Raw genomic sequence first — 230,686 nt, 5'->3', positions numbered from 1 at the left:
AGCGCCTCAACGAGCTGCTCAGGGCGGATGAGCCGGAGACCGGCGAGGACGCGGACGGCGATCGCGCACTCGCTGCGGTCGACCGGCTCTCCGGACTGCTTGATGCCGTACCCGAACGGTCCCGTGGGCCGGTCGTGGCCGGCCTGCGCGCGCTGCTGCGCCGATTCGACGCGGCCGATCTCCAGGACGCCGACGACGACGAGATCTTCGCGCTGATCGACCGCGAGTTCGGTCTGACCACGCCCCGGACCGAGGAGGAGCGACGATGACCGGCGACGGCACCGAGGCGCGGCTGCGCACGTATCTCAAGCAGGTCACCGCGGAGCTGCGGCAGAACCGCCGGGAGCTGGAGGAGCTTCGCGCCCGCGACACGGAGCCGATCGCGATTGTGGCTGCCGGGTGCCGTTATCCGGGCGGCGTGCGTACCCCCGAGGCGTTGTGGGATCTGGTGGTCACCGGCACGGACGCGGTCGGCGGCTTCCCGGTGGACCGCGGCTGGGACGACGGGCTGTGGGGCTCGCCCGCGGTCCGGGAGGGTGGTTTCCTCTACGACGCCGGGCTGTTCGACGCGGAGTTCTTCGGCGTAAACCCGCGCGAGGCGCCCGCGATCGACCCGCAGCAGCGGTTGCTGCTGGAGGTCGCCTGGGAGACGCTGGAACGGGCCGGCCTCCGCCCGGATGAGCTGCGCGGCAGCCCGACCGGCGTGTTCGCCGGCGTGATGTACGGCGACTACGGGGCCCGGCTGCGGCGCGCACCCGAGGAACTGGCCGGCTATCTGGTGGTCGGCAGCGCGGGGAGCGTGGCCACCGGCCGGATCGCCTACACGTTCGGGTTCGAGGGGCCGGCGGTCACGGTGGACACCGCGTGCTCGTCGTCGCTTGTGGCGATGCACCTGGCGGTGCGGTCGCTGCGCGCGGGGGAGTGCACGCTCGCACTTGCCGGCGGCGTCACAGTGATGTCCACGCCGTCCACGTTCGTCGACTTCGGACGGCAGGGTGCGAACTCGCCGGACGGCCGCTGCCGCTCGTTCGCCGCGGCCGCGGACGGCACCGGCTGGTCCGAGGGCGCCGGCCTGGTGCTTCTCGAACGGCTCTCCGACGCCCGCCGCAACGGCCACCCGGTGCTGGGCCTGATCCGCGGCAGCGCTGTCAACCAGGACGGCCGCAGCGGCCAGCTCACCGCGCCGAACGGCCCGTCCCAGGAGCGGGTCATCCGGCGCGCGCTCGCGGACGCAGGGCTGTCCACATCGGATGTCGACCTGGTCGAGGCGCACGGCACCGGCACCAGGCTGGGTGACCCGATCGAGGCGACCGCGCTGATCAACACCTACGGCCGGGGTCGCGCCGGCGAGCCGCTGCTGATCGGGTCGCTGAAGTCGAACATCGGGCACACCCAGGCCGCGGCAGGCGTCGGCGGCGTGATCAAGACGCTGGCCGCTCTACGGCACGGTGTGGTCCCGCCGACGCTGCACGTCGACGCGCCCTCGCCGCATGTCGACTGGGACACCGGCGCTGTCGCGCTTGCCACGGCCGCGCGTCCCTGGCCCGCGGTCGACCGCCCGCGCCGGGCTGCCGTGTCGTCGTTCGGCATCAGCGGCACCAACGCCCACCTGATCCTCGAGGCGGCGCCGGCGGAGGCGAGGGAGGAGCGTGCACGGCCCGCGGACCTGGCCTGGGCGCTGTCCGGACGTACTCCGGCGGCATTGCGCGACGCCGCATCCCGACTCGTCGCGGCACTTGAACCCACCCTGGACCGCTCCGGGGGTACGGACGAGGCCGCGGATCCGGCCGAGGTCGCGCGCACGCTCGCCGCCCGCACCGCGTTCCCGCACCGCGCCGTGATCACCGGCGCCGACCTGCCCGAGCTGATCGCGCGGACCAGGCGGGTGGCCCGCGGTGAGACCCCGTTCGGCGTGACCGAGGGCTGGGCTGCCGCACCCGGCCGTACCGCGTTCCTCTTCACCGGCCAGGGCAGCCAGCGGGCCGGGATGGGTGACGGGCTGCGGGCGGCCCACCCGGTCTTCGCCCGCGCCCACGACGAGGTGCTGTCGGCCCTCGGCGGCCTGCCGGAGCGGATCGACGAGCACGACACCGGATACGCGCAGCCGGCGCTGTTCGCGCTGGAGGTGGCGCTGTTCCGGCTGCTGGAGAGCTGGGGCGTCCGGCCGGACCTGGTCGCCGGCCACTCCGTCGGCGAGCTGGCCGCCGCGCACGTCGCCGGCGTGCTCTCGCTTGCGGACGCGGCCACGCTTGTGAACGCACGGGCTCGCCTGATGGCCGCGCTGCCGCCCGGCGGCGCGATGGTCGCGGTGGAGGCGGACGAGGACGAGATCCGCGACCTGCTCTCGGCGGACGTCTCGCTCGCAGCAGTGAACGCACCGCGCGCGGTCGTGCTCTCCGGGACGGAGAACGCCGTACTCAAGGCCGCCGCCCGGTTCGCCGGGCGGCGTACCACGCGGCTGCGGACCAGCCACGCGTTCCACTCCGCGCTGATGGACCCGATGCTCGCCGAGTTCGGCCGGATCGCGGCCGGCCTGACGCACCACACGCCCGTGCTCGGCCTGGTCTCCGCGCTCGACGGCGAGATCTACGACGCAGCCCGCCCGCTGACCGCCGCGCACTGGGCGCCGCACGCCCGCGGTCCGGTCCGGTTCCTCGACGTGGTGCGCCGCCTGGAGTCCGCGGGCGTCACCGCCTTCCTGGAGCTGGGCCCGGACGCGGTGCTCACCGCGGTCGCGCCTCGCGGCCTGACCGCTGCACCCGGCCCGGAGACGCCCCCGCCGGCCTTCGCGGCCACCCTGCGCCGCGACCGCCCGGAATCGGCCACGCTGCTCACCGCCGTGGGCGCCGCTCATACCCGCGGCGTGGCGGTCGACTGGCCGGCCGTCCTGGGCCCGTCCACCGGCACACCCCTGCCGCTGCCGGCCTACCCGTTCCAGCGCCGCCGCTACTGGGCCGACCCACCCGCCGCGCCCATCCGGGACGACGCGTCCGGCTGGCGCACCCGGGTCACCTGGCAGCCCGTGCCCGAGGGCCCGGCCGGCGCACCGGGCCGCTGGCTCCTCCTGGTCCCCGCCGGGGCCGGTGACCTCCGGCCCGGCGTGACGTCGGCCCCGGGTAACGGGTCGCGCGCGGACGTGTCGCCGGCTCGTGAAAGCGGTGCCCTGCGGCCGGGTCCCGGGAACGGCCCGGACGGCGACCTGCCGCGGGGCTCCGGGAACGGCCCGGACGGCCTGCCACCGGACCTCGGGGATGGTGCGAGCCGCAACCTGCCGTCGGCCCTCGGGAACGTGGCCGCGCTGTGGGGCGGACTGCTCACCGACGCGCTCGTCGCCACCGGCGCCGAGGTTCGCCGCGTGGAGATCGGGCCCGGCGCCGCCACCACCGAAGCGCTGGCGGCGGTCCTGGCCGAGGCCGAGGGCGTCACCGGCGTGCTGTCCCTGCTCGCACTGGACACCGCGCCCGCACCCGGCCTGCCGGACGTGCCCTGGGGACTGGCTGCGACCGCCGCACTGACCCGCGCCGCCGACGCCGTGCCCACCGGACCACTGTGGACAGTGACGCGCGGCGCCGTATCCACCGGCCCCGGTGATGCGGTCACCGACCCCGCGGCGGCGACGGTCTGGGGATATGCCGCCGTCGCCGCGGTCGAGAGCACACGCTGGGCCGGCGTGCTGGACCTGCCGGCGACCCCGACCGCCCGCGATGACACTCGTGACGCCGCAAGCGGCACAGCCCTCGAAGTCCGCCGCGATGCCGTCGACAGAACGGCTCTCGGCAGCCTCCGCGAGGCCGCGCGCGGCACGGCCGTCGATGGTCCACGCGACGCCGCCCGGGTGGTGGCTGCGCTCACCGGCGGGCACCACGAGGCTGAGATCGCGGTCCGCCGCGCAGGCACGTTTGCCCGCCGTCTCGTCCCGGCTGCTATGACGGTGACCCCTGCCCACCGCTGGCAGCCGGACGGCACGATCCTCGTCACCGGCGGCTCCGGCGCGCTGGCCCGGCACACCGCCCGTTGGCTGGCGGCACGCGGCGCGAAGCACCTGCTCCTGGTCAGTCGCCGGGGCGCCGCAGCCCCCGGTGCGGACGACCTGGTCGGCGAGCTTGCGGCGCTCGGCGCGACGGCGACGCTCGCCGCCTGCGACGTCGGCGACCGGAGCGCACTCGCCGCTCTGCTGGCCGGCATACCCGCGGACCGCCGGCTGCGGGCCGTCTTCCACACCGCGGCCGTGCTCGACGACGCGCTGCTGTCCACGCTGGAGCCGGCGCAACTCGACCGCGTGCTCCGGGTCAAGGCCGGCGGCGCACGCCACCTGGACGAGCTGACCAGGGACGCGGACCTCTCCGCGTTCGTGTTGTTCTCGTCCGCTGCGGCGGTCACCGCAAGTGCGGGGCAGGGCACCTACGCGCCGGGCAACGCCTATCTGGACGCGCTCGCCGCGTACCGCCGCGCGGCGGGGCTGCCGGCCACCTCGATCGGGTGGGGACTGTGGGCGGACGACGGGGCCGGCAGCATCGTCGACGACACGGTGGCCCGGCAGAGCGAGCGCAACGGCTTCCTTCCGATGCCACCGGAGCAGGCGGTCACCCACCTGGGCGCCGCGCTCGACCACGACGAGACCCACCTGCTGATCTGCCGCGCGGACTGGCCGACGCTCGCGTCCCGGCGCGCCCACCCGCTGCTGACCGCGCTGATCGGGACCGGGTCAGAGGCGGAGGCCGGAGGCACACCGGCGGACGCCGGCCGGGAGCGGGACGACGCGGCGGAGCTGCGGGCCGAGATCGCGGCGGCCGCCCCCGCGCATCGGCGGGGCCTGCTGCTCGGCCTGGTCCGCACGCAGATCGCCGCGGTGCAGGGGCGGGTGGACGCCGATGCGGTCGACGTGAACCGGGGCTTCAAGGATCACGGCTTCGACTCGCTGACCAGCGTCGAGCTGCGCAACCGGCTCAGCAAACGGACCGGCCTGCCCCTGCCGGTGACTGTGGTCTTCGACCATCCGACCCCGATCGCGCTGACCGACGAGCTGCTGACCCTGCTCAGCCCTGAGCCGGCGGAAACGAACAGCAAGAACGGCGAGAACGCGAACGGCTTGACGGAACGGCTGGCCGGGGCGAGCGACGACGAGCTCATCGCGTTGATCAACGCGGAATTCGGCATCACATGAGCGGCACGGAGGGCGGCGCGATGAACGACGGCCGGATGCGGCACCTGCTGGAGCGGGTCACCACCGAGCTGCACCAGACTCGGCGGCAGTTGGAGGCCGCGCGGGAGGGGGCCGGGGAGCCGATCGCGATCGTGGCGATGGCCTGCCATTTCCCGGGCGACATCGACTCACCGGAGGAGCTGTGGCGTGCGGTCTCGGACGGCCGCGACGTGATCACCGGCTTTCCGGGCAACCGTGGCTGGGACCTGTCGTCGCTCTTCGCCGACGATCCGGACCAGCCCGGCACGTCCAGCACCCGCAACGGCGCGTTCCTTGCCGATCCGGCCGTGTTCGACGCGGATTTCTTCGGCATCTCGCCGCGGGAGGCGCTGGCCAGCGACCCGCAGCACCGGCTGCTGCTGCAGACCGCGTGGGAGACGTTCGAGCGCGCGGGTCTGCGCCCGGCCGAGCTGCGCGGCAGCCGTACCGGCGTCTATGTGGGCACGAACGGCAACGACTACGCCCCCGCCGGTCAGGCGGTGCCCGAGGAACTGGAGGGGTACGTCGCGGTCGGCAACGCCGCGAGCGTCGCGTCCGGGCGGATCTCCTACTCGTTCGGGTTCGAGGGCCCGTCCGTCACTGTCGACACCGCCTGCTCCTCCTCGTCGGTGGCGCTGCATCTGGCCGTGCGCGCACTGCGGTCCGGGGAGTGCGATCTGGCGCTGGCCGGTGGCGTGACGGTTATGTCCACCCCGTCGATCTTTGTGGAGTTCTCCCGGCAGCGGGGTCTAGCCGCGGACGGGCGCTGCAAGGCGTTCGCGGCCGCGGCGGACGGCACCGGCTGGTCCGAGGGGGCAGGCCTGCTCCTGGTCGAGCGGCTCAGCGACGCCCGCCGCAACAACCACCAGATCCTCGCGGTGGTACGGGGGACCGCCGTCAACTCCGACGGCGCCTCGCACGGCCTGACCGCGCCGAACGGGCCCGCGCAGCGGCGGGTGATCCGGGCCGCGCTGGCCGACGCCCGGCTGCGCCCGGACGACATAGACGCGGTCGAGGCGCACGGCACCGGCACCCGGCTCGGCGACCCGATCGAGGCGCAGGCGCTGCTCGGCACCTATGGTGTGGACCGCGACCCGGGCCTGCCGCTCTGGCTCGGTTCGGTGAAGTCGAACCTCGGTCACACCCAGGCTGCCGCGGGCGTCGCCGGGATCATCAAGATGGTCCAGGCGATCCGGCACGCCACACTTCCGGCCACGCTGCACGTGGACGCGCCGACGCCACACGTGGACTGGTCGCCCGGCACGGTCCGGCTGCTCACCGAGAGCCTGCCCTGGCCGCGGACCGGGCGCCCGGCCCGCGCGGGTGTCTCCGCCTTCGGCGTCAGCGGCACCAACACCCACGTCATCCTGGAGGCGGCTCCGGCTCCGGCGCAGTCCGCCGCGGCCGTGCCGGCTTCCCCGTCCGAGCGGGCCGCCGGCGCTTCACCCCTCGCGGCAGAGCCGGGCACAGCGTCCGTGCCGGGCAGTGCGGCAGCCCCGACCACCGTGTCCGTGCCGGTTCTGGCCACCGTGGCAGACTCGGCCACCCCGCCGGCCCCCGGAGACCTCCTCGCCTGGCCGCTCTCCGCCCGTACCCCCGAGGCCCTGGTGCGGTTCGGTGCCGCGCTCGCGGAGTCGGTGCGCGCTGACGCGGACCTCACCCCGGCGGGAGTCGCGGGCGCGCTCGCGGCGCGCACCGCATTCGCCGAGCGGGCCGTCGTGCTCGGCGCGGACCGGGACGCGCTGCTCGCCGCCCTGGACACGCTCGCCGCGCCGGAGCCGTCCGCGGACCTGGTGCGCGGCACCGCGACCGGCGACGGCCGCGTGGTCTTCGTCTTCCCCGGTCAGGGCGCGCAGTGGCCCGGTATGGCGCGGGAGCTGCTTGACTCCTCGCCGGTGTTCGCCGCCGCGATCGCGGACTGCGAGCGGGCCCTGTCGTCCTACGTGGACTGGTCGCTGACCACTGTGTTGCGGGAGGCGAGGGAGCTCGACCGGGTGGACGTGGTCCAGCCCGCACTCTGGGCCGTGATGGTCTCGCTGGCCCGGCTCTGGCAGTCGCACGGGGTCACACCGGACGCGGTGGTCGGCCACAGCCAGGGCGAGATCGCGGCCGCGCACATCGCCGGCGCGCTCAGCCTGGACGACGCGGCCCGCGTCGTGGCGCTGCGCAGCCGTGCGATCCTGCCGCTGTCCGGCGGGGGTGGCATGGTTTCGCTGGCACTGTCCCGTGCGCAGGCCGAGGCCCGGATCGCGCCCTGGGACGGCGCGATCTCGATCGCTGTGGTGAACGGGCCGTCCGCGGTCGTGGTGGCGGGCCCGCCGGCCGCGCTCGACGCGTTGCAGGCCGCGTGCGAGGCAGACGGCGTGCGCCACCGCCGTGTCCCGGTCGACTACGCGTCCCACTCGGCGCAGGTGGAGGCGGTTTGGGAGGAGATCCTGGCCGCGCTCGCGCCGGTCCGGCCGCGCACGGCGGAGGTTCCGCTGCTCTCCACGGTCACCGGTGACTGGCTGGACACCACCGGCCTGGACGCGGACTACTGGTACACGAATCTGCGGCAGACAGTCCTGTTCGGGCCGGCGGTGGCGACGCTCGAGGAGCGCGGGCACCGGATCTTCCTGGAGATGAGCCCGCACCCGGTGCTGACCGGCGCGTTGCCCGACTCGGTGGCCGCGGTCGGCACGCTGCGCCGCGCGGAGGGCGGGCCGGCCCGGTTCCGGCGCGCGCTCGCGGAGGCGTTCGCGGCAGGCGTGCCTGTGCTCCCGGCCGAGCCCGGTCCACCGCTGCCGCTGCCCACCTACGCGTTCGCACCTGATCGCTACTGGCTTACCCGCCGCGCCGCCGTGCCGGTAGACGGCGGTGGCCATCCGCTGCTCGGCACGGTCCTGCGCCCGGTCGACGGGGACACCGTGTTCCACACCGGACGGTTGTCGGCCGCGTCGCAGCCGTGGACTGCCGGGCACGTCGTGCTCGGCCAGGCCGTGCTACCCGGCACCGCCTTCCTGGACCTGGCTGTGGCCGCGGCCGACGAGACCGGGCACGACACCGTCGAGGAGCTGCTGCTGGAGGCGCCGCTGGTGCTGCCGGCCGACGGGACGGTCCAGCTTCAGGTGCGCACCGGCGCGCCGGACGCGGCCGGGCGCCGCACCGTGGAGATCCACGCCGGGCCGGACGGCGGCGGCTGGACCCGGCATGCCACAGCGGTCCTGGCCACCACCGGCACGTCCGCGACCGTCCCGCCGGCGCTCGCCGCGGGCACGCCGTGGCCGCCCCCGGGCGCGACGCCGGTGCCGATCGACGGCCTCTACCAGCGGCTGGCCGAGGCCGGACGTGACTACCGGCCGCCGTTCCAGGGCCTGCGGGCCGTCTGGCGGCGCGGCACGGAGACGTTCGCGGAGGTCGAGATCGAGGACGCCGGCGCGTTCGGTCTGCACCCGGCGCTGCTCGACGCCGCCTTCCACGCCGCCGACGCGGCCGGGCCGGCGGGTGTGCCCGCCGACGGCGTGCGGTTGCCGTTCACATTCACCGGCGTGCGGCTGCACGCGTCCGGCGCGACGCGGCTGCGGGTGCGGCTGGTCCAGGCGGGCGAGGACGGAGTCATGCTCGACGCGGTAGACGGCGCCGGCGAGCCGGTGGTGTCCGTGGCCGCGCTGACGTCCCGGCCGGTCACGCCGGACCGGCTGCGCGCGGCCGGCGCCGCCCCACTGAGACTGACCTGGACGCCACTGCCGCTCCACGCGGACCGGCCGCCGGCGGTGTCGTATGCCGAGCCGGGAGCCTTCGCAGATGAAGACGCCGGACAGTCCGGGTCGCACGCGGAGCCGGGAGAGGCCGCGGCCGCGTTGCCGCCGGATCTGCCCGCCGCGGTCCGCGCCGTGCTGCTGCGCACGCTCACGGCCGTACAGGACCGGCTCGCCGGCCCGGACGAGAGCCCGCTCGTCATCGTCATCGAGGACCGCCTCGACACCGCCGCCGTCCGGGGCCTGCTGCGCGCCGCGCAAACCGAGCACCCGGGCCGCTTCCTGCTTGCCGAGCTCGACGGCACGACCGCCTCCCGGGACGCGCTGCCGGCCGCGGTCGCCACAGCGCTCGCCCGCGACGAGCCGCAGTTCATGCTCCGTGACGGCGCGCTCCTCGTACCCCGGCTGGCGCTTCTCGATGCTCTTCCGGGCGCGGAGAGCTGGCGTTTCGACCCGGACGGGACCGTGCTGATCACCGGCGGCCTCGGGCTGCTCGGACGGCTGCTCGCCCGCCACCTCGTCACCGTTCACGGGGTACGCCACCTGCTGCTCACCGGCCGTCGCGGGGAGGAGACGCCCGGCGCCGCGGAGCTGGCCGCGGAGCTGACCGCGCTCGGCGCGACCGTGCGGATCGCCGCCGCCGACGTCGCCGACCGCGACCAGGCCCGGACGCTGATCGGTGGCGCGGGCCGGCTCACCGCAGTCGTGCACGCGGCCGGCGCGCTTGACGACGGCGTCCTGGAATCGCTGACCCCCGACCGCCTGGAGACGGTACTGCGCCCGAAGCTCGACGCCGCCTGGCACCTGCACGAGCTGACTCGCGACGCGGACCTGTCCGCCTTCGTGTTGTTCTCCTCCGCCGCGGGCCTGCTCGGCACCGCCGGACAGGCCGGATACGCCGCCGCCAACACTTTCCTGGACGCGCTCGCCGCGCACCGCCACGCCCAGGAGTTGCCCGCCACGTCGCTGGCCTGGGGCCTGTGGGCCGAGCGCAGCGGCCTGACCAACCACCTCGACGGCGCCGACCACGGCCGCCTGGCACGGCAGGGCATCCGCCCGCTCGGCACCGCTGACGCGCTGGCCGCCTTCGACTCGGCGGGCGGCCGGCCGGAGCCGCTGCTCGCCCCGATCGCGCTGCACCCGGACGCGGGCGGCGTACCCGCCTTGCTGCGCGACCTGGTCCGCACCCGACGGCCGGCCGCCGGCGCCGCACCCGCCTCGGCCGGGAACGATCTGGCCGCCCGGCTGGGCACGCTCGACGCCCACGGGAAGCACGCGGCACTGCTTGAGCTGGTCGGCGCGGCGGCCGCGACCGTGCTGTCCCGCGCGGACGCCACCGGCATCGTGCCGTCCCGGGCCTTCAAGGATCTCGGCTTCGACTCGCTGACCGCGGTGGACCTGCGCAATCGGCTGGCCCGCGCGACCGGCCTACGGCTGCCCGCCACGCTCGTCTTCGACCATCCGACCCCCGGCGATCTGGCCCGCCACCTCGGTGAGCGGCTGCTCGGCACGGAGGCCACGGCGGTCCCGCCCACGACGAGAAGTACGGGCGACGACGACCCGATCGTGATCGTGGGGATGAGTTGCCGGCTGCCCGGCGGTGTCGCCTCGCCCGAGCAGCTCTGGGACCTGGTGGCCGCGGACGGTGACGCGATCACCGGCTGGCCGGACAACCGCGGCTGGGACCTGGACGGCCTCTTCGACCCCGACCCGGAGGTGCCGGGGCGCACGTACACGCAGCACGGCGGCTTCCTGCACGACGCGGCCGACTTCGACGCCGGCTTCTTCGGCATCTCGCCGCGCGAGGCGCTGGCCACCGACCCGCAACAGCGGCTGCTGCTGGAGTCGTCCTGGGAGGCGTTCGAGGCGGCCGGGATCGACCCGCGCACCCTGCGGGGCAGCCGGACCGGCGTGTTCGTGGGCGTCATGTACAACGACTACGCGGGCCGTCTGCACGCGCTGCCCGAGGAGCTGGAGGGCTACCTGCACAACGGCAGCGCGGGCAGCGTGGCGTCCGGGCGGATCGCGTACACCTACGGTTTCGAGGGCCCGGCGGTGAGTGTCGACACCGCGTGCTCGTCGTCGCTCGTGGCGCTGCACCTGGCCGCGCAGGCGCTGCGCGCGGGGGAGTGCGATCTGGCGCTGGCCGGCGGCGTCGCGGTGATGGCCTCCCCGGACGGCATGGTCGCCACGTCCCGGCATCGCGCGTTCGCACCGGACGGCCACGTGAAGGCCTACGCGGCCGCAGCGGACGGCACCAGCTGGGCCGAGGGTGTGGGCCTGCTCCTGGTCGAACGGCTCAGCGACGCCGAGCGCAACAACCACCGAATTCTCGCGCTGGTACGGGGAACCGCTGTCAACTCCGACGGCGCGTCAAACGGCCTGACCGCGCCGAACGGGCCGGCCCAGCAGCGGGTGATCCGCCGCGCGCTGGACGCGGCAGGTCTGCGCCCGCAGGACGTGGATGCGGTGGAGGGCCACGGCACCGGCACCCGGCTCGGCGACCCGATCGAGGCGGAGGCGCTGCTGGCCACGTACGGGCAGGACCGCCCGGCGGACCGCCCACTATGGCTCGGGTCGCTGAAGTCGAACATCGGCCACACGCAGGCCGCGGCCGGCGTTGCAGGGATCATCAAGATGGTCCTGGCGATGCGGCACGGCCTGCTCCCGCGCACGCTGCACGTGGACGCGCCCTCACCCGAGGTCGACTGGTCCGCCGGCGGCGTCCGGCTGCTCACCGAGCCGGTTCCCTGGTCGTCCGGCGCCGGTCCGCGCCGTGCCGGCGTCTCGTCGTTCGGCGTCAGTGGGACCAACGCCCACGTGATCCTCGAGTCGCCGCCGGCCGCGGACGAGACCGCGATGGCGCCGCACCCGCACGCGGACGGGAACGGCAGTCCGAAGCCGGGCCTACCCGCGGATGAGCCCACGGCGCCCCGCGCGCTGCCGATCGTGCTCTCCGCACGCAGCCGCAACGCGGTCCGCGACCTGGCCGGCCGGCTGCTCGGCCACGCCGGCCCCGACCTGCCCGGTCTCGCCCACTCCGCGCTGCATGACCGCGCCCACCTGGACCACCGAGCGGTCATCGTCGCCTCCACGCCGGCTGAGGCCGAGGCGGGGCTCCGCGCGCTGTCCCGGGACGAGCCGGCCGGGAATCTGATCCGTGGCGCGGCCGTACCCGCGCCACGCACGGTCTTCGTCTTCCCCGGCCACGGCTCGCAGTGGCCGGACATGGCCGCCGCGCTGCTCGACACCGCGCCCGCGTTCGCGCACCGGATCGATGAGGCCGCCGATGCGCTCGCGTCCTACGTGGACTGGCCGTTGACCGCAGTGCTCCGCCGGGAGGACGGCGCGCCGTCACTGGACCGGGTCGAGGTCGCGCAGCCCGCGCTCTGGGCCGTGCTGCTCGGGCTGGCCGCGCTCTGGGAGTCCTACGGCGTGCACCCGGACGCGGCGGTCGGCCACAGCCAGGGCGAGGTCGCGGCCGCCTGCCACGCGGGCGCGCTCAGCCTCGCGGACGGCGCCAGGATCGTGGTCGAACGCAGCCGGGTCCTGGCCGGGCTGGTCGGCCGCGGCGGCATGGTGTCGCTGGCGCTGCCGCTGGACGAGGTTGAGCGCCGTATCGCCGGCCACGAGGGGCAGTTGTCGGTCGCCACGGTCAACGGCCCGGCTGCGGTGGTCGTCGCCGGGCACGAGCCGGCGCTCACCGCGCTGCTGGACGCGGCGACGGCCGACGGTGTTCGTGCCCGCCGGGTGCGCGCCGCGACCGTGGCCGGGCACTCACCGGTCATCGACGACGTGCGCGAGGAGCTGCTGGCCCGGCTCGCGCCGGTCCTGCCCGGTCCGGCCCGGATCCCGCTGTACTCCACGGTCACGGCCGGGCTGGTCGACGGCGGCGTGCTGGACGCGGACTACTGGTACCGCAACGTGCGCGAGACGGTCCGGTTCGCGCCTGTGGTGGACGACCTGATCGCGACGGGGCACACGCTGTTCATCGAGGTCAGCCCGCATCCGGTATTGCTGACCGGCATCCAGGAGACGGCCGAGCGGCGGGGCGCGGCCGGTGTGCTGGCCACCGAGACGCTGCGGCGCGACCAGGGCGGACCGGATCGGTTCCTGGCCTCGGCGGCGGCGGTGTGGGCGCACGGCGTACCCGTGCGATTCGATCAGGCTTTTGCGGGTCTGCGCCCGCGGCGGGTCGCGCTGCCGACCTATCCGTTCCAGCGCCGCCGGTACTGGCTGGACGCCGGGGTCGCGCCGCAGGTCGAGTTCGTCCGGGCCGAGACCGAGGCGGTTCCGGCCGTGGAGCCGTCGCGATATGCCGCCCTGGCACCCGGCGATCGGGGTGCCGCGCTGCTGGAACTGGTACTCGCGCAGGCCGCGGACGTGCTCGGCCATGACGACTCCGGCGAGGTCGGCGCGGAGGCCGCCTTCAAGGATCTCGGTTTCGAGTCGCTGACCGCGGTCGACCTGCGCAACCGGCTGAACGCCGCGACCGGGCTGCGGCTGCCGGTGACGCTGCTCTTCGACCGGCCCACACCGGCCGCGCTCGCCGCCTATCTGAGCGCTCAGTTCGCCGGTGGGGATCCGGTGGCGGACGCGCTGACCGCGCTGGAGACCGCGAACCACACGCCGGAGACGCTGGCCCGGCTGCGCGCGCTCGTCACCCGGCTCTCCGCCACCGGCCCGGACGACGGCGGCATCGATCTGGACACCGCGACCGACGAGGAACTCTTCGCGCTGATGGAGGCGGGCGACGATGGCCGATGAGCAGCAGTTACGTCACTACCTGCGGCGCGCGCTGGCGGACAGCCGGGAGGCGCAACGGCGCGTGCGGGAGCTGGAGTCCGCGCTGACCGCGCCGATCGCGATCGTCGGCATGGCCTGCCGGCTGCCCGGTGGCGTCACCTCGCCGGACGAGCTGTGGCGGCTGGTCGACGAGGGCCGCGACGCGATCGGCCCGTGGCCGGCGGACCGCGGCTGGGACACGGAGTCGCTCTACGACCCGGACCCGGCCACGCCGGGCACAAGCTACAGCAGGCACGGCGGCTTCCTGCCGGACGTGGCCGGTTTCGACGCCGGCTTCTTCGGCATCTCGCCGCGTGAGGCCCTGGCCACCGATCCGCAGCAGCGCGTGCTGCTGGAGACCGCGTGGGCCGCGTTCGAGGACGCGGGCGTCGACCCGGCGTCACTGCGCGGCAGCCGCACCGGCGTCTATATCGGACTGACGGCGCAGGACTACCACACCCGGCCCGGCCTCGCCGCCGGCGACCTGGAGGGCTACCTCGGCATCGGCAACCTGCCGAGCGTGGCGTCCGGCCGGATCGCCTACACGCTCGGCCTGGAGGGCCCGGCCGTCACCGTCGACACCGCATGCTCGTCCTCGCTGGTCGCGCTGCACCTGGCCGCGCACGCACTGCGCTCCGGCGAGGCCGACCTGGCACTGGCCGGTGGCGTGACGATCATGTCGTCGCCGGCCGGGTTCATCGAGTTCTCCCGGCAGCGCGGCCTGTCCCCGGACGGGCGGTGCCGCGCGTTCGCAGCCGCGGCCGACGGCACCGGCTGGGCCGAGGGTGCGGGCGTGCTGCTGCTGGAACGGCTCGACGACGCTCAGCGCAACAATCATCAGATCTTCGCTGTGGTACGCGGCAGCGCGGTCAATTCCGACGGCGCCTCCAACGGACTGACCGCGCCGAACGGGCCGGCCCAGCAGCGGGTCATCCGGAGTGCGCTTCACGCGGCCGGACTTGCGCCCGGCGACGTGGACGCGGTCGAGGGCCACGGCACCGGCACCACGCTCGGCGATCCGATCGAGGTCCAGGCGCTCCAGGCCGTCTACGGCGACCGGCCGGCAAGCCATCCACTGTGGCTCGGTTCGCTGAAGTCGAACCTGGGGCACACGGCCGCGGCCGCCGGGGTCGCCGGGGTGATCAAGATGGTGCAGGCGCTGCGGCACGGCGTGCTGCCGCGCACGCTGCACGTGGACGCCCCCACCCCGCACGTGGACTGGGATGCGGGCGGGGTACGGCTGCTGACCGCGCCGATGCCGTGGCCGGCCGGCGGGGAACCGCGCCGGGCCGGGGTCTCCGCGTTCGGGGTCAGCGGCACCAACGCACACGTCGTCCTGGAACAGGCGCCGCCCACGCCTCGGCCGGAGGCGGAGAGGAACGCCGGGCCGGTCGGTGCGGAGCGGTTCCCGGTGTCGTGGGTGCTGTCCGCGCGTGCGGGCGGTGTGCTCCAGGAGCAGGCCGCCCGGCTGCTCACCGTCGCGGCCGACCCGGCCGACATCGCGTTCTCGCTTGCCACCATGCGTGCCCGGCACCCGCACTACGCGGTGGTGACCGGCGCCGACGCGGACGATCTGCGGGCCGGCCTGTCCGCGCTCGCCGCCGGTCGCCCGCACCCCACCGTCACGACCGGCGCCGCGACCGGCAGCGGCCGTACCGCGTTCCTCTTCACCGGGCAGGGCAGCCAGCGGATCGGCATGGGCGCCGAACTCCGCCGACGGTTCCCGGCCTATGCAACGGCGTGGGAGGAGGCCCGCGACGCGCTCGGCGGCCTGCCGGAGACCGCGGACCCGCACGACACCGGCCATGCCCAGCCCGCGATCTTCGCACTCGAGGTGGCCCTGTTCCGGCTGCTGGAGAGCTGGAACATCCGCCCGGACCTGGTCGCCGGCCATTCGATCGGCGCGCTCGCCGCCGCGCACGTGGCCGGTGTGCTGTCACTTGCGGACGCGGCCCGGCTGGTCGCCGCACGCGGCCGGTTGATGGCCGCGCTACCGTCCGGCGGCGCGATGGTCGCGGTCGAGGCAACCGAGGAGGAGGCTCTCCGCGAACTGCTGCCCGGCGCCGCGATCGGCGCGGTGAACGGGCCGCACGCGCTGGTGCTCTCCGGCGACGAGGAGCCGGTCCTGACGGCGGCCGCGGTGTTCCGCGAGCGCGGCCGGCGGGTGACACGGCTGCGGGTCAGCCACGCGTTCCACTCGCACCGGATGGACGGGATGCTTGACGACCTGCGCCGGGTCGCGAAGGAGCTGACGTTCCACGAGCCGGAGACGCCGTTCGTCTCAGACCTGACCGGTGATCTCGCGGAGCCGGGCGAGCTGGGCACGCCCGACTACTGGGCTGCGCATGCGCGCGAGCCGGTGCGTTTCCTGGACGTGGTGCGGCGGCTGCGCCGGGCCGGGGTGACCCGATTCGTGGAGCTGGGCCCGGACGCGGTGCTCAGCGGCCTGGTCGCGGACACGCTTGACGGCGAGCCGGTGCTGCGCGCTCCGCTGCTGCGCCGCGACCGGCCGGAAGCGTCGACGCTGCTGACCGCGGCCGGCCAGGCGCACGCGGACGGCGTGCCGGTGGACTGGGCGGCCGTTCTCGGTGAGCCACGCCCGGCGCGGGTGTCGCTGCCGCTCTATCCCTTCCAACGCCGCCGCTACTGGCTGGACGCCATGATCACCCGCGCAGGCTCGCCGGTGACACGGGTGGGCACGCCGGTCACGGATGCGGAGATCCCGGCTAGTCGAGGAGGCACGCCGGCCACCGATGCTGGTGCACCTGCGACGTACGTCGAGCGGCGACCAACATCCGCCCCGGACCTGCTCGATCTGGTGCGCGCCGAGACCGCCGCCGTGCTCGGCCATGCCGATGCCGCCGAGGTTGCCCCGGACCAGGCGTTCGTCGAGGCCGGCCTCGACTCGCTGACCGCGGTCGAGCTGCGCGCCCGGATCACCGCCGCGACCGGTCTCACGCTGCCCGGCGCCGCCACAATCCACCACCCGACCCCGGCCGCACTCGCCGCCCACCTACGCACGCTGGGGCGGCCGGCGGCCCCCGGTGAACCGGTCACCGCGCTCTACCTGCGATTGTGCGAGGCGCAGCAGATCGGCGCCGCAACCGAGGTGCTGATCGCGGCGTCCCGGCTGCGGGAGATGTTCACCGACGGCCGGGATCGGGCCGTCCCGCCGGTCTCACTGGCCCGTGGCCCGCACGGCCCGGCGCTGATCTGCTTCCCGGCGCTGACCGCGCTCTCCGGCCCGCACGAGTACGCCCGCTTCGGCCGGGCGCTTCGCGGGGACCGGGACGTCTGGGCCGTGCCCGCGCCCGGGTACGCGGACGGCGCCGCGCTGCCCGCCTCCGCTGCCGCGTTCGTGTCCATGCAGGCCGACGCCGTGCAGGCGCTGGCCGGGGACCGCCCGTTCGCGGTCCTGGGCCGGTCGCTCGGCGGGTGCGTGGCGCACGCGGTCACCGCGGAGTTGGAGGGCCGTGGTCTCACCCCGGCCGGGCTGGTGCTTGTCGACAGCTACCCGATGGACACCGGCGCGCTGCCCGGCATGGAGTGGTGGTTGCCCGCCATGATCAACGCGATGCTCGGCCGCCGCGACGAGCTGGAGCTGGGCCTGACCGACTCCGCCCTGACCACGATGGGCGGCTACCTGCGCGCGTTCGCCGCCTGGCAGCCGGACCCGATCGCCACCCGCACGCTGCTGCTGCGCGCCACCGATCCGCTGCCGGGGACGCCGGGCGACGTGGACTGGCGCGCGTTCTGGCGCCTGCCGCATGCCACCGCCGACCTGCCCGGCGACCACTTCTCGGTGCTGGAGGAGCACTCCGCCGGCACCGCCGCCGCCGTCCGCGCCTTTCTGATGGAGGAGTCATGACCCGACCGTTCCGCTTCGGTCTCGGCAAGCTGGAAGCCCCGGGGGACGCCGCGCACTGGGAGAAAGTGTCCCGGGACGTGGAATCGCAGGGGTACGACATCCTGCTCGTCGCCGACCACCTGGGCCTCGCCGCGCCGTTCCCGCCACTTGTCGCCACTGCGGCCACCACCGGCCTGCGGGTAGGCACGCTTGTGCTCAACGCCGGGTTCTACCACCCGCCGCTGCTGGCCCGCGAGATCGCCACAGTGGACCGGCTGACCGGTGGTCGCCTCGAGATCGGGCTCGGCACCGGATATTCGCATCCCGAGTTCGCCGCACTCGGCCTGGACCCGGGCACGCCCAAGGACAGGGTGGACACGCTTGAGGCGACGCTCGGGGCGCTGCGGGCGATCCTGGACTCGCCGGAGGCGCAGCCGGCGCCGGTGCAGAGCCCGCTGCCGCTGCTGATCGCGGGTAACGGCAACCGGGTACTGCGGATCGCCGCGGAGCAGGCCGACATCGTCGGGTTCATCGGCATGCGGTACGACCCGACAGCGTTCAGCGGGCTGCGGCCGATCTCCGAGGCCGAGTTCGCCGGGCGGGTGGCCGCGTTCGAGGAGTACGCCGGTGACCGCGCCGACCGCGTGGAACGGAACCTGCTGCTCCAGGCCGTGGTCGTCACGGACGACCGGGACGCCGCGATCTCGCACATCCAGGCCACCCAGCTGCCGATCCCGCGCGAGGAGCTGGAGCGGTCGCCGCTGCTGCTGATCGGCTCCGTCCAGCAGATCATCGACCGGATCCAGGAGCTGCGCGACAGGTACGGGCTGTCCTACTTCACCGTGATGGACGCCCACCAGGAGGCGTTCGCCCCCGTCGTCGAGGCGCTCCGCGGCGCCTGACCCCCCGTACCCCATCTGATTCTGAAGTGGAGAGCACATGATCCATCTGGCCGTGGCCCTGGACAGCGCCGCCGACCCCGACGCACGGTTCACGCTCGACTACTGGACCGGTCTGATCGCGGAGGCGGAGCGCGGGCTGCTCGACTTCGTCACGATCGAGGACCCGCCGAGCCATCCGGCCGGAGCGCCCGCGCACCGGCTCGACGCGGTGCTTGTCGCGGCCGCGTCCGCCACCGCGACCCGGCACATCGGGCTGGTGCCGACCGCCGCGCTGAACCATGCCCAGCCGCTGAAGGTCGCGCGGGAGATCGCCACGCTCGACCATCTGACCGGCGGCCGTGCCGGGTGGCGCACCCAGCAGACGCCGGCCCGGCCGATCCCACGCGAGGAGCTGTTCACCCCCGCGGTCCAGGAGATGATCGCCGAGCGCTTCGACCGGGCGGCGGAGCTGGTTCGCGTGGTACGGGCGCTGTGGGACGGGGTGACCGAGGAGGAGAAGCTTCGCGAGCTGGCGCCGGAGCGGTTCGCTGATGAGTGGTACACGATCACGGATCCGAGCACGGCGCCGCGCGCGCCACAGGGCCACCCGGTGCTGTTCACGCTCGCGCACATCACCGTCCCCTTCCGGTTCGCCGCCCGCGCGGTCGACGTGGTCTCGGTGACACCGCACGACGCCGCGTCAGCGGCTGCGACCCTCGCGGAGGTGCGCGAGCTGCAGGCCGAGGCGGGACGGGCGGCCGAGCGGCTGCACGTCTTCGCGGACCTGGTGGTGTTCCTCGGTGAGGGCCCGGACCGCGGCTTCGCCTCCGACGCGCACATCGTCACCGGCGATGCCGCAGGGGTCGCGGACCTGATCGAGGAGTGGCACGCCACCGGGCTGTCCGGGTTTCGGTTGCGGCCGGGCCGCCCGCCCGCGGACGTCACCGCGATCACCCGTGAGCTGGTGCCGGAGCTCCAGCGACGCGGCCTGTTCCGCACGGCCTATCCGGAGGCCGCGTCGCTTCGTACCCTGCTGGGGCTCGATCTGCCGCTATGAGATCCGGCCCAGCGAGGCGGGGAGGTCGGTGCGGCCCTTGATCCGCAGCTTCCGGTACGCGTGCGTCAGGTGCTGCTCGACAGTGCTCACCGTGATGTAGAGGCGTTCCGCGATCTCCCGATTCGAACGGCCGGTGGCGGCCAGCGTCGCCACCTGCCGTTCCGCCGTGCTCAGCACGTCCGCGTGTTCGGGCTCCGGTGCGAGCTGGGCGGAGATCCGCCGGCGCAGCAGCGTCAACTCCTCCTCGTCGGCGATCAGCGCGGCCTGGCGTAGCACCATCCCGGCCCGTCCCGGCTGGCCGGCCCGGTGCTGTGCCTCGCCCAGGTCGGTGAGCGTGCGGGCCAGCTCGTACCGGTCATCGGCCTGGGTGAGCAGGTCCGCGGACTCGCGCAGCAGCGTCAGCCTGCGGCGCGCCTGCGCGGTCGAGGCCAGAGCCCGAAGTGCGATCCCACGGGTACGCGGCTGCCCGCTCGACGGCCGGGACAGCTGCTCGGCCGCGAGCGTCGACGCCTCGCCGGCCCGACCGGCCTGCAACAGCGCCTCGACCGCGTCCGACCGCCACGGCAGGAACGCGGGCAGGTCGATGCCCCACTCGGTCAGCAGCCGCCCGCAGCGCATCAGGTCGTCGAGCGCGCCCTGCGGACGGCCGAGCGCCAGCCGCTGCCGGCCGCGTGCGTACAGCATCTGCGCGCCGAAGCGGGTCCGCCACATCAGGTCCGGGACCGCGAGGCCGGCCGGGTCCGCGCCACCGGTGGCCGCGCCGGCCGTGATCAGGCAGGCCAGCGGCGCGCCGACCGTGACGCCCCAGCCGCGCGGCGGGATGAGCTGCAACGCCTCCCGGGCCAGCCGGGCCGCGACGCGTGGGCGCCCGCGGCGCAGCGCTATCTCCGCACGGGTGGCCGCGAAGATGCCTCGCCAGGCCGTGACCTCCCGGTCGGTGGCCTCCCGCAGGAGCTCGTCGCACCAGGTGGCGGCCAGGTCGCAGCGGTCCGCGTAGATCAGAATGTAGAGCGCGGACTGAATCGCGCCCCAGCTGCCGTCGTCAAGCGGCGTGGTCTGCAACACCAGCTCGGCGGTGCGGATCGCCTCCGGGTCCGCGCCGGCCCGCAGCACATGGTTGGCCTGCGATGCGACCCGCAGCAGCGGTTCGTCGTCGGTGCCGGCCGCGTCCGGGTCCTGGCCGGCCAGGTGCGGGTGCGAGGCGTGCAGCCACTGCCGTGCCGCCTGGTAACCGGCCATCGTGGCCGGGTCCAGCGTGTGCAGGTCGTCCTCGATGCGGCGCAGCGCGGAGGCGATCTCCGGCGCGGTGCCGTACAGGTGCAGGCTGCGCAGCAACGCCACGCCCTGCGCCGCGGTGAGCCGCCCTTCGCGCAGGTCCGCGACCAGCGGGCGCAGCCGCCGGAACGAGGTGGCCGGGTCGGTGCGGTGCTCGACCAGGCCGTGCAGCATGGTGACGGCGACCCGCTGTTCGTCGTCCAGCCCGGCGCGGGACGCCAGGTCCAGGCAGGCCTCCGCGCCGGTCAGGTCGTCGTGGCGCAGGGCGTCCCGGGCCGCGTCCAGCAGCGTGCCGAACGCCCACGGCTCGTCGGCGTGCCCGGCGTCGACCAGGTGGCCCGCGACCACGCGCACCTCCGCGCCCGCGCCGTGCAGCAGCGCGGCGGCCCGCCGGTGCAGGCCGGTGCGCTCCGGGCCGGGCGTGGTGGCCAGCACCGCGCACCGGGCCACCGAGGCGTGGTAACGGCCGCCGTGCAGCACGCCGGCCGCGTCAAGCGCGGCTGTCGAGGCGGGGATGTCGGTGCGCCGGTCCAGTAGCTGCCGCAGGAGCGCGGGCGTCGCCGCATCGCCGAGCACCGCGAGTGCGCGGGCCACCTCGCGGGCGGCCGGGCCGGCGCGGCGCACGCAGGTGGCGACCGCGGCGGCGTACTCCTCGCCGGCGACCGGCTCGCCGTCCGGGGTGCCGCCGGCCGCGTGGTAGTCCTCGGCCAACGCGCGCAGCAGCAGCGGGTTGCCGCTGGTGAACCCGGCCCAGGCTGCCGCGGTGTCCCGGCCGGCCGGCCCGACCAGGCGACCGAGCAGCGTGGCGGTGCCGGACTCGGTGAGCGGATGGACGCGGACGCGGGTGACGCGTGGCTGGCGCAGAAGCATCGACTGCCAGGACCGGTCCCGCCGGGCGGCGTGCTGATCGGACTCGGTCACCGCGATCAGCACCCGCGACGTCCGCAGCCGAGCGCCGAAATACGCCAGCGCCTGCAACGACGCACCGTCCGCGAAGTGCAGGTCGTCCACGGCGATCACCACCGGCTCCCGCGTGGACAGTGCCTGCAACTGCGCCCACAGCTCCTGGCTGACGAGCGTGGACTGCTGTCCGAAGGGCATCACGTCGGACTCGCACGGCCCGGCCAGCAGACCGGCGGCCGGGCCGGTGCACAGCGGCGGGAGCGCCGGGTGCGCGAAGAGCTGGCCGATCACGCCGAGCGCCAGGTCGCTCTCCGCGCAGTAGCCGGTCGCGGTGAGCACCGTCGTGCCACGCTCGCCGGCCCGCTCCTGCAGGAACTGCAGCAGCTCGGTCTTGCCGGTGGCCACGCCGCCGGTGATGGTCACCGTGCCGCCGCGCCCGGCGAGGCAGTCGGCCAGCGCGGCCTCCAGCTGCGCAGTCTGTGCGTCGCGTTCGACGAGCGTGGCATCGACGAACGTCGCGTAGGCACCCAATTCGTCGCTCCCCGGAGCCGATTCATCACTGTGTGATCTTCAGAATTCCCGCCCGGCGTGAACCAACGAATGCGTGGATGTTAATTCATGACCGGTGCCGCCGCGGCCACCAGATCACGGGTCACCGGGTGCTCCGGCGCGTCGAAGATCCGTTCGACCGGGCCGTGCTCGATCACCCGGCCGGCGTTCATCACCACCACCCGGTCGCTGACGTGCCGCACCACGCCGAGGTCGTGCGAGATGAACAACAACGCCATACCCAGATCGCGCCGCAGGTCAGCCAGGAGATCAAGAATCTGCGCCTGCACCGAGACGTCAAGCGCGGACACCGGCTCGTCGCAGACGATCAGCCGGGGCCGGGACGCCAGCGCGCGGGCGATCGCGACCCGCTGCCGCTGCCCGCCGGACAGCTCCGCCGGCCGCCGCGCCCGCACCGTGCCGGCCAGCTGCACCTGGTCGAGCAGCTCCGCGACCCGGTCCGCGCGCGCCCGCCCCCGTGGCACCCCGGCCGCCGCGACCGCCTCGCCGAGGATCCGGGCCACGCCGTGCCGCGGGTCGAACGAGCTGAGCGGGTCCTGCGGCACCGCCTGGATCATCCGCCGGTACGGCCGGCGCCGCCGCTCCGACAGCTCGCTCCACGGCAGGTCCGCGAACCGGACAGTGCCGGCGTCCGGCCGCTGGAGGCCGAGCACCAGGCGTGCCACGGTGGTCTTCCCGGACCCGGACTCGCCGACCACGCCGAGGGTCTCGCCCGCATGCAACCGCAGCGACACGTCCCGCACCGCCTCGAACCCGCCGAACCGCTTCCCGACACTGTCCACGGTCAGCAGCGGCGCGCCGGACGGCGGGCGGGGCAGCGGCACCGGTGCCAGCACCGGCATCGGCCGGTCCGGGTACCAGCAGCGCACCTCGATGTCGGCCGGGAGCCGGTCGCGGCACCTGTCGTCGGAGAGCGCGCAGCGGGCCGCGTACGGGCACCCGCCCGGCCCGGCCGCCGGCCGTCCCGCGTTCGGCACGGACAGCCGGACACCCTGCGCGTGCAGCCCCGGCGCCGCGGCAAGCAACGCCCGGGTGTACGGATGCCGCGGCGACGCCAGCACCCGCGCGGTCGGCCCCTGCTCCACGATCCGCCCGCCGTACATCACCGCCACCCGGTCGGCCAGCCGCGCCACCACGGACAGGTCGTGGCTGATCAGCAGCAGCGCGGTGCCGTCCCGGACCAGGGCGCCGAGCAGGTCCAGCACTCGGGCCTGCACTGTGGCGTCCAGCGCGGTGGTCGGCTCGTCCGCGATCAGCAGCTCCGGCCCGGCCGCCAGTGCGGACGCGATCAGCGACCGCTGCCGCAGGCCGCCGGAGAGCTGGTGCGGATACTGCCCCGCGCGCCGCTCCGGGTCCGGAATGCCGGCGTCGGAGAGAAGCGCGTGCACCCGCGCCGGCGGAACACGCCGTTCCCGGGCCGCCTCCCGCACCTCCGCGCCGACCGTGCGCAGCGGATCCAGCGAACCCAGCGCGTCCTGCAACACCAGGCCGATCCGCCGGCCGCGCACCGCACGCCAGCCGCGCTCGGAAAGTCCGCGCAGGTCGGTGCCGTCGAAGTCCAGCCGGCGCGCCGTCACCCGGGCGCCGCTCCCGGCCAGGCCGAGCATCGTACGGGCGGTGACGCTCTTGCCTGATCCGGACTCGCCGACAACTGCCAGGCACTCGCCGGCGTCCAGGTGCAGCGACACATCCCGGACCACCTCGTCGTCGCCGAACGACACGGTGAGGCCCTCGGCCTCCAGCAGCGGGCTCACCGGCTGAACCGCCGCTGGGCTTCCCGGCCGACCACGTTCACCGCGAGGACGGTGAGCGTGACCGCCGCGCCCGGAAAGACCGCGATCCACCAGGCCAGCTGCAGGAACTCCCGGCCGCCGGCAAGCATCGCGCCCCACTCAGGAGACGGCGGCTGCGGGCCGAGGCCGAGGAAGCTCAGGCCGGACGCGGAGATCAGCGCGGTGCCGAACCCGACCGTGGCCAGCACCAGCAGCGGCGTCAGTGCGTTCGGCAGCACGTGCCGCAGCACGGTCAGCCATCGGGGCAGGCCCAGCAGTGTGGCGGACTCGACGTACCCGGAGCGGCGGACCAGCAATGTCTCCGCGCGGGCCAGCCGGGCGTACCCGGGGACGAAGGCGATTCCGACCGCGAGCATCACGTTGCCGGTGCCGTTACCCAGCACTGCCACCACCAGCAGCGCCAGCAGCAGCGGCGGCAGCGCCAGCAGCACGTCGGTGAGCCGCATCAGCGAGGTGTCGGCCACCGGGCCGCCGAGGCCGGCGGCCAGTCCGAGGAGCGTGCCCGCGACCACCGCGACCACAGTGGACCCGGCGCCGAGCAGCAGCGACGGGCGGGTGCCGTGGACGATCCGGCTGTAGACGTCGCGGCCGAGCTGGTCGGTGCCGAGCCAGTGTCCGGCGCCGGGGCCGCGCAGCGCGTTGACCGGGTCGATGTCCGCGGGGGAGTGCGTGCTGAACAGGCCGGGTGCGACCGCGACCAGCGTGATCAGCGCCAGTACCGCGCCGCAGAGCAGTACCACAGTGCGTCGTGCGGTCATCGCCTCAGCCGTTCCGCAGCCTGGGGTCGACCGCGGTGACGAGCAGGTCGACAGCGGTGGACAGCGCCACGAACACCAGCGCGGACAGCAGCGTCACACCGATCACCACCGGCATGTCCTTGCTGCTCACCGCGGCCAGCGTGAGCGCGCCGAGTCCGGGCCGCCCGAAGATCGTCTCGACAAGCACAGCGCCGCCGAACAGCGTGCCGGTGATCCAGCCGGTCAACGTCAGAAGCGGGACGGCCGCGTGCCGCAGCGCGTGCCGGAGCCGGACCGCGTGCTCGCCGATCCCGCGCGCCCTGGCGGTTACCACGAACGGCTGCGCCAGCGCCGCCTCCAGGCTCTCCCTGAGCACCTGGGCCAGCACGCCGGCCAGCGGCAGCGCGAGCGTCACCGCCGGCAGCACCAGCGCGGCCGGGCCGGCGTCACCGGCCACCGGGAACAGCCGGAACCGGAACGACAGGAAGGTCAGCAGCACGATCCCCACCCAGTACGACGGTGTGGACGCCGGCACCAGCTCCGCGACGGTGGCCAGCGCGCGCAGCGCCGGCCGGCGGCCCGCAGTGGCAAGCGCGGACAGCAGCGCCAGCCCGGCCGCGATCGCCAGCGCGGCCGCGGCCAGCTGCGCGGTCGGACCGGTCGCGGCGCCGATCAGTGCCGCGACCGGGCGTTGCAACTGGTACGACTCGCCCAGATCGCCCTGGACCAGCCGCCCCAGGTAGTGCAGGTACTGCTCAGCCACCGGCCGGTCGAAGCCGTACTCGCTGACGATCTGTGCCCGGACCTCAGGCGACGCCGAGGTGGCCGGCCCGAGCAGCACCGCGACCGGATCACCGGGGACGAGTTGCAGCGCGGCGAACGCGAGTGTCGCGGCGCCGAACAGCACGCCCACCGCGCCCACGGCTCGAAGCGCGATGTCCCGAAGTGCCCCGATCATGGCGTGACCAGCCAGGCGTCGGCGTACCGGACCCAGTTGTTCGCGTCGAAGGCCAGCCCGTGCACGCCGGTGCTGTGCCCGACGATCGTCACCTGCGTGTAGAGCGGCGTCACCAGGGCCAGGTCGATCGCGCGCCGCTGTGTCCTCTCGTAGGCGTCCCGCCGCGCCGCGTCGTCAAGCGTGGCCCGGCCGGCCGCGGTCCACGCGTCCAGCTCCGGGTCGGTGACGAACGTCGCGTTGATACCGCCGGTGGCCGGTGCGCTGCGGCTGTTCAGGAACAGCCACAGCACGTCCGCCTCGAACCGGGGCCAGCTCAGGTCCACCAGGTGCGCCTTTCCGCCGTACACCTGCGCGCTGTAGGTCCCGACGTCCACGGACGGGCGGTCGACCTGGATGCCGATCTTCTTCAGGTCTGCCTGGATCGCCTGGCCGAGCACGTCGCGGCTCTCCCGGGTGGCCGCCTCGGCGATCTGCGGCCAGCCGAGCGTGAGCCGCACGCCGCCCTTGGTGCGGTAACCGTCCGAGTCCCGGCCGGTCCAGCCGGCCTCGTCCAGCAGCCGCGCGGACAGCGCCGGATCGTACGGCCAGCTGTTCTCGAGCGACTTCGCGTAATACGGCGTGGTCGGCGTGATCGGGCTCCACGCGCGCGGGAACTGCCCGAACTGGACGGTCCGCACGTTCGTGTCGATGTCGATGCCGCGCTGCACCGCCTGGCGTACCCGCTGGTCGTCGAGCGGTGCCAATGAGCCGTTGAACCAGAGGTTGTAGTTGCCGCCCGGCACCCCACGGCTGATCACCTTCAGCCGTGGGTCGGCCTGCGCCGCGGCCACGCTCTGCGGCGGGATCGCGCGCGCCACCTGCACCTGCCCGCTGGTCAGCGCGCCGGACCTGGTGAACCCGGCCGGCAGGAACCGGACCACCACGGAGTCGAGGTACGCCGCGCCGGGGTGCGCGGCCGTGCCCGGCCCCCACGTGTAGGCCGGGTTGCGGGTAAGCGTGACAGACTGGCCCTTGGTGTACGCGCTGAACACGAACGGCCCACTGCCCACGTTCGCCGCGCCACCGCCGCTCAGCGGTCCGGTCAGTGCCTTCGGCGAGTAGAACCCGAGGTAGGTGGTGGCGGCCGCCTGAAGGAACGGCGCGAACGGCTCCGCGAACGCGATCCGCACGGTGTGCGGGTCGACGACCTCCGCGCCGGTGTACGGCCCGAGCAGCCCGGCCGCGTACTGCGACTTCGTGGCCGGATCAACGATGTGGTCGAAGTTCGCCTTCACCGCCGCCGCGTCGAACACTGTCCCGTCGTGGAACGTCACGTCCTCCCGCAGGTGGAACGTGTAGCTGGTGAAGTCCGGCGCGACCTCCCAGGACGTCGCCAGCCACGGGTGGAACCGGCCCTCCGCGTCCTGCGAGACGAGCGAGTCGAAGACGTTGCGGGAGATCTCTGCCGTGATGTCCTGCGTGGTGACGTGGATGTCCCAGGAGACCGGCTCGGTGTCGACCGCCACGGTAAGAGTGCCACCCTGGCGCGGCGGTCCTGCATCCTCCACGTCACCGGCCGCGGTACCGGAGCACGCGGTCAGCGTCAGCAGCGCCAGCCCGGCGATCAGCCGCCTCATCGCAGCACCGCCGCGCCGATGCCGGACACGGCCACGTCCTCGACCGGCGCGTGCACGCCGGCGGACTGGATGTCGCGGAAATGCCGTTCGAGCGGGTTGTCCTGCGCCAGCGCCCGGTTGCCGAGCGCCCGGACCGCGATCTGCACCGCGTCCGTCACGTGCCGGATCACCACCACCTTCGCGGACAGCGCGTCAGTGGCGGACACCGGCTCCCCGCGGTCCAGCCGGCCGGCGATGCCCAGGATGAGTTGCTCGGCCGTGGAGAGCAGCACCTCGATCCGGCCGGCGGCGCGGCGTACCCGCTCCGTACCGGCGGCGTTGCGGGCCGGGTTGCCGGGCACCCGGTCATGGGCGAAGTCGTGCAGGAACCGCTGGGCCGCCCGCGCCACGCCGAGGTAGAGCGCGGCGGAGATGACCAGCACCGCGCTCGGCGGCGGCGAGACGTCCGGGGGCGGTGCGCCGAACTCGGCCAGGTCGATCACGTGGTCGCGGGGGACCGGGACGTCCGTGAGGACGACCTCGTGGCTGCCGGTGGCCCGCATGCCGAGCTGGCGCCAGGTGGACAGGATCTCGATGCCGGGCGCGTCGCCGGGAACCAGGAACACACCGGCCCGGACCGGCGTCTCATCCGTGGCCGCCCACACCAGGAAGTAGTCCAGCCCTTCCGCGCCCGTCACGTACGCCTTGCGCCCGGAGATCAGCCACCCGTCATCGGTACGCCGCGCCGTGGTGGCCGGCGGTGCCCCGGAGGTGGACGAGCCGGTCGAGGGTTCGGCGCGCGCATGATTGATCAGGACCGGCCGCTGCCGCGACTCCGCCACCAGCCGGGTATAGAGCGCCTCCGGCCACGGCTGGTGGCGGTGCAGCAGATGCGGCACCAGCGTCATTGTCGTGATCAACGCGACCGACGGATCCCCGGCGCCGAGCGCGATCAGGATCCGCGACACGTCGGTGAAGCTCGCGCCGTCGCCGCCGTAGCGCGGGTCGACGGCCGCGGTCAGCAGCCCCGCCTCGTGCACCAGCTTCAGCTGGGCGTGCGGAAACGCGCCGGACGCGTCGAGGTCGGCCGCCGTGGCCGCCAGCGCTTCGGTCAGCTCGTCGAGCGATATCTTTTCAACGGCCATGAATGTCTCCTCGCGGATGACCGGAAGTGTTAGAAAGGGAGCGCTATCGGGGCGCTTTTTAGAGCATGGAGCAGCTCGGCGGTCATTGTCCAGTGTCGAATAGCCATTTCGTAGTGTGGGCGGGAATCTATTCGCAAATGCGCAGCCAGCGCCTTTATCGCTCTTTATAAGGGGGGTGTAGGGGTGTTCGCCGTAACAATCGTCATCATTGTTTCCGGATCCCCCGATACGCCCACCTGATCGATAGGATTGCCGGGTGTCCGATCCGCTCGATCTGATCCACCTGCGCTCGCTCGTCGCCATCGCCGACTGCGGCGGCTTCCACCGTGCCGCCGCCGCGCTGCGGCTCAGCCAGTCGACGGTCAGCCAGCACGTCCGCCTGCTGGAACGCCGCCTCAAGGAACCGCTTGTCGAGAAGTCCGGCCGCGGCACCCGTCTCACCGCCGCAGGCGAGGCGCTGCTCGTCGAGGCCCGCCGCATCCTCGCCGTCCACGACGAGTCCCTGGCCCGCCTCGAGGTCCGCGCCGAACGCGACATGGTGGTCGGCTGCACGGAGCACGCGGCCGACCGGATGCTGCCCCCGTTCCTCGCCGTGCTGCGACACGCGTTCCCCGGCCGTACCGTCCGCTTCCGCCTGGACCGCTCCACCCGCCTCGCCGACGACGTGGCCCGCGGCGCCCTCGATCTGGCCGTCGTCCTGGGCGGCGCCGAACCGTCCGGCGCCCAGATCACGATGCTGCCGCTCTCCTGGTTCGCCGCCCGCCACGCGCCCCTCCCCGCGGCCGGCGAGCCGTTCCCGGTCGTCGCTTTCGAGGAGCCCTGCGGCCTGCGCCAGAAGGCACTCCAGGCGCTCGATTCCGCAGGCCACGTCACCACAATCACCGCGGAGTCGACAAGCCTCGACGGCGTCCTCGCCGCGGTCCGGGCCGGCCTCGGCATCGCCCTGCTCCCCAGCACCGGCCGCACCCCTTCGGGACTGGTCGCGCTGCGTCACCTGCCGGCCCTCGACCCGGTCGCCCTCGAAATAGTCACCCGCCGCGGCATCGACCCCGACATCCGCCGCACCGCCTTCGAGGCCGGCCGCGACTTCTTCGCCACCCGCGCCCACCTCCGCAGCATCGCGGTCGCCTGATCCCGACGTGCCGTTCCGCTTCGTTGACCGCATAAGAGCTTGTCGGTACCGTCGAATTACCGGGTGATCGCAGCGTCACTCCGGGTCGTAGGCCGGGAAGGTGAGCCATGTCAGCTCCGTGGGGCGCCGATCCGGCCGCCGGATTCCGCCGCCGAATCGGTAAGTCGGCTCATGAGTTGGGAACCACCAGCGGAAATGCCAGCTGCCCGGACATCTGGGAGTTGGACAACGGCGACTTCGCGGTGATCGGCACCCAGCTGCGCGATGCCTACCGTGACCGCCTGACCGCCGGCGTGACGATCGACGAGCACGAGAGCGTCGTCGTGATCCCGCGCAGCATGCTGATCGCGGCGAAGGCGGACATCCCCGATGCCTGAGCCCCTCCGCGGTGCGACCGGCGAACGGATGGAGCTCGACGACTACTACGCGGACTTCGAGCGCGTCTTCTGGCGTACCGGCGAGTTCTGGAAGTTGGAACGCGGCCAGGTGTTCGCCGAACCGGGCGACGAGAGCTGGACACTGTTCAACCGTGGCGACTGGGCGGGGTCGCTGCGCGTCATGGAGGCGCGCCGCGATGATCTGACCGCCTACCACCGGGAGGCAGCGGAGGCCGGTGTGACAGCACGCCGGATTCGGATCGTCGAGCGGCCGCTCTCCGCCTACATGCAGTGGGAACTGCATCATCTGAAGATCCGGGACGAGACCGGCGGCCCGATCCGGGTCCTCGACGCGTCCGCCGTGGCAGACATCGAGTCCGGCGGCCCGATGCCGGAGATCTACACGCTCGGCACCGAGGTGATGTACCAAGCGGTCTATGACGGCAGCGGCGTCCTGGAACACGTGGTGCGGTATACCGACCAGTTGCTCGTCCATCGATGCCGGGACTTCATCGGCGCCCTCTACGAGCGCGGCGAACCCGTCGCAGACTACTTCGCGCGGGAGGTCGCGCCGCTCCCACCACCCGTGCCGGACGATCCGCTGCCCGAGGGCTACCTGGACCGGACCGGCCGGCCGGGGCCCATCCGCTCCTGACCGAAAGATCGCTCATGACATCGGGGTACGACCGTGACTCCCTGCTGGCCGCGGTCGTGCAGGCGATGGCGCTCCAGGACGGCCTCTACCTGAGCCCGCAGCCGGAACAGCAGCAGAGCGCTCGGGTGACGTCCCGGCAACTGCCCGCGCCGGTGCGTGGGTTCACCGACCGGGCCCGGGAGTCCACGCTGCTCGACCGAGCACTGAACCGGCTCGGCACGGGCGATCCACTGCCCGTGCTGCTCATCGTGGGCGGACCGGGCGTGGGTAAGACCGCGCTTGCCGTGCATTGGATGCATTCGCTCAGGCCGCGTTTCCCCGATGGCGAACTCGTCGTCAACCTTCGCGGCTACGGCCCGGATCGGCCGCTTCCCGCCGCACGGGCACTGGACCGGCTGTTACAAGGACTCGGAGTGCCACCGAGCCGGATCCCCGACGACGTCGAGGATCGCGCCGGCCTTTTCCGGTCCCGGATCGCCGGCAGCAGAATACTGATCCTGCTCGACAACGCCGCGGGCGCCGACCAGATCCGGCCGTTGCTTCCCGGCGCGCCCGGGCCGCTGTTCGTGGTCACCAGCCGGGACCGCATGGCGCGTCTGTCCGCCCGGGAGGGCATCGATCATGTACCGCTGGGCACACTGCCAGAGACGGATGCTGTCGCACTGGTTAGGCATATCACCGGGTCCGCCCGGCCGGACGATTCGGCGGCGGATCTGGCCCGGCTGGCCCGGTCGTGTGCTCAGCTTCCGCTCGCGTTGCGCATCGCAGGCGTCCGCGCCGCCACCCGCCCGGCGACGCCGCTCTCCGAACTGGTCGAGGACCTCCGGGACGCCACCGGAGCATGGGAGGCGCTGACGGTCCAGGACGGATCCGGGAGCGATGACGTCCGAAGCGCATTCGCATGGTCCTACCGCGAACTGCCCGAGGCGGCGGCGCTGCTGTTTCGGATGGTCGGCCTGCACCCGGTGCCGGAGATCGGAGTGGGCGCCGCAGCCGCGGTCGCTGGTCTGAGCGAGCGTGACGCCCGGCGCCTGGCCGACGTGCTCGCAGGAGCGTCGACGATCGAGGCGACGAGCGCCGGCCGGTACCGGATGCACGATCTGCTGCACGCTTATGCGAGGGCCGAGTCGTACGCTCGCGATCCCGTCCACGCCCGGCGGCGTGCGATCGGGCGGTTGGTCGGCTGGTATGCCCTGTCGGTGGACAACGTCGCCCGCCTGGTCTCCGGCGGCGACCGCCTGCTGCCCCGGCCGCCGCTGGACGAGGAGGTGAGCCCGGCCCGATTCGAGTCCGCGGATGCGGCGTCGGCCTGGCTCGACACCGAGCGGCAGAGCATCCTGTCGAGTGTCCGGTTGGCCGAGTCCTCCGGTCTGCCGCTGCACGCGTTCGCTCTGGCCGTTGCGGCCGGGGCCGTCTACCTGAGCTACTTCCATTTCGACGACTGGGCGGAGACGTCGGAGATCGCGGTCCGGGCCGCTGCCGGGACCGGCATCGAACTCTATGTGGCAGTCGCGGAGCGCAACCGCGGGATGTACCTGTTCCGGCACGGTGACCATGGGGAGGCCCGGACTTCGTTCATGGACGCGTTGCACACGTTCGAGCGGATCGGCGACGCGCGTGGCGTCGCGGAGACGACCAACGCGCTGGGGCTGGTGTGCCTGCGGCTCCGCGACCTCGTCACGGCCGTTGACCTGTTCACGCGCGGCGCCAACCGGTTCATCGACATCGGTGACGCGCGGTGGAATGCCGTCTGTCGCTCCAATCTGGCAGAGGCTCGGATCGAGGCCGGCGATCTACCGGCCGCGGTGGCCGATCTCGGCGTGCTGGTGCGGTTGTTCGCGCAGGCGGGCGACGAGTCGATGCGCGGTAACGCGCTCTGGCTCCTCTCCCGGGCCCGGCGGCTGGGTGGGGATGTCACCGGCGCGAGGACCGCGATCGAGGAGGCGCTGGTGATTGCGACGGAGCTGCGCAACCGGATCCTTGAGGGCGCGTGGCTGATCGAAGCGGCGCTGGTGCGGCTTGCGCTCGATGACGCCGTCGGGGCGCTACATGACTGTCGGCGTGCTGCGGCGTTGCAACAGGAGATCGGGGACTCCAGCCGTGAGGCGCTGGCCTGGCACTGCACGGCGGAGGTGCTTGCCGCGATGGGTCGCCGGCCCGAGGCCGCTGCGTTTCATCTGCGGGCGGCCCGCCGGTTCCACGGGCTGGGCGACACCTGGAACGAGGCGCTCGCCCGGGTCGGCGCCGCGGACGCGGCCGCCGCACTGGGCCGAGCCGACGCGGAACGGGAGCAGCTCGATCTGGCGGCCGAATGCCTCCTGGCCCATCAAGACCCGATGGCGGTCGAGTTGAGCTCGCAGCTCGGGCGCCGGCTCGGCGGGTGAGTGACGGCTGGGGCGACCGATCGGAGACTGCGATCGGTGGACTTGTGGAACCGTCGTTGGATGTATTCCCATCGGGTAAGTAGGCTTTTGCGTGGTCAGTCGTCCACGTCAGGAGTGGTTCCGCCATGACGGTTGAATTCATCAGCGCCATCAACGTCAATCCCAGCAACGAGGTGAACGGCCTTGCTGAGCCGGCCGTGGACCCGGCGTTCCTGCGCCGGTACGCACGCACGCTCGAGGACGGCGGCTTCGACTACACGCTCGTGCCCTACGGCTCGTCGTTCCATGATCCGTTCACGATCGCGGCCACGCTCACCCAGCACACGGAGCGGATCAAGCCGATTGTCGCGCTCCGGCCGAACACGGTGTACCCGACCGTGGCGGCGAAGGCGCTCGCCACGCTCGATCAGGTCTCCGGTGGGCGGGCGGTCGTGCACTTCATCGCGGGCGGCAGTGACAAGGAGCAGGCGCGCGAGGGGGACCGGCTGAGCAAGACCGAGCGCTACGCGCGCCAGGAGGAGTACATCCGGATTCTGCGCCGCGCCTGGACGGAGCGCACGCCGTTCGACCATGCGGGCGACTACTACTCCTTCGAGGATTTCGTCTCCCACGTCAAGCCGGTCAACGGGACCATCCCGATCAGCGTCGGCGGCTCGTCGGACGACGCCTACCGGGTCGGTGGCGCGCTCGGCGACATCTTCGGCCTCTGGGGCGAACCCCTCACAGAAACCCAACACCAGATTTCGAGGGTACGGGAGGAAGCCACCCGGTCCGGCCGTGTCGACAGCCCGCGCATCTGGGTGACGTTCCGGCCGATCGTGGCCCCGACCGACGCGCTGGCGTGGGAGAAGGCGCACCGCGTGCTCGACATCCTCAAGCAGGGCCCGGGCGGTCCGCGCCGGCGCTGGGACGGCGGCGGCGCGCCCGCGAACGTCGGCTCGCAGCGGCTGCTCGAGATAGCGGCCCGCAAGGACCTGCACGACCGGGCACTGTGGACGCCAACGGCCACCGCGACCGGTGCGGCGGGCGCGTCGACCGCGCTTGTCGGCAGCTACGAGACGGTGGCGGCCGCGATCCTCGACTACGTCGACCTGGGCGCGGACCTGATCTCGATCCGCGGCTACGACAACCTGAACGACGCGATCGACTACGGCCGCTACATCCTGCCGCTGGTCCGTCAGGAGCTGGCGCACCGCGAGCGCACCGGCGAGCGGGGCCGGGTGGTGGCCCAGCCGCCGCTCGAGAACGACCTGGTCACGTCGTGACGATCGACGACGCCACGCTTGAGAAGCTTACGGCGCGGCTTGCGGGGACGGCGGAGCGTTACGACCGCAGCGGCGACTTCCCGGTGGACGGGATCACCGCCGTGTTCGAGGCGGGGCTGCTGCACGCGGAGGTCGGTGCACGGACCAGCCTGGCCGACGCGGTGCGGATCTTCGCGGCGCTCGGCCGGGGCGACCCGTCGGTGGCGCTGCTGACCGCTATGACGTTCCTGCAGCATCGTGCGCAGGCGACGGCGCCGTGGTGGCCGGACGCGCTCTACGCGCAGGTCGTCGCGGACTCCGCGGAGCGGCCGGTGCTTCTCAACGCGATCCGCGCCGAACCGGAGTGGGGTGCCCCGGCTCGCGGTGGGTTGCCGGCCACGACGATCCGGCGGACCCCGGACGGCTGGTCGCTCACCGGCCACAAGGGATTCGCGACGGGCGTGGAGGGGCTGGCGTACCACCTGGTGTGGGCCGCGACCGAGGACGACGAGCCGCTGCTGGCGCACGCGATCGTGCCCGCGGACGCGCCAGGCATCGAGATCGTGCGCACCTGGGACCATCTCGGGCTGCGCGCGTCCGGCACGCACGACGTGATCTACACGGACGTGCGGGTCCCGGAGGAGAACTTCCGCGGGACGCCACCGCAGAACGCCACGCAGAGCGCGGGGCTTGCCGTCTCCGCGCTCTACCTCGGCGTCGCGCAGGCCGCCCGCGACTTCTTCGTCAAGTTCGCGAACGAGCGGGTGCCGAGTTCGCTTGGCCGCCCGATCGCCACGACCGAGCGGATCCAGAGCGTGGCCGGGGAGATCGAGACGCAGCTCGTACACGCGGAGGAGCTCTTGACCGGTCTTGCTCCTCGGATCGACGCCGGGGACCCGGCCGCGATCGCGCGCGTGCCGGTCGCCAAGGTGCTCGTCACCCGCGCGGTGATCGCGGCCGTGCAGACCGCGGTGGCGGCGCTCGGCAATCCGGCGCTGACCCGCCACCACCCCCTGGAACGGCATCTGCGTGACGTGCTCGCCTCGCGTGTGCACCCGCCGCAGGAGGACGCCGCCCTGCTCATCGCCGGCCGCCGTGCGCTGGCCGCCGTACCCCGATAGAAGGAGCACCATCATGAGACACCTCGGGGCGTTCTCGCTCGTTGCCCTGCTCGGGCTGTCCGCCTGCGCGGGCGGCGCCACGTCGGCGGCCCAGGCCGGCGGCGATCCGGTCTCCGGCGGCACGCTGAAGATCGCGTTCTGGGACGACCAGCAGGGCTGCATCGACCCGAACCAGGTGTACTGGATCGAGAGCCGGTCGCTGAACCGCCAGTTCGCGGACTCGCTCACCGACCAGGACCCGGAGACCGGCGAGATCGTGCCGTGGCTGGCGACCGGCTGGAAGGTGTCCGAGGATGCGAAGGCGTTCACGTTCGACCTGCGGCCGGGTGTGACGTTCAGTGACGGTACGCCTCTTGATGCGACAGCTGTGAAGACGGCGCTCGACGGCACGTTCGCGCTCGGGCCGAAGTCGCTGCTGGGGCTGACCTACCTGGCCGGGTACGACACGACCACAGTGGTCGACCCGGACACGGTCTCGGTCACGTTCAAGCAGCCCAACGCGGGTTTCCTGCAGGCGACCTCGACGACCACGCTGTCCATCCTGTCGCCTGCGACGTATCAGAAGACGCCTGAGGCGCGCTGCACCGGCGACGTGATCGGGTCCGGGCCGTTCGTGCTGGAGAGCTACACCGCGGCGAAGTCGGCGCGGCTGACCAAGCGGGCGGACTACGCCTGGCCGTCCGCGCTCGTGAAGAACCAGGGCGCGGCGTACCTGGACGCGATCGAGGCGAGCTACATCAAGGAGGACAGCGTCCGGGTCGGCAGCCTGACCAGCGGCGCGGTCGACATCGCCTGGCCGCGGGAGCCGATCTCCGAGGCGGACCAGAAGCTGATCGAGGCGACCGGCGGCACCATTACGTCGCGGCCGCTGCCGGGGATCAGCAGCGGCCTGGTGCCGAACGTGACGAAGGGCGGGCCGCTCGCCGATCTGGCCGTCCGGCAGGCGCTGCAGAAGTCGATCGACAGGGGTACGTACGCGTCCACGATCTACTGGTCGGGCTACCCGGTCGTGGCCGGGCCGTACAACTCGACCACGCCGTACTGGACTGACGGGTCCGCCGCGCTCGCCTACGACCCGGACGGCGCGGCCGCGCTGCTCGACCGGGCCGGGTGGGCGAAAGGGCCGGACGGATACCGGTACAAGGACGGCAGGAAGCTGACGCTTCACGCGCCGGTCACTGTCGCGCTCGCCGGGGACCAGCTCATCCAGGACCAGCTCAAGAAGGCCGGAATCGACCTCCAGCTGACAGTTGTCACGGTCGCCCAGCGGACCGAGCGGATCGCCGCGGGCGACTTCGACATCACCAGCACGTACTACACCCGGGCGGACCCGAGCGTGCTCGGCTCGGTGCTCGACCAGAAGGTGACCAAGGGTGGCACGGCCGTCTACAGCCAGGACCCGGCGACCGCGGCGAAGGTGAGCGAGCTGTTCGCGGCCGGGCTCCAGGCCACCGACCCGCAGAAGCGCGCGGCGGCCTACGCGGAACTCCAGGCGTACCTGGTCGCGCAGGGCGTGTCCTTCCCGGTCTACGAGCGCCTGCAGCTGGCCGGGCTGTCCCGTGCGGTGCAGGGCTTCTCGTTCACGAGCGAGGCGTTCCTGCGCACCAATGACCTGTGGCTGTCCCGATGACCCGCTATCTGCTCGGGCGGCTCGCGCAGGCGGTCGCGGTGCTCTGGGCCGTGTTCACAGTGACGTTCGTGATCCTCTACCTGCTGCCCAGCGACCCGGTCGAGCTGCTGCTTGCGGCCGGCGACATGCGGCCGGAGGATCTCAGTGCGGAGCAGCTCGCCACGCTCCAGGCGCAGTACGGCCTGGACAAGCCGGTGCTCGTGCAGTACCTCGACCAGCTGTGGCAGCTCGTCCGCCTTGACTTCGGCGACTCCATCTCGAAGAACGTGCCGGTGTCGCAGCTGCTGGCCGAGCGGGCCGGTGCCACGCTCGCGCTCGGCGCCACAGCCGTCGTGTTCGCGCTGGCCGGCGGCGTCACGCTCGCCTACCTGGCCGCCTGGGTCAGGTGGCGCCCGGCGCGGGTGCTGCTGCGGCGACTGCCCGCGCTCGGCGTCTCGTTCCCGCCGTTCTTCATCGGGCTGCTGCTGATCCAGGTCTTCGCGTTCTCGCTGGGCTGGCTGCCGGCCACCGGCTCGGACGGGCCGGCCACGCTGATCCTCCCGGCGGTCATGATGGCCACGCCCACGTCCGCGCTGCTCGCCCAGGTGCTGACCCGCAGCCTTGACGACACGCTCGCGGAGCCGTACGTGACCACCGCCCGCGCGAAGGGCCTGTCCCGCAACGCGGTGCAGGCCCGGCACGCGCTGCGCAACGCGGCACCGCCCGCGCTGACGCTGCTGGGGCTGCTGCTCGGCTTCACAGTGGCGGAGGCGGTGGTGGCGGAGACCGTGTTCACCCGGGACGGGCTCGGGCGGCTCGCGCAGGAGGCGGTGCTGGCCCAGGACGTCCACGTGGTGCAGGCGATAGTGCTCGTCGCGGCCGTGGCGTTCGTGACGATCAACCTGATCGTGGACCTGATCCACCCGCTGCTGGACCCCCGGGTCGTCCATGCGCGGCGGGTGTCGTGATGAGACGCCCCGGCCTGATCGTCGCGGTGCTGTTCGTGCTGCTGGTGATCGTGTCCGCGATCGTCCCGCAGTGGTTCACCGGCTACGACCCGACCGCCACGTCCCCGGCCGAGAAGCTGCTGTCCCCGAGCGGCACCCACCTGTTCGGCACTGACGAGCTGGGCCGCGACCTGTTCACCCGGGTGCTGCACGGCTCCACGATGACGATCCGGGCCACGCTCGGCTCGGTCGGCATCGCGCTCGTCGCCGGCCTGGCGATCGGTGTCGTGGCCGGTTTCGCAGGCGGCTGGGCGGACGCGGTCCTGATGCGGGCGGTGGACGTCACGCTCGCGATCCCGCGCATGCTGCTGGCCCTGACCATCGTCACCGCGCTCGGCTTCGGCATCGTGCCCACCGCGATCGCGGTCGCGGTCGGCATCGTGCCCGGCTTCGCCCGGATCACCCGCGCGGAGGTGCTGAAGGTCAAGACGCTGCCGTACGTGGAGGCCGCGCGGATGGGCGGCGCGTCCTGGACCCGGGTGCTGCTCCGCCACATCCTGCCGAACTCGTGGGGCCCCGTCCTCGTCCTCGCCGTCCTCGACTTCGGCGTGGCGATCCTAGCCGTCTCCGCGCTCAGCTTTCTCGGCTTCGGCGCGCCGCCCCCGGCCGCGGAGTGGGGCACGCTGATCTCCCAGGGCCGCAACTACCTGATCACGTCGCCGTGGCTGAGCCTGCTCCCCGGGCTCTTCGTCGGACTCGTCGTCTTCAGCCTCAACCACATCTCAAGGAGCATCGAGGAGCTGCAGCGATGAGCCTCGTACAGGTGAAGGGCCTGTCAGTCGTGTACGGCCGGCGCCGCCACCGGACCACAGCGGTAAGCGACCTCGACCTGACCGTGGCGCCCGGCGAGACGGTGGCCGTGGTCGGCGAGTCCGGCTCCGGCAAGACCACGCTCGCGTCCGCGCTCCTCGGCCTGCTGCCCGCGTCCGCGTCGGTCACCGCCGGCACGATCGAGGTGGCCGGCCACGACCTGACCGGCGGCTCCGACCGCGCGTTCCGGGCGATCCGCGGCACGGTCGCCGGGCTTGTGCCCCAGGACCCGATGGTCGGCCTGAACCCGACCATGCGGATCGGCCCGCAGGTCGCCGAGGCGGTCCGCCGCCGCCCCGGCCTGGACCGGCGCACCGTCGACCTGGAGGTGGTCGCCGCGCTTGAGGCGGCCGGCCTGGACGATCCGGTGCGGCGCGCCCGGCAGTACCCGCACGAGCTCTCCGGCGGCCTGCGCCAGCGCGTGCTCATCGCGATCGCGCTTGCCGGGAACCCCCAGCTGATCATCGCGGACGAGCCGACGAGCGCGCTCGACGTGACTGTGCAGAAACGCATCCTGGACCACCTCACCGGACTTGTCGCGGCGCGCGGCCTGGCCCTGCTGATCATCACGCACAACCTGGCCGTGGCCGCCGAGCGCGCGGGGCGGGTCGTGGTCATGCACGAGGGCCGGGTGGTCGAGCAGGGCGCGCCCGGCGACATCCTGGTCCGGCCGCGCGAGGCGTACACCAGGCGGCTTGTCGCGGCCGTCCCGCGCGTCACGCCCCGGTTCGTGGCGGTGCCGTCCGCGGAGCCGATCCTCACCATCGCGCACGTGACCAAGTCCTTCAAGGACGTGCGCGCGGTCGACGACGTAAGCCTCACGGTCCCGCGCGGGCAGACGCTCGCGCTTGTCGGCGAGTCCGGGTCCGGGAAGACCACCACGCTGCGGATCGCGCTCGGGCTGGAACGCCCGGACAGTGGCCGCGTGCTCTTCGACGGCGTCGACCTGTCCGGGCTCGGCTGGCGGCGGCAGCGGCCGTTGCGGCGCCGGTTCCAGCTCGTGCACCAGAACCCGTACTCGTCACTCGACCCCCGGTTCACAGTCGCGCAGACCGTCACCGAGCCGCTGGTGTCGTTCCGCGTCGGCGACCGCGCGTCCCGCCGGGCCGCCGCCCGCGACCTGATCGACCGCGTCGGCCTGCCGGAGACCGTGCTTGACCGCCGCCCCGCCGAACTCTCCGGCGGACAGCGCCAGCGCGTCGCCATTGCCCGCTCGCTCGCGCTGCGGCCGGACCTGCTGCTCCTCGACGAGCCGGTCTCCGCGCTGGACGTGTCCGTCCAGGATCAGATCCTCCGCCTCCTCGCCGACCTGCAACGTGACCTCGGACTCAGCTATCTGCTCGTCTCGCACGACCTCGCGGTGGTCGCCCAGGTGTCCCACCACGTCGCGGTCCTGCACGAGGGCCGCGTGGTCGAACACGGGCCGACCGCCTCCGTCTTCGCGTCACCGTCCACCGCACACACCCGGCGCCTGCTCGACGCGATCCCCGGGCCGGCCCGTCAGGAGGTCATCTCGTGAGCACGCGGTATGTGGTCATCGGCGCGGGCGCGGTCGGCGCGCTGCTCGCCGCCCAGCTGGAGTTGGCCGGGATCCCCGTGGTCCTGGTGGCCCGCGGCGTGCACCTCGCCCTGATCCGCGGCCAAGGGCTCACAATCCACAGACCTGACAGCATCGACACGGTACGCCCGCGCGCGGTCGACGGCCCGGCCGGTGTCCACCTCACCCCGGACGACGTGCTGGTGCTGGCCGTGAAGGCCCAGGACGCGGACGCGGCGCTTGCCGAGTGGGCGTGGCAGCCGGTGGCCGGTGGCGGCGTCACGGCGGACCTGCCGATCCTCACCTTCCAGAACGGGATGGACACCGAGGCGCTGGCATTGCGGCGGTTCGCCCGTGTCTACGGCGTCACGATCGCGGTCGCGGCCAGCTACCTGACGCCGGGCGCGGTGGTCAGCCCGTCGTACCCCCGCATCGGGGTGGTCTGGATCGGCCGCTACCCGGACCGGGCCGACCCGGCGGCGGACGGGTTCGCCGAGGATCTGCGGCGGGCCGGCTACGGCGCGCGGTCCGTCCCGGACATCACGGCCTGGAAGGCGCGCAAGCTGCTCGGCAACGTCCGCAACGGACTCGACCTGCTTGCCGGAAGCGCCCCGGACAAGGCGCGCGCGGGGGAGTTGCTGACCGCGGAGGCGTCGGCGGTGTTCGCGGCCGAGGGGATCGTGCCGGCCGAACCGCTGAGCGGTCTGGTGGTACGGCCGGTGCCGGGACACACGCCGGGCCGCCTCTCCACCTGGCAGAGCCATGCCCGCGGCGCGTCGAGCGAGACCGACCACCTCAACGGCGAGATCGTGCTTCGCGGCCGCCGACTGGGCGTGCCCACCCCGGTCAACGCGCGGCTGCAGCGGCTTGTCGGCACGAGCTGGTCGAGCGGCACGACGTACCCCGTCGGCGAGCTGTTGACCGTGATCGACGACGGGCCGCCCGGTGGCACGAGGGGCGAGGACGGCCCGAGCACTGGCGATACGACGACTGGATCGCCGTCCGCCGGCAGTCCGGCCCCGGACGCGGCCCGGAACGGCGCGGGACCGGCCGCGGGCGGCGCGGAGGTGCGGATCAGTGCCTGAGGACGACCTCCCCGACTACCGCACCGACCGTTCCGGCTGGGTGCCCGGCGGCGCGCCGCTGCGGGTGGTGCGGGCCCGGACCGTCGACGACGTGCGGAACACGCTCGCCGCCGCCCACCGCGACGGCACCCCTGTCGTCACCCGCGGCGCCGGCACCGGACTGGCCGGCGCGGCCTCGGCCGGAAGCGGCACGATCGTGCTCGACGTGTCCGGACTGGACCGGATCCTGCACCTTGACCCGGTCGACGCGATCGCACGCGTCGAACCCGGCGTGATCACCGCGGACCTCGACCGCGCCGCCGCCGCGCACGGCCTGTTCTTCGCGCCGGATCCCGGAAGCGTCGCCATCTGCACGGTCGGCGGCAACATCGCCACCAACGCGGGCGGCCTGCGTGCCACGAGATACGGCGTCACCCGGGACAGCGTGCTCGCGCTCGACGTGGTGCTCGCGGACGGCCGCCTGATCAGGGTCGGCAGGCAGACCGTCAAGGGTGTCGCGGGCCTCGACCTGACCGCGCTGATCGTCGGCTCGGAGGGGACGCTCGGCGTGGTCGTCGGCGCCACGCTGCGGCTGCTGCCCAGGCCACGTCAGGTCGCCACCGCGGCCGCGTACTTCGCCACTGTCGCGGACGCGGCGAAGGCCTCGATCGCGCTCGCGGCCGGCGGGCTGCGGCCGTCAGTTGTGGAGCTTGTCGACGGCCGCACGCTCGCCGCCATCGACGCGCTGCGCGGCACCGCCCACGCGGGCACCGGCGACGCGTTCCTGCTGGTCCAGGCGGACGGGTTCGGCGCGGCCGAGGAGATCGACGCGGTCGCGGGCGTGCTCGGCCGCACCGCCACGTCCGTGCGGACCACGCTCGACCCGGACACGGCCGCCGCACTGGCCGCGGCCCGGCGCGACGCGCTCCCCGCCATCGAGGCGAAGGGCCCGGTGTTGATCGAGGACATCGCGGTGCCCCGCTCCCGGCTCGGTGAGGCGTTCGACGAGGTCCACCGGATCGCGGCCGAGACGGGCACGGACATCCACGTGTTCGCGCACGCGGCCGACGGCAACCTGCACCCGATCATCCGTACCGGCGACGACCCGGCGGCCGCCCACCGCGCCGCGGACCGGATCTTCGCGCTCGCGCTCGACCTCGGTGGCACGGTCGCCGCGGAACACGGCGTCGGCGCGCTCAAACGCTCCTGGATGGAGCGCGAACTCGGCCCGGACGTGCTCGCGCTGCAACGCCGGATCAAGGAGATCTTCGACCCCACAGGCATCCTCAACCCCGGAAAGGCGCTCTGACATGACAGTCCTCCTCACCGCCGCCGACCTCGCCGGCCGGCAGGGCGTGCGGCTGCTCGACGTCCGCTGGCGGCTCGGCGGCCCGCCCGGCCGCGACGGATACCGGGCCGGGCACATCCCCGGCGCTGTCTACGCGGACCTGGACACCGAGCTGGCCGCGCCCGCGGCGGACGGGCTCGGCCGCCATCCGCTGCCGTCAGTGGAGGCGCTTCAGGCCGCAGCGCGCGGCTGGGGCATCAACGACGGCGACACGGTCGTGGCCTACGACGACAACGGCAACCTCGCGGCCGCGCGCGCCTGGTGGCTGCTGCGCTGGGCCGGGATCGCCGACGTGCACCTGCTCGACGGCGGGCTCGCCGCCTGGAACGCGGCAGGCCTCCCGCTTGCCACAGGCGACGAGCGGCCCCCGCCCGGCGACGTCACGCTCACCTCGGGCCGGGCGCCGTCCACCGGGCCGGACGGCGCGGCCGCGATCGTCGCCGGTGGCGGGCTGCTGCTCGACGCGCGGGCGGCCGAGCGCTACCGCGGCGAGGTCGCGTCCGTCGACCCGAAGCCGGGCCACATCCCCGGCGCGGTAAGCGCCCCCACAAGCAACAACCTCAATCCCGACGGTACGTTCCGGAGCCCCGCGGACCTGGCCGCCCGATTCGCCGCACTCGGCGCCGAACCCGGTAGGGAGGTCGGCGTCTACTGCGGCTCCGGCGTCACCGCCGCGCACGAGATCGCCGCGCTCACCATCGCCGGCCTGCCCGGCGCCGTCCTGTACCCCGGCTCGTGGTCCCAGTGGGCCACGCTGCCCGGTCGCCCGATCGCCACCGGAGGAGAACCCGTGACCACACCCGAACTCATCACCGCCGACGACGCCGGAAAGCGCGTGGCAGGCGGCGCGCTGCTCGTGGACGTGCGCAGCGCACCCCGCCGGGCCGCGGACGGCGCCATCCCCGGCGCGGTGATCGCCGACCGCAACGACCTGAAGGCGGTGTTCGGCCTGGTGGCGGTGGACACGCCGATCGTGGTGGTGTGCGGCTCCGTCGACGGGTCCCGGCCGGTGGCGGAGGCGTTGTCCGCGGACGGCTACTCGGACGTCGCGCACGTGGACGGCGGCTTCGCGCAGTGGCGGGACGCCGGCCTGCCGGTCACCGACGCGCCTGCGGAACAGCCGAAGGGCTGAGCCGCGGACTGCCGCAGGCGGAGAGCTCCCCGCCTGCGGCTGTGACCGCGTGGAAGCCACGTCGATACGGCCCCTAGAACGCGGTCTCGAACATCTCGCGCAGGCCCGGGGTCGCCGCCTCGCCGCTGTAGCCGCAGATCAGCATCGCGCCCTCGGACGAGGACACCAGGTACTCCCGGCCGGTCTCGAAGCCGCCGGACCCGAGCAGCTGCTCGGAGGCGCCGCTTGTCTGCGCGATCTCCACCTGGCCGGCCGCCGCGCCCCGGAACACCTCGCTCACCCGCACCGACACCACGTCACCGGTCACCTCGGTGACCGTGCCGGCGAACGCGAAGTCAGCCCGCTCGGCAAGCGTCGCCGCGGTCGGTTCGACACACTTCGCGCGTACCCCCGTGGCGGTGATCGTGATTATTTCGGCGGCCGGGCCCGCCGCGGTAAGCGTGTCGGTCGAGTCGCCGGGGCGCACCAGCAGCCACCCCGCGACGCCGACGACGACGAGCACCACCGCGGCCGCGGCCACAAGCAGCACCGGCACGCCGGTCTTCTCCTCGGTACGGGACATCGTTTCCTCCATGAGCCGGTCGATCGTGCCGGGAGGAAGGGGTGACAGCCCCGCCGCCGGGTCCGCGCCCCGCAGTCGCGCGCGCAGATCGTCGTCGTCGGTCATCGCCGTCCCCCTTCTCCCGGCTGTTCATGTCCGGCGGCGGCGCCGGCCTTTCCGAGTTCGTCGCGGAGCTTCTGTCTGGCCCGGTGCAGGCGGATCGAGACCGCGTTCGGGGAGACGGACAGCACCACCGCGATCTGGGCCGGCGTCAGGTCCTCCCACGCCGACAGCCGTAGCAGCTCGGCGTCCTCGGCGCGAAGCCGGGACAGTGCGGCGGCCAGGTCCTCATCAGGCAGCGCGGGTGCGGGTGCCACGGCCGCGGGCGGGTCGAGCACGGCGATCCGGGCCGCCAGCCGCAGACGGCGGCGGCCGGCGCGTTCCGCGTTCGCCAGGCAGTGCCGGGCCACGCCGTACGCCCAGGGCAGGTGCTCGTCCGGCACGTCGGCGATGCGCCGCCAGCAGATCAGCAGCGTCTCGGAGAGCACGTCGTCCGCGGTGGCCGGATCGGTGCGCCGGGCCAGGTAGCGGCGCACGGCCCCGATGACCTCCGGGGCCAGCGCCTCGAATCGGGCCGCGTTAGGGTCCACAGCGGTTCATGTCCGGCCGTGGGCCGGATCTTTCAGCGCGTCCCGCACCGAGGTCCACGAGTGCAGTGCGTCGCGGACGTCGGCGCGCCGTTCGTCGGCTATCGCCTGTGCGTAGGCGCGTTCGAGCACGTCGTCGATGTGCACGCGGGTGCCGGTGGACGCGGACTGCACGGCGGCCTCGACCATGACCAGGCTCATCACGTTCTCGTGGACCTCGCCCATCGGTACGACACCGGTGCGCAGCGCGGACGTGAACGCGCGCAGCGCACCGGCGATCTCGTGGCCGGGGTCCGCCACCGGTGCGGTGGGCAGGCCCGGTTCCATGACCGGCGGGTCGTCGCCGTTCCAGACCGCGGCGCCGTGTTCGGCGGAGAGCCGCCAGGCACCGTTCCACGACGTCTCCAGGCCCGGCGCGCACCAGCTGCCGGTGTAGACGTAGCGGACGCCGCCGGTCATCTCGAACATGGCGGTGGCGGCCGCGTCGCCGGCGTACCAGCTCCAGGCCGGGTTGTGCTCCTCGCAGTAGACCGAGACCGGCTCCGCGCCGAGCAGGAACCGGGCGGTGTCGAACGGGTGGATCGCCATGTCGAGAAGCAGCGGGTGGTCCATCGCGTCGCGGAACCCGCCGAACCGCGGCGCCTTGAAGAACTCGGTGGTCAGCTGGCCGGCGCGGCCGAGCGCACGGGCCTGTTCGCGAAGCGCCCACAGCTGCGGGTTGTACCGCCGGGACTGGCTCACCATGAACAGCTCGCCGGTGACCTCCGCGGCCGCGGCCAGGGACAACGCCTGAGCGACGGTCTCCGCGACGGGTTTCTCGCCGAGCACCGGGAGACCTGCGAAGAGCGCCTCGGTGGTGACCGGGTGGTGCGCGGCGGGGACCGTGACGTTGATGATCGCGTCCGCGCGGATCTGCCGGGCCAGCTCGATGCCGTCGGCGGACACCGGGTAGTCGCCCCCGGCCGCGTCCTCGGCCGCGTGGATGTCGATGTCGGCTACGCCGACACAGGAGACCTCAGGATCGGCTTCGACGGTACGCAGCCAGGCGCGGCCCATCGCACCCGCGCCGATGATGACGACACTCAGGGTCACAGCGCGCCGCCGTACCCGTGGCCGGTGAAGAAGTCGTTAGTTTCGTAGCGCAGCAGCGTGGGAGTGGTCCGCTCCGGGCGCACAGTCACCGCCCACTCCACAGCGTTCGCGATCACCTTTCGCACATCTTTATGGTGATATGTCGGGAAATCCTGGTCGCCGGGGCGGAAGTAGAAGATCTTGCCGTGGCCGCGCTTGAACGTGAGCCCGGACCGGAACACCTCGCCGCCGGTGAACGAGGAGATGAAGACCAGCTCGTCCGGCGCGGGGATGTCGAAGAACTCGCCGTACATCTCGTCCTCGTCGATGATCAGCGGATGCGGCACGCCGCGCGCGATCGGGTGCGTCGGATCCACGGTCCAGATCACCTCCCGGTCGTGCTCGGACCGCCAGCGCAGCGTGCACGTCGTACCCATCAGCTTCATGAAGATCTTGGACCAGTGCCCGGAGTGAAGCACGATCAGGCCCATGCCGGCCAGCACATGCCTGTGCACCCGCTCGACGACCTCGTCCGCGACGTCCCCGTGCGCGGCGTGCCCCCACCAGGTCAGCACGTCCGTCTCCCGAAGCACCTCCTCGGTCAGCCCGTGCTCCGGCTGCTCGAGCGTGGCCGTGCGCACGATCACCCCGTCGCCCAGGTTCTCCTCGACGCCCTGCGCGACAGCGCCGTGCATGCCGTCCGGATAACGGGCCGCGACCTCGGGTTCGCGCTGCTCATGGACGTTCTCGCCCCACACGGTGACACGGATCGGTCGGCTCACGGAAACTCCCTCGATCGTTTCGCTCACCCTGCCATGTTCGCCGCCGGTGGTCTTCACCTGGCACGATCGGACGGTGATAGCCACTCGTGTCCGCCTGTTCCTGTCCATCGCGGTGGTGCTTGCTCTGGCCGGCGCGATGGCGGTGTTCGCCGAGCAGCGGATGCGTCCGCCAGGCCCGCGCCCCGCGTTTCAGCTGCCGGTGGCCTGCGACGAGACGTGGCGGCTGAGCACCTACCCCGGCCACGGTGACTACGACGTCGACCTCTACCCGACGTCAGGCGAGACCTACGGCCGGCCGATCCTCGCGGCCGCGGCCGGCACCGTGGTCCGGGCCGGCACGAGCGGGCGACTCGGCGATCGCAACCCGGACAACCCGGACGGCGAGATGGGCCGCGGCGGCGGCTACTGGGTCAGGATCGACCACGGCGGCAAGTGGTCCACGCTCTACCTGCACATGCTCGAGGAGCCGATGGTCACCGAGGGCCAGCACGTCGAGATGGGCGACCAGCTCGGCAAGGTCGGCAGCACCGGCGACTCCAGCGCCCCCCACCTGCACTTCGAACAGCTCCGCGACGGCGACAAGGTCGAGTCGTACTTCGGCGGCGCCCCGTCCGGCATCACCCACGACAACGAGGAGTACGCGGTCAGGCTGACGAGCGCGAACTGCCCCTGAGTGGCACGGACCTGGGAGACGCCGTCCGAGACTGATTCGTACGGTGTCGGCATGGAATCCCCTCAGCCCGCGCCCCTCACCCTCACCTGGTCCCGGGCCACCCTCGACCGCCTCGGCGACTGACCGGCCACCGGCGTGATCTGCTGAGGCCATGCGCCATGCGATGACAGTGACCGGCCCTCACCCCGCCGACGACGTGTGGGACCGCTACCTGCGACCGGCCCGATGGCCGGAGTGGGCGCCGCAGATCCGGTCCGTGGACTGCGACGCCGAGCGGATCGCGCCGGGCGTCGACGGCGTCGTGCACGGGCCGCCCGGCGTGCGGGTCAGCTTCCGGATCACCGCCGTCGACCCGCACGGCCCGCTCCGGTCCTGGTCCTGGTCGGTGACCGCGGCCGGCGTGCGGATGCGCCTGCACCACACCGTCGAGGCCACCCCGGCCGGCACGCGTACCGGCCTGGAGACGCACGGCCCCGCCCCCGTCGTGCTGCTCTACACGCCTGTGGCACGCCTGGCCCTGCACCGCCTGGTCCACGGCCGGACCGGGCGGTAGCGCAGCGTGCACACCGTGGAGCTGCTGCCCGACGCCGCGCTCGACAGTACCGTCCGCGCGCTGTGGGACCGGCTGCACGCGGCAGGCCTGCGCAGCCTCGCCACCCACACGCACCCGACGAACCGGCCGCACGTCACGCTTGTCGGTGCGTCCACGCTCACCTGCCTGCCGCCGCTCGGCCTGCCGGTCCCGGTGGCGCTGGGGGAGGCGGTGCTGCTCGGCCGGGCGCTGGTCCTGACGGTGTCGCCGTCGCCGGAGCTGTCCTCGCTTCACGCCCGCGTGTGGGAGGCGGTCGGCTCGGAGAACCCGCTGCACGCGCCGGACCGCTGGCGGCCGCACGTGAGCCTCGCGCTGAACCTGCCCCCGGAGCAGCGCGAACCGGCGCTCGCGTTGCTGTCCGCGCTGCCCCGGGCGGCCGGCCTGCTTGTGGAGGCGCGCAGCTACGACTCCGCGCGCCGCACTGTGACCGGCATCTGAGGCATCACCTGCGGATCCCTCTCAGATCGGGCCGTGCCGCCGAGAACCCGATCTAGCGTCTACCGGCATGAGAGCAGTTCAATTCGACGGGTACGGCCCGCCGTCCGTCGTGCACGTCGCCGAGGTCGAGGAGCCGCACGCGGGCCCGGGCACGATCCGCATCGCGGTGCGCGCGTCCGGGCTGTCGGCAGGCGAGGTCCGGCTCCGGTCCGGCGCGCTGCGCGAGACAATGCCGGTCCCGTTGCCGTTCCGGTGCGGCTTCGACTCCGCGGGCGTGGTGGATGAGATCGGCTCCGGCGTCACCGGCGTGCGGCTCGGCGACCCGGTCTTCGGCTGGACGTCCGGCCGGGGCGCGAACGCCGACCACACGGTGCTTGACGTGTGGGCGCCCGTGCCACCGGACTGGAGCTGGGCCGAGGCGGGCGGTGCCGCCGGGAGCGTCGAGACGGCCGTCCGGGTGCTCGACCGGCTCGGCGTGGGCGCGGGGCAGACCGTGCTCATCCAGGGGGCGGCCGGTGCGACCGGCACGGTAGCGGTGCAGATGGCGGTCGCCCGCGGCGCCACTGTGATCGGCACCGCCGGCGAACACAACCACGACTTCCTGCGCACGCTCGGCGCCCAGCCGGTGTCCTACGGCCTGGGCCTGCGCGATCGCATCCGTGGGCCGGTCGACGCGGTCGTCGACTGTGCCGGCGGCGCGCTGCCGGATCTGATCGCGATCGCGGGCGACCCGGCCCGCGTGATCACCATCGCCGACCTGACCGCTGCCGCGCACGGCGTCCACCTGTCCAGCGGCGCCACCGACCCGCTCGCGGCCCACGCGCTCGACCTCGCTGTCGGCCTGGCCGCCGAGGGCCGTCTCCGGATCCCGGTCGCAGCCGAGTTTCCGCTTGCCGAGGCCGCCGCGGCCCACGTGCTGAGCGAGACCCGCCACGCCCGCGGCAAGATCGTGCTGATGCACTGAGCACGCTGCGGCGTTGTCCCGGCCACCTACCGGCCCGCGGAGGCGAGTGGGCCTGACCACCATGGGAGGGGCAGGGGTTTTCCCGGTACCCACGGTCCCGTGGCCCGTGGGAGTGCGGGCCACCGCGGGGCGGGGCAGGGGTCCTTCCGACCACCCACGCGTCCGTAGCCCGCGGGAGTGCGGACCACCGCGGGATCGGGGCAGGGGTTGTCCCGGCCGCCCACGGGCCCGCGGCCCGCGGGAGCGTGCGGGCCGGACCACCGCGGGAGCGGGAAAATGATCTAGGTCAGTCTGTGGCTCATCGCCAGTCGGCCCTTGCCGGCGGCCTTCGCCTTGTAGAGGGCCGCGTCGGCGTCGCTGAGCATCATGCCGAGCGTGGCGTGGCCGGTGGGCTCGTAGGCGAGGCCGAGGCTGATCCCGACCCGGCCCTTGGCGGCGACCGCCTCGATGATGCGTTCGCCGAGGGCGGCGGCGGTGCGCAGCGGGGGTGCGGGGTGCAGCACGACGGCGAACTCGTCGCCGCCGAGGCGCGCGGCGACCTGACCGGCCGGGATCGTGGTGGTGAGCGCGGCCGCGACCTCGACGAGCACCTCGTCGCCGGCGGCGTGGCCGAAACGGTCGTTGATCTGCTTGAAGCCGTCCAGGTCGAGGATCATCAGCGCGACAGGTGCGCCGTCGCGGCCCCAGGCGGCGGCACTTTCGTAGAGGTAGGTGCGGTTGGTCAGGCCGGTCAGGTGGTCGTGGGTGGCCTGGTACTGCAGTTCCGCGCGTTTCTCGTCGACCTCGGCCAGCAGCCGGCTGTTGCTGCGCAGCGTCAGGAACTGCCGGAGCAGCATCAGCCCGAACAGTACTGTCATCGCGGTGAACACGGTCTGGTCGAAGCGCCTGCTGACCGCGACCGAGAAGGCGCAGAGCACCGGCAGGTACGGCAGCCCGGCCCGCAGCCCGGTCGGTGCGCCACTCCACGGCGGCACGTCCGTCGGCATCGGGAACCAGGTCATCGCGAGCAGCAGGAATGTGGCGAGCGCGGTCATCGCGGCGGTCGCGGAGAGGTCGGAGGCCTTTCCGTGGATGACGAGCGCGCAGTAGGTCGCCGTCATCGCGCTGAACAGGCCGGCCGAGCACGCGAGCATCGTGAACGCGTTGGTGCCCTCGGTGCGCTGCCGGGCCAGCAGCACAAGCGCGGTCGCGAGCGTCGCGATCTGCACACAGATGATCAGGGCGATGAGCGTGGTGAAGGACCGGCCCAGCTCCTTCTCCGCCGGGCGGAGCAGGTAGGCCCAGGCGAGTACGAACAGCGCGGCAGCGGCCATCGCGCCGTCCAGCACCATCCGCAGCTGCTCCCGCCACGGTAGCGACGCGCTCGGCCCGACAAGCAGGCCGATCAGGACAAGTGCCGCGGCCGCGGCGCCAAGCAGCATCTCCGGCCGCATCAGATCCGCTTGCGCCGCGGGTGGCTCCCCGGCCACGGCCGTGCGCAGGCACAGCGCGGCGCCCGGCAGCCAGCCCAGCATCGCCGTCGCGACGATCGCCCAGGCGAGCCGCTCCCGCCCTCGTGCGTGGGCGGCCCGCTTCCCGAGCGCCCACAGCGCGGCGGTGGTCACGAGCACGGTAAGCGCGTTGACCGGTACCAGCAGCGGCCGCGCGAACCCGGTCACGATCAGCGCCACCTGCAGCACCACGCCGAGTCCGGCCGCCGCCAGGAGGCGCGCCTTCATACCGCCACTGATCGGCCGGTCCGGGCGGGATGTGAGGTTAACGCCGTCCGCGCAGGGCGTGGCGCACGGCGGCGGCCTCGTGCCAGGCGCGTCCGGCGTCCCGGCGGGCGATCGAGAGGTGCGGGGCGTAGAGCGCCCGGTCGGCGAGCGCGGTGAGCGCGGCACCGGGCGCGCCGGCGCCGAGTCGCACGGTGAGCGCGGCCTGCACGTCCCGGGGCGTGAGCGTGTCAGCCGGCCGGGGTGGGACGGCCACGAGGTCGCGGGTGTCGTGGAAGGCCCGCAGCACGCGGGTCGCGGGCGTGCCGAACGGCCTCCGGCGCCAGGCCCGGCGGATCATCCGGCGGCAGAGCAGGCCGGCGAGCGCAACCGCCACGATCAGGAGGACCTGCGGAGACCACGGCTCCGGCCGCTTCCTGGGTGCGAGGGGCGGTGACGACGGCGATCCGGGGACAGCGGCGGCCGGCGGGGGCGGAGGCGGCGGCGCCTGAGCCTCGGGCGTGACCGGCGACGGTGCGGGGTCGTAGCGCACCCAGCCCGCCCGGTCGTACCGCAGCTCGACCCACACCCGCACGTCCGCACCCCGCACGACGCGCTCCCCGGCGGCAGGCTGAAAACCCACGACCAGCCGCGAGGGTACGCCCCGCAGGCGCATCGCCAGCGCGAACGCGGCCGCGAACTGCACGCCCGTACCACTGCCACGGGGGGCGAGCAGCGCCCGCAGCGCGGGGACACCCGCGGAGACCGGCGCGCCGGCCACGTTCCGCCGCCCGGAGCGCAGTGCCGCGACGACCGTGTCCGGATCGCGGCCGGCGGTGAGCGCCCACAGGTCGCCGTCGAGTTCAGCGGGGACCGCGAGCGGGCCGTCGGCCGGATCGCCGTACGGTGCGGCCGGCGCCACGGCCACCACAGACGCCACCCGGTACGTGGTCCCGGGCGTCAGCGGCCCGGCCGTGACCAGCGTCCCGTCCTCGGGGTCGACCGCGTCGACAGGCGGCCCGATGCGGACCGGCCGGTCCACCGCGGGCAGGTAGGGCCCGTCCAGCCCGGTGATGCGCAGCAGGTGGCTCACCGCGTCCGGCGGGACCGGCCCGTCGTGCGGCGGCACACCCAGCCCGGCCGGGGTGAACCGGGCGCCGGAGGCCCAGGTCTCCCCGTCGTACCGGTCGAGGACCGCAAGCCGCCAGGCCGCCGCGTCCGGCCCTTCCTCGACTGTGAACAGGTCCCGGTCCGGCGCGGCGAGCCAGCCGGCCACCCGGTCGAGCAGGTCGGTGCCGGCGACCAGGCGTTCCCGCACGGCGAACCGGTCCCGCAGGTCGACCGCGTGACCGGGTACGCCGGCCGGCAGCCAGAGCAGCGGTGTGGCGGCGACCGCGACCGCGGACAGGGCGGCGGCCGTGCCCCGCGCTCCGGGCCGGACGAGCCGGGCGGCGCCGCGGACGGTGAGCAGCGCGAGGGCGGCGAACCCGAGCAACGCCGGCCCGCGCTGGTTGGCGTCCGGCCCGGCCGTGACCAGCCCGAAGGCGGCGACCGCGGCGGACGGGAGCAGTGCGGCCAGGCTCCCCGGCCGGGTCCGCGCGATCAGGGCCCCGCCGGTGGCCGCGAGCCCGGTCAGCAGCGCGGGAACGGCGAGCAGATCCGGTGGCAGCGGCAGCGTGAGCCGCAGGAGGCGGCCCACGTCGCCCGGCAGTGTCGCCGGGTGCGCCGCGAGCAGCACCGCGACCAGGAGCGGGGCGGGCACGGTGAGTGGGACGCGTACCCACGGCGGCAGGCGGCGCGGCGGCAGCGCCAGCGCACCTGCCGCGGCGGCGAGCGCCACGATCACCGTGACCCGGCTTCCGGCGTCGAACGCGGCCGCGAACGTCAGCCCGGCCGCGGCCGCCGCCGTCCCGGAGCCGACGCGATCGGCGATCACCCAGCTCACCGGTCGGCCCAGCGGTGCCACGCGTCACGGGCGGCGGCGAGGTCCGGGACCGGGACGACCGGGCCGCCGGGGCCGCCGGTCGCGCCCACCGCGAACACCAGCCGCGCGCAGGTGCTCAGTCGTGGCGCCCGCGCCGGTACCGCGGTGATCACCACGGCCGCGCCGGGGACGGCGGTCACCGGCACCGGGGCGGGGCGCAGCGTGGTGAGCAACTCCTCGGCGTCGCCCGGCGTGTGCGCGATGCCGGCCCGGCCGAGGATCGCCAGCCGGCCGCCCGCCCAGGCAAGCGAACAGGCCAGGTCCACAGCGGTCTCGAAGGCGGCCGGGTCCACCGCGTACGGGTCGAGCACCACCACCAGGTCGTCCACGAGCGACGGCGTGAACTGGCGGACGTAGAGCACGTCGTCGTCAGGCGCGCGGGCGGACGCGGCCCAGTCGATGTGCCGCACGTCGTCGCCCACCGCGTACTCGCGCACCCCGGCGAAGGCGACGCCCGTGCCCGCGCCGATCGGTGCCGGCCGCCCGTCGTCGACGTCGCTGAGCAGGTCCGGCGGCGGGCCGAGAGCGGTCCGGCGGGGTGTGGCCCGCACCCTGACCGGCGCGGCCTCGAACGGCAGCCGCCACCGCCACAGGCCGAGCGCGCCGACGTCCACGACCGAGGCCACGGTGATTGTGTGCCGGCCCCGGGCGAGCGGCGGCGAACTCCAGACGCCCTGGTCGCGTGCGGTGACCGCGACCAGCGCCGACTCCGATCCGTCGATCAGGAGTCGTACGCTTCCGGGCCCGGTCGAGGTCACCCGCACTGTCACCGGGTCGCCGCGCACCACGTCCGGACGGCCGGGGGCGAGCGTCAGCCGCAGCGGGCGGCGTCCGAGCGCCCGGAACGGCAGCCCCGCGATCAGCAGCGCCACGAGCACTGCCGCGGCGGCGAGCGCGGGCGGGTAGCCGTACGTGGCGTAGGCCGCGAACGCCGCCGCCGCCATGGCCGTCACCAGGAGTCCGTTGGCGGTCACGAGACGGGCACCGTGTCGAGGATGCGGCCGACCGCCTCCCGCTGTCCGGTCGCGACCGGCCGCCCGTCCCGGCCGTTGAGCACCAGCCGGTGCGCAAGCACGTCCGCCGCCACCGCGCGCACGTCGTCCGGCCGCAGGTACACGTCCTCGGCTCCGGTGATCCTGGCGAGTGCCTGGACCTTGGCGGCGGCGAGCAGGTCAAGGCTCGCGCGTGGGCTGGCGCCGAGCGCGATGTCCGGCGCGGTACGGGTCGCCTCGACGATCGCGCACACGTAGTCGTAGACCGCGTCCGAGACCGGTACGGCCCGGGCTGTCTCGATCATCACGCGCAGTCCTTCCGGTGTGATGCCGCCGTCCTCGGCCGGTCCGGGCCGCCGGCCGTGCCTGCGCAGCAGCTCACGGAGGGCGTCCCGGTCCGGGTAACCGAGCGTGATCCGCATCAGGAACCGGTCCAGCTGGGCCTCGGGCAGCGGATAGGTGCCGAGCGTCTCCTGTGGATTCTGGGTGCCGATCACCATGAACGGGTCCGGCAGCGGCGCGTCATGCCGGAACGTGGTCACCCGCCGCTCCTGCATCGCCTGCAGCAGCGCCGACTGGGTACGCGGCGCGCAGCGGTTGATCTCGTCGAACAGCACCACGTTCGCCACGATCGGGCCGTCGTGGAACGTGAACCCGCCGTGGTCCCGCTCGAACACCGAGACGCCGAGGATGTCGCCGGGCAGCAGGTCGGGAGTGCCCTGGATGCGCGTGCTGCGGCCGCCCCGGACCAGCCCGGCCAGCGCGGCCGCAAGCGTCGTCTTCCCCACGCCCGGTACGTCGTCGAGCAGCAGATGACCGCCCGCCAGCAGGCAGGTCACCGCGCGGCGCACCTGGTCCCGCTTGCCGAGAAGCGACTGCTCGACCTGTGCGGTGAGGACCTGGAAGTGCCGCACGAACTCGGTGAAGTGCATCCCGCCTCCGATGTCGTTGCCGGCTGAGGCCGCCGACGCTAGCCGCCCGGAAGCGGTAGGTGGTGGTCCAATCACGACAGGTCGGCTGATCGTCTTCCAAACAGGTCCCAACGACCGTCACCCGGGCACCTGAACCGCGCGCACCCCGGCCCGCTCGGACCTCTGATTTCGGCTGGGCACGGCCGTACAGTCCGGGTCAGTGAGGTTCAGTGAGGTGACGACATGACGTTGACCAGCGACATCCGGCGGTGGAGTCGGGCGCATGGCCCGCTCGCGGCGCTGACGCTGGCCCTGCCGGCCGCGCTCACCGTGACGGCGGGATGGCCCGGCGACAGTCCCGCACCGGCGCCCACCCGGGCGACGACGTGGCTGCCCGCCGCCGACCGGCTCGTCCAGGTGAACGGCCTGGTGCCCGAGACCGGCCCGCAGATCGTCGACTCCGTACCGTTCGACCGGATCGGGGCCGGCGTGCGCGTGCACCCGCTCGCCGGCGCGCTCGCCGTCCAGGCCGGACCGTCGCTGCACCTCGTCGACGTGCGTACCCATCGGCGCCGGCCCGGGACCGTGGCGCTGGCCGGCGCGACGGTCCTCACCGACGGCTCCCGCGTCCACCTGCTCCGCGACGGCCTCGTCACCTCGATCGACCCCACAGACCTGACAACCGCAGACCATTCCGTGGGTACGTTCGGGAGCGCCGTGACCTCGGCCGGAGCCCTCTACCTGGCCCACGGGGACGGCCGGGTCACCCGCGTCGACGCCGGCGGAGCCTCGCCGGTCCGTGGCGGTAGCGGGCCTCTGCTGCTCGCGGGCCTGCCGGGCGGCGCCGCCGGATACGACCCGTCCACAGGCGCGGTGATGATCGTGGACGGCCCGTCACCAGGCGGCCGGACCGCACTCCCTGCCGATGGTCGGGCGTTCGCGGCGGCGCCTGACGCGCGGGCGTTCGCGATCCTGCACGGCGGGGAGCTGCTTGTCGCGTTGCGGGGTGCCGTGCTGCGGCGGCCGGTGCCGTTCGGAGCGGGCACGCCGGTGGTGGGGGACGGATACGTCTGGGTGCCGGAGGAGACGGGAGCGCGGGTGCACGGCTACCGGATCGCCGAGGGCCTGCCGGAGCACGCGACGCTTGTCCTGAGCGACGGAAGTCCCGCGGACCTCGACGTGCGCCGCGAGGGCCGCATGATCTGGCTCGACGACGTGACAGGGCCGTATGCCTACGCGGTGACCGGCGGGGACGCGCGCCGGATCGTCAAGTACCGCGATCGGCCGACGCCCGCGCCCTCCGCGACGCCGTCTTCCGCGCCGCCGTCTTTGCTGCCCTCGTCTCCGCCGTCCGCGACGGCGGCGCCCACCGTGGGACCGCGCACCTCGCCGACCGAGCCGAGTCCGGCCGGTGCGCCGCCGAGCCGGTCGCCAACGCCGGCCGAACCGCCGACGGGTCGGCCTACGGGGCCGCCGACAGGTCCACCTACCGGGCCGCCCACGGGGCCGCCGTCCGGGCCTCCGGAACCGAGCGGTGATCCGCGTGAGGAGTGCGGCGGCTCCGACGCGGTCCTCGATGTGGACAGTCCCACGGGCGCGACCCCTGAGGTGTTCGTGCGGGTGTGCGTGGCGGCCGAGGGCGCCACCGAGTACTGGATCATGACGCAGAACTCCGCCGGCAACTGGTTCGCCAAACGCGGCGTCAGCGGCCGGGAACACCAGCGCACCTACGGCGTCGTCCTCCGGCACGGCTCGGCGGAACCCGGCACGTTCCGCGAGTTCGTCCTGGTCGCGGCCCACACCGCGGACGCGCGGGGGTGGCTCCGGGACAACGAGAACGCCGACCGGAACGGCACCCCGTTCCCCCGCGCAGACCTGCCCGGCGGCATCGACGAGATCTCCCCACGAGTGCCCACCACAGCCTGACCCGACCTGAGGAGTCACATGCGAACGTCCCGGATCGGCGCTGCCACCCTGCTGGCCGTACTCGCGGTCACCGGCTGCGGCGCGGCCGACGACACACCGGCCCCGCCCGTGTCCGCCCCACCCGCCTCGACCGCCGCGTCACCAACGGAGGGCGAGGCGACGCTCACCTTCCCGGTCGACGACGCCCAGGTGCGCCAGTGCGAGATCTTCCGCGGTACGTCCCGGCTGCCTGAGAACAAGACGCTCATCCTGGGCGTCCGCAACGTCGACAACGGCAGCCCTGAGCGCTACTTCCAGGCGGTCGAGGACTGGGAGTACCCGGACGACCTGGTGGAGTGGTCAGGCGCGCAGTGGTTCGGCTCCGGCGACAGCTCGGTCGGGCAGCGGTTCCGGGCCGAGGTGCTCGTCGTCGACCTGGCGCAGACGAAGAAGGCGATCCACGAGGCCGACAACAAGGGCTGGCACTCCCCGGACAACCCCGAGGGCGCGATCGTGGCCGCGCACATCACGCTCAAGCGGGTGGCCGGACCAGGCCCGGCCGACTGCGCCTGACCCGTGCTCACCGGGTCCGCGTCAGCAGGAGACCGCGGACCCGGTCTGATGCACCCGCACGTCGGCCGCGCGCCGCAGCCCCTCGATCTCGGTGTCGCTTGTCATGTTGCCCGAGTGCCACGCCGCCAGGATGCGTTCCCGGTCCCCGACCAGCACCAGGATGTCGAAGTCCTGCCAGAGCGACTGCCCGGCCGTCACCCGCGCCGACCACCGCGCCGGTGTCCCCGGCTTCTCCCAGTCCGCGATCCGGAAGAGGAAGTACGGCTCCCCGGGAAACCTGTCGTGCCGCCGCACCGCGATGAGGATCGTCTCGTTCGGCGCCAGCCCTTCCGCGGTACCGGCGACGTCGATGCACGCCTCGACGCCCGCGCCCGCGCGCGGTGACGTGATCGTGATGCCGGGAACCTGGGCGTCGCCCTGAGCCCACGGCGGATCCACTGTTCGCGCGGGGGCGGGCGCCTGGCTGGTCGTGGCCGCCACGGGTGTGGACGACGAGGGGGTGGGGGCGGCGCCGGCGTCACCGGCCCGCGAGATCGTCAGGTAGCCGCCGGTCAGCGCGAGAGCCAGCGCGACCCCGCCAAGCCCGAGCATCGTCACCGCCCGCCACGGCGGTCGCGGTGTACCGGTGGGACCGGGTGGACCGGGTGGACCGGGTGGATCGGGCAGCGGGTCCGGGTCCGAGTCCGGGTCCGGCTCCGGGTCCGGCGTAGACACCGGCTGCGGGTGCGGCGCGGGCACCGGGTCCGGGTCCAGGCCCGGCATCGACACCGAGCGCGGGCTCGGTGTCGGCGCAGAGCGCGAGTCTGGCTTCGGTGCCGGCACCGGCTCCGGGGGCGCGTCCGGTGTCGGCTGAGAGTGCGGCTCTGACTCCGGTTGCGGGTGCAGCCCCGGTCCTGGCCCTGGCGGCACGGTCGGGTCGAGGCGCGGCGGGGACTCCTGCGGTAGTGCCTGAAGCCCCGCCGTCAGTGGCCCAAGCTCGTACCGCTGGATCGTGGTGGTGCCGAGCCGCGCCTCGTCCGTGCGCGATCCGATCAGGACGAGCGTGCGCCCCTTGCGCAGATGCTCAAGCACCTGGCGGAACGTGTCCACGCCCGCTGGGTCGAGCCCGGTCAGCCCGTCCACGACGAGGAGATGCCGCTCGCTGCGCAGCCGATTCGCGACGCCGCCGAGCAGTGCGTTCCAGGTCGTCTCGTCACCCGTGCCGGGCAGGTCCGCGGCGATTCGCGCGACCATCGCCTGCGGTGTGAGGCCGGTCCCGTCGAACGAGAACCGGAAGACGCGGGAGACGAGGCCTGTGCGCTGCCACCACCAGGCGAGCAGGTCAAGGAAGGCGGACTTCCCCACGCCCGGCCCGCCGTGCACGATCAGCTCGTTGGGGGAGTCGCGGTCGAGCATCCGGCGTTCGACGGCGAGCACGTCGATGTCCCGGCCGAACACGTCCGGCTCCGGTCCGCCGCGGGTCTGCGCGTCGCGGAACGCCGAGCGCTCCGCCTCACCCATCTCGGCAAGCGCGACAGTGATCTCCTGCTGCTGGAACAGGACCGGAAGCATCCAGTCCTGCAGCTCCACCGTCCGATTGTGGATCGTGCGGTTCGGGTCGTGGAACAGCTCCCGCCGGGCTGCCTGCACCGCCTCGCGCGGGGTGTGGCCGTCCGCGAGGTGCTCGTAGAGAACCGGTACGGCGTGTTCGACGGCGGAGACGGTGACCGAGTAGGCCATGCCGACCGCCACCGGCACACCGGCCGCGGCCAGGCTCCGCGCCATCCCGTCGCCGTTCTCGGTCACCCGGGCGGACTGGCAGGCGTTCACCATCGCGATCGTCACCTTGTGCTCACGAAGCAGCGTGGCGACGGTCTTGGCCGGTACCGGATCGGCGACGCCGTCGTCCGCCGTCTCGAAGTAGAGGAAGGCCTGCTCGCCCTGGTAGCCGCGGAGCGTCCGCTGCGACGGTGCGAACCGGCCCTCGTCGATGCCGCGGCGCAACGCGGCGTAATCGAGCGTCTCGCCGTGCAGGTCGAAGTGGACGACCTGGTACCAGCCCTTCCGCCGGGCGCCGGCGGTCTGCTCCAGGTGCCGGCGCAACGCCGTCCAGGTGCCGGGGCGGGCGAGGTCGATCCGGACCGGGCGGGAGGCGTTCCACGAGGTGGCGATCAAGGTGCGCGAGATCGTCTGATAGTCGATGTCGTTCGCGCCGAACGGGCGGGCCGCGACCACGAGGATGTTTAGGCTCGGCCCCGGCGGCGGGAGCTGCCATTCGATCTCCTGAACGGTGTGCCTTTCCACGAACATGGTGAGCGCGAGCGGCGCGTCGTCCGCGGGATTGCGCAGCATCTCCCAGTGCAGCCGGTGAAAGGCCCCGGATCCGGAGATCTTCAGGACCCAGCGGTCCTGATCGCGTTCGCGGAGATCCTCGAACCAGCGGTACAGCGTGCCGTCGTTGACATCGCGCCCGAAGAGCTGAGCGAAGAGATTCGTGCCGTAATCGGTCATCGCCCGCTCGGCCGCGTCGCGTCGGTCCGCGCCGAAAAAGGGCAACGTCTGAAACTGTTCGAAATACCACGAGAACAATTGCCGCCGTGCCTCGTCGGCCGGGTCGACAATCGTGATCTCGTGGACGCGGGCGTGGCCGGTGAATTCCACAGTGGCCCGGAAGCCCGTGCTGGTTCTCGACCGTTCGGTGATGGTGATGGCCGGTTCCGTCATGACGTCGGCTCGTCCTCCTCCACCGTGATCATCTGGCGTCCGCCGTCGAGTTCCGACGCTCCCACGCGTACCCGCGAAGGGTTCGTCTGTGGTCTCTGCCTGCAGAGCAGGCGCACTGTGATCTCGAAGAGCGCGCTGCTGGCGAGGTTCACCGCGAGCGGGATCAGCACGACCTCGACCACGTCCGGCAGGTAGCTCTGCGACCGCAGCGTGACCGCGGACGGTGTCCCGGCCAGCGCGCCGGCCAGCTCGGGGGCCCGGGCCCAGGCCCGTGCCATCGCGGCGGTGTCCACACCGAGTCTGGGATCGAACAACAGCGTCAGCTCCACCGGTCCATCCTGTCCATCGCCCGACCCGCCCGGAATCGCCTGACGTGGTGGTGAATCGGTACGAAAGGCCGCCGCCGCCCGCCCGAACCGGTACGCCTTTCCGGTCGGCGCAGCACATTAGATCTTCGCTATTACGTTTCGTCGATCGAATGCCAGATACATCCTGTCCGAACAATGACAACCGGATGTCTGAGGCCGCCGCCGGGAAGAAGCTTGTGCTGAATCCACGCACGAGAGATGCGGAGGGGGCGCACATGCAACTCGTATTGGAAGACTTCGGATACAACGCCGGTGGATGGCGTGTGGAACGGCATCCGCGATTCGTCACCGATCTTACCGGGGACGGTGTCGCGGACATTCTCGGCTTCGGCGACGGCGGTGCGCTTGTCGCGGCGAACAAGGGCGGCGGCACGTTCAACGACCCGTTCCTGGGCGTCGGCGACTTCGGTTTCACCGCGGGCGGCTGGCGCGTCGACAGGCATCCCCGCTACCCGGTGGACATCACCGGCGACGGGCGGCCGGACATCGTGGGCTTCGGCGACGGCGGCGTGCTTGTGTCGTTCAACGACGGCAACGGGCGGTTCACCGGGCCGCGCCTGGCGGTCCGGGACTTCGGCTTCACGGCCGGCGGCTGGCGCGTCGACAGGCATCCGCGGTTCGTCGCGGACCTGACAGGTGACGGCCGCGGCGACATCGTCGGCTTCGGCAACGCCGGGGTCCTGGTCTCGATCAACAACGGCGACGGTACGTTCCGGGCGCCGCAACTCGCCGTCGACAACTTCGGCTACTCCGCGGGTGGCTGGCGCGTCGAGAAGCATCCACGCTTCGTGACCGATCTGACAGGTGACGGCCGCGCGGACATCATCGGCTTCGGCGACGGCGGCGTCTGGGTAGCCCGCAACAACGGCAACGGCGGCTTCAGCGCGCCCACCCTGGTCCTCAACGACTTCGGTTTCACCGCGGGCGGCTGGCGCGTCGACCGGCACCCGCGCTTCCTTGCCGACACCACAGGCGACGGGCGGCCCGACATCGTCGGCTTCGGCGACGGCGGTGTGTGGGTCGCGCGCAACACCGGCAACGGCGGGTTCGCACAGCCGCAGCTCGTGCTGCAGAACTTCGGCTACTCCGCAGGTGGCTGGCGCGTTGAGAAGCATCCACGCTTCGTGACCGATCTGACAGGTGACGGCCGCGCGGACATCATCGGCTTCGGCGACGGCGGCGTCTGGGTGTCGCGCAACGACGGCAACGACGGCTTCGGCCCGGCCCGGCGGGTGATCGCGAACTTCGGCTACGACGCCGGCGGCTGGCGCGTGGAGAAGCACCCACGCCTGCTGGCCGACATCACCGGCGACGGGCGGCCCGACATCGTCGGCTTCGGCAACGGCGGCGTGTGGACCGCGCACAACAACGGCGACGGCACGTTCCAGACCGTCCGCATCCGGCGCGACATCTGGGAACTGCAGGCGAACGGCGCGTGGGACCCGATCACGCTCGCCTATGCGAAGGCGGTCCGCGCCATGCGGGCCCGCGCGCTCACCGACCCGCGCGGCTGGGAGTACCAGGCCGCGGTGCACGGCCGGGCCGGTACGCCACCGGCCGGCGCGATCTGGAACGAGTGCCAGCACGGCAGCTGGCACTTCCTGCCCTGGCACCGCGCCTACCTGTACTACTTCGAGGAGATCGTCCGCGCCGAGGTGATCGCGCAGGGCGGCCCGGCCGACTGGGCGCTGCCCTACTGGAACTACTCGATTCCCGGCCGCAACTCACTGCCGCCCGCGTTCCGCCAGCCCACGCTTCCGGACGGCTCGGCCAACCCGCTCTTCGTGGCCGAACGCAACCCGTCAATCAACAACGGCGCCACGCTGCCGTCCTCGACGACGAGCGCCGCGCTCGCGATGACCAGGACCACGTTCGCACCCCCGCCCGAGCCGAGCTTCGGCGGTGGGCGTACCACGCCGCAGCACTTCTGGTTCCTCTCCGGCGACCTGGAACTCACCCCGCACAACGACGTCCACGTGCTGATCGGCGGCCTGATGGGCGACCCCGACCTGGCCGCGCTCGACCCGATCTTCTGGCTGCACCACGCCAACATCGACCGCCTCTGGTCCTCCTGGCTTGCGCTCGGCGGCGGCCGGGCCGACCCCGGCGACGCGGACTGGCGCGGCACCCCGTGGCGCCTGCACGACGGCACCGGCACCCCGGTCACCATCACGAACGCGCAGGTGCTCGACACCGCCGCCCAACTGGGGTACGTCTATCAGGACGGCGTCGCACCCGGCGCACGGCCCGGACGGGAACCGATCATGAGCGCTGGCATCACCCAGGACGAGCCGGAGTTCGTCGGCGCCTCCGACCGCCCCCTCACCCTCACCGGCGACGTGGCCCGCGTCGAGGTCCCGATCGACGCGCCCACCGTCTCCGCCCGCGCCCAGGACGCCGCCCAGGTGCTTCTCAACCTGGAAGACGTCGAGGCCGACCGTGCCCCCGCCACCGTCTACGAGGTCTACGTCCGCCCGATCGGCGCACCCGCCACCACCCCGCACCACGTCGGCAACGTCTCCTTCTTCGGCATCGAACACCTCGGCGCCGGCGACGGCCCGCACGGCTTCCGCCGCACCTTCGACATCACCGACTGGGTCGCCGGCCTCCGCGACCGCGGCGAGTGGTCCGACCAGGGCGCCGCCGTCTCCTTCCGCCCCGTCCAGGTCGAGGTCCCCCCGGACGCCAACACCTTCGCCGACGCCGCGATCGTCGACGCGGCAATCGAGGCCCAGTCCCTCCCGGTCCGCATCGGCCGGGTAAGCATCTTCTACCGATGATCCGCAGAACTCCGCACTGGCCCGCAATGGCCCTCGCGGTCGCGGCCTGGGCAGCCCTGCTGTTCCAGGCCGTGACCGCCGGCCCCACCCACCACGCCACCCCACCCACGCTCGCCTCGTGGACCCTGATGTGCGTGGCGATGATGGTCCCGGTCGTCCTCCCCGCCGTCCGGCACGTCGCCGCCAACAGCCTGCGCCGCCGCCGCTCCCAGGCAATGGCCACGTTCCTCGCGGGCTACCTGGCAGTCTGGGTCCTTCTCGGCGTGCTGCTGATCCCGGTCCTGGCCCGCCTACCCCGACTCCCACTGCTCGTCACACTGGTCCTCGCCGCCGCGCTCTGGCAGTTCACCCCGGCCCGCCGCGCCTGCATGCGCGCCTGCCACCGCACCATCCCGCTCCCGCCGACCGGCTGGCGGGCAACCCGCGGCGCGCTCCGCTTCGGCCTCTGGCACGGCCTCGGCTGCGCCGGCGTCTGCGGCCCCTTGATGGCGATCATGGCCGTCCCCGGGACGCACCATCCCCTGTGGATGATCGCGGTGACCGCCGCGGTCCTGCTGACCCGCTACCCACCCCGCGGCCGCCTCGCCTGGCGCCCCGGCCCTCTGGTCCTCGACGCCCACCTCCGCACCACCCCTGACTGACCTTTGCCGACATCGCCGCACGCGGGGTGGGCAGGTCCGTCCGGCGGGCTCTCGTGAGTGATTCCAGATCTCGGCCCAGCTTTCCGCCTTCGCGGTGGAGCAGGCGGGATGCGCCCGCTCGTGAGTGATTGACGCCGCCTCGGGCGACTCCAGATCTCGACCCAGCTTTCCGCCTTCGCGGTGGAGCAGGCGGGGTGCGCTCGCTCGTGAGTGATTGAGGCCGCCTCGGGCGACTCCAGATCTCGACCCAGGTTCGCCCGCTCTGGCGACTCTGTTACCGATTCGCGGGCGGCGGTCTGGGGCTTAACGATCGAAGGGCTGGCATCGAGCCGTGAGTCTGGCGGGTCGTTCCGGCTGGTCGGCGGTCTCGCGGCACGCGGGGTAGCACGGTCATCGTCTGAGCGGCGGCTGGTCTGGGCGGCTGCGGTCTGGACGGTCGCAAGGGCTGGCACCGAGAGACCGAGCGTGGCCGGGTAAGTCGGTTGAGTTCGCTTTGGGTGGTCGCAAGGGCTGGCACCGAGACAGCGGGCGTGGCCGGGCAAGCCGGTCGAGCTCGCCTTGGGTGGTCGCAAGGGCCTGCATCGAGGGAGCGATGTGGCCGGGAGGGTCGGTTGATCTTGACCTGGGTGGTTGCAAGGGCCAGCACCGAAGCCGAGAGCTTGCCGAAGCGCCAGTCGATCTTGGCTCTCGCGTGTCCCCGCGCCAGGGCAATGGCAACTCGGGCGCTCCGCGCCGCGATGGGTTCGTTATTTGGGATCTCGCGTCCATCTGGCGGGATGCAAGATCCTTGCGGCTCTGGTGGCCCCTATCGCGCTCGAATAAGGGCCACCAGAGCCGCAAGGATCTTGACGTGGGCCTTTCTTGACCCTTCGGCGTCAGGAGGAACGCACAGGCAGACACTCATATCACGAAATATCGGGCGGGCAGCGCTCAGGCCTGGGCACTGACCGCGGGGCCTCCACCTGACGCGGGCCATGAGCGCGGGCTGTGTCCTGACATATGTGGATCCGGTGTTGCTTTGCGTTCGTGTCCGGCCCTGAGGCCTGTCGCGGTGACACGACTGACCTGCACGCCTGCGGAACCCGCGGCCTCGGTGCCGGCCCTTGTGCCCGCCCAAGCCGCAGCTGCCCCGGTTCGCAGCTGCCTCGTTCGCGGCTGCCTTGGTTCGCAACTGCCTCGACCCACAGCCGCCTCTGCCCGCCGCCGCCGAAACGACGGCCGTGCTGCTCGCCCTCCGCAACCCGCAACGACCGACCGAAACCACTCACCGCGCCCCAGCCCATTCGACCGTCGCTCCCCAGACGACCGGACGCGAAGGGGCAGACGCGTCGGGAGCATGCGGGCAAATCGAGCCGCCCGCCAAGACTCCGCTGGCGCCCCGCTTGCCGGGCGGCTCGGAGCCGGTTCCGTGCGGCTCAGGGAAGAGCACGCGGCTTGCGCCGTGCCTCTGGAAGTGGTGCGCAGCAAGGCTGCGGCCGACTTCGGTGTCCGGGCCGACTCCGGTGTCCGGGCCAGGGTCGGTGCGCTCAAGATCCTTGCGGCTCTGGGCGCCCTTATGGAGGCGTTATAAGGGCGCCCAGAGCCGCAAGGATCTTCAACCTCGCATGATTCGCCCCCCCCACACCACGTCGGAGCCGCTCCCGGCGTGGTGGGAACGATCGCGCGAGCCTCGTCGTCGGCTTGCCGGGGCGGGCCGGTTTATCGGCTGCAGGATGGAGGGGGCGACGCCTACGCGCTCTGTCGGCCGAGTTCCGCAAGGACCGCGGGTACGCCGACGGTGAGCATCTTCCGGCGGACGGAACCGAGCAGCGTGGACATGAAGAAGCCGCCGGGGCCGGTGAAGCCGGTGTGATGCCAGGTGAAGCGGGTGCCGGCCGGGGTCGGTTCGAGCGTGTACGTCACGTAGGTCTTCGCGCCGTCCTCGTCGCCCACCCACGAGTAGCGCAGGTGGTGTGGGGCGTCGGCCTCGAGGAGTTCGCAGTCGACGATGCCGCGCCAGCCGGGCGTGGGCTTGGCGATCAGGCGGAAGCGGGTGCCCGGCTCCAGCGCGAAACCTTCCGGGCGGCCGCCCTGCCCGGTCGTGGTCCAGCGGCGCATCAGCTCGGGTTCGGTGAAAACGGCCCAGACCAGATCGACGGGGTACGCGTACTCGCGCACGATGCGGTATTCGCTCATGCCGGAACCATAAGTTACAGTGACTGTAAAATTCAAGTGGGTGTAAAGTTCGCCCCGTGGAGAGTCTGCGAGAGCGCAAGAAGCAGCAGGTACGCCGGACACTGTCGGACGCCGCGGCCACGCTGTTCCTGGAGCGCGGTTTCGACGGCGTGCGGATCGCGGACGTGGCCGAGGCCGCCGGCGTCTCCCAGAAAACCGTCTACAACTACTTCGCCACCAAAGAAGCCCTGATCATGGACCGCCTGGAAGGAACGGCCGACGCACTGACCACCGCCCTCGCCGACCCCGCCCAGGAGCCGGTGGCCGCCGCACTCGCCCTTCTGGCCGCAGAGTTGGACGGCACACTGGCCTCGTTCACGGCAGGCGGCGGCGGAGCGCTGGACGGCTACCGGCGCTTCGGAGAGCTGATCCGGTCCACCCCGGAGCTGCGCGCCTACCAGAGCGAGATGACCGGCCGGATCGTCGCGGCGGTGGCCGGGGCTCTGCGCTCACGGATCAGCCGCCCCGAGCCCCAGATCGATGTGGCAGCCCAGGCCCTTGTCAGCCTGTGGCGCGTCCAGGCCACCAGCCTCCGCCGCCACACCGAACAGCCCGCCGCCGGTGACCAGCTCCGGAGCCTGGTGACCGGTGACGTGCACGCCGCAGCCGCAGTCGTCCACGGTGCCTTCGCGGTCCTTACCGGCGTAAGCCCTGCCCCGGCGCGGTTCCCGGCCGCACGTGCCGAGCCCACGCGTCAGGAGCGGCGGACGCGCCGGTGAGGCGCACACCGCTCACCAGTCGTGGACGGAGCCGTCCAGGCGGCGCGCGACCGGCAGGTACTTCGCCTCGTACGGGAAGCGCGCGGCCACCTCGTCGTCGTAGGTGATGCCGAGGCCCGGCTCCTCGGACGGATAGAGCATGCCGTTCTCCAGGCGGGGCATGCCGCGGAACACCTCGTACGTCTCGGCGGTGTGGCCCATGTGCTCCTGGATGCCGAAGTTCGGTACGGCGATGTCCAGGTGCACGGCGGCCGCGGTGGTCACGGGGGACAGGTCGGTGGCGCCGTGCGAGCCGGTACGGACCTGGTAGAGCGCGGCCAGGTCGAAGATGCGCCGCAGGTGGGTGATGCCGCCGGCGTGCACGATCGTGGTCCGGACGTAGTCGATGAGCTGCTCGGTGATCAGCTGCTGCACGTCCCAGATCGAGGAGAGCACCTCGCCTGTCGCGATCGGCGTGGTGGTGTGCTGCCGGATCAGCCGGAACGCGTCCTGGTTCTCGGCCGGGGTCGGGTCCTCCATCCAGAACAGCCGCAGTTCCTCGACGCTCCTGCCGAACCGGGCCGCCTCGATCGGGGTGAGCCGGTGGTGGACGTCGTGAAGCAGGTGGAAGCCGAACCCGAACCGCTCGCGCACCTTCGCCAGGTAGCCGGGCGCGAAGTCGAGGTACGCCTCGGTGCTCCAGGCCTGCTCGTCCGGCAGCGAGGTAGCGGCCGGCTCGTAGAGCTGCCCCTTGCGCACGCCGTAACTGCCGCTCAGCCCCGGCACCGCGGCCTGCGCCCGGATCGCGGTGAAGCCCTGCTCCTGGTACCGCGCCACGTCGTCGAGAAGCGACTCCACGTCGGTGCCGCTGGCATGGCAGTAGACGAGCACGCCGTCCCGTGAGCGGCCACCGAGCAGCTGATAGACCGGCAGTCCGGCGACCTTGCCCTTGATGTCCCAGAGCGCCACGTCCACCGCCGCGATCGCGGTCATCGTGACCGGGCCACGCCGCCAGTACGCCCCCTTGTAGAGGTACTGCCAGGTGTCCTCGATGCGCGCGGGGTCGCGGCCGATCAGCAGCGGCGCGAGGTGGTCCTCCAGGTAGGAGGCGACGGCCAGCTCACGGCCGTTGAGCGTGGCGTCGCCCAGGCCTGTCACGCCGTCCGAGGTGGTGATCCGCAGCGTCACGAAGTTGCGGCCGGGCGAGGTGACCAGCACCTCGACGCGTGCGATCGTCGCCACCGGATCACTCCCTTGTGCCAGGCTTGTAAGCAGACACTGGTATACAAGTTCCGGTCGGTCAGAAAGTCAAGGATCGCCCTCACCTATGCTGAGCAGCGTGGCGGTCGACGGTCAAAAACGGACAAACAGGCAGACGGTGTACGCGATTCTGCGTCACAAGGTGCTGACCATGGAACTGCCGCCCGGCGCCGCCCTGAGCGAGAACGAATTGGCCGCAGCGCTCGGCGTTTCCCGCACACCGGTCCGGGAAAGCCTGATCCTGCTCGCCGAGGAGGGCCTCGTGCAGGTGTTCCCGCAGGTCGGCTCGTTCGTCTCGCGCGTCGACCCGGTCCGGGTGGCGGACGCGCAGTTCATCCGCGAGGCGGTCGAACTGACCGCGCTCGACGACCTGCCGGAGACGCTCGACCCGGTGCGTGTGGCGTCCCTGGAGGAGAACCTGCGCCGCCAGGACGTCCCGGACCTCACCGTCGAGGAGTTCTTCACGCTCGACGAGGAATTCCACCACGGCCTGCTCGCGCTCAGCGGCCACGGCGCCGCCTGGGCCACCGTCAGCGCCGCCAAGGGGCATCTGGACCGGGCCCGCCGCCTCGGCCTGCACGACGCCACCCCACCGTCCGTCAACGCGGTCCAGCACCGGACGATCCTCGACGCGGTCCGCCGCCGGGACCTGACCGCGGCCCGCGCGGCGATGCGCACGCACCTGCGCGCCGTCTTCGCGGACGTGGAGCGGATCCGCGCGCGCTCGCCCGAGTTGTTCGCCTCCAACGGCGACTCCACCCCGGTCCGCCGCAACATCGTCATTTGGGACTAGGAACCATGGCACATTCGCACACCCACGCCCAGGAGACGATGACGCCGCGGGCGCGCCGGATCGTGCTGGCGCTGCTCATCCCCGCGGTGCTGCTCACCGCGCTCGGCATGATCCTGCTCTGGCCGTCCGCGGTCTCCACGCCGTCCCGCGACGGCGGCCCGGTCGAGCTGGACGCGACAGTCGAGTCCGTGCGGCTCACCGAGTGCCCGGAACTGCCCGAGGGCGTGCCCGCCCCGCCCGCGTGCGGCACGGTCCGGATCCGGCTTGAGGAAGGCGACCGGGCTGGCGAGATCGTCGAGACCGGCGTCCCGGCCGGCCCCGGCGCGGCCACTGTGGAGCCCGGCGACGCGATCGTGGTGATGTACCTGGAGGGCAGCCCGAGCGGCGAGCAGTACTCGATCGCGGACCACAGGCGCACCACCGGGCTGTGGATCCTCGCGGCCGCGGTCGCGCTGGCCGTGATCGCGTTCGGGCGGTGGCGGGGGGTGCGTGCGCTGGCCGGGCTCGCTGTCACGTTCGCGGTGCTGTTGCTGTTCGTGGTCCCGGCGATCCTGGACGGGCGCTCCCCGCTGCTTGTCGCGGTGGTCGGCGCGGCCGCGATCATGCTGATCGTCCTCTACCTCACGCACGGTTTCACGCTGTCCACAAGCGTCGCGGTCGCGGGCACGCTCGTCAGCCTGACCATCACCGCGGTGCTGTCCGCGTTCGCCACCGACCTGGTGCACCTGACCGGCGTGGCCGACGAGGAGACCGCGTTCCTGAACCTCACCCAGGGCGCGGTCAACATGCAGGGCCTGCTGCTTGCCGGCATCGTGATCGGCGCGCTCGGCGTGCTCGACGACGTCACGGTCACCCAGGCCGAGACCGTGCGCGAGCTGGCCGCGGCCAACCCCCGCTACGGCCTCCGCGACCTCTACCGCGCGGCGACCCGGGTCGGCCGCGCGCACATCGCCTCGGTGGTGAACACGATCGTGCTGGCGTACGCGGGCGCCTCCCTGCCGTTGATGCTGCTCTTCGCGGTCGGCGGCACGCCTGTCACCGAGCTGCTCACCGGCCAGCCGATCGCCCAGGAACTGGTCCGCAGTGGCGTCGGCACGCTCGGCCTGATCGCCGCGGTCCCGATCACCACGGCGCTTGCCGCGTTGCTTGCGGCGCGCGTGACGCCGGCTCCCGCGCCGGTCGAGGATCGGCCCGCCCCGGACGAGGACCAGCGGTGGATGGCGTTCGCCGACCGGGAGCGCGGCTGACTCAGTCCGGGCAGCCGGCCGGGCGCTCCCGCCCGGCCGCGATCTCGGCCGGGACCAGGATCGTGCACACCGAGGCGAGCGCGGTCGCCGGATCCAGCTGCCACAGCCCCGCCGTGTTGTCCGAGGACGCGCTGAGCAGCAGGCCGCCCGCCACGAACGTGAGGTCGTTGATGAAGTTGAGGTGACCGGTGAGCTGCGCGGTCAGCCGCCCGGACGCGACGTCCCACAGCCGGATCGTGTTGTCCACGTCGGTGCTTGTGGCGAGCGTGCGGCCGTCCGGGGAGTACGCGACCGCGGTGACCGTGCCCGGGTGCGTGCCGAAGATCCGCGCCGGGCCTGACCCGTCCGCGGCGTAGACCTCGACGCGCCGGTCGACGCCCGCGACCGCGATGGCGCTGCCGTCCGGGCTGAGGTCCACGTCGATGATCTGCCGCACGCCGACCGGGTGGTCCGCGACCGGCGCGAGGTCCGTGGCCCGCCAGGTGAGCAGTCGGGCCGCGGTCGGCCGTCCGGTGTCGCCGGTGGTGGTGGCGATCGCGCTGACCGTGCCGCCGTCCCGGCTGAACAGCACGTCGTCCGCGCTCGCCGCGCCGGTCTCCACCGCGCCGATCTCCCGCAGCGTGGCGGTGTCGTAGACGCGCACCACGCCGGTCGGATACTCCGCGCCCTCGGGCTGCACATCGCCGCTTGTGGCCAGCAGTGACCCGTCCGGCGAGAAGTCGATCTCGACCTGGTCCGGGAGCGTGCCGTCCACGCCGACCCGGAGTGTCGCCCGCACCGCGCCGTCCGGGCCGCGCACCTGCACCTGCCCGTCAGTGGTCGAGATCGCCAGCGTGCCGTCAGGCGCATACCGCAGGTCGTACGGGCTCAGGCCGGTGTTCTCCCGCCGTACCGTGTCGCGGGTGTTCAGGTCCGTGATCAGCAGCTCGCCGTCCTTGGAGATGCTTGCGACGCGCGGGCCGGTCGGGTCCGGCGCCGCGTCGACGACCGGGCTCGGCTGGAACACCCAGTTCAGGCCTCGACGGAACACCGCGGTCGGCGCCTCCGCGCCGGAGACCACGATGACCCGCCCGTTGTCGGAGATCGCGGCCGTGTTCGGCGCGCCGGCGAAGCCCACGTACCCCCGATTCTCGATGCCGTCCGGCAGCGGCCAGGAGTTGAGGTGGGCGCGCCGCTCGGAGCCGAACGTCAGCAGCCGGTTCGACGGCGTGATCACCAGCGGGTCCGCGCCGCGCAGGTCCGACGGGTTCGTGAGCGCGGCGATCTCGGCGCCGCCGTCGACCCGCCAGGTACGGATCACGCCGTCGCCGTTGGTGACAAGCACGCCGCCGCTCGCGAGCCGCACCCGCACCGCGCCGGGCACGCCCATCAGCCGGGCGCCGTCGCCGAGCCGCCACACCGTCGCGCCCGTGTCGAGGTCGGCGGCGGCCACGTACTCCCCGTCCGGGCTGACCGACAGGTCGAACGCGAACACGCCGCCGGTCGGCATCGTGAACGTGCGCTCGCCGGTCTCCGCGTCCCAGCCGCCCAGCTGCCGCTCGGTGACGTCGGTGCGGGTGGCAAGCAGCGTGCCGGTCCCGGGCCGCCAGGCGATGCCGCCGAGCGCGGGCAGGCTGTGCCGCAGCGTGCCGCCGGGGATGTCCCAGACCTGCACGCCGTTGCGCACCGGCGTGCTCGACGCCAGGAAACGGCCGTCCGGGGAGAACGCCAGCGACATCACGGTGGTGTCGAACGCGGTGACCAGGTCGCGGCCGACCCGGGTGAGCGTCGCGCTGTCCCACAGTGCGATGCGGCCGTCCGGGTGCCCGATCGCGATCAGCGCGCCGTCCGGGCTGACCGCGGCCGCCACCCCGCCGAACCCGCTGCCCAGCGTCCCGGACGCGTTCGTCATCTGCGCGGACAGCAGCGCGCCGCGCGCCTCCGCGGTCGGCGACTCGTGCCACGCGTCGACAGCGAGCCGCATCGCGGTCAGGTCGTCGCTGCCTACAGTGGTCAGGAACTCCGACGCGTACTGCCGGGAGACCGCCTCCCGCCGCCGCTCCTGCGCGTTGCCGCCCTGATCGACCGCGACGATCGCGCCGGTGACGGCCAGCAGCAGCGCGACGCCGAGCGCGCCGGCCAACACCCGCAACCTGTGGGTACGCCGCCGCCGTGCCCGCTCCGCCGACTCGGCCGCCGCGACGCTCGCGTCCAGGTAGTCGCCAGCCAGGTCCAGCTCCCGCGCGGCCGCCAGACGGGCACCGCGCAGCAGCAGGTCAGGGTCACGGCCGGAGGCGTGCCAGTCGTCGGCCGCGTCGCCCAGCCGCTGCCGCAGCAACAGCTCCTCGCGCGCCGTGGCAAGCCAGTCCGCAAGCCGCGGCCAGCCTGTCAGCAACGCCTCATGGCTGATCTCCACGGTGTCGTCGCCCGCGGTCAGCAGCCGCGCCGAGACCAGCAGCCGCAACACCTCCGGGTCGATCGAGCCGCGCGGCCCGCGACGCCGGACCGGCACCCCGCCGCCCGCGATCGTGACCAGGCCCAGCATGGCCCGGCGCAACCGCTCCCGGCCGTCCGGCTCCAGCCCGAGGTAGATCCGCTCGGCCGTCTCCGCGACCGCGTGCCGGATGCCGCCGGTCGCGGTGTAACCGGCCACGGTCATCCGGTTTCCGTCCCGGCGGGTCCAGGTGGCGCGCAGCGCGTGCGCGAGCAGCGGGAGCGTGCCCGGCTCGTACCGGCGGCCCGGCGTCCCGTGCGCGGTCAGGTCGGCGAGCAGCAGCTCGACCAGGCCCGGCTCGACCTCAAGCCCGGCCCGCGCGGCAGGCTCGGTCACCGCGCGGCGCAACCCCGCGTCGCCGAGCGGCTCGACCACCACCAGCCCGGCCGTCAGCATCCGCTCCAGCGGCGCCAGCTCGGTGCAGGCGGCGTAGAAGTCCGCGCGCACGCCCAGCACGACAAGCGCGGGCGCGGCATCGGCGAGCGCGGACGCGAACGCCAGCCGCTCCGCCGGGTCCGCACACCTGGTGAACAGCTCCTCGAACTGGTCCACCACGACGATCCGCGGCCGCCCGTCGAGGATGAGGCCGGCCATCGGATGCTCGCCGGGCGTCATCAACGTCCACGGCCAGGTAGCCGGCTCCTCGCCCAGCCCACCGGCCGCGATCGCCGGCAGCAGCCCGGCCCGCAGCAGCGACGACTTTCCCGCCCCCGACACACCGGTGACCATCAGCGGTGGCGCGCCGACCCGCTGCTCCGCAAGCCGCCCGAGCAGCAGCGCGGTGTCCCGGTCCCGCCCATGGAACCAGGGCGCGTCCTCCGGCTGAAAACTGCTCATTCCGGGGTACGGGCAGAGCGCATCCTCGTCCGGCGGCTGCGGTGTCGCTGTCGAGACCACTGTGGAGCGCAACTGCGCGTAGACGATCAGCTGCCGCCGGATGCCGTCCAGGCGTTCATGAAGCTCCACGCTCTGCGCCGCCAGCTGCCCCTGCACGTCGTCGAGCACCCGCCGGGAGTCCGCCACCATCCAGCGCAGCTCGCCGACGTCCGTGCCGAGCACCGTGAACGCGGTGACCAGCTCGTCCCGCCAGCCGGTGTCCTCCGTCTCGGCCGCGGCAAGCGCGGTCTCGACCGCGTCCACCGCCTGCAGCAGCCGCCCGAGCTCCTCCCGCAGGGCCCGCCCGGTCTCGTCGTCGACCGCGAGCAGCGGCTGCAACTCCTCCGCGATCGCGGCCCGCCACTCGCTCTCGGACGGCGCCCGCCCCTGAAACCGCCGCGCCGTCCTCGCAAGCGTGTCAGTCAGGACGCCGACCCCGATCCCGCCGATCTGCCCGAGCGCGGCCGCGAACGCCGCCGGCAGTTGCAACGCCGCGGCCGCCACCGGCGCGATCGCGGACGCGGCCAGGAACGCGAGAATCGCATAAGGCCCCGCGCGGCGGACACTGCGGGCGGCGCCACGCACCCACGCGCGCAGCCCGCGCCGTGCGTCGTCCGCAGCCTGACCATCCACATGTGACATTGAAGGACGCGCCGTCGTCGCCCGCATCGGCCCTTTGGCCATAGATGAAGGCCGGCTTCACCCCCGTCGCCCACCCCGACCGCTGGATGGAAATCGACAAACGCCCACCGATCACCCCCACCCGCTGACCCTGGCGGTCCGGCTGGTTCGCTCCCGATTCCGTTGATCCGCCGGGATCGACTGCGCCGACCGCAAGTATTGATGATCTTCAGAGTCGGCGCCTGGGCCTCCGAAGCACGCTTTGTCACTGCGCGTATTCAGCAGATCGTTAAGCCTTCCGCGGACGTATCATTTCGCGGCTTTTGTGCATTCCGCCGCTACCCCTCCGCCACTCTCTTTGCTGTGGATCAAGACGGAATGTACATGGGAGTGGTTATGGCTCGGGCGGAACCACTCCCATGTACATTCCGTATTGATCGACTCGCACTACGCTCCGCATTGACCGCTATAAGACGATATTTTAGTCAACCCCCGCTCGACGCTCCGTGCCCACGCTCCGTTCTCACGGCAGGTCCGGGCGCAGCTGTCTCGCGCCGCAGCTGTCTCGCGCCGCGGCTGTCTCGCGCCCCGGCTGTGCCCGTGTTTCCGGCTGTGCCCGATCGCGCCTATTCCGCATTCGTCGACGCTGCTCGTCTCCATCCGCACTGAAAAGGCCGGACCACCGCACCTCGCCGCCCACGCCACTCCGCCCAGACGCCAGGCCGTGAGCACCACGAGATCCGCCACCATCGCCATTCAGCCCACCAAAAGACGAAATTTCGGGGCGCCATCCCGGCGGCTCACACCTGGACGGTTTCCCGGCCACCCACGGGCCCGCGGCCCGCGGGAGCAAGCGGGCAGTTACCACCGCGGGAGCGGGTAAATCTGGGTCTCAGAGCGTTTCGGGTTGGGTCCTGGCCTCGCCGACCTGGTCGTGGACGGCCGTGTCGAGGTCGGTGGCGGTCAGGCCGAACGTGTCGGCTGTTTCGGGCGCGTCCAGGTGGAAGGGCGCGTACCACTGGTAGTCCATTTCGGCGATCTCGCGGGCGATCGGTACGAAGAGGCCGGCGGCGCGCATGGTGAAGCGTGGCAGTTGGACGAGCGTGGGCGGGGGCTTGTCGGCGGCAGCGGCGTAGCGGTGTGCGAGGTCGCGGATGGTGACGGCGGGCGGGGACGGTACGTGCCAGGCGCGGCCCCAGGCGCGTTCGTCGCGGGCAAGCGTGAGCAGTGCGGTGGCCATGTCGCCGTTGTAGGTGAAGCTGTGCGGCATGTCGAGGTGCCCGGGGACGGTGGCGGCGCGGCCCTTCTCCAGTGCGGGGCCGAGGACCAGGGAGTAGAGGCTGGCCGCATCCCTGCCGATGTAGTCGGAGCCGCGGACCTCGACAGTGCGGATGCCGCCGGCCAGCGCCTGCTCCCACAGTCGTCGGCGCAGGCGTCCCTTGCGCCCGGTGGCGGCCATCGGCGTGCGCTCGTTCATCCGGCCGCCGGGCTGCGGGCCGTAGGCGTAGAGGCCGGCGGTGAGTGCGAGGACCGCGTCGTTCGCCTTCGCGGCGGAGATCGCCGCGGTCTGCAGCGGGGGGAGGAGGCGCTGCCAGGACGTGTAGGAGGGCGGGTTCGCGCAGTGGTAGATCACCTCGGCGCCGTGTGACAGCCGGGTCAGCTGGGCCGGGTCGGAGGCGTCCGCGGCGACGCGCTCGATAAGCGGATGTGCGGGGCCGGAGCCGCCGCGGGTGATGATCCGGACGCTTTCGCCGCGCTCCACGAGCAGGCGGGAGAGTCTCGTGCCGATTGATCCGGCGCCGATGACGACGTGCTGAGCCATGTCTGCCCCTCAGGTGTTAACGGTGTTAGATTTCCTAACGCCGTTAAGTTAGGTCCGCGGCGGCAGGTCTGTCAACCGGGGCGGCTAGTGTCCGGGGACACCAGGAAAGCGGAGTGACCGGACATGCCGAGCAGCACACGACGCGCCCGCGAACGGGCCAGCACCCGGGACCGGATCATCGAATCCGCGCTGTACGTGCTGGAGAGTGAGGGCGCGGCCGCGCTGACGATCCGGCGCATCGCGGCCGAGGTCGAGTACTCGGCGCCGGTCGTCTACCAGCACTTCGCCAACAAGGACGCGCTGGTGGTCGAGCTGGTCACGCACGGGTACGGCCTGCTGCTGGCCTCGTTCGAGAAGGTCGTGGGGGAGTCGGACGCCGACCGGCGCCTACTGCTGGCCGCCTCCGCGTACGTGCGGTTCGCCCGCGAGCACCCGCACCTCTACGAGGCGATGAACGGATCCGTGGTCGACCCGGACGGGCGCCGCCGCGCGGCCGAGCCGACCATCGACGTCCTGAAGGAGCTGCTCACCACGTGGGCGGCCGCACACTCGGTGATCCTGCCCGACCCGGACGAGGCCTGCGAGATCGTCTGGGGCACGTTGTACGGCATGGCCTCGCTCGGCTACCTCCGCCCGGAGCGCGCCGAGCAGGCCCTCCACGCGATCCTGCGCGGCTGGCGGGCGGGCGGCTGACCGGGCTCACTCCGGGTTGGAGCGGTTCTGGATCTGCACTCCCTCGGCGAAGCGGAGCAGGTTCGCGTCGGTGATGGTCAGGCCGTTGTCGACGGTGATCTCCAGGGTGGCGTTCCAGTCCGTGACGTCGATCGCCAGCGTGACACTGCCCGAGCTGCGGGAGAGCGCCGCGTCGTACCCCCGGATCCGCTGGTTCGTGCCGTTGAGCTGTTGGCGTTTGCGCAGCACGACGCTGAAACCGGCGGTGTCGGCGGTGGAGGTGCGGAACGTCATCCGGGACGGGGTCACCGAGTCCGTGAACAGGCCGGCCGGGCTCTGGGCGAGCTGGAACGGCGGCGCCACGGCGGTCGAGCCGGTGGTGAGCGCGTCGGCGAGCGCGACGACCTCGTCCGGGGTGTACGTGTTGTCGGTGGCAAGCGTGATCCATCGGCTCGGCGTCTCCGGCCAGGAGAGTACGAGCTGCTTGGCCGGGCTCACGTCGACGGTCCGCAGCGTGCCCGGGTGGCCGCGCACCTGGCGCGACACCTCGGTTCCGGACCCGGCGGTGGGGGCCGGGCGGCTGCCGGACATCGAGATCGTGACGTCCGAGTGGTTCCGCGAGTCGGTCGTCTCGAAGAAGCCGACAAGCGTGCCGCGGTCCAGCGACGCGACAGGGGGCTTGAGGTCGTCGCGGGGCGGCAGCGTGTAGGGGAACACCGGCGCGGTCCATCCGTCCGCAAGCGTCACGGCGTCCGGCGGCGATGACGAGGGCGGCGGTGCGGACGACGGCGACGACGGCGGTGCGCTTGGGGAGATCGACGGGGACGGCGACGGTGACGGCGAGGCGGAGGGCGAGGCCGAGGCGGCCGGCGCCGGATCGGCGGGTGGCACCACAGCGGTCGGGCGGTTGGCGAGCATGAACGCGGACGGGAGGCCGAGGATCAGCACGGCCGCGGCGGCGGACAGCCCGGTGGCGACGCGCCGGCGGTGGATCTGCCGGGACCTCGCGTGCACGGTGCCCAGGAGTCTGTCGTCAGAGGGTGCGCGGCCGGCGGCGTCGTGCATCGCCTCCGCGAGCAACCGGTCAAGCTCATCCATCGCCGTCCACCCCTCCCTCGCTCAACATGGTGCGCATCTTGGCCAGCGCCCTGGCGGCCTGTGATCGCACCGTGGACATTCCGCAGCCGAGCAGTGTGGCGATCTCGTCGTCCGGCAGATCGCAGTAGAAGCGCAGGACCAGCACGGCGCGCTGGGCGCGGGGCAGGCCGGCCATCAGCGTCCACATCTGGTCGCGGGCCAGTACCCGCGCCTGTGGTTCGTCGAGGCCGGGCGGCTCCGGCACCTCCGCGTAGATCGCCTCGGTGGACGCGCGCCGCCGTCGCCAGGACAGGTACTGGCGGACGATCGCGGTCCGCACGTACGCCTCCGCGCTGTCCATCACGGAGACCTTGTGCCAGCGGCGGTGCATCCGCGCCAGGACCTCCTGGACGAGGTCCTCGGCGAGGTGCGCGTCGCCGGAGAGCACGTACGCGAACCGCAGCAGCGCCCGTCCACGGCCGTGGACGAACGCGTCGAAGTCCTCGGAGACAGCGTTCGTGGTCATCGTGGCCTGTTCGCCTCGACGCCGGAGATCTCCGGGCCCTGGCCGGGCGCCGGAGATCTCGGAAGCGTTGCGGAATAGGGACAAGCGGGACTCAGCAGGCCTTCCACACGTACGACTTCGACCCCGGGGCCGTCACGTCGCGGTCGCGCTGCACCACCGAGAGCGTGCTGCCGTGGCTGTTGCACGCCTTGGTGAAACCGCCCTGATCGTACTCGATCACGATCACCTTGCTGCCGTACGTCGCCGTGTACGCGCCGCACTCGTTCCAGGTGCCGCACTCCTCCGCGACCGCGAAGTCGAACCCGGCCTTCTTCGCCTTCGCCGTGCTCAGCTCCGCCGTGTTCTTCTGCCCGATGGCGAGGCCCTTACCGTGCGCGTAGCTTGCGAGCGACGCCGCGTACGCGACGGCTTGGTCCTCGGTCAGCAGGCCGTTCGACCGGGTGTAGGTGTCCAGGTTGTCCGGCTCGACGGCCTTGAACCCCTTGGCCGCGCACTTGTCGATCCAGCCGCCGACGATGGTGGTCAACGCCGCCCGCTTGGCGTCGGTGGAGAAGTCCAGGAACAGCTCGCCCCAGTCCTCGTCCTCGACCAGCTTGCCCTGCTTGTCCTTCAGTAGCAGGTCGGAGTGGTTGGTCTTCCACCACGACTCCGCGTCCGGCTGGGTCTGGAAAGCGTTGACGTAGCAGATGTTGTAGATGCCCGCGGCCGGTGACGCAGTGTAGTCACGGCTGACCACGCTCACTCCGGACGGCGGCGTGTAGGCCCCGCCGATCTGGTAGTCGAACGTCGCGTTGGCAGGCGGTGCACTCACGGTGCCGGCCGGGACGGTGGGCACCGAGGTCGACGCGGACGGCGCCGGCGCGGGTGCGGACGTGGTGACCGGCGCGGACGCAGACGGTGCGGTGGAGGCCGGCGCCGAGGCGGACGGCTTCGGCGTCGCGGACACGGAGGCGGACGGCTTCGGCGTCGCGGGCGCGCTCGCCGGCGGCTTGTGGTTCCAGCGGTCCCACCAGGGCCGTCGCGTCGCCGCGTTGGCCGTGCCGATCCCGACTCCGAGCGTGATCACCACGGCGGCGGTCACCCCGACGCCGATTGTGATCCGCTTGCGCTTGGACGCCATCGGTGCAACTCCTCGATCCTCGGTGACAACTCCACCAGATGAACGCCGTGGCGCCCCACGCCTGCTGCCTGCGATCCGAAAGAACTTTCGGCCACCCCCCGACCCCGCTGCGTAGCCAAAACCCCAGACCCACAATCCCGCATCGGTACGCCCGACCCGCCCGAGCCCGCGGCCGGGTCACGCGGGTGCGCCGGGCCGATATCCGCTTCCCGGCCGGCTCCCGCCCACGTACTCTCGCGTTCCAGGGGCGGCAACCTCCCGGCAGAACCCATGAGAGGCGGTGAACGCGGTGCATCCGAACTAGGGACGGCCCCAGCCCGGGGCGTCACGGAGCCGGAAGGCGCCCGTATGAGCAGGACAGACAAGACCCAGCCCTGGTGGGTGCAGATCGCGGACGCGCCGATGGTCGCGTGCCGCCCGGTGCACGATCACCGATTCGGGGAGTGCACGCTACCCGCCGAGATCACCCGTGAGACCACCTTGTTCGGCGGACGCCGGGAGGGCTGCTACTGGGGTCTTACGGATTCCTTCGTGGTCAGCCGGGTGGAGAACTTCGGCTACCGCGAGTCATACCGCCTACGTCGCGAGGAGCGTCGCCGCGACCGTCACCAGGCGCGACGCGCGCTGCACGATTACTGTGGCGAGGATTGACACATCACCGTGGGTACGCCTGGCGCGTACCGCGTCGGGCGTGGAGTCGGGGGAGCGGTGCGTACCCCCTCGGCGGTCTTGTACATGGCGTGTCGAGTTCTGTGGAGGTGGGCGCGGTGCATCCGGTCTAGCGACGGCCCCAGCCCGGGGCGTCACGGAGCCGGAAGGCGCCCGTATGAGCAGGACCGACAAGACCCGGCCGTGGTGGGTGCAGATGGCGGACGCGCCGATGATCGCGTGCCGTCCGGTGCACGACCACCGCTTCGGGCCGTGCACGCTGCCCGCCGAGATCACCCGTGAGACCACCTGGTTTGGCGGCGACCGCCGCGAGGGCTGCTACTGGGGTGCCACGGCCTCCTACTGGTGCCGGCGCATCGAGAGCCACGGTGCCGCCGAGTGGAACGCCATGTGCCGCGAGGAGCGCCGCCGCGCCCGTCACGATGCCCGTCGTGCCCTGCGGCGCCTTCAGGATTGATCCACCGGTTCGTCGGCCGGGCGTTCTCGCGCGGGCAGGCCCGGCCGACGAACGGCAGTCGTATGAACCAAGAACGTCTTGACTCAGACGTTCTTGGTTCATACGATCTTGCCATGCCTTCACTGACCGAGCCCGCCGCCTGGACACAACCGCTGCCCGAGGCCCACCCGCCCGCGGACCTGGCGATCTACCACCTGCCCACCGGCACCTACGAGACCCGGGCCGCGCTCGCGTTCCGTGGCGGATCGTTCCGCGACGTCCGCCACTTCGCCGCGTCCTCGATCCTGGTGCGGCACCCCGACGGCGACCTGCTTATCGACGCGGGCTTCGGCGCCGGCGTGGCCGACCACGTGGCGATGCTGCCCCGGCTCGTCCGCGCTCCCTACCGGGCCGGCCGGACCGTCGCCGACCAGCTCGACGCCGTGGGCTACCCGCGCGACAGGCTGCGCGGCGTCCTGCTCACCCACTCGCACTGGGACCACGCCAGCGGCCTGGACAGCCTGCCGGGCACGCCCATCTGGATGAACAAGGGCGAGCGGGGGTACGCCGCTGCGGACCCGGACGGCACCGTCTACCGCCACGTCTCGCCGGGCCACGAGATCCGCGAATACGGGTTCGACGAGGTGCCGTACCTCGGATTCCCGTCCAGCCACGATGTGTACGGCGACGGCTCGGTGGTCCTCGTCCTCGCGGCCGGCCACACCACCGGCTCAGTGATCGTCTTCGTGACACTGCCGTCCGGCGGCCGCTACGCCTTCATCGGCGACCTGACCTGGCAGCTCGACGGCATCCGGCGCCGGGTCGACCGGCCGTGGCTGCTTCGCAAACTCGCGGACAGCGACCCCGCACAGGTGCGCCAGGACCTGCTGCGGATGGTCGCGCTCGAACACCTGATGCAGATCGTCCCCGCACACGACCTCGGCGCCTACGACGGCATCCCGCTGCTGACGGCCGACGCTGTGGCCCGGGCCCGCTGACGACGTACGGTTCTGGGATGCAAAGCGCGTCAACGCCCGAGCTCGCCGGCCCGGCCCCCACAATCGAATCCGAGATCACCTGGCTGCTGCACCGGGCCGCCCAGCGCATGCGCGGCGTCACCGGCGACGTGGCCGAACAGCACGGGCTCGGGCTGCGCGACTACATCGTGCTGAGCGCGCTCGACAAGACCCCCGGCCTCACCCAGGGCGAACTCGGCAAGTCCCTCGGCCTGGACAAGACCACGCTGATGAGCCAACTCGACAGGCTCGAAAGCCGGGGCCTGGTCGAGCGCCACCACGCCCCACACGACCGCCGCCTGCGCATCCCGGTGATCACCGGCGAGGGCGAGCGCCTGCGCGCGACAGTCGCCGACGCCTGCGCCGCGGTCGAGTCCTCGGCCCTGGACGGCTTCGGCGAGCGCCAGGTCCAGGACTTGCGCCGCATGCTCTTCACAATCATCGGCGACACCGAAGACCGGGGCTCGTGCCTGTAGGCGCCGGGTCAGCCGGCCTTCGGGGCGAGGCCGGGGAGCTTGCGTTCCCAGCGGCGGGTGATCTGGGAGGTGGTGGCGCGGCGCAGGCGGGGCCAGTCGGCGCGGAGCAGGTCCGCGTTGATGTAGGTGCAGACGTCGTCGAGTTGACCGCAGTCGAGTAGCACCGAGTAGAGCGTGAACCGGTCGGCCGCGTCGCCGATATCGAAGGAGGCGGGTCCGGACCAGGCGAGCCGGTTCGGCAGGTGAACGGCGCCCTTCGCGGGCCCGCGCAGCGACTTCCAGCTGTCGGGGATGCGGGCATCCACGCCGGCGAACCGGTCGGGCAGGTCTCGGGCCGTCATGCGGCTCATTATGCGCGACCGTCGCGGTCACTACGAACCGTCTCGACCCTGCCGGGTGACGGCGTCACGTCCGGCTTCGCCGCTGGTCCTCGCGACACGCAAACCGTAGCCATGCCGCCCGACCGCCGCCAACCCGAAGGCCCGCGCTGTCCGATCCAAGGCACGACGCCGACACCTGCGCCGATCCCGGAGGTAAATCGGGTGCCGGGGAGTGTGGACCGCTGTCAGCATGGGGCGATGGGAGCGGTACTGATCACCGGCGTATCGGGGTCCGGGAAGAGCACGCTGGCCCGGGTCCTGGCCGCCCGGGGCGCCCGCGCCGTCGATGCGGACGAGGATCCGAGCCTCACCTGGTGGGTGGACGCGGACGGCAACCCCGCCGCCACCTTCGGGACGGACACCGAGTGGCTGCTGAGCCACAGGTGGTTGTGGAACGCCGCGCGGATGGACGCGCTCATCGCCGCCGCCGGCCCGGAGACGCTGTTCGTCTGCGGCAACGCGTCGAACGACCTCGACCTGTGGGACCGCTTCGACCAGGCGATCCTGCTTGTCGTGGACGAGCGGACGATGCTTGAGCGCCTGGACGATCCGCGGCGCGACAACGACTACGGCACGATGCCGGACGAGCGGGCGCTGCTCTGCCAGTGGCTGCCGGGCTTCCACGAGGAGCGGCTGGCGCGCGGCGCGGTGCCGGTCGACGCCACGCTGCCGCTTGCCGAGGTGGCCGCCGCGGTGCTCGCCGCTGTCCGGCCGCTCAGCGGAGTCCGAAGCTACGAGTAACAGATGATGACGACATGACAGAGACACGGGGACCGTTCGTGGGGGTCAGTGCGGTCGTCATCCGGAACGGCGCCGTCCTGCTCGGCAGGCGTCGCGGCGCGCACGGCGACGGCACCTGGGCGTTCCCCGGCGGCAAGGTCGCGCCCGGTGAGGACCCGCGCCTGACTGTCGCACGCGAGCTCGAGGAGGAGACCGGCCTGCGCGCCACCCAGATCAGCCAGATCGCCTGGACCAGCGACATCTTCCCCACAGACGGCCTGCACTACGTGACGCTGCACCACCTCGTCGAGGCGACCGGCGAGCCGCAGGTCCGCGAGCCGGACAAGGCACACGAGTGGCTGTGGTGGCGCGACCCCGACCGCCTGCCCACGCCCATGTTCGGCCCGGCCGAGGCCCTCTGGGCCACGGGCTGGCGCCCGCCGAAAATCTAGATCACAAGCGCTTCGAGGGTACGCCGTGCGCGTTCACACCAGCCGGGCTGTGGACGCGCACGGCACGCTCGACATGGTGGTCAACAACGCCGGCTACGGGCTGTTCGGCATGGTTGAGGAGGCCACCGAGGCGCAGGTCCGCGCGCAGCTGGAGGTCAACTTCTTCGGCGCGCTCCGGGTCACCCAGGCCGTCGCGCCGGTAGGGCGGCAGCTCAGTCTGCGGGGCGACCGAACCAGCGGGTGAGGTGCGCGTCCAGGTCCGCCTGGTCGTTGCCGATCCAGGCGACGTGCCCGTCCGGGCGTAGCAGCAGGCCCGGCACGTCCAGTTCCGCGCCGGGATCCGCGAGGTGGTCGACCCGGTCCGCCCAGCCGCCGACGGTCAGGCGTGTGGTGCGGTCGAGCAGCAGGCCACGGCCGCGATGAAGCAGATCGTACAAGCGGCCGGTCTTGATCTCGAGGTCCGGCAACCGGCGGCCGAGCAGCTCCGGGCCCTCGCCGACGTCGTAGCGGACCCCGATGCCGGTGATCTTCTCCAGGAGGCGGTGGTTCACCTCGTCGATGTCCATCAGCTCGATGAGCAGCCGGCGCATGGCCTGTGCGCCCGGCTCGGGGGACAGCAGCGCGGTCTGCGCCCGGGTGTTGTCAAGCACCTGCGCCGCGACCGGATGACGCTCCGACTGGTAGGTGTCGAGCAGCGTCTCGGGCGCCCACCCGCGGACCTGCGCGGCAAGCTTCCAGCCGAGGTTGACCGCGTCCTGCACGCCCAGGTTGAGCCCCTGCCCGCCGATCGGCGGATGGATGTGCGCCGCGTCGCCGGCCAGCAGCACCCGCCCGGCCCGGTAGCTGTCGGCCTGCCGGGTGGCATCGCCGAAACGGGACAGCCAGCGCGGGGAGTGCACCCCGAAGTCAACGCCGGCCAGGGTACGCAGCCGCTGTGCGAAGTCGTCGATCGTGGGCGGGTCCGCCCGGTCGCTGACGCTCGCGGCCGGCACCACGATCCGGTAGACCCCCGCGCCCGACGGCGTGATGCTGAGCCCGCGAATCCCGGCCACGGTGGCGGCGATCTCCTCCGCAGGCGTGTCCGCCGCCATCTCGCCCATCAGTGTCTCGTTGCGTGCGGGCTCGCCGGGAAAGCCGACGCCGAGCAGCTTCCGCACCGCGCTCCGCCCGCCGTCGCACCCGACGAGATAGCGCGTCCGCAGCCGTTCGCCGCTGCCGAGCGTGACCGTCACGCCGTCGTGGTCAGGCGTGAACGCGGCCACCGCGGCACCGCGCCGGACCTCCGCGCCGAGTGCGATCGCGTGTGCTTCCAGGATGGCGACGATGTCCGGCTGCCGGATGCCGAGCAGGAAGGCGTGCGCGGAGTCCAGTCCTCCGGGCGCGGGTTTGTTGATGGCGGCGAAGTAGGCGCCGGCCGGTCGCCGCCGCCCGCGTGCGAGCAGCCGGTCGAGCAGCCCGCGCATCGCCATCAGCTCAAGACTGCGAATGTGCAGGCTGACGATCCGGGCGGCCGACGCGGGCTCGATGTCCTGCTCCAGGACGAGGACCCGCACCTCGTGCAGCCGCAGCTCCGCGGCGAGCATCGCGCCGGTCGGCCCGCAACCGGCAATGATCACGTCGTACATGGGTGGTGCCTTTCGGGAGTGTCGTGGCGCTCCCGGCGACACCTACGTCAATCGCCCGCCGTGACGGCAAGGGGGAGCACCCACATCGCTGTATGGTCCATGGGTCCCACCTCCTCAAGCCGCGTCACGGTCAGCTGGAAGCTACAAGACCGTGCGGCGCCGCGTCCAGCCCTTTAGCTACCCGGCCGCCTCCTCAGTGCGCTGCGCCGATAAGTTCCAGCAGCTCCCGGGGCCGGTCCAGCGGCACGATGTGGCCGCAGTCCGCGATGAGGTGTCCCCGCAACCGGTCGGCGAACGGGGTGAGCTGCCGGTGCAGCACGTCGCCGACGGGGTGGGCGCCGATCGCGGTGACCGGCATGGTCAGCCGCCCCGGCAGTTCGGCGGCCAGCTGCGCCGTGCTGGTGTCCATCGCGCGGTAGTGCGCGAACGCGCAGCGCAGCGACTCCTCGCCGCGGTAGCCGGTCAGGAAGGCGTCGCGGAGGCCGGCCGGCAGCGCCCGCCCGCCGTGCAGCCCGTTGCGCCAGAAGAAGTCCAGGTACTCGCCCTCACGGCCGGCGACGACCCGTTCGGCGAGGCCGGGCACCGCGTGGAAGCCGAACCACCACGGCCTGGCGAAGCCTTCCGCGGGTGCGAGCGCGGCCTCCATCACGACCAGCCGGGACACCCGCGCGGGACGGCGCAGACCCAACAGCACCGCCGGGGGTACGCCGAGGTCGAGCGCGACCACCTCAGCGACCGGTACGGCCAGCGCGTCGAGCAGGGCGAGCGCGTCGTCGGCGAGCGTGCCCGCGTCGTAGCCGCCGCCGGCCCGGGTGGTGCCGCCGAGGCCGCGCAGGTCCGGCGCGATCACCAGGTGGGTGCGGGCCAGCCCCGGGATGATCTCGGACCAGACCTGCCAGGTGTGCGGGAAGCCGTGCAGCAGCAGGATCGCCGGCCCGTCCCCGGCGATCGCCACGTTGATCTCGATCCCGTTTGCCATGACTGTCCTGATCTCCGTCGACACGTGCCGCTCCTTGTCACCGTTGGTTACCTGGTAACCGTAGGAAAGGCTAGGGTGGGCACGGAAGACCGCACTTCCGCGAAAGGTGGTAACCCCGTGGTGCCTGCCCGCCGTGGCGACCTGTTCAACCCGGCCTGCCCGACCCGCCAGCTGCTCGACCGGATCGGCGGCAAATGGGTCGCCATGATCGTGAAGGTGCTTGCCGAGAACGACCCGCAGGAGCTCGGCTTCGCGGAACTCGAACGCCGCGTCCCCGGCGTCTCGCACAAGATGCTCTCCCAGACGCTCCGCGCGCTCACCGCCGACGGCCTGGTCACCCGCCGCGTCGAACCGTCAGTCCCACCCCGCGTCCACTACCGGCTCACCGCGCTCGGCCTCTCCCTCGACGAGCCGCTCGCCGCCCTGCGCGACTGGGCCGAGCGCCACATGCCCGCAATCAACGACGCCGCCGGGCGGGCCTCCGGCTGACGCGCGAGTGCACGTAGTGTGCCCTCGTGGACGGCATCGGTCTGACGCTTGCCGGCGTGATGCTTGTGGCGCCGCCGCTGACGGTTCTGGCCGTGCGCGGCCCGGTGGCGCCGGACCGGCCGCTGCGACTCGCGCATCCCGGGCTCTGGCTGGCGCTTGTGGTGGCCGCATGCCTTGTCAATCAGGTGTTGTGCACGGTCTACCTGATCCGGGTGCACGGTGGTGACCCGTCGTTCATCGCGGACCGGCTGCCGGCCGGGTGGTTCGCACTTGCCGACGACAACCGGGCGGTGCGCGCGCTCGCGGACGTCTTCCCGGCCCCGCGGCTGCTGGCGCCGACGGTGCTGCGCGTGCAGGCGGTGCTTGAGCTGCCGTTCGTGCTGCTCGCCTATCTGCTTGTGGTCCGCATGTGGGATCGCCGTCTCTACCGGGCGCTGACCGGCCGGCCGGTGCTGATCGCGGCGGCCGTCACCTGGACCGTGACGTTCGGCGTGATCGAGTGGTCGCTGCCCAACCCGTACACGCTGCAGGATGTGGTGTTGCGGTTGATCTCCTGTGTGGTCACGGTGCCGCTGCTGGCGCGTCTCGGCCGGGCGACCCCGGCGCCGGAGCCTGTCGAGCGGGATGCGGTGGATCTGGTGCTGTTCGGGGTGAGTGCGGCGGCGTTGGGCTGGCTGGTGCTGGCCGTCTACGACACGCTGCTGCTCTACAACCTCGGGCATGCCGCCGCGCAGCTGCCCGGCTGCCTGGTCGCCGGCATCGTGCTGGGGCTCGCCCGGTTCGTGGCGGTGCGACGCACCTCGCCTGCCGCTCCCGGCCCCGGCATCGACACGCTCGGCACCGGGCTGGGCTGGTTCCTCGCGCTGTTCTTCGCGCCCGCGCTGACCATCCGGTACGCGCTGGGCCTCGATGGACGGCTGTTCGCGCTGGCCGCCGCCCTGCTGATCGTCGTCGCCACGATCGTGTTGACCTTCCTGGAGGTGGATGCGCGGCTGCCCCGGCCACTGCGTGCCGCGTGGCTCGGGCAGGTCGTGGGCGCCGGAATCGCGGGTGTGGGCGCCGCGGTGCTGGCCCGGCTCGCGTCCGCCGCCTACCCGGAGGTGAAACTGCTGCTCGCCGCCGGATTCCTCCTCGCGGCCGTGACAGTGGTCTGTGCCGCCACCGATCCGGTGCTCCGGCGCTTGAGTGTCCGATAAGGCCGGTCCGCAGATTCGGGGGCCACATATCCACGGCGGGCAGTATTAGAATCCGTCAATGCGCAGTCGTGTCCTGGCGATTCTCGTGCTCGTGCTGGCCCTCCTCGTCCCCGGAACCGCGGCGTCCGCCCGCGCTGCCGTACCCTCGGATGATCTTGTTGCTCGGCTGACCGCGATCCCCGGGCTGAGCATCGTGTCGGAGAGCGCGCCGGCCGGCTACCGGTTCTTCGTGCTCAGCTACCGGCAGCCCGCCGACCATCGGCACCCCGGCGGCGGCAGCTTCGCACAGCGGCTCACGCTGCTGCACAGGTCGGCGGACGCGCCTGTCGTGCTTGCCACCGGTGGTTACGGCCTGGCCGCCACGCCCGGGCCGTCGCGCACCGAGCCGACCACGCTGCTTGACGCAAACCAGGTCTCGGTCGAGCACCGCTTCTTCACGCCGTCCCGCCCGTCGCCCGCGGACTGGGACGATCTGACCATCTGGCAGGAGGCGACGGACGAGCACCGGATCGTCCAGGCGCTCAGGACGATCTACACAGGTAAGTGGATCCAGACCGGCGCGAGCAAGGGCGGCATGACCTCGGTCTACCACCGCCGCTTCTACCCGGATGACGTGGACGGCGTGGTCGCCTACGTCGCGCCGAACGACACCGTCAACGAGCTGGACGGCGCCTACGACAGGTTCTTCGCCACAGTCGCGGACGCACCCTGCCGCCGCGCGCTTGACGACGTGCAGCGGGAGGCGCTGAAACGCCGCGACCGGCTGGTGCCGCTGCTCGAGGCGGAGGGCCTGACGTTCGCGCGCACGCTCGGCACCGCCGACCGGTCGTTCGAGCTGACGGTTCTCGACACGGTCTGGACGTTCTGGCAGTACTCGTCCGTCGCCGACTGCGCGGGCGTGCCCGCCACGACCGCCACCGACCAGGAGCTCTACGACTGGATCGACGGCGTCGTCGGCTGGTCGTTCTACACGGACGAGGGCCTCGAGTACTACTGGCCCTACTACTACCAGGCCGCCACCCAGCTCGGCTGGCCCAGCCTGCGCTTCGCACACCTGCACGGCCTCACCCGCTACCCCGGCCTCTACAGTGCGCCCTCGGCCCTTCCCCGTGAACTCCGGGCCCCGCACCAGCCGCTTCCGATGATCGACGTGGACCTGTGGGTGCGCACCCAGGCCCCACGGATGCTCTTCATCTACGGCCAGAACGACCCGTGGAGCGCCGAACGCTTCACCCCCAGCCGCCGCGACTCCCACCTCTTCGTCGCCCCCGGTGCCAACCACGGCGCCAACATCTCCCGCCTCACCCCCGCCGACGCCGCCACGGCCACCGCCACTCTCCGCCGCTGGGCCGCTCTACCCGCGGCAGCCACGCCGGACGCCACCTCCCGCCTGGCGCCCCTGCCCTTCGACGACATGCTCCCGGACCGCCGGGAGCGCACGGCTGACCACAGTAAGCGGGCTCCGCTCAGTCGAAGGTGAGCACGAACCGTCGTTGCCACGGCGTCTCCACCGCGCGGTGTGAATAGTTGGCGCGCACGTAGTCGACCGCCTGATGGCCGGGGACGCCGTCCAGCACGGCCAGGCAGGCCAGCGCGGTGCCGGTGCGGCCGACACCCCCGTAACAGGCGATCTCCACCCGCTCGGATCGGGCCCGCAGCAGCACGTGTGTCAGGGCTTCCCGTAAAGCGCCACGATCGGACGGCAGCCAGAAGTCCCGCCACCGGATCCAGGTACTCTCCCAGGCGACCGCCGGGGCCGGCTTGCCGAGCAGGTAGACGCCGAGATGCGGATCCGGGCCCACCGGGATGGGCTTCCGCAGGCCGCGTCCCCGTACGAGCACGCCTGAGGGAAGGCGCATGACGCCGTCCGCCGTGGCGTCCCAGGGCTGTGCCGGGCCGGTCACCGGCTCTGCCGTTCGATGCCGCGCCGGACCAGGGTGCGGATGCCGGGGAGGGTTATCGCCCGGATCGTGGCGTCGTTCAGCCACACGTGGAAGTGGCTCGGTGGCGCGTACTGATGCATGCCGCGACGGGCAAGCGCCTGCCGTTTGACGACCTCGGGCCGCAGCCCGGCCTCCCACTGGGCCAAGGCGGATTCGATGTCGTGCCCGTGCCGGTGCAGGGCGGCGCCGAGTTGGTCCGCGCCGGCCAGTGCCAGGGCTGCGCCGTGCCCGGCGAACAGGGTGACGCACCAGGCCGCGTCGCCCAGCAGTACGGTGCGGCCGAGGCTCCACGGCCGGACGTCGATCTGGGTCGTCTGATCGAAATACGCTTGAGCCGGATCGGCTCGCAGCTGGCGCAGGGCCTCGGGCACACCCCCGGCCACGTCGGCGAAGGCCGCGCCGAGCGCCTCCACCGGCCCGCGCTCGAGTTCCCGGGCCGGGTCGGCGTTCCGGTAGGTGAAGAAGGCCGAGGAGCGGTCCGGGCCCAGGTTGACGAGCGCCGCGGTGCGGCCGGGGCCGATGAAAGTGGTGGCCGACGAATCGGCCACCGCCGTCACCGGACGGGAGAGCGGGAACGCGGCCACCAGGTAGGGCAGATCGACGCGATGCCCGGAACCGAACATCGCCGTCCGGGTCGCAGAGTGGACACCGTCGGCGCCGATGAGCAGGTCAACCTCTTCGGTAGTGCCGTCGCTGAGGGCGACCCTCACGCGGTCGGCGTCCTGGCTGCTCGTGGCGACGGTGGTGGCGAAACGGATCTCGGCGTGCTCTCGCACCGCTTCGAACAGAACCTTCTCCAGATCGCCGCGGAACACGGTCATGGTGCGCGGACCCAGCGTGGCCTCGGCGACGGCAGCGGGCACCGTGAACTTGGGCCGGCCGTCGGCCCGCACCAGCACGCTTGGGAACGCGCCGATTGCGCTCTCGGTGAGCGCGGGGATCAGTCCGTACCGCTCGGCGGCGTCATAACCGGCGCCGAGCAGGTTGACCAGGTATCCGCTGCTGCGCCGGGTCGCGGCGCGCTCCACCACCAGGACGCGCCAGCCGTCGCGGGTCAGGCGCAGGGCGGTGGCCAGACCGGCGATGCCGGCGCCAACGATCACTGCTTGTTTCATCTTCGCTCCCAACGACCAGAATGAGCATCTGCTCAAACTAGTATGAGCAGATGCTCATCCAAAGTGCAATCCGGGTTAAGCTGCGGGCATGCCACGCGGAGTCGCCATCACCGAGCCTCGTCAGCACCTGTTCGCCGCGGCCGAACGCGTGGTCGTCGCGTCCGGGCCGCGACAGCTCACCAGCCGGGCGGTGACCCGGGAGGCCGGCGTCGCGACCGGGTTGCTGTTCGCCCACTTCACCGGCTTCGACGACTTCCTGGTCGGCTACGCCGTCGACCGCAGCTTCCAGATCGCCGGCGCCGCGGCCGCGCTCGCCGGCCGTGCGGGCACCGGCACGGTCGCCGAGAACCTGTGCGCGACGGTCCTGGCCACTCCGCTCGTCACGCTGCTGACGATCAGCCGGCTCACCGCCTGGCGGCCGGAGCTGACCGCCGAGGTCGAGGCCGTGCTGGGCCACGGCAGCGCGCCGCTGCCGGCCCTCGAACGTGCTGTCACGGCCTACCTGACCGCCGAGCAGGAACGTCTGCCCGCGGGCGTCGACGCGGAAGCCCTGGCCCTGGCCGTGGTCGGCATCGTCCACCATCTCGCCCTCACCGCCGGGACCTCGTCGGAGGCGGCCGGCCGCATCCGCCGCGCCATCGCCGCCCTCGTCGAGATCCGGTCGGCCACCACGTCATGACCGGCCAGGCCCGGCCCGTCAGCCCGGACCCGGTTCCGCCATCAGGAAGGCGAAGACCCGCGGGTGGGTTCGGCCCGGCCACGGCGGGACCGCGGCCCGCGGGAGCGTGCGGGTCGCGGCCGCCCGCAGAGTGGGAAGAAGGATTGTGGCTGTGAAAGCCGTGGGCGCGAACGCTTGCCTCTCACGTCAACGTCAGCTTTTAGGCTCGCATCGTCCACTTGGAACGGTGTGGGGAGCGTGTGATGACGGCAGGGATGTCGCGGCGGCGGGTGCTGGGTGCGGGTGTGGGGATCGGCGCGGGGATCGCGGCGGGGGTTGTCGGCGGCGGGGTCGCGCAGGCGGCTGACGCGGGCCGGGCGGTGGCGATCACCGGGGCCACGGTGATCGACGGGACCGGGAGCGGGCCGCGGCGGGATGTCACGGTGCTTGTGCGCGGGGAGCGGATCGCCGCGATCGGGAGTGCACGCGAGGTGCGGGTGCCGGCGGACGCGGAGGTGGTGGACGGGCGCGGGAAGTTCGTGGTGCCGGGCTTCGTCGACGCGCACGTGCACGGCAGCGGGCAGGAGCAGATCGACCTGCCGCTGTTCCTGGCCAACGGCGTCACCACGGTACGGGACATGAACGGCCAGCCACTGCTCTACGGGTGGCGGGACCGGATCGAGGCGGGCACGCTGGCCGGCCCGCGAATGGTGGTCGCCAGCCCGATCGTGGACGGTGACCCGTCGCTGCTGGCCGGCCTCGGCTCGCCGTACGTCGAGGTCGCGGACGCGCGGGAGGCCCGGGCGGCGGTACGCGCGGCGGTGGCCGGGGGAGCGGACTTCATCAAGGTCTACGTGCGGCTCACGCCGGAGGCCTACCACGCCATCGCGGACGAGTGCCGCACGCTCGGCGTCACATTCGTCGGCCACACGCCGGACGCGATCCCGCTGGCCGAGGCGAGTGCGGCGGGCCAGCGGAGCTTCGAGCACATCTACACGGGCTGGTTCGACACCGCAGGCGCGGAGACCGAGATCCGCCGCAGGCTCGCCGGGATCAGTGTCGGCGCGGGCGAGTACAACAGCTGGTTCCAGCAGACGCATCCGCTTGAGGTGCTTGCCGCGCGCACGTTCGACCCGGTCCGCGCGCGTGCGGTGTTCGGGCGGCTGGCCGCGGACGGCGCACACCAGGTGCCCACGCTCACCCAGCACCGCGTGTTCGACCTGCCCGAGTCCGTGACCGAGCACGACGACCGGCTGCGCTACCTGCCCGCGGCCACCCGCGACGGCTGGCAGGCCCAGCTGGAGCAGATCTATCTGGCCGGTCGCACGCCGCAGGAGGAGGCCGAGCACCGGGAGCTGTTCCGGGCGCGGATGCGCTGGACCGGTGCCGCCCACCGGGCCGGCGTGCCGGTGCTCGCCGGCACGGACACCGGCACCGCGTTCGTCTACCCCGGTTTCAGCCTGCACGACGAGCTGGCGAACCTGGTCGAGGCCGGTCTCAGCCCGATGCGCGCCCTCCGGGCGGGAACCAGCGCGCCCGCGCGTTTCCTTCACAAACCCGACGTGGGTACGGTCCGGCGTACCGCGATCGCCGACCTGGCCGTCCTCGACGCCGATCCGCTCGCCGACATCCGCAACACCAGGCGCATCCACGCGGTGGTGGTGCGCGGCCGGCTGATCGACGCGGACCACCGCGAGCGGATGCTTGACGACGTCGAGGCCGCCGCGTCCGGCGGCGCGCTCCCCGCCCGCCTGGCCGGATGCGCGTGCACGCCTGTGTAGCCGCTCAGCCGCGGTGGAGTATCGGCCCGGCTGGGCCGTCCCTGCCATTGGGCGCGCAGTGTGGGCGGTGATCAGCAGGTGCAGCTCCGACTCCGGCGCTGGACGGCATCCGGAAAATCGTTTGACGGCACCGATAATCTGATCCTCCGTATCTCTTGAGGTGCGAGGGGGCCCTGCCCTCTCGTCCTTCAGGAGTCGTCATGCGCCGGGCGCCAGCCCTCCCCTTCCTCCTCGTCACGGTCTTCCTCGACATGCTCGGTCTCGGCCTGGTCGTGCCGATCATGCCGTCGCTGCTGACCACCGTCACCGCGGACGCCGCGTCCGCGGTCCTCTGGTCCGGGCTGCTCGGCTCGACCTACGGCCTGTTGCAGTTCGTCGTGTCGCCGCTGCTCGGACGCGTCTCCGACAGGTACGGCCGCCGCCCGGTCCTGCTCGCCTCGCTGGGCTGCCTCGGCGTCGACTGGCTCGCCCACGCGATCACGGCCGGGCCCGGGCCGCTGCTGGTCTTCCACGCCCTCGCGGGCGCGTGCGCCGGCACCGGCACCGTGATCAACGCCTATATCGCGGACACCACGGAACCGGACGGGCGGGCTCGCGCGTACGGGCTTGTGGGCGCCGCGTCCGGCCTGGGCTTCGTGGCCGGGCCCGCGCTCGGCGGCCTGCTCGGCGGCGTCGACGTGCGGCTGCCGTTCGTCGCCGCGGCCGGGCTCTGCTTCCTCAACGTCGCGTACGGCTGGCTGATCCTGCCGGAGTCCCGTGCCGGCGACCGCACCACGCCGCTCACGCTCCGCACCGCGAACCCGGTCGGCGCGATCGTGGTCGTGCTGCGCAGGCCGGTGCTCGGGCGGCTCGCCTGGGCCCGGCTGTGCGCGGACATCGGCCGGATGACGTACCAGTCGACGTGGACGTTCTTCCTGACCTGCCAGTTCGCCTGGAGCACGACCCGCATCGGCGTGGTGATGGCGGTGTTCGCGCTGGCCGGGGCGGTCTTCCAGACCTGGGCCGTCGCGCCGATCGTCCGGCTGCTCGGGGACAGGCGGGCCGCCGTGCTCGGCACGCTGCTCAGCGGCGCCGTGCTGGCCGGGACCGCGTTCGCCTCCGTACCGTGGATGCTCTATGCCCTTCAGGCACTCGGTGTTCTCGCCGCGGTGGGCGCCGCCGCCGACCGGTCCTGGGTGTCACGCACCACAGGCGCGGACGAGCAGGGAACCGTGCAGGGCGCGCTGACCGGTCTCGGCGCCACGGCGGAGACGGCGGTGCCACTCGCGGCCGGCGTGGTGTTCGGATGGTCGCTTACCCATGCGTTCCCGGGCCTGGTCTTCGCGGGCGCCGCCGCGATCACCGTCCTGGCCGCGATCCTGCTGGCCACCACGCCGGAGGAGCAACGCATGTCATAGGGCATCATCGGAGGATGACCTCCGGACGGATCATCCTCGAGGAGGTGGCGTTTCCGGGCGGGCAGCACTGTGAGACGACCACGCTCGGGGCGCTGCTGCGGCATGAAGGGCTCGATCTGTCCGAGTCGATGCTGTTCGGGCTCGGTGAAGGGCTCGGCTTCGTCTACTGGGACGCGAAGAACCTTGACTTCCCGTTCCTGGGCGGGCGGACGAAGCCGGCGACGATCACCCGTACCGTGGCGGCTCGTCTGGGGTTGACGCTCGACGTGCGGGAGACTGCGTCGCCGCGGAAGGCCTGGCAGAACGTGACCGAGGCGCTTGCCGCCGGGCGCCCGGCGGGCCTGCAACTGCCGCTTGCCGCCTCGCTGATGGAACGCGGTGGCACCGGCGGCTCGCTGTTCCGCGCCCTGTACCGCGACTTCCTCACCGAGTGCGCCACGCTCGTCGGCGACGACAACCTTCGCGAGGGCGGGCGGCGGTACGCCGAGATCGCGCCACTGTGGACCGAGGTCGCCGGCCACCTCACCACTGCTGGCGAGACCGGCGACCACATCCACCTGACCCGGGCCTCAGCAACGTTGACGCAGCTCGCCGCCCTCGAACGCGCTGCGATGCAGACCCTGGCCGCGCTCTAACGCCCGATCTCGTCCAGCGCCGCGAGATCGTCGGCCGACAGCGCGAGCCCGGCGCCCGCAACGTTCTCCCGCAGGTGCGCCACCGACGACGTGCCCGGGATCAGCAGGATGTTCGGCGACCGCTGCAACAGCCAGGCGAGCGCCACGGACATCGGCGTGGCCCCGAGCCGCTCCGCCACCGCGGACAGCGCGGACGACTGCAGCGGGCTGAACCCGCCGAGCGGGAAGAACGGCACGTAGGCGACGCCCTGCGCGGCCAGCGAGTCGATCAGCTCGTCGTCGGCCCGGTACGCGAGGTTGTACATGTTCTGCACGCACACGATCGGCGCGATCGCCTGTGCCTCACGGACCTGCTCCGCAGTCGCGTTGCTCACCCCGAGGTGCCGGATCAGCCCCTGTTTCTGCAGGTCGGCGAGCATCTCGAAGGCGGTCTCGACAGACTCGGCCACCGGGCCCTCCGAGTTGCCGAGCCGCAGGTTGACCAGGTCGAGCGTGTCCAGCCCGAGCGTCTCCAGGTTCTCGTGCACAGCCCGGCGCAGGCTCTCCGGGTCCCGGGCCGGCGGCCAGCCGCCCTGCGCGTCCCGGGTCGCGCCGACCTTTGTCGCGATGTGAAGCGACGCCTGATACGGGTGCAGCGCCTCCTTGATCAGTTCGTTCGTGACGCGCGGGCCGTACGCGTCCGCGGTGTCGATGTGCGTGATGCCGAGCGCGACCGCCTCACGGAGCACGGCGAGCGCGCCCTCGTGATCGGCCGGCGGCCCCATCACCCACGGCCCGGCCAGCTGCATGGCGCCGTAGCCGAACCGGGTGACGGTCAGGTCGCCAAGCGTCCAGGTGCCGCCGGGAAGTGACGTCGTGGCCATGCTCTTACCTCATGATCTGTGCTGACGGATGTTCCGCTTCACTATCGTGGGGTAACTTCCTGGCGGGAAGTAGGCACTTCCAGGTGCGTTAGGCACCCGGGCACGAGGAGCAGCGCATGGCGACGATGACCGCGGCACAGAAGAAGGCCCAGGCCAAGGCGGAGTACGACGCGTTCCTGGCGCAGTGCCCGAGCCGCAAACTGCTCGATCGGCTCTCGGACAAATGGGTCATCCTGGTGCTGTCCGCGCTCGGCAGCGACGGCGCCGACCGCTTCGGCGGCGACTGCTCCGGCGAACCCCGCGCGATGCGCTACTCCGAGCTGTCCCGCCTGCTGGCCGGCGTCAGCCAGAAGATGCTCACCCAGACGCTGCGCTCGCTCGAACGCGACGGCCTGATCACCCGCACCGCCGCGCCGACCGTCCCGGTCACCGTCACCTACGCGCTCACCGACCTCGGCATCTCCCTGCATCAGACGATCCGCGGCCTCAAGGCCTGGGCGCAGAACCACATGGACGACGTGCTCACCAACCGCGAAATCTACGACAAAATCTAAATATGCCGATTTAATCGCGCATCACCACCCGAGGCCTCCCGGCGACACCGGTCGTCGCCCAGGGGCTCCTCCCTGCCGGGTCCGTGGTCGCACGATCCAAAACCGCTACGGACCGACATTTCTTGGTCGTGCTGTCGAAATCAGGGGTTGCCGCTCGTCTTACTGCGAATCTGGACGACGAGGAGGCAGTGATGAAGTACGTCATGCTCATTTTTCAGGGCCCGGCGCTCGAACGGCAGGCCGCGCTCCCGCCTGAGGAGCAGAAGCAGGTCTACGCCGACTACCGGGCGCTGAACGAGACGCCCGGGGTCACGCCGATGCCGCCGCTTGGCGCGGCCGAGAACGCGACCACCGTACGGGTCGAGGGCGGCAGGACGCTGACCACGGACGGGCCGTTCGTCGGGATGAAGGAGGCGGTCGGCGGCGCGTTCATCCTCGAGGCCGACGACCTCGACGCGGCCATCGAGGTGGCGGCGCGCGTGCCCGCGGCCCGATACGGCGGGGCCGTCGAGATCCGGCCGTCGGAAGTGTATTGGTAACGGAGGCCGGCGGGGTCTTCCGCGACGAGTGGGGGCGCGTGCTTGCCACCCTCGTCGGCGTCCTCGGCGACTTCGACCTCGCCGAGGACGCCGCGCAGGAGGCGTTCGCAATCGCCGCCGGACGCTGGCCGCGGGACGGGGTGCCGGACAACCCACGTGCCTGGCTGATCCGCACGGCGCGTAACCGTGCCGTGGACCGCCTCCGCCGCGATCAGGGGTTGACGGCCAGGCTCGGGCTGCTCGCCGCGCAACTGCCCGTCGTCGTGCCTGAGGAGGTCGAGGTGGCCCGGTTCCCGGACGAGCGCCTGGAGTTGATCTTCACCTGCTGTCACCCGGCGCTCGCCATCGAGGCGCAGGTCGCGCTCACCCTGCGTACCCTCGGGGGATTGACGACTGACGAGATCGCTCGGGCACTGCTCGTTCCGGAGCGGACCATGGCGCAGCGGCTGGTCCGGGCCAAACGCAAGATCAAGGCGGCGGGGATCCCGTTTCGGATTCCACCTGGCCATCTGCTCCAGGAGCGGCTCGACGCCGTACTCACAGTGGTGTATTTGATCTTCAATGAGGGGTACGGCGGTCGCGACGAACTCGCGGCCGAGGCGATCTGGCTGGGACGTGCGCTGACCGAGCTGCTGCCCCGCGAGCCCGAGGTCCGCGGCCTGCTGGCCATCATGCTCCTGCACGACTCCCGCCGCGGGACCCGGTTCGACGGCGGTGACCTGGTGCTGCTCGAAGACCAGGACCCGGCCCGGTGGGACGCCGCGCAGATCGCTCAGGGCCGTGCCGAACTGGACCGGGCGATAGCGCTCGGCGGCCGCGGGCCCTACGTCGTGCAGGGCGCGATCGCCTCCCTGCACGCGGAGGCGCCGTGCGACTGGGCGCAGATCGCCGCGCTCTACGGCGAGCTGTCCCGCCTGACCGCCTCGCCGGTCGTGGAGCTGAACCGCGCCATCGCCGTCGCCGAGACCGACGGGCCGGCGGCAGGCCTGCGCATCGTCGACGGACTCGGCCTGCACGACTTCCGCTACCTGCACTCCACCCGGGCCGAACTGCTGCGCCGGCTCGGGCGCACGGACGAGGCGCTCACCGCCTACCGCCGCGCGCGGGACCTCACCGACGACGGCCCTGAACGACGCTTCCTCGAACGCCGGCTGACGGAACTCGCCGGCTGACGGAACTCGCCGGCTGACCGAGCTCGCCGGTTGCCGAGCTCGCCGGCTGACCGAACTCGCGGGCTGACGGAACTCGCGGGCTGACGGATCACCTACAGCCGGGCCGGGTCCAGGACGCGCGCCATCAGCGCGGCGCTCTGCCGCCGGGTCGCGAACCGGCTCATCATCACGGTCAGCCGGTTGATGCGCCCGTCGACGACGCTCGGACCCGGGTTCCGGCGTTCCAGATGGGCAAGCGCGGTGGCCACGACGTCGTCGGCCGCGCGGGTCTTCCCGGAGATCAGCACGCGGGCGCCCGTACCCATGCCGGTGGTGAATTCTGTTCTGGTGGCGCCCGGGCTGACCGCGAAGACGGTGAGGCCGCTGCCGCGCAACTCCGCCCAGAGCGACTCGGTGAAGCTCAGCACGAACGCCTTCGCCGCGCTGTAGACCGCCATCCGGGGCGAGGGAACATAGGCGGAGGCGCCCGCGACGTTGAGGATGAACCCGTTCCCGGCGCGCAGCAGGTCCGGCAGGAACGCGGCAGTGACCTGTACCGGCGCCGCCACGTCCACGGCGATCTCGGTGGCGAGGCGGCCCGCGTCCGCGTCCGCGAACAACGCGAACGTGCCGACCGCCTCATTGTTGATCACGCTGGTGATCGCGATGCCCCGCTCGGTGACGATCCGGTGAAGCGCGGCACCGGCCGCCGGGTCCGCGAGGTCGAACGGGATCGTGTCGACCCTTACCCCGTGCGTGCGGTGCAGCTCGTCCGCAATCGCGGTCAGCTGGTCGGCGCGTCGGGCGACGAGCACCAGGTTGGCGCCGCGCGACGCCAGCGCGGTGGCGAACGCGGCCCCGATCCCGGCACTGGCACCGGTGAGCAGAACTGTCTGTGAGCGGTAGTCGATAGTCACGAGCACCACTCAACAGCGCCCCGAAGCGGCCGTCCAAGACCTGTTTCACAGCCCGTCATGCCGCTCCCGCATGACCTGTCCGGGCGGCGAGGGCAGCAGAGCCGGGCGGCGCGGCGCCCCGGGCCGAGGCGGTCGGTGGCGATGGCGACGACGCCGTTGACGACCAGGGCGACGGCGTCAGCGGGGGAGGGGACGGCGTCGTCGGCGGTGTGGGTCGCGGTCGGGCTGGTGCTGTGCCTGCTGAGCGGGGTGCGCGGGCCGGCCCGGAACGCCGTTGCCGAGTCGGCGGAACAGGATCCGGCGGTGGTCCCGGCGCACGCCTAGGAAGCCACCCGCGCGGCGCGCGACTCCAGGTAACGCTGCTCCGGGAGGCTGAGCGTCAGTCGGGCCGCCAGCCGGTACTGCGCGCTCGCCCCGGCCCGGTCGCCGGTGCGCTCAAGCAGGTGGGCCCGCACCGCCGCGGTCCGATGATGCCGGGCCAGCACCGGATCCGCGGCGACCTCGTCAAGCGCGTCGAGCCCGGCCTCCGCCCCGTCGACCATGGCCCGCGCCACGATCCGGTTCAGCGTGACCATCGGGCTCGGGGCGAGCGCGTGAAGCATGCCGTAGAGCGCGAGGATCTGCCGCCAGTCGGTGTCCTCGGCGCGCGCCGCCTCGTCGTGCACCGCCGCGATCGCGGCCTGCAGCTGGAACGGGCCGATGGGCGTGTGTTCGAGCGCGCGGGTGATGATCGCGATCCCCTCCGCGACGGCGGAGGCGTCCCAGCGGGCCCGGTCCTGCTCGGCGAACGGGACCAGCCCGCCGTCCGGCCCGGTGCGTGCCACCCGCCGCGCGTCGGTGAGCAGCATCAGCGCGAGCAGCCCGGCCACCTCGCCGTCGTCCGGCAGGCGCCGGTGCAGCTGCCGGGTCAGCCGGATCGCCTCCCGGGTCAGCTCCACCCGGTTCAGCGCCTCGCCGGAGCTTGCCGTGTACCCCTCGTTGAAGATCAGATAGAGCACGTGGCGGACCGCGGCGAGATCCGTGGCAGGCGTCTCGAACCGGGCGCCGCTCTCCCGGATGCGCTGCTTGGCCCGGCTGATCCGCTGGCCCACAGTCGCCTCCGGAAGGAGCAGCGCCCGGGCGATCTCCGCGGTGGTGAGACCGCCGACCGCGCGAAGCGTGAGCGTGACCTGCGCCGGCACGCTCAGCGCTGGGTGGCAGCAGAGCAGCAGCAACGCCAGCTCGTCGTCGCCGCGTACCTCAGGCGTGGGATCGTGCCGGGCCGCCTCCTCACGGCGGCGGCGGGCCGTCTCGTTCCGCAGCAGCTCCACCCGGCGGCGGCCGGCGACGGTGATCAGCCAGTTGCGCGGCTGCTCCGGGACGCCGGTCTCCGGCCACTGCGCGGCGGCCGCGATCAGCGCCTCCTGCACCGCGTCCTCACACGCCTCGAAGTCGCCGTAGCGGCGCACCACAGCGGCCAGGACCTGCGGCGCGTACGCGCGCAGCAGGTCCTGGAGGCCTGTCACAGCTCCCATGTGCTCATGTCGAGAATTGGGCGGACCTCTACCCGGGTGTACGACGCGTCCGGCGCCTTCGCGGCCCAGCGCACCGCCTCGTCGAGGTCCGCGACGTCGATCAGGTAGAAGCCGGCCAGATGCTCCTTGACCTCCGCGTACGGGCCGTCGGAGGTGATCGTCTCGCCGTCGCGCACGGACACCTGGGTGGCCAGCGCCGGATCGCCGAGCCCTTCGCTCGCCACAAGCACGCCCGCCTCACGCATCTGCGCGCTGAGCCGCAGGTGGCCGAGGCCGAAATCGTTGCGCTGCTGATCGGTAAGCGTCTCCCAGACAGCCAGCGACTGCGGGTTCGACTGGATCAGGATCAGGTACTTCATGATTTCCTCCTTCGCTCCTGCCCATGATGTCGAAACCGGGCGGCCCGGCCTCGACATCATGGGCGAGAGAAAGGCAGGTTCAGTCATGGACGAGATCCGGGACGTCATCGAGGGCAAGGCCGCGCTGCTGGAGACCGGCGACGCGAAGGAGGTCATGGCGCATTACGCGCCCACCTACGTCGATTTCACGCTCGCCCCGCCGTTGCGGCAGGCTGGCGACGGCCGCGACCCGGCGCCGCTGGAGGCCTGGATCGCCACGTTCGAGGCGCCACCACGCCGCGAGGTCACCCAGTTGGAGATCACCACGGACGGGGACGTGGCGTTCGCGACAAGCATCGACCGCCTGAGCGCGGTGCCGCGCGGTGCCGCCGAGGGCTTCAGCATGTGGTTCCGCGTCTCGCTCGGGCTGCGCCGCATCGACGGACGCTGGCTGGTGACGCACGAGCACGAGTCGGTGCCGTTCGAGATGGACGGCTCGTTCCGCGCCGCGATCGGCCTGACGCCGTGACTACGATCGGGTGATGTCGCTCGTCTGCCCGCTCCCCGCCGTGCCCTGGCAGATCAAGGACTTCACCATCAGCGGGTACGACTCCGGCCCGCGCGACCTCGGCCGGCTGATCAGGGCCGAGGGGTGCCACGCCCACCGATCCCTGACCCGGGCCCGGAGGCCGTAGGTGGTGCGGGATATCAGCGTGCGGTCCGGCAACCAGACCAGCTGCGGCGGGATCGCGAAGATCGTCGTGGATGCGGAGGTGGCCGCAGGCTTCGAGTTCGTCGACGGGCGTGCTCCGGGCGACCGCTGGACGTGGCCCGACGACGAGCTGATCGAGTGGTGCCTGGCGGCGGTCCGGCGTGGGGTGCATGCCGGATGGGTCGCGGCCGGGTCGCCACCGATCCGGATCGTGCTGCGGCGGATGCTCGTGCACCCGGTCGACTCCAACGAGCACCACAACGAGGCCGCCGGGCGGATGGCCGTCGCGGAGGCGGTGCACCGCCTCGGCGTCGGTGCGAGCTGAGCCGGTGCGGCGTGCTGGCTCAGCCTGGCTCCGGGCTGAGCCGCACGGTGGTCGCCGCGGCTGCGTCCGCCACCATCTGCCCGACCGCCCCGGGGCCGTAACGAGCATATTTGCGCCTGTAAGCGGCATCGACCTCCGCGCGTCCGGCGTCGGCGCCGACGTCGTGGACCACAACGTCGGCCTCCAGCCCCGGCACTCGCACGGCCGCCCGGCCGGACGCGAGCACGTGGCCGAACCAGCCGGTGTCCCGCCGGTACCAGGTCCGCACGTAGACCTGGTCTCCGGCGCACACCACCCAGATCGGCACCCAGCGTCGCAAACTCCCGTCCGGGCGGCGGGCGGCGATCATCAGCTCGTCGGCGTCACCGAGAAGCCGCAGGGCATCGGCGCCCCAGGCCGCCGTCACCAGGGCACCGTCCCGGCGGCGTCGAACATGCCGCCGGTCGGGCCGTCGTCCGGGAGCGTGGCCAGGCGGATCGCGATCTCGGCGCCCTCGGTGGCGGTGCTGGTCCCGGCGAACGCGTTGAAGTCGGTGGCGACGTACCCCGGGCAGGCGAGGTTGATCTTGATGTTGGTGTCGCTCAGTTCGGCCGCGAAGGCGATCGTGACCGCGTTGAGGAACGTCTTCGACGGCGCGTAGGCACCGCTGGCGCCGCCGAGGTCGACGCCCGGCGTGGTCCGCAGGCCGAGCGAGCCGACGTGGCTGGACTGGTTGACGATCCGCGGGGCGGGTGCGCGCCGCAGCAGCGGCAGCATCGCGTTGGTGACCCGCACGACGCCGATCACGTTCGTCTCGACGACCCTCCGCAGCACCGCCGGCGTGACGCCGGTCGGCGCGTCCGGCCACGTGTCGCCGAGGATGCCGGCGTTGTTGACAAGCACGTCCAGCCGGCCTTCCCGCTCCTCGACAAGCGCGGCGGCGGCCGTCACGCTCGCGTCGGAGGTCACGTCAAGCGGCACGCCGAACGCGTCGACGCCTGCCGCGCGCAGCTTCGCCACCGCGTCCTCCCGCCGCTGTGCGTCCCGGGCGCCGACGCCGACCCGGTAGCCGTGCGCGCCGAGCCCGGCCGCGATCTCGTATCCGATTCCCTTGTTCGCGCCGGTGACCAGCGCAACCATCGTGTCACTCATAGCGCCGATCGTGTCCGGGGGACGGCGGTGGACCAACACTGTCCGGGTCGCGGATCGATACCCGGCTGATATTGATCGGGCGATAGGCTCGGACGGTGGAGACGCGGGAGCTGCAGTATTTCGTCGCGGTCGCGGAGGAGCTGCACTTCGGGCGGGCGGCCCGGCGACTCGGCATCGCCCAGCCGCCGCTGTCCCGCACGATCAGCCAGCTCGAACATCGGCTCGGGGTCGCGTTGCTGGAGCGCACCAGCCGCCGGGTCAGCCTGACCGCGGCCGGCGCGGTGCTGCTGGAGGAGGGGCGCGTGGTCCTGGGGGCGCTCGCGGCGGCCGAACGACGTGCCCGGCAGGCCGCGACCGCCTCACCCACGCTGGTCCTCGCCACGAAGACCGCCACCTCGGATGAGCTGCTCACCAAGCTGCTGGACGCCTACGCGGCCGAGCCCGGCGCCGTACCCGTCGAGCTTCTGCTGTGCGAGACCCAACCCCAGCGGCACCTGCACGCGGGCCGCGCCGACGTGGCGCTGCTGCACCAGCCCTGGGACTCGGCCGAAGGGCTGGACATCGAGATCCTGCGGACCGAGGGTCAGGTCGCGCTCCTGCCCAGCACGCACCCGCTCGCCGGCCGCCCGCACGTGCGGATGGCCGAGGTGGCGTTCCTGCCCGACCTGCCGCAGCCCCGCTGGCCCGGCCCGGCCGGCGCCTACCCCGAGGGCCGCGGCCCCGAGATGCACAACCAGACGCAGCTGCTCCAGCTGATCGCGCTCGGCCGCACGTCCGTCGTCATGCCCGACTCCATCCGCGCCCACCTGCGCGAGGGCATCGCCGCCGTCCCGGTCCTGGACGCACCGCCGGTGACCTCGATCATCGCCTGGCCACCGCACAGCCGCTCCCGCGCCCTCGCCGACCTGGTCCGGGTCGCCGCCGCGCTCTGATCAGCTGCGCGACGATCTTGGTGTGGGCCTGGCGGGGCGGTATCCCGGCTGATCGATAGAGATCTCTTGACAGGGGGGCGGGGCAGGCGGTCAAGATGTACCCCCCACCGACCACTGCGGAGAGTCCATGATCCAGCACCGTCTCCTGCGCCTGGCCACCGCCGTCTCCGCCTCGGTGATCGTGGCCGCCGGCCTGCTCACCGCTACCGCCACGCCCTCGGCCGCGGTGGCCTCCGGCCCGGTCATCGATCAGAACTTCGCCGACCCGGACGTGATGAAGGTCGGCCGCACCTACTACGCCTACGCCACCAACAGCGACGGCCGGAACATCACATGGGCGACCTCCACCGACCTGGTCACCTGGTCCGTGCAGGCGAGCGACGCGCTCCCGGTGCTCGGCGCCTGGGCCGACCCCACCTGGTCGTTCCCGCCCGGCGGTACCGGCGACCACGGCGTCTGGGCGCCGGAGGTGTTCCAGGCAGGGCCGGGACGCTTCGTCATGTGGTACACCGCGCACGACCGCGCCTCAGGTAAGCAGTGCATCGGCGCGGCCACCGCGACCACACCCGGCGGGCCGTTCACACCCCAGGCCACCACCCTCGTGTGTACGCCGGAGACCGGCGGAGTGATCGACGCGTCGTCGTACGCGGAGAACGGCCGCCGGTACCTCCTCTGGAAGAACGACGGCAACTGCTGCGCGCAGGACACCTGGCTGCACCTCCAGCAGGTCACCGCGGACGGGCTGCGCCGCACCGGCGCGGAGACCGAGCTGATCAAGCAGAGCAAGCCGTTCGAGGGCATCCTTGTCGAGGCGCCGACGCTCTGGAAGCACGGCGACACCTACGTGCTGTTCTACTCGGCGAACTTCTTCGGCAACGGCAGCTACGTGAGCAGCTACGCGACGTCGACGCGCCTGGGCGGGCCGTACACGAAGGCGCCGTCGCCGTTGATGACCACTGACGCGTTCGCCGGCTCGGTGCGCGGCCCCGGCGGCCAGGACATCGTGACCGGGCCGGACGGCAAGGACCGGATCATCTTCCACGGCTGGAACCCGGACTTCAGCTACCGGGCCGTGTACTCGCAGCGGCTGGACTGGCAGGGCGGCCGCCCGATCGTGGACGGCGCGAAGGTGCGGTACGAGGCCGAGGGCGCCGACTTCACACGTGCCAACGCCCGGTACGCGGGCGGTGGTGCCAGCAACGGCGCGGTCGTCGGCGGGATCGACTTCGACGACAGCCGTGTCACGTTCACCGTCTACGTCCCCCGGGCCGGCAGCTACCGGCTGTACACGCGCTACGCCAACGGGTCCGACGCGGGCGTGGCGAGTCACTCGCTGTCCGTCAACGGCATCGCGGCCGGCACCGTGGACTACCCGGTGACCGGCTGGGACAACTGGCAGGTCAGCGAGCGGGTCGTGACGCTCCGGGCGGGGGACAACACGATCTCGTACGGGAAGGGCACGAACTTCGCCGAGATCGACGCGATCGACGTCGCGTAACGTTCCACAGTGGTCGGTGCCCGCGTCATACCTAAGTCGAGCGATTGATCTAGAATCGCTGCCCGTACCGGACCTATCACGGCGAAGAGGCACAGCATGTCCCCCAGCATTCCCGGACAGCCGCACCGCTACCGGCCAGAAGAGGTCGAGGCGCTGCGTGCGAAGTACCGGCTGGAGCGCGACCGCCGGATCCGCCCGGAGGGCACCGGCCAGTACCGGCGGGCGGCCGGCGAGTTCGGCCACTTCGCCACGGACCCGTACACCGAGCGGGCCGAGCGGGCGCCTGCCACGGACGTGGTAGAAGCGGTGGTGATCGGCGGCGGGTTCGGCGGGCTGCTCGCCGGCGCACGACTGCGGCAGGCCGGTCTGCGCACCATCAGGACGATCGACGAGGCCGGTGACTTCGGCGGCACCTGGTACTGGAACCGTTACCCGGGCGTGCATTGCGACGTCGAGTCCACCGTGTACATGCCTCTGCTCGAGGAGGTCGGCTACGTCCCGAAGTGGCGGTACGCGCCGGGCGAGGAGATCCGGCAGCACGCGGTCGCGATCGCCAAGCAGTTCGACCTCTACGCGGACGCGCTGTTCCACACCCGGGTGACGGAGCTGCGCTGGGACGACGACGCCGCGGAGTGGCAGGTCACCACGGACCGCGGCGACGCGTTCCGTACCCGCTATGTGGTGATCTCCAGCGGCACGCTCAGCCAGCCGAAGCTGCCAGGCATCCCCGGCATCGAGACGTTCCGGGGGCACACGTTCCACACCAGCCGCTGGGACTACGGCTACACCGGCGAGGACCTGGGCCGGCTCGCCGACAAGAAGGTAGGCGTGGTCGGCACCGGCGCGTCAGGCATCCAGGTCATCCCGGAGGTCGGCGGCGCCGCGCAGCACCTGTACGTCTTCCAGCGCACCCCGTCGACTGTCGACGTCCGCGACAACCGGCCGATCGACCCGGCCTGGGCCGAGACGCTGAAGCCGGGCTGGCAGCGCGAGCGGATGGAGAACTTCCTGACAATCGTCACAGGCGACCACGCGGACGAGGACCTGATCGACGACGGCTGGACAAGCACCGCCCGGCTGCAGCGGAACATGCTCACCGGCACGCTCGACCCGACGATCTCCGCCGAGGAGCGCGAGTACCTCGACGACCTCGCGGACTTCCGGAAGATGGACGAGATCCGCGCCCGGGTCGACCAGGTCGTCGAGGACCCGGCCACCGCGGAACTGCTCAAGCCCTGGTACCGCTACATGTGCAAGCGGCCCGGCTTCAGCGACGTCTACCTGCCCACGTTCAACAGGCCGAACGTCACGCTCGTCGACACCGCGGACACCGGCGGCATCACCAGGATGACCGAGACCGGCGTCGTCGTCGGCGAGCAGGAGTACGAGGTCGACTGCGTCATCTTCGCGACCGGCTTCGAGGTCGGCGTCTCCGGCGTCATCTCCGGCACGCTCCCGGTGTACGGCCGCGGCGGGACGACGCTGCTCGACCACTGGGGCAGCGGCCCGCGTACCCTGCACGGCGTCTACAGCCACGGCTTCCCGAACCTGTTCCACCTCGGCTCGCTGCAGAACGCCGCCTCGGTCAACTTCGTACACGTGCTCCAGGAGCAGGCCACCCACATCGGCGCCGTGGTCGCGGAGGCCCGCCGCCGCGACGCCCGCCGGATCGAGCCGACCGCCGAGGCCGAGCAGCGCTGGGTGGACACGATCCGGGAGACCGCACCGGAGAACTACACGTTCCGGGCCGAGTGCACGCCCGGCTACTACAACGGCGAAGGCAAGCCGCGCCCGGTCAACCAGTCCTTCGGCCCCGGCCCGACAGTCTTCCACGACCTGCTGCGCCGGTGGCGCGCCGAGGGCGGCCCGGACGAGGTGCTTGCGAACGGCTGACACTCTCCCTGGCGGTCAGACCGGCACCGTCAGGTCGCGGACGACCTCCTCCAGCGCGGCCGGAGCGAGCGTGCGCAGCGGCAGGTGGTGGTCACGCCGCCAGTGGACGGTGCCGCGCTCGTCCAGGTAGGCGTCGGTGATCCGGCCGGCCGACATCTCCACGACGAAGGCCAGATCGCCGGGGAGGTCACGGAGGAAACGGCGGATGCCGGACGGCAGATCGATCTCCTCGCGCCAGCCGCGCCGGCCGAAGGGGCGCGTCCGGGCCGGATCGACCTGGCGGCCGATGACATGGGCCAGCACGGTCGCGTCCCGCTCAGCGGCGGTGAGCGGGAAACGGTCGCGGCCGAGCTGCGGAAACGGCTGCAGGATCTGGTAGTCGGTGAACAACTCACTCCAGCGGGCCAGATCCGCGCCGATCTCGGCCGGGTGGGCCAGGCCGATCAGCGCGTCCGGGCGCAGCGTGACAGTGCGCTCGTCGAGGTCCGAGAGGCTGCCGTCCTCGCAGACGCGCAGCATGCGGGTCCGGTCCCGGTGGTGCTCGGCCCAGAGGAGACGGCGGGACAGCGGGCCGAGCAGCGGGTGCCGGACCAGGTGGCCCAGCTCGGCAGCGGGCCAGCGGCCGCCTGTGACAAGCGCGTTCTCCAGGTGCGTGGCGTACCGGACGGTCTCCGCACGCAGATCTCTGCGCAGCCGGTTCCAGCGGGCGCGGGCCGTCGCGACCGCCGCCGGATCGTCGTGCTTCGTGATCCGGGGCAGCGAGCGCGCGCCGATCACGTACGCCTCCGGCCGCTCGTCGACACCGACCGTGACCTGCCGGGGGCCGTAGTCGAGCGTCAGCCGGCCGTCCGCGCCGAGCCCCAGGTCGACCGGGCCCGTGCGATGCGGAACCTGGGCGGCGGTCAGCCCGTGCGCGGCGGCCGCCTGCGCGAGACAGACCGGCACCCGGTCGCGGACAATCGCGGCGCGCAGGCCGGTGAGCCGGTGCAGCTCCCACAGCGCGGCCCGCGCGTCAGGTCCCCACTCGCGTCCGGCCAGCACCCCAAGCACCGCGATGCCGTCACCCGCGCGCACGTGCCGCTTACCGCCCGGCCAGGAGCGGATCGCGGCGCCGAGCCGGGCGATCGTGTCCGCGTCGGCCAGGTGCGCCTGCGCGAGCAGCGCCCACAGCTCCTGCGGCGGCATCCCGTCCGCGACCCACAGGTCGAGAAGCGCCTCACCGAAGAGCGCGAGGTCGTGCCCGTCGCAGATCCGCCGGGCCGCCTCGATCACCGGGCTGCCGGGGGTGTCCGCGAGCGGCGGCTGCGGCGCGGTGGCGGAGTCGGCCGGCGTGGCGCGCCCGGTGCACGGGTCGTAGTCGCCGGGCGCGGGCTCGGAAGGGCCGGCAAACCGGGTGTACTCAAGCGCGGCCAGCAGCGTGCGCACGTCCTCGACCGGCAGCGGCGTGCCGTCCGCGCACAGCCGGACCTGTGGGAGCGCCTCCGGGAACACCCACGGGATCAGCGCGGGCCGGCGCCGAGCATTCACCACATCACACAGCAGCGAGGGTACGGCGTCAGCCGCGTCCGGGCCGTAGCCGGCGGCGATCGTGCCGACGGTGTCGCGGTGGCCGAGGCGGTCGAGCGTGCGGAGCGCCCGCCGGGCCTGGTCGCGGGGTGGGCCGGCAAGTCCGAGCGCGACCGGGAGCAGCGCGCGGGCGGCCGTCTCGGGGTGCCGGTCCAGCCACAGCCGGGCCCAGCGGCGTGCCGAGCCGGCGTGGGTGAGCCAGCCGGCCACCGTACCCGCGACAACCGGCCCGTGGAAGGACAGCAGCAGCACGCCCATGCTGTCCGGGTCGCGGGCGGCGAGCCGGAGCGCGGAGGGCAGCACCTCGAGGCCGAACCGGGCGACGACCGCCTGCTCACGCTCGGTCCGGGCGCCGTGCGGCGGATTCCACCCGGCGAAGGAGTCCACGTCGAGCGAGTCCGGGGCCAGCGCGCGCCATCGGGCCCGTTCCCCGTCCGCCCACGCCTCCGCGTCCGGATCGCCACAGACCAGGCCGGTGACACGGACCGTCCTCGGCCGGGGCGGGTCCGGCACGACAAGCTCCGGCAAGGTGCGGCGGGCGGCCGGTGCGGTTTCGGCGTTGGTTTGCGCGTGTTCGGCCGCCGGGCGGTCGGATGGCATGCGGGGACCGTAGCCGCCCCCACCGACAGTTTCGTCGCTGCGCGGGGCCTGCCCTTCCCGTTCGTTGGGGCGCGGGGCTGGCCCTTTCTGTTCGTTGGGGCGCGGGGCTGGCCCTTCCCGTTCGTGGCGGCGCGGGGCCGGCCCTTTCCGGGACGGTTTAGTGGTCGTGGCGGGGTGGCCGGCCGTTCCGGGACGGTTTCGTGCGGATCGGGCGGGTGGCCGGTCGCTGGGCGAGTCCGGCGAGGTTTTCGCGCTTTTCATGATCCCTTAGGCTGGTTGCCGCCGCCCCCGTAGAGAGAAGGCACCCGCCATGCCGACCGGCAGCAACAGCCGCTTCGCCGTCGTCGCCACCGCCGATGACGGGACCCGGCGCAGCAGCCGGCGGGCGCTCGACGAGGGCAGCCGGCCGACCGGGCCGGCCAGGGATCCGGAGCGCACGTATACGCGCTGGGAGCAGGCCGACGCGCAACATCTGGTCGACATCCATGATCACCTGCGGGCCGACCTGGCTCGGATCCACCGGCTCGTCGCGGCGGTCACCACCGGTGCCACAGACGTGGGCGAGGCACGGGCGGAGATCAACGCGATGGCGCTGCGGCAGACGAATCCGGCGCTGACCACCTACTGCGCGAACTACTGCCGCATGGTCACGATGCACCACGGCATCGAGGACGCCTCGGTGTTTCCGCACCTGCGGCGCAGCGATCCGCGGCTGAGTCCGGTGATCGACCGGCTCCAGCAGGAGCATCACGTCATCCACGGCGTGCTTGAGGATGTGGACCGGGCGCTTGTCGCCTATGTGGGGGACCCGGGCAGCATCGCGGAGTTGGGAGCGGCTGTCGATCTGCTCAGCGACACCCTGCTGTCCCATCTGGCCTACGAGGAGCACGAACTCATCGAGCCGATCGCCCGCCTCGGCATGCACTGATCCGCGGGCTTTTCGATCTGGGCCGGGTCACGTCGCGCTCATTGATCCGCTGAAGCGCCAGGCGCTGATGCGCGCCCTTCGCTCTGGACCGCCTATAACACCCGCTGATCGCCCAGACGCTCACTGATCTGCGTCTGCCGTGCTTGGGCCTGCCGGGACGCTCACTGATCTGCGTCTGCCGTGCTGGGCCTGCCGGGACGCTCACTGATCTGCGCCCGCCGTGCTGGACCTGCCGCGACGCTCACTCATCCGCGCCTGCCGCTCTGGATCGGCCACGGCGCTTTTTGCTCTGGACCGGGCCACGACGTGAGGTGTGGCCCGCGGGAGCACGCGGCAGGTGACCCCGGCGCGTCGGGGTATATCCGGATTTAGGATCTTTTATGAATTTTGATCATGGTCTTGTGGGTGTGTTGGCTCGATCACCTAAACGAAGTAGGAGAGGTGGATTGAAAATCGGTGGAGCCGGGCATTGATGATTTCGACCGGCTCGACCGGTCGCCGGATATGGAAGCGCGACTCGACCCCCCGAGTCGCCCCGGGGCCAGATGCTGGTCAAAGGAGAACTATCGTGACCGTCACCGGTATCGTCGTCGCACTGATCGTCGGTCTCATCATCGGTGCGCTGGGCCGTCTCGTCGTGCCCGGCAAGCAGAACATCCCGCTGTGGCTGACCCTCGTCATCGGCGTTGTCGCCGCCCTGCTCGGCACCGCGCTCGCCCGGGCCATCGGCGTTGCGGACACCAACGGCTTCGACTGGTGGGAGCTCATCTTCCAGGTCGCCTTCGCCGCTATCGGTGTCGCGATCGTCGCCGGTGTCGGTGGCCGTCGCGGTCACCGCGTCTGACGCGTAATCCAATACTGAACGGCGCCTCCCGCGATGCTGCGGGAGGCGCCGTTCTGTGTGCGTCAGGAATGCGGGCAGGTGTCCCGGTACTCCTGGATCGCCGAGCCGGACGGCGCCGGGCACAGGAACTGTTCGTAGCGGGTGTCATTGTCGATGAACCGCTTGAGCCACGAGATGCTGTACTTCGCCACAGTCACGTTCGACGAGGTCGGCGCCGAGTGCGAGGCGTTGTTAAGCTCCAGATACGCCTTGTCGAGCGTCGACGGCAGGCTTGTGTAGAACGGCTCCGAGTGCGACGCGACAGGTGCCACGGTGTCGCTCTCCGCCCCGATGATCAGCGTAGGCACTCGGTCCGAGGACCAGCTCTTCGTGCCGTGCCACGGCGTCAGCGGCACCGCGGCCTGCAACGACGGCCGGGCGACCGACGCCGACAGGCTGCCGCCGCCCCCCATCGAATGCCCCATCACCCCAAGACGAGAAGCATCGATCCGGGTACGCACGGAGCTGGTTTTGGTGAGATAGTCCAGCGCCGCAAGCAGCTGCGTCCCCCGGCTCGCCGGCTGGTCGAGCGTCGACAGCGTGTCGATCGTGATGATCACGAAGCCCTGCGACGCGAGCCGTGGCCCCAGCCAGGACACCGCCGACTGGCTTGCCGTGAACCCCGGCGAGATGGCCACCGCGCCGAACGTGCCCGACGCGGTGCTGGTCGGATAGTAGATCGTCCCCCCGCCGAAGCCGGAGACGCTTGAGCGGGACACCGACACCGAAGCCGTGGCGAACGGGCCGGTGGAGGCCTCGATGCTGGCAGTCGTCGGTGCGGGCCCGCGCTCGTAGGGGTTCGCAGCCAGGGCCTGCCCCGGGACCGCGAGGGACACTGCAGTCGCCAGGACGGCGGCGATGGTCAGGCGCCGGTGCTTGAGGGCCACGGCGAGCTCCTTATATCGAAGGACGGGAGTGGGTCGTGGTCATCGTGGCCCGTAGAGCTACCCGTGGGTAATCCTGTTGGGGTCATAGCTGGAGTGGGGGTGGGGGTGTGTTTTGGGGGGTGAGACGGCTGCGCTAGGCTGTGTTCACTGCCGCGGGAGTGATCCCAGCGGTGGGCGGGACGTAGCGCAGCTTGGTAGCGCACCTGACTGGGGGTCAGGGGGTCGTCGGTTCGAATCCGGCCGTCCCGACTTGATCAAGGCTCTGAACTGGGGAAACCCAGTTCGGGACTTTTCCATTTGTCGATGGAATTCGGCCCGCCCCCGTTTACCCCGCGTTTTGAGCTAAACGATCTCGCAGGGGTGGAGTGCGGCAGGCGGTGTGATCCGCCATGCATCTAAATCCTTCACTGACGTGGCGTTCTGTTGAGGCGCCGCTGTGCCTCGTCAGAGGGCGCTGATGGTCGGCGCGGACCCTGCACGCGTTCTGTTGCGGAATACGTCGCCATGGCGTCGGAGTCTCTGTGGACGCAGGCCGAGACCGCATCGTGATGTGCCCCCTGAGGAGCCCTAACGTAGCATCCTAGGACGTCCTACGCGCTGTGCTCACTGTCCCGGTTCAACGAGCAGCGGCGTGGTGCTCGCCAGATTGCCATCGACGCGAAAAGCGGCGAAGTCCCGGCCGTCACGCCGCTGCTCGGGGCCGTCGAACGGGTGCTCGGCACCCTGACCAGGGGACTGTTCACCGGGGCATCTCGGCCAGCTTCCGGACTGGTTCGGCGGTGGAGAAGGCGACACAAAGAGCACCTGTCGGTACGGGCGGGAGGTGGGCCGGACGACTGGATGGCCGGCGGTTCCTACTTACTCACCCGCGAGATTCCACCGGCGGATGGCTTTGTGCGCTTCGGTGGGACATTCCGCGGGAGCGCTGCGGCGAAGCCCGGTCGAGTTCTGGTGCGCTGGGGCCGAGTTGTTCGAGGACCTGTGACACACCGGGTGCCTGGGCGGGTTTCGCGATGTAGAAGGTGGAAGTGGTGGATTCGTGGGCGTGACCGAGCTGCGCTGCGGCGGTCTTGGTGTCGGATTCGCGGTCTACGACGGTACCGACGGTCTTGCGGAAGATGTGCGGGGTGACCCACTCCAGCCCGGTGGCGGCTTGGAGGTCGTGCCGGTGTTCACGGGCGGCGGCGGGCGCGAGGTTTGCTGTGGTGCCGCTCGGACGCGTCGGGCCCGTACCGGCCGAGCCGGTCACCGTCCTCGAGCATCCCGTGCCGATCAAGCGCGCCGAGCGCGGCGGTCACGTCGGACTCCGGCACGGACAGCGCCGCGGCCAGCTCCTCGACCGTCCGGCCGCCCTCGGCCAGCAGCGTCACCAGCCGTTCGACGGCACCGTCCGGGTCGTTGATCAGCAGCTGGAAGCGCCTGTCGTAGACCAGTCGCAGGTCCGCGCCGTCCCGCTCGTGGAGCGCGTCCTTCAGGCGTGGCCGCATCGTTCCCCCGCTCTGCCGTCTTCCCGGTGATCTCCGCGGATGACCTTGCCAGCGGGGCGTTGGACGAGCGTTGGCGACGCGTTGACTCGACGACTGAGCCGATCGCCGGCCGGCGTCGTACCGGCAGACGTCAAAGGCTTTCAGGGTGTGGGTGTTCCGCTGTTCTTGACCGTCATTCCGCGCTCGCCCGGCACCACCACCTGCCCGTCGGTGACGAGCATGAACCTCTCCAGGCCGGGTACGAAAATGTTGACCACGGCCAGGTCGGCGGTGACGTAGTGGTCGCGCTGCAACGGCGTGAGGCCGCGCCGGGTGAGGACGTCGATGAGCGCGTCGTAGTGGCCGGCGGCGGTGCCGGGCACGTCCGTGTCCCGGTACGGCACCGAGGTCGCGCCGGCGAGCCGGGTGCTGAAGTCGCTTCGGTAGCAGGCGTGCAGCGCGGGATAGGGCGTCGTCCAGTCGTGCCGGGCGGGCGTCATGGCGGCGAACGCGGAGTGGAGGTGCCCGAGCGAGGACGCCAGGTGGACCTGGACCAGCTCGCTCACCGCACGGGCGATCGCATAGTGGCGGGAGAGCGAGGCGCCGCAGCCGCGGATCCGGGCCGGTGCGCCGTCCGGCGTGGGGAGGTAGGCGAGCACGGCCGGTACGCCGAGGTCGCTTGTCATGTCGATCAGGTACAGGCGCCGGCCGATGATGGTCTCCGCCGCCGACACCAGGGCCGCGAGGTCGTCCGGCAACGTGCTCGCCTCGATCAGGACGAGCGGGGACCTTCGCCGCCCCAGGAACTGATCGATCAGCAGGAGGGAGAGTGCATCCCGCTCGATGGTCTCGTTGAGCGCGTGGACCGCGGCCTCGACCGGGTCGGTGCCCGCCGCCCAGCCGTTGTTGCAGGAGTAGCGGCTGACGCCTGTGTAGTCGTAGTGGTCACCCAGACTCTCCCGTAGCGGATCGGCCGCCTCGTCGAGGTAGTCCGGCATGGACAGGAACAGGGGCACGTCGACCTCTGCGCCGCCTGTCACCGGCCGGAAGGGAAGGCACCCCATCGGCTTGTCGGGCAGTTCCCCGAGCAGGCCGAGTGCGACGTCCCGCCCGAGTGCCGGGTCGCGGGAGATCTCACCGGCGGGGCGCAGCGTCATCCCGCCGCCCGCGAGGCCCTGCAGCCCGCTCAGGTGGTGCTCAAGCGCCTCGAAGATCGCGCCGACCTGTGCCGCCGCCGAGTCTCCCTTGCCGAGACCGAGGCCGCTGGGCACCGGGTCGTCGCCGCGCCACAACGTCGCCGTCCACACTGCGGGGTCGCCGTCGAGCACCGCCGTGCAGTCCACCCGGAGATCGAGTTCGGCTGCCGCGGCCAGGCCCCGCAGGTGGGCCTCGGGCAGGCTCAACGCCCGCTCACCGTGCTGGACCATCGTGTCGGCCGCACGTTCCGTGCTCGACATCATGACACCTCCGACCGTACGCACCGACACTTCGGGACCGGTGGGCCGGGCGGATGAACCGCCCGGCCCCGTGACGTCGACTCAGGCGTCGGACTCGGCCGTCGCCGTCTCCGAGTCCTGGTCACGCTCGGTCAGCTCGTCGAGGATCCGCTGCTCGGTCTCGGCGAGTTCAGGCTTGTCCTTCTGTGCCCGGTAGATCGCGTCGTGCAGTCCCATGTGCTTCCTCCATCGTCGAGCGGGCCTTGATCCGAGTTTCGGGCACGTCGATAGACGCCGGATGCATGTGTCGATATATCCGCAGCCAGGCCTCGCTCGTACCCGAATCAGGGTTCTTTGTGGACGGACGACGAGCGGCCCGATTTCCGGGCGGAGGGGTCCACCGGACGCTCCGATTTGCCAGAATGGCGACATGAGGGTGGATCCGCGCGCCGCCGCCACGATTGTCCGCGGTTGACATGGACTCTCTTCGTTTCCGCCTGCTCGGCGCCGTGCGCGGCCGCCGGGGATCCGTCGATCTCGACATGGGAAGCCCGCAGCAACAGGCCATGCTCGCAGTTCTTCTCCTGCGGCCGGGCCAGGGGGCGAGCGCGGCCGTCCTGACCGAAGCGCTGTGGGGCGACGATCCGCCGGTCACGGCGACGAAAAGCCTTCGCACGTACGCGTGGCGCTGGCGCAGGGTGCTCGAGAACGACGCCGCCGAGCCCCGGCTCCTGACCACAGTCGGTGACGGCTACCGCCTGGAGGTGCCGGAGGAGGCCGTCGATGTGCGGCATGCCGAGGCGCTGGCCCGCAGTGCCCGCCGGGCCGGCGACGCGGGGACCGCCCGCGCGATGCTCGCCGAGGCGCTCGCCCTCTTCAACGGTGAGCCGCTGGCCGGGGTGCCGGGCCCGTTCGCGGAACGGCATCGTCGCAGGCTGAACGAGCTGCACCTGGACCTGCTCGAAACACGACTGGCGTTGGACATCGACCTCGGCCGCGCCTCCTGGTGCGTACCCGAGTTGCGCGCTCTCAGCGATGAGAACCCGCTGCGGGAGAGCCTTTCCGTGCTGTTGATCAGGGCGCTGCACGCCAGCGGCCGGCCGGGGGAGGCCGCAGCGGTGTTCCCGGCTGCGCGCCGCAGGATCGTGGACCGGCTGGGGCTGGAACCGGGCGCCGAACTCGCCGACGCCCACCGCCGGGTCCTGGCCAGCGAGGAGCCCGCCGGGCCGCCGGCACGGAGCGAGGAGCCGCCGCGGAGTGAGGAGCCGGCGACGCGACCGGCCCAGGTCCCGGCCACCACGGCGGATTTCACCGGCCGGGAGGCGGTGGCCCGGTTCATCACCGACGTGCTGAGCCGGCCCGACCGCGGCTCGTTGCCGATCGTGGCAGTGGCCGGGATGGGCGGCCTCGGCAAGACCACGCTGGTACGGCACGTCGCTCACCGGCTCGGCGCGCACTACCCGGACGGCCAGCTGTACGCGGAACTGCGGGGCGGTGACGCCAGCCCAGCCTCGCCGCAGGACGTTTTGGACGGCTTCCTCGTGGCCCTTGGCGTGGAATCCGTGCCGGACTGCCTGAACAACAGGTCGGCGCTGTTCCGCTCGGCGACGCACGACCGCCGGCTGCTCGTGGTGCTTGACGACGCGCACAGCCTCGCACAGATCACCCCGCTGCTGCCCGGTGCTGCGACCTGCGGTGTCCTGGTCACCTCCCGGTCCCGGCTGGCCGGCCTGAACGGCGCCGTACACGCCGATCTCGAGGTGTTCGACGAGGCCGAGGCGATGGAACTGCTGAGCCGGGTGATCGGCCACGACCGGGTGGCCGCCGAGCGCGAGACGGCGCGGGAACTCGTGGTGGCCTGTGGACTGCTGCCGCTTGCGGTGCGCATCGTGGCGGCACGACTGGCCGCCCGGCCGGGCTGGTCGATCCGCATGCTCCGGGACCGGTTCACCGGCGGGCGCCGGCTTGGCACGCTGCGCGCCGGTGATCTCGATGTGAGCGCGACCTTCCTGGCCAGCTGGCGGCAGCTCACCCCGGAGCAGCAGCGGGCGCTGGTCCTGCTGGCCGTGACCGATCTGCCGGACGTCGCGCTACCGATCGCGGCGCGCATGCTGGGCCGGCCCGAGCCGGACAGTGAAGACCTGCTCGAGGAGCTGGTCGACCTGGCGCTTCTCGAGTCGGCCACCGCCGGGCGTTACCACCTTCATCCGCTCGTGCGGTCGTTCGCACTCGCCCAGGACATCGCCGGGGCGGCGGGGTAGATCGCCGCGTGCGATGAGGTTGCCGCAAAGCACGGAAATGCGACCCCCTGAGCTGGGAGGATGGCTGCGGATCGGGCCCACGGGCGGCAGTACCGCAGGCGGCCCGGCGCGTGGCCCTCGCTGGTCGGGCTGGCGGGCCGGGGCTGCTTCACGCCCTCACCGGCCCTCACCGCACCCGGGCCGCGTGTCCGACCGATGTGGACTGCGCCCGGGCCGCTACCTGAAAGAGGCGACGACATGACAGCAGCACTGGGCTCGCGCCTGGGCCCGGACAAGGTCAAGCTGGGCGTCTGCTGCACGCTCTGGTGGAACGACGACTTTCCCACGATCGACGCCGGAATCCCGTTCGCCCAGGCGGTGAGCGAGATGGCGCTGGCCGGGTTCCAGGGGTGCAGCATCGGTCACAAGTATCCGTCCGACTCGGCGGAGCTCAGGGCCGCGCTGGAGCTGCGCGGGTTGCAGGTCTCCGAGCCGTGGACGAGCACCTATTTCACGATCGCGAAGATGCGGCAGAAGACGATCGACAGCTTCGAGGAGACGCTGGCGAGGATCAAGGCGCTCGGCGGGAACGAGCTTGTGGTGGCCGAGTTCGGCGCGTCGTCGCACCTGCTGCCGGTCGATGTGTTCGCGAACCGGCCGGTCTTCACCGACGCGCAGTGGGACGCGCTGGCGTCCGGCCTGGAGGAGCTGGGCAAGATCGCCCACTCGGCCGGGATGCGGCTCAGCTACCACCATCACATGGGCACCGGCGTGATGACCCGCGCGGACGTGGACCGGCTGATGGCCTCGACCGACCCGGATCTGGTGTCGCTGCTGCTCGACACCGCGCACATCGCGTTCGCCGGCGACGATCCGCTTGACATGGCACGCGCCTACGCGGGGCGGATCGGTCACGTGCACATGAAGAGCATCCGGCCGGAGGTGGTGAGCCGGGTCCGGGAGGAGGGCCTGTCGTTCCAGGACGCGGTCGAGGCCGGCGTGTTCACGGTCCCGGGCGACGGCGCGATCGACTTTCGGCCGATTCTCGAGGTGCTCGCGGACGCGGACTACCGCGGGTGGCTTGTCGTGGAGGCGGAACAGGACCCCAACAAGGCCAATCCGCTTGAGTACGCGAAGAAGGCGCGCGCCTACCTGGCCGACGTCCTGGGGTGGTAACCGGCCGACCGCACAACCAGAACAGCGAGCAATCTCCATGAGCGACACAGCCAGGCGACAGATCTACTTCAGCTTCTTCATGTTCACGGCCGATCTGCGGCCGGACGACACGGCGTACACCCGGATTCTGGTCGACCATCTCAAGGCCCTCACCGACATGGGCTACGACGGTTTCGACGTGCATATCGCGCCAGGGAACGGGATCGGGAGCGCGACCTCCGGCCTGCGGGAGGAGGTGAACAGCTACACGCGCTTGAAGAGGGCGTTCGACGCGGCAGGGCTTCAGGACACAAGATTCACCACAAACGTGGGTACGACCCGGAGCTTCGACCCGACGTCGCCGTACACGGAACAGCGCGCTCAGGCACTTGCCTACCTCCAGTCGCGCGTCGACATCACGGAGATCCTCGGCAACGGCGACTCGATCATGTCGGGCCCGTTCCTGTACCCCTACGGCGTTTTCCCGACCACCGATGCCGGCGAGCAGATCTGGAGCGACGCGCTTCAGGACTGGATGCGGCCGCGATATCAGGTGGCGCACGCGTTGTTCCGGGAGCTTGCCGACTACGCCGGCGGCAAGGGCGTGAAGCTGGCGCTGGAGCCGATCAAGAGCTGGGAGTCGCCGCCGCCGAACATGGTCTCCGAGGCGCTTGACTTCCTCGACGACGGCGAGATCTTCGGCGCCGGTGTCACGCTCGACACCGCGCAGGTGGTGATGGAGAGCCAGGGCCCGGCGGTGTTCCGGGACAACGTGGCACGCGCCGCCCGGCAGAACCGGCTGACCTACGTGCACATCTCCGCGCCAGACCGGGGCGCGGTCCGGGACAGCTGGATTCCGTGGGAACTGATGCTCAACGAGCTGGAGCCGGTCTACCGCGGGCCGTACCTGGTCGAGGTGTTCAACGCGATTCCGCCGTTCGACAGTTCGATGCGGATGGCGCGCCGGCGCTTCTGGCGGCCGGGCGAGGACGCGCCGGAGCCGGGCCGGGCCAGCGCCTACGACGTGGCCGGTGCCGGGCTTGAGGAGCTGCGGGAGCGGATCGCCGCGTCCGCGCTGTCCCGGTCGGTACCGTCGCTGATGGCCGGGGCGCGGGGCTGAACGAGATGCTGACTCAGGTATCAGACCCGGTGCGCATGGTCGTCAAGAAGGCCGGCGACGTCCGCATCCACACGTTCGTCTCGTCGTTCACCGGCAACAACATCGCGAATGCCACGCACATCGTGGAGAGCCGGAACTGCCTGGTGCTCATCGACGGCCAGTTCCTCGTGCCGTACGCGAAGAAGTTCCGGGAGTATGCGGACGGGCTGGGAAAGCCGATCGACCGGCTGTACCTCTCGCACCGGCATCCGGATCACTGGTTCGGGCTGGGTGCCGCGTTCGACGACGTACCCGTGCATGCCCTTTCCGAGACCGCCGACTTCATCCGGGATCACGGTGAGGACTCGCTGAGCGACCACTGGAAACTGGGCGATCTCATGCCGGAGCGGATCGTCGTTCCGAAGGAGGTCGCCGAGCCTGGCGAATGCGTCGTCGACGGCGTCACGTACCACCTCGGGAAAGTTGTCGAAACGGAGGTGGACTTTCACCTCACGGTCAAGCTCCCGGAACTGGGCGTGTGGTTCGCCCAGGACCTGCTCTACAGCGGCACGCATCTCTATCTGACCCAGGAGATGGGGCACTGGATCAGTGTGCTTGAGGAGCTGCTGACCTCGGACTACGAGCTGTTCCTGCCGGGGCACGGGCTGCCGGCCGACAAGAACGAGGTCGCCCGGAACATCGAGTACCTCACGGCGGCCCGGCAGGCGGTCTCCGACGGGCTGACCGGCGACGCGTTCAAGGAGTTCCTGCTGCGGCGCTATCCCGAGCGGCGGTGCCCCGGCATCTTCGACATCTATCTGCCGCGGTTGTTCGGCGACTCGCGGGACTACTAGGGCGGCGATCATGCAACCGGAATACACGGTAGGGAATTACCTGGTCGACCGGCTCCGGCAGCTTGGCCTGGGGCATCTGTTCTCGATCGCGGGGGACTATTCGATCGGCTGGGTGAACGGCTACGTCGAGCCGAGCGACATCGAGGTCATCGAGGAGGTGAACGAGCTCAACGCCGGTTACGCGGCCGACGGATACGCCAGGCTGAAGGGAATCGGCGCGCTCTGCGTCACCTATTCGGCAGGCGCGTTGTGCACTGTGAACGCGATCGCCGGCGCCTTTGTGGAGAAGGTGCCTGTGGTGCTCATCAACGGCACTCCGAGCATCAAGAAGACGCTCGCGTTCGAGCAGACCGGTGTCAGCTCGCATCATTTCATCACCGGCCGCGAGACGGATCTGCAGTCCTTCGAACACCTCACGGCCGCGGCGGTACGGGTGGACAACCCCGACCAGGCGCCGATGCTCATCGACTACGCGCTGTCGGCGTGCATCACCGACCGGCGCCCGGTCTACATCGAGCTGCTCCAGGACATGATCGACCTGAGCTGCCCGCGGCCGGCCGGCACGCTGACGCCCGGCCGCACCATGTCGGACCCGGCGAACCTCCAGGAGTCTGTCACCCGAATCCGGGAGCGGCTGTCCGCGGCAGAGAGCCCGGTCGTCTGGGTGGGCGTGGAGATCGACCGCTTCGGCCTGCACGCCAAGGCGGAGAGCCTGCTCCGCCAGTTGCAGATCCCGTACGTCACCGAGCTGCTGAGCAAGGCGGTGCTGTCCGAGGACGACACGTTGTTCGCGGGCGTGTTCGACGGCCAGGCGTCCTCGCCCGCGGTCAAGGACCTGATCCACGACGCCGATCTGGTGCTGGCGCTCGGCGTCTGGCTGACCGACATCAACTCGCTCGGCTGGGACGTCGACTTCGGCCGGACCGCGTTCGTGTCGCTCGACACGGTCAAGGACGGCACGTTCTTCAGCCCGCAGGTCGCGCTTGAGCACCTGATCGACGGACTGCTCGCCGACCCGGTCACCCGCACCACGCCGGCCCGGCCGCGGACGCCGGTGAACACCGCGACGCTCACCGAGCCGCACGGGGACAGCCTCACCTACCAGGGGTTCTACGACACGATCGCGCAGTACGTGGACGAGAACACGATCATCGCCAGCGACGCGAGCCTCAACTACTTCGGAAGCCTGCTGCTCACCGTGCCGACGGCCGGCGGGTTCGTCGCGCAGTCGTCGTACTCGTCGATCGGCTACAGCGCGCCGGCCGCGACCGGCATCTGCCTCGCCAAGAACGAGAACCAGCGGGTGCTTGTCTTCTCCGGCGACGGCGGGTTCCAGATGACCGCCCAGTGCCTGTCGGTGCAGACCCGCTTCGGCCTCGACCCGATCATCTTCGTGCTCAACAACGGCGTCTACGGCGTGGAGCAGTGGCTCGCGGACGCGTCGGTCTTCGACACCGCGAAGCCGTTCTACAAGTCCTGCGTGCTGCACCCGTGGAACTACAGCCGGCTTGCCGACGTCTTCGGCTGCCAGGGCTGGCGGGCGAGCACCTATGTGGAGCTCAAGGAGGCAGTCACGGGCGCGCTTGCGAACACGGGCAGCCCGTCCATCGTCGAGGTCGTCGTGGACGGCAGGTCGATTCCCGATAACGCGAAATGGAAGACGAACTAGCGAGGAGCCGCACATGACCGCAACAACCCTGGAACCCGACACCCACACCCGGGCCCGATCCGGATCGGAGTACGCCGGGCAGGACTCCCAGAACGTGCTGGCCGGCGTGCGTCGCACCGACTTCCGGGTGATCGCGCAGCACATGCTCAGCCTGATGATGCGCAACGTCGCCACGCCGGGCTTCCTCTTCGAGGACCCGGTGGAGCCGGGGCGGTTCTCCGCGCCGGGTTGCGTGATCGCGGCGCCGTCGTTCCCGGCGAACTCGCCCGGTGTCGACCAGGACTACGTGTTCAACTGGACCCGCGACGCCGCGATCACCGCGATGGAGCTGGCCGCGGCCGGCATCCCGGTCAGGCCGAACGCCGGTGTCGAACCGCTTGAGGACTACGTCAGGTTCGCCGCGATCTGCCAGGGCAACGCGATCCCGACGCTCGCCCACGCCTGCTTTACGATCGAGGGCGTCTCCCGCCCGTGGACCGAGCAGAACGACGGCCCGGCGCTGCAGACGATCGCGATCCTGCAGGCGTTCGCGCAGCTTGACGAGCCCACCCAGACGCTCGCCCGCCAGGTGATCGGCCGCAACCTCGACTTCCTCGCGGACGCGTACCGGCAGCAGACCACGAACCTGTGGGAGGAGCACTCCGGCTACTCGTTCTTCGCCCGGTCGGCCCAGCTGCGCTGCTTCCAGGCGATCGCGGCCAACACGATCGGCATCCCCGTACCCGCTGGATGTCAGGAGGCGATCGACTGGCTGCGGAACGCGCTTGCCACCCACTGGGACGGCCTGCGCTATCTGAGCCTGATCGGGGACGGCACGCCGCCCGCCGACCCGGCCGGGCCCGGCTACGACCCGAACATCGACATCGTGATGGCCGCGATCTACGGCGCCGTGCCGGTCACCGACACCCGGCTGCTCGCCACCGCCGCGGAACTGCGCTCGCAGTGGGCGGACCCGGCGGCGCCGACCGTCTACCCGGTTAACCTGGCCGACGAGCGGCTGGGGATCGGGCCGATGATGGGCCGCTATCCGGGCGACACCTACGACGGCGAGGTCTCCGACCCGGTGCCGGGCGGTCACCCGTGGGCGCTTACCACCTGCAACTTCGCGGAGCTGTACTACCGGCTCGCGGCCGAGGTGCGCGGCGGGGGAGCGCTGCCGTACGACGCGCTCTCCACCCCGTTCTTCGCCCAGATTGGCGTCACCGAGAGCACGTCGACGCAGAACGCGGCCGCCGCGCTGGAACAGGCAGGTGACCAGATGCTGCAGGCGGTCATCTACCACAGCGACAACCTCGAACTGAGCGAGCAGTTCGACGGCACCACCGGCTACTGCCGCAGCGTGAGCAACCTGACCTGGAGCTATGCCGCGTACCTGTCCGCGGTGCGGGCCAAGACCGGCCTCAACGTCCAGGGCTGAGCCCGGAACGGAAGGAGAATGTCGTGATCTTTCCCGAAGGGGCTGCGGCCCGCACCGATTCCACTGACGTCGCCGGTCGCGTCTACGACGTCGTCATCGTCGGCGCCGGGATCTCCGGCGCGATCATCGCGGACCGTCTCAGCCGGGAGGGCCGCTCGGTCCTGCTGCTCGAGGCGGCCCCGGCCGACGACCTGACAATCAGCGGGTACGAGACGTACCTGAACCGCTTCTACGGCACGGCGTCGAAGGACAACCAGGCGCCGTACCCGGTGCTCCCGCCGGTCCCGATGCCGCGCAGCACCGATGCCCGCCCACTGACGCCCGGCGGCGGCCCGAACACCGGCGGATACCTGGTGCAGAACGGCCCGCACTCCACTGACACCACGTACACCCGGGTGCTCGGCGGCACGACCATGCACTGGGAGGCGAAGATCCTGCGGATGCTCCCGGAGGACTTCGAGCTCGCGGACCGGTACGGGCAGGGGCTCGCCTGGCCGATGGGGTACGACGAGCTGGAACCGCTCTACCGCGAGGCGGAACGGGAGATCGGCGTGTCGGCCGACGTCGAGGACCAGAAGTACCTCGGCCTGCACTACCCGCCGGACTACGTGTTCCCGATGCGCGGACTGCCCGCGTCCTACCTCGACAAGACCGTGGCGGAGGGCATCGACGGCACCACTGTGACGGCCGGCGAGAACGAGGAGATCTCGATCCGGGTCCGCCCGTTCCCGCAGGGCCGCAACGGCATTCCGAACCCCGCCTACGACGCCGGACGCGGCTTCAGGCCGGTCGGCGCGGTAAGCACCCACCAGGTCGAGGAGGGCGGCCGCTGCCAGGGCAACAACAACTGCGTGCCGATCTGCCCGGTCCAGGCGAAGTACCACGCCGGCAAGACGCTTGCGGCCACGCTTCACCGCGACGTCGACCTGCTCGCCCAAGCGGTCGCGTACCAGGTGCACACGGACGCGGAGACCGGCCGGGTCACCAAGATCGAGTACCGGCGCTACAGGGATCCGAACTCCACCGCGTACGAGACCGGATTCGCACAGGGCCGCACCTACGTGCTCGCGACGAACGCGATCGAGAACGCGCGGCTGATGCTCGCCTCCGGGCTGCAGAACCGCGCGGATCTGATCGGCCGGAATCTTATGGACCACGCCTACCTGCTCACCTGGGCCCGGCTGCCGAAGATCGCCGGCACGATGCGCGGGACGAACTGCACCTCGGGCATCACCGACCTGCGCGGCGGCCGGTTCCGCCGCGACCGGGCCAGTTTCAGCGTCGACATCCACAACGACGGCTGGGGCTGGGCGACCGGCGCTCCGGTGACAGACCTGGTCCGGATCGTCGACGAGAACCAGCACGGGTTCGGGCTGCGCCGGTCGCTTGTCGACCAGGTCAGCAGCCAGCTGCTGCTGGCCCACATGATCGAGGTGCTGCCGGACCGGAACAACCGGGTCACTGTCGACCCGCGCTACCGCGACGAGCTGGGCAACATGCGACCTGTCATCTCGTTCACGGTTCCGGACTACACGATGCGCGGCGCCGCGTTCGCCCGTGACGTCTCGCGGCAGCTGTTCGGCAAGCTCGGCGCGGAGGACCACACACGCTACGACCCGGCGGAGTACGGCTACGTGGAGTTCGGCGGCGAGGGCTACCGGATCCTCGGCGGCAACCACCTGGCCGGTACGCACGTGATGGGTACCAGCCCCGGCACGTCCGTAGTCGACGACAATCAGCGCAGCTGGGAGCACGAGAACCTCTACCTGGTCGGCGGCGGCAGCATGCCCACGATCGGCACGGCCAACACCACGCTGACCTCCACCGCGCTCTGCCTGCGTACGGCCAAGCACCTAATCCAGGAGCTGCGGCGTCAGGACCGGCCGGTGACCCTCGCGACGATTGGCGCCCGATGACCCCGCAGACCCTGACCGCCGAACGCCGGCTGCCGGCCGAGATCGACACGATCGCGGAGCTGGAGGCGTATCTCAACGCCGCGCTGCGCCTGGAACACGCCACCATCCCGCCCTACCTGACCGCGCTGTACTCCCTGCATCCCGGGGCGAACTCCGACGCCCGGCACCTGATCCGGGTGGTCGCGGTCGAGGAGATGCTCCACCTGACGCTTGTCGCGAACGTGATGAACGCGCTCGGATTCCGGGTCGACCTCACCGCCGACGACTTCGTCCCGCGCTATCCCGCGCACCTGCCGAGCGGTGAGATCGACTTCCTGGTGAGCGTGGGACCGTTCTCCCAGGCGGCGGTGACCACGTTCCTCAACATCGAGCGCCCGGCCAAGGCCCCGAACGAGAGCAGTCGCCTGCTGCCCCGCCCGGACCTCGGCGCCGGCACCGTGCTGGCGGCCAGCCCGCTCGACCCGAGCCGGCGCTTCTACAGCATCGGTGAGTTCTACGAGGAGATCGACCGCGGGCTGCGCCACCTCCATCGGGAGCAGGGCGACAGGCTCTTCTCCGGCGACATCACCCGGCAGGTGGGCCCGGAGTACTTCTACTCCGGCGGCGGCGAGGTGGTGGTGGTCCACGATCTCGCGTCCGCGCTGCGCGCGCTGGAGCTGATCACCGAGCAGGGGGAAGGGCTGGGCGGCGGGATCTACGACGGCGAGGGGGAGCTGTCGCACTACTACCGGTACCAGCAGCTGCAGTTGGGGCACTACTACCAGAAGGGCGACGTGCCAGGCCGGCCGAGCGGGCCGCCGCTGGACATGGACTTCGCCGCGGTCTACCCGGTCGCGATCGACGCGGCGCTGTCCGACTATCCGGACGGCTCGCCTGTCCTTGAGGCGGCACAACGCTTCCAGCAGACGTACGCGGACTTCCTCGGGTTCCTCACCGCCGCCTACGACGGCGCGCCGCAGAAGCTGCTCGACGCCGTACCGTGGATGTTCCGGCTCCGCGACGACATCGAGCACCTGATCCGCAACCCGTTCCCCGGCCGGCCCGGCGTCCACGCGTCCCCGGTCTTCACCCGAGCGCCGGAGGACCGGTCATGAGCCTTGACGATTTCGTGGCGTTCTCCGCGGAGGTCACCGGTTTCACCGAGTTCGACCTGCTCGGCACCGGCCAGGCGGAGTCCTATCTAGACGTTGTCACGGCGGTGGTCGGCGAGCGGAACCTGGCCGACCTGCTCAGCGCCTACCGCGCACGGGTGACCGAAACCGGCGACGAGCAGGCGCGCGCGGCCCAGCTGACCGGGGCCGTGCTCGGTGACGACCGGCTGGGGCCGATCGCCCGCAACATCATCAAGCTCTGGTACTGCGGCGTCTGGTTCGCGCTGCCCGACGACTGGACCGCGCGGTTCAGCCCGGCCGGGCGGCCGGGCACGTTCACCGCCTCGCCGCAGGCCTACACCCAGGGCCTCCTCTGGTACGCGATCGGCGCCAACCCGCCGGGAGCCCGTGCTCCCGGGTACGCCTCCTGGGCGTCCCCACCACGCATCCCGGAACTGCCCGCCTCCGCCATCCCACACTCGCTCACCGCCTAGCGCTCGACGTCCGCCCGCCGGACGGCGACCTCAGGTTCCCGCACCGTTCCGGATCTATGTGCGGTTTCGTCACGCATCTGTCCTTATCGGACGGTACTGAGCCCGTCCCGCGATGCTGCGGGACGGGCTCAGCCGTTCAGCTCGCCCGCGAAAGCTTTGCCAGAACGGACGGGACCTGTCACGGCCACGGCCACGGCCGCCATCGCGAGATATCGAAGTGTTCTGCTCGCGCCGGCGCCAACAGCGTGGGCGATCGCCCGGCGGTGTGGCTTCTGATTTCCCGATAAAGCCTCATAAGGTGCGCCGTTCCGGAAGGATTCGATTGTTGCGGATCACGCGGGCGGGGGCACGGGAATGATCACGTTTTCAAAGGGTGCGGTCTGTTCCGCGCTCGCTCTCCTGGTGGCCGGACTGGTTGTGGCACCGCCGTCCACGGCGGAAGCGGCGCCCCTGGAAGCGCCGCCCGCCGCCGAGGCCGCAGCCCCCCTGGACGACGAGGACGGCCCGGTGCGGCAGCGGCCGGTCGGCTGGCCTGGCGGCGCGGAACGCCCGGAGGGCTCGATCTGGGGTGCGACCAGGTCCACGCCCGCGGACGTCGACCCGGAGCCCGGCGTCGCGTCCGTGCTCACCGCGCCGACGTCGGACGCGGCGCTTGACCTGATCGACATCTACGGCGGCGCGACCTGGCCGATGTCCCCCGGCTTCGCCGCGGAGCGCTACCACTACCACGTGGTCACCGCGGAGAGCGCGCTGGCGTTCGAGAGCAACGCCCGCGCGGCCGGCGCGACGATCGCGGCGACGCTCAACGGTGTGATGCTCGGCCTCTCCGACGGTGACGGCACGCTTGAGCCGGTTCGTGGCGCGAACGACCTGGTGATCACCGTGACGGCCGCGGACGCGGTGACCACCCGGGTCTACCGGGTGACTGTGTGGCGGGACGCGGCGCCGAGCCCGCAGATCATCGACGTCGGCCGTACGACGACCACGGTGCTCGGCGGCGGCCGGTCGACGATCACCGTGCGCAACGCCCCGGACATGGACTACTGCAGCACGCCGCGGGTGATTGTCGGGGAGAACCGGGCCGAGGTGCTCGAGAACACCATCGACCCGGACACCGGCGTGAACCGGCTGCTTGTGGATCTGCCGGCCGCCACGGACTTCACGCCGGGCACTGTCGACCTGACGATCCGTACCCGGTGCAATGCCTTCGGGCACTCGCTCATCGGCTGGGGGACGAGCAAGAACGCGATCACGTACACCACGTCGTACGCGGTGAACAGCATCGAGGCCCCGGCCACAGTCACGGTCGGCACCCCGATCACGGTCAAGGGCCCGGGCGTCACGGCCGGCGCCTCGCTGCGCTACTGGATCAGCGACGCCAAGGGCCGCGAGCTAGATCTGGACTGGTGGGGCTACACCGGCGAGGGCACGACAACCGTCTACGCGGACTTCCCGATCTGGCAGCGCGAGCCGTGGGACGGGGACGGCCCGCGGACCGTGCACGTCGCGCGGTGCGAGGGCGGCAAGGACGCGTCCGCGCTGGGTGGCGGTAACGACGGCTGCCAGACGCTGCTGACGAAGGCGATCACCTGGAAGGCGCCGGTGCCGTCGAACGTGAGCATCTCGCCGCTTGGCGGCCCGCTCACCGGCGGGACGACGCTGCGGGTCCGGGGGCGCTTCCTGATGTGCGGCGAGTGCGCGCCCGACCTGACGATCGGCGGCGTCACCGCGTCACTGAGCAACATCGTCGACGGGAGCCACTACGAGTCCGACGACGTGAACGTGTACTTCAACGGCCTCGACGTGCTCGAGTACACCGTGCCGCCGAGCGCCACGCCCGGCCCGGCGACCGTGACGCTCACGACCCCGGTCGGCACGTCGAAGGTCGCCACGCCGTTCACCTACGCCGCGAAGCCGTCCATCGCCTCGATCACCCCCGGCACCGTGGCCGCGAGCGGCGGATCCGTGGTCACGCTCACCGGCGCCGGGTTCGGGCTGTCCGGCCGGCCGACCGTGATCATCGGCGGCGTGAAGTCGCCGCTCGTCACCCGGGTCAGCGACACCAAGCTCACCGCGGTCGTGCCGATCACCCTGGCCGGGCCCGGTCAGGTCGACGTGCAGGTCTCGTCGTCGCTCGGCGGCGGCATCTCCGCGCCGGCGGCTCTCACGCTCGTCGCGCCGGGCACGCTGCCGGTCATCTCCGGGATCAGCCCCGCGTCCGGCGCCTCCGGCGACGAGATCACCATCAGCGGTACGGCCTTCGGCCCGTCCGGCACGGTCGGCGTCAGCATCGGCGGTGTCTGGGCCCGGGTGGTGTCCTCCACGCCGGCGTCGATCGTCGTGGAGATCCCGGCGGTCGGCGGCCCCGGCCCCACAGACGTGGTCGTCGGCGCGGTCACCGGGCTGCGCACCTCGGCGGGCGGGCTGACCGTGCTTCCGGACAAGGGGATCGCGTCGGTCTTCCCGGCCACCGTCCCGTCCTACGCCATCGGCGGCGCGGCCACGGTCACGATCACCGGCGGGGGCTTCGGCGCCGGCGGCACTGTCAAGGTCGGCTCCGCCAACGCGGTGGCGTACAGCAGCACGAACAGCGGCACGACGATCAGCGGCGTCGCGGTGCCGACGACCACGGCCGGCCCGTTGACTGTGACAGTCACACCGGCCGGATCGGCGACCTCGTTCAAGAGCACCGTGCGGGTCACCGCGCCGGCCATCAGCTACTTCGGCGCGGACCCGTACGACGACGTCTACCGCAACGCGGACGAGAGCGTCGAGGACTCCGGCGGCGTGCTTACCGTGCCGGTCGCCGGTGGCACCCGGGTCCGCGTGCAGGGCACCGGTTTCGGGAGTTCCGGCACGCTGAAGGTGGGCAGCGCGACAGTGACACCGACCGGCTGGTCGGACACGCTCATCACGTTCGCCGCACCGGCGCAGACCGCCGGACCGGCCCAGGCGGTGATCACCCCGGCCGGTTCGCCGCTGGCCGCCACGCGTGACGGCGCGCTGCAGTACATCGGCGCGCTGGCCCGCCCGGCGATCACCCGGATCGTGGCCGCCCCCGCGCTCGACCACCCGGCGGCGAACATGTTCCTGCCCGGCAGCGACCCGACGAACACGTTCACGCTCAGCGGTACGAACCTGACCGGCGCGACAGCCGTGCGGGTGTACCCGAGCACCGATGCGAACGGCGAGCCGGTCACGTCCACGCCGGGCAGCGTCACCGCCACGTCGTTGACGTTCAGCGCGCCGCGCACGATCACCGATCCGGGCTGGAAGCGCGTCGAGGTGGTCACGCCCGGCGGCACCGTCGCGCGGGAGCAGGGCCTGGAATATCTCGACGAGGGCATCACGGTCGCGGCGTCGCCGTTCCACGGGTTCTGCATGCAGTCCGCCGCGGTGGGCTCCGGCGGCGTCCCGCTGACCCCGGCCTCGGTCACGGTCTCCAACAGCGGCGGCGTGTTCGGGTCCGCGACCGGCACGGTCACCGTCGACGGGACCGCGGTCACGCCGGTCAGCTGGAACCCGAGCGAGATCGTGTTCAGCATGAGCAGCCTGGCGTCGCCGCTGTCGAACCCGTGGGGCTCCAAGATCATCAAGGTGGACCCGGCCGACGACGGGCTCGCCGACCGGCTCGTCGGCTTCACCTGCGCGATCACGCCCACCGTCGCCACCACGATCAACGGCAGCGTCAACCCGCTCACCGTGCCTGTCGGTACGACGTACACGGCCGGGTACACCACCGCCGGGTTCTACGGCCCGAACCCGTTCACCGCAACGTCGCCGGCCGGGTACGAGTACTCCTCCGACGCCGGGTTCAACAACACGATCCGCAGCGGCCTCCCGGTCGCCGCGGGCGACTGGTACGTGCGGGTGAACCGGACCGCGGCGAGTTACGCCACGGACCGCTACCTGTGGACGCAGAACCCGGAGCCGGTGCACCTCACGATCACCGGCACGCCGATCACCGTCACGCCGAAGGTCGTCGGCAGCGCCACCCTCACCTACAAGGGGCAGTTGCAGCCGTCCGACTTCACCTACACGCCGAGCAGCACCACCGACCCGATCACGGCCGTGACCTGGGAGCACCGCAACTCCACCTGCGAGGGCCAGGGGCCGGACAACGGCTGGGAGACCGGCCTGCCGAAGAACGTGGCCTGGGGCGAGTGCGGGGCCGACAACGCGGTGAAGGCGTCCTGGGACGTGCGGGTCAAGTCGTTCGAGATGAAGACGAGCGGCACCGACCGGGCGATCTTCTACACCGCGACCCGCCCGTCGACCCGGATCACGATCAACCCGCGGAACCTCACCATCACCGCGGCCCGCGCCGACAAGGTCTACGACGGCACCGCCACCGCGAACCCGGGCGAGCCGGTCTTCTCCGGCGCGATCAGCGGCGACGACGTGGGCATCGACTCCGGCAGCGGCGGCGCGACCTACCCCGACCCGTCGCCCGGCACGAACCGGGCCGTCACGCTCGCCAACGACCTGACGTTGACCGGCGGCACCGCCCGCAACTACACGCTCACCAACCCGCGGCCGACGTTCAAGGGCACGATCACCAAGGCCGGCGCGATGCTCACCCTGTCGGTGAGCCCGCCGTCCGTGCTGATCAGCCAGAACCCGCAGGCCACGATCACCGCCACAGTCACCGACACGCGCGGCGGCGCGCCTGTCGACGGTGCCGGTCTCGCGCCGGTCGTGCTCGTCTCGCTCACGCCGTCGGTCTGCACGATCTCCGGCACCACTGTGACCGGGGTGAGCGGCGGAGCCTGCGTCATCCAGGGCACCCAGGCGGCCTCGGCCAACTACACCGCGGCGGTAGCGGCCACCGACCCGGCCGGCACCACCGAGACCATCGAGTTCCCGGTGTTCGCCGCGCCGCAGGCCATCTCCGTCATCGCGGACGACCTGACCATCGCCCAGGGCGACGCGCTGTCGCCGACCGCGCAGGTCGCCGGTCTCTTCGAGGGCGACAGCGTCTCCGGCCTCGACTACGAGTACTACGACGGGCAGCTGCTGCTCAACACGCCGCCGACCGCGCCGGGCCGGTACCGGGTGGTGCCGGTCGCCGGTGCGCTCAACGACGAGGCGATCGGCGCGTCCTACAGCAACCCCGGCAGTTTCGTCTACGTCGGCGGCACGCTGCTCATCACGCCCGTACCGCCGACCATCACCGACGTGTCGCCGAACTACACCTACATCCCGCAGAGCGCGGGTGTCACGATCACCGGCACGCTGCTCGGCAACGTCACGGCGGTGCGCTTCGGGGACCGTACGCTGCGGTCGCCGGACTTCCTTGTCAACGAGGAGGGCACCCGGCTGACGTTCACCGCGCCGGCGTCGAACGTGGCCGCGACAGTGCCGATCACGCTTGTCGCCGGCACCGCGGAGGCGACCGCGACGTTCAGCTACATCCCGGAGCCGGTGGTGGTCACGCCGGAGCCGCCGACCCCCGTCGACCCGGTCACGCCGTCACCGTCGCCGGTCACGCCGAAGCCGTCGGTGATCCCGTCGATCGACCAGGACCCGGTGATCGTCCCGTCGCCGACCACGTCCGCCACACCGGCCCCGGGGCCGTCCACCACGCCGAGCCCGATCGGCACCCCGTCGCCGAACCCGAACCCGACCGGAAGCCCGGCACCGACAGTCGCGCCGGCGCCGACCACCACAGTGCCGGCCGAGCCGGTCCGGCTCAACCTCGACCTGAACCTCGCCGTCGACACCAAGCTGGTCGGGGCCAAGGCGCAGCTGACCGGCGGCGGCCTGCAGCCCGCCTCGGACTACGTCCTGCAGATGCGGTCCGACCCGGTCACGATCGCGTCAGGCAAGACCGACGCGAACGGCGACTTCACCGCGATCATCACGATGCCGGGCAAGGCCTGCGTGTCAAGCGGCCTGCACCAGCTGATCCTGACCGGCACCGCGCCGAACGGCACCACTGTCAACGACACCAACTGGATCACGCTCAACGACACCTGCACCGCGACAAGCATCACCACCACGAAGCCGGTCGGCAACACGGTCACGATGAGGTCGTTCATCTTCCCGTACAACTCGGCGAAGCTGCGCCCGAACGCCAAGACGGTGCTGCGGAACCTGGCCGGCTCGCTGAAGACCGCCAAGGTCATCACGATCACCGGCTACACGCAGACAGACCGCACGTCGAAGGCGGCGATCCGGGCCAACCGCAAGCTCGCCAAGCAGCGTGCGAACGCGGTCCGCAAGTACCTGCGCTCGCTCGGCGTCAACGTCACGATCGTGACGGTCGGCAAGGGGCCTGTCGACCCGGTCGACCACAAGAACCAGAAGCGCAACCGCCGGGTCGTCATCAGCGCCCAGTACTGAACCCCGAGGGCCGGCGGCAGCCCGTCCGTACCCGCGAGGGCTGACCGGCCACTCAGAACAATCGCATCGGTGCCGGAGTTCGCAACGAGACGATCGTCACAGTAATAGGCGCGCGAAAACTATTGCCTGAACGGGCTCCGGCGCTCGTGGAAATCCACAGTAGAACAACTCCCCGCGACCTATTGTCATTTGATAACTACGCAAGCGATGATCTTCTGCGGATCGGGCCGGAACCGCCCGGACCGGTCGGAAGGGATGCGCTCGTGAAACGGAAGAACGATGGTCCCGCACTTCCCGGCGAGGGTGACACCGATTATGCGCGGTACATGCGTACCGATGCGCTGCTCGACCTGCAAAGGAGCCCGGCGGAGGTCATTCACCGGGATGAACTGCTGTTCCAGGTGACGCACCAGTCCACCGAACTGTGGCTCAAACTTGCGGCGTCGGAACTGGCCGAGGCGATCGCCCGGGTCGAGGCGGGTGAGCCTGCTTCGGCTGAGTCGCTGCTCACCAGGGCGACGCTCGCGGTACGGCTCGTCACCGACCAGCTCGACATGCTCGGCCACCTGCAGCCTGCGGACTTCCAGGCGATGCAGCCCGCGCTCGGCAACGGTTCCGGCGCGGAGTCGCCGGGCTGGCGGCAGACCCAGACCGCCTGCCGCAAGCTCGGCCTGGCCTTCACCGCGCTGCTCGCCGACCGGGGGACCGACCTGGCGGCGCTCTACGCCCGTGACCCGTCCGACCCGCTCTTCCGGCTCGCGGAGGCCATGGTCGAGTTCGACGACCGGGTCTCGAACTGGCGGGTGCGGCACTACAAGATCGCGATTCGGGTCGGCAGCCACGGCGTCATCGGCACCGCGGGCAGCCCGTCGAACATGCTCGCCAAACTCATCGACTACCGTTTCTTCCCCGAGCTGTGGCAGCAGCGCGCGAGCACCCTTGCATGAGTCCGGTCCCGGCGCGGCAGATGATGCGAGGTTCCGCCAGATGACTTCCGCGGGCATACAGGCGACGATCCGTGAACAGTTCCCATTGTTGGACACCTGCGTCTACCTCAATAACAACTCGACAGGTCTCGTGCCGAAAGACGCCGAACAGGTCCTGAAAGACTATTGGGAAACGTTGCGCACCTGGCGTGACAGCGCCTGGGACGGCTGGCACGACGGCCTCGACGAATACACCGGCGGATTGGCCGCGTTCATCGGTGCCGCGCCGGGCAGCGTCGTCGTCGACGCCAATCTGAGCACCCTGCTGGTGCGCATCGCCTCCTGTTTCGACTATCGGGCGCCCCGCAACCGGGTGGTGACGACCGACCTGGAGTTCCCGACGATCCCGTTCATCTGGAACGCGTTCCGGCGGTACGGCGCCGAACCAGACGTGGTCAGCTCCGGCGGCCCGCACATCGACGAGGACGAACTGCTGCGGCGCATCGACGAGCGGACGCTGCTGGTGTGCGTGCCGCACGCCAGCTACTCGTCCGGGGCCACCATCGACCTGGACCGCCTGGTGAGACATGCGCACGGAGTCGGCGCACTGGTGAGCGTCGACGCGTTCCAGAGCGTCGGCGTCATGCCGCTCGACGTCACCGCGCTCGGCGTCGACTTCGTCCTCGGCGGCGCGCACAAGTGGATGTGCGGCGTGGGCACCGCCTTCCTGTACGCCCGCCCCGACCTGCTGCCCGGCCTCGAACCCGCGGCGACCGGCTGGCAGGCGGGCGACCGCGCGATGACGTTCCAGCCGTCCGCCGGCTTCGCACCAGACGTGCGGCGGCTCACCGGCGGCACCCCGTTCCCGCTCACCTCGCTCGTCTCCCAGGTCGGGCTGGACCTGCTGCGCGGCGTCGGCATCGACGCGATCCGCGCGCATTCGCTTGCCTGCACGGACCGGATCATCAGCCGGGCCGCCGCGGCAGGCATCCCGGTGGTCAGCCCGGTGGACAGGGACCGGCGCGGCGGCGTGGTCTGCCTTGACGTCCCGGACGGCGAGGCGGTCAAGTACCGGCTGGCCGAGCGGGACATGATCTGCAGCTGGCGTGGCTACCTGCGGCTCGGCCCGCACATCTACAACACACCAGACGAGATCGACGCGTTCATGGACGCGCTCGAGGAGGTGACGCGGTGACGTACTCGCCCCGTGCGCTGATGAGCCTGCTCTTCAACGGTTCCAAGGCGGTCGACGTGGTGACGACCGCGCTCGAGACCGGGCTGCTCGACGCGCTTGAACCCGGGCCGGTGAGCCTCCGCGACCTCGCCGCGCGGTTCGGGATGCAGCCGTTGCGGCTCTACAAGTTCCTTGACTGCCTGGAGAGCCTCGGGTTCCTCGAACGGGACGAGCCGGGCGACGACATCAACGACACGACCTACCGCGCGGTTCGCGGGCTCCGTGCCGCCGCCGCGGCCGCGGTCGGGCCGGACTCGATCGAGCGGGACCGGGACACGTACCCCTGGCGGCGGTTGCACGGTCGTCTGGCGGAGAGCCTCCGCGGCGAGGTGAGCCTGACCGAGGACGAGTTCTCCTGGCCGCCGAAGGACGAGGAGCAGACGGAGGCGTTCGAGCGCAGCATGTCCGTCGGCCTCGGGCCGGTCCTGGACACCCTCGACCGGCACGCGGACCGCCTGTGGCCGGGACGGCGGCGTTTCCTCGACGTCGGCGGCGGCGCGGGCCGGCTCGCCGCGCACGTGCTCGGCAAGGCCCCGGAACTGCGGGCCGACGTCTACAACCTGCCGGCGGTCGGCCCGCTTGTCGAGGAGACCCGGAAGAGGTGCGGCCACCCGGACCGGCTCGGGTTCGTCGGCGGCGACTTCTTCGCCGAGCCGCTGCCGGCCGGCTACGACGCGCTCGCGTTCGTCCGGGTGCTGCACGACTGGCCGACCCGGGACGCCCGCATGCTGGTCCGGAAGGCGTTCGACGCGCTGCCGCCGGGCGGTCTGCTGCTGATCTGCGAGGAGTTCCGCACGCCTGACCGGCTCGCGATGCAGTTCTTCTGGTCCTACTTCCTGATCGGCGCGGACAGCGCGGTCAGCCGGCTCCGCGAGGTCGAGTTCTACACCGGCCTGCTTGCGGAGACCGGCTTCACCGACGTCGAGGTCCTGCCAGGCGTCTGGGAACTGGTCGTGGCCCACAAGCCACGCTGACCTGTGGCGCCCACCCACACGGTGGGCGCCACACCCGGCCTGGGTTCTAGGCTGCGGGAATGAAGGTTCTCTCCATTCAGTCGGCTGTCGCACACGGGCACGTCGGGAATTCCGCCGCCGTGTTCCCGCTGCAGCGCATCGGCGTTGAGGTCGTCCCGGTCCTGACGGTGAACTTCTCCAACCACACGGGGTACGGCGCGTGGCGGGGCCCGCTCATCCCGCCGTCGGATGTGGCCGAGGTCCTGCTCGGCGTGGAGGAGCGTGGCGTGTTCCCGCAGGTCGACGCCGTGCTGTCCGGATATCAGGGCGGCGTGGGCATCGGCGATGTGATCGTCGACGCGGTACGCCGGGTGAAGGCCGCGAACCCGGCCGCGCTCTACGCCTGCGACCCGGTGATGGGCAACGCCAAGTCCGGCTGCTTCGTCGCGCCGGAGATCCCCGTACTGCTGCGGGACCGGGTGGTGCCGGTCGCCGACATCATCACGCCGAACCAGTTCGAGCTTGGCTTCCTGACCGGCACCGAGCCGGCGAGCATCGGGTCGACGCTTGCCTCTGTCGATCTGGCCCGCGCGATGGGCCCGTCGACGGTGCTCGTCACAAGCGTGGAGCGGCCGGACCGGGCGGAGGGCACGATCGAGATGCTCGTCGTGGACGGTGCCGGCGCCTGGCTGGTGACCACCCCGCACCTGCCGTTCAAGGCGAACGGGTCCGGTGACGTCACGGCCGCGCTGTTCACCGCCCACTACGTCGAGACCCGGGACGCGAAGGTGTCGCTTGAGCGCACCGCGTCGAGCGTCTTCGACCTGATCGATACCACCTACCGGTCCGGCGACCGGGAGCTGCGGCTGGTGCAGGCCCAGGAGTTCTTCGCCGCACCGCGCATGCAGTTCACCGCGGAGCGGGTCAGCCGCTGACCCGGTAACCGACACCGGCCATGGTGGTGATCACCTGTGGGTCGCCGAGCTTGCGGCGCAGCCGGCCGATCGTCACCGTGACGGTGTTGGTGAACGGGTCCGCGTTCTCGTCCCAGACCTGCTCCAGCAGCGTCTCCGCGCTCAGGAACGCCGGCGCCGCCCGCAACAGCGCCTCAAGCAGGGCGAACTCCTTGACGGAAAGGTCCAGCAGCCGGCCGTCGCGGGTGGCGGTCCGGCGGGCCGGGTCGAGCTCCAGGCCCGCCGCACGAAGCGTCCTCGGCCGGGACGACGGGCGGCGGCGGGCCAGCGCGCGGATCCGCAGCACCAGCTCGGGGAAGTGGAACGGCTTCGCCAGGTAGTCGTCCGCGCCGAGCGTGAGGCCGGTGACCCGGTCACCCGGTGCGGCCGCGGCGGTGAGCATCAGCACCATCGGCCGGTCATCGCGCTCGGTGATCATCTGGCAGAGCGTGTCGCCGTGCAGGCCGGGCAGGTCACGATCGAGGACCACCACCTCGTACCGGGCCAGATCCAGTTTCTCCGCGGCCGTGAGGCCGTCCAGCGCGACGTCGACGGCCATCCCCTGATCGCGCAGGCCCTCCGCCACCACGTCGGCGAGCGTGGGCGTGTCCTCGACCACGAGCACCCTCATGCGCCCACCACGAGTGGCAACCGGACCGTGACCCGGAGCCCACCCTCTGGCCGGGCGTCAAGCGTGAGCGTCCCGCCGTGCGCCGCCACGATCGCCGCCACGATCGACAGGCCCAACCCGGTCCCGGTACGGGCCGTGCGCGCCACCCCGAGCCGCTGGAACGGCTGGCCCAATCGGGCGACCCGCGCCGGATCCAGCGGCGGCCCGCCGGACTCCACGGTCAGCAGCGCGGTGCCGGTGCCGTCCGTGACCGCGACCCGGATCCAGCCGCCCGGCTCGTTGTGGGTGATCGCATTGCCGACCACGTTGCCGACCATGCGGGCGAGCAGCACCGCGTTGCCGTGCGTCCAGGCGCCATCGCCCAGCTCCGCGTCCACGGTCAGCCGCCCGGTGTCCAGGCCGCCGAGCACCGCCGCGGTAAGCGCGCCGAGGTCGACCGGCTCGCGGTCCGGAAGCACGCCGTGCGCGGTGCGGGCAAGCGTCAGGAACCCGTCGAGAAGCGCGTCGACCCGGTCCAGCTCGGTACGCAACCGGCCGGCGAGCGCTGTCGTCTGCGCCGGCACCGGGCCGGGCTTGGCGACCGCGACGTCGAGCGTGGCCCGCATCGTGGCCAGCGGCGTGCGCAGCTCGTGCGAGGCGTTGGTGACGAACCGGCGCTGTGCCTCGAACGCCTGCTCCAGCCGTTCCAGCAGGTCGTCGATGGTGTCCGCGAGCGCCTTGACCTCGTCGTCCGGGCCCGGCGCGGCGAGCCGCTCGTGCAGGTTGTCGGCGGTGATCCGGCGGGTGGCCGCGGTGATCGTCCGCAGCGGGCGCAGCACCCGGCCGGCGACCGACCGGCCAAGAAGCACCGACGCGATTCCCATCACGGTCAGCCCGATCACCGAGCCGGTGAGCAGCTGCCGGGCCTGGTCCTGACGCGCCGATTCCAGCCGCGACTCAAGCTCGGCGATCCGGGCGGCGTCGGCCGGCCGGTGCTGCTGGTCCGGGCCGGGCGCGACCTGCCTCGACCCGGAGACCGTGATGAGGCCGGTGAGGGTGAGCAGCGCAACGCCGGAGAGCATGAACAGCGCCACGTACATGATGGTGAACCTCAGCCGTACCGTCCGCATCCGACCAGGATGCCGGTCCGCCCCTAACAGCGGAATGACAGGCCGTGTTCGGCCCGCGTTACCTGCCGGTCCGTAGAACTCACCGCCATGGAATCCACGATCGAGGTCACCGGCCTCCGCAAACGCTACGGGCGGACCACCGCCCTGAACGACATGTCCTTCACGGTACGGCCGGGGCACGTCACAGGCTTCGTCGGCCCGAACGGCGCCGGCAAGTCCACCACGATGCGCGTCGTGCTCGGCCTGGTCGCGCCGGACTCCGGCGCCGCGCTCGTCGGCGGCGTCCGCTACGGCACCCTGCGCCGGCCGCTCACCCAGGTCGGCGCGCTGCTCGACGCGGGCGCGGTCCAGCCGAGCCGGACCGCCCGCAACCACCTGCTCTGGCTGGCCCACTCGCAGGGCTTCCCGGCCCGCCGGGTCGACGAGGTGCTAGCGCTGACCGGGCTTGCCGAGGTGGGACGCCGCCGGGCCGGTGCCTACTCGCTCGGCATGCGGCAGCGCCTCGGGATCGCCGCCGCGCTGCTCGGCGACCCACCGATGCTGATGCTCGACGAGCCGTTCAACGGCCTCGACCCGGAGGGGATCGTGTGGATGCGCGGGCTGCTGGCCGGCCTCGCCGGTCAGGGGCGGGCCGTGCTTGTCTCAAGCCACCTGATGAGCGAGCTGCAGCACATCGCCGCGCACGTGGTGGTCGCCGGCCGGGGCCGGGTCCTGGCCGACACCACGGTGGCCGACCTGGTCGCGGGCGCGGACTCGCTGGAGGACGCCTACTTCGCGCTGACCCGGGACGAGGTGGACTACCGATGAGCCGGCTCCTGCACGCGGAGTTGACGAAATTCCGCACGGTACGCGGCCTGGTGCTCGGCACCGTCGCCACGGCCGCGCTGATCGTCGGCCTGGGCCTGTTCGTCGCCGCGAACAGCGTGTCTGTCTGCTCCAAGGGCACCGTCGACGTCGAGTGCCCGACACCCCCGGCCGGGCCGGGCGGCGAATCCGTGCGCGACAAATTCTACTTCGTGCACAAGCCCCTGCCCGGGGACGGCACGATCACGGTCCGGGTGACCTCGATGACCGGGATCATCACCTACCCGCCGCCGAACCACGACACGATCGTCCCCGGCCTGGTCCCGTGGGCGAAGGCCGGGATCATCGCCAAGCGCGGCACTACTGAAGGCTCCGGCTACGTGGCGCTGATGACCACCGCCGAGCACGGGGTACGCCTCCAGCACGACTTCGTCCACGACGTCGCGGGCCTGCCCGGCGCCGTGTCCACAGGCGCGCCACGCTGGCTGCGGCTGACCCGGGTGGGCGGCACGCTCACCGGCGAGGAGTCCGCCGACGGCGTCACCTGGACCCGGGTCGGGACCGCCACGCTCACCGGCCCGGTCGAGATCGGGCTGTTCGTCACCTCGCCGAGCGACCTGACCGTGCACAACGGCGTCGGCGGCGGCACCGCTCAGGCCCGCCTGTCCACGACCACCGCCACGTTCGACAATCTCGGCCTGACCGGGGCCGTACCCGGCGGCGGGTGGCTGCGCGACGACGTCGGCGCCGACCCCGAACCGGACGGCCCCGTCCACCACCCCGGCAGCGCGGAGGAGTCCGCAGGCGTCTGGACGGTCAGCGGCAACGGCGACATCGCACCCCTCGCCGGCGAGGGACCCGGCACCCAGATGACGCTGCTCGGCCTGGTCATCGGCCTGATCGTGGTGATCGTCGTGGCCGTCCAGTTCATCACCGCGGAACTGCGCCTCGGCCTGGTCGGCGTGACCGCGCTGACCGCCCCCGGCCGCGCCCGGATCCTGCTCGCGAAGGCCGCGGTGCTCGGCGCGGCCATGTTCGCCGCCGGGACTGCCGCCGCCGCGTTCGTCGTGCCGGTCGCGGAACGGGTGCTCCACGCCAACGGGTCCCGGAGGCCGTTCCTGCCGGTCCCGGACGTGGTCACGCTGTCGCTCACGGTGGGGCTGCTGACCGCCGGGGTGGCGCTGCTCGCCCTCGGGCTCGGTGCGCTGGTCCGGCGCAGCCTGCCCGCGGCCGGGCTGGCCGTCGCGGTTGTCGTGCTGCCGTACCTTGCGGCGGTTGTGGGCGGGCTGCCCGCGGGGGCGTCGCAGTGGCTGCTGCGGGTCACTCCCGCCGCGGCCTTCGCGGTGCAGCAGACCGAGCCGGCGTACGCCCACGTGATCGCCAACTACGTGCCGATGGCCGGGTACTTCCCGCTGCCGGCCTGGGGCGGGCTCGCGGTGCTGGCCGGGTACGCCACGCTCACGCTCGTCCTGGCGGGCGTGCGGCTGCGGCGGGCCGACCTGTGATCCCGGCCCTGCACGCGGAGTGGACGCGGCTGCGCACCGAGCCCGCCGTCCACCTGTTGCTGCCGTCCATCGTGGCGGTGACAGTGCTTGTCAGCCTGCTCGCGGTCGCCGCGTGCCCGCGCAACGAGTGCGGTCTCGACCCGGCGGCGCTTACCCTGGCCGGGGTGCGGCTCGGGCAGGCGCTCGTGGTGCTGCTGGCGGTCTCGGTCCTCGGGGGATCGCTGCGGACGACGTTCACCGCCGTACCCCGGCGGCTTGTGGTTCTCGGGGTCAAGGCTCTCGTGGTGAGCGCGTCGACGCTTGTCACGGGCGGGCTCGCGGTGCTCGGCTGCCTGGCCGCCGGCCGCGCGATCCTGCCCGTCGGCGGTCCCGGGCTGCGCGCCGCCGCCGGGTCGGTGCTCTACCTGATCCTGATCGGACTGCTGGCGCTCGGCGTCGTCGCGGCGCTCCGGGACCCGGCGACCTCGGCCGCGGTCGTGCTGGTGCTGGTGCTGCTCTACGCGCCCCCACTGATCGCCACGACCGTCACCGACCCGGACACACAGCGGGCCCTGCGCCGCTTCGCCCCCATGCCGTCCGGCCTGTCCGTCCAGGCGACGACGGGCCCGCCGATCACGCCGTGGGCCGGTCTCGGTGTGCTGGCCGCGTGGTCCGTGGCGTCGCTTGTCATCGGGGCGGTGGTCCTGCACCGCCGGGACGCCTGAGCGGTGCCGAGGCCGTAGGATGTCGGGCAGTGCTGGTTCGCCGTGGTCGCCCACGGCGTCGTAAGAGGGAACCCGGTGGGAAACCGGGACTGCCCCGCAGCGGTGAGTGGGAACGAAAGCCGTCATCAAGCACTGGGCTCCGCAATCGGAGCCTGGGAAGCGACGGCCGGTAGGAACGAGTGACGCGCCCACGAGTCCGAAGACCTGCCCGCACCGCGTACACCGGGACCGGTGTGCGCTGCCGACGGTCCCTCGGGAGGGCCAGGGCGGGTCACCGGAGGCGCAGACCGGCCGCCGTGCCTCACCCAGCCTTTCCGACGGGTCCGCCGACCTCGAGGGAAGGTTTCACATGTTCGGTCACACCACGGTGCTCGGCTATCCGCGCATCGGCCCGGATCGCGAGCTGAAGAGGGCGGTCGAGGCCTACTGGGCCGGCCGCATCGACGCCGGGCAGCTCGACCAGATCGCCGCGGGGTTGCGCGCGGACGTCTGGCGCACGCTTCGTGAGGCGGGGATCGAGGCGATCCCGTCCAACACGTTCTCCTACTATGACCACGTGCTCGACACGGCGGTGGCGGTCGGTGCGGTCCCGGCGCGGTTCGCCGGGCTGGGCCTCAGCGACCTCGACACGTACTTCGCGATGGCGCGTGGCACGGACGCGCAGCCGCCGCTGGAGATGACCAAGTGGTTCGCCACGAACTACCACTACCTGGTCCCGGAGATCGCCCCGGACACGGTCTTCACAGCCACACCCACAAAGGCGCTGCGTGAGTACGCGGAGAGCCGCGCGCTCGGCATCGACAGCCGGCCGGTGCTCGTCGGGCCGGCCACGTTCCTGCTGCTGGCGAAGGCGGCGGAGGGCGCACCGGGCGGGTTCCGGCCGTTCGACAGGCTGCACGACCTGGTCGCCGTCTACGCGGACATCCTGCGCGAGCTGGCCGCGGCGGGCGTGCGCTGGGTGCAGCTGGACGAGCCCGCCTACGCGGCCGACCGTACCGCGGAGGAGATCGACGCGCTCCGGGCGGTCTACATCGCGCTCGCCGCGGTCGCACGCCGGCCGAGCATCTTCGTCGCGACCTACTTCGGCGAGCTCGGTGACGCGCTGCCCGCGTTGCTTGACACGCCGGTCGAGGCGGTCGGCCTGGACCTGGTCGCCGGGCCGGGCAACCTGGACGCGCTCGCGGCGGCCGGGAACGCGCGGGAGAAGACGATCGTGGCCGGGGTGGTCGACGGGCACAACGTGTGGCGCACGGATCTGCGCACGGCGGCGGCGCGGCTGGCCACGCTCACCGGGCTTGCGGGCGAGGTCGCGGTGGCCACGTCGTGTTCGCTCCTGCACGTACCCGTGGATCTCGATCTTGAATTGGATCTTGCTCCTGAGCTGCGGAAACGGCTCGCCTTCGCCAGGCAGAAGGTTGACGAGGTGGTGGCGCTGGCCGGGGCGGCCGGTGCGTTGCCCGAGCCACTCGGCCCGCCGCCCGCGGCCTGGCGCAACGACGGGGTCCGCGCCCGCCTCGACGCGCTGCGGCCGGAGGACTCCCGGCGCGGTGCCTATGCCGGCCGGGCCGCCGCGCAGCAGGCCCGGCTCGGGCTGCCGCCGCTGCCGACGACCACGATCGGCTCGTTCCCGCAGACCGCGATGCTGCGCAAGGCACGGGCCGCGCTGCGGGCCGGCACGCTTGACCCGCTCGGCTACCGCAACCAGATGCGGGCGGAGATCCTCGGCGTGATCCGCCTTCAGGAACGGCTCGGGCTGGACGTGCTCGTGCACGGCGAGCCGGAGCGCAACGACATGGTGCAGTACTTCGGCGAGCAGCTCGACGGCTTCGCGGCCACGAGCGGCGGCTGGGTGCAGTCCTACGGCTCGCGGTGCGTGCGCCCGCCGATCATCTACGGTGACGTAGCGCGGCGGGGCGCTATGACAGTCGAGTGGTCGTCCTACGCGCAGTCGCTCACCGACCGGCCGGTCAAGGGCATGCTGACCGGCCCGGTCACGATTCTGGCCTGGTCGTTCGTGCGCACCGACCAGCCGCTCGCGGACACGGCCAACCAGGTCGCGCTGGCGCTGCGCGACGAGACCGCGGACCTGGAGCGCGCCGGGATCCGGGTCATCCAGGTCGACGAGCCGGCGCTGCGCGAGACGCTTCCGCTGCGCCGCGACGGTCAGAAGTCCTACCTGGACTGGGCCGTCGGCGCGTTCCGGCTGGCCACCTCCGGCGTGGACGACGCCACCCAGATCCACACGCACCTGTGCTACTCCGAGTTCGGGGAGGTGCTGCCCGCGATCGACGCGCTCGACGCGGACGTGACGAGCATCGAGGCCTCCCGGTCCAGGATGGAGGTGCTCGACGACCTGCACGCCGCCGGGTACGGCCGGGGCGTCGGTCCGGGGGTGTACGACATCCACTCCCCGCGGGTGCCGTCCCAGGCGGAGATCACCGCGTCGCTGCGGCGTGCGGTCGAGGCCGTCCCCGCGCAACGGCTGTGGGTGAACCCGGACTGCGGCCTGAAGACCCGCGGGTACGCCGAGGTGGAGGCGTCGCTGACCCGCATGGTCGCGGCCGCCGCGGACGTTCGCACGGGCCGGTAGGCCGTACGCCCCTGATGCGCGCCGTCCGGTCATCCGATCGGATGACCGGACGGCCGCGAGGACCTCACTTCCCACTGACGCGCGGTCACGGCCGGCACTGCGAATCTTGACGCGGTCGGCCGGAGCCGATCAGAAGTGCCCTCAGCGGCTATGGGAGACATCGATGACCTACGCGCCCTGGCTCATCCGGGTCGGCACCAACACCGTGGACGGGCTCGTCGCCGTTCCGCTGTTCGTGGCCGCCGAATTCCTCGACACGCCGGGCGCCCCGCGCCTCATCGCGGCGGTCGTGGGCCTGCTCGCCTTCGGGCTGTTCTGCTGGAACCGCTGGTACCTGGCCGGGCGGACCGGGCAGAGCTGGGGCCGCAGGCTCTTCGGCGTCCGGCTTGCCGACGCCGGCACCGGGCGGCCGATCGGGGTGGGCCGGGCCGCGCTGCGCGACCTGGCCCACCTCCTCGACGCCGCCGTCTGCTACCTCGGATACCTGCTGCCGCTGGTCACGGCGAGGCGGCAGACGATCGGCGACCTGGTCTGCCGGACCGTCGTGGTCCGGAACGCGGCCGAGAGCGGGGCCTGACCACGAGGCTGCGTCACGCCGGCCGGGCACCCGGGCGCGGCACCGCGGAACGGTCAGCGGCAGCCGGGGTCGACCACGAAGACGTCCGCGGCGGCGTTCGTGTCGCCGGGAACGAGGGCGGCGGCCTCGGACCAGTAGGCCAGGGTGGCGCCGTCCGGCGTGACGGCCTGGACGGAGGTGTGGACGCCGGGGTCGCCGGCCGCGACCGGGGCGGTGGTGCCTGCGGTACGGTCGCGGACCAGGACGTCCCAGGTGCTGCCGTGGCCGGACGTGGCGTCGGACCGGGGCGGCCGTCAACAGGGTGTCAACAACGGCCCGTCAGCATCCGTACGGTGACAATCAGGATCGCGCGGGACGGGCGGGTGCTCACCGTTCTGGTCGACGCGCCGCCGCACAACTATCTGAACCGGGATATCGTCGAGGCGCTGCTGGGGGTGGCGCGCGACGTCGAGCGGGATCCCGGGATCGGTGCGGTGGTGGTCGGGAGTGCGGTGCCGGGGCGGTACATCACGCACTGGGACATCGCGGACCTCAGCGCCAAGGCGGACGCGGGACCGCGGCTGCCGGCGCCGGCCGCGCGCGCGGTGCTTGGCGCGGTGCGGTTGCTGTCCGCGGCCGGGGCCGGTGGACTGCTGGAACGCTCGCCGCTGGCCGGTGTGTACGCGATGACCCGCTATCAGTCCCTGCCCGCCGCGGTGATGCGGTCGCCCGCGGTGTGGATCGCGGCGATCGACGGCCCGTGCGGCGGGGGCGGGCTTGAGTTGTCCGTCTTCTTCGATCAGCGGGTGGCGTCGGAGCGGGCGTCGTTCGTGGTCCCGGAGCTGACGATCGGGCTTACCACCACGCTCGGCGCGCAGCGGCTCACGCATCTGGTCGGGCCCGCGCGGGCGATGCGGATGCTGCTCGACGCGGAGCCGTTCACGGCCGTGGCGGCGCGTGACGCGGGCCTGATCGACCGGGTCTGCCCGGTGGATCCGCTGGCCGAGGCGCAGCGGCTCGCCCAGCGGTACGCGCGCCGTCCGCGCGGCCGGGTCGCCAGTCAGAAACGCCTGATCAACCGCGCGTACGAGACGACGGCCGGGCAGACGCTCACCGGCGAGGGCGTGTCTCAGATGACCGGCATGCCGACGCCGGTGACGAGGGCTGCGCTGCGGCGCTGGGTGGAGATGCAGCGGCCGGACGGCGAGAGCGTGTTCCTCACCGACCCGGGCCCGTGGGCGGACGGCACGGCGCTCGAGCTGAACCCGCCAGCGGCGTACCCCGATAAATAATAAAGAAAGTTTAAAAATCTTTACAGGTCTATGTCCGCCGGTGTTGCATGGACGCAGCGCGCGCTGCCCCCGCAGACATCGACAAGGACGGACTTCCTTGTATGGGCATTCCTGAGCTTCGAAGGACTCTGCTTGCCGCCGCGCTGAGCCTGACCGCGGCCGCCGGACTTCTCACTGCCACCGGTCAGGCCGCCTCGGCCGCGGCGACCGGCCAGATCACCGGGCTGGCCGGCAAGTGCATCGGTGCGGCGGGCGGCAACACCGCCAACGGCACGGCGATCGACCTGTACCCGTGTGTCGGCGACGCCACCCAGCAGTGGACGCTGCCGGGCGACGGCACCATCCGTACCGGCGGCAGGTGCATGGACGTCTCCGGCGCCGGCACCGCGGACGGCACAAAGGTGCAGCTCTACGACTGCAACGGCAGCGCCGCACAGCGATGGGTGTTCAGCGGCGCCCGCGACCTGGTGAACCCGAACGCGAACAAATGCCTGGACCTCAAGGGGAACTCGTCCGCGGACCTCACAGTCGTGCACCTCTGGACCTGCACCGGCGCGGCCAACCAGAAGTGGAACGTGCCGACCGGCGGCGGCAACCCGGGCGGCTTCGTGGTCACCGAGTCCCAGTTCAACTCGATGTTCCCGAACCGGAACTCGTTCTACACCTACACCGGGCTCGTCGCGGCGCTGAGCGCCTACCCGGCGTTCGCCGGAACCGGCAGCGACACCGTGCGCAAACAGGAGGCGGCCGCGTTCCTCGCGAACGTCAACCACGAGACCGGCGGCCTGGTGTACGTCGTCGAGCAGAACACCGCGAACTACCCGCACTACTGCGACTGGGGTCAGCCGTTCGGCTGTCCCGCCGGTCAGGCCGCCTACTACGGCCGCGGCCCGGTCCAGCTCTCCTGGAACTACAACTACAAGGCGGCCGGTGACGCGCTCGGCATCGACCTGCTCAACAACCCGTGGCGGGTCGAGCAGGACGCCGCGGTGGCCTGGAAGACCGGCATCTGGTTCTGGATGACGTCGACCGGCGCGGGCAGCATGACCGGCCACAATGCCATGGTCAACAGTGCCGGCTTCGGCCAGACCGTCCGCACCATCAACGGCGCACTCGAGTGCGACGGCAAGCGCCCGGACCTGGTCCAGGCGCGCGTCTCCGCGTACCAGCGCTTCACAGGTCTCCTCGGTGTGACGCCCGGCGGGAACCTGTACTGCTGACGGACGCGACCCGGGCAGGGTACGACGGCCCTGCCCGGCCCGCGTCGCGTCAGGCGGGGGAGACGCGGTAGACGGCGCCGGCCGAGTCGTCGCTGACGTAGAACGCGCCGTCCGGGCCGCGGACCGCCATCACCGGGCGGCCCCAGCGGGAGCCGTCGTCGTTCTGGAACCCGGTGAGCAGCGTCTGCCGGGGGCCGAGCGTGCCGTCCCGCCAGGCGAAGAACGACACCTCGGGCGGGCGGGGCGGCTTACGGTTCCACGAGCCGTGCACACCGACGAGCGCGCCCGTGCCGTACCCGCCGGGAAGGTCCTTCTCGAAGATCAGGCCGAGCGGTGCGGAGTGGGCGCCCAGGCCCTGCTCGGTCGGCGGCAGCGTGGTGCAGTCCAGCTTCGTACCGTCGGCGTTGGTCTGGATGTCTCTGACGAACGGCCGGTTGGTGTAGTCGAGCGGCGAGTCCTTCGCACCAGGGCTGACGTCCGGGTCCGGGTTGCAGTACGGCCAGCCGAGGTCACGGCCCGGCGTCAGCTTCGCCAGCTGCTCGAACGGGTGATCGTTGACGTAGTCCTGGATGACCTCGCCCTGGTCGGACCCGCCGTCGCCGTTGTAGTCGGCGTCCCACGGGAAACCCGTGTTGTCCCGGTGGTTGACCGCTGTCCACACCGCACCGTCCGGGTCGATCGCCAGGCCGGTGCCGTTACGCACACCGCGGGCATAGGTCTCCGGCCGGCCACCAGGCGCGATCCGCAGAATCGAGGCGCGCTCCGGGCTGGCGTCCCGGTCCTCGGCGGAGATGTTGCCCGCCGAGCCGACCGACACGTAGAGCGTGCCGTCCGCGCCTACCGCCACGCTCTTCAGCGCGTGCGCATAGGCACCGCCCAACTCCGGGCTCTTCGCGTCCGGCAGGCCGCCGGCGATCACCCGCCGGTCGGACAGCGCGCCGGACCGGTAGATGAACGCGTTCACCTGATCGCTCTCGGCCACATACAGCGTGTCGCCGGAGAAGGCCAGTCCGTGCGGCTGGTTCAGGCCGCTGACCAGGCTCTGCTGGGTCGCCGGAGCGTCGCCCTGGCCGGGCGTGAGCGCGATGACGTCGCCGGTCTTGGGCCGGGACACCAGCAGCCTCCGGTCCGGGGTCCAGGCGAGCAGCCGCGCGCCGGGAACGCGGGCCCAGACGCTGACCGTCCAGCCGGGCGGGGCCTGAAGCTGCCGCTCCCTGTCGAACGGCGCGTCGCCGGTGCCGTCAAGCGGGCGGACAGTCGTCAGCGCCAGCGTGGGCACAACCTCGACCGGCGCGTCCTCGGTGCCGGAGCAGCCCGCCAGCGCGAGCATCAGGCAGCTGGTCATCGTCGCAGCTAGGGTCGCTTTCATTGGTTCCATCTGTAGCCCCTGGTCCCGCCCGGCCGCAAGTTCCCTGCCTGCTGGGGCGTGCGGCGGGCGCGGCGGCGGGTGTCGCGGTGTTGTCCTGGCCGGCCGGGCGGGTGCCTACCTGACGGGCGCGGTGATCCCGGTCGACGGCGGCATCGCCACCACCGCGTAGTCGCGGGTCCGGGCCGGCACCCGCGTTCGCGATCGCCGGCCCGGAGTGGCGTGCGGGGTTCAGGAGCCGGTGGTCAGCGCGGGCTCCGGCCGTACCCCCGCCGGCTCTTGATTGTCTGTGGTCTTCGTGCGGCCGGGCAGCAGCAGCGAGACCAGAACGGCGACGGCGGTGAAACCGGCGTTCCACAGGAAGGCGATGTCGAAGGCGTCCGCGAGCGATCCGGCCGAGGTCGCCGACGAGGTGAGGATGACCGCGAGCAGCGCGACGCCGACCGAGCCGCCGATCTGCTGGGCGATGCGGGTGACGGTGCTGGCGTGCGGCATCTGCGCGCGGTCGAGCCCGAGGAACGCGACGATCATCAGCGGGATCATCACCGTGCCGAGGCCGAGGCCGCGCACGAAGAGTGTCACCAGCAGCGGCCAGACGGGCGTGTCCGGGCCGGCGAACGCGAACGGCACGGTGGCCGCACCGACCAGGAGGAAGCCGAGAACTGACACGGCGCGGGCGCTGAACCTGTCGAGCAGCCGGGTGGCGGCGGTGCGGCTGAGCAGCGAGCCGACGCCCTGCGGGATGAGCAGCAGGCCGGCGGTGAGCGCGTCCAGGCCGCGCAGCTGCTGCCAGTAGAGCGGCAGGAGCAGCATCGCGCCGTAGAGCGAGGCGCCGGACAGGAACAGCAGCGCGGTCGCGGACCAGGTCGGCCGGCCGCGCAGCACCGCGAGATCGACAAGCGCGGCACCACCCCGGCGCAGCGCCCAGAACACGAACGCGACCAGCAGCACGGCGCCACCGATCATCGGGATCAGCACGTCGGCGCGGGCGAGGCCACCTGTGGCGTTCGAGAGACCCCAGAGCAGCGCGACCAGTGCGGGCGACAGCAACATCACACCCACGACGTCCAGGGGGGCACGGCGTGCCGGCGCGCCCGACGAGGACTGCCCTGCCGGCGAGGGCTGCCGTGCGGGCGAGGGCTGCCGTGCGGGCGCGTCGGCCGGGAGGAGCCGCCAGGCCAGGATGAGGCCGAGCAGGCACAGTGGCACGTTGATCAGGAACAGCCAGCGCCAGTCGCCGGCGGCGAGCACGAGCCCGCCGAGCACCGGGCCGAGGATCGGGCCGACCGCGGCGGGCAGCGCGACTGTGGACATCAGGCGCGCGCGGTCCGGGCCCTGGGCGGCCTGCATGACCATGGTCATCATCAGCGGCATCATCACGCCGCCGCCGAGCCCCTGCACCACCCGGAAGCCGATCAGGCTCGTCGCGTCCCAGGCGAACGCGCACAGCACGGAGCCGAGCAGGAAGACCGCGAGCGCGGCGATCCACAGCCGTTTGGCGCCGAGCCGTCCCTGCAGCCAGCCGACGATCGGGATGACGACGCCAAGCGCGAGCAGGTAGGCGGTGCTGACCCACTGGATGGTGCCGACGTCGGCGTGCAGGTCCGTGCCGAGTTGTTCGAGCGCGACGCTGACGATCGTCGAGTCGAGGATGACAGTGATTCCGCCCGCCCCGGGTGGTGAACCCGCCCTTCGACCTGCTCCGGCACGACATCATCATGACGATGGGCGCGGCCACGGACGAGAGCCTCGTCGAGATCATCGACGCGGTGTGGCTGCCCCTGCTCGGCTGCCCGCCGGCCGGCGCCTGACCGCCTATGACGTTGGTCATCGGCTTCGGCCTCGGCTGGACCGCCGTCCCCACGCTCATCGCCGCCCAGTCCTCGGTCGACTGGGACCAGCGCGGAGTCGTCACCGGCATCACCATCTTCGCCCGTACCGCAGGCAGCGCCATCGGCGTCGCCGTCTTCGGCGCGATCGCCACCAGCACCATCGCGGCCGGCGCCGGCGAACACGACTTCGACACGATCGTCTCCGCCACCTTCCGGGTCTTCACCGCGGTCGCGGTGGCGGCGGTGCTGATGACCGTGGCCGCGCTCTCGATGCCGAGAAAGACGGCGTAGCCGCCCCAGGTGTCACCCGGCCGGTGGACCCGACTCCGGTCCGGTGGTGGGTACGGTCGGTGCGGAGGGTGTTCCGTTCGTCACCGGAGGGCTTCGGGGTGAGTGACCATCTGACCGATCTGCTGCTCTCCGGCGCGTCCGGCCGGAGCGAGGGCGCCTACAACAACGTCGACGCCTGGGCGGTCGCGCTCCGCGGCGACGACGCCGGTTCTCCGGGCGGGCACCTCGTCACCGTGCATGAGGCACTGCACGCCGTCCTCAACGACACAACCGCCTATGGGATGGCGCTCGCCGGGTACGCCCTGCTGAGCAGGCACGCCGGGGACGAGTACAGACAGGCGTTGCGCCGGCTTGTCGACGGCGGGCGTGAGATCCACGAGGCTTTCGCGACGTTCGGGAGCATCTGGCTGGTCGGTGGTGGAGACCTGGACCTGTTGCGCGGCTACCGGGACTACCAGTCGTGGTACCGCAACGCGAGCGACCTGGTCCCGCATCTGCCCGACAGTGATCGCCGGAAGGAGTTGATGATCGAGGCAGCCGTCCGTGCCTGCATGCAGTCTGACGGTCTGGCCCACCTGCTGGAACGGGACCTGACCGCGGACGCCTGGCGCGGCGTAGGACGCCTGGACCGGCCGGACGAGCGCTTCTCCCTGCTGCACGCGCGGGCCGGCGAGGACTTCTGGCGGACGGCGTGGGCCGAGTGCGCGGAGGCCCTCGCCGGCTCCCCGGCATCGGCGGTGCTGCAGGCGAGTTTGGACGATCCGGCCCTGCGTGCGGAGACGTACGACGGCGCCTATTCGGACTCCTGGCATACCTGTGCGGTGCTGCTCCACGACCGGGTCCGCGCGTTGCTCGCCGAAGAGGGTGCCGCCACCCTGTCGTACGACGGGCACCGGCACCTCATCTCCCCACTCATCGAGGCTGTGGAACGGCACGCCCCGCACACCGCCGGCCTGCTCATACCGTCTACTGACGAGCGGACGGTCGACGAGGAGGCCTACGAGATGTGGCGCCGCGAGCGACTCGTCGTGCGTGAGACGCCCCGCCAGGTCCGGCTCGCGCGTCTGGAGGAACTGACCCGGCCGGAGCACACCCGCCTGCTCTCCACGACTGGCGACAAGACCTACATCTTCTGCACGGTACGCCCGGCGTTCCGGCTCCTTGAGCAGTTCCGTTTCGCGCCCGCCGACGTTGAGGTCCTCGAGGCGCTGGGCGCCGCGCCGGTCGTCGCGACCCGTTCAGGCGATGCCGGGTCCGGGCTGCTGGACATGGTGCTGCTCAGCGACCCGGACCAGCTCGCGACGCTGGTCTCCGCAACTGGCGTGTATGCGAACGTGTCGCTGCGCTGTCTCGGGGACGACGACTGGCGGCGACGCTGGTCGCCGCCACTGCTGCGGACCCGGCTGACCGCGCTGTTCGACCTCTCGCCGTTCCAGCAACTGGATCTGTGGCAGCGCGAGGGCGACGCGGTGGCCTACGCAGCTGGGGGCATTCGCGACGATGACCGGTACCCGGCGGATGTCCTGGCGTTCCGCGTCGGTTCCGGCCGGTTTCCCGTCCTGCTGCTGTGCAGCGCCGTCACCAGCCACGTCCTGGTGCGCTACCTGCGGCAGCTGCCGTCCGTCGGCGAGGATGCCGCAGTCCTCACCGACGACGCCGACATGATCGGCCGGACGGTCAGCCACCTGCTGGCCGAGGAGACGTCGTTCGACCTGTCCGCCTATCCCCATCCCGGCTCGATGACACGCAAGGACGACGGCTGATGCAGCTCGAAGAATTCGTCATGACCCGCCTCGACCAGGAGAGCGGCCCGGTGTCCCGGGACGACCTGGATAACCTGTGGCGCCGGCTTTTCCCGGACTCCTTCACCACCCGCCGTGGCCGCACCGGCTTCCTTCAGTCGATCGAGGCAACAGCCGACAGCACCACCGCCGGGGGTACGGATCTGGAGTTCAAAGCCGGCGGATGGGAGATCGACCTGAGCCGGGCCGCGACGCAGACCATGGTCGCCACGGCGTTCCTCGGCGGGCTACTCACAGTTCTCGGTGCCGCCCAGCTTCCGGCCGCGGTGGCCACAGCGGTCATCCCGCTGCTGTTCGACGTCCGCCGCGTCACTCTCAAGGCCAGCGAGCAGGAGATTCTCGCGGACCTCGTCGGCAGCCCCGATCTGGACGGCGGCATGACCCCGGCCGACCTGTACGCCATGCTCTCGCCGACCATCCGCGACCAGCTCTCCCGCTTGGAGTTCGCGGACTTCCTGGACACCTGCCGCCGTGCTGGTGTCCTCGACCAGGCTCCGGACGGCACCGTCCGGGTCCGCCCGGCGGAACAGGCCAGGTTCCGCATCTCGCTGCGCTGAGCTACGGCGTGGCGTTGCCGGGGTCGGTGCCGTAGATGAGGCGAAGGATGGCGTCGGTGAGGGTGTCGAGGAGGGTGTCCTCGTTGAACTCGCCGGGGTTGGCGTAGACGTCGGCGAACATGGCGCTGCGCAGGTGGACGGCCATCTTGGCGAGGAGTTCGGGTGGGCCGCCCACGGTCAGGCCGGCGCGGGCGTCGCGCTCGATGCGTTTGCTGAACAGGGAGCAGCCCTGGTCGACCAGCCGGTCGCGGACCTCGGTGACCTCGGGGCCGGGGTCGGGGGCGACGAAGGCCTCGCGCAGCCAGCGGCCGTCGACCTTCCACCGGGCCAGCCCGGCGGCCAGGGCGCGGCGCAGCGCGGCACGGTCGATCCCGTCGGAGTCGAGCCACTCGGCCATCTCCAGGTCGGCCTCGTCGAGGCGCTGGTCGACGAGGGCGGCGAGCAGCGCGGGCTTGGACTCGAAGTAGAAGTAGAAGCCGGAGCGGGTGATGCCGGCGGCGCCGGCCAGCTCGTCGATCGTGACCTGGCCGATCGGCTTGTCCCGGAAGACGGTCCGGGCGGCGTCGACCAGGGCCTGCTCCCGCTGGTCGCCCTTGGTGGGGGCACGGCGGCTTCGGATGGCTGGCACGGCGTCGACTCTAACAGTCCGCCGAAGTTAATTGACGCCACATCTCTTATTTTTGACACGGTGTTGAAAACTGTCGGCGGCGAGTCTACGTTCAGGTCCATGCCCTCTGGAACACGCTTCGCACTACCCGTCGCCTGCTACGCGGTGCTGCTCGTCTCCGCGCTGCAGACCCTTGTCGTCCCGGTCGTCGCCACCATCCAGGCCGACCTGGGCGTCACGACAAGCGCGGCCAGCTGGGTGGTGACCGCGAACCTGCTCGCCGCCGCCGTGCTCACCCCGATGCTCGGCCGCCTCGGCGACCTCTACGGCCGCCGCCCCGTGATGCTCGGCGTGCTCACCCTGGTGCTGCTCGGCTCCGTGCTCGCCGCCACCACCTCAAGCCTCCCGCTGCTGCTCGCCGGCCGGGTCGCCCAGGCGTCCGCCTTCGGCCTGTTCCCGCTTGCCATCGGCGTACTGCGGGAGGAACTGCCACCGCACCGGCTGACCGGCGCGATGGCCATGGTCAGCGGCATGCTGTCGGTCGGCGCCGGGTTCGGCCTCGCGGTCACCGGGCTGCTGATGCAGCACGGCGGCGACTACCACCGGCTGTTCTGGCTTGCCACCGCGCTGACCGCGATCGGCATGGCAGGCGTGTGGCTGCTGCCCCGCCGCGCGGGCGTGGCCACCGGCGGCCTCGACTGGACCGGCGCGCTCCTGCTCGGGCTGGGCCTGGTGCTGCTGCTCCTGCCGCTCGAGGAGGGCAACAACTGGGGCTGGGGCTCGGTGCGGGTGCTCGGCCTGCTCGCCGCCGCGGTCGTCGTACTTGCCGCGTTCGTGCTGTTCGAGCGGCGAGCCACGTACCCGCTGGTCAGCACGCGCATGCTCAGCCACCGGCCGATCGTGGTCGCCAACGCGGCCGGCCTGTTCTTCGGCTTCTCGATGTTCGCCGTCTTCCTCGCCGTGTCCGCGCTTGTCCAGACGCCGCCCGCGGTCGCCGGCTACGGCTTCGGCGCGTCAGTGCTCGCCGCAAGCCTCGTCTACCTTCTGCCGGGCACGGCCCTCGGCGTGATCACCGCCCCGGTCGGCGGCCGGCTGGTCGCCCGCTTCGGCGCCAAGGCCACGCTCGTCATCGCGGCCGCGGTGGCCGGCGCCGGCTTCGCCATGCTTGCGGTGCTGCACGCCGCCACCTGGGAGGTCATCCTCGGCGCGCTCGTGGTCAACACGGGTGTCACCTTCGGGTACGCCGCGCTGCCCGCCCTGCTCGTCGCGCACGTCGCGCCCGCCGAGACCGGCATCGCCAACAGCGTGAACTCGATCGCACGCTCGGTCGGCATGTCACTCGGCACCGCGTTCGTGGTCACCATGATGACCCGCAACCCGATCCCGGGACCGCTGCCGCTGCCCCGGGAGTCCCAGCTCGTGACCGTCTTCGTGGTCGGTGCCGCCCTGGCCGCGATCGCCGCCGCCACAGTCGCCTGGGCGCTGCCCCGGGTGCGCGAGCCGAAGCTCACCGCGGAGGAGGTTGAGGCCGACGACGTACTCGGGGCGGCTGGTCTGGACGTTCCGGCCCCGCGTTGATCGGGCGCCTCCCCAGTCGTGGAGGGCATCGGACGAGGCGGCATCCGTGCGTTCGACAGGGAACCCCATGCGGCGGTACGGGTCTCGGCGGTCTGCCGAGCCTCCGGGTCACCGCTGCAACGTCGTCAAGGACGGCGACGCGGTCCGCATCACGCCACCGAGTAGAGCCGGTTCATGGAGCAGCCGCGAACGGCCCGCGCCCGCCGGGGCGCGGGCCGGCCGGGATCAGCCGATCGTCATGCCGTCGCGGATCCAGGTCGTGATGGAGGCGTGTGCGGGCGTCCAGCCGAGTTGCCGGGCCCGGGTCGCGCGGACCCGGCTGTTCGATCCGAGCGCGAATCGGGCGAGTCCTGCACCCCAGGCCCGCGCGGCCTCGTCGAGGCTCCAGGGCTGCACCGGCCCGAGGCCGAGCCGGCCGGCGATCGCGGCTCCGATCTCACCGAACGACGCATCGCCGCCCTCGACGAAATAGAAGCCGGTCGCGGCCGGGTCGGTGAGCGCCCTGGCGTACAGGTCGGCCATGTCGTCGACGTGCACGTTCGACCAGCGGTTGAGGCCCGGACCAACGACCCGCACGACTCCGCTGGTACGCGCCTGCGCGACGAGCGGCGGAAGAAGCACGGTCTCCGGCCGCACGTCCTCGACGGAGCGGTGCGGCTGGTCCTCGGTGAGCGGGAGCTGCTGCTCAAGCCGGGTGAGGCCGCCGAGTTCGACACCCGGGTGCCGCACTGGTTCGGTACCGCGGGCGTGCGGCCGGCCGAGCTTCTCGCACTGCTCGGCAGCCAGGGCGAGCGCACCCACATCCGCGCCACGGCCGCGGTCAGGCGCCCGCCGGGAGCCTGACTCCGGGAACGAGGCTGTGACGAGGTGACGGCAGGTCCCGGCCGCACCGGCCGGAGACCGCGTGGTGCCCGCGCGCTCAGCGAACGATGCGCCGTGCGCGCCGCAGGTTGTCGATGAGCTCCTTGCGGCTCTGCCCGTCGAAGAGCGGCCACATCGGCGTGCCGGGGGTGCTGCGCCACGATTCGCTCAGCGGGCTGTTGTCGACCGCGTCGAAACCGGCCTCGTCGTAGAACCGGGTGACGAGCTCGACGGCCTCCGGGTGGTCGCTCGAGACGACCAGCGCCTTACGGTCGGGTGCGCCCGCGGGTCTGGCCAGGCGGATCACGGCGGGCAGCGCGTCATCGGGCACCGTGATCTCGGAGCGCGCATGGAACTGGACGTTTGTGAACGCCTTCACCACCTTGGACGCGGGCAGCTGCTCCTGACGCAACTCGTGGACGGTCCTGCGACCTGAGTCCACAGCGGGATAGTTGCCGTCCCGCCAGACCATGTAGTTGTTCGTGTCCAGCACGACCTTTCCCGCGAGCTGTTCGACCGGCAACCGGTCGCCGGGCCGGTACGGGAAGGCGGTGACCGCAAAGTCGGCTGCCGCCGCGGCCTCCGCCGGGTGTGCGGCCCGCGCCCGCGGGCCGAGCCGGCCGATCAGCTCCGCCAGTGTCTCCGGGGCCCGCGAGTTGGCGATCACGATGTCGTACCCGGCCGCGATTGCGACCCGGGCCAGCGTGGCTCCTACCTGGCCGGCGCCGAGAATACCGATGGTGGTCATGCGTACCCCCTGGGTCGAGTGTGTTCTGCTGCCTGTGGAGCGGCGACGAGTGCGGCCGCGACGAGTCTCAGCGCCGCCGCCTGAGGGTCACCAGGATTGCGCCGCCGGCGACGGCCGTGACACCACCGACCGCGAGCGGCGTCCCGGCCGAGACCCCGTCGACAAGGACACCACCGCCGACCGCGCCGAGTGCTATCCCGATGTTGCACACCATCACGATGAGCCCACCGATCTGCTCCAGCCGGTCCAGCTCACGGCTTAGGACGAACCGGCCGGGGACTCGCCGTGCGGTCCCGTCGCCACCCGCGGGTGGGCGTCCGTCCGCGCGCTCACCACAGGAGGTACCCGGGCGCATCGAGGGCGGCGGGGGATGCGGCGGCCTGCGGACCAGGTTGGACTGCGGTCTCGTACCCGATAGGCATGGTTGGTGAGGTGTGGAGTGTGGCGGTCATGCCTCTCCCGGGGGTGCGGGCTCCGCTGAACCGCGGACTCGACTTTTATACCGTTCGGTTGGCCTAACCTAACACATTTTTGTACTGATCGGTTCGCTCGGATAGGGGCCACCAGAGCCGCAAGGATCTTGCATCCCGTCTGGACGCGAGATCCCGAGCAATGAACCAATCTCGGTGCGGAGCGCCCAACTGGCTGTGGCGACACACGAGAGCCAAGATCGACCGAAGCTCCCGGCTTCGGTGCCGGTTCTTGCGGCCGCCTAGGCCGAGGTCATCTGCTGTCTTGGCTTCGGTGCCGGTTCTTGCGACCGCCCAGGCCGAGGTCATCTGCTGTCTTGGCTTCGGTGCCGGTTTCTGGCGACCACCTAGGCCGAGGTCATCCGCGGTCTCTGCTTCGGTGCCGGTTCTGGCGGCCGCCCAGGCCGAGGTCATCCGCGGTCTCTGCTTCGGTGCCGGTTCTGGCGACCACCCAGGCCGAGGTCAACTGCCGTCTCTGCTTCGGTGCCGGCCCTAGCGACCATCCAGGCCGAGGTCAACCAGCCTTCCGCTACACCCGCTGCCGGGTGCCGACGCCCAGACCGCAGCCGCCCTGACCAGCCGCCGCCGCTCAGACGGCGGCCGCGCTGCCCCCTGCGTGCCGTCGGACAGTCGACCAGCCGGACCGGCCCGCCACATTCCTGGCCGCGATGTCAGCCCTTCGATCGTCGTGCCCCAGACCACCGCACGCGAATGGGCACCAGAGTCGGAGCGTGCGGGCCGCACCACCCGCAGAGCGAGAAGAACCAGATCCGGTCTCGCTCCGGCAAGTACTTGCCGGAGTAGAAAGTGCACAGTACTGTTTCCGGTGAGGAAAGTAACTTGCTTGATCAGAATGAAACGACGGAAGTGGAGACGGATGATGTCATCGACACCCACGCCCGACGATGCCGCACGCACGCTGCGCGACTTCGAGCAGCACCAGCAGCAGGCCACGGCCGAGTCCGGCTGGCCGCTGTGGACCTGGATCGCCGCCGGGGTGTTCGTCGCCGCCCTCGGCGTGATCTATGACCTGTTCCCGGGCTTCGCCGCCGACTGGGGCTCCTGGATAACCGGTGTGCTGCTGCTCGCCACAGTGCTCAGCACCACCCGGTGGGGGAGCGCGCTGTTCGGCCGGCCGGCCCGCGTCCGGCGTCCGCTGACCACAGGCGGCATCGTCGTCGCGATCATCTTCGGCGCGCTTGTGGTCGTGGCCGTGCTGCTCGCGTCGCGGTTGCACATCGCACACCTCCCTGCCGTGGTCGGTGTGGTCGGCGGGCTGCTGGTGGCGGTCGCCGGCCCGTGGTGGCAGCGGCGCGTGCTCCGCCGCCCGCCGGCGCTGTCGTGACCTCGCCCGACGCCGTGGCGCCGCCGCCCCCGGACGGGGACGGCGGCGCCCGCCTGGATCCGCTGCTGCTCGACCCGACCCGGCTGTCCATCATGGGCGCGCTGGCCGGGCTCGAGTGGGCCGAGTTCGGCTTCGTCCGGGATTTCACGGGCGTCACCGACTCGACGCTGTCCAAACGTGTCAGTCAGCTCGCCGACGCCGGGTTCGTCGAGGTCCGCAAGGGACATGTCGGCAAGCGCCCGCGCACCTGGCTGAACCTCACCGCCGACGGCCGGTCCGCTTTGCGTGCGCACATCGCCAGGCTTCAGCAGATCGCCGCGAACCTGTGACCAGGTGTTGTATCGACCTGGGGGCGGCGCGAGGCGCGGACGCCCTTGTATGTGGGCTTTCTGCGGCGCGCGTCCGGGCCTCGCCGCAGCCCGGCAGCCCGGCATTCCACGTCGTTGCAGCGCTAGGCTCGGCCGCGACATCCCCGCGTGACAGGAGGGCCGCCGTGACCGCTTATCTCGTCATCGATCTCGACATCACCGACCCGGCCGGATTCCAGGAGTACGGCCGTCAGGTTGTGCCGATGATCGAGGCCGCCGGGGGCCGCCGCCTCGCTGCGTCGAGTGACCCGCTGGTCCTGGAGGGCGGCTGGGCACCGTCCAGAGTGGTCATGTACGAGTTCGCGGACCGGGAGACCGTCCAGCGGTTCTGGAACTCGGCGGAGTACGAGCCGTTGAAGGAGTTGCGCCGCAAGCACGCCACGGTCAGTGCCATCGTGGTGGACGGCGTCAGCTGACCGCGCCGGCGCCCGGCCGTGGCAGGCGGATCGGTGCGCGCTGCCACCAGGTGAGGCAGCGCCAGGCCCACTCGGCCGGGCCGTACCGGAATCGGCGCAGCCACAGGATGCTCCACGCCGCCTGGACGGTGATGATGCCGGCGGTCAGGCCGATGATCGCGGGCAGGTCGCCGGTGCTGTCGATGCCGAGTGGCGGGCCGGCGAGCAGGAACAGCACTGTCGCGCTCAGATAGTTCGTCAGCGCCATCCGGCCCATCGGCGACAGCAACGCGGACAGGCCCGGGCCGATCGGTGTGCGCAGGAGCAGGAGCAGGCCGCAGCAGTACGCCAGCGCGGTGGCGATCCCGGCGAGCGGCCCGAGCAGGCTCACGCCGCCACCCGGGCCGCCGACGACGTTGACGAACGGCGGTGCGACGTCACGCAGCCGCAGGGCGATCCAGGCCGCGGCAAGCGTGGCGAAGACGGCGAATGCGACGGCCACCCTGCCGGTACGGCGTTCGAGCGCGGCCGGCACGTCGAGCATCGCCAGCGCGTAGCCGAGCGCGAGCAGCCCCGGGATCGGCCCGTACCCGACGACCAGCTGCGCGCCGATGAACAGCAGCACCAATGCGACCGCGAGCGCGACCCGGCCTCCGAGGTAACTCAGCGGCAGTAGCACGAGCAGCCCGGCCAGGGCATACGCGGTCAGTGCCTCACCCGGGTGCAGCAGGAAGTGCAGCAGGCCGATGACCAGCAGGATCACCAGCCGGCGCGCCAGCACGAGCCGGGGCCGGCCGGTGCGCAGCGCGGCCCGCCGCAGGAAGATGCCGAAGCCGACGCCGAACAGGATCGAGAAGATCGGATAGAACCGCTCGTAGAACAGCAGTTGCACGGCCTCCGGCATCCGGCCCGCGGTGCCGGCCGCCGCGCCACGGAACACGACCTGCTGATAGATGTTGATGATCAGGATGCCGCAGAGCGCGAACCCGCGCAGTGTGTCAAGCGCGTGGATACGCGGCCCGGCGGTGGACACGTCGTCAACTGGCGTCGCTCGATCCATACCGTCGATTCCAGCGCACCGGCGGGCGCCCGGTCAGGCGGAGAAGGTAGTGACCGTTCGATACTTTCGTCGCACGCGGGGGTCCCTTCGTCGCGACGGCATGCCACCCGTCGCGCGCTCGATTAGCCTGCACATCATGGACCGCGGCCGGGCGTTACGGGTCACCGCCGACCTGGTGGTGGCCGGTGTCGCCGCGGTGATCGGCAGCGGACTCGAACTCGCCGACCCGGACCTCGCCACCAAGCACGTCGCGGCGCCGGCCTGGATCTACGTGCTCGCCGAGGTGTGCGCCGCCGCGGTCCTGCTGGCCCGCCGCCGGCACCCCTACGCCGCGGCGGCGGTGATCGCGGCGATCAGCCTGTTCGTGCCGGCCTGGGCCGCGCTGCTGATTCCGTACGCCGTCACCGCCCACGGCGCCGGCCGCAGGTGGAAGCAGTGGGCCGTGATCACCGCGCTGATCGTGGCGTTCCTGGCCGGGGCGCAGGCGTGGGCGATCGACGACCCGTTCACCGCGCCGGCCGTCATGCTCTTCTCCGCGCTGCTCGGCCTCTACTTCCGCGCCCGGCGCAGCCTGGTCGCCGAGCTGACCGACCGCGCCGAACGCGCCGAACGGGAACGGCTCCTGCTCGCCGAACAGGCCCGGGCCGACGAGCGGGTCCGGCTGGCCGGCGAGATGCACGACGCGGTCACCCACCGGCTCAACCTGATGGTGTTGCAGGCCGGCGCGCTGCGGGTGAGCACCACCGACCCGGCGGCCCGGGCCGCGGCCGAGGAGCTGCGGGCGGCCGGCTGCCAGGCGCTCGCGGAGCTGCGCGACCTGGTCGGCGTGCTGCGCACCGGTGGCCCGGTGGCCACGACCACCACCGCTCCGGCCGACGAGCCGGAGCTGGCCGCGCTCGTGGACGAGTCCCGGGCGGTCGGCGTGCACGTGCGGCTCACCGAGAACGGCGATCCCGGTACGGTCGCGCCGGCCGTGCGGCGCACCCTGTTCCGTGTGGTGCAGGAGTCGCTGACCAATGTGCGCAAGCACGCGCCGGGTGCGGACGTGGACGTGTCGGTGCGCTATGACGGCGCCGGCGTGCGGGTGGCGGTCGCCAATACCCGCCCGAGCCGCGCGCCCGCACCGGACCTGGCCACGGCCGGCGGCGGTACCGGCCTGGACGGGCTGCGCCACCGGGTGGAGATGGTCGGCGGGACGCTCGCGGCCGCGGCCACGCCGGACGGCGGTTTCTCGGTCCGGGCGACGCTGCCCGCCTACGTACCCACGGCGGCTTTTCTGTGATCCGGGTTGTCGTGGTCGACGACGAGCGGATGGTGTGCGCGCATCTGCGCACGATCCTTGACGCCGCCCCCGGGATGGCTGTGGTGGGGGAGGCCTACGACGGGGCCGAGGCGGTGGAGGCCGTCGTGCGCCTGCGGCCGGACGTGGTGCTGATGGATCTGCGCATGCCAGGCGTGGACGGACTGACCGCGATCGAGCGCGTCGTGACACTCCCGGCGCCGCCGCGCGTCGTCGCGCTCACCACGTTCGACCTGGACGAATACGTGTTGCGGGCGCTGCGGGCCGGCGCGGCCGGGTTCCTGCTCAAGTCGACCGCGCCGGAGGATCTGGTCGACCTGGTGCGGGTCGCCGCGGCCGGGCACACGGTGCTGTCGCCGGTGGCCACCCAGCGGCTGCTCGGCGACACCGCCGACCGCCGGCAGGCCCGTGACCTGATCGCCTCACTCACCGGCCGTGAGGCGGAGGTGCTGGCCGGTCTCGGTGCCGGCCGCTCCAACCAGCAGATCGCCCACCGCCTGCACCTGTCCGAGGCGACGGTGAAGGGCTACGTGTCGCGGCTGCTTATCAAGCTGGGCTGCGAGAACCGCACCGAGGCCGCGCTGCTCGGCCATCGCGCCGGGCTGCGCCCCCGGGACTGACCGCCGCTACGAGGTCTCGTGCGTGCGCCGGGCGAACGACTCGGAGTAGACCTGGGACCGGAAACGAAGGATCGGGTCGCCGGACAGCTCGATGCCGGGCACGACACCTGCCGGGTCGAAGACCGTCGCCTCGACCGCTGCCTCGTCCTCCACCGCGGCCCCGAGTCGCAGCGAGCCCGCCGTCACCGTCTCCCGGGAGTCCGGCCACACGGCGGTGACGTCGTCGGTCGGGTCGCCGGGCTCCGCAAGCGTGAACACAAGCGACCAGGATGCCGCCCCGCGTCTGTGGATCTCGTCGACCAGGTACTGCGCTGGGCGCTGCTCTGTCTCATCAAGGGCCGCCTCTCCCGCGTCGGGCAGCCAGTGGTAGCGGAACGCGCGCCTCGACCCGTCCGGCGCGACCAGGAAGTACGCGTGCAGCCCGTTGAAGCGGGTGGTCGCGAAGCTGGCCGCGACCGGAAGGCTCGCGATCGCCCTGATGCCGGGCAGGATGTGCCGGTGGGTGGCGATGTGCGCCAGGATCAGCGGGCTGGGCCTGCCGGTCTTCGGGTTCTGCAGTTTGGTGATCTGAATAAATTCCTTGGGGGTACGCGCCGGGAACGCCGAAATGCTTGCCGCGGCCCAGGTCGCGTGCCCACCGGACGGCAGGTCGAAGCGGATGCCGAGCCCGAGCGTCGCGCCGGTGCCGCTCGGCTTGCGGTCGGGCGCGTAAGGGCTGCCGGAGGCGTTGGACAGCCGTACCAGCGCGGCGACGGGCGGGCCGGTGAGGTGCTCCGCGGTCGTCAGCGCCGCGACGCCGGGTGCCGGGGTGAAGGTGGCGTGGAAGTGTGTGCCGCGCGGGTGCGCCCTGCGGTACCCGGGGACGGTCGCGGTGTGCTTCTCCATCGCCTCGACGGCGCGGATGACCGTCGGGTGGTCGGCGTCCGACACGTGCTTCTCCCTGGTGCTGGGGCGGCCGGGTGCGTCTGTCGATTGTGGGTAGGCCTGCGGATCGTGCGGTGGCCGCGCGCGACAGCGTAGACGCGGGTGCGTGCGACGGTCAGCGTGCCCCTCGCGCGGGGACGGCCGGTAGCCGGATCGTGGTGTCCTCCGCGGGCGTCTCCTCCCGGGAACGGGTGGCCAGCCGCCACAACGCCGCTACCATCACCCCGATGAGCGCGCCTGTCGTGTTGTAGACCCAGTCCTCCGCGGCGCCGTACCGTGTCGTGGACATCGACTGGATCAGCTCGATCAGCCAGGACAACCCGGACAGCGCGACCGCCACCGGCACGAACGACCGGGTCAGCAGCGCACCCGCCAGCCCGGCCGGAATGAACAGCAGCACGTTCGCCTGCCGCTCGGCATTCAGGTGCACGTCGGCAAGCGCCTGCACCAGCACCCCCGGGTCCGTGAACCGGTGGGCGAACGCGTCCGCCGCACCCGCCCAGTCATCCACGAGCGCACCGACCGGCGCGGTCAACGCCAGAATCACCGCGAGCGACACGGCGGTCCCGGCCGCCCACCACCTGTCGAGCCCGCGCGCCCGGGCGATGGCGAGCAGCAGGACCAGCAGGACCAGCAGCGCCGCCGCGTAGCCGACGAACAGCACGACGAACGAGGGTGGGAGCAGCATGGGTCCTCCGGAGGCCGGGCCACGTGCGGTGCACGTGGCGGACCGCCGACGCTACGGACGCCCGGATAAAGCCACCATCAGTTAATCGATCAAGGCCGATCATCGGGTACGAGCCGCGCTGATCATGGGCCGCCGCCGTTTACGACCTGGTGAAGGTGAGGTGGGTGACGCCGCTCGGTGACGAGACGGCCTCGATCGTGTAGTCGGCCTCCATCGCCTCGAGGCCGTCCCACAGCCGCACACCACGGCCGAGCACGATCGGCACCTGCACGACGTGGATGTGGTCGACAAGCCCGGCCGCGATGAAGTCACGGGCGACCGTCGCACCGCCGCCGATCCGCACATCCTGCCCGCCCGCCGCCTCCCGCGCGACGTCGAGGGCCTCGGCCGGCGGGGCGTCGAGGAAGTGGAACGTCGTCCCGCCCTCCATCTCGATCGGCGGCCGCGGCCGGTGGGTGAGCACGAACGCCGGCGTGTGGAACGGCGGGTTCGGCCCCCACCAGCCGGTCCAGTCCGGATCGTCCTGCCAGCCCGGCGGCCCGAACTTGTGCGAGCCCATGATCTCGGCGCCGATCCCCGGCTCGTGCTGCTGCGCGAACGCGTCGTCGATGCCGGCCGTGCCCCCGGTCCGCCCCATGATCGGCGCGCCGAACCGGGTGGCGATCATCCACCCGTGCAGCCGATGCCCGGCATGCCCCATCGGCGTCTCGAGTGACTGCCCCTCACCTGCGGCGAAGCCGTCCAGCGAGATGGAGAGATTGTGGATGCGGGTCCGTGTCATCTGTGCGCTCTCTTCGCGGGTGGAGACCGCAGCCGGCCCCGGCCCTGCCGGTCGCCGGGCCACGCTGTGATCGTAATGGCTGGTGCCCGTCCGTGGCGGGGCAGACGCGCTCAGAAGCAGGAGCCGCAGACGCCCTGCCTCATGGGGTGGGAGGCGCATGATCCATTGACAATCCATTGCGGGCAGGTGTCAACTTTGCATCCACGATGATGTTGTCGTAACGATGGAGGAACGCCCGGTGCGGGATCTCGTTCGACGGAGGGTCGCCGCTGGTGCCGTTCTGGCGCTTGTGGCCGGCGGTGTCGCGCTGACACCGTCCTCGTCCGTCCAGGCCACAGGCAAACATCTACAGAGCGTGACGTCCGGCGACGCTCGCTTCCAGGTCCTCTCGCCGACGCTGATCCGCACCGAGTACGCGGCCGGCGGCCGGTTCACCGACCAGGCCACGTTCAACGTGGTCGGCCGTGACCAGTTCACCCGCACCCGGTTCACTCAGCGCGTCTCGGGCGGCTGGCTGACAATCGACACCGGCGCGACCACGTTGCGCTACCGGGTCGGCTCCGGGCCGTTCACCAAGGACAATCTGACGGTACGGCTGAAGACCGGCTCGCAGACCGTCACCGCCACGCCGTGGGCCGGCTGGGGCGCCCCCGACTGCGCCCCCGGCGTGCTGTGCGAGGCGGAGACGCTCGCGCTCAACGGTCTGAGCACGGCCACCGACCACCGTGACTTCACCGGCCGCGGCTTCGTGGCAGGCTTCGAGGGCACCGGCAGCGCGCTGACCGTCGCGGCGACCGCGACCGGCGCGCAGCAGCTCACAGTCAGGTACGCGAACAGCACCGGCGGGGACGGCCAGAACGTCACCCGCACGCTCACCGTCACCGTCGACGGCGTCGCGGCCGGGACGCTGCAGCTGCCGCCGACCGGCAGCTGGGACACGTGGGCGCTCGCCTCCGTGCCGCTGACGCTTACCGCGGGCCGGCACCAGGTCAGCGTGGTGCGCACCGCCGCCGACTCCGGAAACGTCAACGTGGACAGTCTGGCGTTTGTCGCGCCGGGTGCGGCGTACCCGACGCCGGCGCCGGTGACCGCGCAGCCGTGCGCGTTCGGCACGGTGTGCGAGGCCGACACCGGCACGGCGTCCGGTGGCGTGCGGCTCGCCGACGACCACAACGGCTATTCCGGGAGCGGCTTCCTGGCCGGCCTGGAGCGGGCCGGGGCCGGGACCGCGCTCACCGTGACCGGCGTGCCGGTCGCGGGCGACTACCAGGTGCAGCTGCGGTACGCGAACGGGCAGGCCGGCAGCGCGCCGGTGCAGACCCGCACGATGACCGTCGCGGCGAACGGTGCCGCACCGGTCACCGCCACGCTGCCTCCGACAAGCGGCTGGGACTACTGGCGTACCGTCGCGGTGCGGGTGCGGCTGACGGCCGGTACGAACACCGTGGCGCTCGGCTGCCCGTCGGACACCAGCTGCAACGTCAACCTGGACACCGTCGCGGTGACCGCGGGCAACGCGCCGCTGCTTGCCCCGCACGCGCCGCTCGGCGGCTACCGGCGTGGGCTTGACAACGTCAACGGCGGCGCCCGGACCTACGGTGGCCTGCTCTACCAGGACGGCTGGTCGCTTGTGGACGACTCCGCGTCCGCGCTGCGGAACGCGACCCCGCGCCGGGTCGCCGGCCAGGACGGCTACGTGTTCGCCTACGGCCAGGACTACCGGCACGCGCTTGCGGAGCTGTCCACGCTCACCGGCCCGACGAAGCTGCTGCCGCAGTGGGCGTACGGCGTCTGGTACTCCGAGTACTACGACCGTACCGCCGCGGAGTTCCAGGAGATCGTGTCGCGGTTCAAGACCGAGGGCGTGCCGCTTGACGTGCTTGTCGTCGACACCGACTTCAAGGCGCCGGACAAGTGGAACGGCTGGTCGGTCGACAGTACCCGGGTGCCGGACTGGAACGCGTTCGCCGCGCGGCTGCGCAAGCAGGGCGTGCACACCGGACTGAACATCCACCCGAGCATCCTCGGCACCGACCCGCACTTCGCGAAGGCGCAGGAGATCGCGAAGGGCAAGCTGAAGAAGACCGGCTGCAACGGCGGCGCGGACTGCTACACGTTCGACTGGGGCGACGCGGACCAGCTCAAGGCCTACGTCTGGCTGCATCAGCAGTTCAACGCGAAGGATCTGGACTTCTGGTGGCTGGACTGGTGCTGCGACGCCTCCAGTTCGACGCTCGCCGGTGTCACCCCGGACGCCTGGATCAACCAGGTCTACGCGGATCAGACCGGGTTCGCGTTCTCCCGGGCCTACGGTTCGCTGCAGGCCGGCGGCTACGCCAACCCGGGGCCGGTGGCGACCGGCCCGTGGGCGGACAAGCGGACCACGCTCCACTTCACCGGCGACACGATCTCCAACTGGGAGACGCTCCGCTTCGAGGTCGGCTACACGCCCGGTGAGTCCGCCGCGACCGGCCTGGCCGCGGTCAGCCACGACATCGGCGGGCACACCGGCGGCCTGCAGGAGCCGGGTGCGGAGCCGGGCAGCACCAAGCTGCCGGACGACCTGTACGCGCGGTGGGTGCAGATGGGCACGTTCCAGCCGATCGACCGCCTGCATTCCAACCACAGCGACCGCCTGCCCTGGCAGTACGGCCCGGCCGCGGACGCCTCCGCCACCACGTTCCTCAACCTGCGGAAGAGGCTGCAGCCGTACACGTACGCGGCGGCGGCCGAGGCGACCCGCACCGGCACCCCGATCGTCCGCGCCATGTACCTGGCGTACCCGGGCGAGCAGGAGGCCTATGCGGTGGCCGGCAGTCAGTACCTCTACGGCCCGGACCTGCTTGTCGCCCCGGTGACCACGCCGGGCGCCACGGCGACCACGAGCGTGTGGTTCCCGCCGGGCAGCAGCTGGACCGACTATTTCACGGGCAAGCGCTACGCGGGCGGCACCACCGCCTCCGTGACGACCACGCTCGACACGATGCCGGTCTTCGTCCGCTCCGGGGCGAAGAAGCCGTAACCACCGCGCACGAGCGAACGGCCCGGCACGCTCAACGCGTGCCGGGCCGTTCGTGCCGGGTATCGAGAGATGTCCACTAATCAGTTAACTTTCTTCAATGTATTGACAGAAAAAGTTCGACGGTGAGTGAATGTGTTGCATCGTGAGCTGTGACGGCACCCACAGTTCGTCCTCCAGGTTGTGAAGGAGTCCGATGCGTCTCCCCACCATCCGCCTGCTGGCAGCGTGCGCGCTGGCCGCAGGTGGCATCGTCGCGATCGCCGCTCCGGCCTCGGCAGTCGTCCCCAAGACCCCGCCGCTGACCACGCCGTGGACCTCTCAGGTCTCGACCACCAACCCGCTTCCGGAGTACCCGCGGCCGCAGATGACCCGGCCGGACTGGCAGTCGCTCAACGGCGAGTGGGAGTTCCTCAACCCCGCCACCGACGGCTCCGGCAACGTCAACCGCAACGCCTCCCCGCCGCTTGGCCAGACCCTGCCCGAGCGGATCCTGGTGCCGTACCCGGTGGAGTCGGCGTTGTCCGGCATCATGCGCAACGACAACCGTGACCTGATGTTCTACCGCCGCGCCTTCACGGTGCCGCAGGGCTGGGCCGGGCGGCGGGTGCAGCTGCACTTCGGCGCGGTCGACTACGAGGCCACCGTCTGGGTGAACGGGCGGCAGGTCACCACGCACCGGGGCGGCTACGACCGGTTCGAGGTCGACGTCACTGACGCGCTCAACGGCGGCACCAACGAGATCGTCGTCCGGGTGTACGACCCGACCGACGGGCGCGGCGAGAAGCAGCCGGTCGGCAAGCAGACGAACAACCCGTCCGGGATCTTCTACACGCCGACCTCGGGCATCTGGCAGACCGTGTGGCTGGAGCCGACCGCTGCCTCGTCGATCTACTCGGTCGACATCTACCCGAACATCACCGCGAACACCGCCCGGGTGCGCGTCTTCACCCGCGGCACCGTCACCGGGCACACGGTGTTCGCCGAGGCGCTGGCCGGGACGACAGTTGTGGGCTCCGCGACCGGCGGGTTCACCGAGTTCACCGTGCCGGTGCCGAACGCGCGCCGCTGGTCGCCGGACGACCCGTACCTCTACAACCTCCGCGTCTCGCTGCGCAACGCCTCGGGCGTCACGGTCGACCAGGTGACAAGCTACTTCGGCATGCGCGAGGTCGGCACGAAGATGGTCAACGGGGTGCTGCGGCCGACGCTCAACGGTGAGTTCGTGTTCCAGGTCGGCACGCTCGACCAGGGCTTCTGGCCGGACGGCGTCTACACCGCGCCGACCGACACCGCGCTCGCCTCGGACCTTCAGAAGCACAAGGACCTCGGGTTCAACATGGTCCGCAAGCACATCAAGGTCGAGCCCGCGCGCTGGTACTACCACGCGGACCGGCTCGGGCTGCTCGTGTGGCAGGACATCCCCTCCACCCCGAACGCGGACGCGAACCGGACCGCCGCGCAGATCGCCGAGTTCGAGACGGAGGCGCGGGAGATCATCGACGAGCACCGCGCGTTCCCGTCAGTCGTCGCCTACGTGCCGTTCAACGAGGGCTGGGGCGAATGGGCGCTCGGCGACACCCAGCGCGTCACCCGGGACCTCAAGGCGTACGACCCGACCCGGCTGATGAACGCGCACAGCGGCTTCAACTGCTGCGCGTCAAAGGGCGACCCGGGCACCGGCGACATCATCGACTGGCACGTCTACACCGGGCCGGACGCGCCGCTGCCGTCAAGCACCCGCGTCTCGGTGCTCGGCGAGTTCGGCGGCATCGGGCTGCGCTCGCCCGGCCACGAGTACAGCCCGAACGGGCAGTTCTTCGCGTACGAGCAGGTCACCGGCAACGCGCAGCTCAACGACAGGTTCACCGGCATGATCCGGGACGTGCGGCAGCTGATGATCACGAAGGGGCTGTCCGCGTCGATCTACACCGAGATCACCGACGTGGAGGGGGAGTACAACGGCCTCTACACCTATGACCGCCAGGTGCAGAAGGTGGACACCGGACAGGTGCGTGCCGCGCACACCGACCTGATCAACGCGTCGAAGAACCTCAACGCGGCGGTGCCCCTCACGCTCGGCCAGACCAGGTCGTTCCAGGTCACCACGGCCGGCTACACCGACAGGTACCTGCGGCACGCGGACTCGCTCGCCCGTACCGACGTGATCTCCGGTGACCTGGCCCGGCAGGACGCCTCCTTCCGTACCGTGGCGGGCCTTTCCGATCCTCGCTGTTTCTCCTTCGAGGCGGTCAACCAGCCGGGACGCTACCTGCGGCACGCCAACAGCCGGGTGCGGATCGACGCGAACACCGGCGGCTCGTTCGCCGCGGACGCCACCTGGTGCTCCCGGCCCGGCCTGGCCACCGGCGGCACGTCGTTCGAGTCGGCCAATTTCCCCGGCTCCTACCTGCGCCACTACAACAGCGAGGTCTACCTGGCCCGCAGCGGCGGCGCGAACGCGTGGGACACCGCCTCCGGCTTCACCGCGGACGCCACCTGGAACGTGTCCGCGCCCGCGCTGTGGCGCAGCTCCGTGCAGCTGCCCGTCGACACCCGGCGGTCACTCGGCGTGCTCACCTGGGGGTACACCGACCGCTACGTGCGGCACTCGGGCGGGCTCGGCTACACCGAGGTCGTGAACTCGGGCAGCAGCGCACTGCTCAAGAGCGACGCCACCTTCACGGTACGGCGAGGGCTTGCCGACTCCTCCTGCTACACCCTGGAGTCGGTGAACGTCCCCGGCCAGTACCTGCGGCACGCCGACAGCCGGATCCGGCTCGCGGCAAACGACGGCTCCGCACTGTTCGCGGCGGACGCCACGTTCTGCGCCCGCCCGGGCCTGTCCAGCGCCGGCGTGACCCTGGAATCGATAAACATCCCGGGCGCGTTCCTGCGGCACTTCAGCGGGCAGGTGTTCATCGCCAGTGGCGGCGGCGCCGACTACAACCGGCCGTTGACGCTCACCGCCGACAGCAGCTGGACCGTCACCTCACCCTGGGCACCGTGATCCGAGGCGCCGGGGCGGCAGGACCCGCCCCGGCGCCCGTCAGGTCAGGCGGCCGACAAGCGAGTGCGCGGCGGCGGTCACCAGACTGCGGTCGTAGCTGACCACGAATTCGAACTCGCGGTCCCGGTCGTGGCCGCCGTCACCGAGGTCGCGGGCCACCAGAGCGCCGCAGGTGTGCGCGCCGAGCACCACCACGGTCCACTCGCCGGCCAGCGGGTCCTGGGGTGACAGCGGCGCCCCGCGGACACCCGGCGCCGGGGACGGGGGCATGTCCACGCCGAGCGCGGCGACGAACGGCAGCCGGGCCGCCAGCCGGGTGAAGTCCTGGACCGTCGAGGGGCGGAAGAACCGGGCGTGCTCGAACGCGGCGAGCAGCACCGGCGGCACCGTGGCCTCCACGGCCATCATCTCGAGCGTCTTCGACAGCGGGATGAGCAGGTGCTTCGGCGCCCGGCGTACCTGCCGGTGGGAACCGGCCAGGTCGTACGGTGTGGCACGCAATGCCGGGCCGATCGCCCGTGCCGTGAACCGCTCCGGCGCGAACACCGAGCGCGGGAACTGGCGCTCACCGCGTCCCCACAGCCATCCCTGCCCAAGGGTGGCGCCGAGCACGAGGGCACGGGTCAGGTCGTCAGGCGTTTCGATGCCCTCGGCCACCACCTCGGCGCCGCTCTGCTCCGCGTACGCCCGGACCGCGCCGGCCACTGTGACGGTGACCGGGTCCTTCACGGTGCGCAGCAGGCCCAGGTCGAGTTTGACCACCTCCGGGCGCAGCAGCGGGATGAAGGCGAGAGACTCCGGTTCCGCGCCGACGTCGTCGAGGGCGATGGCGCAGCCGGCCTCCCGCAGCCGCTCGGCGCCGGACAACATCCCGGCGAGGTCGGTGGCCAGCGCCCGTTCGGTGATCTCGACGACGACCTGCAGGTGCTCGGCGCGATTGCCGAGCGCGTCGAGCACGACGTCCAGGTGGCTGGTGAGCGTCCGGGGTTCGAGGTTGACGAACAGGGTGACCGCCTGGCCGGCCGACGAGGCCGCCGCCCCGGCCAGCGACGCACGCAGAGACGCCTGTTCCAGCTCGGCGAGCCGCCCGGTGGCGCGCGCGGCGTCCAGCAACGTGAGCGGTGACGCCCACCGGGTCGCCGCGGGCCCGCGCAGCAGCGCCTCGTAGGCGGTCACCGCACCCGAGTCGAGGTCGATGAACGGCTGGAAGACACAGTGCAGGGCGCCGTCGCGCAGGAGGTCGTCAAGGCGCGGTTCCGCCTCGACGAGCGGCGGAGAGGGGCCCGGGATGGCGCTCACCCCGGCCTCATCGGCAGCCGGGCCGCCGAGCTGAGACAACGGCCTGTTCCGGATCGGTCAGGGGCGCCGGGGCAGCCCGATCGGGTTGGGGTGCGGCAGCAGTCGCAGCGCCGCCTCCGACAGCGGGGTCAGCAGCTTCTCGAGCGTCGCGGTGTCGGCCGGGCCAAGCGCGGTCCACGGCCCGGCCGCAAGCGCGTCCGTCTGCCGTTCGACCTGGTCGAGGGCGGCGCGAGAGACGTCGGTGGCCGCACCTGAGGCGAGCCATCCGCGGGCGGCGAGGCGGGCGGCCGCGGCGTCCCACTGCTCGTCGGTCCAGCCGCGCGCCGGTTGCAGCACCTCCCGCGCGCTGTCAAGCGACGACCGCCAGACAAGCGACTCGGCGCCGTCCAGCCCGGCCACCAGAAGCGCCGCCACATGGCCGTCGCCCCGGTGCTCACGCAGCACCGTCGCGGCGTGCCACAGCGTGCCGAGCGGGTCCTCCGGCCAGGGCAGATCCGCGTTCGCCGCGGCCAGCGGACGGCCGGGGAACTGTGCGGCGCCGGCGGCCCGGCGCAGCAGTGCGGCCGCCTCTGAGACATCGGCGCCGGGCAGCGCCTCGGACAGCGAGGCCCGGGCCCCGTCCAGGCGTGCGATCAGCGCGGCGGCAGGTGTCGCACGGTTCCACACGTCAGGCAGCGCGCGGCGGACCATCGCCGGGGCGAAGCCGAAGAACGTCGCCTCGACCGGGCCGGCGCCGACCGCGCCGAGCGGGGCCGCGCGGCCGGCAAAGTAGCCACGCCAGAAGCCGCGCAGCCCGGCGGCCTCGAAGGCGGCGCGGGCCTGCGGTGTGAAGTAGGTGACGGCGTGCAGCGGCTCGATGAGCGTCCACATCCGGCGGGCGATGTCCATCCCTGCATTGATCACGAGGAATCCCTTCATGTCAACTGTGCTGAGAAACCGATCATCGCAGCGGGTACGGGATGAACGTGCTCCGGTTCTCGTCGAGGTCCAGGCGGCCGTTGATCGGCGCGGCCGCACGCTGCGGGCAGTTCGACCGCTCGCACGTCTTGCACCCGGGCCCGATCGGGGTGGCCGCGGCCGCGTCGTGCAGATCCATGCCCGCCGAGTAGACGAGCCGCCCCGCGTGCCGGGTCTCGCAGCCGAGCCCGATCGCGTAGGCCTTGCCCGGCTGGCCGTACCCGCCGTGATGCCTGGTGATCGTGCGCGCGATCCACAGGTACCGCTGCCCGTCCGGCATGGCCGCGACCTGGGTGACCACCCGGCCCGGCGCACCAAACGCCTCGTAGACGTTCCACAGCGGGCAGGTGCCGCCGGTACGCGAGAACGGGAACCCGGTCGCTGACTGCCGCTTGGACAGGTTCCCGGCCCGGTCGACGCGCACGAACGAGAACGGCACGCCCCGGGCCCGCGGGCGCTGCAGCGTGCTCAGCCGGTGGCAGACGCTCTCCCAGCCCATCGCGAAATGCTCGGTGAGCAGCTCGATGTCGTAGCGCAGCCGCTCGGCCTCCGCGAGGAACTGCCCGTACGGCAGGATCAGCGCGGCCGCGAAGTAGTTGGCCAGCCCGACCCGGGTCAGGATCTGCGTCTGCACGTCGTCGAGCCGCTCCTCCTCCACGATCTCGTCGATGACGTCCGCGAACTCGATCAGCGCCAGCTGCGCCGCCATCCGCATCGCCTCCTGCCCGGCCCGCAGCGACGTCGACAGGTGAAGCGTGCGCGTCTGCGCGCGGAACCGGTGCAGATCACCGCCGAGCGACGCCGCATCGTCGTGGGCGACTGTGATGTCGTGGCGCTCCGCGAGCCGGTCGCGCAGTGCGGCCCGGATCCCGCCGCGCCGCAGCCCCATCGCCACGGCCAGCGCCTCCGCCGCCTCGTCCAGGTCCGGCACGTAGTTCTGCCGCCGGTAGAAGAACTCCGTCACCTGGTCGTGCGGGCTGCCGCCGACGCGTTCCCGGTCCCCGACCAGCTCGGTGAGCTGGTCCGCGACCTGCCGGTACCGCCGGTGCAGGTCGATCACCGCCTCCGCCACGTCCGGCAGCCGGGTGGCGAAGTCGGTGAGCCCGGCGATCCCACCGGCGCCGTTCAGTGCCTCCCGGAGCGCGGCGACAAGCTGCGGCGTGGCGTGCGGGGAGAACACGCCCGGGTCCACGCCGAACAGTTCGGTCGCGCGGATCAGCACCGGTGCGGTAAGCGGCCGGACGTCGTGCTCGATCTGGTTGAGGTAGCTGGGGGAGATGCCGAGGTGCCGGGCCAGCTGGGTCTGGCTCAACTCGCGCTCCTCGCGCAACCGGCGCAGCCGTACCCCGGCGAAGATCTTGGTAATGGTCCTCAGCTCCTTCCCTCATTGCCAATATGCCGTGTGGCAACTTCGCAAACCACTGCGGAAAGTTAGCCGGAATTGGCCGTTTACGTGCCTCGACGCCTCCTCCGCCGCCGTGTGACTGTGAGTTTCCGATCGATGAAGGAGCTCGCGATGACGCTGGAATGGGCGACCGACCCGCGGTGGAACGGCATCGAGCGCAGTTACCGGCCCGAGGACGTGCTGCGGCTGCGCGGCGTGGTTCAGGAGGAGCACACCCTGGCCCGGCGCGGCGCCGAGCGGCTGTGGCAGCTGCTGCACGACGAGGACTACGTGCCCGCGCTCGGCGCGCTCACCGGCAACCAGGCCGTCCAGATGGTCCGGGCCGGGCTGAAGGCGATCTACCTGTCCGGCTGGCAGGTCGCCGCGGACGCCAACCTCGCCGGCCACACCTACCCCGACCAGAGCCTCTACCCGGCGAACTCGGTGCCCGCGGTGGTCCGCCGGATCAACAACGCGCTGCTGCGGACCGGCCAGATCGAGGGCGCCGGCACGGGCGTCAACTGGCTCGCGCCGATCGTCGCGGACGCGGAGGCCGGGTTCGGCGGCGTGCTCAACGCGTACGAGCTGATGACCGCCATGATCGTCGCGGGTGCGGCAGGCGTGCACTGGGAGGACCAGCTCGCCGCCGAGAAGAAGTGCGGCCACCTCGGCGGCAAGGTGCTCATCCCCACCGGCCAGCACGTGCGCACGCTCGAGGCCGCCCGCCTCGCCGCCGACGTCGCAGGCGTCCCGTCCCTGATCATCGCGCGCACCGACGCCCAGGCCGCCACGCTGCTCACCACCGACGTCGACGAGCGCGACAGGCCGTTCGTCACCGGGGACCGTACCGCCGAGGGCTTCTACCGGGTCCGCAACGGCATCGCGCCGTGCATCGCCCGCGGCCTCGCCTACGCGCCGCACGCCGACCTGCTCTGGATGGAGACCGGCACCCCCGACCTGGACGTCGCCCGCCGCTTCGCCGAGGCGATCAAGGACCGCTACCCCGACCAGATGCTCGCCTACAACTGCTCGCCGTCCTTCAACTGGCGCCGGCATCTCGACGAGGCCACCATCGCCACCTTCCAGAAGGAACTCGGCCAGATGGGCTACAAGTTCCAGTTCATCACGCTCGCCGGCTTCCACGCGCTCAACTACTCCATGTTCGACCTCGCCCACGGATACGCCGGCGGCGGCATGCCCGCCTACGTCGAGCTGCAGGAACGCGAGTTCGCCGCCGAAGCGCGCGGCTACACCGCCGTCAAACACCAGCGCGAGGTCGGCACCGGCCACTTCGACCTGATCAGCACCATCCTCAACCCGGCCGGCGAGACCACCGCGCTGCACGGCTCGACCGAAGCGGAGCAGTTCGCATGAGACACCAGATCAAAGGCGCCATGGGGGTACGGTTCGCAGAGGTCCTCACCCCGGACGCGCTCGACTTCCTCGTCGCCCTGGACAGCCGATTCGCCGGCCGCCGGGCCGTGGTGCTCAGCAACCGGCGGGCACGCCGCGGCACCCTGCCCGGCTTCCTGCCGGAGACAGCGCACCTCCGTGCCGACCCCGACTGGCGGGTCGCACCCCCGGCGCCCGGCCTCGTCGACCGCCGCGTCGAGATCACCGGCCCGCCCGACCCGAAGATGGCAGTGAACGCGCTCAACTCCGGCGCGTCCGTGTGGATGGCCGACTTCGAGGACGCCACCGCCCCGGCCTGGCACAACGTGGTCTCCGGGCAGCTCACCCTGATCGACGCCCGCGCCCGCCGCCTCGACTTCACCGACCCCCGCGGCAAGCGGTACGTCCTGGCGGACCGGACCGCCACGGTCGTGGCCCGGCCACGCGGCTGGCACCTCGTCGAGAAGGGATTCGTCGTCGACGGCCGCCCGATCTCCGCGAGCCTGTTCGACGTCGGCCTGTACCTGTTCCACGGCACCCGCAGGCCCTACCTCTACCTGCCGAAACTCGAGAACCACCACGAGGCGCGGCTGTGGAACGACGTGTTCGTCTTCGCCCAGCAGTACCTCGGCCTCCCGGCCGGCACCATCCGCGCGACAGTCCTCATCGAGACGATCACCGCCGCCTTCGAGATGGACGAGATCCTCTACGAGCTGCGCGACCACGCGTCCGGCCTGAACGCGGGCCGCTGGGACTACATCTTCAGCATCATCAAGAACCTGGGCCAGCGGCAGGAGTTCGTGCTTCCCGACCGGGCCGACGTCACCATGACCGTGCCGTTCATGCGCGCCTACACCGAGCTGCTGGTCCGTACCTGCCACCGGCGCGGCGCCCACGCGATCGGTGGCATGTCCGCCTTCATTCCCTCCGCGCAGAACCCCGCGGCCCTCGACCGGGTACGCGCCGACAAACGACGCGAGGCCGGTGACGGCTTCGACGGCTCCTGGGTGGCGCATCCAGGCCTGGTGGACGTCTGCCGGGAGGAGTTCGACGCGGTGCTCGGCGACCGCCCGCACCAACTCTCCCGCCTGCGGAACGACGTGGAGGTGACCGAAGCCGACCTGCTCGCCGTCGACAAGACCCCGGGCCGCGTCACCTCGGCCGGGTTGCGCGCCGACATCGCGGTGACCGTGCGCTACGTCGACGCGTGGCTCGGCGGCACCGGCGCCGTGGCACTGTCCGGCCTGATGGAGGACGCCGCGACCGCCGAGATCGCCCGCTGCCAGGTCTGGCAGTGGCTCTACCACCACACCCCGCTCGCGGACGGCGGCACGGTGACCGAGCCCCTGGTCCGCGCGATCCTCGCCGAGGAGGTGGCCGCCCTCTCCACCGGCCGCGACGCCGCAGGCCGTTCCCGCGCCCAGGCCGCCGCCCAGATCTTCGAACGCACCGCCCTAGCGGAGGAACTGCCCGCCTTCTTCACCACAGACGCCTACGCCCACCACCTCGCACCACCGGCCCGGTGACCTGCGGAATCTCGGGTCTCGGCGTCAGCCCTTGACCGTCAGCATGATCAGCCGCCGCAAGCGATTAACGGTCTCGGTTGTTCGTAGCCGCCGCGACCGGTTCGCTACTGTGGCGCGAATGGAGCCGGACGGAGACTTGGCACGCGCGGCCGCGGGCGGGGACGTCTCCGCGTTCGCGGCGCTCACCGAGCGGCACCGGGCCGAGATGCGCGCCACCGCGATCTCGCTGCTCGGCTACACCGACGAGGTCGACGACGCCGTGCAGGACGCGGTGCTCACCGCGTTCCGCGCGATCCCGGCCCTGCGGGACCCGTCCGCGTCCGGCCCGTGGCTGAAGGCGATCGTGCGCAACACGTGCCGGGCCCGGCTGCGGTCCAGGGTCCCGGCGCCGGTCGCGGACCCGCAGCAGTTCCTGCCGCCGTCGGCCGAGCCGGGGCCGGACGAGCTGCTGGAGCGGACCGCCACCCGCGACTGGGTGTGGCACGCGATCGCGCTGCTGTCCGACCCGATCCGCGAGGTGATGCTGCTGCGCTACTTCAGCGGCTTCTCCGCGTACGAGCAGATCTCCCAGCTCTGCGGCATCCCTGTGGACACGGTCGGCAGCCGGCTGCGGGACGGCCGCCGGGTCCTGGGCCGGAGGCTTCGCGAGACGGCCGGTGACGCCTTCCGGGCCGCCGACGCGGACGCGGATGCCCGCCGGCGCGAGGCGAGACAGCACTTCGCGCTTGTCCACGCGGGCGGGTACGGCCGGGTGATCGACGACTGGGCCCGCCCGGACTTCACTGTCACCTTCATGGGCCTGCTGCTCGGCGACCGGACCACAGTGCACACGATGGTCGAGCAGACGATGGGTGCGGGCGTCACCGCCACCCTTCGCGACGCGGTCGGCAGCCGCGGCGTTCTCATCTGGGAGGGCGACTTCATCAACCCGCCGTCCAGCCCGGACCACTGCCCGCCCACGTTCGCCTGGCTGCTGCGCCTGCGCGAGGGCCGGCTTGCGCAGCTCGGCGTCGCCTACGGGACCGGGCCGCGCGCCTGAGGCGTGGATCACACGCCAGGCAGCGCAGTTTCGGCCCGCCCGGCACATCTCGTCCGGTGGAAGGGCCTGAACGACGGGCCCGTACGGAAGGGAACCACCGTGTCGATCGACGAACTGCCCGAGCTGCTGCGCCCGGCGATCGAGAAGTACCGCGACGCCGCCGAGGCCGACGGCCGCCTCGCCCCCGAACTGGTCGGCGAGCTGCGCGAGCGGGGCGCGTTCCGGCTGCTCACCCCGGCGGGCATCGGCGGCTGCGAGGCGACCGTCGCGGACGCGCTTGACTTCTACGCGGCCGTCGCCCGCATCGACGGGCCGACCGCCTGGGTGCTGTGGAACCTCAACGTCGGCTTCGGCGCGGGCTGGCTGCACGAGGACGCGGTCGCCCGGATCTGGACCGGCGACCGGGATCCGCTGATCGCCCACTCCGGCCAGCCCGGCCTGCTCACGCCCGCGGACGGTGGCTTCCGGCTCACCGGCCGGTGGAAGATCGTCAGTGGCGCGCACCTGGCCGAGTGGTTCCTGCTGGCCGGCGTGGACCCGTCCGCCGGCCCGGGCTTCGAGGGCCTGCGTTTCTGCGTCGTCCCGCGCGACGAGGCGACAGTGCTGGACACCTGGGACTCGGTAGGCATGCGGGCCTCGGACAGCAACGCGGTCGCGGTGGAGGACCTCTTCGTGCCGGCGTACATGACTCAGTCGCTGTTCGCACCGCCGCGCGTCGACGTACCGGCGTACCGGCTGCCCGTGGTCAATGTGCTGCTGCCCGGCTGTGCCGCCGTCCTGATCGGCATCGCCCGGTCCGCGGTCGATGAGATGGTGACGATCGCGCAGGCCAAACGGGGCCTGGACGGACTCCCGCTGTCCGAGAAGGACCACGTGACGTCCGCGATCGGCCGCGCGCTGACCCAGGTCGCCGCCGCCCGCGGGCTGCTGCTTGCCGCACAGCGCGACCTGGACGACACGGTCGCCGCCGGGCGGCAGACGAGCGACGAGCAGCGCGCCGCGGTACGCGGTGCGATCGCGCTGGTGACCGAGACGTCCCGCACCGTGCTGGTCTCCATGTACGAACTCGGCAGCTCCGACCCGCTCTACCGGGCGAACCGTCTCGGCCGGATCTTCCGCGACGGCATGGCCGCGGCTCAGGCCGCCAACCTCTCCACCACCCAGTGGACGATCCCGGGCCGCATCGCGGTCGGCGCCCCGTCGGGCTGGCCGTTCATCTGACGGTCAGGAGCGGGAGGACCAGGATCCGGGTCTTCCCGCTCCCGCGACCGGGCTCGGCGGCCCGCGGACTCCGGTGTGCCCGGCTCGGTCACTCAGGTCACTGCTGTTTCCACGGCTCCGGCTGCTGACAGGCATCCGTCCGGGTGGGGCGGGTTAGCCCGTTCGGATCGTCCGCGCCGCTCGTGATGTGCAGGCCCAGCGGCTTCAGGTTCGTGCCGAAGGCGTTTGTCCACTCGTTGGCGAGGAACTTGTCGAGCGCTTCGCTGATGGCGAGGCACAACCGGGGCGAATTGTTCGGCAGCCCGATGCCGTACTCCTCGGCGCCGCTTGTGAACGCGATGTACTGAGCGGGGTCGAGGCCTTGCTGCACGGCGTACCCGGCGAGCGCGCTGCTGTCGCCGGATACCGCCTGCACGGCGTTTCGCTTGAAGTCGCTTACGCACGCGTCGAGGGACGGGCGGTTCACGATCGACCAGCCGCGTACCTCAAGGAATTCGGAGCTGGTGGATCCCTCCACCACGCACAGTGCCCCGTCGGTCGGCAGATCCACGAGCACGCGGGCCTTGGTCTTGGACAGGTAGCCCTGGCGGTCGACGAAGTAAGGGCCGGCGAAGTCGATCTCCTCGGCCCGCCGGGGTGTCATGGAGAAGTTGGAGATCACCAGCTTCACCGGCTCCTGAAGGTTGCCCTGCTGGTCGCGCCAGCGCCCGGCCAGCGCCTCCATCCGGTCGTCGAGGACGTCGAGCCGGACCCATTCGACCTCGAAGTCGAACCTTCTCTGCAGCGTCTCGGCCACCGAGACGTCGAAACCGGCGTGTCCGCTGCCGCCGACGGTATGCCAGCCGCTGTACTGGTCCGAGGTGTAGCCGATCCGCACCCGGCCGGAGAGGTAGTCGAACGGGTCGGGCTCGCGTTGCACCCACCACAGCCCGACGGTGGCGGTGAGCCCGACCGCGATCGCCACGGCGGCGAGTCGCCACACCACTGTGCGCCCGGGTGGGATGCGTAGTAGCGGCTGCCGGAACCGCCCGCGGTCGATGAAGATCGTGATGACCAGGCTGATCACTCCCAGCGGCAGTGCAAGGATCGCCGCCGCGTCCGCACCCCACCTCGGATTGAGCAGCGCGTAGAGGGTGAAGACCACTGTGGTCAGGCTTACCGGCGCGATCCAGAACATCTCCCGCCGCACGAATTCCGCGGCCGGGGGCGGGAGCGTCTTCTCCACGTCCGGGTCGTCACCGATGGGCGTCCGCAGTTCTCGGCTGAGGGTCAAGGCACGGCTCCCCGTTGTCCGAAGGGCACCCGACATTTCCGGATGCCCTGTCAACGAGGCTCTGCGACAGACGATTCGTCCCCCGATTCCTGATCATCCCTGAGTGGCCTCATTCCGTGGCGCGGCCGTTTGGCAGAACACCGGCCCGGTATACGCGCTCCGGGGCTACCTGTCTCCGGTGAGTGGGCGGACCGCGTCGCGCAGCCGCTCCCGAAGCCACTGTGAGACCGGGTCCTCGTGGACGCGGCGATGCCAGCGCATGTCGACGGCCGCGGTCGGCAGGTCGCAGGGCACCTCGTGGATGCGCAGCGGTACGCCCCGCTCGGCCAGGTGCACGGCGGTCACCCGCGGCACCAGACAGATCAGGTCGGATTCGAGCGCCATCAACGCACCCACCGCATAGGAGGGTACGACCGCGGCGACGTGCCGGGCGAGTCCGGCCTGTTCCAGCGCGTCGTCGAGCGGGCCGCGGGCGAGGCCGCGCCGGGACGCGGAGATGTGCGGGTGCCGGCACAGGTCGTCGAGCGTGAGGTGCGGGGCCCGGCCCAGCGTGGAGTCGGCGGCGACGACCGCCACGAAGTGGTCGGTGAACAGCGTCGACGTGTGGACGTCGGGCGGTGGTGGGCCCGCCACCCCGACGTCGAGGTCGATCGAGCCGTCGCGAAGCGTCTCCGCGTCCTTGTCGTCCTGGCCGACGAACCGCAGGCGGACGCCGGGCGCCTCGCCGGTGATCCGCCGGGTGAGGCGAGGGGCGAGCACCGGGATGAGCGCGTCGTTGAGCCGGATGGCGAACGTGCGCCGCCAGGTGGACGGGTCGATGTCCGCGGGGTCCGCGCGCAGGCCGTCCGCTGCCTCAAGCAAGGCCTTCACCGTCCCTGCGGAGTCGCGGGCGAACGGCGTGGCGACCAGGCCGCGGCCCGCCCGGACCAGGATGGGGTCGTGCATCGCGCGCCGTAACCGGCTCAGCGCCCTGCTCGTCGCCGGCGCGGACAGGTGCAGGCGTACCGCGGCCTCGGCGACGCTTCCGGTGTCCATCAGCGCGTCGAACACGCGCAGCAGATTGAGATCGAGGTGCTCCGCCATGTCGGCCCCATTCGTGCGTCCGGTGCAGGTATTACCTACCGATATTGCACTGGGCATCATGCCTTGTGCGGCGAATACTTGGGTCACACCCGTTCTGAACAGGAGTTCCGCCATGCCGAGAATCGTGCGCCCGACTGCCTACGGCACCCCCGACGTGCTCGCCGTGACCGACGTGCCAGCCCCGCACGCGGCTGCCAATGGCGTGGTCGTCGAGGTCAGGGCCGCCGGCGTCAACCCGATCGACTGGAAGCTCTACAGCGGGTCCTTCCACGCCGTGGACGACGACCACAAGGACGCCGCCGGGATCGCCGCCTCGATGCCCGCGCTCGGCCTGGAGTGCGCGGGCGTCGTCACCGAGGTCGGCGCGGAGGTCACCGGCGTGCACGTCGGCGACGAGGTCATCGTCTATCCGGTGACCGCGGCCTACGCCGACTACGTCACCGCGCCGGCCACCGCGATCCTGCCGAAACCCGCCGGACTGGGCTGGGCCGAGGCCGGCTCGCTGCTGCTGACCGGCACCACCGCGGTCCATGCGCTGCACGCGGCAGGTGTGGGCGCCGGCGACACGGTGCTCGTCCACGGCGGGTCCGGCGGCGTCGGACTGATGGGCATCCAGCTCGCCACCGCCGCGCGAGCGACAGTGATCGCCACCGCGGCCGAGCGCAATCACGCGTTGCTGCGGGAGCTCGGCGCGACGCCAGTCGTCTACGGTCCCGGGCTTGCCGGCCGGGTCCGTGCCGCCGCGCCGCAGGGCATCAGCGCCGCGATCGACCTCGCCGGCACCGACGAAGCGCTCGACGTCTCGCTCGAGCTGGTGGCCGACCGGACCAGGATCGCCTCGATCACCGGTTCGCCGCGCCGCGCCACCGCCGGCATCAAGCTGCTCGGCTACGGCCCCGGGCAGGACGCGGGCGCTGAGATTCGTGCCGCAGCCCGCGCGGACCTCGTCGCCCGGGCCGGTTCCGGTGCGCTGCGCGTCATCGTCGACGCCACGTTCCCGCTCGCCGACGCCGCGAAGGCCCACGAGACGGGCCTCGCCGGCCACGGTCCCGGCAAGCTCGTGCTGATTCCCTGATGCCGGGCTCCGCGACAATGCCGGAGATCAGCACCGCCCGGCGGCCGGTCAGGGACGCGGGTAGTCGGCGATCACGCGGTCGCCGACCTGGGTGCCGGTGGCGATGCCGTTGTCCGCGTCCCATTGGTCGTGGACGCCCAGCGGAGTCCTGCTCAACATCGGCCGCTGCGGGCCGATAGGGCCTGGGAGGAACGAGTGGAGGGCCGTCGCGGTGAGCGTTCCGGTGTCGCTTGTCCGGACTGTCCTGTTCGCGGCGTTGTATCTGGTCGCCACGATCGCCGGCCGCCTTACGATCATGGACGGGACCAGCCTCAGCCTGGTCTGGCCGGCCGCGGGCGTGGCGGTGGTCTGGTTCGGCGCCCAGCGCACGTCGCCGTCCCGGTGGGTCGACGTGGTGGCGCTGTCCGCGATCACCGTGGTGATCAACATGGCGACCGGGGCCTCCATCGGCCTCTCCCTCGCCTTCGTGCTTGCGAACCTGGTCCAGGCCGGCATGTTCCTCTACCTGATGACGCGCTGGCGACCCCACCTGTGGGGTGCGGGCGGCACCGAGCCGCTTCGAGGCCCCCGTGACCTGTGGGCGCTGCTGTGCGCGGCGTTCATGGCCACGGCCGCGGGCGCCGCGATCGGCCCGACCGCGGTCTGGCTCTCCATCGGCCACTACTCGCCGCCGGCCACCGCGGTCTGGCTGGTCCGCAACACCGCGAGCATGCTTCTCATCGGCGCGGTCGGGCTGTGCGTGGGCCATGCGGTGAGCCGGTTCCGCACCGAGCACGGCACCCTGCACGGCTGGTGGCGGCACGCGGGCCGGTCGCTGGCCCGCACGCCGCGGATCCGGCTGATCGAGTACGCGGGCCTGGCCGTCTGCTCCACCGCGGCGTACCTGGCCGGGTTCGGCCTCTCGCACGGCCTGCCGATCTCGTTCACGCTCATCGGCCTGACGGTGTGGGCCTCGGTCCGGCTCGCCACCCCGTTCGTGGTGCTTCACGACCTCGCGGTCGGCGTGATCGTCGTGCTCTACACGCTTCACGGCGACGGCCCGTTCGCCTCCGTCGGCTCGGACGCGCTGCGGGCCTTCGTCGCCCAGCTGTTCGTCGCGATGGTCGCGGTGGTCGGGCTCGCGCTGGCGCTCAGCCGCGACGAGCGCACCGCGCTTGTCACCAAGCTGGCCGCCAGCACGGACGAGGCCCGCGAGCGCGCCGAACTCATGCACGCGATCATCGACTCGATGGCCGACGGGCTGTCCGTGGTCGACTCCCGCGGCCAGGTGCTGCTGCGCAACCCGGCAGCGGTGCGGCTGCTCGGCGGCGTGGTCAGCCCCAACGGCGCCGTCGCGGACAGCAGACACTACGGCCTCCACCACCTCGACGGTACGCTGCTGGCGCCGCAGGACATGCCGTACCGTCGCGCCATGGCCGGCACGCTTACCGGCATGGACGTGCTGGTCCGCAACGCCGGCGTCCCCGAGGGCCGCATCGTGCACCTCAAGGGCGCGCTGCTGCCGGACCATCACGGCAGCCCCACCGCCGTGCTGCTCTACACCGACGTGACGGCCGAACGCCGGCACCGCGACGAGCTGACCTCCTTCGCCGGCGTCGTCGCGCACGACCTGCTCAATCCGCTGACCGCGGTCGAGGGCTGGACCGAGGCGACCGGAGAGTCGCTTGCGGAGATCCCGTCACATCCGGCGGTCGACCAGGCGCGGGCCAGCCTGCAACGCGTCGAGCGCGCGGCAGTGCGCATGAGCGGGCTGATCAACGGACTGCTCGATCATGCGGTCGCCCGGGACTCCGCGATCGTGCCGGCCCGGGTGAGCCTGGCCGAGGTGGTGGCGGAGATCGCCGCGGCACGCGCGGACGCGTCAGTCGCGGCCGGCGGCCCGGTTCCGGAGGTCGTCATCGGTGACCTGCCCGCGGCGCACGCGGACCCGGTTCTGGTCCGGCAGCTGATCGACAACCTGATCGGCAACGCGATCAAGTACACGGCGCCGGGCGTGGTCCCGCGGCTCACGGTCGCGGCCAGCGCGGACGCGGGCACGGTACGGACCTGCATCTCCGACAACGGCATCGGCATCCCGCCCGGCCAGCACGAGGCCATCTTCGGTAACTTCCACCGCGCCCACCGCGCCGCGCCGTACTCCGGCACCGGCCTGGGCCTGGCGATCTGCAAACGCATCGTGGAACGTCACGGCGGCACGATCACCGCTGTGGACAACCCGGCGGGCGGCAGCTGCTTCTCGTTCACGCTGCCCGCGCACCACGAGCCGCAACCGCAGCGGGCCCGGCTGGCCGCCGCCCATCACGGCTGACGCCCCAGGTGTAGGCTGCGCTCCGATCGGCCGGAAGCGGGTAGACGGGAGCCGCCGGACATCGACACTCGAACCCGGTGTCCCCGCCCGGTCGGCCGGCGCCCACCGGCACCGCCGCGGTGACGCCTACCTATGACCTCCCAGCCCGGCGCGGCCGCCGACCTGATCAAGCGGGCCGCGCGCTGAGCCGCCCTCGCCCCGGGGCAGGACGTTCCGGGGCGAGGCGGTGGCGATCAGGCGGCGCAGCGCCGGGCCGGCCGGCCGTTCGACAAGCCTGTGGACAAGCCATGCCACGACCAGCAGCACCGCGATCGCGATCACGACAAGCACCGGCATCGGCAGGCCGGTACGCTCCCAGGCGTTGCGGATCATCGTGAAGCCGATCCGCGGGTGCAGCAGGTAGAACGGATAGGACACCGCGCCCGCGACGGCCAGCCAGCGCCAGGACCAGCGGTCGGTGGCACCGAGCGCGATCGCCAGCAGTGCCGCGAACGCGAGCGTGATGATCAGCAGCCCCGGCCAGACCGGCACCGGGAAGCCGGGATTCGCGGCTCCCACCCGCTCCGCGACCCGGACCAGGCTGACGAGATAGGCCGCGCCGAGCAGGATCCACAGCGCGACGCCGGGCCCGTACCGCCGGATCAGGTAGATCGTCATGCCGGCCACGAAGTACGGCGCGAACTGTGGCATCACCAGCTCCGCAAGTGGCACATCCGGCGGCACCACAAGCGACGCCGCCAGCCAGCCGAAGCCAAGCACCAGCACCCGGAGACGGGTCACGCCGGCCAGCACCAGCACGCCGAAGACGGTGTAGAAGCGCAGCTCGTACCAGAGAGTCCAGTACACGGTGTCCACATAGGGCACATTCAGCGGCCCGGCCAGCATGGTCAGGTTGACCGCGATGTCCGCGCCGGTCAGGTCATGCGCCAGCGGCACGCCCGAGGTCAGCGGAAACACAGTCATCACGGCCGCCGTGATCAGCACACAGGCCCAGAACGCCGGAAACAGCCGTCCGGCCCGCGACGCGACGAACCCGCGAAGGTTCTGCCCCCACCCACTCATACAGATCACAAAGCCGCTGATCATGAAGAACACCTCGACCCCGAGAAACCCGTAGATCAGCACCGCCCGCGCCTCCGCAGGCATGAAGGCGGCCGTGGCCCGCACGTTGTCGATCGACCACGCCAGCCCCAGGTGATATCCCGCCACCGCCAGCGCACACAGCAGCCGCAGCCCGTCAAGCGCCAGCAGCCGGGTCGTCGTCGGCCGCTCCACCGGCGTGGCCTTCCTCCGCCGAGGCCCCCACGACCTCTGCCCGGCCGACGCGGCGACCGGATCTTCCGTGTGCGTACTCACGAACTGCCTGACACGCGCCGCGCCGCCCCGGATGTAACGTGTGACGCAGACCACTTCCCGGTCCTGAGGATCAAGATCCAGTTCAGGTGCCCACTTCCGCGGCGGTCCGGCCCGCATGCTCCCGCGGGCAAACCTCCGCGTCGGGCTCCGCTGGCGCTCCGCACGCGCTCCGCACGTCGCTCCGGAGCCGGTTCCGCCGTGGTCCCAGCCATCGCGCCTGGCTGCGGGAGACGGACGTGCCGCTCGCGGCCATTGCCCGGCGGGTCGGCTATTCCACCGAGTTCGCGTTCGGCGCGGCGTTCCGGCGTGAGTACGGCATCGCGCCCGGCCGGTTCCGTGCCGACGCGGGTCAGCGCCCGCCGCCACGTCCGCGGAACGTGGCCCGGTAGGCCGGGCCGGATGCCACCGCCGCCGGTTCGGGCGCTTGCCGAAACATCGATGGCTCATCATGGGCGGGCCGGAACTCCGCGCTGGTGAAGGAGATCCACTGTGGTGACCCAGACGTCAGGAAGAACCTCGCTGCGCGGCTTTCTCCGGCTCGCCCGGTTGCGGTTCCTTCTCTACAACGTGCTGCCGGTCGGCCTCGCGGTCGCAGTGACCATCCATCAAGGACACCCATTCAACCCTTGGTGGTACGTCCTGGCGCAGCTGTTCGCCTGGACCGTGCACCTGATGACGCACTACTGCAACGAGTACTTCGATCTGGAGGCGGACCGGGCCAACGAGTCGTTCACGCCCTGGACCGGGGGCAGCCGCGCCCTGGTCGACGGCTCGGTCCCGCCGATCGTGGCGCTGGGCACAGGTTTCCTGTTGGCCGGTGCTGCCGCGCTGATGGTGGCGGTGATGCCGACCTGGCAGGCGCGCCTGCTCGCCACGGCCGCCGTCATCCTGGCCTGGTTCTACACCGCGCCGCCGCTGCGGTTCAACTACCGGGCGGGCGGCGAGGCCACTGTCGCGGCGATCCTCAACGGACTGTGGCCGGCGGTGGCGGCGGCGTTGCAGACCGGCGGCAGCGTACCCCCGTTGCTGCTCGTGATTCTGTTGCCCACGGCCGTGCTGCAGTTCGTCCGGATGATGGTGATGAACCTGGGTGACCGGTGCTCCGACGCCGCGGTCGGCAAGCGCACGCTTGTCGTCGTGCTGGGATATCGGCCGGCGGTACGGGTGATCGTGGCCGCGCAGCCGCTCGCGTACGCGATGCTGACGGCCTTTGCCCTGGTGGGGTGGATCCCGTGGCTGGTCTGGCTGCCGATGGCGGCGACCGCGGTCCTGTCGGCGTGGCTTGTCGGGCGGCTGCGGGCGAGCGCGATGCGTGACCTCGACGCCGCCCTGATGACGCCTGTCGTGTTCTGGGCCTCCAACCACGTGTCGCTTATCGTCGCGGCCGCCATGCTCGGCGTGCTGCTCGACGCCGCGGTGCACCGGGCCCAGCCCTCGGCGCTGGTCGTGCTCACCGCGGTCCTCGTTGCCTATACCGGGCTGTTCGCCCACCGCCTCTGGCAGTCTCGCCGGCTGTCCTAGGCGCTGTCGGTCTGCTTGACCTCGGTGGACGCCGCCCAGCTTGCCAGCAGGCGCAGACCGTCCGCGGCCGGAGTGCCCGGCTCGGCGCTGTACGCCGTGAGCGTCAGCCCCGGATCGGCAGGCATCGGCAGCGCCTCGAAGCCGAGGTCCAGGCGCCCGACGACCGGGTGCTGGAACGACTTCACGCCGTGCTGGTGCAGGCGGACGTCGTGCGCGCCCCAGCGGACCCGGAACTCGTCGCTGCGGGTGGCCAGTTCGCCGACGAGATCGCTGAGGTCCCGGTCGTACGGGTCCCGGCCCGCCTCGGTGCGAAGCAGCGCCACGGTCGTGTCCGCGGACGCCTCCCAGTGCGGGTAGAACCGTTCGGCCGCCGGGTCGAGGAAGCAGAACCGGGCCAGGTTCACCGGCCGGTGCGCTGTGGTGAACGCGGGTGAGTACAGCGCCTCGGCCAGCCGGTTCGCCGCCAGGACGTCCAGCCGCCCGTTGCGGACCAGCGCGGGCGCGTCGGTCATCGCGTCGAGCAGGTGCCGGGTGCCGGGCCGGACCTGTTTCGCGGGGCGGCGGCGCACCCGTGGCTTCCCGGTCGCGGCGCGCGCCAGGTCGTACAGGTGGGAGCGTTCGGCCTCGTCAAGCCGCAGCGCCCGGCTCAGCGCGTCGAGCACACTGTCCGAGACGCCGGACAGGTTGCCGCGTTCCAGTCGCGTGTAGTAGTCGGGGCTGACCCCGGCCAGCATCGCCACCTCGGCGCGGCGCAGCCCGGCGACGCGGCGGCTTCCCCCGAAGTCGGGCAGACCCGCCTGTTCCGGGGTGATCCTGGCACGCCGCGACGCCAGGAACTCGCGAATGTCGGCTTTGTTGTCCACGGCCCCGACGCTACGGGGTCGCCCACCGCGCTGAGGGGCCCTGTCATTACCCGCCTCGTCAAACACTCCCCGGCACCGGTGATGCGGGGTTTGCTTGACCCGCACCGACCACCCGAGGAGTACGGCATGGAACTGCTACCCGTCCGCCCCACAGTCAAGACGCCCGCGTCCGCGTTCACCGGCGACGTGTACATGACGCCGATCTACAACGGCGCCGGCCCGTCGCGGATGGTCGTCGCGCTTGTGCGCTTCACACCTGGCGCGCGGACCAACTGGCACTCGCACGCGGTCGGCCAGACGCTTCACGTCACCGAGGGCGTCGGCCTGGTCGGCGTGCGCGACGGCGCGGTGCTGCGCATCCATGCCGGTGAGACGGTGGTCTGCCCGCCCGGCGAGGAGCACTGGCACGGCGCCGCGGCCGGCACGTTCATGAGCCACCTGGCCATGCTCGAGGCGAAGCCGGACGGCGGCGACCCGACCACCTGGCTGGAGCCGGTCACCGACGCGATCTACGAGACGGCGAACAGGTGAAGCACCGGGCGATAGTCCCGATCGCCGCGTTCACCGCGGTGGGGCGGCTGCCCGAGCTGCGGAACGCGCTCACCGGCGGCCTGGCCGCCGGCCTCACGGTCAGCGAGATCAACGAGATCCTGATCCAGCTGTACGCCTACGCGGGCTTCCCGCGCAGCCTCAACGCGCTCGGCACGTTCCTGGCGCTGGTCGAGGAGCGCCGCGCCGCCGGCATCACCGACGCGCCCGGCGTGCAGCCGAGTCCGCCGGCGCCCGGCCGGAGCAGCCACGCGCGGGGCGCGGAGAACCAGACCACGCTCATGGGTACGCCGCTGACCGGCCCGGTGTTCGACTTCGCCCCGGCCGTCGACGAGTTCATCAAGGCGCACGTGTTCGGTGACATCTTCGGCCGCGACAACCTGGACTGGCAGAGCCGCGAGATCGCCACGGTCTCGGCCCTGGCCACGCTTGACGGCGTCGAGAGCCAGCTGGGGTCACACGTGCGCATCGCGCTGAACACCGGGCTGACCGAGCCGCAGCTGCGGGAGGTGGTCACGGTGCTGCGGGACCGCGTCGGCGAGGCGGCGGCAGACCGTGCCGCCAACGCCCTGGACGCCCTCCCCGGCTGAGCCTCAGCTCAGCGCGGACCGGAACTCCGCGCTGAGCTCGGCCAGGGCTGCCGGGGCGGCGCGGCAGATCCGCGGGAACGCCAGGAACCCGTGCGGCATGCCGTCATAGGTGGTGGTGCGCACCGGCACGCCGGCGGACCGCGGCGCCTCCGCGTACCGCAGGCCGTCGTCCCGGATCGGGTCGTGCTCGGCGACCTGGATGAGCGCGCGGGGTAGACCGTGGTGGTCCGGGGCGAACAGCGGCGACGCGTACGGCTGGGCCGGGTCGGCGCCGCCCAGTCGGTGTACACAGCCCGGTCTCCGCAGTCAGGCTCCTGCCGGCGGTGGCGCCGGGCCCACCGGAACCCGCAGAGGGCGGGCCGTGCGCCTATAGGATCGGCCCGTGGACGTGGACGACATCGCCGCCCGGCTGGGCGTACCCGCCGAGGAGATCGCCCGGGTGGACCGGCTCGCGGGTGATCAGCCCTCCGCGCCGCTACCTGCCGAGTCGGACGCGCGTGCGATCCTCGCCCGGCTCGCGGTGCTCCCGGACGACGCCGACGAGATAATCGCCGGCTGGCCCACCGCCGACTCTCCGCTGTGGACACCCGAGCTGCGCTGGCTGCTCGACAGGTCGACCGCGCTCGTCCGCGCCGACCTCGGCGGATCCGGCTGGCTGCCTCCGGGCCCCGCGCTACCGCACGCGCGCGGCCCCGCCTGGCAGCACCTCTACGTCTACGCCTACCTCGCGCTCGTCGACGTCGCCCGCGCCTACCACCGCGAGCACGACATCCCGGACACCGTCTCCTGGGCCACGCTCGCCGACCTCGGCCGCAACCTCGCGGTCAACCGCCGGATGCGCCGAGAAGGCTGGCCGGTCATGCAGGCCTGGCTGACGCTTCACGCGCGCGGCGGGCTCTACGAACTCGGCCGTCTGCAACACCAACGCGGCGGTACCGCGATCAGCCTGCACATCCCCGAATCCGGGCCGCTGACCCCGGACGCGGTCAACGCGTCGCTCGACGAGGCCCGCGCGTTCTTCCCGCGCCACTTCCCCGACGAGCCCTACACCGACTTCACCTGCGGCTCCTGGCTCCTCGACCCACAGCTGCTCGAATACCTGCCGGAAGACTCGAACATCATCCGCTTCCAGCGCATGTTCACCCTCGAACCCTACGAGGAGCCCGAGGGCCAGGACGCCGACGTCGAGGTCCGCCGCTTCGTCTTCCGCACCCTCACCACGCCGCTCGACCAGCTGCCCCGCGACACCGTCCTGCAACGCGCGATCATCGACCACCTGCGGTCCGGCCGCCACTGGCAGATCCGCAGCGGCCGCCTCCCAATCTGAAAGCACGACCCGTCGTCTTCCCGTTCACCACCACCCGCTGCACCGTTGTCATGCACGGCTTCCCCACCAAACCTCGAATCAATTCATCTACCCACTCCCGCTGTGGACCGGCCCGCACGCTCCCGCGGGCTCCAGCCCCGCCTCTGGTCACTCCCAGCCCAACCCCAGGGCGCGGCTCGGGCCGCGGCAAGAACCGACCCCGACGCCAGGGGCTGGCGGTGAGGCCAGCTGATCGCGGCTGGTGCCGTTCTGTGGATGACGCGACAGGGCGCGTCTGCGGTGGTCGGCTGGGGCGGGTGCGGTTCGGTGGTCGCAAGGGCTGGCACCGACGCCAGGGATTCGCGGTGTTGGTCTTGGTCGCGGCTGTCACGACACTGTGGGGTATCGCGGGCGCCGCGTCAGCGGCGGTTCGCCGGGGCGGTCGCGATCTGGGCGGTCGGTGAGGTCTCTTGATCTTGCTGCCGGAAATATCCCCATAAGGTGGCCAGCGCGGATCTCAGAATTTGACCGTGTATGTGTAAGCAACGTTATGGCGGCCTCTTAACGTTGCTTACGCATACATAGTCAAGTCGATCTAGCGTCGAGGGTGAGTACTCGACCCGATCGGCCTCGAGACGATCGTGATCGTGAGAGCCGAGATCGACCTGGGCCACGCGAGACTCTGGCTTCGGTGCCAGCCCTTGCGACAACCAACCCGCACCCGCCCCAGCCTCCCGCCGCCGACGCGTCACTGGCGGCACTGCTTCACTCGGGGCATCGGCGGCGCGCCACCTGCGGCACGCGCGCGGCAGCCGCGGTACCCGCGCGGCAGCGGCGGCACCCCGCGGCACGCGCGCAGCATCGGCGGCACCCGCGGCACCCGCGCGGTATCGGCGGCACGCGCGCGCGGCATCGGCGGCCCTCGCCGCACCGGCGGCATCCGGTCGCGCGCCATGCTTGCGGCAGGGCAGGGCAGGGCAGGGCAGGTTGAGGTGGGGTGTTCTCAGAGGTCGTCGAGGTGGATGAGGCCGTCCTGGAGGGCGCGGGCGACAAGGGCGGCCTTTGTGGACGCGGGGCGGCCGGCGCGCGCATAGCGGACGCGGACGCGGTCGATGTAGCCCTCGACCGTGCGGGGGGAGAGGTTGCAGCGGGCGGCGACCAGCTGTTTCGACTCGCACTGGAACCAGGCGAGCAGGACCTCCTGTTCGCGGTCGGTGAGGCGGGGGCGGTCGGAGGCGTCGTTTGCGGACATGGCGCCGGCCAGTGCGGGTGGGACGTAGGGGAGGTCTTGGGCTGCGGCGTGTACGGCAGCGACCAGGTGTTCCTCGCCCTCGGCCTTGGTGAGGAAGGTGGCGCAGCCGGCGTCGAGGCAGCGTAGCGCGGTTTCCCGGTCGTCGCGCATCGTGTAGACGACGACGCGGCGGCCGGCGGTGACCAGGTCGCCGAGCGCGTCCCAGGAGACGTGTGTGTCTGCGAGTTGCAGATCGACCACGACCACGTCGGCGCGGAGGCCGTCGGGGTTCCAGGCGATGCGCAGGTCGCCTCCGGCGGCGGTGACCGTGATGCCGGCGGCGCCGAACCAGGCGCGGGCGCCGGCCAGGACGACGGGATGGTCGTCGACGATCGCGACGGCCGGGCTCAGACGGGACATGTCAGCTCCACCCACAGAGTCGCACCGATGGTTGTGGTCCGGATCGCCACCGGGGCGGGGACCTCGTCGAGCGCGAAACCCACACCATTGCCGGCGGTACGGGCGACGACGCTCAAGCACAGGTGGGAGGCGGTCGGCACCGCGGTCAGGCGGAGGCGGTCGACGGGCAGGCGGCCGATCTCCCGTACCACCTCGCAGGCCGCCCGCCGCAGCTCCGGGGGCAGGCCGTCCGCGTGCACGGCGACCTCGACCTGGGTGCCGGCGGCCTGTACGTCGTCGAGGCAGGCGGACAGGTCGTCACCGAGTGGGTCGCCGCCGGCGCGGTGCCATTCGGCAAGCAGGCGGCGCACTTGGGCGGCGGCGACCCGGCTGCGCTGCCGGAGCGTGTCGTCGAGGTCGGGCGACGCGTCGGCGAGGCTGACCAGGACGGGTTCGACCGCGGCCGCTATGGTCCGGGAGCGCCGCAGCCGGTCGTCGTGGAGCGCGGCGGCCACGATGTGCTCGGTGCGGATCGCCTCCTGCGTGAGGTGTAGCGCGCTGGCGACCTCTGCGCACCGCTCGACCTCCCGGGCGGCCAGCGCGATCGGGACCTGCAGACCCAGGATGCCGAGGGCGCGCGCGGTCATCATGACGGTCTCCACCGCTCCGGCGGGCAGCGCGGCGGCAAGCGACAACCCGACCGGCAGGGCCAGCCAGAGGACGAGCGTGGGCAGCCGGCTGCCCGAGGCGATGGTCAGGAGCAGCCAGCCGTTGACGCCGACCGCCCAGTTCGCGTTCGTGTGTTGCAGCGTGGCGGGCACGGTGAGTGTGACGGCGGCGGTCGCGGCGAGTGTCACGGCGAGGAGCACTGCGGCCAGCACCCGCCGCGGCCGGGCGTGCTGGTCCGGCAGTGCCAGCAGCAGCGCGGTCGCGCACCAGGCGCCGATGCTGACCAGGTAGGCGGCGCGCTGGAACGGCGTGCCGGCCAGCGCCTCGGGGCGGTAGAGGATCAGCAGCAGCGCGCCGGCGATCACCCAGGTGCCCCACTGCACGGCCCTGCGGATGCCTGTCACGCGGCGGGCCAGCGCAGCGTGATCCGGGTGCCCTGGCCGGGGGCGCTGATCACGTGTGCGCTGCCGCCGGCCCGGCGCATCCGGGCCTCGATGGACAACCGCAGGCCGAGGTGTACGCCGGGCGGCACCTCGTCCGGCCGGAACCCGCGGCCGTTGTCGACGACGTCCAGCTCGATCGTGGCCGGTGCTGGCACCCGTACCCTCAGCAGGGCTTGATCTGTTCCCGCATGCCGCTCAACGTTGCGGAGCGCCTCGTCGCGCGCGGCAAGCAGGGCGTGGAGGGCGTCCGGCGGCAGGTCCGGATCCTTGTGGTCCGGCGCGAGCGTGACGGTGATCTGCAGCGGGCTGTTCGGTGGTGGCGTGCGCAGGTCGGCGACGGTGGCGCCGCCGGGGTCCGGTTCCAGGCGGAGCAGGTCGGACCGGGCACGGCGGCGCAGCTCGGGGCCGCCGCCACCCCGCGCCGCCGCGGCCGTGAGCGTGGCGGCGACCGTGTCGTGAAGCACCGCCAGGTGCTCCTCCACGCCGGCGCGGCGGGCCGCGGTCAACTCCGCCTCCCGCCGGACGGTGGCAGTGGCACCTGTCAGCTCGTCGACGCGCCGCGCGCTCGCGGCCACCAGCATGATCAGGGACCGGCCCAGCACAGCCTGCCAGAACAGCATGATCGACTGGGTGGGGCCGAGGTTCCAGTCGTCGCCGGGCGCGTGCACCGAGCCGGCCCACACGGCGGCGGAGACGACGAGCGTGTAGACGGCACCGGTGCGCGGGCGGGTGTAGAACTGCGCCGCGCCGACGCACACAGACGTCACCGGCCGCGCCCAGTCGTCCAGGTCCAGGTGGCCGTGCGGCGAGTGGAACCACGGGAGCAGCAGGCAGGCGGCGGCGAGCGGAAGGCCGTCCACGACCGCCATCGACCGCGGCCACCGGGCGGACACGACACACGCGGCCTGCCACGCCAGCACCGCGACGACGACCGGCGCGGCCGCGGACGGCGTGCCACCGATCGGCAGCAGCGCGGCGCAGGCGACGACCACGAGCACGCGGGCGGTCACCGCGATCCGGGCGGCGGTGGCCTTGACCGAGGTCTCCACCGGTCCGATGTCGCGAATGGTCAGTCTCCCTTCACCCCGCGGCGACATGGTAATCGCTCGATGCCAATGAGGGGTGTTCAACGCTCATCCGCCGCGTGTCGCATCGATAGCGTCTTTCCTTGTCAGAGCGCAAAACACCTGCACGGAAGGGTTTCCGGTGAACGTATCGCGTCGTTCCATCTTGGCGCTTCCCGCACTCGCGCTGTTCCCGGCGCCGGCACTGGCACTGGCAGCGTCCACGGTCGACATGGAAGGGGTGCTGAAGGCGGCGCAGTGGGACCCGGCCAAGGCGGACTCGGCGGTCACGGCCGGCGCCGGGCCGAGCGTGAAACTGGTCGAGAAGGCGCTGAGCGACCGCGGCCTGCTCGACGCCGCCTATGTGGACGGTCATTTCGGGACCAGGACCGTCGCCGCGTACGCGCAGTGGCAGCGCGAACTCGGTTACAGCGGCATCGACGCCAGCGGGCTGCCGGGAAAGACATCGCTGACGAAGCTCGGCCTCACGCTTACCCGGATCGTGTCGGTCGGCGCCCGGAGCACCTACCAGGGGTTCCCGGTCAACGCCCGTACCCTCGCGATGTTGAGGGCCGCTCAGACGCGCTCAGGGATCACGTTCGTGGTCGAGCAGGGCTCCTACTCACCGGGCGCCGACCCGACCTCGGCCGGCACCCACGACGGCGGCGGCGCGCTCGACCTGGACGCGGAGGCACTGACCGCGGCCCGGCGCACGGCCGCCGTCACCGCGCTGCGTCAGGTCGGGTTCGCGGCCTGGCTGCGCACACCGGCCCAGGGCGACTGGCCGCTGCACATCCACGCGGTCGCGATCAGCGACACCGACCTGGCCGCGTCCGCGCAGAAGCAGGTCGGTGCCTACTACGAGGGCCGCAACGGCCTGGCGAACAACGGGGCCGACGACGGGCCGCGCGTATCAAAGGTCACCTACGAGGAATACCTCCGTTCCCTCTAACCCAGGAGTCCGTCCATGAAGAAACTCCTCGCTGTAGCGCTGTTGCTGGGCGCCGCGATCGTCAGTCTCACCCCCGGCGTGGCCCAGGCCGCAGGCCGCGACGGCGTCTGTGACGCCGGCGAGTTCTGCCTCTACTACAACAGCGACCAGGAGGGGTCGGTCTCCGACTTCACCGGCTCGATCCCGGACTACGGCGACTCGCAGCCGAGCTGCTACGAGTTCAAGGGCGCCGGCAACGGCAAGGGCGACTGCGTGAAGAACGACGCGGCCTCCGCCTGGAACCGCACCGGCGACCCGGTCGCGGTCTACTACAACAGCAACTACGGGGGTGCACGCCAGGGCATTGCGTCCGGCGCCAAGGTGAACCTGAACGCGACGCTGAAGAACGAGAACGCGTCGCACCGGTTCAACGACACCAACGCCGGAAACGAGAACCTGTCGCACGGCCTCTACAACCTCAGCGGCGGCGCCATCACCTGCGGCTTCGACGGCTATGTGAACACCCCCGGCCGGCACGAGGGCATCGACATCGCCCGCAGCATCGGCTCCCCGGTCCGGGCGCTCGTCTCCGGCACGGTGATCAACATCGTCCGCGGCTCCAACGGCAGCGGCGGCCTGTCCACAATCGCGATCTACAACTCCACCTACGACCGTACGGTCATCTACCTGCACAGCGCCCCACTGTCCGGCCTGAGCGAGGGCCAGACCGTCAGCCGCGATCAGCAGATCGCCACCGAGGCCTGGCGCGGCGTCAGCTCCAGCGGCTCCGCCCACACCCACGTCGAGGTGCGCGTCGGCCGCAAGGAACTCGCCGCGAAGAGCGTCGACGACCCGAACCTGGACAACCCCAACCCGACCTCGTTCTGGAACGCCCGCGGCTACAACGTCCGCTGAGGTTCGGCAGTCACGGGGGCTGACCGCACCGTGAGATCATGGCCCCGCCGGGAGACCTGCCGGCGGGGCCCGACTCCGTGGGCTCAGGCCGTCTGCCGGATCGCCACCACGCCGGGCATGCCGGACACCTCGTGTTCCAGCCGCTCCGCCATGCCGGGACTGTCGTAGAAGATCTCGAACCAGGGGACTGCCGTGCCGCAGCCCATCAGCGTGATCGGCCCGTGGGCCGCACGCTGCGGATGCCAGCTGTAGCCGCCGCCGGCCCGGCCGATCGCCGCCTGGATCAGGTTGCGCTGGTCGTCGGTGGCGGCCGGGCTGACGTACACGCGCGCCTCGGTGCTGGTCCGGGCCTGCGCGCCGGTCAGCGGCTCCGGCACACCGTCCGGGTCGCACGGCCGCACCGCGCCGGCGAGCCACAGGCCCGCGACCGCGACGTGGGCGACGCTCGCCGCGGCCAGCCCGGCCCGCCAGACCGGAGGACGCCGGAGCAGCCCGCGAAGCCTGGGCAGTGGAAACGGGCGTTGCAGCGCGGCGACCGCCACCGCGATCACGGCCAGCAGCATCAGCAGTACCGTCGCGAACGCGGTGATGTCGTAGAACAGTGGACGCCAGAACGGCTCGGTCGGCGGGTACAGCGGATCCGTACGCCACCAGGCCTGCGTCCCCCGCACCACGGCCGGGCACACAAGCAGCAGCGGGAACGCGGAGACGACCGCGATGACAGCCATCCCGCCGGTGGCATGGACAGTGCGGCGGCTGACCCAGCCGAAGACCAGGAACGCGGCCAGTGCGCCGACCGGAACGCCGGGCAGCGCGGCGGCCCACATCCAGTCCGGAGTCGCGCGGCTGAGCCGGTAGAAGGCGCCGCCGTCGGAGTCGTAGGACGGCACATCCGGCCAGTACCAGATGCTGAACTGCAGCACGAGGCCGTCGCGCTCGGCCCAGAAGACCTGGCCGTCGTCGTCCGAAACGGTGATGCGGTGCACGGCCCAGCCGGCGGCCGTGAGTCGTTCCTGCGCGCCGGTCTGGTAGTCCTCGATGTTGCGGGTGGCGTCCGTGTGCTTCACCGAATATTTTATGTAGCCGTTGACCAGGCCCGATTCGGCGCCCGGTTCGGGCACGAAGTCGGGCGCGTCGCCGCCGCCGAAGACGTGCAGCCCGGGGAAGACCGTCTCGCTGATCTGCGCGGCGCGCGCGTCGCCCCGCAGCGGCGGCACGGCCTGCCAGGCCAGCTGGGTCGTCACCACCGCTCCGGCGAAAGCCCCGAGAAGCACGAAGAGCACCGCCGCGGGTACGACGAGAGGGTTCTTCGGCCGGCCCAGGCGGGCGCGCGCCCCGTGCCACAGGATGTCGAGCGCCTCACGCGGCCGCGGCCCACGCCGCCCCGTCTCCTGCTCTGCCTCGGCGAGCGTGTCGATCAGCTCGTCGCGACGCTGCCCCGGCGGGAACGTGAGCGCGGCCAGCCGGTGCCGCAGCGGGGTCACCAGGCCACCCGGTGCGCGGGTCGCAACCGCCGGCGTGCCGCGAGCTGCGCCTCGGCGGCCTCGGCGGCGCGGCGCAGTCGTTCGCTCTCCACCTCGAGCGCGGCTGCACCGTCCTCGGTCAGCCGGTAGTAGCGGCGGTTCCGGCCGTCGACCACCTCCTCCCGGTCCACCGCGATCAGCCCGTCGGCGGCCAGCCGGTCCAGTGCCCCGTACAGCGTGCCGGCCAGCAGCCGGACCTGCCCGCCGGAGAGTTTCTCGACCTCGCGGATGACGCCGTAGCCGTGCCGGGGCGCATCGGCGAGCGCGGAGAGGATCCAGATCGTGGCTTCCTGCATGTCGCCAATACTAAGAGTGTCTGAGTATCAGAGCAACTAGATATTCAGACACTCTTAGTATCTGCCCTCGAAAAGAGCGGCCTCTCGGGGGAACCGTTCCGGGTCGCGGTGCGCTGAGCTGGAGCCGTGAGGCCGATGGATGCGGAAGCGGGCGGCCGTGGCGTGCTGGAGGGCGCGTTCCGGCTTCTTGAGGTGCTGTCCGAGGTGGAGGCGGCCGGGCTGTCCGCGGTCGCACGGCGCAGCGGCCTGCCCAAGGCGACCGCTTACCGGCTGCTCGATCAGCTGGGTGAGCTCGGCGCGGTGGAGCGGATCCGTGGCGGATACCGGCTCGGGCGGGTGCTTGACCTGCTCACCGACGGTCGCGGGCCGGCGCGCCGACTGCGGAGCGCGGCGCACGAGCCGTGCCGGACGCTTGCGGTGCAGACCGGCTGCACCGTCGGCGTGGCGGTGTTGCGGGAGCGGGAGATCGCCTGCGTGTCGTCGGTGGTCGCGGGCGAGCGGCTGCTGTTCAACCCGGGCCTGACCACGTATCCGCTGTGTACGGCCGCCGGGCAGGTGCTGCTTGCCGAGCGGGACGATCTCGGCCCGCCGCCGCCGTTGTCGGACCTGGAGTGGCGGCGCGCCCGGGCGGCGATCCGGGACCGGGGCGCCGCGATCGACCACCAGAGCGTCGTCGCGGGCCTGTCCTGTGTGGCAGTGGGCGTGCGGGAGCCGGGCGGGCGGCTGGTCGCCTCGGTGTCCGCGATCGTTGTGGCGCCGTCGGTTCCGGCCGCGCTCACCGAGAAGGTGCGCCGGGCCGCCGCCGACATCGCCGGAAATCTGACTCTGGTCCGCTGACCGGACCGTCGCCTGTCCCGGCCGGGTTCCCGCGCCCATGCTCGGACGGTGATATATGTGCTGCTCTTCGCGTTGCTGGCGGCCGGTGTCGCGATCGTCCTGAAACGGCGGTCCCGCCGGGCGGCCGTGCCGATCGCCGGCGACGAGGCCGGCGTGCCGACGTTCCGGGTGGCAGCGCTCGGGCCGCGCGGGTCCGGCAAGACGCTGCTGCTGGCAAGCATGTACCACGAGATGCAGGTGTGGGGCGGGCGCTCGTTCCTGCTGACCGCGCCGCGCGCCGAGGTGGCGCTGCTCAACAAGTGGTTCAGCCAGGTCGAGGACACCGGGCAGGACTGGCCGGCCGGGACCGCGGCCGCGGACACGCGCGAGTTCACCTTCACGGCACGGGCCCGGACCAGGACCGGCACGCTGCGCCCGGTGCTGCGCCTGGTGTACCTGGAGTACGCCGGCAAGGTTCTCACCGAGCCGGAGGAGCCCGGCTCGAAACTCTGGAACGACCTGGACACGCAGGTGCAGCGCGCGGACGCGCTTATCGGCATCATCGACGGCCATCGGGTACGGCAGTGGTACGACGGCGAGCCCGAGGGCCGGATCCGGCTCCAGCACGCGATGACCGCGATGATCAACCGGATGCTTACCGTGCACAAGCCGGTCACGTTCATCATCACCAAGTGGGACCTGCTGCGCGACATCGACGCGGACGAGGACGCGCGGCTGCGCGCGGTCCGCAAGCTGCTGATGTCGAACCGAGGCTTCCGCGAGCTGGTCCAGGAGCACACGTCCCGCCGCGTGGTCCGGCTGATCCCGGTCAGCGCGGTCGGCCCGTCCTTCGCCGAGATGGACGACGACGGCGCGGTCGCGAAGGTGCCCGGCGGCGAGCTGCGCCCGACGAACGTGGACGTGCCGCTTGCCGCGGTCGTGCCTGACGTGTTCGAGCAGGTCGCCCGGGCGCTCGACCGGGAGAAGCTGGCGGCAGTGCTGGAGCGGGCCCGCCGGCGCAGCGGCGTGGGACCGGCCGCGGCGCTCACCGAGCTGGGCACGTTCATCCTCGCGCAGACGACGAGGGCGGCGGGCGCGGTCGGCGCCTTCAGCGCGCCCTACGTGTCGTTCCTCGGCGCGGCCGCGGCCGAGCTGCTCACGCCGCAGGCCGAGGCGCGGGCGGTCCGCACCGAGCGGGCGCTGAGCGAGGCGGAGCAGGAGGTGGAGGACTTCCAGCTGGCGCAGCGCCGGGTGATCCGCGACCTGCAGAGCCGGGTGGACGTGCTTGAGGGCCGGCTGCCGGCGTCGCGGCTGGACGGTGGCGAGTGACCGCGGGATGGCCGGTGCTTGTCGCGGCCGGCCGCCGTCGCGACTACAGCACGGTGTTGGCACCCGGGTTCCTGGTCGCGGCGCGGACCTACGGCGTGCTCGCCGATTCGCTTCGCATGCTGGGGCCGGACGATCCGCCGCGCGTCATCCCGGTCGCGGCCGTGGACGGGGTGCGCTTCCACGTCGCCTACGCCGCGCACGACGTGACCGCGGAGGATCTCCACAGCCCGGACGCGCCGATCCGGGACGAGCACGGCCGCCCGCTGCGGTTCCTCTACGGCTTCGCCTGGCGGGAGGGCGAGGCCGGCGAGCCGGTGGGTGCGGACCTGGAGGCGGCCCTGGGGGAGGCGGTCCGCGCCTACCGGCACTTCCTCGCGGACGAGGAGGGCTTCACGGTGCTCGCCTCCCGGCAGTTCCCGTTGCGTACCCCGGTGCGGGTTGTCGCCTCTGCGGCCGGGCCGGCGTCGCGCGGACGGGCGGTGGTCGCGGCGGCCGGCGCCCTGATCGCGATGATCACGCTGCTGGTGCTGCTGCTCCCGCACGGCGGTGACAAGGCCCCGGCCTGCACCGATCCGGCCGTCTGCCCGCCACCCACCGCACCATCGAGATCGATACCATCCGTGTACGTGACCCAGGTCACTCCGCGAGGACCAACCGGAATCGGGCCCGGGCGTCTGTAAGGGCGAGACGCACGTCCCTCCGACTCGGGAGAACAGATTGAGTTCTCGCACACGCCCTCGGACCGCCCGGAAGACGGTGTTGGGAATCGCCGCCGCAGTCGTGCTTGCGGCGGCGCTCACCGGCACCGTTGCGGTCGCGCTTGCGGAACAGCCCGCCCCGCCGGCCGCCGGCACCCTGCCCGCCGGCTGGACCGTGCAGGACCGGCAGCTGGTCTGGACCGCGCCGGCGCCGGTCACCGTGCGCGGCGCCGCAGTGGAGTTCTGGTCCGGCGAGCGGCTGCTCGGTCACGCGCGGCCCGGCGCGGACCTGCGGACGTACCGGCTGGAGCTGCCCGTCGTTCTTGATGATCTGCAGGTGCGGGCCGCCGGGCGCCGGCTTGACGTGGTGGAGACGGCCGGTGCGCAGCGGATCGCCGCCACGCCCCCGTCGTTGCCCGCACGGCCCGCCGCGACAGTCGACCCCGGTGTCGCCGGGCCGTTCGAGACTGTCACCGGCGAGTACGACCTGCCCGGCGTGCTGCTGCCAGGATTCCCGGCGGAGGTGGAGCGGCGGGCCGTCGTGGTCGCGCCGAAGAACGCCCCCGGCCGCCGCCCGCTGGCAGTGCTCCTGCACGGCCTGCACTACACCTGCTACGGCGACGACAACCAGACCAGCCAGTGGCCCTGCCCGGCCGGTTCCGCCGAGGTGCCCAACTACCGCGGCTACCTGAAGGCGCAGCAACTCCTGGCGTCGCAGGGCTACATCACCGTCTCCGTGTCCGCGAACGGCATCGACGGCCAGGACCAGCCGAACGACGTCGTCGAGACGCAGGCGCGTTCGTCGCTGATCCGCCTGCACCTCGCCGCCTGGGCCGACTGGGCCGCCGGCCGCGGCAACGCGCCCGCGATCGTCCGCGCCTCAGGTGCTGCCGACCTGTCGAAGGTGCTCCTGATGGGACACTCGCGCGGCGGTGAAGGCGTCAGCCGGGCCGCGCTCGACAGCCTCCGCCCGCCACCCGCGGCGCTCGACGGTTACCACGGCGAGGTCCGCTGGACGATCCGCGGCACCGTGCAGGTCGCGCCGACCGCGTTCGGGCAGAACCCGGTCGCGGAGGTGCCGTCCGTGACAGTGCTGCCCGGCTGTGACGGCGACGTCTCCAACCTGCAGGGGCAGGCGTACGTGGACGGTACCCGCGGGGTCGGGTCGGGCCGTGCGCTGCACAGCGCGCTCTACGTGGTCGGCGCGAACCACAACTACTTCAACAGCGAGTGGACGCCCGGCCAGTCGACGTACCCGGCCTGGGACGACGCGGTGACGGACGGCGCCGACGCACTGTGCGCGCCGGGCACACCCGGCCGGCTGACCGCGCCGCAGCAGCAGACCGTGGGCGCCACCTACCTGGCCGCCGCCGCACGCCTGTTCCTGGCCGGTGACGATCGTGTCCTGCCGCTGCTCGACGGCACCGGCGTCCGCGCGCCCTCGGCCGACCCGGCGCGGGTGCTCGCCCACGCGCTCGGCGGCGCCCGCACACCTGCGCTGGTGCCGGACGAGTCGGTCACCGTCACCGGCGCGCGGCTGTGCCGCCAGGTCACCCGCTCCGAGGCGGACGCCTGCCTGACCGAACGCGGCGCACCGCACTTCGTCCAATTCAACGGCGTGTCCGACGAGCCCGGCCGGTCCGCGGTCCGGCTGGACGGCGCCGCAACGCTCCGCCCGAAGACGCCGGGTTCGCTTGCCGGCGCGAGCCAGCTGGCCCTGCGCCTGATCGTGCCGCCGAACACGACAGGCAACCGGTACGGCGTGGCGATCACCGACCAGCGCGGCCGCCGCATCGACCTCGGCGACGTGACAGTGGACGGCCTGCCCGGGACGGCGTACACCTCGTCGTACTGGGCGCAGGAGGGCCGGGTGCGCCTGCCGTACCCGGTGGGAGAGCTCGCCGCACTTGAGCTGACCCCGCGTCAGGCCGGCCCGGCATGGCTCCTCGACGCGTGGGGCTGGAAGCCGGGCCTGCCGGCACCGGGCCAGGAGCGGCCGTCCCGCGTCGACATCGGGCGCCTCACCGTGGCCGAGCCCGACGGGCAGGCGACGACGCACCAGGTGCCGGTCACTGTGTCGGGCGCGGCGAACGGGCAGGTCAGGATGTTCGTCGAGGACCCGGGCTCGGACGAGCAGCGCTCCTGGATCGCCGACATCACACCCGGGACCACCCGGATCGACGTGCCGATCGAGATCACCGGCGACACGGCGTACGGCGGCGACAGGCGGTGGACGATCTACGCGAAGGCGGTGCGCAACACCATGGTCGGCGGGTACGACGGCGGGCTTGACGTGCGCGAGAACGATCCCCGCCCGGCGATGACGCTCGAACCGGCGCAGGTGACGGCCGCGGAGGGCGAGTCGCTCACCTGGACCGTGCACCTGTCCTCACCGGCCGCGACCTGGCTGTCCGCGTCGTTCGAGGTGCGGGCGCCGGACGGCACCGAGCTCTCCAGCACGGACGTCGACCCGGCCTGGTTCCGCCAGACCACGTTCAGCGACCCGCTCCCGGCCCGGCCGCTCTCCGAGACCGGAATCCGCGCGTTCGTCTCCCTGCCGCCGGGCCAGACCTCCGCGACGTTCTCGGTGCCGACGGTGCGTGACGGCGAGGCCGAGGGCGACGAGAAGGTCCGCTGGTCGGCACTCACCTTCGACGACGCCGGCCCGGTGCCCATCGGCGTGGGGGACGGCACGCTCACCGACGCGTCCTGAGCGACGGCGCCTCCCGCTGACCGGTCGGTCAGTGGGAGGCGCCGTCTCGTGGCGGCTGCCCGCCCACTCAGGCCGGGGCGATCAACGCCGCGTAGTCCTGGCCGGTCAGCGGGTCCGTCGACAGCGACCCGTCCGCGCGCGGCACCTCGAGGCGCGCGCCGCCGCGGGTGAAGACGACAGCGGTCACGTCGGCGCGGGAGGTAAGCGTGCAGACCACCTGCCCGTAGGTGAGCGAATCGTCGGTGATCGCCGCTGACTGGTCGGTCTCGGTCACCTCGACCCGGGCCTCGGTCCCGCCGGGCGAGCGCGTCACAGTCAGTGACAGCCCGGAGAGTGCGGTGGTGAGCCCGCTGTCCCGTTCGCCAGGGGACGGGCCGGCGAGCAGATGGGCGAGGTGCTGCTGCGCGTCCGGCAGCGCATCGATCCGGCGCACGGCCTGGACCAGCCGCCCGTCCCGGACCAGGCAGAGGATCTCGGCGAACGCGCCCGGGCGGCCCGCGGCCGTGCTCGGCAGCGGCGCGGTCAGCGGCTGATGCGGGAGCGTGACCGCGTGCGGCTCGTCCTGGGCAGGCAGCCCGCACCCGGCGAGGACGAGCGCCAGACAGCAGCCTGCCAGGCGCCACCTTACGCGCCACCTCACGCGCCGCCGCCCAGCTCGATCCGGAAGCGCGCGCCGCCGCCGGGCCGGTCCAGGACCAGCGCGCGGCCGTCGTGCGCGGCCGCGTGCTGGGCGACGATCGACAGGCCGAGCCCGGTGCCGTCCGCCGAACCGCGCGCGGTCGCCCGCGGGCCGCGCACGAACCTGTCGAAGATCGTCTCGCGCTGCTCCGGCGGCACCCCCGGCCCGGCGTCGTCGACCTCGACGAAGTACGCACCCACGCGTACAGCTGTCACGCCGTCGCCGTGCTGCTGGGCGTTGTCGATCAGGTTGGTCAGCGCCTGCTCCACCCGCCGCCGGTCCACCTGCCAGACGGCCGGCGTCCCGGGCAGCACCTCGACGAGTTCCGCGCCCAGGCCGCGCCGCCGGAGTGCCTTGGCGACGAGCGTCGGCAGGTCGGTCGCCTCGCGCTGGGCCGGTTGGTCGCCGCGGGCGAGTTCGAGCAGGTCGTTGACGAGGACCTGGAACCGTCGGACCTCCTCGGTGATCATGCCGAGCGCCTCCGCGGACCTGTCGTCCAGCCCGTCCCGCCGCCTGTCGATGACGCTTGCCGCGGCGGACAGCGTCTGCAGCGGTGACCGGAGCTCGTGACTGACGTCCTCGGCGAAGCGCCGGTCGCGGGCCAGCCGGCGGCTCAGCTCGTCCGCCATGTGGTTGAAGGACGCGGACAGTGGCGCCAGGTCGGGCTCGGTGTGCGCGTCCATCCTCGCGTCCAGGTCACCGCCGGCGAGGTCCCGCGCGGTCGCCACCACGGCGGTGAGCGGCCCGAGTGCGTGCCGGGTCACGTACCGGCCGACCGCCGCACCGCCCGCGCCGACCAGGACCGCGACCACAGTCAAGACCAGAGCGAGCACCTGGAGGGTACGTTCGAGCTCGCGCAACGACACCAGCTCGTAGAGGACCGCGGTCTCGGACAGCGGCACCGCGACCACGAGCATGGCCTGCCCGTCCCGGTGGATGCGTTGTGCGCCCGCCTCGCCCCGGCGCGCCAGCTGCTGCAACGCCTGCGGCACCGGGTCGCCGGCGGCCAGGTCCGCGGTGCGCGAGTACCACAGGCCGTTCCACTGCAGCAGCACCGAACGGTCCGCGCCGGTGTCGAGCGACCGCAGCAGCGCGAGCACGTCAGGTGAGCGGCCGGTCAGCCCGGCGTCGACCACCGCCGCGTCGAAGTACGCGGCGCGGACCGCGGTGCGCTCCCGCTCGGCCGCGAGCGTGTGCCGGGTCAGCTCGTACGACCCAAGCGTCACGCAGGCCGACAGCAGCAGCGCCCCCACCGCGAACGCGGCCGTCACCCGCGCCCGCAGCCCCATCCGCCGCACCGCCGCAGCCTGCCGTCTCACCGAAGCCGCCTGCCGTCTCACCGCTGCAGCTTGTAGCCGAGACCCCGGACCGTCACCAGGCGGCGAGGGCTGCCCGGATCGGCCTCGATCTTCGGGCGGAGCCGGCGCACGTGCACGTCGACCAGGCGGTCGTCGCCTGTCGTGTAGCCCCAGACGCGCTCCAGCAGCAGCTCACGCGACATCACCTGGCCCGGGTGCGCCGCCATCTCGCAGAGCAGCCGGAACTCGGTGCGGGTCACCGGGACCGGCGCGCCGCGCAGGAACACCTCGCCCGCCTCCGGCCGGATCTCCAGGTCGCCGAAGGTCAGCACGGTGATTCCCGGCGAGGTCACGCGCGCCCGGCGGCGCAACGCCCGCAGCCGGGCCGCCAGCTCCTTCACCTCGATCGGCTTGACCAGGTAGTCGTCGGCGCCGGCCTCCAGCCCCGCGACGATGTCGTGCGTGTTGTCCCGCGCGCTGATCACCACGATCGGCACGTCGTCGTACCGGCGCAGCTCGCGGATGCAGGTGAAGCCGTCCATGCCGGGCAGCATCAGGTCGATCAGCACGGTGTCCGCCGCCTCCGCCCGCTGTGCGGCAAGTCCCTCCTCGGCGGTCGGGAAGCCACGGGCGGCGTACCCCTCGTCCTCAAGCGCCATGGTCAGCGACCTGCGGATCCGGTCGTCGTCCTCGATCAGCAAGACGCTACTCATACCGCGCATTTTGCCCGGTCGGGTTTTGCCGCGCGCCGCAGCCGCGCCGCAGCCGCGCTGTATGACGGTTCCGAGACGGCACATGACGGTTCCGAGACAGCGCGCGTACGGTTCCGGGACATCCTCGCCGGATCCGTTTGCCGCCGCCGCTCACCCGGGAACCCCGCCGACCATGGAAATCTCCGGCATCCTCACCGCTATCGTCATCGGCCTGGTCATCGGCGCGCTCGGCCGCCTGGTTGTCCCCGGCAAGCAGAACATCCCGATCTGGCTGACCATCGTGATCGGCGTCGTCGCCGCGCTCATCGGCACCTTCATCGCCGCCGCCCTCGGCGTGGCCGAGACCGCCGGCATCGACTGGATCGAGATCGCGATCCAGGTCGTCCTGGCCGCGGTCGGCGTCAGCGTGGTCGCCGGCCTCCGCGGTCGCCGCTGACCCGCCCGGACGCGGCAGGGCCCGGCGCCGGTCAGCGCCGGGCCCTGCCGCGTCGTCGTAACCCCGATCGGGTGCCCGCTGCCACCCTGCCGCTCATGGCGCCGGGCGCTGCACCGCGGTCAGCCGCTCCCAGTTCCCGGCCCCGATCGCGACCTTCTCCTCGTGCGTGAACGGCGCGTTCTCAAGGAACGCCCGGGCCACCCCGCCGCTTGTGTCAAGGAACGGGAACCCGCCCGGCCGGGTGCCGAACGTGTACGGATAGTCGGTCGAATACAGCATCCGCTCGGTGCCGACCACCTCCGCGGTCCATCGGAGATAGCGCTCGCTGACCGTGCCGCTGCCCGCGATCCAGAAGTTCTCCCGGAAGTAGTCGATCAGCGGCCGTTCGATGCCGGCCATCGGCGCCATGATGCCCACGTGGTCGAGGTAGAACAGCACCACCTCGCCCCAGTGCCCCGCGATGACCTGCAGTGACGGGTGTCTGTCGAAGACGCCGGAGAAGATCATCCGCAGGTACTGCACGCCGAGGTCGAAGTACCAGCCGAGCCCGGCGGTGGCGAGCCCGGCACCGACGCCACCGGGCAGGCCGGAGTAGTACGCCTCCTGCACGGCGCGCACCGGCAGCTGCGGGTGGAAGTGCAGCGGGACGCCGAGGCGGGCGGCCGTACGGTAGAGGTCGTCGAACTCCGGCGCGTCGGCGAGCAGGTCACCTGTGCGGCCGTAGAGCATCGCGCCGGGGAATCCGAGCGTCGTGACCGCGCGCTCCAGCTCCACCACCGCGGCCGCCGGGTCCGGCGTCGGGATCACCGCGAACGCCTGGAACCGCGCGGGGTTACCGGCCACGATCGCGGCGAGCTGGTCGTTGGCGTCCCGGGCGACCGCCACCGCGTCCGCGGCCGGCAGGCTCTGCACGCCGGGCGTGGCAAGCGACAGCACCGCCACATCGAGCCCCTGCTCGTCCATGTCGGCGATCCGCAGCTCACCGGTGTCGCGCAGCCGCCGGGCGATCGGGTCGTCGCCGAACCCCAGCTGCGGGGTCTGCGGCGCACCGGCCCGGACCAGCGCCTCCTGCTGCACGGGCAGGATCACGTGCTCTTCGAGACCCACGATTCGGATCATGTCTCATCGCTCCTCAGCTTTGCGTTCCACTGGAACGCTCGGAACCGTATCACCGTTAGTTGCAGCGCCACAACCACGCCCGTATCATTGATTCGTGAGTGCCGAACCGACCCGCCAGCGCGTCCTCGAAGCCGCCGCCGACCTGCTCGCGCGCGAGGGTGCGGACGCGGTCACCACGCGCGCGGTCGCGGCCGCGGCCGAGGTCCGGGCGCCCGCCATCTACCAGCACTTCGGCGACAAGGACGGCCTGCTCGAAGCGGTCGCGGAGCACGGATACGCCACGTTCCTCGCGGCCAAGCAGGCGCCGCCGCTGCCCGACCCGGTCGAGGATCTGCGCGCCGGCTGGGACCTCGCGGTCGAGTTCGGCCTGAGCCACCCCGCGCTCTACGCGCTGATGTACGGCCACCCCCGGCGCGGCACCACGTCCGCCGCGTTCCAGGCCGGCATGCGCATCCTGCGCGACCGCATCCACCGCCTCGCCGCGGCCGGCTGGCTACGCCTCGACGAGGATCTCGCCGCCACCGTCATCCACGCCACCGCCCGTGGCGCGGTCCTAACCTGGCTCTCCCAGCCCGCATCGCACCGCGACCCGGCCCTGCTCACGGTCATGCGCGAGGCGATGGTCTCCGCCGTCACCACCGCGGAACCTGCTGTTCCCGCCCCCGGGCCGTCCGGCGCGGCCCGCGCGCTGCGCGCCACGCTCCCGGACCAGACCACGCTCAGCGCGGGCGAGCAGCACCTGCTCGGCGAGTGGCTCGACCGGCTGAGCCGCTAAAAAGCCACAATTCATTTTCCACTCTGCGGGTGGTCCGGCCCGCACGCTCCCGCGGGCACCGGCTCCGCGGTGGCCGGGAAGAGCGGCACGGCGTACCCCGGGGGCGGTGTTCGGTTTTGGATGTTCCTGTCCACTACTGATCGGTCCATCGACATGTTTCAACGGAATGACGATTGTGGGGTGAACACGTCAATTCCCTGACGGCGGAGGCTCGTCCTCGCCGCCGCCGGGCGTCCCGAGCGAGGCTCAGGAGAGGCACGACCATGAGAGCCAGTTCCCCCTCGGCGTCACAGCCGTTCCGCCGTGTGATGACCGCGCTGGTGGTGACCGTGCTCGGCACGCTCACCGGCGCGGTCGCGACCTCCGCGCCCGCAAGCGCGGCCACGAACCAGTTCCGCGGCATGAACTGGGCCGTGCTGGGCGACAACTTCAGCACCGGCCCGCTCGTCGTCCAAGGGCTCAGCCAGTCGGACAGCAACGCGACAGTCCGGGCCAAGGCCAACGCTATCTACGACGACATGGCCGCGGTCGGCGTCAACACGGTGCGCCTGCCGATCAACACCCACACCGTGGGTACGACCTGGTGGAACAACTACCGGGGCGCGATCGACGCGGCCACCGCACGCGGCTTCAAGGTCATCCTCGCCTACTGGGAGGACGGCGCGGCCTCCGGCGGCCGGATCACGAACCTCGCCGCGTGGAACACCATGTGGTCAAACGTGACCTACCTGTACGGCGCCAACACCAACGTCTACTTCGAGCCGATGAACGAGCCGCACGGCTACAGCTCCGCGGAGTGGCGCACCGTCGCGGCGAACTGGCTGAGCTACCACTACTCCGCGGTTCCGGCCCGGACGCTGATCGGCGGCACCGGCTACAGCCAGGACCTGCGGGACGTCTGCAACGACAGCCGGTTCAACGGCACGTTGCTCTCCTTCCACCACTACGCGTTCTTCTACAGCGCGATGACCTACGACGCGTTCCGCACCCACATCCAGACCCGGCTCGGCAACTGCGCCTCCCGCGCGGTCGCCACCGAGTTCGGCGCGCCGATGTCGACCGGCCTCAACTATGCGGACGCGAACAGTACCGACAACTTCGTCCGGCACATCCGGGCGATCACGCAGGTGATGCGGGACAACCAGATGGGTGGCACCTACTGGCCCGCGCTCGGCGGCAAGCCCACCGGCACGCTTGGTTACGACTCGTACTCGATGTTCGCCTTCAGCGGCAGCGGCACCGACCTCAACCTGACGGTCCGCAACGCCTCCGGCCGGGACCGCGTCCGGTACGGCTGGGGCCTGTGAACCCCATCCGCGTGAGCTGACCCACCCGGTGCGGGGCGGCCTGCCGTCCCGCACCACAGGCAACCGTGACCGTCGGGCGATGCACCCTGGCGGCAACCCGCGGCCCCGCCCGTACCCATGATCGCGGTGTGTCTGGGTTGCGGTTCGGTGGAGCACTTCGACGGTTCGGTGCAGCCCCGATAGGTCCGTTGCGCCCCAGCGCTTCCACAGTCTCCTATCGAAGGTGCCGACTTCTTGCTGCATTCGCTCGTGAACCGCACGCGACGTAACCTCCGGATCCGTGGCCTCTTCGCCGCTGCGCTTGTCATCGCCACGCTCGTCCTCCCGGGCACTCCCGGCGCGCTTGCCGCGAGCGCTTCCGGCGCTCCGGGTGCATCCGGTGCCGAAGGGGTGCTCGACGGTTCGGTTGCGGCCGCCACGCACGGCTGGACCGCGAGCGCGGTCACCGGCGGGATCGGGCTGCGCCGCGTCACAGGCGTCACCGGGCCGTTCACGGCGAAGACCGCGATGGAGATCTCCCGCGGCAGCGGCACCGGGAGCTGGGCGCTGGCGCTGGCGCCGATGCGGAACCCGGCCGTGTTCTTCACTGTCGGCCGGACGTACCGGATGCAGGCCTGGGTGCGTGACCTCACCGGCGGCAACCGGCCGTTCGGCATGCTCCTGGCCAACGGCAACTACGAGCACCGTCCCGCGGACGCGGCCGTCTACGGCCGGTTCACCGACACCGGCTGGCATCTGATCACGCGCACGTTCGTCGCCACCGCGGCCGGGCACGCGGACACCTCGGTCTACCTGAGCCTGCCGGCCTCGAACGGCTTTCGCTTCCAGACCACAGGGCTCACCGTGAAGGAGCACGTCGCGGCGCTGCCCGCGAAGGCCGACACGGTCGCGGACCGGGTCATCTCGTTCGCAGGCAAGGCCGGCACCGCGCCGCCGGCCGCGATCTGGAACCACGAGACCGGCGGCAACGGCTGGGGCAACCGCGAGCTGCAGACCTACACCACCGCCACCGCGAACGCGCAGCTCGACGGCGCCGGCCGGCTGGCGATCATCGCCCGGCGGCAGACCGTCAAGGGCACGGACGGCTTCACCCGCGACTTCACAAGCGCGCGCCTGAACACCAAGGGCAAGGTGACGGTACAACCGGGCTCCTATGTGGAGAGCGCTATCGTCGCGCCGGTCGGCACCGGCGTGTGGCCCGCGTTCTGGCTTGTCGGGGCGGACATCGCGAAGGTCGGCTGGCCGGCCTCCGGCGAGCTGGACATCCTGGAGGGCGCGGGCGCCACGCCGACGCTCGCCCACAGCGGCATGCACATGTCCAAGATCGGCGAACCGGGGACCGACCTGGCGTACGGCTGGGGCGACGCCGGCGGCACCACCGACCTCGGTGAGCCGCTGGACGCCCGCGCCCACCGCTACGGCGTCTACTTCGACAAGCAGGTGGTCCGCTTCTACATCGACCGCAAGCCGACCATGACGTTCTGGGCCACCGACGCGGCGGCGTCCGGGCGCACCTGGCCGTTCGGCAAGGAGAACTTCATCGTGCTCAACGTGGCGATCGCTGCCAGCGCCGACCCGGCCCGGTCCGCGCCGTCCCGCACGATGAGCGTCGGCGACATCGCGATCTACGAGGGCGGGGTGCCGTTCTGACTGACCGGTAGGGGTCAGCCGTATTGACGGGGATGAGGTGTCTTGACAGGGTTGCGGCACGCGGGCCCGTGTCGTTCGGGCCCCGGCTCACGGGGGAGCATCCACATGTCCGCACATCCACTGTCCCGGCGTGCGCTACTCGGCGCGGGTCTGAGCTCCGCCGCCGTCACCGTCGTGGTGCCGCTCGTGGGCGCCGGGCCGGCGTATGCGACAAGCCGCATCATCCCGGCCGCCACCTGGGGTGCGCGGCAGCCGAGCGAGCCGATCACGGTGCGCACCAACCCGCCCAACAAGATCCTCGTGCATCACACGGCGACGGCGAACAGCACCGACTACAGCCGCGCGCACGCGGAGTCGCTGGCCCGGAGCATCCAGAACAATCACATGGACACGCGCGGCTTCATCGACACCGGGCAGCACTTCACGATCAGCCGCGGCGGGTACACGCTTGAGGGACGCCACCGCAGCCTCGAGGTGCTGCAGTCCGGCGGCGGCCAGGTCGACAGCGCGCACTGCACCGGGCAGAACGACGAGGCGGTCGGCATCGAGAACGAGGGGACGTACACCTCGGTCGTACCCCCGGCGGCTCTTTATGATCAGTTGGTTCTGCTCTGTGCCGACATCTGCGCGGCGTGGGGCTTCAACCCGCGGCAGATCTACGGACACCGCGACTTCTGGGCCACCGAGTGCCCCGGCGAGCTGTTCTACCCCCGGCTCGCCGGCCTGCGCACGGACGTGGCGGCCCGGCTCGGCGTGACAGTCGACCCGTGGCCCACGTTCCCGGAGGGCACCGCCGGCCAGCACGCGCGCACCATCCAGTACCTGCTCCGCCAGCAGGGCGCGACAATCACCGCCGACGGCTCGTTCGGCCCGGCCACCGCCGCCGCGGTCCGCGACTTCCAGACCCGCAAGGGCCTCACCGCGGACGGCATCGTCGGCGCGACGACCTGGCCCGTCCTCATCGTCACGGTCCGCAACGGCGCCACCGGGCCCGCGGTGGAGGCGGTGCAGAGCGCGCTCGCCAGCCGGAAGTACACGGTCTCCGTCGACGGCCAGTTCGGCGCGAACACCGAGGCGGTGGTCCGCACCTTCCAAACCGACCAGGGCCTCTCCAGCGACGGCGTCGTCGGCCCGCGCACGTGGAGCGCGCTTGTGGCCTGAACAGTTCCCGCGGCTGGCTGCGAGCGTGAGTTCTTACGCACCGTGATGGATCGGGGTGTGGAGGTCGGTCAGGCGACGGCCGGAGCCGCCCTGGGCGGAGGCGATGATCTCGGCGGCGATCGAGACCGCTGTCTCCTCGGGGGTGCGCGCACCCAGGTCGAGGCCGATCGGTGACGCGAGCCGGGCCAGCGACGACTCCGGCACGCCGGCCTCACGCAGCCGGCGCAGACGGTCCTCGTGCGTGGCCCGGCTGCCCATCGCGCCGACATAGCCGGCCGGCGACCGCAGCGCGCGGACGAGCAGCGGCACGTCGAACTTTGGATCGTGGGTGAGCACGCAGATGACTGTGCGTGCGTCCACGTCCGCGGTCGCCAGGTGCTCGTGCGGCCAGCGCACCACGACCTCGTCCGCGTCCGGGAAGCGCCGTCGCGTCGCGAAGACCGGCCGCGCGTCACAGACGGTGACGCGATAGCCGAGGAACGCGCCGATCCTGGCTACCGCGCCGGCGAAGTCGATCGCGCCGTAGACAAGCATCCGCGGTGGCGGCGCGAACGACTGCACGAACACGCGCCGCCCCCGCGCGCCAAGCGCCACGACGCCTGTGGCCCCGGCCGCGAGCATGCCCGCCGCCTGGCCCGCCACCACCCGGTCGAAACCGTCCGGGCCGCATCCGTCCGCTGCCACCCGATCGAAGCCGTCCGGAACAGAGCCGTCCGTCACCACCCGATCAACACCGTCATCAGCGGGTACGACGAGGCGCCGTCCCAGCCCGTCGCCCGCGTCGAGCATCGACGCGATCGCGATCGGGCGCCCGTCCCGTACCCCGGAAAGCACCTGATCTGGAAGGTCGTCGCCCGGCTGCACAAGCACGTCGATGATGCCGCCGCAGGTCAGCCCGACCGCGAACGCGTCGCCGTCGCTGACGCCGTAGGTCTCGGTGACCGCCACGCCGGTCGCCAGCACGGTCCGGGCGAGCTCGTAGACGGCCGCCTCCACGCACCCGCCGGAGACGCTGCCGATCACCTCGCCGGTCTCGGAGACGGCCATCGCGGCGCCGGGCGGCCGGGGCGCGGACCGCCAGGTGCTCACCACAGTCGCGATCGCGAATCGGACGCCGTCCGCCCGCCACCCGGCCAGTTCGGCGACGATCTCCCTCACAGCAGTTTGTCGAGCGTGATCGGCAGGTCGCGGACGCGGGTGCCGGTGGCGTTGAAGACCGCGTTCGCGATCGCGGCGGCGACGCCGGCGGTGCCGAGTTCGCCGAGGCCGCGCGCGCCGAGCGGGGAGCGCGGGTCCGGGATCCCGGTCCAGATCACGTCGATCTGTGGTACGTCGAGGTGGGCGGGGATGTGGTAGTCGGCGAGCGACGGGTTCATGATCCGGCCGCTGCGCGCGTCGAACAGCGTCTCCTCGGTCAGTGCCACGCCCAACCCCATGATCATGCCGCCGCGCAGCTGGCCGGCCGCGGTCACCGGGTTGAGCACGGTTCCGCAGTCGAACGAGCCGAGCAGGCGGTCGACGCGCACCTCGCCGGTGACCGCGCTGACCCGCACCTCGCAGAAGACCGCGGCCGAGCTGTGCATGGAGAACCGCAGGAATTCGAGCGGCGGCGGGCCGGACGCGGTCACTGTCAGCTCGTCGCGCCCGGCCCGGGCCAGAATCTCCCGGTAGCCGTCGTGCCGGGCGGGATCGTCCACGTCCGACAGGCCGCCGCCGGCCAGGCGCACGGTACGGCCGGCGACCGGGCTGTCCCGGCCGGCGAGCCGCACCAGCTCGGCGCGGAGCTTGTCCGCGGCCGCGGAGACGGCGCCCGCGATCGTGGCGGTCTGCGACGATCCGGCCGCCGAGGTCGCCGTCGCCAGCGCGGAGTCGCCGAGCGTGAACGTGACCTGCTCCAGGGACAGGCCGAGCCGGTCCGCCGTGTGCTGGGTCTGGACCGTCGCGACGCCCATCCCCATCTCCTGCGCGGAGCAGGACACCTCCGCGGTGCCGTCCCGGCGAAGCGTGAGCCGGACGGATCCGCCGGGCATGCGCGCGTAGGGGAAGCTGCCGGCCGCGCAGCCCAGCCCGCGCAGCCATTCGCCGTCCCGGACGGTGCCGGGCTTCGGCTCCCGGCGCGTCCAGCCGAAGCGCTCGGCCCCGTCGGTAAGTGCCTGCCGCAGGCCGTGCTGGGAGAACTCCTGGCCGGAGATCGGGTGCCGTTCCGGGATGTTGCGCAGCCGCAGTTCGACCGGGTCGAGGTCCATCTCGTGGGCCAGCTCGTCGACCGCGCTCTCCAGCGCGAAACTGCCGATCGTCTCGCCGGGCGTACGCATGAAGGTGTTCGGCACGATGTCCAGGTCGAGGTGGCGCTGCAGGAACTCGAAGCTCCGGGACGCGTAGATCGACCGGGAGCCGAGCGTGTACGGCTCCGGGCAGGTCCCGTAGAGCGGCATCACGGAATACCCGGTGTGGATGACGGAGGCGAACCGTCCCTGCGCGTCCGCGCCGAGCGCCATCCGCTGCTCGGACGGGGTCCGGCCGCCGATGATCCGGTAGACGCCCTCCCGGGTGAGCCGCAGGCGTACCGGACGGCCGATCATCCTGGCCGCCGCGACCGCGATGATCTGGTGGTCCCACAGCCCTTTCCCGCCGAAGCCGCCGCCGATGAACGGGGAGACCACGCGTACCTGCTCGCGCCGCACGCCGAACAGCGTGGCCAGCCCGCTCGCGGTCGGCGCGATCATCTGCGTCGAGTCGTGCACGAGCAGCGAGTCGCCGTCCCAGGCCGCGGTCACGCCGTGCAGCTCGATCGCGTTGTGGTGGTGTCCCGGCGTGCGGTAGATGTTGTCCACCCGGTGGTCGGCACGGCGCAGTTCCCGCTCGGCGTCACCGACCGTGACGTGGTTCTTCTCGACCAGGAGTGACGGGAGAGTGCGCGCGCCCGCCTTCGCGTCCTCGAAGACGGTGGCGGCCGTCCGCGGCGCATAGTCGATCTCGACAAGTGACGCGGCGTGCTCCGCCTGCTCCGGCGTCTCCGCGAGCACTACCGCGACCGCCTGCCCGTTGTAGCGCACCTCGGGGTCCTGCATGATCGGCAGCCCGCTGTTGCCGGGGGCGTTGAGGTTGAGGCCGGCCAGCATCGGGACGATGTCGAGGCGCGGCATGTTCCGATAGGTGATCACCAGCAGGACGCCGGGCGAGGACTCGGCGGCGCGGGTGTCGAGGCGGGTGATCCGGCCCCGCGTGACGGTGCTGTGCACGAGCGCGGCGTGGCACTGGCCGTCCATCGCGGTCTCGGTGACGAACGGCGCGCGGCCCTGGGCCTTGAGCGGGCCGTCCAGCCGCGGGGTCGGGCGGCCGATCTCGACCTGCCGGTTGATCAGCTCGTCAGGTGTGCCGCCGGGCAGCCAGCGGGCCGGAACCAGACCCAGCACGGTACGCACGGAGGCGACGGCGGCGTTCTGCACCCTGCTCATGCGACGCCTCCACGGAGGTCGGTGAGAAGACTCGAGACCGTGCGGCGTACCAGCGCGATCTTGAAGTTGTTGCCGCTCAGCGGCACTGCCTGCGACAGCTCAGCGTCGATTGCCGACTCGATCGCGTCGTCGGTAAGCGGCATCCCGCGCAGCGCGGCCTCGGCGCGCAGTGCACGCCACGGCCTGGCCGCGACGCCGCCGAGCGCTATCCGCACGTCCTGCGTCACCCCGTCCCGCACCGTCAACCCGGCCGCGACCGAGACAAGCGCGAACGCGTAGCTGGCCCGGTCCCGGACCTTGCGGTAGACGGACCCGTTCGCGAACGTCACGTCCGGCAGCTCGACCGAGACGATCACCTCGTCCGCGCCGAGCATCGTCTCCGCGTCCGGCCGGTCGCCGGGCAGCCGGTGGAACTCGCCGATCGGGATGGTCCGCGCGCCGCCGGGCCCGGCGACGTGCACGGAGGCGTCAAGCGCGGCGAGCGCCACGCACATGTCCGACGGATGCGTGGCCACGCACTCGGGCGACGCGCCGAAGATCGCGTGGTAGCGGTTGAAGCCGCCGATCGCGTCGCAGCCGCTGCCTGGCGCCCGGCGGTTGCAGCGGGAGCCGGCCGGGTCCGCGAAGTACATGCACCGGGTGCGCTGCATGATGTTCCCGCCGACGGTCGCCATGTTGCGGATCTGCGCGGACGCGCCGGCCAGGACCGCGCGGGACAGCATCGGATAGTGCCGCCGGACCAGCGGATGCGCCGCGACCGCGCTGTTCTTCGTGGCCGCGCCGATGAGCAGGCCGCCGGTGCCGGACGGTGTGATCGTGCCGGACAGGCCGGACACGTCAAGCAGGCCGGCCGGGTGCTCGACGCCCTTGCGCATCAGGTCGACCAGGTTCGTGCCGCCGCCGAGCAGGCGCCAGCCGTCCACGCCCGCGGACTGCACCGCATCAGTGACGGACTCGGCCCGCCGGTACCGCACCGGGTTCATGCCGCCACCTCGGCGATCGCGTCGATGATGCCGTTGTGCGCGCCGCACCGGCACAGGTTGCCGCTCATCCGCTCGCGGATCTCCTCGCGTGACAGCGCTACCGGGTCCGCACTCAGGTCCTCGGTCACGTAGCTCGGCACGCCGGCCCGCACCTCGTCGAGCATCGCGACGGCCGCGCAGATCTGGCCGGGCGTGCAGTAGCCGCACTGGAGTCCGTCGTGCGCGACAAACGCGGCCTGGAGCGGGTGCGGGTCGAGGCCCTCGATGGTGGTGACCGTGCGGCCGTCCGCCTGCACGGCGAGCGTCAGGCAGGACAGTACCCGTGCGCCGTCGACGAGCACCGTGCACGCGCCGCAGGCTCCCTGGTTGCAGCCGACCTTCGTACCCGTCAGGTGCAGGTGGTCACGCAGCAGGTCGAGCAGGGACACGCGTGGATCGTCCGGCGCCGCGACGTCCGCGCCGTTGACTTCAATCGCCATTTCTTTACGCTATGAAGCCCCGTGCGTACTGTGAATGCCCATGAAGCCGGACTTTTTTCGTGTCCGTACGGGCGATCACTTCTCCGAGGTCCTCGACCTGGTCGAGGTGGGCGGCGTGGTGACAGGCGGCATCGCGGTCTACGGCGCGTGGACCACGCCACGATTCCCCATCGACGTGCCGCTGAAGTTCGCGGCTGTGGTACGCGGCCAGGCCCGGCTCAGCACGGACGGGCTCGACCAGCCGCTCACGCTTGACCAGGGCGACATCGCGATCCTCAACTGCCGGTCCTGGGCGCAGCTGGAGGGTGGCGACGGCGGGCGCCCCGCACTTGTCGAGGCCGTCGACGACGACCTCATCGGCTTGATCGGGTCCGCCAACGACGTTGATCACATCCTCTTCGGCGGCCACATCGACCTCAACCCGGCCGGTTACGCGCTGCTCGCCTCGACGCTACCGCCCGTCGCTCACGTGCACGCGTCGTCCGTGGCCGGCTTCGGCCTCCGCCGGGTCCTGGACCGGATGGTCGAGGAGCTGATCGCGGACCGCGCCGGCGCGAGCTTCGCCATCCGCCAGCACGGCCAGCTGCTCGTCCTCGAACTCCTCCGGGCCCACCTCGGCCAGGCCGACCTGCCGCCCGGCTGGCTGCGCGTCTCCACCGACCGGCAGCTGAGCCCGGCGTTGGCGCTGATGCACGCGGAGCCGTCCCGCCGCCCGAGCGTCGACGAGCTGGCCCGCGCCGCGTCGATGTCCCGCACCTCGTTCGCCGAGCGGTTCCGCGAGGTCGCGGGCGTGCCGCCGGTCGCCTACCTGAGCCGCTGGCGGATGCTGCACGCCCAGCGCGCGCTCCGGGACAGCGACATCGGCATCAAGGCACTCGCCGCGGAGCTGGGGTACGCGTCGGAGAGCGCATTCAGCACCGCGTTCAAGCGGTCGGTCGGCGAGGCCCCGCTTCGTTACCGTCAGCGGCTGCGCAGGTAGCGGCTTCTACTGTCGCGGCGTGTTCGTGCCCAGGTGGGTGACGCCGAAGCTGTGGTCGTACTTGAGGCCCAGCCGCAGGGCACGGTCCAGGCCCAGAGCCTGAGCTGTCGTTAGCGCTCGGTAAGGGTTTCCCGGCCCGGGGTGCGATCTACTGGGGCGGTGATAGGACGTCTTCGCCGTTCGCCGCTGGCCTGGGTCGCGGCGGCACTGCTTGCATGCGTGGCCGGTGCCGGGATCTTCTGGTTCGAGCCGTGGAAACTCGTGACCGACCAGGAGGTCGCCGAGTCGCTGACCGTGGTGCCCGCACCGCAGAGCCCGGCGGTGACCGGGTCCCAGAGCCCGGCGGCGTCCGGGTCCGCGACGCCGGCGCCCGCAGCGCCCGCCGTGCCCGCCGTCGTGCGGCAGGGTGAGTTCATCAGCCACGAGCACGACACCACGGGCGTCGCCCGGGTGGTCCGCGCCGCGGACGGCTCCCACACGCTCGAGTTGGCCGGCCTCGACACCTCCAACGGCCCCGACCTGCGCGTCTGGCTCTCCGACCAGCCGGTGCGCGCCGGAACCGCCGGCTGGCGCGTCTTCGACGACGGCGAGTGGGTCGAGCTGGGGGAGCTCAAGGGCAACCGCGGCGACCAGACCTACGCCATCCCGGCCGGTACCGACCTCGACCGCCTCTCCAGCGTGACGATCTGGTGCATCCGCTTCTCCGTCTCCTTCGGCGCCGCCGACCTCGCCCGCCCCTGAGGCGAATGCGGGGCCGATGACGAGCGCCGGATCCGCCTGAGCAGAATCGGTCCGTGATCGCAGACATTGACCGGCTCCGGCGCGCCTTCGACGAGGCCGAGCTGCACGCCGACACCGAGGCGCTCGACGCGCTGCTGGCCGCCGACTTCCGTTCCATCGGGGAGCGGGGCTACGTGCTGGACAAGGCACAGTGGATCGGCAAGTTCGCCGACTTCGGCTACACCAGTCTGGACAGCACCGATGTGGAGGTCGCGTTCTACGGACACGCCGCGATCGTCAGGTGCGTGCAACGCAGCGCCTCGACGTGGCGCGGTCAGGACATGGCGCTGACCGTCCGCGTCAGCCAGACCTGGATCCAACTCCCCGAAGGGTGGCGGCTGGCCGGCCTCCAGTTCAGCACGCTCGACAACGCCTGACGGCGACGACAGATCACGCTTTCTTCCCACTCTGTGGGTGGTTGCGGCCCGCACGCTCCCGCGGGCACCGGTCCCGCCGGGCTCGGGAAAGACCAGCGGGCCGCGATAGGCCGATTGCGCAGCTGCGTGCGAGGGGTAGTAACCCGATCGTGCGAAAGATGCGAATCGCCGGAACGGCCGTGTTGCTGGGATTGATGACCGCCTGCGGGGGAGCGGGCCCGGTTCCGCTAGACGAGCAGATACCCGAACACGGCAGCGGGGGATTCGCCGCGGCGCCCGGATCCGAGACCGTCACCGGCGCCGGCCAGACGTTGATCACCTACCAGATCGAGGTGGAGACCGGCGTCGAGTTCGGCGCGCTCGACCCGGTGACGCCCGACGTGTTCGCCGCCGCGGTCGAGCACGTCCTCGCGGACCCGCGCGGGTGGGCCGCCCACCCGGTCACCGAAGTACAGGCGGAGATGGTGAACGCGTCCTGGCGTTTCCGGCGCGTTGAGGGCCCGGACGCTCAGGTACGGCTGCGACTCGCCACGCCGCAGACGGTCGACGCGCAGTGCGCCAGGATCGGCCTGGACACCGAGGGGAAGTTCTCCTGCCGGTTCGACAACACGATCATGGTGAATTTGAAGCGCTGGCTGCAGGGCTCACCGATCTCCCCGTCCGTCGACGAGTACCACGCCGGGGTCGTCAACCACGAGGTCGGCCACTTCCTCGGCTTCGACCACGCCGGCTGCCCCGGCCCCGGTCAGCCCGCACCGGTGATGATGCAGCAGAGCATCGACCTGGGCGGGTGCGAACCGAACGCGTGGCCGTTCACCGGCGGCGGCGCGTTCATCACCGGCCCGTGGCAGCCGTCCTGAAACGGCCCGTACCAGGTGGCGCAAACCGCATTCGGCACACTCCGGTCGTACCCCCTCGGGGCTGTTCTCCTATCGTTGTCGTCATGGAACAGGAACCGTTGGATGTTGAGGCGGGCTTCACCGGACTGGGGTTGCGGGCGGAGCTGCTTCGCGCATTGACCAATCTCGGGTACGAGGAGCCGACGCCGATCCAGCGGGAGGCGATCCCGCCGCTCGTCGCCGGCAACGACCTGGTCGGCCAGGCCGCGACCGGCACCGGCAAGACGGCCGCGTTCGCGCTGCCCGTGCTGCAGCGACTCGAGCCCGGCCGCCGGGAGACCGAGCCGCTCGCGCTCGTCCTCGTGCCGACCCGCGAACTCGCCGAGCAGGTGTCCCAGGCCGTCCACCGCTACGGCCGTGACCTGGGCGTCCGCGTCCTCCCCGTCTACGGCGGCCAGCCGATCGGACGGCAGCTGCAGGCGCTCAGCCGCGGCGTCGACGTCGTCGTCGGCACGCCCGGCCGCGTGCTCGACCACATCGACCGCGGCACGCTCCAGCTCGGCGGCGTGCGTACCGTCGTGCTCGACGAGGCCGACGAGATGCTCGACATGGGCTTCGCCGACGACATCGAGGCGATCCTCGCCGAGACACCCGCGGAGCGGCAGACAGTGCTGTTCTCCGCCACCATGCCACCCCGCATCGACAGCATCGCGCGCCGCCACCTGCGCGAACCGGTCCGGATCACGATGGGCCGCAAGACCGTCGAGCCCGGTGACATGCCGCTCGTGCGGCAGAGCGCCTACATCGTCGCCCGCGCGCACCGCCCCGCCGCGCTCGGCCGCATCCTCGACGTGGAGGCGCCGACCGCCGCGATCGTCTTCTGCCGTACCCGCGAAGAGGTCGACCAGGTCACCGAGACGCTCAACGGCCGTGGCTACCGCGCGGAGGCGCTGCACGGCGGCATGAGCCAGGACCAGCGGGACCGGGTGATGGGCCGGCTGCGCGCCGGCAGCGCCGAACTGCTCGTCGCCACGGACGTGGCCGCCCGCGGTCTCGACGTCGAACAGCTCACCCACGTGATCAACTTCAATGTGCCGGTCGCCCCCGAGGCCTACGTGCACCGAATCGGCCGGGTCGGCCGGGCCGGCCGCGAGGGCTGCGCCATCACGCTCGCCGAGCCGCGCGAACAGCGCATGCTCAAGGCCATCGAACGCCTCACCGGCCAGCGCATCACGCTCGAGAAACTCCCCACGGTGACGGACCTGCGGGCCCGCCGGCTGGAGCTCACCCGGTCCTCGCTGCAGGCCAGCCTGGAAGGCGACGACCTGGAGCGTTTCCGGGTCGTGCTCGACTCGCTGACCGACGAGCACGACGTCGAGAACGTGGCGCTCGCCGCGATCAAGCTGCTGCACGAGGCCGCGGGCGGCGACGACGACGAGGAAGAGATCCCGACTCCGGCCGAGCCCCGGGAACGGCCGTCCCGCAACAGCCGTGACGCCCGCCAGAACGACGGCGGCCGTGACGGCGTTCGTGATGGGGGCCGTGACCGCGGGCCGCGTGCGCCGCGGACCTCGGATGAGGGCGTGACCCGGCTGTTCATCAGCCTCGGCCGCCGTGCCGGGCTGCGGCCGCAGGACCTGGTCGGCGCGATCGCCGGCGAGTCCGGCCTGAACTCGCGCGAGATCGGCGCCATCCAGATCACCGACCGCTTCTCCCTGGTCGAGGTTCCGGAATCCGCCGCTGACATGGTCATCGAGGCCATGCAGCAGAGCTTCATCCGCGGCCGCCGCCCCTCCGTCCGCCGCGAACGTTTCTCCCGCTGACAATCCAGATCCAATTCATCTGCCGCTTCCGCGGTGGCCCGGCCGCTCGCTCCCGACTCCGCTGCCAGACCCACCCGGCCAAGACGCGGCCGGGTGGGGCAAGGACTGAGGCGTCAGCCGGCGACCGCGCAGAAGAGCGCCGTGTTTGCGGCGGACATGACCTCCGCGTGGCGCCGCACGCCCTCAGCGGTCGCGGTGACGCCGGGCTGTGCGGTGACGTCCGCGACGCCGGTCCGCCGGCCGTCCGCGGTGGTCACCGCGAGCGCGTGGTGGCCGCGGGTGTCGCCGCCGTGCGCCCACACGGTGCCGCACGGCGAGTCGACGCGGATGATGCCGAGCCCGTAGCCGCCCGTGATGCCGGCGCCGGCCGGCAGCGGGACCGTGGTCGTCATCTCGGCCAGGGCCGCGCCGGAGAGCAGGCGTCCGCCGAACACCGCGGACAGGAACCGGGACACGTCCTCCGCCGTGGAGATGATCGCGCCGCCCGCGCCGGCCCAGCCGCCGAGCGGCCGATCGGAAATATCGACATATGCCGGTTCGGGCGTGCCGAACGCGACTGAGTAGCCGTGCGCGTACCCCCGGCCGGTGTTCGTCGCCCGCGGGTCGGGATAGTAGGTCCGGGTCAGGCCGAGCGGGCCGGCGATGTGCTGCCGCACCAGCTCCGGCATGGTCCGGCCGGTGACCGCCCGCAGCAGCTCGCCGAGCAGCACGTAGTTCGTGTTCGAGTAGTTCCACCCCTGGCCGGGCGCGAAGTCCGGCGCGTGCGAGAACGCGAGCGCAAGCATCTCCCGCGCGGTCGCGACGTGCTGCGGATCCTGCTCCATCCGCACGTAGAACCCCGGATCGGCAATGTAGTTGAACAGTCCGCTCGTGTGGTTGAGCAGCATCCGGACGGTGATGTTCTCCCCGTTCGGCACCACGCCCGGCAGGTAGCGCGCGACCGGCGCGCCCAACTCCACCCGCCCGCGGTCGACCTGCTGCAACACCAGCACCGCGGTGAAGATCTTCGTGGCGCTGCCGATCTCGAACTGATCCCCGCCGGTGATCGGCCGCCCGGTCGCCCGGTCCGCGACACCTGCCGCGGTCACCTCGGCGCGGCGCCCGTCGTCGATCCGCGCGACATAACCGGGAACGCCTATCGACAGCACCTGCCGGGCGGTCTCCTCCATCGCGCCGTGGTGGCGTGGCCCGGCCGTCGCCGCGGTCGTGCCCGCGCCGGACATCGCGGCCGCGACAACCAGAGCGACAAAGACACGCCGGGGGTACGAGTGAGCTGTGCGCATGGCATCCAATCCTCGGTCGGCAGATGTGCTTCCAGGCGCTGAATCGACCTGGAGGTGGGACGTCTGGGCCTCGCCGCAGCCCGGCATCCCACATCGATACAGCGCTTAGTCGGCGGGACCGCCCGGGTAGTTCCGCGCGGATCACTGTCGCGGTGCGGTTCGGCCCTGCCGGACGGGGTACAGCGCGTGCGTGCTCCTGATCGAACTCTTACCTGACCTGCCGCTTCCCGGTCACGGTGACACCCGCGGGCGGCTGCGCGCGCTGGCCCGGATCGGCCGGGTGGACCTTATCCACGCCCGGCTGGCCGAGGGACATGCGGACGCGGTCGCGATCCGCGCGGAGCTGTCCGCAGGGCCGGTCGAGCCCGGGCAGCGGTGGGGCGTCTGGGCGGCGGCCCCGGCGTCGGTACGCGCGACGCGCACCCCTGACGGCTGGCGCCTGACCGGCGACCGTCCGTGGTGCTCCGGCGCCTCCTGGTGCACCCACGCACTGGTCACCGCGGCCGCGGACGACGGCATCCGGCTCTTCGCCGTGCGCAACGAGACCCCTGGCGCATCACCTGTCGACGGCACCTGGCCCGCGGTGGGAATGGCCGGCAGCGACAGCCGCACCGTCACCTTCTCCGACGCGCCGGCCGAGCCGGTCGGCGGGCCCGGCGACTACGTCGGGCGGCCCGGCTTCTGGCACGGCGGTGTCGGCGTGGCGGCCTGCTGGTTCGGGGGAGCCCTCGGGGTCGCGGACACGCTGTACGCGGCGCCGGATCCGGGCCCGCACGCGCTGGCGCACCTCGGCGCGGTCGAGGTGGCGCTGGGCAGTGCCCGCGCGGTCCTCGACGCGGCCGCGGCCGAGATCGACGCCGATCCGCGCCGGGACGCCCAGGCGCTCGCGATGCGGGTCCGCGCCACGGTCGAGCACGCCGCCACCGAGGTGCTCGACCACGTCGGGCGGGCGCTCGGCGCCGGGCCGCTCTGCCGCGACGAGGCCCACGCCCGGCGCGTCGCCGACCTCACCGTCTACCTGCGTCAGAGCCACGCCGAAGCCGACCTGGAGCAGCTCGGCCGCCTGGTCACGGGCGGGGGCCCGGCGTGGTGAGGCCGATCGTCGGGGACGGCACCGCGGAGGAGGTGTGGCGCGCCTGGCCGGCGATGCGGGACTGGCCCGTGCTGACGCTCGACGACCTGCCGGGGCCGCCGCTCGTCGTCGCGCCGCACCCGGACGACGAGGTGCTCGGCGTGGCAGGTCTGATGGCCCGGGCCGGCGCGGCGGAGCTGGTGGCGGTCACGGACGGCGAGGCGTCGCATCCCGGCTCGACCGTCCACACCCGTGCCGGGCTCGCGGCGCTGCGCCGTACCGAGACCACGGAGGCGTTGCGGCGGCTCGGCCTGGCGGACGCGCCGGTGCACCGGCTGGGCCACCCGGACGGCGCGATCGACGAGCACGCGCTGACAGGTGTGCTCACCGAGCTGCTGACACCCGGGCGCTGGTGCCTGGCTACGTGGCGCGGCGACGGGCATCCGGACCATGAGGCGGTCGGCCGGGCGGCGGCGCGGGCGTGCGAGGCGACAGGCGCGCGACTGCTGGAATATCCGGTCTGGGCGTGGCACTGGGCGGCGCCCGGTGACGATCGCGTGCCCTGGTCACGGGCGCGCCGGGTCGAGCTCGGGGCGGAGCAGCAGGCCGCGAAGGCCGCCGCGATCGCGGCGTTTCCAAGTCAGATCGCGCCGCTCGGTCCGGCCGAGGCGGACGCGGCGATCCTTCCCCCGCACGTGCTCGCGCGGTTCGCGCGCCCGTTCGAAGTGGTGCTTGTGTGAGCAGAACGAGGAGAGAACCCGCAATGAGTACGCCGATCGACTACTTCACCCGGATGTACGCCGGCAACGACGACCCGTGGGACTTCGAGAACCGCTGGTACGACGCCCGGAAACACGCGCTGACCGCCGGTGTGCTGCCCCGGCGCCGGTACCGGTCCGGCTTCGAACCGGGCTGTTCGACGGGCCGGCTCACCGCTCTGCTCGCCGACAGGTGCGACAGGCTGCTTGCGGTGGACGCGGTGCCCGCGGCGGCGGGGACGGCGGCCGATCGTCTTGCCGGGCAGCCACAGGTGACGGTCGGTACGGCGCGGATGCCTGACGAGTGGCCGGAAGGGCCGTTCGACCTGGTGGTGCTCTCGGAGCTCGGCTACTACTTCGCGCGGCCCGAGCTGGACGTGCTGCTGGAGCGGGTGGTCGGCTCCCTTGAGGACGGCGGTGACCTGGTCGCTGTGCACTGGCGGTGGCCGGTCGAGGAGCACGCGCTGCGGGGCGACGAGGTGCATGCCGCGCTCGCGGGGATGCGCGGCCTGACCCGGCTGTCCCGGCTTGAGGAGGCCGACTTCCTGCTTGAGGTGTTCACGCTGACGTCGTCGGCGCGGTCGGTGGCGCAGGCGGAAGGGCTTGTGTGAACCGGGTCGCGGTGGTCGTCCCGGCGCATGACGAACAGGATCTGCTGCCCGCCTGCCTGGCCGCTCTGCACCGGGCGGCGGACGCGCTCGGGCGTACCCCCGTGGAGATCGTGGTCGTGGCGGACCACTGCCGTGACCGGACCGCGGAACTGGCGGCCGGTGCCGGCGCGGAGGTGGTGACAGTCGCGCACCGCAATGTCGGCCGGGCTCGGGCCGCCGGTGTCGCGCACGCGGTGCGGCACGGGCCGGCCGGGCTCTGGGTGGCGTGCACGGACGCGGACAGCCGGGTCGGTGCGGACTGGTTGCGATGGCAGCTCCGGCACGCCGAGGACGGTGCCGGCCTGCTGCTGGGCACGGTGGAGGTCGACGACTGGGCGTCATGGCCGACGACGTTGCCCGCGCGGTACGAGGCCCGGTACCGGCGGAAGATAACCGGCGCCGTGCACGGGCATGTGCACGGCGCCAACCTGGGTTTCCCGGCGGAGACCTACCTGGCGGTGGGCGGTTTCCCGGGCCTCGCGGTCGCGGAGGACCGGGTGTTCGCCAAGCGGGTCCGGGACGGCGGCGCCCGCGTCGTGACCGATCCGTCCTGTCCGGTCCGGACCAGCGCCCGCCCTCGAGGCCGGGCGCGGCACGGCTTCGCCTCCTACCTGACGGCGCTGTCCGGCGTCCGGAGCGCCGCGCCGCGGATCAGGCCGGAGCCGCTCTGAGAGTCACCGTCCGAGGCGGCGGAGCGCGTCCTTGCGGGCGTCGGCGATCCGCTTCCACATTCCGTCGGCGACGGCCGGGTCGGTCAGGGCCGCGGGCCCGAGCGCGCCCGCCACGCCGCCGGGAAATGTCGTCGTCGAGACCGGCCGGCGGTGGCTGAACGTATCGAAGCCGGTCCGGCCGTTGTACGCGCCCATGCCGCTCTGGCCGATGCCGCCGAACGGGACGTCCGGCAGCAGGACAGCCGCGGCGTAGTCGTTGCGGGTGATGCTGCCGACCACCGCGTGGTGGCGGAACGACCGGAAGTCGGGCGTGTCCTCGCCGTACCAGTAGGCGGCCAGCGGGGACGGGTGCGCGGCCACGTAGTCGATCACCTCGGCGATGTCGTCGTAGGGGTAGACGGTCAGCACCGGCCCGAAGACCTCCTCCCGGGTGATGGTCATGTCGTCCGTGACGTCGAGCAGGAGGATCGGCGGGAGGTACCGGGCGGTCGGAGTCGCCGTCGGCACCGCCGTGGCGCCCTTGTCCACCGCGTCGCTGATCAGGGCGGTTATCCGCTTCACGTTCTTGTCGTCGACGATCGGGGTTACCGCGGGATGCACCGCGAAGTCGGGATACAGGCTGATGAATGCTTCCCGGGTCAGGGAGACGAACTCGTCCAGGTGCGACCGTGGCACGAAGACGTAGTCGGGGGAGAGGCAGGCCTGGCCGCCGTTGGCCAGGCGGGAGACGGCGACGCGCTCGGCGGCCAGCGGGAGGTCCGCGTCGGGGCCGAGGACCACCGGGTTCTTACCGCCCAGCTCAAGCGTGACCGGCACCAGGTTCGCGGCGGCGGCGCGGGCCACGGCACGGCCGGCGGCGGGGGAGCCGGTCAGCAGCAGATGGTCGAAGGGCAGATCGGAGAAGGCGATCGCGGTGTCGAGTCCGCCGTTGATCACGATCAGTTCCTCGGCGGTGAACTCGGCCGCGATCGCGCGGGCCAGCGCGGCACCGGTCCGGGCGCTCACCTCGGAGAACTTGACCATCACCCGGTTGCCGGCCGCGATCGCCTCGGCGGCCGGCTGCACGACCAGGCCGACCGGGATGTTCCACGGGCCGACGATGCCGACGACACCCCGCGGCCGCACGTCGACAGTGGTGGGGATGCCGGCCTCGGCGGAGCCCGGCACCTCGGCCGGGGCCATCCACTCCTCGAGGTGGTCCCGCAGATGACCGATGCCGTCCACCGCGACCATGATGTCGAGCATCAGGCTGAATGCGGGCGGCCGGTGCCCGAAGTCCGCGGCGATCGCGTCCACCAGCTCGTCGGCCGCGCCCAGGACGGCGACCTGTAACCTGTCGAGCCGGTCACGGCGGACCGCGGCGGTGGGTGGCCCTTCCCGCCGGTACGCGGCGCGCTGGGCGTCGAAGGTGGCAGTCAGCTCGTCGTACCCACTCATGATCTTTGTCCTCCGGAGGATGCGTGACTCCCCGGAAAACGCTAGAGATCAACAGCGACTCGGGCGGCGCTCCGTCCGGTCAGCGGACGACTACCAGCTCACGGGCGTGCCGAAGCCAGTCGCCGCTCAAGCGTCAGCGCAGCCCGATGCACCACGGCCGCGGACCGT

General features: G+C 72.0%; 195 protein-coding genes, 1 tRNA gene, 3 pseudogenes and 1 riboswitch (2 of these 200 cut by a window edge). Of the genes and pseudogenes, 124 read left to right on the top strand and 75 right to left on the bottom strand.

Features of this window, described 5'->3' with window-relative positions:
* The 6 genes and pseudogenes from ACIA8K_RS23720 to ACIA8K_RS23695 form a co-directional block, all read left to right on the top strand.
* Nucleotides 1-269 carry the 3' end of a type I polyketide synthase gene (locus ACIA8K_RS23720; RefSeq protein ID WP_396062711.1) on the top strand. 8,206 nt of this gene lie to the left of the window's left edge, so the window shows 269 of its 8,475 coding nt (coding positions 8,207-8,475); the start codon falls outside the window, past its left edge; the stop codon is at nt 267-269.
* Complete coding sequence (locus tag ACIA8K_RS23715) at nt 266-5,164, top strand: type I polyketide synthase (protein ID WP_396062709.1); 4,899 nt, start codon at nt 266-268, stop codon at nt 5,162-5,164. Before ACIA8K_RS23720 ends, ACIA8K_RS23715 begins: the two co-directional genes overlap by 4 nt.
* Nucleotides 5,165-5,280: 116 nt before the next feature.
* Nucleotides 5,281-13,479 (top strand): annotated as a pseudogene (locus tag ACIA8K_RS23710) (SDR family NAD(P)-dependent oxidoreductase); the annotation flags it as partial.
* Nucleotides 13,480-13,675: 196 nt separating this feature from the next.
* Nucleotides 13,676-17,572, top strand: a complete 3,897-nt coding sequence (locus ACIA8K_RS23705; RefSeq protein ID WP_396062707.1) for a type I polyketide synthase — start codon at nt 13,676-13,678, stop codon at nt 17,570-17,572.
* On the top strand, nt 17,569-18,453 hold the full coding sequence (locus ACIA8K_RS23700) for a TIGR03621 family F420-dependent LLM class oxidoreductase (RefSeq protein ID WP_396062705.1): 885 nt from the start codon (nt 17,569-17,571) through the stop codon (nt 18,451-18,453). The genes ACIA8K_RS23705 and ACIA8K_RS23700 overlap by 4 nt, the downstream gene beginning before the upstream one ends.
* A 37-nt stretch (nt 18,454-18,490) precedes the next feature.
* Complete coding sequence (locus ACIA8K_RS23695; protein ID WP_396062703.1) at nt 18,491-19,489, top strand: LLM class flavin-dependent oxidoreductase; 999 nt, start codon at nt 18,491-18,493, stop codon at nt 19,487-19,489.
* On the opposite strand, the gene ACIA8K_RS23690 is transcribed toward ACIA8K_RS23695, so the two are convergent.
* From ACIA8K_RS23690 to ACIA8K_RS23665, 6 genes are all read right to left on the bottom strand, one after another.
* Entirely contained in the window at nt 19,484-22,198 is a 2,715-nt protein-coding gene (locus ACIA8K_RS23690) for an AAA family ATPase (protein ID WP_396062701.1), read from the bottom strand. The two genes, ACIA8K_RS23695 and ACIA8K_RS23690, sit on opposite strands and share 6 nt — an antisense overlap.
* A gap of 80 nt (nt 22,199-22,278) precedes the next feature.
* Complete coding sequence (locus ACIA8K_RS23685; protein WP_396062699.1) at nt 22,279-23,991, bottom strand: dipeptide ABC transporter ATP-binding protein; 1,713 nt, start codon at nt 23,989-23,991, stop codon at nt 22,279-22,281.
* Nucleotides 23,988-24,788 carry an ABC transporter permease gene (locus tag ACIA8K_RS23680; RefSeq protein ID WP_396062697.1) on the bottom strand — a complete coding sequence of 267 codons (801 nt, stop codon included), beginning with the start codon at nt 24,786-24,788 and terminating at the stop codon, nt 23,988-23,990. The genes ACIA8K_RS23685 and ACIA8K_RS23680 overlap by 4 nt, the downstream gene beginning before the upstream one ends.
* Before the next feature lie 4 nt (nt 24,789-24,792).
* Entirely contained in the window at nt 24,793-25,725 is a 933-nt protein-coding gene (locus ACIA8K_RS23675) for an ABC transporter permease (protein WP_396062695.1), read from the bottom strand.
* Nucleotides 25,722-27,341, bottom strand: coding sequence for an ABC transporter substrate-binding protein (locus ACIA8K_RS23670; RefSeq protein WP_396062693.1), 1,620 nt, complete (start codon nt 27,339-27,341; stop codon nt 25,722-25,724). The genes ACIA8K_RS23675 and ACIA8K_RS23670 overlap by 4 nt, the downstream gene beginning before the upstream one ends.
* On the bottom strand, nt 27,338-28,465 hold the full coding sequence (locus tag ACIA8K_RS23665) for an acyl-CoA dehydrogenase family protein (protein WP_396062691.1): 1,128 nt from the start codon (nt 28,463-28,465) through the stop codon (nt 27,338-27,340). The genes ACIA8K_RS23670 and ACIA8K_RS23665 overlap by 4 nt, the downstream gene beginning before the upstream one ends.
* Nucleotides 28,466-28,721: 256 nt before the next feature.
* On the opposite strand from ACIA8K_RS23665, the gene ACIA8K_RS23660 reads away from it, so the two are divergent.
* From ACIA8K_RS23660 to ACIA8K_RS23595, 14 genes and pseudogenes are all read left to right on the top strand, one after another.
* Complete coding sequence (locus tag ACIA8K_RS23660) at nt 28,722-29,597, top strand: LysR family transcriptional regulator (RefSeq protein ID WP_396062689.1); 876 nt, start codon at nt 28,722-28,724, stop codon at nt 29,595-29,597.
* Between the two features lie 107 nt (nt 29,598-29,704).
* A complete protein-coding gene (locus ACIA8K_RS23655; protein ID WP_396062687.1) occupies nt 29,705-29,974 on the top strand; it encodes a hypothetical protein in 270 nt (89 codons plus the stop codon).
* Nucleotides 29,967-30,629, top strand: a complete 663-nt coding sequence (locus ACIA8K_RS23650) for a DUF6879 family protein (RefSeq protein ID WP_396062685.1) — start codon at nt 29,967-29,969, stop codon at nt 30,627-30,629. The genes ACIA8K_RS23655 and ACIA8K_RS23650 overlap by 8 nt, the downstream gene beginning before the upstream one ends.
* Before the next feature lie 14 nt (nt 30,630-30,643).
* Nucleotides 30,644-33,013: a tetratricopeptide repeat protein gene (locus ACIA8K_RS23645; protein WP_396062683.1), complete on the top strand. Its 2,370-nt coding sequence runs from the start codon at nt 30,644-30,646 to the stop codon at nt 33,011-33,013.
* Nucleotides 33,014-33,138: 125 nt separating this feature from the next.
* Nucleotides 33,139-34,278 (top strand): LLM class flavin-dependent oxidoreductase, encoded by a 1,140-nt coding sequence (locus tag ACIA8K_RS23640; protein WP_396062681.1) that lies wholly within the window; start codon nt 33,139-33,141, stop codon nt 34,276-34,278.
* Nucleotides 34,275-35,378, top strand: coding sequence for an acyl-CoA dehydrogenase family protein (locus tag ACIA8K_RS23635; RefSeq protein ID WP_396062679.1), 1,104 nt, complete (start codon nt 34,275-34,277; stop codon nt 35,376-35,378). Before ACIA8K_RS23640 ends, ACIA8K_RS23635 begins: the two co-directional genes overlap by 4 nt.
* Before the next feature lie 13 nt (nt 35,379-35,391).
* Nucleotides 35,392-37,008, top strand: coding sequence for an ABC transporter substrate-binding protein (locus ACIA8K_RS23630; RefSeq protein ID WP_396062677.1), 1,617 nt, complete (start codon nt 35,392-35,394; stop codon nt 37,006-37,008).
* On the top strand, nt 37,005-37,955 hold the full coding sequence (locus ACIA8K_RS23625; RefSeq protein ID WP_396062675.1) for an ABC transporter permease: 951 nt from the start codon (nt 37,005-37,007) through the stop codon (nt 37,953-37,955). The genes ACIA8K_RS23630 and ACIA8K_RS23625 overlap by 4 nt, the downstream gene beginning before the upstream one ends.
* Nucleotides 37,955-38,746 (top strand): ABC transporter permease, encoded by a 792-nt coding sequence (locus tag ACIA8K_RS23620; protein ID WP_396062673.1) that lies wholly within the window; start codon nt 37,955-37,957, stop codon nt 38,744-38,746. The genes ACIA8K_RS23625 and ACIA8K_RS23620 overlap by 1 nt, the downstream gene beginning before the upstream one ends.
* Nucleotides 38,743-40,323 carry a dipeptide ABC transporter ATP-binding protein gene (locus ACIA8K_RS23615; protein WP_396062671.1) on the top strand — a complete coding sequence of 527 codons (1,581 nt, stop codon included), beginning with the start codon at nt 38,743-38,745 and terminating at the stop codon, nt 40,321-40,323. Before ACIA8K_RS23620 ends, ACIA8K_RS23615 begins: the two co-directional genes overlap by 4 nt.
* Complete coding sequence (locus tag ACIA8K_RS23610) at nt 40,320-41,426, top strand: ketopantoate reductase family protein (protein WP_396062669.1); 1,107 nt, start codon at nt 40,320-40,322, stop codon at nt 41,424-41,426. Before ACIA8K_RS23615 ends, ACIA8K_RS23610 begins: the two co-directional genes overlap by 4 nt.
* Complete coding sequence (locus tag ACIA8K_RS23605; protein ID WP_396062667.1) at nt 41,419-42,714, top strand: FAD-binding oxidoreductase; 1,296 nt, start codon at nt 41,419-41,421, stop codon at nt 42,712-42,714. The genes ACIA8K_RS23610 and ACIA8K_RS23605 overlap by 8 nt, the downstream gene beginning before the upstream one ends.
* A 1-nt stretch (nt 42,715) precedes the next feature.
* Nucleotides 42,716-43,555: pseudogene (locus ACIA8K_RS23600) on the top strand (sulfurtransferase); the annotation flags it as partial.
* On the top strand, nt 43,544-43,885 hold the full coding sequence (locus ACIA8K_RS23595) for a rhodanese-like domain-containing protein (protein ID WP_396062741.1): 342 nt from the start codon (nt 43,544-43,546) through the stop codon (nt 43,883-43,885). The pseudogene ACIA8K_RS23600 and the gene ACIA8K_RS23595, both read left to right, overlap by 12 nt.
* Before the next feature lie 73 nt (nt 43,886-43,958).
* Here ACIA8K_RS23595 and ACIA8K_RS23590 read toward each other — a convergent pair whose 3' ends face one another.
* From ACIA8K_RS23590 to ACIA8K_RS23575, 4 genes are read right to left on the bottom strand one after another with little or no spacing between them, the layout of a single operon-like run.
* Nucleotides 43,959-44,552, bottom strand: coding sequence for a hypothetical protein (locus tag ACIA8K_RS23590; RefSeq protein ID WP_396062665.1), 594 nt, complete (start codon nt 44,550-44,552; stop codon nt 43,959-43,961).
* Entirely contained in the window at nt 44,549-45,076 is a 528-nt protein-coding gene (locus ACIA8K_RS23585) for an RNA polymerase sigma factor (protein WP_396062663.1), read from the bottom strand. Before ACIA8K_RS23585 ends, ACIA8K_RS23590 begins: the two co-directional genes overlap by 4 nt.
* Nucleotides 45,077-45,082: 6 nt before the next feature.
* Complete coding sequence (locus ACIA8K_RS23580) at nt 45,083-46,165, bottom strand: Gfo/Idh/MocA family protein (RefSeq protein ID WP_396062661.1); 1,083 nt, start codon at nt 46,163-46,165, stop codon at nt 45,083-45,085.
* Entirely contained in the window at nt 46,162-46,926 is a 765-nt protein-coding gene (locus tag ACIA8K_RS23575; RefSeq protein ID WP_396062659.1) for a ThuA domain-containing protein, read from the bottom strand. Before ACIA8K_RS23575 ends, ACIA8K_RS23580 begins: the two co-directional genes overlap by 4 nt.
* Nucleotides 46,927-46,999: 73 nt before the next feature.
* Here ACIA8K_RS23575 and ACIA8K_RS23570 point away from each other — a divergent pair, with 73 nt between their 5' ends.
* The 4 genes from ACIA8K_RS23570 (at nt 47,000) to ACIA8K_RS23555 (ending at nt 49,593) form a co-directional block, all read left to right on the top strand.
* Nucleotides 47,000-47,599 carry a M23 family metallopeptidase gene (locus ACIA8K_RS23570; protein WP_396062657.1) on the top strand — a complete coding sequence of 200 codons (600 nt, stop codon included), beginning with the start codon at nt 47,000-47,002 and terminating at the stop codon, nt 47,597-47,599.
* A 151-nt stretch (nt 47,600-47,750) separates the two neighbouring features.
* Nucleotides 47,751-48,152: an SRPBCC family protein gene (locus ACIA8K_RS23565; protein WP_396062655.1), complete on the top strand. Its 402-nt coding sequence runs from the start codon at nt 47,751-47,753 to the stop codon at nt 48,150-48,152.
* Between the two features lie 15 nt (nt 48,153-48,167).
* Nucleotides 48,168-48,629: a 2'-5' RNA ligase family protein gene (locus ACIA8K_RS23560; protein WP_396062653.1), complete on the top strand. Its 462-nt coding sequence runs from the start codon at nt 48,168-48,170 to the stop codon at nt 48,627-48,629.
* A 67-nt stretch (nt 48,630-48,696) separates the two neighbouring features.
* Entirely contained in the window at nt 48,697-49,593 is an 897-nt protein-coding gene (locus ACIA8K_RS23555; protein WP_396062651.1) for an NADP-dependent oxidoreductase, read from the top strand.
* A 281-nt stretch (nt 49,594-49,874) separates the two neighbouring features.
* Here ACIA8K_RS23555 and ACIA8K_RS23550 read toward each other — a convergent pair whose 3' ends face one another.
* From ACIA8K_RS23550 to ACIA8K_RS23535, 4 genes are read right to left on the bottom strand one after another with little or no spacing between them, the layout of a single operon-like run.
* A complete protein-coding gene (locus ACIA8K_RS23550; RefSeq protein WP_396062649.1) occupies nt 49,875-51,311 on the bottom strand; it encodes a diguanylate cyclase in 1,437 nt (478 codons plus the stop codon).
* Between the two features lie 37 nt (nt 51,312-51,348).
* On the bottom strand, nt 51,349-53,223 hold the full coding sequence (locus ACIA8K_RS23545) for a DUF3488 and transglutaminase-like domain-containing protein (RefSeq protein ID WP_396062647.1): 1,875 nt from the start codon (nt 53,221-53,223) through the stop codon (nt 51,349-51,351).
* Nucleotides 53,224-53,228: 5 nt separating this feature from the next.
* Nucleotides 53,229-54,245, bottom strand: a complete 1,017-nt coding sequence (locus ACIA8K_RS23540) for a DUF58 domain-containing protein (RefSeq protein WP_396062645.1) — start codon at nt 54,243-54,245, stop codon at nt 53,229-53,231.
* Nucleotides 54,242-55,195 (bottom strand): AAA family ATPase, encoded by a 954-nt coding sequence (locus tag ACIA8K_RS23535; RefSeq protein ID WP_396062643.1) that lies wholly within the window; start codon nt 55,193-55,195, stop codon nt 54,242-54,244. The genes ACIA8K_RS23540 and ACIA8K_RS23535 overlap by 4 nt, the downstream gene beginning before the upstream one ends.
* A 222-nt stretch (nt 55,196-55,417) precedes the next feature.
* Here ACIA8K_RS23535 and ACIA8K_RS23530 point away from each other — a divergent pair, with 222 nt between their 5' ends.
* Together ACIA8K_RS23530 and ACIA8K_RS23525 are read left to right on the top strand one after the other, a co-directional pair.
* Nucleotides 55,418-57,100, top strand: a complete 1,683-nt coding sequence (locus ACIA8K_RS23530) for a hypothetical protein (protein ID WP_396062641.1) — start codon at nt 55,418-55,420, stop codon at nt 57,098-57,100.
* An 18-nt stretch (nt 57,101-57,118) separates the two neighbouring features.
* The gene (locus ACIA8K_RS23525) at nt 57,119-57,652 is read left to right on the top strand and encodes a hypothetical protein (protein ID WP_396062639.1); all 534 of its coding nucleotides are present in this window, start codon (nt 57,119-57,121) and stop codon (nt 57,650-57,652) included.
* A gap of 21 nt (nt 57,653-57,673) precedes the next feature.
* On the opposite strand, the gene ACIA8K_RS23520 is transcribed toward ACIA8K_RS23525, so the two are convergent.
* Nucleotides 57,674-60,355 carry a CHAT domain-containing protein gene (locus tag ACIA8K_RS23520; RefSeq protein ID WP_396062637.1) on the bottom strand — a complete coding sequence of 894 codons (2,682 nt, stop codon included), beginning with the start codon at nt 60,353-60,355 and terminating at the stop codon, nt 57,674-57,676.
* Nucleotides 60,352-60,684 carry a hypothetical protein gene (locus ACIA8K_RS23515; protein ID WP_396062635.1) on the bottom strand — a complete coding sequence of 111 codons (333 nt, stop codon included), beginning with the start codon at nt 60,682-60,684 and terminating at the stop codon, nt 60,352-60,354. The genes ACIA8K_RS23520 and ACIA8K_RS23515 overlap by 4 nt, the downstream gene beginning before the upstream one ends.
* A gap of 254 nt (nt 60,685-60,938) precedes the next feature.
* Here ACIA8K_RS23515 and ACIA8K_RS23510 point away from each other — a divergent pair, with 254 nt between their 5' ends.
* Nucleotides 60,939-63,503 (top strand): tyrosinase family protein, encoded by a 2,565-nt coding sequence (locus ACIA8K_RS23510; protein ID WP_396062633.1) that lies wholly within the window; start codon nt 60,939-60,941, stop codon nt 63,501-63,503.
* A complete protein-coding gene (locus ACIA8K_RS23505; RefSeq protein ID WP_396062631.1) occupies nt 63,500-64,144 on the top strand; it encodes a DUF2182 domain-containing protein in 645 nt (214 codons plus the stop codon). The genes ACIA8K_RS23510 and ACIA8K_RS23505 overlap by 4 nt, the downstream gene beginning before the upstream one ends.
* Nucleotides 64,145-65,872: 1,728 nt before the next feature.
* On the opposite strand, the gene ACIA8K_RS23500 is transcribed toward ACIA8K_RS23505, so the two are convergent.
* On the bottom strand, nt 65,873-66,319 hold the full coding sequence (locus ACIA8K_RS23500) for an SRPBCC domain-containing protein (RefSeq protein ID WP_396062629.1): 447 nt from the start codon (nt 66,317-66,319) through the stop codon (nt 65,873-65,875).
* A gap of 56 nt (nt 66,320-66,375) precedes the next feature.
* On the opposite strand from ACIA8K_RS23500, the gene ACIA8K_RS23495 reads away from it, so the two are divergent.
* Nucleotides 66,376-67,077: a TetR/AcrR family transcriptional regulator gene (locus tag ACIA8K_RS23495; protein WP_396062627.1), complete on the top strand. Its 702-nt coding sequence runs from the start codon at nt 66,376-66,378 to the stop codon at nt 67,075-67,077.
* Between the two features lie 12 nt (nt 67,078-67,089).
* On the opposite strand, the gene manD is transcribed toward ACIA8K_RS23495, so the two are convergent.
* Nucleotides 67,090-68,298, bottom strand: coding sequence for a D-mannonate dehydratase ManD (gene manD, locus ACIA8K_RS23490; protein ID WP_396062625.1), 1,209 nt, complete (start codon nt 68,296-68,298; stop codon nt 67,090-67,092).
* An 85-nt stretch (nt 68,299-68,383) separates the two neighbouring features.
* Between manD and ACIA8K_RS23485 the strand changes: the two genes are divergently transcribed.
* The gene (locus ACIA8K_RS23485; RefSeq protein WP_396062623.1) at nt 68,384-69,109 is read left to right on the top strand and encodes a GntR family transcriptional regulator; all 726 of its coding nucleotides are present in this window, start codon (nt 68,384-68,386) and stop codon (nt 69,107-69,109) included.
* A 5-nt stretch (nt 69,110-69,114) separates the two neighbouring features.
* Nucleotides 69,115-70,356: a YibE/F family protein gene (locus tag ACIA8K_RS23480; protein ID WP_396062621.1), complete on the top strand. Its 1,242-nt coding sequence runs from the start codon at nt 69,115-69,117 to the stop codon at nt 70,354-70,356.
* 1 nt (nt 70,357) lies between these two features.
* Here ACIA8K_RS23480 and ACIA8K_RS23475 read toward each other — a convergent pair whose 3' ends face one another.
* Complete coding sequence (locus tag ACIA8K_RS23475) at nt 70,358-74,338, bottom strand: WD40 repeat domain-containing protein (protein WP_396062619.1); 3,981 nt, start codon at nt 74,336-74,338, stop codon at nt 70,358-70,360.
* An 880-nt stretch (nt 74,339-75,218) separates the two neighbouring features.
* A complete protein-coding gene (locus tag ACIA8K_RS23470; RefSeq protein WP_396062617.1) occupies nt 75,219-76,148 on the bottom strand; it encodes an NAD-dependent epimerase/dehydratase family protein in 930 nt (309 codons plus the stop codon).
* 123 nt (nt 76,149-76,271) lie between these two features.
* Between ACIA8K_RS23470 and ACIA8K_RS23465 the strand changes: the two genes are divergently transcribed.
* Nucleotides 76,272-76,841, top strand: coding sequence for a TetR/AcrR family transcriptional regulator (locus ACIA8K_RS23465; protein ID WP_396062615.1), 570 nt, complete (start codon nt 76,272-76,274; stop codon nt 76,839-76,841).
* A 6-nt stretch (nt 76,842-76,847) separates the two neighbouring features.
* On the opposite strand, the gene ACIA8K_RS23460 is transcribed toward ACIA8K_RS23465, so the two are convergent.
* The 3 genes from ACIA8K_RS23460 to ACIA8K_RS23450 all read right to left on the bottom strand — a co-directional run bounded on the left by ACIA8K_RS23460 (nt 76,848) and on the right by ACIA8K_RS23450 (nt 79,543).
* The gene (locus ACIA8K_RS23460) at nt 76,848-77,918 is read right to left on the bottom strand and encodes a hypothetical protein (protein ID WP_396062613.1); all 1,071 of its coding nucleotides are present in this window, start codon (nt 77,916-77,918) and stop codon (nt 76,848-76,850) included.
* Nucleotides 77,911-78,423, bottom strand: a complete 513-nt coding sequence (locus ACIA8K_RS23455; protein ID WP_396062611.1) for a SigE family RNA polymerase sigma factor — start codon at nt 78,421-78,423, stop codon at nt 77,911-77,913. Before ACIA8K_RS23455 ends, ACIA8K_RS23460 begins: the two co-directional genes overlap by 8 nt.
* Before the next feature lie 91 nt (nt 78,424-78,514).
* The gene (locus tag ACIA8K_RS23450; protein WP_396062609.1) at nt 78,515-79,543 is read right to left on the bottom strand and encodes an endo alpha-1,4 polygalactosaminidase; all 1,029 of its coding nucleotides are present in this window, start codon (nt 79,541-79,543) and stop codon (nt 78,515-78,517) included.
* A 348-nt stretch (nt 79,544-79,891) separates the two neighbouring features.
* On the opposite strand from ACIA8K_RS23450, the gene ACIA8K_RS23445 reads away from it, so the two are divergent.
* The 4 genes from ACIA8K_RS23445 to ACIA8K_RS23430 all read left to right on the top strand — a co-directional run bounded on the left by ACIA8K_RS23445 (nt 79,892) and on the right by ACIA8K_RS23430 (nt 82,140).
* Nucleotides 79,892-80,194 (top strand): hypothetical protein, encoded by a 303-nt coding sequence (locus ACIA8K_RS23445; protein WP_396062608.1) that lies wholly within the window; start codon nt 79,892-79,894, stop codon nt 80,192-80,194.
* 175 nt (nt 80,195-80,369) lie between these two features.
* On the top strand, nt 80,370-80,669 hold the full coding sequence (locus tag ACIA8K_RS23440; protein ID WP_396062606.1) for a hypothetical protein: 300 nt from the start codon (nt 80,370-80,372) through the stop codon (nt 80,667-80,669).
* Nucleotides 80,670-80,782: 113 nt separating this feature from the next.
* Nucleotides 80,783-81,646, top strand: coding sequence for an MBL fold metallo-hydrolase (locus tag ACIA8K_RS23435; protein WP_396062604.1), 864 nt, complete (start codon nt 80,783-80,785; stop codon nt 81,644-81,646).
* A gap of 17 nt (nt 81,647-81,663) precedes the next feature.
* Complete coding sequence (locus ACIA8K_RS23430) at nt 81,664-82,140, top strand: MarR family winged helix-turn-helix transcriptional regulator (RefSeq protein WP_396062602.1); 477 nt, start codon at nt 81,664-81,666, stop codon at nt 82,138-82,140.
* Nucleotides 82,141-82,148: 8 nt separating this feature from the next.
* Here the strand turns inward: ACIA8K_RS23430 and ACIA8K_RS23425 are convergent, their stop codons facing one another.
* Entirely contained in the window at nt 82,149-82,481 is a 333-nt protein-coding gene (locus tag ACIA8K_RS23425) for a hypothetical protein (RefSeq protein WP_396062600.1), read from the bottom strand.
* A gap of 237 nt (nt 82,482-82,718) precedes the next feature.
* On the opposite strand from ACIA8K_RS23425, the gene ACIA8K_RS23420 reads away from it, so the two are divergent.
* From ACIA8K_RS23420 to ACIA8K_RS23410, 3 genes are read left to right on the top strand one after another with little or no spacing between them, the layout of a single operon-like run.
* Nucleotides 82,719-83,261 carry an AAA family ATPase gene (locus ACIA8K_RS23420; protein WP_396062598.1) on the top strand — a complete coding sequence of 181 codons (543 nt, stop codon included), beginning with the start codon at nt 82,719-82,721 and terminating at the stop codon, nt 83,259-83,261.
* 14 nt (nt 83,262-83,275) lie between these two features.
* The gene (locus ACIA8K_RS23415) at nt 83,276-83,692 is read left to right on the top strand and encodes an NUDIX hydrolase (protein ID WP_396062596.1); all 417 of its coding nucleotides are present in this window, start codon (nt 83,276-83,278) and stop codon (nt 83,690-83,692) included.
* Between the two features lie 25 nt (nt 83,693-83,717).
* Nucleotides 83,718-83,936, top strand: a complete 219-nt coding sequence (locus tag ACIA8K_RS23410; RefSeq protein WP_396062594.1) for an SDR family NAD(P)-dependent oxidoreductase — start codon at nt 83,718-83,720, stop codon at nt 83,934-83,936.
* Here the strand turns inward: ACIA8K_RS23410 and ACIA8K_RS23405 are convergent.
* Both ACIA8K_RS23405 and ACIA8K_RS23400 read right to left on the bottom strand, forming a co-directional pair.
* Complete coding sequence (locus tag ACIA8K_RS23405; RefSeq protein WP_396062592.1) at nt 83,905-85,317, bottom strand: FAD-dependent monooxygenase; 1,413 nt, start codon at nt 85,315-85,317, stop codon at nt 83,905-83,907. The genes ACIA8K_RS23410 and ACIA8K_RS23405 overlap by 32 nt on opposite strands.
* Nucleotides 85,318-85,510: 193 nt before the next feature.
* Nucleotides 85,511-86,320: an alpha/beta fold hydrolase gene (locus tag ACIA8K_RS23400; protein WP_396062590.1), complete on the bottom strand. Its 810-nt coding sequence runs from the start codon at nt 86,318-86,320 to the stop codon at nt 85,511-85,513.
* A gap of 93 nt (nt 86,321-86,413) precedes the next feature.
* Between ACIA8K_RS23400 and ACIA8K_RS23395 the strand changes: the two genes are divergently transcribed.
* From ACIA8K_RS23395 to ACIA8K_RS23385, 3 genes are read left to right on the top strand one after another with little or no spacing between them, the layout of a single operon-like run.
* Entirely contained in the window at nt 86,414-86,785 is a 372-nt protein-coding gene (locus ACIA8K_RS23395) for a winged helix-turn-helix transcriptional regulator (protein ID WP_396062588.1), read from the top strand.
* 26 nt (nt 86,786-86,811) lie between these two features.
* Entirely contained in the window at nt 86,812-87,981 is a 1,170-nt protein-coding gene (locus tag ACIA8K_RS23390) for a hypothetical protein (protein ID WP_396062586.1), read from the top strand.
* 58 nt (nt 87,982-88,039) lie between these two features.
* Nucleotides 88,040-89,461, top strand: coding sequence for a S28 family serine protease (locus tag ACIA8K_RS23385; RefSeq protein WP_396062584.1), 1,422 nt, complete (start codon nt 88,040-88,042; stop codon nt 89,459-89,461).
* On the opposite strand, the gene ACIA8K_RS23380 is transcribed toward ACIA8K_RS23385, so the two are convergent.
* Nucleotides 89,448-89,885: a protein-tyrosine phosphatase family protein gene (locus ACIA8K_RS23380; RefSeq protein WP_396062582.1), complete on the bottom strand. Its 438-nt coding sequence runs from the start codon at nt 89,883-89,885 to the stop codon at nt 89,448-89,450. The genes ACIA8K_RS23385 and ACIA8K_RS23380 overlap by 14 nt on opposite strands.
* Nucleotides 89,882-91,039 carry an FAD-dependent oxidoreductase gene (locus ACIA8K_RS23375; RefSeq protein WP_396062580.1) on the bottom strand — a complete coding sequence of 386 codons (1,158 nt, stop codon included), beginning with the start codon at nt 91,037-91,039 and terminating at the stop codon, nt 89,882-89,884. The genes ACIA8K_RS23380 and ACIA8K_RS23375 overlap by 4 nt, the downstream gene beginning before the upstream one ends.
* Nucleotides 91,040-91,127: 88 nt before the next feature.
* On the opposite strand from ACIA8K_RS23375, the gene ACIA8K_RS23370 reads away from it, so the two are divergent.
* From ACIA8K_RS23370 to ACIA8K_RS23355, 4 genes are all read left to right on the top strand, one after another.
* A complete protein-coding gene (locus ACIA8K_RS23370) occupies nt 91,128-91,718 on the top strand; it encodes a TetR family transcriptional regulator (protein ID WP_396062578.1) in 591 nt (196 codons plus the stop codon).
* 242 nt (nt 91,719-91,960) lie between these two features.
* Nucleotides 91,961-93,478 carry an amidohydrolase family protein gene (locus ACIA8K_RS23365; protein WP_396062576.1) on the top strand — a complete coding sequence of 506 codons (1,518 nt, stop codon included), beginning with the start codon at nt 91,961-91,963 and terminating at the stop codon, nt 93,476-93,478.
* Between the two features lie 200 nt (nt 93,479-93,678).
* Nucleotides 93,679-94,875 carry an MFS transporter gene (locus tag ACIA8K_RS23360; protein ID WP_396062574.1) on the top strand — a complete coding sequence of 399 codons (1,197 nt, stop codon included), beginning with the start codon at nt 93,679-93,681 and terminating at the stop codon, nt 94,873-94,875.
* Between the two features lie 14 nt (nt 94,876-94,889).
* On the top strand, nt 94,890-95,510 hold the full coding sequence (locus ACIA8K_RS23355; protein ID WP_396062572.1) for a BtrH N-terminal domain-containing protein: 621 nt from the start codon (nt 94,890-94,892) through the stop codon (nt 95,508-95,510).
* On the opposite strand, the gene ACIA8K_RS23350 is transcribed toward ACIA8K_RS23355, so the two are convergent.
* Nucleotides 95,507-96,373: an aldo/keto reductase family oxidoreductase gene (locus ACIA8K_RS23350; protein ID WP_396062570.1), complete on the bottom strand. Its 867-nt coding sequence runs from the start codon at nt 96,371-96,373 to the stop codon at nt 95,507-95,509. The two genes, ACIA8K_RS23355 and ACIA8K_RS23350, sit on opposite strands and share 4 nt — an antisense overlap.
* 116 nt (nt 96,374-96,489) lie before the next feature.
* On the opposite strand from ACIA8K_RS23350, the gene ACIA8K_RS23345 reads away from it, so the two are divergent.
* The 3 genes from ACIA8K_RS23345 to ACIA8K_RS23335 all read left to right on the top strand — a co-directional run bounded on the left by ACIA8K_RS23345 (nt 96,490) and on the right by ACIA8K_RS23335 (nt 98,638).
* Nucleotides 96,490-96,927, top strand: a complete 438-nt coding sequence (locus tag ACIA8K_RS23345) for a winged helix-turn-helix transcriptional regulator (RefSeq protein ID WP_396062568.1) — start codon at nt 96,490-96,492, stop codon at nt 96,925-96,927.
* Between the two features lie 191 nt (nt 96,928-97,118).
* A complete protein-coding gene (locus ACIA8K_RS23340; protein WP_396062566.1) occupies nt 97,119-97,466 on the top strand; it encodes a YciI family protein in 348 nt (115 codons plus the stop codon).
* Between the two features lie 38 nt (nt 97,467-97,504).
* The gene (locus ACIA8K_RS23335; RefSeq protein WP_396062564.1) at nt 97,505-98,638 is read left to right on the top strand and encodes an RNA polymerase sigma factor; all 1,134 of its coding nucleotides are present in this window, start codon (nt 97,505-97,507) and stop codon (nt 98,636-98,638) included.
* A 92-nt stretch (nt 98,639-98,730) separates the two neighbouring features.
* Here ACIA8K_RS23335 and ACIA8K_RS23330 read toward each other — a convergent pair whose 3' ends face one another.
* Nucleotides 98,731-99,534 carry an SDR family NAD(P)-dependent oxidoreductase gene (locus ACIA8K_RS23330; protein ID WP_396062562.1) on the bottom strand — a complete coding sequence of 268 codons (804 nt, stop codon included), beginning with the start codon at nt 99,532-99,534 and terminating at the stop codon, nt 98,731-98,733.
* 57 nt (nt 99,535-99,591) lie between these two features.
* Here ACIA8K_RS23330 and ACIA8K_RS23325 point away from each other — a divergent pair, with 57 nt between their 5' ends.
* The gene (locus ACIA8K_RS23325) at nt 99,592-99,858 is read left to right on the top strand and encodes a hypothetical protein (protein ID WP_396062560.1); all 267 of its coding nucleotides are present in this window, start codon (nt 99,592-99,594) and stop codon (nt 99,856-99,858) included.
* Here ACIA8K_RS23325 and ACIA8K_RS23320 read toward each other — a convergent pair.
* Together ACIA8K_RS23320 and ACIA8K_RS23315 are read right to left on the bottom strand one after the other, a co-directional pair.
* Entirely contained in the window at nt 99,855-101,048 is a 1,194-nt protein-coding gene (locus ACIA8K_RS23320) for an RNA polymerase sigma factor (protein ID WP_396062558.1), read from the bottom strand. The two genes, ACIA8K_RS23325 and ACIA8K_RS23320, sit on opposite strands and share 4 nt — an antisense overlap.
* Entirely contained in the window at nt 101,036-101,407 is a 372-nt protein-coding gene (locus ACIA8K_RS23315; protein ID WP_396062556.1) for a YciI family protein, read from the bottom strand. The genes ACIA8K_RS23320 and ACIA8K_RS23315 overlap by 13 nt, the downstream gene beginning before the upstream one ends.
* A gap of 85 nt (nt 101,408-101,492) precedes the next feature.
* Between ACIA8K_RS23315 and ACIA8K_RS23310 the strand changes: the two genes are divergently transcribed.
* The 3 genes from ACIA8K_RS23310 to ACIA8K_RS23300 are packed head-to-tail and all read left to right on the top strand — an operon-like array spanning nt 101,493 to nt 102,423.
* Nucleotides 101,493-101,915, top strand: coding sequence for a YybH family protein (locus ACIA8K_RS23310; RefSeq protein WP_396062554.1), 423 nt, complete (start codon nt 101,493-101,495; stop codon nt 101,913-101,915).
* Between the two features lie 13 nt (nt 101,916-101,928).
* Nucleotides 101,929-102,081, top strand: a complete 153-nt coding sequence (locus ACIA8K_RS23305) for a hypothetical protein (protein ID WP_396062552.1) — start codon at nt 101,929-101,931, stop codon at nt 102,079-102,081.
* The gene (locus tag ACIA8K_RS23300) at nt 102,082-102,423 is read left to right on the top strand and encodes a hypothetical protein (protein WP_396062550.1); all 342 of its coding nucleotides are present in this window, start codon (nt 102,082-102,084) and stop codon (nt 102,421-102,423) included.
* 19 nt (nt 102,424-102,442) lie between these two features.
* Here ACIA8K_RS23300 and ACIA8K_RS23295 read toward each other — a convergent pair whose 3' ends face one another.
* Complete coding sequence (locus ACIA8K_RS23295; protein WP_396062548.1) at nt 102,443-102,829, bottom strand: DUF2255 family protein; 387 nt, start codon at nt 102,827-102,829, stop codon at nt 102,443-102,445.
* Complete coding sequence (locus ACIA8K_RS23290; RefSeq protein ID WP_396062546.1) at nt 102,826-103,554, bottom strand: SDR family oxidoreductase; 729 nt, start codon at nt 103,552-103,554, stop codon at nt 102,826-102,828. Before ACIA8K_RS23290 ends, ACIA8K_RS23295 begins: the two co-directional genes overlap by 4 nt.
* Before the next feature lie 95 nt (nt 103,555-103,649).
* On the opposite strand from ACIA8K_RS23290, the gene ACIA8K_RS23285 reads away from it, so the two are divergent.
* The 3 genes from ACIA8K_RS23285 (at nt 103,650) to ACIA8K_RS23275 (ending at nt 107,877) form a co-directional block, all read left to right on the top strand.
* On the top strand, nt 103,650-104,486 hold the full coding sequence (locus ACIA8K_RS23285) for a LysR family transcriptional regulator (RefSeq protein WP_396062544.1): 837 nt from the start codon (nt 103,650-103,652) through the stop codon (nt 104,484-104,486).
* A 127-nt stretch (nt 104,487-104,613) separates the two neighbouring features.
* The gene (locus ACIA8K_RS23280) at nt 104,614-105,984 is read left to right on the top strand and encodes a family 43 glycosylhydrolase (RefSeq protein ID WP_396062542.1); all 1,371 of its coding nucleotides are present in this window, start codon (nt 104,614-104,616) and stop codon (nt 105,982-105,984) included.
* Nucleotides 105,985-106,080: 96 nt separating this feature from the next.
* Entirely contained in the window at nt 106,081-107,877 is a 1,797-nt protein-coding gene (locus tag ACIA8K_RS23275; protein ID WP_396062540.1) for a flavin-containing monooxygenase, read from the top strand.
* Nucleotides 107,878-107,892: 15 nt separating this feature from the next.
* On the opposite strand, the gene ACIA8K_RS23270 is transcribed toward ACIA8K_RS23275, so the two are convergent.
* On the bottom strand, nt 107,893-110,043 hold the full coding sequence (locus tag ACIA8K_RS23270) for a DUF4132 domain-containing protein (protein WP_396062538.1): 2,151 nt from the start codon (nt 110,041-110,043) through the stop codon (nt 107,893-107,895).
* A 310-nt stretch (nt 110,044-110,353) separates the two neighbouring features.
* On the opposite strand from ACIA8K_RS23270, the gene ACIA8K_RS23265 reads away from it, so the two are divergent.
* A complete protein-coding gene (locus ACIA8K_RS23265) occupies nt 110,354-110,971 on the top strand; it encodes a hemerythrin domain-containing protein (RefSeq protein ID WP_396062536.1) in 618 nt (205 codons plus the stop codon).
* Between the two features lie 568 nt (nt 110,972-111,539).
* Nucleotides 111,540-111,815 (top strand): GlsB/YeaQ/YmgE family stress response membrane protein, encoded by a 276-nt coding sequence (locus tag ACIA8K_RS23260; RefSeq protein WP_396062534.1) that lies wholly within the window; start codon nt 111,540-111,542, stop codon nt 111,813-111,815.
* Between the two features lie 62 nt (nt 111,816-111,877).
* Here ACIA8K_RS23260 and ACIA8K_RS23255 read toward each other — a convergent pair whose 3' ends face one another.
* A complete protein-coding gene (locus ACIA8K_RS23255; RefSeq protein WP_396062739.1) occupies nt 111,878-112,720 on the bottom strand; it encodes an alpha/beta hydrolase in 843 nt (280 codons plus the stop codon).
* Between the two features lie 196 nt (nt 112,721-112,916).
* Between ACIA8K_RS23255 and ACIA8K_RS23250 the strand changes: the two genes are divergently transcribed.
* Nucleotides 112,917-112,990, top strand: a tRNA-Pro gene (locus ACIA8K_RS23250).
* A gap of 923 nt (nt 112,991-113,913) precedes the next feature.
* On the opposite strand, the gene ACIA8K_RS23245 is transcribed toward ACIA8K_RS23250, so the two are convergent.
* The 3 genes from ACIA8K_RS23245 to ACIA8K_RS23235 form a co-directional block, all read right to left on the bottom strand.
* Nucleotides 113,914-114,228 (bottom strand): hypothetical protein, encoded by a 315-nt coding sequence (locus ACIA8K_RS23245; protein WP_396062532.1) that lies wholly within the window; start codon nt 114,226-114,228, stop codon nt 113,914-113,916.
* A 140-nt stretch (nt 114,229-114,368) separates the two neighbouring features.
* A complete protein-coding gene (locus ACIA8K_RS23240) occupies nt 114,369-115,664 on the bottom strand; it encodes a YcaO-like family protein (protein ID WP_396062530.1) in 1,296 nt (431 codons plus the stop codon).
* 81 nt (nt 115,665-115,745) lie between these two features.
* Entirely contained in the window at nt 115,746-115,880 is a 135-nt protein-coding gene (locus tag ACIA8K_RS23235; protein ID WP_396062528.1) for a hypothetical protein, read from the bottom strand.
* A 239-nt stretch (nt 115,881-116,119) separates the two neighbouring features.
* Between ACIA8K_RS23235 and ACIA8K_RS23230 the strand changes: the two genes are divergently transcribed.
* From ACIA8K_RS23230 to pdxY, 14 genes are all read left to right on the top strand, one after another.
* The gene (locus tag ACIA8K_RS23230; protein WP_396062526.1) at nt 116,120-117,904 is read left to right on the top strand and encodes a BTAD domain-containing putative transcriptional regulator; all 1,785 of its coding nucleotides are present in this window, start codon (nt 116,120-116,122) and stop codon (nt 117,902-117,904) included.
* A gap of 237 nt (nt 117,905-118,141) precedes the next feature.
* Nucleotides 118,142-119,059, top strand: a complete 918-nt coding sequence (gene iolE / locus ACIA8K_RS23225) for a myo-inosose-2 dehydratase (RefSeq protein ID WP_396062524.1) — start codon at nt 118,142-118,144, stop codon at nt 119,057-119,059.
* A 37-nt stretch (nt 119,060-119,096) separates the two neighbouring features.
* The gene (locus ACIA8K_RS23220) at nt 119,097-120,158 is read left to right on the top strand and encodes a sugar phosphate isomerase/epimerase family protein (RefSeq protein ID WP_396062522.1); all 1,062 of its coding nucleotides are present in this window, start codon (nt 119,097-119,099) and stop codon (nt 120,156-120,158) included.
* 5 nt (nt 120,159-120,163) lie between these two features.
* Complete coding sequence (locus tag ACIA8K_RS23215; protein ID WP_396062520.1) at nt 120,164-120,991, top strand: MBL fold metallo-hydrolase; 828 nt, start codon at nt 120,164-120,166, stop codon at nt 120,989-120,991.
* A 10-nt stretch (nt 120,992-121,001) separates the two neighbouring features.
* On the top strand, nt 121,002-122,660 hold the full coding sequence (locus ACIA8K_RS23210; RefSeq protein WP_396062518.1) for an alpha-keto acid decarboxylase family protein: 1,659 nt from the start codon (nt 121,002-121,004) through the stop codon (nt 122,658-122,660).
* 13 nt (nt 122,661-122,673) lie between these two features.
* Entirely contained in the window at nt 122,674-124,077 is a 1,404-nt protein-coding gene (locus ACIA8K_RS23205) for a glycoside hydrolase family 15 protein (RefSeq protein ID WP_396062516.1), read from the top strand.
* Between the two features lie 23 nt (nt 124,078-124,100).
* Nucleotides 124,101-125,993 (top strand): GMC family oxidoreductase, encoded by a 1,893-nt coding sequence (locus tag ACIA8K_RS23200; protein WP_396062514.1) that lies wholly within the window; start codon nt 124,101-124,103, stop codon nt 125,991-125,993.
* On the top strand, nt 125,990-127,087 hold the full coding sequence (locus ACIA8K_RS23195; protein ID WP_396062512.1) for a ferritin-like protein: 1,098 nt from the start codon (nt 125,990-125,992) through the stop codon (nt 127,085-127,087). The genes ACIA8K_RS23200 and ACIA8K_RS23195 overlap by 4 nt, the downstream gene beginning before the upstream one ends.
* On the top strand, nt 127,084-127,578 hold the full coding sequence (locus ACIA8K_RS23190) for a hypothetical protein (protein WP_396062510.1): 495 nt from the start codon (nt 127,084-127,086) through the stop codon (nt 127,576-127,578). Before ACIA8K_RS23195 ends, ACIA8K_RS23190 begins: the two co-directional genes overlap by 4 nt.
* Nucleotides 127,579-127,980: 402 nt before the next feature.
* Complete coding sequence (locus ACIA8K_RS23185) at nt 127,981-133,923, top strand: IPT/TIG domain-containing protein (protein WP_396062508.1); 5,943 nt, start codon at nt 127,981-127,983, stop codon at nt 133,921-133,923.
* Between the two features lie 263 nt (nt 133,924-134,186).
* Entirely contained in the window at nt 134,187-134,870 is a 684-nt protein-coding gene (locus ACIA8K_RS23180; protein ID WP_396062506.1) for a tryptophan 2,3-dioxygenase family protein, read from the top strand.
* 40 nt (nt 134,871-134,910) lie between these two features.
* Nucleotides 134,911-136,044 carry an aminotransferase class V-fold PLP-dependent enzyme gene (locus ACIA8K_RS23175; RefSeq protein WP_396062504.1) on the top strand — a complete coding sequence of 378 codons (1,134 nt, stop codon included), beginning with the start codon at nt 134,911-134,913 and terminating at the stop codon, nt 136,042-136,044.
* Between the two features lie 20 nt (nt 136,045-136,064).
* Nucleotides 136,065-137,057, top strand: a complete 993-nt coding sequence (locus tag ACIA8K_RS23170; RefSeq protein WP_396062737.1) for a methyltransferase — start codon at nt 136,065-136,067, stop codon at nt 137,055-137,057.
* 59 nt (nt 137,058-137,116) lie between these two features.
* Nucleotides 137,117-137,971 (top strand): pyridoxal kinase PdxY, encoded by an 855-nt coding sequence (pdxY, locus tag ACIA8K_RS23165; protein ID WP_396062502.1) that lies wholly within the window; start codon nt 137,117-137,119, stop codon nt 137,969-137,971.
* Here the strand turns inward: pdxY and ACIA8K_RS23160 are convergent.
* Nucleotides 137,961-138,620: a response regulator transcription factor gene (locus ACIA8K_RS23160; protein WP_396062500.1), complete on the bottom strand. Its 660-nt coding sequence runs from the start codon at nt 138,618-138,620 to the stop codon at nt 137,961-137,963. The genes pdxY and ACIA8K_RS23160 overlap by 11 nt on opposite strands.
* Nucleotides 138,617-139,729, bottom strand: a complete 1,113-nt coding sequence (locus ACIA8K_RS23155) for a sensor histidine kinase (protein WP_396062498.1) — start codon at nt 139,727-139,729, stop codon at nt 138,617-138,619. Before ACIA8K_RS23155 ends, ACIA8K_RS23160 begins: the two co-directional genes overlap by 4 nt.
* An 87-nt stretch (nt 139,730-139,816) precedes the next feature.
* On the opposite strand from ACIA8K_RS23155, the gene ACIA8K_RS23150 reads away from it, so the two are divergent.
* The 7 genes from ACIA8K_RS23150 to ACIA8K_RS23120 all read left to right on the top strand — a co-directional run bounded on the left by ACIA8K_RS23150 (nt 139,817) and on the right by ACIA8K_RS23120 (nt 148,400).
* Nucleotides 139,817-140,536, top strand: a complete 720-nt coding sequence (locus ACIA8K_RS23150; protein WP_396062496.1) for an ABC transporter ATP-binding protein — start codon at nt 139,817-139,819, stop codon at nt 140,534-140,536.
* Entirely contained in the window at nt 140,533-142,038 is a 1,506-nt protein-coding gene (locus tag ACIA8K_RS23145; protein WP_396062494.1) for a hypothetical protein, read from the top strand. Before ACIA8K_RS23150 ends, ACIA8K_RS23145 begins: the two co-directional genes overlap by 4 nt.
* The gene (locus tag ACIA8K_RS23140; protein WP_396062492.1) at nt 142,035-142,742 is read left to right on the top strand and encodes an ABC transporter permease; all 708 of its coding nucleotides are present in this window, start codon (nt 142,035-142,037) and stop codon (nt 142,740-142,742) included. The genes ACIA8K_RS23145 and ACIA8K_RS23140 overlap by 4 nt, the downstream gene beginning before the upstream one ends.
* Nucleotides 142,743-142,758: 16 nt before the next feature.
* A riboswitch (cobalamin riboswitch) is annotated at nt 142,759-142,969 on the top strand.
* A 122-nt stretch (nt 142,970-143,091) separates the two neighbouring features.
* Nucleotides 143,092-145,332, top strand: a complete 2,241-nt coding sequence (gene metE, locus ACIA8K_RS23135; protein ID WP_396062490.1) for a 5-methyltetrahydropteroyltriglutamate--homocysteine S-methyltransferase — start codon at nt 143,092-143,094, stop codon at nt 145,330-145,332.
* 163 nt (nt 145,333-145,495) lie between these two features.
* Nucleotides 145,496-145,909, top strand: coding sequence for an RDD family protein (locus ACIA8K_RS23130; protein WP_396062488.1), 414 nt, complete (start codon nt 145,496-145,498; stop codon nt 145,907-145,909).
* Between the two features lie 332 nt (nt 145,910-146,241).
* On the top strand, nt 146,242-147,180 hold the full coding sequence (locus tag ACIA8K_RS23125) for an enoyl-CoA hydratase/isomerase family protein (RefSeq protein ID WP_396062486.1): 939 nt from the start codon (nt 146,242-146,244) through the stop codon (nt 147,178-147,180).
* A 101-nt stretch (nt 147,181-147,281) separates the two neighbouring features.
* Nucleotides 147,282-148,400 (top strand): glycoside hydrolase family 19 protein, encoded by a 1,119-nt coding sequence (locus ACIA8K_RS23120; RefSeq protein ID WP_396062484.1) that lies wholly within the window; start codon nt 147,282-147,284, stop codon nt 148,398-148,400.
* 49 nt (nt 148,401-148,449) lie between these two features.
* Here the strand turns inward: ACIA8K_RS23120 and ACIA8K_RS23115 are convergent, their stop codons facing one another.
* Together ACIA8K_RS23115 and ACIA8K_RS23110 are read right to left on the bottom strand one after the other, a co-directional pair.
* Nucleotides 148,450-149,745 (bottom strand): PQQ-dependent sugar dehydrogenase, encoded by a 1,296-nt coding sequence (locus tag ACIA8K_RS23115; RefSeq protein WP_396062482.1) that lies wholly within the window; start codon nt 149,743-149,745, stop codon nt 148,450-148,452.
* A 252-nt stretch (nt 149,746-149,997) separates the two neighbouring features.
* Entirely contained in the window at nt 149,998-151,428 is a 1,431-nt protein-coding gene (locus ACIA8K_RS23110) for an MDR family MFS transporter (protein ID WP_396062735.1), read from the bottom strand.
* Between the two features lie 14 nt (nt 151,429-151,442).
* Between ACIA8K_RS23110 and ACIA8K_RS23105 the strand changes: the two genes are divergently transcribed.
* The 4 genes from ACIA8K_RS23105 (at nt 151,443) to ACIA8K_RS23090 (ending at nt 154,248) form a co-directional block, all read left to right on the top strand.
* On the top strand, nt 151,443-151,577 hold the full coding sequence (locus ACIA8K_RS23105) for a hypothetical protein (protein ID WP_396062480.1): 135 nt from the start codon (nt 151,443-151,445) through the stop codon (nt 151,575-151,577).
* A 6-nt stretch (nt 151,578-151,583) separates the two neighbouring features.
* The gene (locus tag ACIA8K_RS23100) at nt 151,584-151,889 is read left to right on the top strand and encodes a hypothetical protein (RefSeq protein ID WP_396062478.1); all 306 of its coding nucleotides are present in this window, start codon (nt 151,584-151,586) and stop codon (nt 151,887-151,889) included.
* 98 nt (nt 151,890-151,987) lie between these two features.
* The gene (locus tag ACIA8K_RS23095) at nt 151,988-153,652 is read left to right on the top strand and encodes a hypothetical protein (RefSeq protein ID WP_396062476.1); all 1,665 of its coding nucleotides are present in this window, start codon (nt 151,988-151,990) and stop codon (nt 153,650-153,652) included.
* Complete coding sequence (locus tag ACIA8K_RS23090; RefSeq protein ID WP_396062474.1) at nt 153,652-154,248, top strand: hypothetical protein; 597 nt, start codon at nt 153,652-153,654, stop codon at nt 154,246-154,248. The genes ACIA8K_RS23095 and ACIA8K_RS23090 overlap by 1 nt, the downstream gene beginning before the upstream one ends.
* Nucleotide 154,249: 1 nt before the next feature.
* On the opposite strand, the gene ACIA8K_RS23085 is transcribed toward ACIA8K_RS23090, so the two are convergent.
* Entirely contained in the window at nt 154,250-154,876 is a 627-nt protein-coding gene (locus ACIA8K_RS23085) for a TetR/AcrR family transcriptional regulator (RefSeq protein ID WP_396062472.1), read from the bottom strand.
* A 99-nt stretch (nt 154,877-154,975) separates the two neighbouring features.
* Between ACIA8K_RS23085 and ACIA8K_RS23080 the strand changes: the two genes are divergently transcribed.
* The gene (locus tag ACIA8K_RS23080; RefSeq protein WP_396062470.1) at nt 154,976-156,433 is read left to right on the top strand and encodes an MFS transporter; all 1,458 of its coding nucleotides are present in this window, start codon (nt 154,976-154,978) and stop codon (nt 156,431-156,433) included.
* Between the two features lie 225 nt (nt 156,434-156,658).
* On the opposite strand, the gene ACIA8K_RS23075 is transcribed toward ACIA8K_RS23080, so the two are convergent.
* Entirely contained in the window at nt 156,659-157,069 is a 411-nt protein-coding gene (locus ACIA8K_RS23075) for a hypothetical protein (protein WP_396062468.1), read from the bottom strand.
* A 15-nt stretch (nt 157,070-157,084) separates the two neighbouring features.
* Between ACIA8K_RS23075 and ACIA8K_RS23070 the strand changes: the two genes are divergently transcribed.
* The gene (locus ACIA8K_RS23070) at nt 157,085-157,276 is read left to right on the top strand and encodes a hypothetical protein (protein WP_396062466.1); all 192 of its coding nucleotides are present in this window, start codon (nt 157,085-157,087) and stop codon (nt 157,274-157,276) included.
* A 76-nt stretch (nt 157,277-157,352) separates the two neighbouring features.
* Here ACIA8K_RS23070 and ACIA8K_RS23065 read toward each other — a convergent pair.
* Together ACIA8K_RS23065 and ACIA8K_RS23060 are read right to left on the bottom strand one after the other, a co-directional pair.
* A pseudogene (locus tag ACIA8K_RS23065) lies at nt 157,353-158,066 on the bottom strand (NADPH-dependent F420 reductase); the annotation flags it as partial.
* A 43-nt stretch (nt 158,067-158,109) separates the two neighbouring features.
* Nucleotides 158,110-158,397, bottom strand: coding sequence for a hypothetical protein (locus ACIA8K_RS23060; protein WP_396062464.1), 288 nt, complete (start codon nt 158,395-158,397; stop codon nt 158,110-158,112).
* Between the two features lie 995 nt (nt 158,398-159,392).
* Here ACIA8K_RS23060 and ACIA8K_RS23055 point away from each other — a divergent pair.
* From ACIA8K_RS23055 to ACIA8K_RS23045, 3 genes are all read left to right on the top strand, one after another.
* Entirely contained in the window at nt 159,393-159,857 is a 465-nt protein-coding gene (locus ACIA8K_RS23055) for a hypothetical protein (RefSeq protein WP_396062462.1), read from the top strand.
* Nucleotides 159,854-160,186 (top strand): transcriptional regulator, encoded by a 333-nt coding sequence (locus ACIA8K_RS23050; RefSeq protein WP_396062460.1) that lies wholly within the window; start codon nt 159,854-159,856, stop codon nt 160,184-160,186. Before ACIA8K_RS23055 ends, ACIA8K_RS23050 begins: the two co-directional genes overlap by 4 nt.
* A gap of 164 nt (nt 160,187-160,350) precedes the next feature.
* Nucleotides 160,351-160,641 carry a DUF1330 domain-containing protein gene (locus tag ACIA8K_RS23045; RefSeq protein WP_396062458.1) on the top strand — a complete coding sequence of 97 codons (291 nt, stop codon included), beginning with the start codon at nt 160,351-160,353 and terminating at the stop codon, nt 160,639-160,641.
* On the opposite strand, the gene ACIA8K_RS23040 is transcribed toward ACIA8K_RS23045, so the two are convergent.
* Nucleotides 160,634-161,680, bottom strand: a complete 1,047-nt coding sequence (locus tag ACIA8K_RS23040; RefSeq protein WP_396062456.1) for a DUF418 domain-containing protein — start codon at nt 161,678-161,680, stop codon at nt 160,634-160,636. The genes ACIA8K_RS23045 and ACIA8K_RS23040 overlap by 8 nt on opposite strands.
* Before the next feature lie 136 nt (nt 161,681-161,816).
* Here ACIA8K_RS23040 and ACIA8K_RS23035 point away from each other — a divergent pair, with 136 nt between their 5' ends.
* Nucleotides 161,817-162,962 carry a sensor histidine kinase gene (locus tag ACIA8K_RS23035; RefSeq protein WP_396062454.1) on the top strand — a complete coding sequence of 382 codons (1,146 nt, stop codon included), beginning with the start codon at nt 161,817-161,819 and terminating at the stop codon, nt 162,960-162,962.
* Nucleotides 162,959-163,600, top strand: a complete 642-nt coding sequence (locus tag ACIA8K_RS23030; RefSeq protein ID WP_396062452.1) for a response regulator — start codon at nt 162,959-162,961, stop codon at nt 163,598-163,600. The genes ACIA8K_RS23035 and ACIA8K_RS23030 overlap by 4 nt, the downstream gene beginning before the upstream one ends.
* A 6-nt stretch (nt 163,601-163,606) precedes the next feature.
* Here ACIA8K_RS23030 and ACIA8K_RS23025 read toward each other — a convergent pair whose 3' ends face one another.
* The 3 genes from ACIA8K_RS23025 to ACIA8K_RS23015 all read right to left on the bottom strand — a co-directional run bounded on the left by ACIA8K_RS23025 (nt 163,607) and on the right by ACIA8K_RS23015 (nt 165,993).
* Entirely contained in the window at nt 163,607-164,530 is a 924-nt protein-coding gene (locus ACIA8K_RS23025) for a catalase (protein ID WP_396062450.1), read from the bottom strand.
* A 109-nt stretch (nt 164,531-164,639) separates the two neighbouring features.
* On the bottom strand, nt 164,640-165,212 hold the full coding sequence (locus ACIA8K_RS23020) for a VanZ family protein (RefSeq protein WP_396062448.1): 573 nt from the start codon (nt 165,210-165,212) through the stop codon (nt 164,640-164,642).
* A 139-nt stretch (nt 165,213-165,351) separates the two neighbouring features.
* Complete coding sequence (locus ACIA8K_RS23015; RefSeq protein ID WP_396062446.1) at nt 165,352-165,993, bottom strand: dihydrofolate reductase family protein; 642 nt, start codon at nt 165,991-165,993, stop codon at nt 165,352-165,354.
* Nucleotides 165,994-166,231: 238 nt separating this feature from the next.
* On the opposite strand from ACIA8K_RS23015, the gene ACIA8K_RS23010 reads away from it, so the two are divergent.
* A complete protein-coding gene (locus tag ACIA8K_RS23010; protein ID WP_396062444.1) occupies nt 166,232-169,015 on the top strand; it encodes a TIM-barrel domain-containing protein in 2,784 nt (927 codons plus the stop codon).
* Nucleotides 169,016-169,208: 193 nt separating this feature from the next.
* Nucleotides 169,209-172,022: an AbfB domain-containing protein gene (locus tag ACIA8K_RS23005; RefSeq protein ID WP_396062442.1), complete on the top strand. Its 2,814-nt coding sequence runs from the start codon at nt 169,209-169,211 to the stop codon at nt 172,020-172,022.
* 39 nt (nt 172,023-172,061) lie between these two features.
* On the opposite strand, the gene ACIA8K_RS23000 is transcribed toward ACIA8K_RS23005, so the two are convergent.
* The 3 genes from ACIA8K_RS23000 to ACIA8K_RS22990 all read right to left on the bottom strand — a co-directional run bounded on the left by ACIA8K_RS23000 (nt 172,062) and on the right by ACIA8K_RS22990 (nt 175,617).
* Nucleotides 172,062-173,321 (bottom strand): EAL domain-containing protein, encoded by a 1,260-nt coding sequence (locus ACIA8K_RS23000; protein ID WP_396062440.1) that lies wholly within the window; start codon nt 173,319-173,321, stop codon nt 172,062-172,064.
* A gap of 57 nt (nt 173,322-173,378) precedes the next feature.
* Nucleotides 173,379-174,191, bottom strand: a complete 813-nt coding sequence (locus ACIA8K_RS22995; protein WP_396062733.1) for a hypothetical protein — start codon at nt 174,189-174,191, stop codon at nt 173,379-173,381.
* Nucleotides 174,192-174,261: 70 nt separating this feature from the next.
* Nucleotides 174,262-175,617, bottom strand: a complete 1,356-nt coding sequence (locus ACIA8K_RS22990; RefSeq protein WP_396062731.1) for a short-chain fatty acyl-CoA regulator family protein — start codon at nt 175,615-175,617, stop codon at nt 174,262-174,264.
* 162 nt (nt 175,618-175,779) lie between these two features.
* Between ACIA8K_RS22990 and aceA the strand changes: the two genes are divergently transcribed.
* The 4 genes from aceA to ACIA8K_RS22970 all read left to right on the top strand — a co-directional run bounded on the left by aceA (nt 175,780) and on the right by ACIA8K_RS22970 (nt 180,840).
* Nucleotides 175,780-177,036 carry an isocitrate lyase gene (aceA, locus tag ACIA8K_RS22985; RefSeq protein ID WP_396062438.1) on the top strand — a complete coding sequence of 419 codons (1,257 nt, stop codon included), beginning with the start codon at nt 175,780-175,782 and terminating at the stop codon, nt 177,034-177,036.
* Nucleotides 177,033-178,580 (top strand): malate synthase A, encoded by a 1,548-nt coding sequence (gene aceB, locus ACIA8K_RS22980; RefSeq protein ID WP_396062436.1) that lies wholly within the window; start codon nt 177,033-177,035, stop codon nt 178,578-178,580. Before aceA ends, aceB begins: the two co-directional genes overlap by 4 nt.
* A 118-nt stretch (nt 178,581-178,698) precedes the next feature.
* Nucleotides 178,699-179,619, top strand: a complete 921-nt coding sequence (locus ACIA8K_RS22975) for an RNA polymerase sigma factor (RefSeq protein WP_396062434.1) — start codon at nt 178,699-178,701, stop codon at nt 179,617-179,619.
* Nucleotides 179,620-179,718: 99 nt separating this feature from the next.
* Nucleotides 179,719-180,840: a hypothetical protein gene (locus tag ACIA8K_RS22970; protein WP_396062432.1), complete on the top strand. Its 1,122-nt coding sequence runs from the start codon at nt 179,719-179,721 to the stop codon at nt 180,838-180,840.
* 97 nt (nt 180,841-180,937) lie between these two features.
* On the opposite strand, the gene ACIA8K_RS22965 is transcribed toward ACIA8K_RS22970, so the two are convergent.
* Complete coding sequence (locus ACIA8K_RS22965; RefSeq protein ID WP_396062430.1) at nt 180,938-182,113, bottom strand: transporter substrate-binding domain-containing protein; 1,176 nt, start codon at nt 182,111-182,113, stop codon at nt 180,938-180,940.
* Nucleotides 182,114-182,278: 165 nt separating this feature from the next.
* Nucleotides 182,279-183,196 (bottom strand): LysR family transcriptional regulator, encoded by a 918-nt coding sequence (locus ACIA8K_RS22960; RefSeq protein ID WP_396062428.1) that lies wholly within the window; start codon nt 183,194-183,196, stop codon nt 182,279-182,281.
* A 112-nt stretch (nt 183,197-183,308) separates the two neighbouring features.
* On the opposite strand from ACIA8K_RS22960, the gene ACIA8K_RS22955 reads away from it, so the two are divergent.
* Entirely contained in the window at nt 183,309-184,271 is a 963-nt protein-coding gene (locus ACIA8K_RS22955) for an NADP-dependent oxidoreductase (RefSeq protein WP_396062426.1), read from the top strand.
* A 211-nt stretch (nt 184,272-184,482) separates the two neighbouring features.
* Nucleotides 184,483-186,579, top strand: a complete 2,097-nt coding sequence (locus tag ACIA8K_RS22950; RefSeq protein ID WP_396062424.1) for an ATP-binding protein — start codon at nt 184,483-184,485, stop codon at nt 186,577-186,579.
* Between the two features lie 126 nt (nt 186,580-186,705).
* Here ACIA8K_RS22950 and ACIA8K_RS22945 read toward each other — a convergent pair whose 3' ends face one another.
* The gene (locus tag ACIA8K_RS22945; RefSeq protein WP_396062422.1) at nt 186,706-187,854 is read right to left on the bottom strand and encodes an acyltransferase family protein; all 1,149 of its coding nucleotides are present in this window, start codon (nt 187,852-187,854) and stop codon (nt 186,706-186,708) included.
* A gap of 167 nt (nt 187,855-188,021) precedes the next feature.
* On the opposite strand from ACIA8K_RS22945, the gene ACIA8K_RS22940 reads away from it, so the two are divergent.
* Both ACIA8K_RS22940 and ACIA8K_RS22935 read left to right on the top strand, forming a co-directional pair.
* On the top strand, nt 188,022-188,324 hold the full coding sequence (locus tag ACIA8K_RS22940; protein ID WP_396062420.1) for a helix-turn-helix domain-containing protein: 303 nt from the start codon (nt 188,022-188,024) through the stop codon (nt 188,322-188,324).
* Nucleotides 188,325-188,427: 103 nt separating this feature from the next.
* Nucleotides 188,428-189,456 (top strand): prenyltransferase, encoded by a 1,029-nt coding sequence (locus ACIA8K_RS22935; protein ID WP_396062418.1) that lies wholly within the window; start codon nt 188,428-188,430, stop codon nt 189,454-189,456.
* On the opposite strand, the gene ACIA8K_RS22930 is transcribed toward ACIA8K_RS22935, so the two are convergent.
* Nucleotides 189,453-190,319 carry a helix-turn-helix transcriptional regulator gene (locus ACIA8K_RS22930; RefSeq protein ID WP_396062416.1) on the bottom strand — a complete coding sequence of 289 codons (867 nt, stop codon included), beginning with the start codon at nt 190,317-190,319 and terminating at the stop codon, nt 189,453-189,455. The genes ACIA8K_RS22935 and ACIA8K_RS22930 overlap by 4 nt on opposite strands.
* Nucleotides 190,320-190,445: 126 nt before the next feature.
* On the opposite strand from ACIA8K_RS22930, the gene ACIA8K_RS22925 reads away from it, so the two are divergent.
* A complete protein-coding gene (locus ACIA8K_RS22925; protein ID WP_396062414.1) occupies nt 190,446-190,850 on the top strand; it encodes a cupin domain-containing protein in 405 nt (134 codons plus the stop codon).
* Nucleotides 190,847-191,458: a carboxymuconolactone decarboxylase family protein gene (locus ACIA8K_RS22920; protein ID WP_396062412.1), complete on the top strand. Its 612-nt coding sequence runs from the start codon at nt 190,847-190,849 to the stop codon at nt 191,456-191,458. Before ACIA8K_RS22925 ends, ACIA8K_RS22920 begins: the two co-directional genes overlap by 4 nt.
* Before the next feature lie 3 nt (nt 191,459-191,461).
* Here the strand turns inward: ACIA8K_RS22920 and ACIA8K_RS22915 are convergent, their stop codons facing one another.
* On the bottom strand, nt 191,462-191,737 hold the full coding sequence (locus ACIA8K_RS22915) for an alpha/beta hydrolase fold domain-containing protein (protein ID WP_396062729.1): 276 nt from the start codon (nt 191,735-191,737) through the stop codon (nt 191,462-191,464).
* Between the two features lie 103 nt (nt 191,738-191,840).
* Here ACIA8K_RS22915 and ACIA8K_RS22910 point away from each other — a divergent pair, with 103 nt between their 5' ends.
* Nucleotides 191,841-192,785: an acyltransferase domain-containing protein gene (locus tag ACIA8K_RS22910; protein ID WP_396062410.1), complete on the top strand. Its 945-nt coding sequence runs from the start codon at nt 191,841-191,843 to the stop codon at nt 192,783-192,785.
* Between the two features lie 982 nt (nt 192,786-193,767).
* Here the strand turns inward: ACIA8K_RS22910 and ACIA8K_RS22905 are convergent.
* From ACIA8K_RS22905 to ACIA8K_RS22895, 3 genes are read right to left on the bottom strand one after another with little or no spacing between them, the layout of a single operon-like run.
* The gene (locus tag ACIA8K_RS22905) at nt 193,768-194,415 is read right to left on the bottom strand and encodes a response regulator (protein ID WP_396062408.1); all 648 of its coding nucleotides are present in this window, start codon (nt 194,413-194,415) and stop codon (nt 193,768-193,770) included.
* Nucleotides 194,403-195,467: a hypothetical protein gene (locus ACIA8K_RS22900; RefSeq protein WP_396062406.1), complete on the bottom strand. Its 1,065-nt coding sequence runs from the start codon at nt 195,465-195,467 to the stop codon at nt 194,403-194,405. The genes ACIA8K_RS22905 and ACIA8K_RS22900 overlap by 13 nt, the downstream gene beginning before the upstream one ends.
* Nucleotides 195,464-196,555, bottom strand: coding sequence for a sensor histidine kinase (locus ACIA8K_RS22895; protein ID WP_396062404.1), 1,092 nt, complete (start codon nt 196,553-196,555; stop codon nt 195,464-195,466). The genes ACIA8K_RS22900 and ACIA8K_RS22895 overlap by 4 nt, the downstream gene beginning before the upstream one ends.
* A gap of 157 nt (nt 196,556-196,712) precedes the next feature.
* On the opposite strand from ACIA8K_RS22895, the gene ACIA8K_RS22890 reads away from it, so the two are divergent.
* Both ACIA8K_RS22890 and ACIA8K_RS22885 read left to right on the top strand, forming a co-directional pair.
* Nucleotides 196,713-197,522 carry a peptidoglycan-binding protein gene (locus tag ACIA8K_RS22890; RefSeq protein WP_396062402.1) on the top strand — a complete coding sequence of 270 codons (810 nt, stop codon included), beginning with the start codon at nt 196,713-196,715 and terminating at the stop codon, nt 197,520-197,522.
* A gap of 15 nt (nt 197,523-197,537) precedes the next feature.
* Nucleotides 197,538-198,416: a peptidase inhibitor family I36 protein gene (locus ACIA8K_RS22885; protein WP_396062400.1), complete on the top strand. Its 879-nt coding sequence runs from the start codon at nt 197,538-197,540 to the stop codon at nt 198,414-198,416.
* A gap of 83 nt (nt 198,417-198,499) precedes the next feature.
* On the opposite strand, the gene ACIA8K_RS22880 is transcribed toward ACIA8K_RS22885, so the two are convergent.
* Both ACIA8K_RS22880 and ACIA8K_RS22875 read right to left on the bottom strand, forming a co-directional pair.
* Complete coding sequence (locus tag ACIA8K_RS22880) at nt 198,500-199,900, bottom strand: hypothetical protein (RefSeq protein WP_396062398.1); 1,401 nt, start codon at nt 199,898-199,900, stop codon at nt 198,500-198,502.
* Nucleotides 199,897-200,235 carry a PadR family transcriptional regulator gene (locus tag ACIA8K_RS22875; protein WP_396062396.1) on the bottom strand — a complete coding sequence of 113 codons (339 nt, stop codon included), beginning with the start codon at nt 200,233-200,235 and terminating at the stop codon, nt 199,897-199,899. The genes ACIA8K_RS22880 and ACIA8K_RS22875 overlap by 4 nt, the downstream gene beginning before the upstream one ends.
* A 135-nt stretch (nt 200,236-200,370) precedes the next feature.
* Between ACIA8K_RS22875 and ACIA8K_RS22870 the strand changes: the two genes are divergently transcribed.
* From ACIA8K_RS22870 to ACIA8K_RS22855, 4 genes are all read left to right on the top strand, one after another.
* Nucleotides 200,371-201,072 carry an IclR family transcriptional regulator gene (locus ACIA8K_RS22870; RefSeq protein WP_396062394.1) on the top strand — a complete coding sequence of 234 codons (702 nt, stop codon included), beginning with the start codon at nt 200,371-200,373 and terminating at the stop codon, nt 201,070-201,072.
* Nucleotides 201,073-201,120: 48 nt separating this feature from the next.
* Complete coding sequence (locus ACIA8K_RS22865; RefSeq protein WP_396062392.1) at nt 201,121-202,380, top strand: GTPase domain-containing protein; 1,260 nt, start codon at nt 201,121-201,123, stop codon at nt 202,378-202,380.
* Nucleotides 202,377-203,060: a hypothetical protein gene (locus ACIA8K_RS22860; protein WP_396062390.1), complete on the top strand. Its 684-nt coding sequence runs from the start codon at nt 202,377-202,379 to the stop codon at nt 203,058-203,060. Before ACIA8K_RS22865 ends, ACIA8K_RS22860 begins: the two co-directional genes overlap by 4 nt.
* 79 nt (nt 203,061-203,139) lie before the next feature.
* Nucleotides 203,140-205,791 (top strand): hypothetical protein, encoded by a 2,652-nt coding sequence (locus ACIA8K_RS22855; RefSeq protein WP_396062388.1) that lies wholly within the window; start codon nt 203,140-203,142, stop codon nt 205,789-205,791.
* A 67-nt stretch (nt 205,792-205,858) separates the two neighbouring features.
* Here ACIA8K_RS22855 and ACIA8K_RS22850 read toward each other — a convergent pair whose 3' ends face one another.
* From ACIA8K_RS22850 to ACIA8K_RS22840, 3 genes are read right to left on the bottom strand one after another with little or no spacing between them, the layout of a single operon-like run.
* Entirely contained in the window at nt 205,859-206,431 is a 573-nt protein-coding gene (locus tag ACIA8K_RS22850) for a GerMN domain-containing protein (RefSeq protein ID WP_396062387.1), read from the bottom strand.
* Nucleotides 206,428-207,768: an ATP-binding protein gene (locus tag ACIA8K_RS22845; RefSeq protein WP_396062727.1), complete on the bottom strand. Its 1,341-nt coding sequence runs from the start codon at nt 207,766-207,768 to the stop codon at nt 206,428-206,430. Before ACIA8K_RS22845 ends, ACIA8K_RS22850 begins: the two co-directional genes overlap by 4 nt.
* Before the next feature lie 38 nt (nt 207,769-207,806).
* Complete coding sequence (locus ACIA8K_RS22840; protein ID WP_396062385.1) at nt 207,807-208,481, bottom strand: response regulator transcription factor; 675 nt, start codon at nt 208,479-208,481, stop codon at nt 207,807-207,809.
* Between the two features lie 172 nt (nt 208,482-208,653).
* Between ACIA8K_RS22840 and ACIA8K_RS22835 the strand changes: the two genes are divergently transcribed.
* On the top strand, nt 208,654-208,917 hold the full coding sequence (locus ACIA8K_RS22835) for a GlsB/YeaQ/YmgE family stress response membrane protein (RefSeq protein ID WP_396062383.1): 264 nt from the start codon (nt 208,654-208,656) through the stop codon (nt 208,915-208,917).
* A 93-nt stretch (nt 208,918-209,010) separates the two neighbouring features.
* On the opposite strand, the gene ACIA8K_RS22830 is transcribed toward ACIA8K_RS22835, so the two are convergent.
* Nucleotides 209,011-210,036 (bottom strand): amidohydrolase family protein, encoded by a 1,026-nt coding sequence (locus ACIA8K_RS22830; RefSeq protein WP_396062381.1) that lies wholly within the window; start codon nt 210,034-210,036, stop codon nt 209,011-209,013.
* 94 nt (nt 210,037-210,130) lie between these two features.
* Between ACIA8K_RS22830 and ACIA8K_RS22825 the strand changes: the two genes are divergently transcribed.
* From ACIA8K_RS22825 to ACIA8K_RS22810, 4 genes are all read left to right on the top strand, one after another.
* Nucleotides 210,131-210,811, top strand: coding sequence for a TetR/AcrR family transcriptional regulator (locus ACIA8K_RS22825; RefSeq protein ID WP_396062379.1), 681 nt, complete (start codon nt 210,131-210,133; stop codon nt 210,809-210,811).
* 263 nt (nt 210,812-211,074) lie between these two features.
* Entirely contained in the window at nt 211,075-212,118 is a 1,044-nt protein-coding gene (locus ACIA8K_RS22820) for a glycoside hydrolase family 5 protein (RefSeq protein WP_396062377.1), read from the top strand.
* A gap of 234 nt (nt 212,119-212,352) precedes the next feature.
* On the top strand, nt 212,353-213,768 hold the full coding sequence (locus tag ACIA8K_RS22815) for a glycoside hydrolase family 16 protein (protein WP_396062375.1): 1,416 nt from the start codon (nt 212,353-212,355) through the stop codon (nt 213,766-213,768).
* Between the two features lie 105 nt (nt 213,769-213,873).
* Nucleotides 213,874-214,929, top strand: coding sequence for an N-acetylmuramoyl-L-alanine amidase (locus ACIA8K_RS22810; RefSeq protein ID WP_396062373.1), 1,056 nt, complete (start codon nt 213,874-213,876; stop codon nt 214,927-214,929).
* Between the two features lie 33 nt (nt 214,930-214,962).
* Here the strand turns inward: ACIA8K_RS22810 and ACIA8K_RS22805 are convergent, their stop codons facing one another.
* The 4 genes from ACIA8K_RS22805 to ACIA8K_RS22790 are packed head-to-tail and all read right to left on the bottom strand — an operon-like array spanning nt 214,963 to nt 219,849.
* Nucleotides 214,963-216,087, bottom strand: a complete 1,125-nt coding sequence (locus ACIA8K_RS22805; RefSeq protein ID WP_396062371.1) for an XdhC family protein — start codon at nt 216,085-216,087, stop codon at nt 214,963-214,965.
* On the bottom strand, nt 216,084-218,387 hold the full coding sequence (locus tag ACIA8K_RS22800) for a xanthine dehydrogenase family protein molybdopterin-binding subunit (RefSeq protein ID WP_396062369.1): 2,304 nt from the start codon (nt 218,385-218,387) through the stop codon (nt 216,084-216,086). The genes ACIA8K_RS22805 and ACIA8K_RS22800 overlap by 4 nt, the downstream gene beginning before the upstream one ends.
* The gene (locus tag ACIA8K_RS22795; RefSeq protein WP_396062367.1) at nt 218,384-219,370 is read right to left on the bottom strand and encodes an FAD binding domain-containing protein; all 987 of its coding nucleotides are present in this window, start codon (nt 219,368-219,370) and stop codon (nt 218,384-218,386) included. The genes ACIA8K_RS22800 and ACIA8K_RS22795 overlap by 4 nt, the downstream gene beginning before the upstream one ends.
* Entirely contained in the window at nt 219,367-219,849 is a 483-nt protein-coding gene (locus ACIA8K_RS22790) for a 2Fe-2S iron-sulfur cluster-binding protein (protein WP_396062365.1), read from the bottom strand. The genes ACIA8K_RS22795 and ACIA8K_RS22790 overlap by 4 nt, the downstream gene beginning before the upstream one ends.
* A gap of 40 nt (nt 219,850-219,889) precedes the next feature.
* Here ACIA8K_RS22790 and ACIA8K_RS22785 point away from each other — a divergent pair, with 40 nt between their 5' ends.
* From ACIA8K_RS22785 to ACIA8K_RS22765, 5 genes are all read left to right on the top strand, one after another.
* On the top strand, nt 219,890-220,828 hold the full coding sequence (locus tag ACIA8K_RS22785; protein ID WP_396062363.1) for a cupin domain-containing protein: 939 nt from the start codon (nt 219,890-219,892) through the stop codon (nt 220,826-220,828).
* Nucleotides 220,829-220,987: 159 nt separating this feature from the next.
* The gene (locus ACIA8K_RS22780) at nt 220,988-221,569 is read left to right on the top strand and encodes a DM13 domain-containing protein (RefSeq protein WP_396062361.1); all 582 of its coding nucleotides are present in this window, start codon (nt 220,988-220,990) and stop codon (nt 221,567-221,569) included.
* Between the two features lie 53 nt (nt 221,570-221,622).
* A complete protein-coding gene (locus ACIA8K_RS22775; RefSeq protein WP_396062359.1) occupies nt 221,623-221,985 on the top strand; it encodes a nuclear transport factor 2 family protein in 363 nt (120 codons plus the stop codon).
* A gap of 158 nt (nt 221,986-222,143) precedes the next feature.
* Nucleotides 222,144-222,845, top strand: coding sequence for a DUF3152 domain-containing protein (locus tag ACIA8K_RS22770; RefSeq protein WP_396062357.1), 702 nt, complete (start codon nt 222,144-222,146; stop codon nt 222,843-222,845).
* A gap of 83 nt (nt 222,846-222,928) precedes the next feature.
* Nucleotides 222,929-224,647, top strand: a complete 1,719-nt coding sequence (locus ACIA8K_RS22765; protein ID WP_396062355.1) for a DEAD/DEAH box helicase — start codon at nt 222,929-222,931, stop codon at nt 224,645-224,647.
* Nucleotides 224,648-224,760: 113 nt separating this feature from the next.
* Here the strand turns inward: ACIA8K_RS22765 and ACIA8K_RS22760 are convergent, their stop codons facing one another.
* Nucleotides 224,761-225,930 (bottom strand): serine hydrolase domain-containing protein, encoded by a 1,170-nt coding sequence (locus ACIA8K_RS22760; protein ID WP_396062353.1) that lies wholly within the window; start codon nt 225,928-225,930, stop codon nt 224,761-224,763.
* Between the two features lie 190 nt (nt 225,931-226,120).
* On the opposite strand from ACIA8K_RS22760, the gene ACIA8K_RS22755 reads away from it, so the two are divergent.
* From ACIA8K_RS22755 to ACIA8K_RS22740, 4 genes are read left to right on the top strand one after another with little or no spacing between them, the layout of a single operon-like run.
* Nucleotides 226,121-227,023 carry an acyl-CoA dehydrogenase family protein gene (locus tag ACIA8K_RS22755; protein ID WP_396062351.1) on the top strand — a complete coding sequence of 301 codons (903 nt, stop codon included), beginning with the start codon at nt 226,121-226,123 and terminating at the stop codon, nt 227,021-227,023.
* Nucleotides 227,017-227,742 carry a PIG-L deacetylase family protein gene (locus tag ACIA8K_RS22750; protein ID WP_396062349.1) on the top strand — a complete coding sequence of 242 codons (726 nt, stop codon included), beginning with the start codon at nt 227,017-227,019 and terminating at the stop codon, nt 227,740-227,742. Before ACIA8K_RS22755 ends, ACIA8K_RS22750 begins: the two co-directional genes overlap by 7 nt.
* Before the next feature lie 23 nt (nt 227,743-227,765).
* Nucleotides 227,766-228,371 (top strand): class I SAM-dependent methyltransferase, encoded by a 606-nt coding sequence (locus ACIA8K_RS22745; RefSeq protein WP_396062347.1) that lies wholly within the window; start codon nt 227,766-227,768, stop codon nt 228,369-228,371.
* On the top strand, nt 228,368-229,081 hold the full coding sequence (locus ACIA8K_RS22740; protein WP_396062345.1) for a glycosyltransferase: 714 nt from the start codon (nt 228,368-228,370) through the stop codon (nt 229,079-229,081). Before ACIA8K_RS22745 ends, ACIA8K_RS22740 begins: the two co-directional genes overlap by 4 nt.
* 3 nt (nt 229,082-229,084) lie before the next feature.
* On the opposite strand, the gene ACIA8K_RS22735 is transcribed toward ACIA8K_RS22740, so the two are convergent.
* Both ACIA8K_RS22735 and ACIA8K_RS22730 read right to left on the bottom strand, forming a co-directional pair.
* Nucleotides 229,085-230,518 (bottom strand): aldehyde dehydrogenase family protein, encoded by a 1,434-nt coding sequence (locus ACIA8K_RS22735; protein ID WP_396062343.1) that lies wholly within the window; start codon nt 230,516-230,518, stop codon nt 229,085-229,087.
* Nucleotides 230,519-230,616: 98 nt separating this feature from the next.
* Nucleotides 230,617-230,686, bottom strand: partial view of a helix-turn-helix domain-containing protein gene (locus tag ACIA8K_RS22730; protein ID WP_396062341.1) — the final stretch only. It continues 584 nt past the right edge of the window; only the last 70 of its 654 coding nucleotides appear in the window; its start codon lies off the right edge, out of view; its stop codon occupies nt 230,617-230,619.

Origin of the sequence: Catenuloplanes sp. NPDC051500, from assembly GCF_044454585.1 — a bacterium.
GTDB lineage: Bacteria > Actinomycetota > Actinomycetes > Mycobacteriales > Micromonosporaceae > Catenuloplanes.
Note: the sequence above shows the minus strand (reverse complement) of the source record. Positions and strands in the feature narration are given on the sequence as shown.

What these genes read in the sequence shown, in the direction of transcription:
- ACIA8K_RS22770 (WP_396062357.1), top strand. Translation starts at nt 222,144, where the DNA reads ATGCGAATCGCCGGAACGGCCGTGTTGCTGGGATTGATGACCGCCTGC.
- ACIA8K_RS23500 (WP_396062629.1), bottom strand. Translation starts at nt 66,319, where the DNA reads ATGAGCGAATACCGCATCGTGCGCGAGTACGCGTACCCCGTCGATCTG.
- ACIA8K_RS23505 (WP_396062631.1), top strand. Translation starts at nt 63,500, where the DNA reads ATGATCCGCAGAACTCCGCACTGGCCCGCAATGGCCCTCGCGGTCGCG.
- ACIA8K_RS23275 (WP_396062540.1), top strand. Translation starts at nt 106,081, where the DNA reads ATGTCCCCCAGCATTCCCGGACAGCCGCACCGCTACCGGCCAGAAGAG.
- ACIA8K_RS23355 (WP_396062572.1), top strand. Translation starts at nt 94,890, where the DNA reads ATGACCTCCGGACGGATCATCCTCGAGGAGGTGGCGTTTCCGGGCGGG.
- ACIA8K_RS23590 (WP_396062665.1), bottom strand. Translation starts at nt 44,552, where the DNA reads ATGACCGACGACGACGATCTGCGCGCGCGACTGCGGGGCGCGGACCCG.
- ACIA8K_RS22885 (WP_396062400.1), top strand. Translation starts at nt 197,538, where the DNA reads ATGAAGAAACTCCTCGCTGTAGCGCTGTTGCTGGGCGCCGCGATCGTC.
- ACIA8K_RS22800 (WP_396062369.1), bottom strand. Translation starts at nt 218,387, where the DNA reads ATGAGCAGGGTGCAGAACGCCGCCGTCGCCTCCGTGCGTACCGTGCTG.
- pdxY (WP_396062502.1), top strand. Translation starts at nt 137,117, where the DNA reads ATGAAGGTTCTCTCCATTCAGTCGGCTGTCGCACACGGGCACGTCGGG.
- ACIA8K_RS22955 (WP_396062426.1), top strand. Translation starts at nt 183,309, where the DNA reads ATGCCGAGAATCGTGCGCCCGACTGCCTACGGCACCCCCGACGTGCTC.
- ACIA8K_RS23430 (WP_396062602.1), top strand. Translation starts at nt 81,664, where the DNA reads ATGCAAAGCGCGTCAACGCCCGAGCTCGCCGGCCCGGCCCCCACAATC.
- ACIA8K_RS22905 (WP_396062408.1), bottom strand. Translation starts at nt 194,415, where the DNA reads ATGTCCCGTCTGAGCCCGGCCGTCGCGATCGTCGACGACCATCCCGTC.
- ACIA8K_RS23015 (WP_396062446.1), bottom strand. Translation starts at nt 165,993, where the DNA reads ATGACACGGACCCGCATCCACAATCTCTCCATCTCGCTGGACGGCTTC.
- ACIA8K_RS23565 (WP_396062655.1), top strand. Translation starts at nt 47,751, where the DNA reads ATGCGCCATGCGATGACAGTGACCGGCCCTCACCCCGCCGACGACGTG.
- ACIA8K_RS22925 (WP_396062414.1), top strand. Translation starts at nt 190,446, where the DNA reads ATGGAACTGCTACCCGTCCGCCCCACAGTCAAGACGCCCGCGTCCGCG.
- ACIA8K_RS23680 (WP_396062697.1), bottom strand. Translation starts at nt 24,788, where the DNA reads ATGACCGCACGACGCACTGTGGTACTGCTCTGCGGCGCGGTACTGGCG.
- ACIA8K_RS23155 (WP_396062498.1), bottom strand. Translation starts at nt 139,729, where the DNA reads ATGCGGACGGTACGGCTGAGGTTCACCATCATGTACGTGGCGCTGTTC.
- ACIA8K_RS23205 (WP_396062516.1), top strand. Translation starts at nt 122,674, where the DNA reads ATGACCGCAACAACCCTGGAACCCGACACCCACACCCGGGCCCGATCC.
- ACIA8K_RS23370 (WP_396062578.1), top strand. Translation starts at nt 91,128, where the DNA reads ATGCCACGCGGAGTCGCCATCACCGAGCCTCGTCAGCACCTGTTCGCC.
- ACIA8K_RS23625 (WP_396062675.1), top strand. Translation starts at nt 37,005, where the DNA reads ATGACCCGCTATCTGCTCGGGCGGCTCGCGCAGGCGGTCGCGGTGCTC.
- metE (WP_396062490.1), top strand. Translation starts at nt 143,092, where the DNA reads ATGTTCGGTCACACCACGGTGCTCGGCTATCCGCGCATCGGCCCGGAT.
- ACIA8K_RS23320 (WP_396062558.1), bottom strand. Translation starts at nt 101,048, where the DNA reads ATGGGAGCTGTGACAGGCCTCCAGGACCTGCTGCGCGCGTACGCGCCG.
- ACIA8K_RS22960 (WP_396062428.1), bottom strand. Translation starts at nt 183,196, where the DNA reads ATGGCGGAGCACCTCGATCTCAATCTGCTGCGCGTGTTCGACGCGCTG.
- ACIA8K_RS23555 (WP_396062651.1), top strand. Translation starts at nt 48,697, where the DNA reads ATGAGAGCAGTTCAATTCGACGGGTACGGCCCGCCGTCCGTCGTGCAC.
- ACIA8K_RS23230 (WP_396062526.1), top strand. Translation starts at nt 116,120, where the DNA reads ATGGACTCTCTTCGTTTCCGCCTGCTCGGCGCCGTGCGCGGCCGCCGG.
- ACIA8K_RS23245 (WP_396062532.1), bottom strand. Translation starts at nt 114,228, where the DNA reads ATGCGGCCACGCCTGAAGGACGCGCTCCACGAGCGGGACGGCGCGGAC.
- ACIA8K_RS22830 (WP_396062381.1), bottom strand. Translation starts at nt 210,036, where the DNA reads ATGATCCGAATCGTGGGTCTCGAAGAGCACGTGATCCTGCCCGTGCAG.
- ACIA8K_RS23655 (WP_396062687.1), top strand. Translation starts at nt 29,705, where the DNA reads ATGTCAGCTCCGTGGGGCGCCGATCCGGCCGCCGGATTCCGCCGCCGA.
- ACIA8K_RS23190 (WP_396062510.1), top strand. Translation starts at nt 127,084, where the DNA reads ATGAGCCTTGACGATTTCGTGGCGTTCTCCGCGGAGGTCACCGGTTTC.
- ACIA8K_RS22790 (WP_396062365.1), bottom strand. Translation starts at nt 219,849, where the DNA reads ATGGCGATTGAAGTCAACGGCGCGGACGTCGCGGCGCCGGACGATCCA.
- ACIA8K_RS22875 (WP_396062396.1), bottom strand. Translation starts at nt 200,235, where the DNA reads ATGCAGGAAGCCACGATCTGGATCCTCTCCGCGCTCGCCGATGCGCCC.
- ACIA8K_RS23375 (WP_396062580.1), bottom strand. Translation starts at nt 91,039, where the DNA reads ATGAAACAAGCAGTGATCGTTGGCGCCGGCATCGCCGGTCTGGCCACC.
- ACIA8K_RS23535 (WP_396062643.1), bottom strand. Translation starts at nt 55,195, where the DNA reads ATGCACTTCACCGAGTTCGTGCGGCACTTCCAGGTCCTCACCGCACAG.
- ACIA8K_RS23035 (WP_396062454.1), top strand. Translation starts at nt 161,817, where the DNA reads ATGGACCGCGGCCGGGCGTTACGGGTCACCGCCGACCTGGTGGTGGCC.
- ACIA8K_RS23700 (WP_396062705.1), top strand. Translation starts at nt 17,569, where the DNA reads ATGACCCGACCGTTCCGCTTCGGTCTCGGCAAGCTGGAAGCCCCGGGG.
- ACIA8K_RS23145 (WP_396062494.1), top strand. Translation starts at nt 140,533, where the DNA reads ATGAGCCGGCTCCTGCACGCGGAGTTGACGAAATTCCGCACGGTACGC.
- ACIA8K_RS22760 (WP_396062353.1), bottom strand. Translation starts at nt 225,930, where the DNA reads ATGCGCACAGCTCACTCGTACCCCCGGCGTGTCTTTGTCGCTCTGGTT.
- ACIA8K_RS23715 (WP_396062709.1), top strand. Translation starts at nt 266, where the DNA reads ATGACCGGCGACGGCACCGAGGCGCGGCTGCGCACGTATCTCAAGCAG.
- ACIA8K_RS23665 (WP_396062691.1), bottom strand. Translation starts at nt 28,465, where the DNA reads ATGGCCGTTGAAAAGATATCGCTCGACGAGCTGACCGAAGCGCTGGCG.
- ACIA8K_RS23100 (WP_396062478.1), top strand. Translation starts at nt 151,584, where the DNA reads ATGACGTTGGTCATCGGCTTCGGCCTCGGCTGGACCGCCGTCCCCACG.
- ACIA8K_RS23210 (WP_396062518.1), top strand. Translation starts at nt 121,002, where the DNA reads ATGCAACCGGAATACACGGTAGGGAATTACCTGGTCGACCGGCTCCGG.
- ACIA8K_RS23340 (WP_396062566.1), top strand. Translation starts at nt 97,119, where the DNA reads ATGAAGTACGTCATGCTCATTTTTCAGGGCCCGGCGCTCGAACGGCAG.
- ACIA8K_RS23060 (WP_396062464.1), bottom strand. Translation starts at nt 158,397, where the DNA reads ATGCGCCCGGGTACCTCCTGTGGTGAGCGCGCGGACGGACGCCCACCC.
- ACIA8K_RS23420 (WP_396062598.1), top strand. Translation starts at nt 82,719, where the DNA reads ATGGGAGCGGTACTGATCACCGGCGTATCGGGGTCCGGGAAGAGCACG.
- ACIA8K_RS23235 (WP_396062528.1), bottom strand. Translation starts at nt 115,880, where the DNA reads ATGGGACTGCACGACGCGATCTACCGGGCACAGAAGGACAAGCCTGAA.
- ACIA8K_RS23525 (WP_396062639.1), top strand. Translation starts at nt 57,119, where the DNA reads ATGCGAACGTCCCGGATCGGCGCTGCCACCCTGCTGGCCGTACTCGCG.
- ACIA8K_RS23150 (WP_396062496.1), top strand. Translation starts at nt 139,817, where the DNA reads ATGGAATCCACGATCGAGGTCACCGGCCTCCGCAAACGCTACGGGCGG.
- ACIA8K_RS22835 (WP_396062383.1), top strand. Translation starts at nt 208,654, where the DNA reads ATGGAAATCTCCGGCATCCTCACCGCTATCGTCATCGGCCTGGTCATC.
- ACIA8K_RS23305 (WP_396062552.1), top strand. Translation starts at nt 101,929, where the DNA reads ATGTCGCTCGTCTGCCCGCTCCCCGCCGTGCCCTGGCAGATCAAGGAC.
- ACIA8K_RS22995 (WP_396062733.1), bottom strand. Translation starts at nt 174,191, where the DNA reads ATGTGGACGCTCATCGAGCCGCTGCACGCCGTCACCTACTTCACACCG.
- ACIA8K_RS23120 (WP_396062484.1), top strand. Translation starts at nt 147,282, where the DNA reads ATGGGCATTCCTGAGCTTCGAAGGACTCTGCTTGCCGCCGCGCTGAGC.
- ACIA8K_RS23170 (WP_396062737.1), top strand. Translation starts at nt 136,065, where the DNA reads ATGAGCCTGCTCTTCAACGGTTCCAAGGCGGTCGACGTGGTGACGACC.
- ACIA8K_RS22840 (WP_396062385.1), bottom strand. Translation starts at nt 208,481, where the DNA reads ATGAGTAGCGTCTTGCTGATCGAGGACGACGACCGGATCCGCAGGTCG.
- ACIA8K_RS23415 (WP_396062596.1), top strand. Translation starts at nt 83,276, where the DNA reads ATGACAGAGACACGGGGACCGTTCGTGGGGGTCAGTGCGGTCGTCATC.
- ACIA8K_RS23440 (WP_396062606.1), top strand. Translation starts at nt 80,370, where the DNA reads ATGAGCAGGACCGACAAGACCCGGCCGTGGTGGGTGCAGATGGCGGAC.
- ACIA8K_RS23360 (WP_396062574.1), top strand. Translation starts at nt 93,679, where the DNA reads ATGCGCCGGGCGCCAGCCCTCCCCTTCCTCCTCGTCACGGTCTTCCTC.
- ACIA8K_RS23520 (WP_396062637.1), bottom strand. Translation starts at nt 60,355, where the DNA reads ATGACGGAACCGGCCATCACCATCACCGAACGGTCGAGAACCAGCACG.
- ACIA8K_RS23550 (WP_396062649.1), bottom strand. Translation starts at nt 51,311, where the DNA reads ATGAAGGCGCGCCTCCTGGCGGCGGCCGGACTCGGCGTGGTGCTGCAG.
- ACIA8K_RS23130 (WP_396062488.1), top strand. Translation starts at nt 145,496, where the DNA reads ATGACCTACGCGCCCTGGCTCATCCGGGTCGGCACCAACACCGTGGAC.
- ACIA8K_RS22765 (WP_396062355.1), top strand. Translation starts at nt 222,929, where the DNA reads ATGGAACAGGAACCGTTGGATGTTGAGGCGGGCTTCACCGGACTGGGG.
- ACIA8K_RS23175 (WP_396062504.1), top strand. Translation starts at nt 134,911, where the DNA reads ATGACTTCCGCGGGCATACAGGCGACGATCCGTGAACAGTTCCCATTG.
- ACIA8K_RS23055 (WP_396062462.1), top strand. Translation starts at nt 159,393, where the DNA reads ATGTCATCGACACCCACGCCCGACGATGCCGCACGCACGCTGCGCGAC.
- ACIA8K_RS23670 (WP_396062693.1), bottom strand. Translation starts at nt 27,341, where the DNA reads ATGAGGCGGCTGATCGCCGGGCTGGCGCTGCTGACGCTGACCGCGTGC.
- ACIA8K_RS23310 (WP_396062554.1), top strand. Translation starts at nt 101,493, where the DNA reads ATGGACGAGATCCGGGACGTCATCGAGGGCAAGGCCGCGCTGCTGGAG.
- ACIA8K_RS23220 (WP_396062522.1), top strand. Translation starts at nt 119,097, where the DNA reads ATGAGCGACACAGCCAGGCGACAGATCTACTTCAGCTTCTTCATGTTC.
- iolE (WP_396062524.1), top strand. Translation starts at nt 118,142, where the DNA reads ATGACAGCAGCACTGGGCTCGCGCCTGGGCCCGGACAAGGTCAAGCTG.
- ACIA8K_RS23020 (WP_396062448.1), bottom strand. Translation starts at nt 165,212, where the DNA reads ATGCTGCTCCCACCCTCGTTCGTCGTGCTGTTCGTCGGCTACGCGGCG.
- ACIA8K_RS22785 (WP_396062363.1), top strand. Translation starts at nt 219,890, where the DNA reads ATGAAGCCGGACTTTTTTCGTGTCCGTACGGGCGATCACTTCTCCGAG.
- ACIA8K_RS23290 (WP_396062546.1), bottom strand. Translation starts at nt 103,554, where the DNA reads ATGAGTGACACGATGGTTGCGCTGGTCACCGGCGCGAACAAGGGAATC.
- ACIA8K_RS23270 (WP_396062538.1), bottom strand. Translation starts at nt 110,043, where the DNA reads ATGCCATCCGACCGCCCGGCGGCCGAACACGCGCAAACCAACGCCGAA.
- ACIA8K_RS23485 (WP_396062623.1), top strand. Translation starts at nt 68,384, where the DNA reads ATGCTGAGCAGCGTGGCGGTCGACGGTCAAAAACGGACAAACAGGCAG.
- ACIA8K_RS23315 (WP_396062556.1), bottom strand. Translation starts at nt 101,407, where the DNA reads ATGAAGTACCTGATCCTGATCCAGTCGAACCCGCAGTCGCTGGCTGTC.
- ACIA8K_RS22735 (WP_396062343.1), bottom strand. Translation starts at nt 230,518, where the DNA reads ATGAGTGGGTACGACGAGCTGACTGCCACCTTCGACGCCCAGCGCGCC.
- ACIA8K_RS23160 (WP_396062500.1), bottom strand. Translation starts at nt 138,620, where the DNA reads ATGAGGGTGCTCGTGGTCGAGGACACGCCCACGCTCGCCGACGTGGTG.
- ACIA8K_RS23675 (WP_396062695.1), bottom strand. Translation starts at nt 25,725, where the DNA reads ATGATCGGGGCACTTCGGGACATCGCGCTTCGAGCCGTGGGCGCGGTG.
- ACIA8K_RS23615 (WP_396062671.1), top strand. Translation starts at nt 38,743, where the DNA reads ATGAGCCTCGTACAGGTGAAGGGCCTGTCAGTCGTGTACGGCCGGCGC.
- ACIA8K_RS23405 (WP_396062592.1), bottom strand. Translation starts at nt 85,317, where the DNA reads ATGTACGACGTGATCATTGCCGGTTGCGGGCCGACCGGCGCGATGCTC.
- ACIA8K_RS23530 (WP_396062641.1), top strand. Translation starts at nt 55,418, where the DNA reads ATGACGTTGACCAGCGACATCCGGCGGTGGAGTCGGGCGCATGGCCCG.
- ACIA8K_RS23470 (WP_396062617.1), bottom strand. Translation starts at nt 76,148, where the DNA reads ATGGCTCAGCACGTCGTCATCGGCGCCGGATCAATCGGCACGAGACTC.
- ACIA8K_RS23435 (WP_396062604.1), top strand. Translation starts at nt 80,783, where the DNA reads ATGCCTTCACTGACCGAGCCCGCCGCCTGGACACAACCGCTGCCCGAG.
- ACIA8K_RS23080 (WP_396062470.1), top strand. Translation starts at nt 154,976, where the DNA reads ATGCCCTCTGGAACACGCTTCGCACTACCCGTCGCCTGCTACGCGGTG.
- ACIA8K_RS23040 (WP_396062456.1), bottom strand. Translation starts at nt 161,680, where the DNA reads ATGGATCGAGCGACGCCAGTTGACGACGTGTCCACCGCCGGGCCGCGT.
- ACIA8K_RS23445 (WP_396062608.1), top strand. Translation starts at nt 79,892, where the DNA reads ATGAGCAGGACAGACAAGACCCAGCCCTGGTGGGTGCAGATCGCGGAC.
- ACIA8K_RS22975 (WP_396062434.1), top strand. Translation starts at nt 178,699, where the DNA reads ATGGAGCCGGACGGAGACTTGGCACGCGCGGCCGCGGGCGGGGACGTC.
- ACIA8K_RS23465 (WP_396062615.1), top strand. Translation starts at nt 76,272, where the DNA reads ATGCCGAGCAGCACACGACGCGCCCGCGAACGGGCCAGCACCCGGGAC.
- aceB (WP_396062436.1), top strand. Translation starts at nt 177,033, where the DNA reads ATGAGACACCAGATCAAAGGCGCCATGGGGGTACGGTTCGCAGAGGTC.
- ACIA8K_RS22795 (WP_396062367.1), bottom strand. Translation starts at nt 219,370, where the DNA reads ATGAACCCGGTGCGGTACCGGCGGGCCGAGTCCGTCACTGATGCGGTG.
- ACIA8K_RS23460 (WP_396062613.1), bottom strand. Translation starts at nt 77,918, where the DNA reads ATGGATGAGCTTGACCGGTTGCTCGCGGAGGCGATGCACGACGCCGCC.
- ACIA8K_RS22820 (WP_396062377.1), top strand. Translation starts at nt 211,075, where the DNA reads ATGAGAGCCAGTTCCCCCTCGGCGTCACAGCCGTTCCGCCGTGTGATG.
- ACIA8K_RS23195 (WP_396062512.1), top strand. Translation starts at nt 125,990, where the DNA reads ATGACCCCGCAGACCCTGACCGCCGAACGCCGGCTGCCGGCCGAGATC.
- ACIA8K_RS22745 (WP_396062347.1), top strand. Translation starts at nt 227,766, where the DNA reads ATGAGTACGCCGATCGACTACTTCACCCGGATGTACGCCGGCAACGAC.
- ACIA8K_RS23265 (WP_396062536.1), top strand. Translation starts at nt 110,354, where the DNA reads ATGCCGACCGGCAGCAACAGCCGCTTCGCCGTCGTCGCCACCGCCGAT.
- ACIA8K_RS23695 (WP_396062703.1), top strand. Translation starts at nt 18,491, where the DNA reads ATGATCCATCTGGCCGTGGCCCTGGACAGCGCCGCCGACCCCGACGCA.
- ACIA8K_RS23385 (WP_396062584.1), top strand. Translation starts at nt 88,040, where the DNA reads ATGCGCAGTCGTGTCCTGGCGATTCTCGTGCTCGTGCTGGCCCTCCTC.
- ACIA8K_RS23640 (WP_396062681.1), top strand. Translation starts at nt 33,139, where the DNA reads ATGACGGTTGAATTCATCAGCGCCATCAACGTCAATCCCAGCAACGAG.
- ACIA8K_RS23350 (WP_396062570.1), bottom strand. Translation starts at nt 96,373, where the DNA reads ATGGCCACGACGTCACTTCCCGGCGGCACCTGGACGCTTGGCGACCTG.
- ACIA8K_RS23645 (WP_396062683.1), top strand. Translation starts at nt 30,644, where the DNA reads ATGACATCGGGGTACGACCGTGACTCCCTGCTGGCCGCGGTCGTGCAG.
- aceA (WP_396062438.1), top strand. Translation starts at nt 175,780, where the DNA reads ATGAAGGAGCTCGCGATGACGCTGGAATGGGCGACCGACCCGCGGTGG.
- ACIA8K_RS23240 (WP_396062530.1), bottom strand. Translation starts at nt 115,664, where the DNA reads ATGTCGAGCACGGAACGTGCGGCCGACACGATGGTCCAGCACGGTGAG.
- ACIA8K_RS23345 (WP_396062568.1), top strand. Translation starts at nt 96,490, where the DNA reads ATGGCGACGATGACCGCGGCACAGAAGAAGGCCCAGGCCAAGGCGGAG.
- ACIA8K_RS23090 (WP_396062474.1), top strand. Translation starts at nt 153,652, where the DNA reads ATGCAGCTCGAAGAATTCGTCATGACCCGCCTCGACCAGGAGAGCGGC.
- ACIA8K_RS23425 (WP_396062600.1), bottom strand. Translation starts at nt 82,481, where the DNA reads ATGACGGCCCGAGACCTGCCCGACCGGTTCGCCGGCGTGGATGCCCGC.
- ACIA8K_RS23115 (WP_396062482.1), bottom strand. Translation starts at nt 149,745, where the DNA reads ATGACCAGCTGCCTGATGCTCGCGCTGGCGGGCTGCTCCGGCACCGAG.
- ACIA8K_RS23630 (WP_396062677.1), top strand. Translation starts at nt 35,392, where the DNA reads ATGAGACACCTCGGGGCGTTCTCGCTCGTTGCCCTGCTCGGGCTGTCC.
- ACIA8K_RS23215 (WP_396062520.1), top strand. Translation starts at nt 120,164, where the DNA reads ATGCTGACTCAGGTATCAGACCCGGTGCGCATGGTCGTCAAGAAGGCC.
- ACIA8K_RS23455 (WP_396062611.1), bottom strand. Translation starts at nt 78,423, where the DNA reads ATGACCACGAACGCTGTCTCCGAGGACTTCGACGCGTTCGTCCACGGC.
- ACIA8K_RS23480 (WP_396062621.1), top strand. Translation starts at nt 69,115, where the DNA reads ATGGCACATTCGCACACCCACGCCCAGGAGACGATGACGCCGCGGGCG.
- ACIA8K_RS22870 (WP_396062394.1), top strand. Translation starts at nt 200,371, where the DNA reads ATGGATGCGGAAGCGGGCGGCCGTGGCGTGCTGGAGGGCGCGTTCCGG.
- ACIA8K_RS22810 (WP_396062373.1), top strand. Translation starts at nt 213,874, where the DNA reads ATGTCCGCACATCCACTGTCCCGGCGTGCGCTACTCGGCGCGGGTCTG.
- ACIA8K_RS23005 (WP_396062442.1), top strand. Translation starts at nt 169,209, where the DNA reads ATGCGTCTCCCCACCATCCGCCTGCTGGCAGCGTGCGCGCTGGCCGCA.
- ACIA8K_RS23325 (WP_396062560.1), top strand. Translation starts at nt 99,592, where the DNA reads ATGCCGCTCCCGCATGACCTGTCCGGGCGGCGAGGGCAGCAGAGCCGG.
- ACIA8K_RS23450 (WP_396062609.1), bottom strand. Translation starts at nt 79,543, where the DNA reads ATGGCGTCCAAGCGCAAGCGGATCACAATCGGCGTCGGGGTGACCGCC.
- ACIA8K_RS23650 (WP_396062685.1), top strand. Translation starts at nt 29,967, where the DNA reads ATGCCTGAGCCCCTCCGCGGTGCGACCGGCGAACGGATGGAGCTCGAC.
- ACIA8K_RS23620 (WP_396062673.1), top strand. Translation starts at nt 37,955, where the DNA reads ATGAGACGCCCCGGCCTGATCGTCGCGGTGCTGTTCGTGCTGCTGGTG.
- ACIA8K_RS23510 (WP_396062633.1), top strand. Translation starts at nt 60,939, where the DNA reads ATGCAACTCGTATTGGAAGACTTCGGATACAACGCCGGTGGATGGCGT.
- ACIA8K_RS23280 (WP_396062542.1), top strand. Translation starts at nt 104,614, where the DNA reads ATGATCCAGCACCGTCTCCTGCGCCTGGCCACCGCCGTCTCCGCCTCG.
- ACIA8K_RS23705 (WP_396062707.1), top strand. Translation starts at nt 13,676, where the DNA reads ATGGCCGATGAGCAGCAGTTACGTCACTACCTGCGGCGCGCGCTGGCG.
- ACIA8K_RS23365 (WP_396062576.1), top strand. Translation starts at nt 91,961, where the DNA reads ATGACGGCAGGGATGTCGCGGCGGCGGGTGCTGGGTGCGGGTGTGGGG.